Origin of the sequence: Ensifer meliloti, assembly GCF_030064585.1 — a bacterium.
GTDB classification, from domain to species: domain Bacteria; phylum Pseudomonadota; class Alphaproteobacteria; order Rhizobiales; family Rhizobiaceae; genus Sinorhizobium; species Sinorhizobium meliloti.
The window spans coordinates 2,897,834-3,124,060 of the sequence record NZ_CP120365.1 but is presented as its reverse complement, the minus strand read 5'-3'; the positions used below and the strand labels follow the sequence as shown (position 1 = coordinate 3,124,060).

General features: G+C 62.9%; 219 protein-coding genes, 4 tRNA genes and 3 pseudogenes (2 of these 226 only partly in view). 68 read left to right on the top strand and 158 right to left on the bottom strand.

Features of this window, described 5'->3' with window-relative positions; translation table 11 throughout:
* On the bottom strand, positions 1-1,144 hold the 5' portion of the coding sequence (locus tag PZL22_RS21910) for a DUF3422 family protein (protein WP_003527233.1). The gene continues 125 nt to the left of window position 1, outside the view; only the first 1,144 of its 1,269 coding nucleotides appear in the window; it begins with the start codon at positions 1,142-1,144; its stop codon lies off the left edge, out of view.
* Between the two features lie 214 nt (positions 1,145-1,358).
* Between PZL22_RS21910 and PZL22_RS21905 the strand changes: the two genes are divergently transcribed.
* The 6 genes from PZL22_RS21905 to PZL22_RS21880 all read left to right on the top strand — a co-directional run bounded on the left by PZL22_RS21905 (position 1,359) and on the right by PZL22_RS21880 (position 7,854).
* Positions 1,359-2,150 (top strand): FadR/GntR family transcriptional regulator, encoded by a 792-nt coding sequence (locus PZL22_RS21905; protein ID WP_187292983.1) that lies wholly within the window; start codon positions 1,359-1,361, stop codon positions 2,148-2,150.
* 276 nt (positions 2,151-2,426) lie between these two features.
* A complete protein-coding gene (locus PZL22_RS21900; protein ID WP_003527229.1) occupies positions 2,427-2,933 on the top strand; it encodes an NUDIX hydrolase in 507 nt (168 codons plus the stop codon).
* Positions 2,934-3,113: 180 nt separating this feature from the next.
* Complete coding sequence (locus PZL22_RS21895; protein ID WP_003527228.1) at positions 3,114-4,619, top strand: inorganic phosphate transporter; 1,506 nt, start codon at positions 3,114-3,116, stop codon at positions 4,617-4,619.
* Positions 4,620-4,635: 16 nt separating this feature from the next.
* Entirely contained in the window at positions 4,636-5,373 is a 738-nt protein-coding gene (locus tag PZL22_RS21890) for a 16S rRNA (uracil(1498)-N(3))-methyltransferase (protein ID WP_003527226.1), read from the top strand.
* Positions 5,374-5,510: 137 nt separating this feature from the next.
* Positions 5,511-6,884, top strand: coding sequence for a glutamate--cysteine ligase (locus tag PZL22_RS21885; RefSeq protein WP_003527223.1), 1,374 nt, complete (start codon positions 5,511-5,513; stop codon positions 6,882-6,884).
* Positions 6,885-7,020: 136 nt separating this feature from the next.
* The gene (locus tag PZL22_RS21880) at positions 7,021-7,854 is read left to right on the top strand and encodes a DUF937 domain-containing protein (protein ID WP_003527221.1); all 834 of its coding nucleotides are present in this window, start codon (positions 7,021-7,023) and stop codon (positions 7,852-7,854) included.
* A 60-nt stretch (positions 7,855-7,914) separates the two neighbouring features.
* Here PZL22_RS21880 and PZL22_RS21875 read toward each other — a convergent pair whose 3' ends face one another.
* The 3 genes from PZL22_RS21875 to PZL22_RS21865 form a co-directional block, all read right to left on the bottom strand.
* The gene (locus PZL22_RS21875) at positions 7,915-8,310 is read right to left on the bottom strand and encodes a helix-turn-helix domain-containing protein (protein WP_003527219.1); all 396 of its coding nucleotides are present in this window, start codon (positions 8,308-8,310) and stop codon (positions 7,915-7,917) included.
* The gene (locus PZL22_RS21870; RefSeq protein ID WP_003527217.1) at positions 8,310-8,606 is read right to left on the bottom strand and encodes a type II toxin-antitoxin system HigB family toxin; all 297 of its coding nucleotides are present in this window, start codon (positions 8,604-8,606) and stop codon (positions 8,310-8,312) included. Before PZL22_RS21870 ends, PZL22_RS21875 begins: the two co-directional genes overlap by 1 nt.
* Positions 8,607-8,884: 278 nt before the next feature.
* The gene (locus PZL22_RS21865) at positions 8,885-9,181 is read right to left on the bottom strand and encodes a DUF1127 domain-containing protein (RefSeq protein WP_003527213.1); all 297 of its coding nucleotides are present in this window, start codon (positions 9,179-9,181) and stop codon (positions 8,885-8,887) included.
* Between the two features lie 210 nt (positions 9,182-9,391).
* Between PZL22_RS21865 and PZL22_RS21860 the strand changes: the two genes are divergently transcribed.
* Complete coding sequence (locus PZL22_RS21860; protein ID WP_003527211.1) at positions 9,392-10,342, top strand: LysR substrate-binding domain-containing protein; 951 nt, start codon at positions 9,392-9,394, stop codon at positions 10,340-10,342.
* An 83-nt stretch (positions 10,343-10,425) separates the two neighbouring features.
* Here the strand turns inward: PZL22_RS21860 and katA are convergent, their stop codons facing one another.
* On the bottom strand, positions 10,426-11,910 hold the full coding sequence (gene katA, locus PZL22_RS21855) for a catalase KatA (protein ID WP_003527208.1): 1,485 nt from the start codon (positions 11,908-11,910) through the stop codon (positions 10,426-10,428).
* A gap of 175 nt (positions 11,911-12,085) precedes the next feature.
* Here katA and oxyR point away from each other — a divergent pair, with 175 nt between their 5' ends.
* Positions 12,086-13,039, top strand: a complete 954-nt coding sequence (gene oxyR / locus PZL22_RS21850) for a hydrogen peroxide-inducible genes activator OxyR (protein ID WP_003527206.1) — start codon at positions 12,086-12,088, stop codon at positions 13,037-13,039.
* Here the strand turns inward: oxyR and PZL22_RS21845 are convergent, their stop codons facing one another.
* The 4 genes from PZL22_RS21845 to PZL22_RS21830 all read right to left on the bottom strand — a co-directional run bounded on the left by PZL22_RS21845 (position 13,040) and on the right by PZL22_RS21830 (position 17,180).
* On the bottom strand, positions 13,040-13,915 hold the full coding sequence (locus PZL22_RS21845) for a dienelactone hydrolase family protein (RefSeq protein ID WP_003527204.1): 876 nt from the start codon (positions 13,913-13,915) through the stop codon (positions 13,040-13,042).
* A gap of 114 nt (positions 13,916-14,029) precedes the next feature.
* Positions 14,030-14,446 carry an MAPEG family protein gene (locus PZL22_RS21840; RefSeq protein ID WP_003527202.1) on the bottom strand — a complete coding sequence of 139 codons (417 nt, stop codon included), beginning with the start codon at positions 14,444-14,446 and terminating at the stop codon, positions 14,030-14,032.
* Between the two features lie 60 nt (positions 14,447-14,506).
* Positions 14,507-16,009, bottom strand: coding sequence for an IMP dehydrogenase (guaB, locus tag PZL22_RS21835; RefSeq protein ID WP_003527200.1), 1,503 nt, complete (start codon positions 16,007-16,009; stop codon positions 14,507-14,509).
* A gap of 190 nt (positions 16,010-16,199) precedes the next feature.
* Positions 16,200-17,180, bottom strand: a complete 981-nt coding sequence (locus tag PZL22_RS21830; RefSeq protein WP_080573304.1) for an MBL fold metallo-hydrolase — start codon at positions 17,178-17,180, stop codon at positions 16,200-16,202.
* Between the two features lie 253 nt (positions 17,181-17,433).
* Here PZL22_RS21830 and PZL22_RS21825 point away from each other — a divergent pair, with 253 nt between their 5' ends.
* Complete coding sequence (locus PZL22_RS21825; protein WP_003527196.1) at positions 17,434-18,846, top strand: DHA2 family efflux MFS transporter permease subunit; 1,413 nt, start codon at positions 17,434-17,436, stop codon at positions 18,844-18,846.
* A 78-nt stretch (positions 18,847-18,924) separates the two neighbouring features.
* Here PZL22_RS21825 and PZL22_RS21820 read toward each other — a convergent pair whose 3' ends face one another.
* From PZL22_RS21820 to PZL22_RS21810, 3 genes are read right to left on the bottom strand one after another with little or no spacing between them, the layout of a single operon-like run.
* A complete protein-coding gene (locus tag PZL22_RS21820) occupies positions 18,925-19,308 on the bottom strand; it encodes a VOC family protein (protein WP_003527193.1) in 384 nt (127 codons plus the stop codon).
* Positions 19,309-19,312: 4 nt separating this feature from the next.
* Positions 19,313-20,050: an RlmE family RNA methyltransferase gene (locus PZL22_RS21815; RefSeq protein WP_003527192.1), complete on the bottom strand. Its 738-nt coding sequence runs from the start codon at positions 20,048-20,050 to the stop codon at positions 19,313-19,315.
* Positions 20,047-21,639: a Ppx/GppA phosphatase family protein gene (locus tag PZL22_RS21810; protein ID WP_033048483.1), complete on the bottom strand. Its 1,593-nt coding sequence runs from the start codon at positions 21,637-21,639 to the stop codon at positions 20,047-20,049. The genes PZL22_RS21815 and PZL22_RS21810 overlap by 4 nt, the downstream gene beginning before the upstream one ends.
* Positions 21,640-21,952: 313 nt before the next feature.
* Between PZL22_RS21810 and PZL22_RS21805 the strand changes: the two genes are divergently transcribed.
* From PZL22_RS21805 to PZL22_RS21775, 7 genes are all read left to right on the top strand, one after another.
* Positions 21,953-22,026: transfer RNA gene (locus tag PZL22_RS21805), tRNA-Gln, on the top strand.
* A 350-nt stretch (positions 22,027-22,376) separates the two neighbouring features.
* Entirely contained in the window at positions 22,377-22,832 is a 456-nt protein-coding gene (locus PZL22_RS21800; RefSeq protein ID WP_080573301.1) for a translation initiation factor 2, read from the top strand.
* A 189-nt stretch (positions 22,833-23,021) separates the two neighbouring features.
* Positions 23,022-23,288, top strand: a complete 267-nt coding sequence (locus tag PZL22_RS21795) for a hypothetical protein (protein ID WP_003527190.1) — start codon at positions 23,022-23,024, stop codon at positions 23,286-23,288.
* A 254-nt stretch (positions 23,289-23,542) separates the two neighbouring features.
* Positions 23,543-23,692, top strand: coding sequence for a rhodanese-like domain-containing protein (locus tag PZL22_RS21790; protein ID WP_015007185.1), 150 nt, complete (start codon positions 23,543-23,545; stop codon positions 23,690-23,692).
* A complete protein-coding gene (chrA, locus tag PZL22_RS21785) occupies positions 23,659-25,101 on the top strand; it encodes a chromate efflux transporter (RefSeq protein WP_003527188.1) in 1,443 nt (480 codons plus the stop codon). Before PZL22_RS21790 ends, chrA begins: the two co-directional genes overlap by 34 nt.
* A 79-nt stretch (positions 25,102-25,180) precedes the next feature.
* Positions 25,181-26,383: an MFS transporter gene (locus tag PZL22_RS21780; RefSeq protein ID WP_003527187.1), complete on the top strand. Its 1,203-nt coding sequence runs from the start codon at positions 25,181-25,183 to the stop codon at positions 26,381-26,383.
* A gap of 117 nt (positions 26,384-26,500) precedes the next feature.
* A complete protein-coding gene (locus PZL22_RS21775) occupies positions 26,501-26,683 on the top strand; it encodes a hypothetical protein (RefSeq protein WP_015007184.1) in 183 nt (60 codons plus the stop codon).
* A gap of 12 nt (positions 26,684-26,695) precedes the next feature.
* Here PZL22_RS21775 and PZL22_RS21770 read toward each other — a convergent pair whose 3' ends face one another.
* The 3 genes from PZL22_RS21770 to PZL22_RS21760 form a co-directional block, all read right to left on the bottom strand.
* Positions 26,696-27,064 carry a DUF1236 domain-containing protein gene (locus PZL22_RS21770; RefSeq protein ID WP_003527186.1) on the bottom strand — a complete coding sequence of 123 codons (369 nt, stop codon included), beginning with the start codon at positions 27,062-27,064 and terminating at the stop codon, positions 26,696-26,698.
* A gap of 273 nt (positions 27,065-27,337) precedes the next feature.
* On the bottom strand, positions 27,338-27,982 hold the full coding sequence (locus tag PZL22_RS21765) for a Vgb family protein (protein WP_003527185.1): 645 nt from the start codon (positions 27,980-27,982) through the stop codon (positions 27,338-27,340).
* A gap of 33 nt (positions 27,983-28,015) precedes the next feature.
* Positions 28,016-29,239: a hypothetical protein gene (locus PZL22_RS21760; protein WP_003527184.1), complete on the bottom strand. Its 1,224-nt coding sequence runs from the start codon at positions 29,237-29,239 to the stop codon at positions 28,016-28,018.
* 120 nt (positions 29,240-29,359) lie between these two features.
* Here PZL22_RS21760 and PZL22_RS21755 point away from each other — a divergent pair, with 120 nt between their 5' ends.
* Entirely contained in the window at positions 29,360-30,172 is an 813-nt protein-coding gene (locus tag PZL22_RS21755; protein ID WP_284718561.1) for a DUF899 domain-containing protein, read from the top strand.
* Between the two features lie 7 nt (positions 30,173-30,179).
* On the top strand, positions 30,180-30,449 hold the full coding sequence (locus PZL22_RS21750; RefSeq protein WP_015007181.1) for a hypothetical protein: 270 nt from the start codon (positions 30,180-30,182) through the stop codon (positions 30,447-30,449).
* On the opposite strand, the gene PZL22_RS21745 is transcribed toward PZL22_RS21750, so the two are convergent.
* Both PZL22_RS21745 and PZL22_RS21740 read right to left on the bottom strand, forming a co-directional pair.
* A complete protein-coding gene (locus PZL22_RS21745; RefSeq protein ID WP_015007180.1) occupies positions 30,433-30,798 on the bottom strand; it encodes a UCP034077 family protein in 366 nt (121 codons plus the stop codon). The genes PZL22_RS21750 and PZL22_RS21745 overlap by 17 nt on opposite strands.
* A gap of 200 nt (positions 30,799-30,998) precedes the next feature.
* A complete protein-coding gene (locus tag PZL22_RS21740) occupies positions 30,999-31,655 on the bottom strand; it encodes a DUF8692 domain-containing protein (protein WP_003527174.1) in 657 nt (218 codons plus the stop codon).
* A 309-nt stretch (positions 31,656-31,964) separates the two neighbouring features.
* Between PZL22_RS21740 and PZL22_RS21735 the strand changes: the two genes are divergently transcribed.
* Together PZL22_RS21735 and PZL22_RS21730 are read left to right on the top strand one after the other, a co-directional pair.
* Positions 31,965-32,417, top strand: a complete 453-nt coding sequence (locus PZL22_RS21735) for a hypothetical protein (protein WP_014526621.1) — start codon at positions 31,965-31,967, stop codon at positions 32,415-32,417.
* A 110-nt stretch (positions 32,418-32,527) separates the two neighbouring features.
* The gene (locus PZL22_RS21730; protein WP_003527168.1) at positions 32,528-33,100 is read left to right on the top strand and encodes an MgtC/SapB family protein; all 573 of its coding nucleotides are present in this window, start codon (positions 32,528-32,530) and stop codon (positions 33,098-33,100) included.
* Positions 33,101-33,124: 24 nt separating this feature from the next.
* Here the strand turns inward: PZL22_RS21730 and PZL22_RS21725 are convergent, their stop codons facing one another.
* Positions 33,125-33,373 (bottom strand): hypothetical protein, encoded by a 249-nt coding sequence (locus PZL22_RS21725; protein WP_003527166.1) that lies wholly within the window; start codon positions 33,371-33,373, stop codon positions 33,125-33,127.
* A 438-nt stretch (positions 33,374-33,811) separates the two neighbouring features.
* Here PZL22_RS21725 and PZL22_RS21720 point away from each other — a divergent pair, with 438 nt between their 5' ends.
* The 4 genes from PZL22_RS21720 to PZL22_RS21705 all read left to right on the top strand — a co-directional run bounded on the left by PZL22_RS21720 (position 33,812) and on the right by PZL22_RS21705 (position 38,080).
* A complete protein-coding gene (locus PZL22_RS21720; RefSeq protein WP_033048484.1) occupies positions 33,812-35,155 on the top strand; it encodes a M20/M25/M40 family metallo-hydrolase in 1,344 nt (447 codons plus the stop codon).
* A 129-nt stretch (positions 35,156-35,284) separates the two neighbouring features.
* Positions 35,285-36,052 (top strand): ATP-binding cassette domain-containing protein, encoded by a 768-nt coding sequence (locus PZL22_RS21715; protein WP_003527161.1) that lies wholly within the window; start codon positions 35,285-35,287, stop codon positions 36,050-36,052.
* Positions 36,049-37,092: an ABC transporter permease gene (locus PZL22_RS21710; RefSeq protein WP_003527156.1), complete on the top strand. Its 1,044-nt coding sequence runs from the start codon at positions 36,049-36,051 to the stop codon at positions 37,090-37,092. Before PZL22_RS21715 ends, PZL22_RS21710 begins: the two co-directional genes overlap by 4 nt.
* Positions 37,093-37,120: 28 nt before the next feature.
* Positions 37,121-38,080 (top strand): substrate-binding domain-containing protein, encoded by a 960-nt coding sequence (locus tag PZL22_RS21705; protein WP_284718560.1) that lies wholly within the window; start codon positions 37,121-37,123, stop codon positions 38,078-38,080.
* 160 nt (positions 38,081-38,240) lie between these two features.
* Here the strand turns inward: PZL22_RS21705 and PZL22_RS21700 are convergent, their stop codons facing one another.
* Positions 38,241-39,494: an NAD(P)/FAD-dependent oxidoreductase gene (locus PZL22_RS21700; protein ID WP_003527152.1), complete on the bottom strand. Its 1,254-nt coding sequence runs from the start codon at positions 39,492-39,494 to the stop codon at positions 38,241-38,243.
* Positions 39,495-39,734: 240 nt separating this feature from the next.
* Complete coding sequence (locus PZL22_RS21695; protein WP_003527150.1) at positions 39,735-39,899, bottom strand: DUF1328 domain-containing protein; 165 nt, start codon at positions 39,897-39,899, stop codon at positions 39,735-39,737.
* Positions 39,900-40,609: 710 nt separating this feature from the next.
* On the opposite strand from PZL22_RS21695, the gene PZL22_RS21690 reads away from it, so the two are divergent.
* Positions 40,610-40,858, top strand: coding sequence for a YMGG-like glycine zipper-containing protein (locus tag PZL22_RS21690; RefSeq protein ID WP_003527142.1), 249 nt, complete (start codon positions 40,610-40,612; stop codon positions 40,856-40,858).
* Between the two features lie 78 nt (positions 40,859-40,936).
* On the opposite strand, the gene PZL22_RS21685 is transcribed toward PZL22_RS21690, so the two are convergent.
* Entirely contained in the window at positions 40,937-41,125 is a 189-nt protein-coding gene (locus PZL22_RS21685) for a NepR family anti-sigma factor (protein ID WP_003527140.1), read from the bottom strand.
* 256 nt (positions 41,126-41,381) lie between these two features.
* On the opposite strand from PZL22_RS21685, the gene rsiB2 reads away from it, so the two are divergent.
* Positions 41,382-42,179 carry a PhyR-type response regulator RsiB2 gene (rsiB2, locus tag PZL22_RS21680; protein ID WP_003527138.1) on the top strand — a complete coding sequence of 266 codons (798 nt, stop codon included), beginning with the start codon at positions 41,382-41,384 and terminating at the stop codon, positions 42,177-42,179.
* A gap of 26 nt (positions 42,180-42,205) precedes the next feature.
* Here the strand turns inward: rsiB2 and PZL22_RS21675 are convergent, their stop codons facing one another.
* From PZL22_RS21675 to rirA, 9 genes are all read right to left on the bottom strand, one after another.
* The gene (locus PZL22_RS21675; protein WP_003527136.1) at positions 42,206-43,336 is read right to left on the bottom strand and encodes an AI-2E family transporter; all 1,131 of its coding nucleotides are present in this window, start codon (positions 43,334-43,336) and stop codon (positions 42,206-42,208) included.
* Between the two features lie 101 nt (positions 43,337-43,437).
* The gene (locus PZL22_RS21670; RefSeq protein WP_003527134.1) at positions 43,438-43,608 is read right to left on the bottom strand and encodes a hypothetical protein; all 171 of its coding nucleotides are present in this window, start codon (positions 43,606-43,608) and stop codon (positions 43,438-43,440) included.
* Between the two features lie 152 nt (positions 43,609-43,760).
* Positions 43,761-44,105 (bottom strand): RidA family protein, encoded by a 345-nt coding sequence (locus PZL22_RS21665; protein WP_003527133.1) that lies wholly within the window; start codon positions 44,103-44,105, stop codon positions 43,761-43,763.
* A 64-nt stretch (positions 44,106-44,169) separates the two neighbouring features.
* Positions 44,170-44,997: a dipeptide ABC transporter ATP-binding protein gene (locus PZL22_RS21660; RefSeq protein ID WP_003527132.1), complete on the bottom strand. Its 828-nt coding sequence runs from the start codon at positions 44,995-44,997 to the stop codon at positions 44,170-44,172.
* A complete protein-coding gene (locus PZL22_RS21655) occupies positions 44,994-45,848 on the bottom strand; it encodes an ABC transporter ATP-binding protein (RefSeq protein ID WP_003527131.1) in 855 nt (284 codons plus the stop codon). The genes PZL22_RS21660 and PZL22_RS21655 overlap by 4 nt, the downstream gene beginning before the upstream one ends.
* 1 nt (position 45,849) lies before the next feature.
* A complete protein-coding gene (locus tag PZL22_RS21650) occupies positions 45,850-46,758 on the bottom strand; it encodes an ABC transporter permease subunit (protein WP_003527129.1) in 909 nt (302 codons plus the stop codon).
* Positions 46,759-46,768: 10 nt separating this feature from the next.
* Entirely contained in the window at positions 46,769-47,773 is a 1,005-nt protein-coding gene (locus PZL22_RS21645; protein WP_003527127.1) for an ABC transporter permease subunit, read from the bottom strand.
* A gap of 103 nt (positions 47,774-47,876) precedes the next feature.
* Entirely contained in the window at positions 47,877-49,472 is a 1,596-nt protein-coding gene (locus tag PZL22_RS21640; protein WP_003527124.1) for an ABC transporter substrate-binding protein, read from the bottom strand.
* A 476-nt stretch (positions 49,473-49,948) separates the two neighbouring features.
* Positions 49,949-50,413 carry an iron-responsive transcriptional regulator RirA gene (gene rirA / locus PZL22_RS21635; RefSeq protein ID WP_003527122.1) on the bottom strand — a complete coding sequence of 155 codons (465 nt, stop codon included), beginning with the start codon at positions 50,411-50,413 and terminating at the stop codon, positions 49,949-49,951.
* Positions 50,414-50,612: 199 nt separating this feature from the next.
* Between rirA and PZL22_RS21630 the strand changes: the two genes are divergently transcribed.
* The gene (locus PZL22_RS21630; protein ID WP_003527120.1) at positions 50,613-51,656 is read left to right on the top strand and encodes a Fe(3+) ABC transporter substrate-binding protein; all 1,044 of its coding nucleotides are present in this window, start codon (positions 50,613-50,615) and stop codon (positions 51,654-51,656) included.
* 75 nt (positions 51,657-51,731) lie between these two features.
* On the opposite strand, the gene PZL22_RS21625 is transcribed toward PZL22_RS21630, so the two are convergent.
* From PZL22_RS21625 to PZL22_RS21615, 3 genes are all read right to left on the bottom strand, one after another.
* Positions 51,732-52,784, bottom strand: coding sequence for a M48 family metallopeptidase (locus PZL22_RS21625; RefSeq protein ID WP_003527118.1), 1,053 nt, complete (start codon positions 52,782-52,784; stop codon positions 51,732-51,734).
* Positions 52,774-53,883, bottom strand: a complete 1,110-nt coding sequence (locus tag PZL22_RS21620) for a YjgN family protein (protein ID WP_284718559.1) — start codon at positions 53,881-53,883, stop codon at positions 52,774-52,776. The genes PZL22_RS21625 and PZL22_RS21620 overlap by 11 nt, the downstream gene beginning before the upstream one ends.
* A 252-nt stretch (positions 53,884-54,135) precedes the next feature.
* Positions 54,136-55,632, bottom strand: coding sequence for a CoA-acylating methylmalonate-semialdehyde dehydrogenase (locus PZL22_RS21615; protein ID WP_003527117.1), 1,497 nt, complete (start codon positions 55,630-55,632; stop codon positions 54,136-54,138).
* A gap of 115 nt (positions 55,633-55,747) precedes the next feature.
* On the opposite strand from PZL22_RS21615, the gene PZL22_RS21610 reads away from it, so the two are divergent.
* The gene (locus tag PZL22_RS21610) at positions 55,748-56,629 is read left to right on the top strand and encodes a LysR family transcriptional regulator (RefSeq protein ID WP_284718558.1); all 882 of its coding nucleotides are present in this window, start codon (positions 55,748-55,750) and stop codon (positions 56,627-56,629) included.
* A gap of 71 nt (positions 56,630-56,700) precedes the next feature.
* Here the strand turns inward: PZL22_RS21610 and PZL22_RS21605 are convergent, their stop codons facing one another.
* From PZL22_RS21605 to phaP1, 4 genes are all read right to left on the bottom strand, one after another.
* Complete coding sequence (locus PZL22_RS21605) at positions 56,701-57,939, bottom strand: D-arabinono-1,4-lactone oxidase (RefSeq protein WP_003527114.1); 1,239 nt, start codon at positions 57,937-57,939, stop codon at positions 56,701-56,703.
* An 11-nt stretch (positions 57,940-57,950) separates the two neighbouring features.
* Complete coding sequence (locus PZL22_RS21600) at positions 57,951-58,718, bottom strand: SDR family NAD(P)-dependent oxidoreductase (RefSeq protein ID WP_015007174.1); 768 nt, start codon at positions 58,716-58,718, stop codon at positions 57,951-57,953.
* Positions 58,719-58,935: 217 nt separating this feature from the next.
* Positions 58,936-59,012 (bottom strand) — tRNA-His (locus tag PZL22_RS21595).
* 162 nt (positions 59,013-59,174) lie between these two features.
* Entirely contained in the window at positions 59,175-59,621 is a 447-nt protein-coding gene (gene phaP1 / locus PZL22_RS21590; protein ID WP_003527110.1) for a phasin PhaP1, read from the bottom strand.
* Between the two features lie 232 nt (positions 59,622-59,853).
* On the opposite strand from phaP1, the gene PZL22_RS21585 reads away from it, so the two are divergent.
* Together PZL22_RS21585 and PZL22_RS21580 are read left to right on the top strand one after the other, a co-directional pair.
* The gene (locus tag PZL22_RS21585; RefSeq protein ID WP_003527109.1) at positions 59,854-63,255 is read left to right on the top strand and encodes a PAS domain S-box protein; all 3,402 of its coding nucleotides are present in this window, start codon (positions 59,854-59,856) and stop codon (positions 63,253-63,255) included.
* 122 nt (positions 63,256-63,377) lie between these two features.
* Positions 63,378-65,060 carry an ABC transporter permease gene (locus PZL22_RS21580; protein ID WP_003527107.1) on the top strand — a complete coding sequence of 561 codons (1,683 nt, stop codon included), beginning with the start codon at positions 63,378-63,380 and terminating at the stop codon, positions 65,058-65,060.
* 290 nt (positions 65,061-65,350) lie between these two features.
* Here the strand turns inward: PZL22_RS21580 and PZL22_RS21575 are convergent, their stop codons facing one another.
* The gene (locus PZL22_RS21575; RefSeq protein WP_014529049.1) at positions 65,351-67,303 is read right to left on the bottom strand and encodes an acetoacetate--CoA ligase; all 1,953 of its coding nucleotides are present in this window, start codon (positions 67,301-67,303) and stop codon (positions 65,351-65,353) included.
* 172 nt (positions 67,304-67,475) lie between these two features.
* Here PZL22_RS21575 and PZL22_RS21570 point away from each other — a divergent pair, with 172 nt between their 5' ends.
* Positions 67,476-69,302, top strand: a complete 1,827-nt coding sequence (locus PZL22_RS21570) for an AsmA family protein (RefSeq protein ID WP_033048482.1) — start codon at positions 67,476-67,478, stop codon at positions 69,300-69,302.
* A 292-nt stretch (positions 69,303-69,594) separates the two neighbouring features.
* On the opposite strand, the gene PZL22_RS21565 is transcribed toward PZL22_RS21570, so the two are convergent.
* The 5 genes from PZL22_RS21565 to PZL22_RS21545 form a co-directional block, all read right to left on the bottom strand.
* Positions 69,595-70,416, bottom strand: a complete 822-nt coding sequence (locus tag PZL22_RS21565) for an ABC transporter permease (RefSeq protein WP_003527099.1) — start codon at positions 70,414-70,416, stop codon at positions 69,595-69,597.
* 3 nt (positions 70,417-70,419) lie between these two features.
* A complete protein-coding gene (locus PZL22_RS21560) occupies positions 70,420-71,331 on the bottom strand; it encodes an ABC transporter permease subunit (protein WP_003527097.1) in 912 nt (303 codons plus the stop codon).
* 4 nt (positions 71,332-71,335) lie between these two features.
* Positions 71,336-72,478: an ABC transporter ATP-binding protein gene (locus tag PZL22_RS21555; protein ID WP_003527095.1), complete on the bottom strand. Its 1,143-nt coding sequence runs from the start codon at positions 72,476-72,478 to the stop codon at positions 71,336-71,338.
* Positions 72,479-72,598: 120 nt separating this feature from the next.
* Complete coding sequence (locus PZL22_RS21550) at positions 72,599-73,693, bottom strand: polyamine ABC transporter substrate-binding protein (RefSeq protein WP_003527093.1); 1,095 nt, start codon at positions 73,691-73,693, stop codon at positions 72,599-72,601.
* A 344-nt stretch (positions 73,694-74,037) separates the two neighbouring features.
* Positions 74,038-75,450, bottom strand: coding sequence for a helix-turn-helix domain-containing protein (locus tag PZL22_RS21545; protein ID WP_003527091.1), 1,413 nt, complete (start codon positions 75,448-75,450; stop codon positions 74,038-74,040).
* Positions 75,451-75,677: 227 nt separating this feature from the next.
* Between PZL22_RS21545 and aceA the strand changes: the two genes are divergently transcribed.
* Together aceA and PZL22_RS21535 are read left to right on the top strand one after the other, a co-directional pair.
* Positions 75,678-76,967 carry an isocitrate lyase gene (gene aceA / locus PZL22_RS21540; RefSeq protein WP_003527089.1) on the top strand — a complete coding sequence of 430 codons (1,290 nt, stop codon included), beginning with the start codon at positions 75,678-75,680 and terminating at the stop codon, positions 76,965-76,967.
* A 111-nt stretch (positions 76,968-77,078) separates the two neighbouring features.
* Positions 77,079-77,318, top strand: coding sequence for an SMc00767 family acetate metabolism repressor (locus tag PZL22_RS21535; protein WP_003527087.1), 240 nt, complete (start codon positions 77,079-77,081; stop codon positions 77,316-77,318).
* Positions 77,319-77,482: 164 nt separating this feature from the next.
* Here the strand turns inward: PZL22_RS21535 and PZL22_RS21530 are convergent, their stop codons facing one another.
* From PZL22_RS21530 to PZL22_RS21470, 13 genes are all read right to left on the bottom strand, one after another.
* On the bottom strand, positions 77,483-78,100 hold the full coding sequence (locus tag PZL22_RS21530) for a recombinase family protein (protein ID WP_013844050.1): 618 nt from the start codon (positions 78,098-78,100) through the stop codon (positions 77,483-77,485).
* Complete coding sequence (locus PZL22_RS21525) at positions 78,091-78,486, bottom strand: type II toxin-antitoxin system VapC family toxin (RefSeq protein ID WP_003527080.1); 396 nt, start codon at positions 78,484-78,486, stop codon at positions 78,091-78,093. The genes PZL22_RS21530 and PZL22_RS21525 overlap by 10 nt, the downstream gene beginning before the upstream one ends.
* The gene (locus tag PZL22_RS21520; RefSeq protein WP_003527079.1) at positions 78,483-78,734 is read right to left on the bottom strand and encodes a type II toxin-antitoxin system VapB family antitoxin; all 252 of its coding nucleotides are present in this window, start codon (positions 78,732-78,734) and stop codon (positions 78,483-78,485) included. Before PZL22_RS21520 ends, PZL22_RS21525 begins: the two co-directional genes overlap by 4 nt.
* Positions 78,709-79,041: a hypothetical protein gene (locus tag PZL22_RS21515; RefSeq protein ID WP_234706376.1), complete on the bottom strand. Its 333-nt coding sequence runs from the start codon at positions 79,039-79,041 to the stop codon at positions 78,709-78,711. Before PZL22_RS21515 ends, PZL22_RS21520 begins: the two co-directional genes overlap by 26 nt.
* Before the next feature lie 405 nt (positions 79,042-79,446).
* Entirely contained in the window at positions 79,447-79,599 is a 153-nt protein-coding gene (locus PZL22_RS21510; protein ID WP_003527077.1) for a DUF6990 domain-containing protein, read from the bottom strand.
* Between the two features lie 99 nt (positions 79,600-79,698).
* Entirely contained in the window at positions 79,699-80,262 is a 564-nt protein-coding gene (locus PZL22_RS21505) for a DUF6990 domain-containing protein (RefSeq protein WP_013844049.1), read from the bottom strand.
* The gene (locus PZL22_RS21500; RefSeq protein ID WP_003527075.1) at positions 80,259-80,777 is read right to left on the bottom strand and encodes a hypothetical protein; all 519 of its coding nucleotides are present in this window, start codon (positions 80,775-80,777) and stop codon (positions 80,259-80,261) included. The genes PZL22_RS21505 and PZL22_RS21500 overlap by 4 nt, the downstream gene beginning before the upstream one ends.
* A 135-nt stretch (positions 80,778-80,912) precedes the next feature.
* Entirely contained in the window at positions 80,913-85,205 is a 4,293-nt protein-coding gene (locus PZL22_RS21495; protein ID WP_003527074.1) for a hemagglutinin repeat-containing protein, read from the bottom strand.
* 357 nt (positions 85,206-85,562) lie between these two features.
* The gene (locus PZL22_RS21490; protein WP_244422767.1) at positions 85,563-86,051 is read right to left on the bottom strand and encodes a hypothetical protein; all 489 of its coding nucleotides are present in this window, start codon (positions 86,049-86,051) and stop codon (positions 85,563-85,565) included.
* A gap of 52 nt (positions 86,052-86,103) precedes the next feature.
* Positions 86,104-87,327, bottom strand: a complete 1,224-nt coding sequence (locus PZL22_RS21485; protein WP_003527073.1) for a ShlB/FhaC/HecB family hemolysin secretion/activation protein — start codon at positions 87,325-87,327, stop codon at positions 86,104-86,106.
* Positions 87,324-87,818 carry an invasion associated locus B family protein gene (locus PZL22_RS21480; RefSeq protein ID WP_003527070.1) on the bottom strand — a complete coding sequence of 165 codons (495 nt, stop codon included), beginning with the start codon at positions 87,816-87,818 and terminating at the stop codon, positions 87,324-87,326. The genes PZL22_RS21485 and PZL22_RS21480 overlap by 4 nt, the downstream gene beginning before the upstream one ends.
* A 6-nt stretch (positions 87,819-87,824) precedes the next feature.
* The gene (locus PZL22_RS21475) at positions 87,825-88,637 is read right to left on the bottom strand and encodes a tetratricopeptide repeat protein (protein WP_003527069.1); all 813 of its coding nucleotides are present in this window, start codon (positions 88,635-88,637) and stop codon (positions 87,825-87,827) included.
* Between the two features lie 272 nt (positions 88,638-88,909).
* A complete protein-coding gene (locus tag PZL22_RS21470; protein ID WP_003527067.1) occupies positions 88,910-89,785 on the bottom strand; it encodes a LysR family transcriptional regulator in 876 nt (291 codons plus the stop codon).
* A gap of 89 nt (positions 89,786-89,874) precedes the next feature.
* Here PZL22_RS21470 and PZL22_RS31430 point away from each other — a divergent pair, with 89 nt between their 5' ends.
* Positions 89,875-90,081, top strand: a complete 207-nt coding sequence (locus PZL22_RS31430; RefSeq protein ID WP_003527065.1) for a hypothetical protein — start codon at positions 89,875-89,877, stop codon at positions 90,079-90,081.
* Positions 90,082-90,133: 52 nt separating this feature from the next.
* Here the strand turns inward: PZL22_RS31430 and PZL22_RS21465 are convergent, their stop codons facing one another.
* The 3 genes from PZL22_RS21465 to PZL22_RS21455 form a co-directional block, all read right to left on the bottom strand.
* The gene (locus PZL22_RS21465; protein WP_003527063.1) at positions 90,134-92,659 is read right to left on the bottom strand and encodes a methyl-accepting chemotaxis protein; all 2,526 of its coding nucleotides are present in this window, start codon (positions 92,657-92,659) and stop codon (positions 90,134-90,136) included.
* A 329-nt stretch (positions 92,660-92,988) separates the two neighbouring features.
* Positions 92,989-93,129 (bottom strand): hypothetical protein, encoded by a 141-nt coding sequence (locus tag PZL22_RS21460; RefSeq protein ID WP_010968761.1) that lies wholly within the window; start codon positions 93,127-93,129, stop codon positions 92,989-92,991.
* Between the two features lie 281 nt (positions 93,130-93,410).
* Entirely contained in the window at positions 93,411-94,595 is a 1,185-nt protein-coding gene (locus PZL22_RS21455; protein ID WP_003527058.1) for a BaiN/RdsA family NAD(P)/FAD-dependent oxidoreductase, read from the bottom strand.
* Positions 94,596-94,719: 124 nt separating this feature from the next.
* On the opposite strand from PZL22_RS21455, the gene PZL22_RS21450 reads away from it, so the two are divergent.
* The 5 genes from PZL22_RS21450 to edd all read left to right on the top strand — a co-directional run bounded on the left by PZL22_RS21450 (position 94,720) and on the right by edd (position 101,750).
* Positions 94,720-96,156, top strand: a complete 1,437-nt coding sequence (locus PZL22_RS21450) for a glutamine synthetase family protein (protein WP_003527057.1) — start codon at positions 94,720-94,722, stop codon at positions 96,154-96,156.
* Between the two features lie 16 nt (positions 96,157-96,172).
* On the top strand, positions 96,173-97,459 hold the full coding sequence (locus PZL22_RS21445) for an NAD(P)/FAD-dependent oxidoreductase (RefSeq protein WP_284718557.1): 1,287 nt from the start codon (positions 96,173-96,175) through the stop codon (positions 97,457-97,459).
* Between the two features lie 196 nt (positions 97,460-97,655).
* Positions 97,656-99,131: a glucose-6-phosphate dehydrogenase gene (gene zwf / locus PZL22_RS21440; protein WP_003527054.1), complete on the top strand. Its 1,476-nt coding sequence runs from the start codon at positions 97,656-97,658 to the stop codon at positions 99,129-99,131.
* A gap of 8 nt (positions 99,132-99,139) precedes the next feature.
* The gene (pgl, locus tag PZL22_RS21435; protein WP_003527053.1) at positions 99,140-99,838 is read left to right on the top strand and encodes a 6-phosphogluconolactonase; all 699 of its coding nucleotides are present in this window, start codon (positions 99,140-99,142) and stop codon (positions 99,836-99,838) included.
* Positions 99,839-99,929: 91 nt separating this feature from the next.
* Positions 99,930-101,750, top strand: a complete 1,821-nt coding sequence (gene edd / locus PZL22_RS21430; protein WP_003527052.1) for a phosphogluconate dehydratase — start codon at positions 99,930-99,932, stop codon at positions 101,748-101,750.
* A gap of 571 nt (positions 101,751-102,321) precedes the next feature.
* On the opposite strand, the gene PZL22_RS21425 is transcribed toward edd, so the two are convergent.
* From PZL22_RS21425 to PZL22_RS21400, 6 genes are all read right to left on the bottom strand, one after another.
* On the bottom strand, positions 102,322-102,732 hold the full coding sequence (locus PZL22_RS21425) for a hypothetical protein (protein WP_010968758.1): 411 nt from the start codon (positions 102,730-102,732) through the stop codon (positions 102,322-102,324).
* A 101-nt stretch (positions 102,733-102,833) separates the two neighbouring features.
* Positions 102,834-103,922, bottom strand: a complete 1,089-nt coding sequence (locus PZL22_RS21420; RefSeq protein ID WP_003529832.1) for an ABC transporter ATP-binding protein — start codon at positions 103,920-103,922, stop codon at positions 102,834-102,836.
* Positions 103,923-103,941: 19 nt separating this feature from the next.
* Positions 103,942-105,597, bottom strand: coding sequence for a beta-galactosidase BglA (gene bglA / locus PZL22_RS21415; protein ID WP_080573395.1), 1,656 nt, complete (start codon positions 105,595-105,597; stop codon positions 103,942-103,944).
* 29 nt (positions 105,598-105,626) lie between these two features.
* Positions 105,627-106,769 (bottom strand): carbohydrate ABC transporter permease, encoded by a 1,143-nt coding sequence (locus PZL22_RS21410; RefSeq protein ID WP_003529834.1) that lies wholly within the window; start codon positions 106,767-106,769, stop codon positions 105,627-105,629.
* Between the two features lies 1 nt (position 106,770).
* Positions 106,771-107,781 carry a carbohydrate ABC transporter permease gene (locus PZL22_RS21405; protein ID WP_003529835.1) on the bottom strand — a complete coding sequence of 337 codons (1,011 nt, stop codon included), beginning with the start codon at positions 107,779-107,781 and terminating at the stop codon, positions 106,771-106,773.
* Between the two features lie 142 nt (positions 107,782-107,923).
* Entirely contained in the window at positions 107,924-109,300 is a 1,377-nt protein-coding gene (locus PZL22_RS21400) for an ABC transporter substrate-binding protein (RefSeq protein ID WP_010968756.1), read from the bottom strand.
* Positions 109,301-109,612: 312 nt separating this feature from the next.
* Here PZL22_RS21400 and PZL22_RS21395 point away from each other — a divergent pair, with 312 nt between their 5' ends.
* Entirely contained in the window at positions 109,613-110,683 is a 1,071-nt protein-coding gene (locus tag PZL22_RS21395) for a substrate-binding domain-containing protein (RefSeq protein ID WP_003529845.1), read from the top strand.
* Positions 110,684-110,820: 137 nt separating this feature from the next.
* Here the strand turns inward: PZL22_RS21395 and folD are convergent, their stop codons facing one another.
* Entirely contained in the window at positions 110,821-111,720 is a 900-nt protein-coding gene (gene folD, locus PZL22_RS21390; protein ID WP_003529847.1) for a bifunctional methylenetetrahydrofolate dehydrogenase/methenyltetrahydrofolate cyclohydrolase FolD, read from the bottom strand.
* A 319-nt stretch (positions 111,721-112,039) separates the two neighbouring features.
* Between folD and PZL22_RS21385 the strand changes: the two genes are divergently transcribed.
* Entirely contained in the window at positions 112,040-113,029 is a 990-nt protein-coding gene (locus PZL22_RS21385) for a glycosyltransferase family 2 protein (protein WP_003529848.1), read from the top strand.
* A 35-nt stretch (positions 113,030-113,064) separates the two neighbouring features.
* On the opposite strand, the gene PZL22_RS21380 is transcribed toward PZL22_RS21385, so the two are convergent.
* The 37 genes from PZL22_RS21380 to PZL22_RS21200 form a co-directional block, all read right to left on the bottom strand.
* Entirely contained in the window at positions 113,065-113,631 is a 567-nt protein-coding gene (locus tag PZL22_RS21380; protein ID WP_003529849.1) for a hypothetical protein, read from the bottom strand.
* Complete coding sequence (locus tag PZL22_RS21375) at positions 113,631-113,999, bottom strand: hypothetical protein (protein WP_003529850.1); 369 nt, start codon at positions 113,997-113,999, stop codon at positions 113,631-113,633. Before PZL22_RS21375 ends, PZL22_RS21380 begins: the two co-directional genes overlap by 1 nt.
* Before the next feature lie 125 nt (positions 114,000-114,124).
* Entirely contained in the window at positions 114,125-114,679 is a 555-nt protein-coding gene (locus PZL22_RS21370) for a rod-binding protein (protein ID WP_003529851.1), read from the bottom strand.
* Between the two features lie 98 nt (positions 114,680-114,777).
* Positions 114,778-115,191 (bottom strand): hypothetical protein, encoded by a 414-nt coding sequence (locus PZL22_RS21365; RefSeq protein ID WP_003529852.1) that lies wholly within the window; start codon positions 115,189-115,191, stop codon positions 114,778-114,780.
* Between the two features lie 4 nt (positions 115,192-115,195).
* Entirely contained in the window at positions 115,196-115,948 is a 753-nt protein-coding gene (gene fliR, locus PZL22_RS21360; protein WP_003529853.1) for a flagellar biosynthetic protein FliR, read from the bottom strand.
* Positions 115,945-118,032, bottom strand: a complete 2,088-nt coding sequence (flhA, locus tag PZL22_RS21355) for a flagellar biosynthesis protein FlhA (RefSeq protein WP_003529855.1) — start codon at positions 118,030-118,032, stop codon at positions 115,945-115,947. Before flhA ends, fliR begins: the two co-directional genes overlap by 4 nt.
* Before the next feature lie 129 nt (positions 118,033-118,161).
* Complete coding sequence (locus PZL22_RS21350; RefSeq protein ID WP_003529857.1) at positions 118,162-118,428, bottom strand: flagellar biosynthetic protein FliQ; 267 nt, start codon at positions 118,426-118,428, stop codon at positions 118,162-118,164.
* A gap of 6 nt (positions 118,429-118,434) precedes the next feature.
* Entirely contained in the window at positions 118,435-118,851 is a 417-nt protein-coding gene (flgD, locus tag PZL22_RS21345; RefSeq protein WP_003529859.1) for a flagellar hook assembly protein FlgD, read from the bottom strand.
* Entirely contained in the window at positions 118,842-119,291 is a 450-nt protein-coding gene (gene flbT, locus PZL22_RS21340; protein WP_003529861.1) for a flagellar biosynthesis repressor FlbT, read from the bottom strand. Before flbT ends, flgD begins: the two co-directional genes overlap by 10 nt.
* Positions 119,288-119,635, bottom strand: coding sequence for a flagellar biosynthesis regulator FlaF (gene flaF / locus PZL22_RS21335; RefSeq protein WP_003529863.1), 348 nt, complete (start codon positions 119,633-119,635; stop codon positions 119,288-119,290). Before flaF ends, flbT begins: the two co-directional genes overlap by 4 nt.
* A 37-nt stretch (positions 119,636-119,672) precedes the next feature.
* Positions 119,673-120,716, bottom strand: coding sequence for a flagellar hook-associated family protein (locus PZL22_RS21330; RefSeq protein WP_003529865.1), 1,044 nt, complete (start codon positions 120,714-120,716; stop codon positions 119,673-119,675).
* A gap of 2 nt (positions 120,717-120,718) precedes the next feature.
* Positions 120,719-122,137: a flagellar hook-associated protein FlgK gene (gene flgK, locus PZL22_RS21325; protein WP_003529868.1), complete on the bottom strand. Its 1,419-nt coding sequence runs from the start codon at positions 122,135-122,137 to the stop codon at positions 120,719-120,721.
* An 84-nt stretch (positions 122,138-122,221) separates the two neighbouring features.
* On the bottom strand, positions 122,222-123,430 hold the full coding sequence (locus PZL22_RS21320; protein ID WP_003529870.1) for a flagellar hook protein FlgE: 1,209 nt from the start codon (positions 123,428-123,430) through the stop codon (positions 122,222-122,224).
* Between the two features lie 90 nt (positions 123,431-123,520).
* On the bottom strand, positions 123,521-124,192 hold the full coding sequence (gene rem, locus PZL22_RS21315; protein WP_003529872.1) for a transcriptional activator Rem: 672 nt from the start codon (positions 124,190-124,192) through the stop codon (positions 123,521-123,523).
* 271 nt (positions 124,193-124,463) lie between these two features.
* Entirely contained in the window at positions 124,464-125,015 is a 552-nt protein-coding gene (locus PZL22_RS21310) for a transglycosylase SLT domain-containing protein (RefSeq protein WP_033048676.1), read from the bottom strand.
* Positions 124,966-126,390 (bottom strand): flagellar hook-length control protein FliK, encoded by a 1,425-nt coding sequence (gene fliK / locus PZL22_RS21305; protein ID WP_284718556.1) that lies wholly within the window; start codon positions 126,388-126,390, stop codon positions 124,966-124,968. Before fliK ends, PZL22_RS21310 begins: the two co-directional genes overlap by 50 nt.
* On the bottom strand, positions 126,387-127,691 hold the full coding sequence (motC, locus tag PZL22_RS21300) for a chemotaxis protein MotC (RefSeq protein ID WP_003529877.1): 1,305 nt from the start codon (positions 127,689-127,691) through the stop codon (positions 126,387-126,389). Before motC ends, fliK begins: the two co-directional genes overlap by 4 nt.
* 3 nt (positions 127,692-127,694) lie before the next feature.
* Positions 127,695-128,879 carry a flagellar motor protein MotB gene (locus PZL22_RS21295; protein WP_003529879.1) on the bottom strand — a complete coding sequence of 395 codons (1,185 nt, stop codon included), beginning with the start codon at positions 128,877-128,879 and terminating at the stop codon, positions 127,695-127,697.
* Complete coding sequence (locus PZL22_RS21290; RefSeq protein WP_003529881.1) at positions 128,876-129,523, bottom strand: hypothetical protein; 648 nt, start codon at positions 129,521-129,523, stop codon at positions 128,876-128,878. Before PZL22_RS21290 ends, PZL22_RS21295 begins: the two co-directional genes overlap by 4 nt.
* Positions 129,524-130,147: 624 nt before the next feature.
* On the bottom strand, positions 130,148-131,113 hold the full coding sequence (locus tag PZL22_RS21285) for a flagellin N-terminal helical domain-containing protein (RefSeq protein ID WP_003529882.1): 966 nt from the start codon (positions 131,111-131,113) through the stop codon (positions 130,148-130,150).
* Between the two features lie 314 nt (positions 131,114-131,427).
* On the bottom strand, positions 131,428-132,615 hold the full coding sequence (locus PZL22_RS21280; RefSeq protein WP_003529883.1) for a flagellin N-terminal helical domain-containing protein: 1,188 nt from the start codon (positions 132,613-132,615) through the stop codon (positions 131,428-131,430).
* 265 nt (positions 132,616-132,880) lie between these two features.
* Positions 132,881-134,068 carry a flagellin N-terminal helical domain-containing protein gene (locus PZL22_RS21275; RefSeq protein ID WP_003529884.1) on the bottom strand — a complete coding sequence of 396 codons (1,188 nt, stop codon included), beginning with the start codon at positions 134,066-134,068 and terminating at the stop codon, positions 132,881-132,883.
* Positions 134,069-134,411: 343 nt separating this feature from the next.
* On the bottom strand, positions 134,412-135,599 hold the full coding sequence (locus tag PZL22_RS21270; protein ID WP_003529885.1) for a flagellin N-terminal helical domain-containing protein: 1,188 nt from the start codon (positions 135,597-135,599) through the stop codon (positions 134,412-134,414).
* Between the two features lie 270 nt (positions 135,600-135,869).
* A complete protein-coding gene (fliP, locus tag PZL22_RS21265; protein WP_003529886.1) occupies positions 135,870-136,607 on the bottom strand; it encodes a flagellar type III secretion system pore protein FliP in 738 nt (245 codons plus the stop codon).
* A 7-nt stretch (positions 136,608-136,614) separates the two neighbouring features.
* A complete protein-coding gene (locus tag PZL22_RS21260; protein ID WP_003529887.1) occupies positions 136,615-137,106 on the bottom strand; it encodes a flagellar basal body-associated FliL family protein in 492 nt (163 codons plus the stop codon).
* A gap of 15 nt (positions 137,107-137,121) precedes the next feature.
* Complete coding sequence (gene flgH / locus PZL22_RS21255) at positions 137,122-137,832, bottom strand: flagellar basal body L-ring protein FlgH (RefSeq protein WP_003529888.1); 711 nt, start codon at positions 137,830-137,832, stop codon at positions 137,122-137,124.
* Positions 137,829-138,368, bottom strand: a complete 540-nt coding sequence (locus PZL22_RS21250; RefSeq protein WP_003529890.1) for a MotE family protein — start codon at positions 138,366-138,368, stop codon at positions 137,829-137,831. Before PZL22_RS21250 ends, flgH begins: the two co-directional genes overlap by 4 nt.
* Positions 138,365-139,480, bottom strand: a complete 1,116-nt coding sequence (locus tag PZL22_RS21245) for a flagellar basal body P-ring protein FlgI (protein ID WP_003529892.1) — start codon at positions 139,478-139,480, stop codon at positions 138,365-138,367. The genes PZL22_RS21250 and PZL22_RS21245 overlap by 4 nt, the downstream gene beginning before the upstream one ends.
* Positions 139,477-139,986: a flagellar basal body P-ring formation chaperone FlgA gene (gene flgA, locus PZL22_RS21240; RefSeq protein WP_003529894.1), complete on the bottom strand. Its 510-nt coding sequence runs from the start codon at positions 139,984-139,986 to the stop codon at positions 139,477-139,479. Before flgA ends, PZL22_RS21245 begins: the two co-directional genes overlap by 4 nt.
* Positions 139,987-140,004: 18 nt before the next feature.
* Positions 140,005-140,793 carry a flagellar basal-body rod protein FlgG gene (flgG, locus tag PZL22_RS21235; RefSeq protein WP_003529896.1) on the bottom strand — a complete coding sequence of 263 codons (789 nt, stop codon included), beginning with the start codon at positions 140,791-140,793 and terminating at the stop codon, positions 140,005-140,007.
* Positions 140,794-140,804: 11 nt separating this feature from the next.
* Positions 140,805-141,140: a flagellar hook-basal body complex protein FliE gene (gene fliE, locus PZL22_RS21230; protein WP_003529899.1), complete on the bottom strand. Its 336-nt coding sequence runs from the start codon at positions 141,138-141,140 to the stop codon at positions 140,805-140,807.
* A complete protein-coding gene (flgC, locus tag PZL22_RS21225) occupies positions 141,140-141,559 on the bottom strand; it encodes a flagellar basal body rod protein FlgC (RefSeq protein WP_003529902.1) in 420 nt (139 codons plus the stop codon). Before flgC ends, fliE begins: the two co-directional genes overlap by 1 nt.
* A gap of 6 nt (positions 141,560-141,565) precedes the next feature.
* A complete protein-coding gene (gene flgB / locus PZL22_RS21220) occupies positions 141,566-141,946 on the bottom strand; it encodes a flagellar basal body rod protein FlgB (protein WP_003529904.1) in 381 nt (126 codons plus the stop codon).
* 287 nt (positions 141,947-142,233) lie between these two features.
* Positions 142,234-142,785, bottom strand: coding sequence for a flagellar protein (locus PZL22_RS21215; protein ID WP_284718555.1), 552 nt, complete (start codon positions 142,783-142,785; stop codon positions 142,234-142,236).
* Entirely contained in the window at positions 142,782-144,185 is a 1,404-nt protein-coding gene (gene fliI, locus PZL22_RS21210; RefSeq protein ID WP_003529908.1) for a flagellar protein export ATPase FliI, read from the bottom strand. The genes PZL22_RS21215 and fliI overlap by 4 nt, the downstream gene beginning before the upstream one ends.
* Before the next feature lie 45 nt (positions 144,186-144,230).
* Positions 144,231-144,956, bottom strand: a complete 726-nt coding sequence (gene flgF / locus PZL22_RS21205; protein WP_003529909.1) for a flagellar basal-body rod protein FlgF — start codon at positions 144,954-144,956, stop codon at positions 144,231-144,233.
* A gap of 1 nt (position 144,957) precedes the next feature.
* Positions 144,958-145,737 carry a DUF1217 domain-containing protein gene (locus tag PZL22_RS21200; RefSeq protein ID WP_015007160.1) on the bottom strand — a complete coding sequence of 260 codons (780 nt, stop codon included), beginning with the start codon at positions 145,735-145,737 and terminating at the stop codon, positions 144,958-144,960.
* A 198-nt stretch (positions 145,738-145,935) separates the two neighbouring features.
* Between PZL22_RS21200 and motA the strand changes: the two genes are divergently transcribed.
* The 6 genes from motA (at position 145,936) to PZL22_RS21170 (ending at position 151,276) form a co-directional block, all read left to right on the top strand.
* Positions 145,936-146,814, top strand: coding sequence for a flagellar motor stator protein MotA (gene motA / locus PZL22_RS21195; RefSeq protein WP_003529914.1), 879 nt, complete (start codon positions 145,936-145,938; stop codon positions 146,812-146,814).
* Between the two features lies 1 nt (position 146,815).
* Positions 146,816-147,763: a FliM/FliN family flagellar motor switch protein gene (locus PZL22_RS21190; RefSeq protein WP_003529915.1), complete on the top strand. Its 948-nt coding sequence runs from the start codon at positions 146,816-146,818 to the stop codon at positions 147,761-147,763.
* A 55-nt stretch (positions 147,764-147,818) separates the two neighbouring features.
* Positions 147,819-148,415, top strand: a complete 597-nt coding sequence (fliN, locus tag PZL22_RS21185; protein ID WP_003529918.1) for a flagellar motor switch protein FliN — start codon at positions 147,819-147,821, stop codon at positions 148,413-148,415.
* Between the two features lie 87 nt (positions 148,416-148,502).
* A complete protein-coding gene (gene fliG, locus PZL22_RS21180) occupies positions 148,503-149,540 on the top strand; it encodes a flagellar motor switch protein FliG (RefSeq protein WP_003529920.1) in 1,038 nt (345 codons plus the stop codon).
* A 210-nt stretch (positions 149,541-149,750) separates the two neighbouring features.
* Positions 149,751-150,833: a flagellar biosynthesis protein FlhB gene (gene flhB / locus PZL22_RS21175; RefSeq protein ID WP_003529922.1), complete on the top strand. Its 1,083-nt coding sequence runs from the start codon at positions 149,751-149,753 to the stop codon at positions 150,831-150,833.
* Positions 150,830-151,276 carry a BspJ family T4SS effector nucleomodulin gene (locus tag PZL22_RS21170; RefSeq protein WP_010968724.1) on the top strand — a complete coding sequence of 149 codons (447 nt, stop codon included), beginning with the start codon at positions 150,830-150,832 and terminating at the stop codon, positions 151,274-151,276. Before flhB ends, PZL22_RS21170 begins: the two co-directional genes overlap by 4 nt.
* Positions 151,277-151,284: 8 nt before the next feature.
* On the opposite strand, the gene visR is transcribed toward PZL22_RS21170, so the two are convergent.
* From visR to PZL22_RS21065, 21 genes are all read right to left on the bottom strand, one after another.
* The gene (visR, locus tag PZL22_RS21165) at positions 151,285-152,025 is read right to left on the bottom strand and encodes a transcriptional regulator VisR (RefSeq protein ID WP_003529926.1); all 741 of its coding nucleotides are present in this window, start codon (positions 152,023-152,025) and stop codon (positions 151,285-151,287) included.
* Between the two features lie 11 nt (positions 152,026-152,036).
* Positions 152,037-152,774, bottom strand: a complete 738-nt coding sequence (gene visN, locus PZL22_RS21160; protein ID WP_033048679.1) for a transcriptional regulator VisN — start codon at positions 152,772-152,774, stop codon at positions 152,037-152,039.
* 196 nt (positions 152,775-152,970) lie between these two features.
* A complete protein-coding gene (locus tag PZL22_RS21155; RefSeq protein WP_284718554.1) occupies positions 152,971-153,234 on the bottom strand; it encodes a hypothetical protein in 264 nt (87 codons plus the stop codon).
* A gap of 344 nt (positions 153,235-153,578) precedes the next feature.
* On the bottom strand, positions 153,579-155,252 hold the full coding sequence (fliF, locus tag PZL22_RS21150; protein WP_003529930.1) for a flagellar basal-body MS-ring/collar protein FliF: 1,674 nt from the start codon (positions 155,250-155,252) through the stop codon (positions 153,579-153,581).
* A 355-nt stretch (positions 155,253-155,607) separates the two neighbouring features.
* Positions 155,608-155,982: a chemotaxis protein CheT gene (gene cheT / locus PZL22_RS21145; RefSeq protein WP_003529932.1), complete on the bottom strand. Its 375-nt coding sequence runs from the start codon at positions 155,980-155,982 to the stop codon at positions 155,608-155,610.
* A 29-nt stretch (positions 155,983-156,011) separates the two neighbouring features.
* Positions 156,012-156,563, bottom strand: coding sequence for a chemoreceptor glutamine deamidase CheD (cheD, locus tag PZL22_RS21140; protein WP_003529934.1), 552 nt, complete (start codon positions 156,561-156,563; stop codon positions 156,012-156,014).
* A complete protein-coding gene (locus PZL22_RS21135) occupies positions 156,560-156,949 on the bottom strand; it encodes a response regulator (protein WP_003529938.1) in 390 nt (129 codons plus the stop codon). Before PZL22_RS21135 ends, cheD begins: the two co-directional genes overlap by 4 nt.
* A complete protein-coding gene (cheB, locus tag PZL22_RS21130; RefSeq protein ID WP_003529941.1) occupies positions 156,949-157,998 on the bottom strand; it encodes a protein-glutamate O-methylesterase CheB in 1,050 nt (349 codons plus the stop codon). The genes PZL22_RS21135 and cheB overlap by 1 nt, the downstream gene beginning before the upstream one ends.
* A complete protein-coding gene (gene cheR, locus PZL22_RS21125; RefSeq protein ID WP_003529944.1) occupies positions 157,995-158,903 on the bottom strand; it encodes a protein-glutamate O-methyltransferase CheR in 909 nt (302 codons plus the stop codon). Before cheR ends, cheB begins: the two co-directional genes overlap by 4 nt.
* Complete coding sequence (locus PZL22_RS21120) at positions 158,900-159,367, bottom strand: chemotaxis protein CheW (RefSeq protein WP_003529946.1); 468 nt, start codon at positions 159,365-159,367, stop codon at positions 158,900-158,902. The genes cheR and PZL22_RS21120 overlap by 4 nt, the downstream gene beginning before the upstream one ends.
* 5 nt (positions 159,368-159,372) lie before the next feature.
* Positions 159,373-161,649: a chemotaxis protein CheA gene (locus tag PZL22_RS21115; RefSeq protein ID WP_003529948.1), complete on the bottom strand. Its 2,277-nt coding sequence runs from the start codon at positions 161,647-161,649 to the stop codon at positions 159,373-159,375.
* Between the two features lie 20 nt (positions 161,650-161,669).
* Positions 161,670-162,035, bottom strand: a complete 366-nt coding sequence (locus PZL22_RS21110; RefSeq protein ID WP_003529950.1) for a response regulator — start codon at positions 162,033-162,035, stop codon at positions 161,670-161,672.
* Positions 162,036-162,038: 3 nt separating this feature from the next.
* Positions 162,039-162,332: an STAS domain-containing protein gene (locus PZL22_RS21105; protein ID WP_010968719.1), complete on the bottom strand. Its 294-nt coding sequence runs from the start codon at positions 162,330-162,332 to the stop codon at positions 162,039-162,041.
* 25 nt (positions 162,333-162,357) lie between these two features.
* Entirely contained in the window at positions 162,358-163,959 is a 1,602-nt protein-coding gene (locus tag PZL22_RS21100; protein ID WP_003529954.1) for a globin-coupled sensor protein, read from the bottom strand.
* 706 nt (positions 163,960-164,665) lie between these two features.
* A complete protein-coding gene (locus PZL22_RS21095) occupies positions 164,666-166,054 on the bottom strand; it encodes an FGGY-family carbohydrate kinase (protein ID WP_010968718.1) in 1,389 nt (462 codons plus the stop codon).
* A complete protein-coding gene (rhaM, locus tag PZL22_RS21090) occupies positions 166,051-166,365 on the bottom strand; it encodes an L-rhamnose mutarotase (RefSeq protein WP_003529957.1) in 315 nt (104 codons plus the stop codon). Before rhaM ends, PZL22_RS21095 begins: the two co-directional genes overlap by 4 nt.
* 10 nt (positions 166,366-166,375) lie before the next feature.
* Positions 166,376-167,380: an ABC transporter permease gene (locus PZL22_RS21085; RefSeq protein ID WP_003529958.1), complete on the bottom strand. Its 1,005-nt coding sequence runs from the start codon at positions 167,378-167,380 to the stop codon at positions 166,376-166,378.
* Entirely contained in the window at positions 167,380-168,360 is a 981-nt protein-coding gene (locus PZL22_RS21080) for an ABC transporter permease (RefSeq protein ID WP_014528983.1), read from the bottom strand. The genes PZL22_RS21085 and PZL22_RS21080 overlap by 1 nt, the downstream gene beginning before the upstream one ends.
* Positions 168,357-169,868: a sugar ABC transporter ATP-binding protein gene (locus PZL22_RS21075; protein ID WP_003529960.1), complete on the bottom strand. Its 1,512-nt coding sequence runs from the start codon at positions 169,866-169,868 to the stop codon at positions 168,357-168,359. Before PZL22_RS21075 ends, PZL22_RS21080 begins: the two co-directional genes overlap by 4 nt.
* 189 nt (positions 169,869-170,057) lie before the next feature.
* Positions 170,058-171,047: a rhamnose ABC transporter substrate-binding protein gene (gene rhaS, locus PZL22_RS21070; RefSeq protein ID WP_004436001.1), complete on the bottom strand. Its 990-nt coding sequence runs from the start codon at positions 171,045-171,047 to the stop codon at positions 170,058-170,060.
* A 114-nt stretch (positions 171,048-171,161) separates the two neighbouring features.
* Positions 171,162-171,974, bottom strand: coding sequence for a DeoR/GlpR family DNA-binding transcription regulator (locus PZL22_RS21065; protein WP_004435998.1), 813 nt, complete (start codon positions 171,972-171,974; stop codon positions 171,162-171,164).
* A 200-nt stretch (positions 171,975-172,174) separates the two neighbouring features.
* Between PZL22_RS21065 and PZL22_RS21060 the strand changes: the two genes are divergently transcribed.
* The 6 genes from PZL22_RS21060 (at position 172,175) to PZL22_RS21035 (ending at position 177,349) form a co-directional block, all read left to right on the top strand.
* Positions 172,175-174,274: a bifunctional rhamnulose-1-phosphate aldolase/short-chain dehydrogenase gene (locus PZL22_RS21060; RefSeq protein WP_004435995.1), complete on the top strand. Its 2,100-nt coding sequence runs from the start codon at positions 172,175-172,177 to the stop codon at positions 174,272-174,274.
* Between the two features lie 13 nt (positions 174,275-174,287).
* Positions 174,288-175,580: an L-rhamnose catabolism isomerase gene (rhaI, locus tag PZL22_RS21055; protein WP_004435992.1), complete on the top strand. Its 1,293-nt coding sequence runs from the start codon at positions 174,288-174,290 to the stop codon at positions 175,578-175,580.
* 177 nt (positions 175,581-175,757) lie between these two features.
* On the top strand, positions 175,758-176,012 hold the full coding sequence (locus PZL22_RS21050) for a GlsB/YeaQ/YmgE family stress response membrane protein (RefSeq protein ID WP_004435988.1): 255 nt from the start codon (positions 175,758-175,760) through the stop codon (positions 176,010-176,012).
* A 71-nt stretch (positions 176,013-176,083) separates the two neighbouring features.
* Positions 176,084-176,272 (top strand): hypothetical protein, encoded by a 189-nt coding sequence (locus PZL22_RS21045; protein WP_004435975.1) that lies wholly within the window; start codon positions 176,084-176,086, stop codon positions 176,270-176,272.
* 79 nt (positions 176,273-176,351) lie between these two features.
* Entirely contained in the window at positions 176,352-176,813 is a 462-nt protein-coding gene (locus tag PZL22_RS21040; protein ID WP_004435973.1) for a YbaK/EbsC family protein, read from the top strand.
* Between the two features lie 146 nt (positions 176,814-176,959).
* Entirely contained in the window at positions 176,960-177,349 is a 390-nt protein-coding gene (locus tag PZL22_RS21035; RefSeq protein WP_004435969.1) for a DUF930 domain-containing protein, read from the top strand.
* 279 nt (positions 177,350-177,628) lie between these two features.
* Here the strand turns inward: PZL22_RS21035 and PZL22_RS21030 are convergent, their stop codons facing one another.
* From PZL22_RS21030 to PZL22_RS21020, 3 genes are all read right to left on the bottom strand, one after another.
* Entirely contained in the window at positions 177,629-177,940 is a 312-nt protein-coding gene (locus PZL22_RS21030; RefSeq protein WP_004435964.1) for a hypothetical protein, read from the bottom strand.
* A gap of 202 nt (positions 177,941-178,142) precedes the next feature.
* Positions 178,143-179,225 carry a nucleotidyltransferase family protein gene (locus tag PZL22_RS21025; protein ID WP_004435962.1) on the bottom strand — a complete coding sequence of 361 codons (1,083 nt, stop codon included), beginning with the start codon at positions 179,223-179,225 and terminating at the stop codon, positions 178,143-178,145.
* A complete protein-coding gene (locus PZL22_RS21020; RefSeq protein ID WP_004435959.1) occupies positions 179,212-180,312 on the bottom strand; it encodes a hypothetical protein in 1,101 nt (366 codons plus the stop codon). Before PZL22_RS21020 ends, PZL22_RS21025 begins: the two co-directional genes overlap by 14 nt.
* Positions 180,313-180,631: 319 nt before the next feature.
* On the opposite strand from PZL22_RS21020, the gene PZL22_RS21015 reads away from it, so the two are divergent.
* On the top strand, positions 180,632-180,796 hold the full coding sequence (locus PZL22_RS21015; RefSeq protein ID WP_234706368.1) for a hypothetical protein: 165 nt from the start codon (positions 180,632-180,634) through the stop codon (positions 180,794-180,796).
* Positions 180,797-180,811: 15 nt separating this feature from the next.
* Entirely contained in the window at positions 180,812-181,276 is a 465-nt protein-coding gene (locus PZL22_RS21010) for a type II toxin-antitoxin system HicB family antitoxin (protein WP_004435955.1), read from the top strand.
* A 213-nt stretch (positions 181,277-181,489) separates the two neighbouring features.
* Here PZL22_RS21010 and PZL22_RS21005 read toward each other — a convergent pair.
* From PZL22_RS21005 to PZL22_RS20955, 12 genes and pseudogenes are all read right to left on the bottom strand, one after another.
* Positions 181,490-181,588 (bottom strand): annotated as a pseudogene (locus PZL22_RS21005) (BrnA antitoxin family protein); the annotation flags it as partial.
* Between the two features lie 42 nt (positions 181,589-181,630).
* Positions 181,631-181,729: pseudogene (locus tag PZL22_RS31630) on the bottom strand (IS481 family transposase); the annotation flags it as partial.
* A gap of 106 nt (positions 181,730-181,835) precedes the next feature.
* Positions 181,836-181,911, bottom strand: a tRNA-Phe gene (locus PZL22_RS21000).
* Positions 181,912-182,150: 239 nt separating this feature from the next.
* Positions 182,151-182,363 carry a DNA gyrase inhibitor YacG gene (gene yacG, locus PZL22_RS20995; RefSeq protein ID WP_004435953.1) on the bottom strand — a complete coding sequence of 71 codons (213 nt, stop codon included), beginning with the start codon at positions 182,361-182,363 and terminating at the stop codon, positions 182,151-182,153.
* 4 nt (positions 182,364-182,367) lie between these two features.
* Complete coding sequence (locus PZL22_RS20990; protein ID WP_004435951.1) at positions 182,368-182,988, bottom strand: Maf-like protein; 621 nt, start codon at positions 182,986-182,988, stop codon at positions 182,368-182,370.
* 98 nt (positions 182,989-183,086) lie between these two features.
* Positions 183,087-183,305 (bottom strand): translation initiation factor IF-1, encoded by a 219-nt coding sequence (infA, locus tag PZL22_RS20985; protein WP_004435948.1) that lies wholly within the window; start codon positions 183,303-183,305, stop codon positions 183,087-183,089.
* Between the two features lie 157 nt (positions 183,306-183,462).
* The gene (locus PZL22_RS20980) at positions 183,463-183,942 is read right to left on the bottom strand and encodes an arsenate-mycothiol transferase ArsC (protein WP_004435917.1); all 480 of its coding nucleotides are present in this window, start codon (positions 183,940-183,942) and stop codon (positions 183,463-183,465) included.
* Positions 183,943-183,955: 13 nt separating this feature from the next.
* On the bottom strand, positions 183,956-184,432 hold the full coding sequence (locus PZL22_RS20975) for a UPF0262 family protein (protein WP_004435915.1): 477 nt from the start codon (positions 184,430-184,432) through the stop codon (positions 183,956-183,958).
* On the bottom strand, positions 184,429-185,733 hold the full coding sequence (hisD, locus tag PZL22_RS20970) for a histidinol dehydrogenase (protein ID WP_004435913.1): 1,305 nt from the start codon (positions 185,731-185,733) through the stop codon (positions 184,429-184,431). Before hisD ends, PZL22_RS20975 begins: the two co-directional genes overlap by 4 nt.
* Positions 185,734-185,796: 63 nt before the next feature.
* The gene (locus PZL22_RS20965) at positions 185,797-186,237 is read right to left on the bottom strand and encodes a DUF2948 family protein (RefSeq protein ID WP_015007156.1); all 441 of its coding nucleotides are present in this window, start codon (positions 186,235-186,237) and stop codon (positions 185,797-185,799) included.
* A gap of 154 nt (positions 186,238-186,391) precedes the next feature.
* Entirely contained in the window at positions 186,392-187,684 is a 1,293-nt protein-coding gene (murA, locus tag PZL22_RS20960) for a UDP-N-acetylglucosamine 1-carboxyvinyltransferase (RefSeq protein WP_004435909.1), read from the bottom strand.
* Positions 187,685-187,854: 170 nt separating this feature from the next.
* Entirely contained in the window at positions 187,855-188,070 is a 216-nt protein-coding gene (locus PZL22_RS20955) for a hypothetical protein (RefSeq protein ID WP_004435907.1), read from the bottom strand.
* Between the two features lie 261 nt (positions 188,071-188,331).
* Between PZL22_RS20955 and PZL22_RS20950 the strand changes: the two genes are divergently transcribed.
* A tRNA-Thr gene (locus PZL22_RS20950) sits at positions 188,332-188,406 on the top strand.
* A 47-nt stretch (positions 188,407-188,453) separates the two neighbouring features.
* Here the strand turns inward: PZL22_RS20950 and PZL22_RS20945 are convergent.
* From PZL22_RS20945 to PZL22_RS20915, 7 genes and pseudogenes are all read right to left on the bottom strand, one after another.
* A pseudogene (locus PZL22_RS20945) lies at positions 188,454-189,700 on the bottom strand (adenylate/guanylate cyclase domain-containing protein).
* Positions 189,701-189,789: 89 nt separating this feature from the next.
* A complete protein-coding gene (locus PZL22_RS20940) occupies positions 189,790-190,074 on the bottom strand; it encodes a copper-binding protein (RefSeq protein WP_004435905.1) in 285 nt (94 codons plus the stop codon).
* A 21-nt stretch (positions 190,075-190,095) separates the two neighbouring features.
* Positions 190,096-190,575, bottom strand: a complete 480-nt coding sequence (locus tag PZL22_RS20935; protein WP_010968682.1) for a cupredoxin domain-containing protein — start codon at positions 190,573-190,575, stop codon at positions 190,096-190,098.
* Positions 190,576-190,614: 39 nt separating this feature from the next.
* Positions 190,615-191,964, bottom strand: a complete 1,350-nt coding sequence (locus tag PZL22_RS20930) for a multicopper oxidase family protein (protein WP_004435899.1) — start codon at positions 191,962-191,964, stop codon at positions 190,615-190,617.
* Between the two features lie 14 nt (positions 191,965-191,978).
* Positions 191,979-193,424, bottom strand: a complete 1,446-nt coding sequence (locus PZL22_RS20925) for a TolC family protein (protein ID WP_004435896.1) — start codon at positions 193,422-193,424, stop codon at positions 191,979-191,981.
* Positions 193,421-193,648 carry a hypothetical protein gene (locus PZL22_RS20920; protein ID WP_013843958.1) on the bottom strand — a complete coding sequence of 76 codons (228 nt, stop codon included), beginning with the start codon at positions 193,646-193,648 and terminating at the stop codon, positions 193,421-193,423. Before PZL22_RS20920 ends, PZL22_RS20925 begins: the two co-directional genes overlap by 4 nt.
* A 94-nt stretch (positions 193,649-193,742) precedes the next feature.
* Complete coding sequence (locus PZL22_RS20915; protein ID WP_010968679.1) at positions 193,743-194,120, bottom strand: hypothetical protein; 378 nt, start codon at positions 194,118-194,120, stop codon at positions 193,743-193,745.
* A 336-nt stretch (positions 194,121-194,456) separates the two neighbouring features.
* Here PZL22_RS20915 and PZL22_RS20910 point away from each other — a divergent pair, with 336 nt between their 5' ends.
* Positions 194,457-194,603, top strand: a complete 147-nt coding sequence (locus tag PZL22_RS20910; RefSeq protein WP_015007151.1) for a hypothetical protein — start codon at positions 194,457-194,459, stop codon at positions 194,601-194,603.
* Positions 194,604-194,649: 46 nt separating this feature from the next.
* On the opposite strand, the gene PZL22_RS20905 is transcribed toward PZL22_RS20910, so the two are convergent.
* The 4 genes from PZL22_RS20905 to PZL22_RS20890 form a co-directional block, all read right to left on the bottom strand.
* The gene (locus PZL22_RS20905) at positions 194,650-194,862 is read right to left on the bottom strand and encodes a hypothetical protein (RefSeq protein ID WP_004435886.1); all 213 of its coding nucleotides are present in this window, start codon (positions 194,860-194,862) and stop codon (positions 194,650-194,652) included.
* A 135-nt stretch (positions 194,863-194,997) separates the two neighbouring features.
* Positions 194,998-196,302 carry a nicotinate phosphoribosyltransferase gene (pncB, locus tag PZL22_RS20900; RefSeq protein ID WP_004435883.1) on the bottom strand — a complete coding sequence of 435 codons (1,305 nt, stop codon included), beginning with the start codon at positions 196,300-196,302 and terminating at the stop codon, positions 194,998-195,000.
* A gap of 115 nt (positions 196,303-196,417) precedes the next feature.
* The gene (pncA, locus tag PZL22_RS20895; protein WP_004435882.1) at positions 196,418-197,017 is read right to left on the bottom strand and encodes a bifunctional nicotinamidase/pyrazinamidase; all 600 of its coding nucleotides are present in this window, start codon (positions 197,015-197,017) and stop codon (positions 196,418-196,420) included.
* A gap of 345 nt (positions 197,018-197,362) precedes the next feature.
* Positions 197,363-198,550, bottom strand: a complete 1,188-nt coding sequence (locus PZL22_RS20890; RefSeq protein WP_013843956.1) for a polysaccharide biosynthesis/export family protein — start codon at positions 198,548-198,550, stop codon at positions 197,363-197,365.
* Between the two features lie 403 nt (positions 198,551-198,953).
* Between PZL22_RS20890 and PZL22_RS20885 the strand changes: the two genes are divergently transcribed.
* From PZL22_RS20885 to PZL22_RS20865, 5 genes are all read left to right on the top strand, one after another.
* Complete coding sequence (locus PZL22_RS20885) at positions 198,954-206,462, top strand: type I polyketide synthase (RefSeq protein ID WP_046066287.1); 7,509 nt, start codon at positions 198,954-198,956, stop codon at positions 206,460-206,462.
* Positions 206,459-207,874, top strand: a complete 1,416-nt coding sequence (locus PZL22_RS20880) for an aminotransferase class I/II-fold pyridoxal phosphate-dependent enzyme (protein WP_004435872.1) — start codon at positions 206,459-206,461, stop codon at positions 207,872-207,874. The genes PZL22_RS20885 and PZL22_RS20880 overlap by 4 nt, the downstream gene beginning before the upstream one ends.
* Positions 207,875-207,913: 39 nt before the next feature.
* A complete protein-coding gene (locus tag PZL22_RS20875; RefSeq protein WP_004435869.1) occupies positions 207,914-208,717 on the top strand; it encodes an SDR family oxidoreductase in 804 nt (267 codons plus the stop codon).
* 81 nt (positions 208,718-208,798) lie between these two features.
* On the top strand, positions 208,799-210,415 hold the full coding sequence (locus PZL22_RS20870) for an LTA synthase family protein (protein ID WP_004435866.1): 1,617 nt from the start codon (positions 208,799-208,801) through the stop codon (positions 210,413-210,415).
* A gap of 24 nt (positions 210,416-210,439) precedes the next feature.
* A complete protein-coding gene (locus PZL22_RS20865) occupies positions 210,440-211,765 on the top strand; it encodes a capsule polysaccharide biogenesis protein (RefSeq protein ID WP_004435864.1) in 1,326 nt (441 codons plus the stop codon).
* Here PZL22_RS20865 and PZL22_RS20860 read toward each other — a convergent pair.
* From PZL22_RS20860 to PZL22_RS20825, 8 genes are all read right to left on the bottom strand, one after another.
* Positions 211,735-212,748 (bottom strand): KpsF/GutQ family sugar-phosphate isomerase, encoded by a 1,014-nt coding sequence (locus PZL22_RS20860; RefSeq protein ID WP_004435861.1) that lies wholly within the window; start codon positions 212,746-212,748, stop codon positions 211,735-211,737. The two genes, PZL22_RS20865 and PZL22_RS20860, sit on opposite strands and share 31 nt — an antisense overlap.
* 183 nt (positions 212,749-212,931) lie before the next feature.
* Positions 212,932-213,387, bottom strand: coding sequence for an RrF2 family transcriptional regulator (locus PZL22_RS20855; RefSeq protein WP_004435858.1), 456 nt, complete (start codon positions 213,385-213,387; stop codon positions 212,932-212,934).
* A gap of 236 nt (positions 213,388-213,623) precedes the next feature.
* Positions 213,624-213,842, bottom strand: a complete 219-nt coding sequence (locus PZL22_RS20850) for a hypothetical protein (RefSeq protein WP_004435856.1) — start codon at positions 213,840-213,842, stop codon at positions 213,624-213,626.
* A gap of 548 nt (positions 213,843-214,390) precedes the next feature.
* A complete protein-coding gene (secD, locus tag PZL22_RS20845) occupies positions 214,391-216,925 on the bottom strand; it encodes a protein translocase subunit SecD (RefSeq protein WP_004435853.1) in 2,535 nt (844 codons plus the stop codon).
* A gap of 93 nt (positions 216,926-217,018) precedes the next feature.
* A complete protein-coding gene (locus PZL22_RS20840) occupies positions 217,019-217,441 on the bottom strand; it encodes a hypothetical protein (RefSeq protein ID WP_013843949.1) in 423 nt (140 codons plus the stop codon).
* 159 nt (positions 217,442-217,600) lie between these two features.
* Positions 217,601-219,214 (bottom strand): 5-guanidino-2-oxopentanoate decarboxylase, encoded by a 1,614-nt coding sequence (locus tag PZL22_RS20835; RefSeq protein WP_004435847.1) that lies wholly within the window; start codon positions 219,212-219,214, stop codon positions 217,601-217,603.
* Complete coding sequence (locus PZL22_RS20830; RefSeq protein ID WP_004435844.1) at positions 219,211-220,401, bottom strand: pyridoxal phosphate-dependent aminotransferase; 1,191 nt, start codon at positions 220,399-220,401, stop codon at positions 219,211-219,213. Before PZL22_RS20830 ends, PZL22_RS20835 begins: the two co-directional genes overlap by 4 nt.
* 23 nt (positions 220,402-220,424) lie before the next feature.
* A complete protein-coding gene (locus tag PZL22_RS20825; protein ID WP_004435838.1) occupies positions 220,425-221,039 on the bottom strand; it encodes a TetR family transcriptional regulator C-terminal domain-containing protein in 615 nt (204 codons plus the stop codon).
* Between the two features lie 271 nt (positions 221,040-221,310).
* On the opposite strand from PZL22_RS20825, the gene PZL22_RS20820 reads away from it, so the two are divergent.
* From PZL22_RS20820 to PZL22_RS20795, 6 genes are all read left to right on the top strand, one after another.
* A complete protein-coding gene (locus tag PZL22_RS20820; protein WP_013843945.1) occupies positions 221,311-222,084 on the top strand; it encodes an ABC transporter ATP-binding protein in 774 nt (257 codons plus the stop codon).
* Positions 222,085-222,120: 36 nt separating this feature from the next.
* Entirely contained in the window at positions 222,121-222,903 is a 783-nt protein-coding gene (locus PZL22_RS20815; protein ID WP_003530910.1) for a transporter substrate-binding domain-containing protein, read from the top strand.
* A gap of 107 nt (positions 222,904-223,010) precedes the next feature.
* Positions 223,011-223,736 carry an ABC transporter permease gene (locus PZL22_RS20810; protein ID WP_003530909.1) on the top strand — a complete coding sequence of 242 codons (726 nt, stop codon included), beginning with the start codon at positions 223,011-223,013 and terminating at the stop codon, positions 223,734-223,736.
* Entirely contained in the window at positions 223,733-224,557 is an 825-nt protein-coding gene (locus tag PZL22_RS20805; protein ID WP_003530908.1) for an ABC transporter permease, read from the top strand. The genes PZL22_RS20810 and PZL22_RS20805 overlap by 4 nt, the downstream gene beginning before the upstream one ends.
* A 1-nt stretch (position 224,558) precedes the next feature.
* Positions 224,559-225,728 (top strand): M20 aminoacylase family protein, encoded by a 1,170-nt coding sequence (locus PZL22_RS20800; protein ID WP_013843942.1) that lies wholly within the window; start codon positions 224,559-224,561, stop codon positions 225,726-225,728.
* Between the two features lie 138 nt (positions 225,729-225,866).
* Positions 225,867-226,227, top strand: the start of a protein-coding gene (locus PZL22_RS20795; protein ID WP_003530906.1) for a cytochrome ubiquinol oxidase subunit I. Its footprint extends 1,121 nt past the window's final position; the window shows 361 of its 1,482 coding nt (coding positions 1-361); the start codon lies at positions 225,867-225,869; its stop codon lies off the right edge, out of view.

The following is a 226,227-nucleotide window of genomic DNA, read 5'->3' as shown; positions in this document are numbered from 1 at the left end:
TGGCGAGATAGCCGAAGAGCCCGACGACATAATAGGAGATCGCCGCCACCGACAGTCCTTCGACGGTCTGCTGCAGGCGCAATTGCAGCTTGGCGCGGCGATCCATCGAATTCAACAGGGCGCTGTTCTGCCGTTCCAGCTCGACGTCGATCCAGCTTCTCAGGAGAGCCGTAGCGCGGGCGAGCTTGCGCGAAAGGTTCGCCTGCCGCTCCTCGACCGACTGACAGGTGCGCATTGCCGGCGCCAGCCTGCGCTCGAGGAAGGTGCCGATCGTCTCGTAACCGGGCACCGGCGTCTCGGAAAGCGTGCGGATGCGTTCCTGGACAATGCCGTAATAGGCGCGGCTGGCGCCGAAGCGATAAAGGCTGAGGGCGGCACCCGCTTCGAGATCGGCGGCAAGGCGGGTGATCTCCGCCAGCATCTCGTCAGCCTCCTCGCGGACGTTCTCCTTCATGCGCTGCGTCACCGCCGTCAGGCCGTCCTCGGTGCGGCGGATCTCCGGCGACAGCGATTGGGCAAGCGGCAGGCCGAGGATGGCGAGCGTGCGGTAGGTCTCGATGTCGAGCAGGCGCTGCACCAGGGCGCCTGTTCCCGCCTCCGTCATGCCGCGATCGATAACGAGCACCTGGGTCAGTCCGTCGCCGTTCTGGCGAAAGTCGGTCACGAGCACCGCCTGGCCATTCTTGGTCTCGCTGTAACAGAGGCTCGTGGGATCGAAGGCGCTGATGGCCTCGCGGGTGTCCGGCGTATCGGGACGGATTTCCAGACGAATTCCGGAAATCAGCGAGCCCGGGGGCGAAAAACCGTCGCCGAACGGATGGATCGGCACCTCACCGCCGAAGCTTTCCGGCGCGGGCGCGTCCCAGAAATAGGTGGAGAATTCCGTGTGCCGCTCCCAGCGCAGCGTTCCCTGCCCCCAGGGGATCGCGTGGTGATTGGCGTCGCGACCGGGCGGGGCGATGCCGCGCGAGCGCGACAACTCGGACATCACGGCGTGATCGACGATCGACCCGCCCTCCGTCATGAAGGCGAGTTGAAAGATGACGCGCGGAGTCGTCACCAGCGCATAGGGCCGTGAATGGACCTCGCCGAGCGCCTGGGCGCGCAAGGGCGCCACCGGAAATGCAAAACTGCCCTTTGGCATGAAGCGCTTCTTCCCCCTCACGCGTTCATCATCACCTTCTTATCAACGGATAAGGTAAAAAGAACAGGGCGCTTTGACGCAGTTCGATCTTTGTCAACACCCGCAGAGTGGACAATCAATTTGACCACTTGATAGGCCCTGTTAGATTGCCGAATGGAAGCGGAGGCCGGCGAAACCTGTGCACAATGCCCTTGGCGCTCCCGGAGACGTGGCCGTGACCGAAAACCAGGACGACCTCTATGCCCGCATCAGCCATAGCCGGACGGCCGACGAGGTCGTGCAGCAGATCGAGCTTCTGATCCTCGAGGGCGTGTTGCGCGACGGCGATCGCTTGCCGGGCGAGCGAGAACTCTCCAGGCGCTTCGACGTGTCGCGGCCGATCCTGCGTGAGGCGCTCAAGGAGTTGGAGGCGCGCGGTCTCGTCGAGAGCCGGCATGGCGGCGGCACGTTCGTCGCCGACGTGGTCGGCCAGATCTTTTCCAAACCCCTGATCGAGCTCATCGGACGCCACCACAAGGCGACGCAGGACTATCTCGAATACCGGCGCGAACTCGAAGGCTTGACGGCGGAACTGGCGGCGACCCGCGCAACCGACTTCGACCGCGACATTCTTACCCGCGTCATCGAGCGCATGCGCTCCGCGCACAAGAGCGGCAATTTCGCCGAAGAGCTCGAAGCCGATATCGAACTGCACAATGCTATCGGCGAAAGCGCTCATAATATCATCCTGCTTCACACCCTCAGGGCCTGTTACAGGCTGCTGACCCAAGGCATCTTCTTCCACCGCAATTCCGTCTTCGGCGCGCCCGGCGCGCGCGACCAGCTTCTTGCGCAGCATGAGGCGATCTATGCGGCGATCATGGTCGGCGATCCACAAACCGCTAAGACAGCCGCGCAGAGCCACATCGATTTCGTCGCCACGGCAGCGCGCGAGGCCGAGCGCAGCGGAGAGTGGGTGCGCATTGCCCGTCTGCGCCTGCAGCAGCGCGATCGCTCCGGTTCCTGACCCGTCGCGCGCGACAAGCGCTAAAGTACGGATGGCGAGTGCCCCTTGGTAAAATTCCCGCCGATTTCCTACATATGGTCGTATGGGGCAGTGGTTCTGTCGGAACCGCGACTCCGCGCTTTGCGTTAGTTGGCTAATATATGGGTCCCGAAAAGGAAGAGCATGAATCCGAATGAATGCGGCGTGTTTTGACGAACGCATTTACAGCGGCATGCGACGGTTCATACTCGGGTCGCGCAGCGGCAACCACTGATTCGTTGAGGAGTATCGGGAATCTTGAACTTTCTGCACCGGCTCGCTTCTGATGTGCAACTCATGCTGCGTCGCCCGGCGCGAATGCAGTATGCGGCGCTGTGCTATCGGCTTGCCAGGAAGACGAATGCGCTGGAAATCCTGGTGATCACCAGCCGCGACACCGGCCGGTGGGTCATCCCCAAGGGGTGGCCGATGCAGGGCAAGCAGGCGCACGAGGTCGCCGAGCGCGAGGCCTATGAGGAGGCCGGGGTGAAGGGCAAGGTGCAAAGGGCCGCCATCGGCGCCTACGTTTATCAGAAGCGGAAGGATCACGGCCTCGAGATCTCCTGCAAGGTGCAGGTGCATGCGCTCGAAGTTGAGGATTTTTGCAAGAACTTCCCGGAGAAAGGCAGCAGGCGGCTGGAGTGGGTCGACTATCGTGAGGCGGCAAAGCGCGTTGCAGAGCCTTCGCTGAAAGAGCTTATCCTCGATTTCGGCAAACGCGTCGACCCCGACCCGGAGCAGCGGCCGAAGGCCTCCAGCAACTGACGGCGAGGCGGAAGCCCACGGCATCTTCACCGGCGACTGGTCGAACACGCAAGGTCGCCGCAGGCTTCGACATGCCGGATCGGGTAATGCCCCGGCCCACCCTTCGCCCCCCTCTTCAATTCCTCTTGAATACGCCCGTTTGTGCCGCTACTGGCGAATATTAAAGTTGGAGAACAGCCATTGGCCAAGCCGCGACCGCGCCTCGAAAAGCTGACGCTCGACAAGGATCTCGACAAGTTCAGCCTTGCCGAGGAAGCGTCGCATCACGTCATGCGCAGGTTGGCTGCTCCCGGGCTTGCCGCTCTCTTCCTGATCCTCAGCATGGGCTTCGCGGCGAGCTATTTCACGGGCGCCTCCGGTGCGGCCGTGGTGGTGGCGGCTGCGGCGGTCGCGGGCTACATGGCGATGAACATCGGCGCCAACGACGTCACCAACAACGTCGGAGCGGCGGTCGGTGCAAAAGCGATATCGATGCCCGTGGCGCTGGGGATTGCGGCGGTGTTCGAGATCGCCGGAGCGCTGATCGCCGGCCGTAAGGTCACGCTGACCATCGAGGCCGGGATCATCGACGGCACGCAGCTGGTCGGCGCCGAGGGGCTGGTCTGGGTGATGCTGTCGGCGCTTATCTCATCGGCGATCTGGATCAATATCGCGACCTATTCGCGTGCGCCCGTTTCGACGACGCATTCGCTCATCGGCGGCATTATCGGCGCAGGTGTCGCCGCCGCCGGGCTTTCCAGCGTCAAGTGGTGGGCGATCGCCGGCATCACGGCGAGCTGGACGATTTCGCCCGTGCTCGGCGGGGTCATTGCCGCACTCTTCCTCGCCTTCCTCAAGGAGTTCGTCATCTACCGCGATGACAAGATCTCGGCCGCCCGGCGCTGGATGCCTGTCGTCCTCGGCGTCACCGCCGGTTCGTTCACGGCCTATGTCGCGGTCTTTGCCATCGATCATCTGGCTTTTGTCCCGCTTCCGACCGGCCTGTCGATCGGCGGGCTGGCCGGGATCGCTTGCTACATAGTGTCGAAGCCGTGGATCCACCGCCAGTCGGAAGGTCTCGAAAACCGCAACCAGTCGCTTCGCAAGCTGTTCCGCCTGCCGCTCATCTTCTCGGCCGCCCTGCTGTCCTTCGCCCATGGCGCAAACGACGTATCGAACGCGATCGGCCCGCTGTCGGCGATCGTCTCGGCCGTCGACGGCGTGATCTCGAGCGCGGATTCGGAGGCCCCCTTCTGGGTACTCCTCATCGGCGCACTCGGCATCTCGGTGGGTCTTCTGCTCTACGGTCCGCTGCTGATCCGTGTCGTCGGCGAGGAGATCACGCGCCTCAATCCGATGCGCGCCTTCTGCGTGGCGCTTGCGACCGCCGTGACGGTTCTGCTTGCCTCGGCTCTCGGCCTGCCGATCAGTTCCACCCACACGGCGGTGGGCGCCGTCTTCGGCGTCGGCTTCTTTCGCGAGTGGTACACGCGCCACTCGCAACGGCGGCTCGAATATGTCCGGCGCAAGACGGGCCAGACCGAATTCATGGAAAAGGGCGAGACGAATTTTGCGGAAGTGCGTCGCCGGCGCCTGGTGCGGCGCTCCCACTTCCTGACGATCGTCGCCGCCTGGGTCATCACGGTTCCCGTGTCGGCGCTGCTCTCGGCCTTCCTCTATCTCGTCCTCTCCGGCCTGTTTCTCTAGAAGGTACCCGATTCCGATGCGCGCCAATTTCCGCATGCAGCGACTGTTCATCGAGAACCCGCTCCACGCCGGAGCGAAACACGAAGCCACAAGGGAGCAGTTCAACTATCTCATCAACGTCCTGCGCCTCGGTGAAGGCTCATCGCTTCTGGTCTTCAACGGCCGGGACGGCGAATGGCGGGCGGAGATAGCCATGCCGTCGCGCAAGCAGGCGGTTCTCGTCGCGGTCGAGCAGACGCGCCCTCAGCCCGCCCCTTGCGATCTCGTCTACCTGTTTGCGCCTCTCAAGGTAGGGCGGCTCGACTATCTCGTGCAGAAGGCGGTGGAGATGGGTGCCGGCGTTCTGCAGCCGGTCATGACGCAGCATGTCCAGGGCAAGATCGGCAGCCTCGAACGCGTCCGCGCCAATGTCATCGAAGCGGCCGAGCAATGCGGCGTGCTCGGCATTCCGGCAGTCGAGGAACCGCGCAAGCTCGAGGACCTCCTCATGGACTGGCCGCGCGACCGGCGCATCGTCTTCTGCGACGAGGGAAACGACAGCCAGAATCCACTGCCCATCCTCGAGGGAATTGCCGAACGCCGGCTGGCGCTCCTGATCGGGCCGGAGGGCGGCTTTTCGGAGGCGGAGCGGGACCTGTTGCGGAGCCGTGACTTCGTGACGGCGATCCCTCTCGGGCCGCGCATCCTGCGCGCCGATACCGCGGCAGTGGCTGCGATGGCCGTCATTCAGGCGACACTCGGCGACTGGCGATGAGCCGTCCATCCGCTTGCCCCTAGTTTTTTTGAGGGCATCTTGAAAGAAATTGACTTGCGCCGCACTTGATTACGGTTCAAGCACTCCATCCGATCCTGCTGACCCCGCAGGAGCCGCCCCAGGCAAAGAAGACGAACATGGCCCGAGACACTACCGACCAGACGCCGGTTACCTCTGTCGCTGAACTGACCGCCTATCTGGCATCGGGATCGAAGCCGAAGGAAAAGTTCCGGATCGGCACCGAACATGAGAAGTTCGCCTTCTTCAAGGCGGACAACAGCCCGGTGCCCTATTTCGGCGATGCCAGCATCCAGGCGCTCCTGAACGGTATGGCCGAAAGGAACGGCTGGGAGCCGATCATGGACGAGGGGAACGTCATCGGCCTTGCCGAGCCCTCAGGCAATGGAGCGATCTCGCTCGAGCCGGGAGGGCAATTCGAGCTTTCCGGCGCGCCGCTCGAGAACCTCCATCAGACCTGCAAGGAATCCAATCAGCACCTGGCAGTGCTTCGAGAAATCGCCGAACCGCTCGGCATCCGTTTCCTCGGCATCGGCGGCAGTCCGAAATGGAGCTTCGCCGAGACGCCGCGCATGCCGAAGTCGCGCTACGCCATCATGACGCGCTACATGCCCAAGGTGGGCAGCAAGGGCCTCGACATGATGTATCGCACCTGCACGATCCAGGTTAACCTCGACTTCTCCTCGGAAGAGGACATGCGGCGGAAGATGCAGGTCTCCCTGAAGCTGCAGCCGCTCGCCACCGCCCTCTTTGCAAGCTCCCCCTTCACCGAAGGTAAGCCGAACGGGCTGCTTTCCTGGCGGGGAGACATCTGGCGCGATACCGACAACCAGCGCTCGGGCCTGTTGCCGACCGCCTTCAAGCCGGATTTCGGCTTCAGCGACTACGTGGAATGGGCGCTCGACGTTCCCATGTATTTCGTCGTCCGCGGCGGGCATTATCATGACTGCACCCATGTCACCTTCCGCCAGTTCATGAACGGGGCGCTGAAGGGCGAAATCGCCGAGTGGCAGCCGACGATGGGCGACTGGACCAATCATCTGTCGACCCTCTTTCCCGACGTCCGTCTGAAGCGTTTCCTGGAAATGCGCGGAGCGGACGGTGGTCCGTGGCGGCGGATCTGCGCCCTGCCGGCGTTCTGGGTGGGCCTGCTCTACGATGACGAGGCCCTGTCGGCGGCCGAGGAATTGACCCGCGACTGGGGTTACGAAGAGGTCCTGGCACTCAGAGATGCCGTGCCCGCAAAAGCGCTCGCGGCCGAATTCCGGTCGAGGTCGCTCTTCGATGTCGCACGCGAGGTTCTCACCATTTCGCGCAACGGTCTCAAGCGCCGCAACCGGCTGAACGGCGACGGCATCGACGAAAGCCAGTTCCTGGCACCGCTTGACGAAGTGCTGGCGAAGAGGGCGACGCTCGCGGAAGACATGCTCTCGCTCTATCGCGGTCGCTGGAACGAATCGGTCGAACCGGTTTTCGCCGACTACCAATACTGAGCGGACCCTTTATCCGGACGGAGCGCCGCGGACAGGCTCGTTCCGCCCCCGTCCGGCGCTTTCGAAAAAGCGGTTTCCAGCCCTCCAATTCCCGTTATAGTGCAAGGACATGCGTCTCGTCCGGGAAGGAACGCCAATGGCACCGCTTTTTGACATGTTCGCTCAGGCGCAGAACGGCCACGCCATCGAACTGATGGCGAAGCAATTCGGGCTCGCGCAGGAGCAGATGGCGAAAGCCACGGCCGCGCTGATGCCCGCATTCTCCACCGGCTTCAAGCACAATACCACGAACCCCTACGACTTCGGCGCGCTGCTGACGGCGCTCTCGACCGGCAATTACGCCCGGTATTTCGAAGACATCAGCCAGGCGTTCACACCCCAGGGCGTCGCCGATGGCAACGGCATTCTCGGCCAGCTTTTCGGCTCGAAGGAAATGTCGCGCGCGATCGCGGCGCAGGCGGCACAGATGACGGGGATCGGCCAGGAGATCTACAAACAGATGCTCCCGGTGATGGCGAGCACGCTGATGGGGGGTCTCTTCAAGCAGACCACGGGGCAGATGAGCGGTGGGCTCGCCGACAATCCGATGATGACGCTGATGCAGCAATGGATGGAGGCGACGGGCTTCGCCAAGAAGCCCGAACCGCAGTCCAACCCCTTCGACAATCCTTTCGCCCAGGCGATGCAGGGCTTTTTCGGCGTGGGCAAGGCGGGAGAAATGGGCAGGGCCGGGGATAAGCCGAAAGCAGCCGACCTTTTCGCCGACAATCCCTTCTTCAAGGCCTATCGGGAGATGATGGGAGGCGCCGGCACGACCGAGAAAGCACCGGCCGATAACCCAGCCTTTGCCCAGTTTTCGCAGGCGATGAACAGCCTCTTCGACAGCGGCCTGGAGATGCAGAAGGAATATCAGAAAAGCATCGATGCGCTGTTCGAGAGCCACAAGGGCGGCTCGGGCGGCAAGGCGTAGCCGTCGGAATTTGCAGGCGGATGAGGGCGGTTGTTTGCTTTCTACGGCTCGTGCCAAGCGCTATGCGTAGGCACGCTCTGGCTCAACAAGATGATACGGTTCGACCAGGCAGTCGGTTGGGATGCCCCATTCTTTGTGAAGTCTGCGGATCATATCGACGGTAAGAGCGCGCCTTTTGCTCAAGATTTCGGAGGCCCTGGAACGGGAGCCGAAAAGTGCCGCCAAATCTGCCTGCGTACGGCCGAACATCTCCATGTGCGCCTTGATCAACTCAACGGGCTCAGGAGCTTCGATCGGGTGATGCTCGTTTTCGTAAGCCTCGATCAGGGTCGAGAGAATATCGAAACGGTCCGCTTCCTCGGTTCCGGTTTCAGGCGGCTGATCGAAGTATTTCGAGACCTCGTGGATGGCCCATGCAAGGTCATCATCGTTCCTTATGGCGCGAATATTGTCCATTACACTTTCTCCGGGTTGATCTTGTCGTACTCATCACGGGTGCCCATAAACTTGATCAGTACTCTTTTGAACGGGTACGCGACGTGAACGACAAGGCGATATTTATTGCCTGATATGTCGAAAATGATGCGATTGTCGCTCACAAAATCCACGTTGGCACCGAACATCGACTTCACATCGGACGGGCCCGCCCAGTTGGCGTTCCTAACCACCGCGTGCCACGTTTTGAGAGGCGTTTCTGCTTGAGGGTGCTTTTCCCAAAACGCTCTCAATGTGGACTTCGCTATGATTTGCATGGACCCTTGGATATTCCCAAATTGGGAACATGTCAATAATAGCTGTGAGGGAAAGCGGCGTCAGAGCCTACAGCGCCCCGCTCTCGCGCAAAAAAAGCCCGGTACATGTCTTGGCATGTACCGGGCAAGCAGCAGGGTCTATTGGCTCATACCCTGCGGGGAACTTTCAGGTGCCGTCGGCACCATCCGAATCTCGCGGCATGATCCGCGCGAGGGCGAAGATTTCGCAGATCATGCCGCACTGGCGCATCCGAGGCGGCGGGACGCGCCATGAGGGGTCAATCGTGGCGCACTCCCCTGTAGAAGAGGTTCGCCCGATTGCGTGAGGCGCGCGTCAGATAGCTGCCCGGGTTTTCGAAGAAGGCCGAGGTCAGCGCCTCGTGCAGGTCTTCGCGTTTCAAACCCATGTCCAGCAGCTGGCGGTCGTCGAGATCCTGCAGGCGGGCGATCTGGCAGCGGTTTCGATAGAGGCGCCAGACGGCCGTCAGCACGCCGACGATGCCTGTCGTGCGGACTGCAGGCGACTGCCTGCTCGCAACGAGGCCGAAACCGGAGGCGTGGTGGGTCGTGCGCATGACGGAACTCCTTTTCGCGGGCACGAAGAAACCCGTCCCTTGCGGGGAGGTCTTTCGCAGGGGCAGGCCGAAATACTTTTGGCGAACCGGCGACTATTTTGGCCGGAAAGATTGACGTGGTTTGCGGATTATCATTCGCAAATCCTTATTGATCAGTCCAACGAATGTTTTTAATGATATTCATCAAACAATCTTATGGGTATTCCGGCCATGTCCGCACCGCTCGATATTGACCAGCTGCAAACCTTCGTAGCAATCGCAGACACGGGCAGCTTCACCAAGGCGGCCGACCGTGTCTTCAAGACTCAATCCGCCGTATCGATGCAGATGCGACGCCTGGAAGAACGGATCGGCAAGCCGCTTTTCATGAAGGATGGCCGGGGCAACCGGCTGACCGTGGAAGGCGACAGGCTCCTCAATTTTGCCCGCCGGATGATCCGCCTCAACAATGAGGCGATCGCCTCCTTCGACGACAACCGTCTCGAGGGAACGCTGCGGATCGGCACACCGGACGACTACGCGGACCGCTACATGCCCGAAATCATCGTCCGCTTCGCCAAGACGCATCCGAACGTCGAGCTCTACATCATCTGCGAGCCTTCGGTGGACCTCGCGGAAAAAATGGCGAAGGGCGATCTCGACATCGCGCTCGTCACTCACAATCCGCGTGCGCGGGCTTCCGACGTCGTACGGACCGAACCGCTCTGCTGGGTAAGCTCCATCAATCATCCGCTGCCCGAGAATGCCCCGATCCCGCTTGCGGTCGGCCGGCGCGACTGTCAGTGGCGGCAGGCTGCCTGCGCGGCGCTCGACGCCACCGGCAAGGAATATCAGATCCTGTTCACGAGCTGGTCCTCGACCGTCGTTGCCGCCGCGGTGCTCGCCGGCATGGCGGTCTCCGTGCTTCCGGAGTCGGCACTGCGACCGGGCATGAAGGTGCTGACGCTGGCGGACGGCTTCCCGTCGCTGGCGCCGGTGCAGATCGGCATCATGAAGCGCCCCGGCCTTTCGCCGTCGCTGTCGAACGCGATCACCAATCATATTACCGCCTGCCTCGACAACATCACGCCCATCACCGTCAACGACGATCTCGAAGGCGATCTCAAGGGCTATCCGCGTTATCCGCGCCTCAGGCAGAGCCATATGCTGCCGGGCTGGTGAGCCGCCTTACACGGCTCCTCCAATGCCGAAGGCCACGCCTTGCTGAGGCGTGGCCTTCGCGCTTGTCGGGAACGGGCGCCTGATTACTCGGCCGCCGTGCTGATCGTGTCCGCCTCGTAGCCGTGGGCGGTCTTCAGCGCCTGGCGGACGCCCGCCTCGTATTCCGGGTGGACACGGGCGAAATGAATGAGCTGCCGCTCGATGATCTCGCCCGGGACGCCGCCCATGGCGGCCGCGATGTTGGAGAAGAGGCGCGACTTCTGCCCTTCGTCGAAGAGGCCGAACAGCGCCCGCACCTGGACGTAGTCGTCATTGCCGACGCGGTGGTCGTAGCGGGACATGTCGCCGTCTATTCTGAGCGGCGGTTCCTTGGCCAGCGGCTGTTCGGCCGGGCCATTGAAGGAGTTGGGCTCGTAATAGGCGTCCGGATTGCCGGTGCGAATGCCGCCATAGGTGTTCATCTGACCATCGCGATGATAGTGGTGAACCGGGCAGCGCGGCTGGTTGACCGGGATGTGCTCGTAATGCGTGCCGAGGCGGTAGCGGTGGGCGTCCGCATAGGAGAAGATGCGGGCCTGCAGCACCTTGTCCGGCGAGAAGCCGATGCCGGGAACGATATTGGAGGGCGAGAAGGCTGCATTCTCGATCTCGGCAAAATAGTTTTCCGGGTTGCGGTTGAGCTCCAGCACGCCGATCTCGACCGGCGGGTAGTCGGCATGCGGCCAGACCTTGGTCAGGTCGAACGGGTTGTAGGGCGTCTTCTCGACGTCGAGCTCCGGCATGATCTGCACCTGCACCGTCCAGCGCGGGAACTCGCCGTTCTCGATGGCGTAGAACAGTGACTCCTGATAGCCCTCGCGGGTCTTGCCGATGACCGTCTCGCCTTCCTCGTTGGTGAAGAACTTATGGCCCTGCTGGGTCTTGAAGTGGAACTTGACCCAATAGCGTTCGCCCGCGTCGTTCCAGAAGGAATAGGTGTGCGAGCCGTAGCCGTTCATATGCATCGGCGTCTGCGGCAGGCCGCGGTCGGACATCAGGATCGTCACCTGATGCAGGCTTTCCGGCGACAGGGACCAGTAGTCCCACATGGCAGTGGCGGAACGGAGATTGGTCTTCGGATGACGCTTCTGCGTGTGGATGAAGTCGGGGAACTTGTAGGGATCGCGAATGAAGAAGACCGGCGTATTGTTGCCGACGAGGTCCCAGTTGCCTTCATCGGTGTAGAATTTCAGCGCGAAACCGCGGACGTCGCGCTCGTGGTCGGCGGCGCCCTGTTCGCCGGCAACGGTCGAGAAGCGGGCCAGCATCGGCGTTTCCGCTCCGGGCTGGAGACACTTCGCCCTGGTGTATTGCGAGATGTCGCCGGTGATCTTCAGCGAGCCGAAAGCACCCCAGCCCTTGGCATGGACGACGCGTTCCGGAATGCGCTCGCGGTTCTGGTGCGCCAGCTTCTCGATGAGCTGATAATCCTGCAGCATGATGCCGCCACGCGGGCCTGCCGTCAGCGAATTCTGGTTGTCCGGCACCGGCGCCCCGGCGGTGGTGGTGATCGTCGGACGATCTGTCATCACATCCCTCCTGTTTCGATGTTTCGGCTTCCGATGCTCGCTGAAGAGCGTGACGGCTGAACGACAGCGGCCACGATCGCCACAGTGCATGGAAGGCCTTGGCAATGGTTTCTCCCATCCCGCGACGATAATCTCCAATTGTATTTCCTGCCATTTACGATAAGATTTTCCTATCATGTTGACACTCAGGCAGATGCGTTACTTCGATGCCCTCGCGGCCGCTCGCCACTTCGGCAAGGCGGCCGAACTCACCCATGTCAGCCAGCCGGCACTCTCTGCGCAGATCATGGAGATGGAAGAACATCTGGGCGTGAAGCTGGTGGAACGGAGCCGCGCCGGCGTTTTCCTGACCGTCAAGGGCGAGGAAGTGCTGGCACAGGTGCGTTCCATCCTCGCGGATGTCGGCAGATTGGAGGAGAGCGCCCGGACAAATACGGGCACTCTCGAAGGGCGGGTCCGCCTCGGGGTCATCCCGACGCTCGCGCCCTATCTCGTACCGAGGCTCATTCCCTACCTGCGCGAACGGTACCCGGCGATCGACATAGAGCTCAAGGAGTCGCTCACCGACCGGCTCATCGCCGATCTCGGCGACGGCCGGCTCGATGCGGTCGTGGCGGCGCTGCCGGTCGATGGGGACGGCATCGTTACCCGGGCGCTGTTTTCCGATCGCTTCTATATGGCCGTGGCGGAGAACGACCGGCAGGTGCTCATGTCGCCGATGACGGAAGAGCAGGTGGATATTTCGCAGTTGCTGTTGCTCGAAGAAGGCCATTGCCTGCGCGATCAGGCGCTGGCCGTCTGCAATACGGCCGGCAAACGGCAGCTCCTGAGTTTCGGCGCCACGTCGATGGCAACGCTTTTGCAGATGGTGGCAAACGGCATGGGAATGACGCTCATTCCCGAGATCGCGATACCGAGCGAAGCCGCACGCAACGCGATCCGGATCGTGCCCTTCGCCGCCCCGGAGCCCTCTCGCGAGATCGGGCTCATCTGGCGGCGCAGCAACCCGCGGCCGCGCGACATGGACGCACTTGCAAACGCCATATCCGCCTGCGCCCGGAAGGTCTCACGGGACGCCGCCGCGGCCGGAAGAGGCGCGGCGAAAGCTGCGCCTCTTCCGGCCGCATGATCAAACCAGCTTCGTCTTCAGGAATTCGACGGTCCGCTGCCAGGCGAGGTCGGCCGCCTCCTTGTTGTACCGCGCCGCCGAGGTATCGTTGTTGAAGGCGTGGTTCGCACCTTCATAGACGTGGATCGTCACGTCCTTGCCGTTTTCCGTCAGCGCCTTGCGGTAGGCCTCTATGCCGGCATTGATGCGCTCGTCGAGCCCGGCATAATGCAGCAGCAGCGCCGCCTTGATCTTCGGCACGTCCTCGGCCTTCGCCTGGGCACCGTAATAGGCCACGCCGGCCTTGAGATCGGGTGCGTTCACGGCAAGCCTGTTGACGAGACCGCCGCCCCAGCAAAATCCGATCGCGCCGACATTGCCTGTGCTTTCCGCATGGCCTTTCAGAAAGCTCACGGTGGCGACGGCATTCGCATTGGTCTCGGTTGCGTCGAGTGCGCTGATCATCTCCCGCGCCTTGTCCTCGTCATCGGGTGTCCCACCGTCAGGCGACAGGAAATCGGGCGCAAGCGCGACGAAACCTTCGAGCGCCATGCGGCGCGCAACGTCTCTTATGTGCGGGTTCAGGCCACGATTCTCGTGAATGACGATGACGGCGGGAAGCTTGCCCGAGGCATCGGCGGGTCTGACGAGATATCCCTTCATTTCGCCGTCGGCGCCGGGATAGGTGATGTCCTCTCCCTTGATACGCTCGTCCGTCTCGGCGATCATTTCGGCTTTGGCACTGTTGGCAGCCAGCATCGGCGCGATTGCGGCAGCGGCCGCAGCCGTACCCGCGAGCGCCGTCAATCTCTCCATGAAACGGCGGCGATCCAAAGTGAGATGGGTATATTCGTCATAGGCATCGATCATCGCCTGGGTGATGACAGGCTTGTTCATGACGCTCTCCCTGGGGCTGTGGCAGATCAAATGTCGCTGTAGCAGGCGGCAGCAGACCACCCGGCGACAGGATAGGTCAGCGGCGCGGTCACGGACTTACAAAACTGCGTTACCTCAGCTCATCGCCATCCAGACGGAAAGCCATGTCCACATCGCGACGAGCACAAGGAAACCCGCCATGAACAGCGGCTGGCGATAGCGAAGCCGATTGCTGGTGACGTGGATGAAGGCATGAGCATAACGGAGCGCCACGAAAAGCCAGGCGAGGCCAAGCGAAAGGAGATTGTCCGCCTCGGTGAGGTAGAGCAGCACGCAGCAGAGATGAAAGAGAACAGGCAGCTCGAACTGGTTCGCGATGCTGTTCCGCACGATAAGGCTCTCGCCCGGCTCGTCGCGGTTTTCCCGGAAGAGGGAAGCGTCGATCTTGCCCGTCCTGATGAGCGATGCCCGGCGCGTGGAAAGGAGCGCATAGAGCGCAAAAACAAGCGCGACATGGGCCACCATCGGCCAGAATATTCCGAAGCCTGTCATCGGTGCTCTTCAGCGTCAGCAATGGACATGGCGGACGCCGGACGGCGTCCGCCGATGATATCAGGCGCCGCCCGGATAGTTCGGGCTCTCGCGGGTGATCGTCACGTCATGGGCGTGGCTCTCGCGGAGGCCGGCGCCGGAGATGCGAACGAAGGTGGCGCGCTCCTGGTAATCCTTGATCGTGGCCCCGCCGACATAGCCCATGGAGGCGCGCAGGCCGCCGGCGAGCTGGTGCAGGACGCCGGAGACCGGCCCCTTGTAGGGCACCTGCCCCTCGATGCCTTCCGGCACGAGCTTCAGCGTGTCGCGGACCTCTGCCTGGAAATAGCGGTCGGCCGATCCGCGCGCCATGGCGCCGACGGACCCCATGCCGCGATAGGCCTTGAAGGACCGGCCCTGGTAGAGGAAGACCTCGCCGGGGCTCTCCTCGGTTCCGGCGAGCAGCGAGCCGATCATCACGGCCGAAGCGCCGGCAGCGATCGCCTTGGCAACGTCGCCCGAATATTTGATGCCGCCGTCGGCGATGATCGGGATGCCCACGGCCTGCGCGGCATCGACGGCCGCCATGATCGCGGCGAGCTGGGGCACGCCGACCCCGGCGACGATGCGCGTCGTGCAGATCGAGCCGGGGCCGATGCCGACCTTGACCGCATCCGCCCCGGCGTCGATCAGCGCCTTGGTACCGTCCCCCGTCGCGACGTTGCCCGCCATGATGCGCACCGAGTTGGAAAGCTTCTTCACGCGTGCCACCGCATCGAGCACGCGCTGCGAATGGCCGTGGGCGGTATCGACGACGATCATGTCGACACCGGCATCGATCAGCCGCTCGGCACGCTCGAAACCGTCGTCGCCGACGCTGACGGCGGCGGCGGCGCGAAGCCGGCCCTGCGCATCCTTGGCGGCATTCGGGTTGAGCTGGGACTTTTCGATGTCCTTGACCGTGATCAGGCCGACGCAGCGTCCTTCGGGATCGACCACGAGGAGCTTCTCGATGCGGTGCTTGTGCAGAAGGCGCTTTGCTTCCTGCTGATCGACGCTTTCCTTCACGGTGATGAGGTTTTCCCGCGTCATCAATTCGTAGATCTTCTGGGAAGGATCGGAAGCGAAGCGGACGTCGCGGTTGGTGAGGATGCCGACGAGGCGCCCCTGCGTCTGCCCGCCCAGGCCGCCGTTTTCCACGACCGGAATGCCGGAGATGCCGTGCGCCTTCATCAGGCCCAGAGCATCCGCAAGCGTCGCATCCGGGCCGATCGTGACCGGATTGACGACCATGCCGCTTTCGAACTTCTTGACCTGCCGGACTTCTTCCGCCTGTTCGGCGGGCGTCAGGTTGCGGTGGATGACGCCGATACCGCCGGCTTGTGCCATGGCGATCGCGAGCCGCGCCTCGGTGACGGTATCCATGGCCGCCGAGAGGATCGGAAGATTGAGTTCGATGTCCTGTGCGATACGGGTGGCGATATTCGTCTGGCCCGGCATCACCTCGGAATGCCCTGGCTGGAGCAGGACGTCGTCGAAGGTCAAAGCCTCCAGACCGGTTGCCGTTTCGATGATGCGCGCCATGGCCAGTTCCTCTTCAAATAAACGAAAAATCCCCGGGGACGCTCAGCGACTTGTCCACCGGGTGACTTCAAGGCTTGTCTTGGAAGTTGGCGAGGGCTGGTAACACGGATACGCCGGAATGAAAATAGCCAAGGGGCCCAAATCTTATGGGCCCCGCCGAATTGTTGTCGCAGTGCAACAAGCCGTCTCTTCAAATATCGAACTGATAGCTCGCCGGTACGAAGCGATAGCCCTGATCCTGGCTCTCGACGAAGCCGACGGACGGAAACGGCATGTGATACCCGATGAAGGGCAGCCGGTCGGTTGCGATCATGTCGAAGACCTTTTTTCTGCTCGCACTCGCGGCCGGCTTGTCCATGTCGAAGCGGACCTCCCAGTCGGGCCGCTGCAGCGACAGGACATAGTGGTTCGCGGTGTCTGCGGTCAGGATCATGGCCTTGCCGTCGGACTCGAGCCGATAGATCATATGCCCCGGAGAATGACCGAACGCGGCCATGGCAGAGATGCCGGGCACGACGTCGCCGCCATCCGCGACGAAGGTGATCTTTTCCGCCAGCGGCACGACCTTCGCCAGCACCGCCTTGTGCCCGTTCTCGGCAGGAGTGCCGACGCGGGCGCCGTCCTTCCAGAAGTCGTACTCGACCTGTCCGGTCACATAGCGCGCATTGGCAAAAGCGGGCTTTCCACCCTCCGTCAGGCCCCCGATATGGTCACCGTGCATGTGAGTGATGACGACGACCGTCACCTGTTCCGGGGCATAACCGGCAGCCTTCAGGCCTTCCGCAAGCTTGCCCGTGCCCGCCTCGCGACCTCCCTCGCCAAGCCCGGTGTCGAAGAGAACGACCTCGGATCCGGTATCGACCAGGACCGGGGAAAAGCCGTTAACGAAGCCGCTGGTCGGCAGGAAATTCTGTTCCAGAAGCTTGGAGACCGACTCCGCAGGCTGATCGGTACCGAAGATCTCGTGCGGCTTGTCCGCGGCGCGCGTCCCGTCGCTGATCACCGTCACCTTGAAACTTCCGAGTTTCAATGTCCTGAAGTCCGCGCTCTTGCCCATGCCGTCCTTTTCCGCCGTTTCCTGAGCACCGGCAATACCTGCAAGCAGGCTTGGTGCCGCCAACGCGCCCGCGCCTGCCGCGAACAGCGTCCGCCGCTTCAATTTAAATGCCATCGTCATTCCCTCCTGTTGACCGGAGCTGCCCGCGCGCCGGTGATCACAGGCGAGAAGTAGTGCCTTGACAGAAATGGACAGGAGGGATCACACGCATTTGATCTTCAATCTCCGGTTTCGCCCCGACAAAGCCATCGGAACCCCTTACCCGCGACCCGCGCGCACGAGTTTCTGATGATTTTGTCCTCAAATCGATTTCGAATTAAGAACCAATGCGGCTAACGCCCGCAGTGACAGCCCCAAGGCGCCTTTCATGAACCGCATCGTCCCGTTGATCCTCGCCGTCGCTCTCTTCATGGAGCAGATGGATTCAACCGTTATTTCGACATCGCTGCCGGCAATCGCGCGCGACATGGGCGTCGGGCCGATCACGCTGAAGCTCGCGCTGACCTCCTATATGGTGGCGCTGGCGATCTTCATTCCCCTGAGCGGCTGGATGGCGGACCGGTTCGGCGCCAAGCGCATCTTCCGCGCGGCGATCCTCGTCTTCATCGCGGGCTCCGTCTTTTGCGCGGTGGCGGATAGCCTCTTCGCCTTTGTCGTTGCGCGCTTCCTGCAGGGCATGGGCGGTGCCATGATGACGCCGGTCGCGCGGCTCGTCCTTGTCCGCAGTGCGCCACGAAGCGAGCTTGTCTCGGCAATGGCTTTGCTGACGATCCCCGCACTGGTCGGACCGCTCGCAGGCCCGCCGCTCGGCGGCTTCATAACGACCTATTTCTCCTGGCACTGGATCTTCCTGATCAACGTGCCGGTCGGCATTGTCGGCTATTTTCTTTCCGGCATCTACCTGCCCGAGATGGAGCGGCGAAATCCGCCGCCGGTTGATATCATCGGTTTCCTGCTCGGGGGCATTGCCGCCGCCGGCGTGGTCTTCGGGCTCTCGGTCATCAGCCTGCCGGCCCTGCCGCCGGCGATCGGTATCGCTTCCGTGTCGGCCGGCGTCGCCGCCTCGCTCCTCTATATCTTCCATGCGCGCCGGCATCCGGCGCCCGTGCTCGATCTCAAGCTCTTCCGCGACGGCGCCTTCCGCGCCGCGTCGATCGGCGGCACGATCTTCCGCATATCCGTCGGCGCAGTGCCTTTCCTGATGCCGCTGATGCTGCAGGTGGGCTTCGGTCTGAGCCCGTTCCAGTCGGGCCTCATCACCTTCGTCGGCGCCGTCGGCGCCATCACTACGAAGTTCCTCGCGCGCCGCGTGTTCGCTTTCGCCGGCTTCCGCACGACGCTGCTCATCGCCGCCGTGATCGCAGCCGTCACGACTTTCGCCAACGGCTTCTTCACGCCGGCGACACCCTATCTCCTGTTGATCTCCGTCCTGCTGATCGCCGGCTTCGCCCGGTCCTTCTTCTTCACCGGCGTCAACGCACTCTCTTTCGCCGATATCGACGATGCCGACGCCAGCAAGGCGACGTCGATGAGCGCCGTACTGCAGCAGATCAGTCTCGCATTGGGGGTCGCAGTCGCAGGCGCCATTCTCGAATTCGAGACGGCGCTCAGCGGCAAGCCGCTTGAGCTTGCAGACTTTCACGTCGCGTTCATGATCATTGCCATCGCCAATCTTCTGGCGGCGATCCCCTTCATCGCCATGGCGAAGAATGCCGGCGCCTCGGTTTCGGGGCATCGGCTGGCAGTACGGGAAGTGGAAACGACGGCTGCCGGCAAATAATCTGCCGCAGGGTCTGATTGGGCAGCACTGTCAGGGGGGCGCTCCGCCCCCTGCCCTTTCAAGCAAGCCGCACAACTCCTATTCCGGCCGCTCGCAGACCGCCGAAAGCTTGTTGCCGTCCGGGTCACGGACGTAGGCCGCATAAAAATTGGCATGGAACGGGCGCAGCCCCGGCGCGCCCTCATCGGTGCCGCCGCCGGCGAGCGCCGCGGCATGGAAGGTGTCCACCGCCGCGCGGCTTTCCGCTTCGAGCGCCACCATCGAGCCGTTGCCGATCGTCGCGGCCTCGCGATTGAACGGCGTCACCACCCAAAGCCGGCAGCGGACGTCACCCTCCGCCCCGTAACCGATCTCCACCTCATCCTCCTTGCGGCGCTTGAGGCCGAGGGGCGCAAGCGCCCGGTCGTAGAAAGCGCCCGCCCTTTCGAGATCGTTGGAGCCGAGGGTCACATATAGCAGCATGGCTCTATTCTTCCGCAGCACCCTCTGCCGGCTCGTCGCTCTCAAGCACATGGCGACCCTTAAAACCCTTGGCGAGCAGAAACATCTCGACCGATTCGGCACGCGACGATGCCGGCTTCACATGGACGACCTGGCGGAAATTCTGCTTCAGCATGTTCAGGAGGTCGCGCTCGGTGCCGCCCTGGAAGGTCTTCGCCAGAAAATGTCCGCCCTCCGCGAGTACCTCGACGGCGAAATGCGCCGCCACCTCGCAGAGATGCATGGTTCTGATATGGTCGGTCTGGCGATGGCCCGTGGTCGGCGCCGCCATATCGGACAGGACGATATCAGGAGCTCCGCCGATCGCCTGTTTCAGCTTTTCCGGCGCCTCGGGATCGAGGAAATCCATCTGCAGGAAGCGGACGCCCGGGATCGGATCCATTTCGAGGAAGTCGATCGCCGCGACCCGCGGATCGGCATCGGTGGAGTTCGTCACCTTGGCGGCGATCTGCGACCAGCTACCGGGTGCCGCGCCCAGATCGATGATGCGCTTGGCGCCGGCAAGAATCTTGTGCTTCTCGTCGATCTCGAGGAGCTTGAACGCCGCTCTTGCGCGGTAGCCTTCGAGCTGCGCCCGCTGAACATAGGGGTCGTTGATGTGGCGCTCGATCCAGCGGCGCGAAGACGCCTTGAGCTTGCCCTTCTTGACCTTCTGTCCGAGCTTGCGGCCGCTGCGATTGCCGCCGATCGGGGATTTCGTCATGCCTCGGTTCCTTCGTGGCGCTTCACCCGTTCCTCGCCCGCCTGCGCAGAACCGAAGCTGCGCTGATGACGGCGCGGACGCCCCCGGCGCCAGGCCCCGTCATCCGCCATCATATCGGTCAGCAGCCCTTCGCGAAGCCCGCGATCGGCGACACGCATGCGGCTCGACGGCCAGCGGCGGCGGATCGCCTCGAGAATCGCGCAGCCGGCAAGCACCAGATCGGCCCGGTCCGGGCCGATGCAGGGATTGGCGGCACGTGCGGCGAAATCCCAGGAGAGCAGGCGCGCCTGCATGGCCGAGACCTCGTCGTCGGAAAGCCAGAGGCCGTCCACGCGGCGGCGGTCGTAACGCGGCAGGTCGAGATGCACGCCGGCGAGCGTCGTCACGGTTCCCGACGTTCCTATCAGATGGAAGCCGTCGCCGTAGGAGCCGCTTGCCAGCGCGTCGACGGAGGGGCTCTCGAAGCCGGCGAGCATGGCCTCGACCTCGCGCACCATCACCTCGAAACTCTGGGGCGTCACATGCTCGCCGCCGTGGCGCTCGGAAAGGGTGACGACGCCCACGGGCAGAGAAGTCCAGTGGGTAATGTGATTGGCAAGCCGGCTCGAGCGATTTTCGCCTATCCGGATGACGGCGATTTCCGACGAGCCGCCGCCGATATCGAAGAGCACGACGGACCTGGTTTCGCGGTCGACGAGCGACGAGCAGCCGGACACGGCAAGCCGTGCCTCCGTCTCGCGATCGATGATCTCGAGTTCTAGACCGGTTTCCTCGGCGACGCGCTTCATGAAGGCTTCGCCGTTGGCAGCCGCACGCGCAGCCTCGGTCGCAATCAGCCGGCGACGGCGGATCGACCGGGCACCGAGCTTGGCGGCACAGACCTTGAGCGCTTCGACCGAGCGCTCCATCGCGTCGTCCGAAAGCCGCCCGCTGGCGCCGAGCCCCTCGCCCAAGCGGACGATTCGCGAAAACGCATCGACCACACGGAACTGGCCCGGCCGGGTCGGCTGCGCGACGAGCAGCCGGCAATTGTTGGTGCCGAGGTCGAGTGCCGCATAAAGCGGTGCCGGCGGCTCGCCCGGCGCGACGAACGGCGCACCGAGCCTCTCCGGACGCGCCTGCTGTTGCGCGGCGGCTTCGCCGTTCCGCTGCCGCGCAGTATCGCCGGGCCGCTCGCCCGGCCGCAGGCTTGTCGTCGGGTTGCCCGCGGAAGCCAGTGGCCGCCCCTGAAGGCCGCGCCGATGGCGCGTCTTCCTGTTGCGCTTTTGGCCGCCCTTCTTGTCGCTGAGCGCCGCATCCAACGCCGGCGCGCTTGCACCGGAGGCAGCGGACTGATCTTGCGGTCTTGCTGATTTCGAACGCCGGCGCCGTTTGCGCTTGCGCGACGGCTCCGCCTCGTTCAGTGCTGCGGGACGCCCTGCTTCTCCGGACGGGCCGGATCCGCTGGCAATTGCAGACGGGGAACCGGACAGCTTACGCCGCCTCCGTTTGCCCTTGCCGCCCCGCGGCGCGCCTGTGCGCGCCTCGCTGCGGCCTGCTGCCGACGCCCCGGATTCAGACGGCTTCTCGCCGTGATCGGGGTCTTTCACTTGTCTCAACCATGGCGCCGCGCGAAGCCTGACGGCCGCTCAAGGCGCTCTCTCGATTTTGCGTTGGCGCGACTGTACCAGCGCCGCTTCTTTTCGCCAAACTTTTTTTGAAACCATAACGGAGCGGGCGACCCCGACCGCCCTCCCCCTTCGGTTGCCGGACATCGATCAAGGATCGATGGACTTTCGAGCTCAACCCAAAACTAAAAGGACACAGCCCGGCCGCATTTTTTTGGCAAAAGGTATTTGCATCGGGCGTTCTTTTGTTTATAAGCCCGCCACACCGACGCGGCGGTACACCGCCTGCGGGCCTTGGGGAATAGGTTAACGGTAGACCAGCGGACTCTGACTCCGTTAGTCCTGGTTCGAATCCAGGTTCCCCAGCCAACCACTTTCCCTGATAAAACAGCTACTTAGCATGCATTTTGCTTAAATAAGCGATTATCGTCGCCTATCGGCGCTGTACGCTGTTGCCGCTCAATGAAATGTCTTACGCAGCCGACGATCCCGCACCAGACCCCAACCGTTGCCCGCATGTTTCCGCAGCGATCTGGCATCCAACGGCACCTCGCCGCCCTTCACGCCCCAGTGCCCGGCTCCTCCGGCAGCGGGCCGCAAGCATCGTCGCGAAGCATGTTGTTAATATCTCCTTCCGGTTGCATTTCCTTGTAGACAGATCGGGGGGAAGAGCGATTGATTGCTCTTGTAAGAACCTATGGGCAATCGGGGCTATCAACATGAATCTAAGAATATTTTCGGCGCTGACCGTGATGGTTGCGGTGTCAGGTTGCGGATCCATCACCCGCGGAACCACGGAAAACGTAACCATTACATCGTCACCCAGCGATGCAAGTATAAGTACTTCTATAGGAAAGTACTGCCCTCGCTCTCCATGCACGATCGAAGTCAACCGCCGCACGGAGTTCACCGCTTATGCTGAGAAAGATGGTTACAAAAAGGGGTCCATCGAGATCAAGACAAAAGTAGTCGGCGCGGGTGCTGCCGGCTTTGCTGGCAATGTTTTGATTGGCGGCGTCATCGGAATGGGTGTGGACGCAGCGACTGGAGCGGCGTTGGACCATTACCCCAACCCTGCGCATATCGAACTGGTCCCGCTGGGAAAGCGTGCTCCCGATAAGGCGGCCAACCCAAAAAGGCGGAAGCACACGAGCACGGCTAAACCATCCGTATAGCGCCACGCTCTTCAGCGAACACAAGCCCGCCGCTCTTGACCGGCGGGCTTGTCGAGCGCCCCGCCATACCTCTCCTCGCAGCATCGTCGTTGCCTGCCATTCATCCGGCGTTCAGGGCCGATCTTCGAAACTAAGCGCTCAGAGATGCGTTGATCCGGCATCACGAGAATATGCGAAGGGAGCCCGACCATGAAGCTTTTGACCATCGCAGCGGCGGCTGGCGTGGCTCTCACCCTGTGCGCCGGCAACGCGCTGGCCGACCCCTGGAAAGACGAAAGCGGTCACGGGCGCTGGCGTGGGTATCATGACGAGCCACGCTATGAACGAAGAGCATACAAGGAAGAGTATCGCCGCGGCCGCTGCAAGATCGAGCGGAAATGGGACGAGGACGAATACAAGGAAGAGATCAAGTGCAAGCGCGGGGCGCGGCCACTCTACGGATATTACCGGTACTGAACGCAGCTCGCGTGGCTATCTTCCGGTCAGGCGCCGGCGGCGCTCGCCGGCGGCCGGTCGGTGCCGCTTATCAGTCGACGCATCTGGTCCATGGCAGAGATCATCGCGCGCGGAGCCCGAAACATCCGGACCATTGACCATCGCTTGACAACGACAGGCAAAGGCCAGAAAACAGTTTCCATGGGGTTGCGATCACCCCACGAGGCGACAGCCGAAGCATCGCGTCCGATAAACCGCCAGGCGGAGGACGCGCCATGTCTTCACTTCTCGAAATTTCCCCCGAAAAGCTTGCCCGCTTCATAGGCACCCCGAACTGCCCGGTCCTCATCGACGTGCGCTGGTGCCGTGACGCGACTGATGAGATACACACATGGCCGTCGCCGAAGAAGGGAGCGTGGAATTGACCGAGACTGCACAGAACACGACCGCATCGGCTCAAGGTCAGGCTTTGAGCCACGGTATTTCCTTTGGCGAGGCGCTCCGGGTCTGGGCACGCGTGGCGGCTTTGAGCTTCGGTGGCCCGGCCGGACAGATCGCGATGATGCACCGCATCATTGTCGAGGAGAAACGCTGGATTGGCGAGACCCGGTTTCTACATGCGCTGAACTATTGCACCTTGCTGCCAGGGCCGGAAGCGCAGCAGCTTGCAATCTATATCGGCTGGCTCATGCACAAGACCAAGGGCGGTCTGGTCGCCGGAGCCCTATTCGTGCTCCCCGGCGCCGTTGCCATCATGGTGCTGAGCTGGATCTACGCCATCTTCGGAAATGTCGGCGCCGTTCAGGCGCTGTTCTTTGGATTGAAGGCCGCGGTTCTGGCGATCGTGCTCGAAGCGGTTCTTCGTATCGGCCGCCGGGCGCTCAGGAACAGTGCCATGATAGCCCTTGCCGCCGGGGCATTCATCGCGCTCTTCCTGTTCCGCGCTCCCTTCCCACTGGTCGTCCTCACTGCGGGTCTCATCGGCTTTGTCGGCGGTCGAGCCGGCTGGGCTGCCTTTCAGGCGGGGAACGGACACGGAAAAGTTGGCAGCAGGCAAGTCGCTGACATCGAGACCGCGCTTGGCGAAGAGGTTCCGGCCCATGCACGGCCCCCAATCAGCTGGTCGCTCAAGGTTGCCGGTGTCGCTCTCTTTTTGTGGTTCGCTCCGGTGCTTGCACTTGTCGCGTTGCTTGGCCCAGGGAATGTCTTCACCGACATCTCGATCTTCTTTTCGAAAATGGCGATGGTCACCTTTGGCGGCGCCTATGCGGTTCTCTCCTATGTCGCTCAACAAGCCGTCGAGCACTATCATTGGCTGAAACCCGGCGAGATGCTGGACGGTCTCGGCATGGCTGAGACGACGCCTGGCCCGCTGATCATGGTCACTCAGTTCGTGGGCTTCATGGGCGCCTACCGCGACCCCGGTCTGCTTCATCCATTGCTCGCCGGCACGCTCGGCGCGCTGCTCACGACCTGGGTGACTTTCGTGCCCTGCTTTCTCTGGATTTTCCTCGGCGCGCCGTTCATGGAAACGATGCGCAACAACAGAGCTCTGTCCGCCGCGCTGGCGGCGATCACCGCGGCGGTCGTCGGGGTCATCCTGAATCTGGCAGTCTGGTTCGCGTTGCACGTGCTCTTTCGCGAACTCTATGAAGCGCGCGGATTCGGCATGACGGTCGATGTGCCGGTCCTGAGTTCTGTGAACCTTGCCTCTCTCATCCTGACCGTCGGCGCGATTGTCGCGGTGTTCCGGTTCAAAATCGGCATGCTGACAGTCTTGGCCGGCTGCTCCCTCATCGGCCTCGTCTATGGATTGTTCATGGGGTGGATCTAGCTCCCGAAAACGCGATCCGGCAGCGCTTCGATTGAGAAGCGCGCAGGGGCTCGAGGGAGGGGGCGCTCCGAGCGAAGGTATGAAGGCGGTGCAAAGCATTCATCCGGCCACCTATCTTTTTGCGGCGCGCGCCTTACGCGATTTTGGCGACGGGTTCGTCGCCATTCTGTTGCCGGTCTATCTGCTTGCTTTGGGATTTTCGCCGCTGCAAGTCGGCGTCATCGCGACCGCATCGCTCTCCGGCTCCGCACTCTTGACGATCGCGATCGGATTCCTCGGTGCGCGCCGTGATCTCCGCGGCTTGCTCCTGGCCGCCGCCGGCCTGATGGTCGCCTCCGGTGTCGCCATGTCTATCGTCAATGATTACGCGCTCCTGCTGGTGGTCGCCTTTGCAGGTACGATCAATCCATCGGCAGGCAGCGTGAGCGTCTTCGTCCCACTGGAGCATGCGGTGCTTACCCGCGAAGTGGCGAGTGCCGATCGGACGCGCATGTTCGCTCGCTACAGCCTCGCCGGAGCGCTCGCAAGCGCCGTCGGGGCGCTCGCGGCAGCTCTACCGGATTTCATGACGACCTTCGGCTTCGGGCAACTGACCGCCATCAAGCTGATGTTCGTTGTCTACGCGTTTTTAGGTCTGGCTGGCGCAGTACTTTATGCCCGCATGCCTCCGCGCATCACCCGCGGTGAGCCCGCGAAAGCAGCACTTGGCCCCTCGCGCGCTATCGTGTTCAAGCTCGCAGCCCTTTTCAGCCTCGATGCATTCGCTGGCGGGTTCGTGGTGCAGTCGTTGCTCGCCCTGTGGCTGTTCGAGCAATTCAATCTGTCGCTCGCGGAAGCCGGGGTGTTTTTCTTCTGGTCGGGCGTGCTGTCGGCCTTCTCTTTTCCTGTCGCCGCATGGTTATCGAAGCGGGTTGGCCTCATCAACACGATGGTGTTCACTCACATCCCATCGAGCATCGCCCTGATGCTGGCAGCATTCGCGCCTACATTGCCGCTGGCGCTTGCCTTGCTATTGGTTCGTGCGGCACTCTCGCAGATGGATGTTCCGACGCGTTCATCCTATGTGATGGCGGTCGTGACCGAGGCGGAACGCACCGCGGCCGCAAGCTTCACCTCGGTGCCGCGCAGTCTCGCCGCAGCGGTCAGCCCTGCACTGGCAGGCGCTCTCTTCGCTGCCTCGTTTCGTGCTTGGCCGTTCCTAATCTGCGCCGCGCTGAAGATCACCTACGACGTGCTGCTCTTGCTGCAGTTCCGACACCACAAGCCACCTGAGGAATACTGAGCCGACCGCCTCCTTGGGAGAACAGAGCCGCTCGCGTGGCTATCTTCCGGTGAGGCGCTCCGCACCAGGAACCACGCCGCGGCTGGCCCGTTCTCCTTCTGCCGAAAGGAGAAGACGATGAGTACCAAGGATACCAATGCGACCCCTGAACAGTCTGAACCAGCCGATGTTCGTCAGCCGGCAACCCGGAAGAAGCACCGGGACGAGGAGTCGATCGCACCACCAGCGGTCCAGCCTCCAGGGGCAAAGGACACAAGCGAGAAACCCGAAGTGAACCCGGTCACCGGCGGGGCGTTGTAGCGCTCGCCGCGCCTATTTGACCACCTGCACGACGGTGCGGCTCTTCACATCCGCGATGACGCGCTTCTCGTTGACCACCGCAAAACCATAGCGCCTGTCGGCTGGAACCGTATTGAGAAAGACTGTTTCAGGCACCGGTTTGCCGACGGATATCTGTTCCTGCAGCACAAGCGGCCGTTGCGGAAACGGCTGCAGTTCGACGTATTCCGTCACGCCTGGCGGCGGCGGGTCGATCGCCACCCCCTCAACGGGCCCTGCGACAGCCGCCACGGTCGTATCGGCGGCGCTGATTTCGTTTGTGCTTTGCGCTTCGGCAGGAGCCGCGGTCAAGAAAACCGCAACACCCAATGCAACGGAGCTCTTGACGAGAACGATTGTCATGAGAGCTACTCCAGCTACGAATCCCTTCTCATGAAGAATCGCCTGCCGAGAGCTTTGTTCCGGCGTGCCTGCGGCATCAGACCTTGGTCCTACACGGGGAGGTTAAAGGTCCTAGGACCGTTGCACGCTGCTCCTCGTGACGCATATCGCTCTGAGACGACCACGGCGGCATCCTCGTCAGCCGTCCACGTCGTCCGAAGGTCCCGGAGTCAACGCGATTGTCCCTTCTAAACGCTCCGGGACCTTCATTTCCGTCCATTTACGGGGGACCGTCTAAGCGGAGACCCGGCTTGGCCTGCGCACGGCCCTCACCTTCCCGCTGCTTCCTCCGCCACAGTAAAACCGGTCTCTGCCATCGGATTCGAGGCCGGACACGCCTACACCCGGGGGCATCTCGAGCGTTTCGAGGACTTCTCCCGTTTCCGGGTCAAGGCGCCTCAGGTCGCTCTCGTCGCCTTCCCATGTGGCATGCCAGAGCTCGCCGTCGACCCAGGTGACGCCGGTGACGACTCGGTTGGATTCGATCGTGCGGAGAATCTTCCCGGTGTCGGGATCGACCTGGTGGATCTTCCGCCCTCGATAGTGGCCCACCCAGAGCGTTCCTTCAGCCCAGGCGAGGCCTGAATCGCCGCCCTCGGCAGGCGCCGGAATGGTGGCAAGCACGCGGCCGGTCGCCGGATCGATCTTCTGGATACGATCCTCTGCAATCTGGAACAGATGCTGACCGTCGAAGGCCGTTCCCGCATGTGCGGCGACATCGATCGAGCGCACCGTCTTGCCGCTCTCCGGATCGAGGGCGTTCAGCCTGTCGCCGGAGGCGAACCAGACGTGCCGGCCATCGAAGGTGACGCCGGCCACCTGCCCGGTATTCGGGAAAGGTCCGTATTCCTGGAGAATTTCTGCTTTCGATCGTTTCATTTTTCCATCCTCGTCGCTGTAATGTCTCGCATCCTAGTCGCTCGGTAGCGGGCCCGGGAGTAACAAGACTGTCGGGAAGCCCAGGACGGGCGGGGTCATCCAGCGAAGCGCCCGTCCGCGGCCGAAGGACTGCACCTTGCCGGCCGACGCAAGCTGCTCGAGTGCCCGCTGCACGGTGCGCGGGCTCGCCCCGAGCGCAATCGCCAGCGCCGAGCTCGACCACGATTCGCCGTCGGCAAGGAAGGCAAGCACCGCCGCATGCTGGTCTTCGACGGGCGGCGCCAGCACCACGATCTCACCGGCGGCGCGGGGTGAGAGCGCGAAACCCTGCTTCGTCGCCCGCACTTCCGCCAGAGACCGAAGCTCTGCCCGAAGGCGTCCGATCTCCACGCGCAACCGGGCGCGGTGGGATTCGTCTGCATGTCTCGCACGGAAGGCGCGCGCTAGGAGCGTTGCTCTCGGCACGTCTTCCGGCCAGGCTTCGCCGAGCGCACGCGCAAGCGCGAAGAGCACCGGGCGCGTGGCGAGCGAGACCACGCGCTTTTCGTTCCGCACCACATTGCGGCAGGCATCCACCACGAGTGCCCCGGAAGAGAGCAGCGTTTCGACTTCCTCGATGAGGAGAGACCGCTCACCGCCGCTGCCGATCAGGCGCGCGACCGGCGCATCCAGCACGAGCGATGCGCTTTCGACCTCGGCCGTCAGTGCCGGGATGTCGGCTTCGCGCGCGGCGCGTTCGGCTCGGGCGAGCGATATCCGCGCGGCTTTCGCCTGCAGACGCCGTATGGCGATGCCGGCGATGACCAGTTCGCGGGCCGCCCGCGTCGCCGGGGGGAGCGGCATGCCGGAGTCGAGCTCCGCAAGCGCGCGTTCGGCCTCGTCCAGGCGGCCGATGAGAAGCAGGCGCCGGGCCTCGATATTGCGCGCATGCGCGGCATTGACGTGATCGCCATGCGCTTCGAGGGTCGATCTCGCCGCTTCGAGCGTTTTCGTGGGCCAGCCGAGATCCCGCGAGACGAGAGCGATCTCGGCCTCGGCGACGATGCAGCGCGCGCGCGCCACCGCCTGTCTCTGGCCGAAGGCATGCGCAGCACTTCTGAGAAGGGTCTTCGCCCGGCCGAAATCGCCGAGCTGCGCCATCGCGATGCCCCGAAGCGCGAGCGCATGGGCGTCGTCGCGCAAAGCCACGCGGTTCAGTACGCCGAGAAGATCGCCGGCCGCGAGCGCCCGTGCCGCAGCGGTGATCAGCGAGTCCATCGAAATCCCGTCACACTTGTCACTCTCACCGTTCGATCTCCGGCTCTAGTCTGGGTTCCTGTCGGTCGAGCAACCTGCCCCGGGCAATGTACGACGACAAATGGCCAAAGGAGAAGAATGATGACGGCACATGCAATCGGAACACGGGAAGAATGGCTGGCTGCGCGGCTCGACCTGCTCGAGGCCGAAAAGAACCTGACGCGGCGAAGCGACGAGCTGGCGAAGTGGCGCCGGGAATTGCCTTGGGTACGGATCGACAAGGCGTACCGGTTCGAGACTGACGAAGGCGAGGCCTCGCTGCGCGACCTCTTCAAGGGGCGTTCGCAACTCCTCGTCTACCATTTCATGTTCGGGCCCGATTATACCGCCGGCTGCCCGTCCTGTTCGGCGATCGCCGATGGTTTCAACGGGATCGCCGCTCATCTCGAAAACCACGACGTCGCCTTCTCCGCGGTCTCGCGCGCGCCGCTTGCGAAGCTCACGGCCTATAAGCGACGGCTGGGATGGAGCTTCCCCTGGGCTTCTTCGGACGACGGCGCCTTCAACCGCGATTTCTGCGTCTGGTTCACCGAACAACAACAGCGCGAGGGCGGCATCGAGTATAATTTCCGCCGCGAGCCGCCAATCCCCGAGCAACCGGCGTCCGAGCCGCTCGCGGGCAGGACGGTCCGGGAATGGGACGCAAGCGGCAGCGAGGGGCCGGTCGCACAGATCGCAGCCATGACGGGGACCGACGTCGCCACCTATACACGCGACAGGCCCGGTGTCAGCGCCTTCGCGCTCGAAGACGGCATCGTCTACCACACCTACTCCAGTTATGCGCGTGGACTGGATGGGCTATGGGGCATGTATCAGTGGCTCGACCGGACCCCCAAGGGACGCAACGAGAACGGCATCTGGTGGCGCCGCCACGACGAATATGCCCAAGGGTGACCGTCCGATGCGGCTCGCAACGGGTACCGCCGCGCGTGGCCTGGCCGACTGGCTGGGCCTCGCCGCCGCACCGGCTTTCGCGGTCATGGCGCTTCTGGCCGCCGGCGGTGATGCGGATATCTGCTCATCGATACAAGGTGCTTCGCTGCTGAGCGGAATGAGCAGCATGTATTTGCTGATGTCCGTTTTTCACCTGGCACCATGGCTGAAGCTGATTTCCGCAAGACGGGAAGCGCCAACCGATCCGGCGCTTCCGCGGATCACTCCGCCGACTTGAACTGCAGCGTGAACACGTTGCCCGCGATCTCGTCGGAGAGTGATTTCGAGAACTCCAGCGGCACGCAATTCTGCAGCGCCTCGGTGGCGGCGGTCACGAAAGCCTGCCGCTGCTTTTCGTCGCCGTTTACTTCGATCGCGGTCGGCCGGGGCGGGCCCATCAACGTACCGTCGCCGCGGAACCCGAACCTGAGGGTGACGAAGGAATCCTTGAAGCCTTGCGGCGGAGTCCAGCATCTGCCAAGCGCGGCTCCAAGGTCGGCCACCGTATAAAGCGGCTCGGCGTCGAGCCTCTCAGCCCCCGAAACGGCAAGGATTAGACCAGTGCAGGCCAGTCTCGCCATCTGCATCGTCTTCAGCCCCTATCCCAGAGGATGGTGAAGCTAGAGCGGGATGAGGAAAAGTGTGTGCAGTTTCCGCCCGCATCCCGCGTCTCAACCTACTAGAATCGATCACGTTCATGCCTTTAGGCCGACGGCCTGAAACCATCATGATCTAGCAGATTCGGAAACGCCTGCAACAGGCCCGTATTCACATACGGACTTGCGCCTCAGCGGCGCTTCGTTTTCAGCGCCGCATGGCTCGTGAGGCTGAGAAAGACGGCCAGGAACATGATGCCGAGGATCTTGAAGCCCTCCTCGACGAAAACCAGTCCGGCGAAGTTTTCCGAAACCGCGTCCACCAGGAAGGAACAGCCGAGCGACGCGACGGCGGCGGCAAGCAGGACCCACTGAATATTCCGGCGGATAAACCAGGCGTGATAACAGAGCGTCGCCAGCAACAGCATATGGGGAACAAGGACAAACGGCTCCGGGACCCCGGCCGTGGCAATCGCCTCATGAAGCATCAGAAGATCGTCGATGCCCATCAACCCGGAAAAGAGCCCGCCGGCGAGAAGCGTGCGTCGCAGATGCGGCGCGTCGTAGCCGGCTCCGGACCAATAGGCCTGGAGAGCCGCGATCCCTCCCGTAAACCAGAGAATGACGCCGAGATTGGAGACCAGCCCGAAATACTTCGGCTGCCCGGCAATCGCGTTGGGGTCGCGTACGAGGTCGTAGTAGTCGATGCCAAAAAGCCGGTCGGCGATGACGATCGACGTCAACAGCACGATGCAGGAGCAGATGACCAGGAGGGCGTAGTGGAAATCACCCTGTATTCGCCTCTCCCTTGTCAGGGCTTTGGCCGTGGTGATGCCTTCGACATCCATCTCGATCCTCCGCAACAGATGCCCCAGCCATGCCACCGCGGACGGTCAGCTGCCTTTGTGACAGTTTTATGACAAGGCGCGACCGGCGGTTGCGGACCTCCCGGCATGGTGGTCCGGGACGCGCGGCACGGTCCCGCACACAACGGAACCTTGCAGGTTTTCGGACGTTAATCGTTGCGTCGTGTGCCCACCGGCCCGCGACAAGGTCGCAATTTACTTGCGGTGGTACGGAATCCCTCCCCCTTGGGTCATGCTGATTTGGGGATCTATGCAAAGGCGAATTTGCAGGCGGGGTGACGGAGAGAAAGGATGTATGCCATGAACCAGCACGAAGAATTGCGGGAGAAGCCGCCGCTCGATCCTGCCACCGGCCAACCGACGCCGCGGGACCCGGAAGTGCCCGTGACCAGATCGCGCCGTAGCAGCTGGCCTTTGCTGGTCATCATTCTTGCCGGTCTGATACTCGCGTTGATCGCCTGGCTTCCGGCAGAGCTGACCAGGGATGCCGAGAACGAGCCGGTCGCGCCGGGCCAAACCGAGACGACCCCGTCCGACGCCACCCCGCCGGCCGCTCAACCCGCGCCTACGGACCAGGCCGCGCCTACGAACGAGGCCGCACCTACGGACCAGGCGACGCCGCCCGCCGGGGGAACCACGGCGCCGGCAGCACCTGAGACCCAGACCCCGGCAGCGCCCGAGACGCCAGCAGCACCGGCAGCACCTGCCACGCCGGCACAGCCGCAGAGCGCTCCTGCGCAGTAGAACGACGAACGCCCTTTGTCGAGCGGGATGAAGCGGCTTGCCGCGCCATCCCGCTCCTCTGCAGTTAGATCCTCCCCGAGGGGTCGAGTGACGGAGCGGGTTCGTCTTTCATGAACGAAATCTTTGCCGACATCCTTGCCGATACCCAAACACCTTATCCGGTGATATTCGCGCGGCTCTTCGGCGCGGTCCTGCTCGGCGCAATGATCGGCGTCGAGCGTGAGAAGCGGCAGCGGCCGGCAGGGCTCAGGACCCATATTCTCGTCAGCCTCGCCTCCGCGATCTTCGCGGTGGTCGCCATCGAAAGCGTGCACATGAAAAGCCTTTCCGGCCCCGAGGTGCGCATCGATCCCATTCGCGTCGTGGAAGCCGTAACCGCGGGAGTGGCCTTTCTCGCTGCCGGCATGATCGTCTTTTCGAAGGGGGAGGTGAAGGGACTGACGACCGGCGCCGGCATGTGGCTTGCCGGCGCCGTCGGTCTCTCGGTCGGCTTCGGCTTCTGGCTGATCGCGGCCTTCGCCGCCGTTGCGAGCCTCGTCGTGCTCTTTGTCCTCGGCCGGCTGGAGGTGGCGCTGCAGTGGAAGGCACCGGACGAGTTCTACAACACGGATTCTACGTCGCAGAAGAATGAAGATGCAGGAGAAGACCGGCCCCGAGACCGGGACGATGGACGCGAACGATGATCCGAGCCGCCAATGGCGGCCCGATCAGCGCAGTTCGGAAATTGGGGTTGTTTGATACCCGCCCAAGGGGAGCGGACGGTTATCGAAGACGGACCTACCCTCCTTCAGGCCATGAATGACAGCAACGGCCTTGCGGGCTTCGTCCGGCGTCGCGAACAGCTGGCCTTCCAGGGACCAGACGCTGAATTTTACGGCCATGAACCGCAACCGGCCGTTCTCCGGGATCAGCGCGCCGACAGCCTCGCCGGCAAACTCCACCGTCTGCTTGCTCATCGTGTTTGAAACTCCTCCCTCGGCCGGGCAAAGCCCAAGCGGGCCGACTCTTGCGGTCAGCCGCAGGAGAAACACGCGAAGCGCAGGTTGGTTCCGGCGCCAGAATTAAAAAACAACTACGATGACCGCCTCCCTCGTGAAGGCGCTGCCTTAGGTCACTCCGTTGTAAGACAACTGACATGCATGTTAGCTTTCGTGTCGATGAATAAATCACTTCCCGTTGCAGTCGAGTGTCCCGCGGGCCCGCTAACCATAGCGCAGGCCGCTTCGCCGTTCGTACGTTTCCCGGAAGCGGTCACCATATTCTTGTTGACAGATGTCTGACAATTGCGCAGTTTTTCATTCGACAGGACCGCGCCCAGTGCGAGCGGCCGGGAAGCCACCTCGGCGCCGGCCGAGAACAAGAACGGCCTGCAGGACGAAAACTTGGGACCGGATATGCACTCACCCACAATAGACGTGCAGGCTTCTGCACTTTCTGGACGCATCGACGACGCTATTGCCCGCCTCGCCCCCGGCGCGGAGCAGCTTCTTGAGCAGCTCGTGTCCGTCAACAGCATCAATCCGGGCTTTCCCGGCATCGCTCGCGAAACCGTGATCGGCGGAGAGACGGCCTGTACGCGCCTCATCGGCGCCTATCTCAGCAACCTCGGCTTCGAACTCCATGACATCGCAGTCGATCCGCAGCGGATCAATCTGGCGGCAGTATTGAAGGGCGCCGGCGGCGGGCGCTCCCTGCTCTTCAACGGGCATGTCGACACGGTCGCACCGTTCAAGCCCGAAGCCTGGACTTCCGGAGATCCGTGGAAGCCTGTAAGGCGCGGAGAGGAGCTCTTTGCTCTCGGGTCTACCGACATGAAGGGCGGCCTTGCCGCTGCCTGTCTCGCCATCGCGGCTCTCAAGGAAGCCGGCGTCCTGCTGAAGGGCGACCTGCAGGTCCATGCCGTCGTCGGCGAAGAGACGATGGACCACGAAAACGGCACGACAGCCGTAATCAAGGCCGGCTTCCGGGCCGATGCGGCCATCGTTGCCGAACCCTCCTCCCAACCCGAGCGGCTGACGATCGCTCCCGTCTCGGCCGGCAACTTCAACCTTGAAATTTCGGTCAAGGGTCATGGCACCCATGCCGGCAACCGGGGGGCGGCTATCCGTGCCGGCGGCGAAGGCCCGAGCGCCGGCGTCAACGCCGTCGAGAAACTGATCAAGATCGTGCAAGCGCTACAGGATCTCGAACAGGAGTGGGGTATCACCAAACGCCATCCGGCCTTTCCGCCAGGGCTGTTTTCGCTCGTGCCGGGCGTATTCCACGGCGATGTCGGCGTTCCGAGCGTCGGCTACATGGCCGACCACGCCTATGTCGGCTACCTCGTCTGGTACGCGCCGCAAGAAGACCCCGAGGCGGTGAAGGCAGAAATCGAGCGCCATGTGCACCACGCGGCTCAGCTCGACCCCTGGCTTCGCGATAACCCGCCGAGATTCACCTGGCGCAGCCACTGGCCTGCTGCAGATGTACCGACGGATCACCCACTTGTAGACGTGCTCGCCGATGCCCGTTCGGCGGTGCTTGGTCCCCTCCCCCCAGGGCGGGCCACGACCGCTTCCTTCAATGCCGTAAGCGATGCGTCCTTCCTTCAGGCTCAGGGCATTCCAGCGATCGTGCTCGGCCCGGGGAACATCCGCTACGCTCATGCTGTCGATGAACGCATCAACATGCGCGAATGGCGAGAATGCGCCCGCATCTATGCCCGCGCCATCATCGAGTGGTGCGGCCTCGCCAACTGACTGCTGCTGCTTTCGACCGCCATGGAGGCGGGCGGAAAGCCCCGTCGGGCGGCGTCGGCCGCGCAATGCGCAACTGAAACGTGCCGGAGCCCGACGAACCGTGATCGATTTTCCAGTCTGGAGATTGCCATGACAACCCCGATCCTCTGTGCTCGCAATATCGAAAAAAGCTTTGGGCAGATGCGTGCCATGCAAGGCGCAAGTTTCGATGTCTATGAAGGCGAAATCGTCGCCCTCATCGGCGACAATGGTGCCGGCAAATCGACCCTGACCAAGATTCTTTCCGGCGTACTGCAGCCGGACAGCGGCGAGATCCTTGTCGATGGAAGGCCGATCCATTTCGACAGCCCGCTCGACGCACGCACACACGGCATCGAAACCGTTTACCAGGATCTATCGCTGGCGGTCGATCTCAATGCGGTGCAGAATCTCTATCTCGGCCGCGAGATCGCCGCCCCCGGGCTGATGGGTCGCCTCGGTTTTCTCGACAAGGCGCTGATGCGGCGCAGGGCCCAGGAGTCCTTTGCCCGTCTGGGCGTGCGCGTTCCCGACTTGCGCGCGGCCGTCGCCAATTTCTCCGGTGGACAGCGCCAGGGCATTGCGGTTGCACGCGCGCTGATGTGGGCGAAACGGGTGGTGTTCATGGACGAACCGACGGCAGCGCTCGGCGTTGCGCAGACGCGCAACGTGCTCGACCTCATCCGCCGCGTTCGCGACACCGGCGTCTCCGTCGTGCTCATCAGCCACAGCATGCCGGATGTCCTTGCGGTGTCGGACCGCGTCACGGTGCTTCGCCACGGTCGTCGCGTTGCGACCTATGCCACCGGTGCGGTTACCTCCGACGAGCTCGTCGCAGCGATGACCGGCGCCCTCGAACGCGACGGAGCCGCGGCATGACCGTCGATACTGCATCCGACAACACGACGACCAAGGACCAGCCTTCCATGCTGCATGACGCCCCGCCGCGAAAGCCCCTGATCCGCCGGCTGTTGGACGGTCCGGAACTGATGATCTTCGGTTCGCTTATCATCATCATAGCGATCTTCACGGTCATGGCGCCCGCCGCGTTTCTGAGCGGTATCAACCTGCGGAACATGGCGATCGAGGCTTCGATGATGATGATCCTCGCCGTGGGCATGACCTATGTCATCATCGCCTCCGGTATCGATCTGTCGGTTGGCGCCGTGCTTGTCTTCTCAAGCGTCGCGTCGCTGATCGCCATGCGTGCAACTGGCTCGGATGCGCCCTGGGTGCCGGTGCTCGGGCTTGTCGTGTCGCTTGCCTCCGGAGCGCTCTGGGGGCTCGTCAACGGCCTGCTCATTGCCAGAGCCCGGCTTACCCCGCTGATCGTCACACTTGCCAGCATGGGCATCGCGCTCGGACTGGCCCGGCTGATGACAGGCGGCGTCGACCTTACCGGGGTGCCTCGATCAATTGTTACCTCGATCGGCATCGGCCGTCTCGGGGGCATTCCGGTCATCGTGCTGATCGCCTGCGTTTTCACGGCCATCGCCGGCATCGCTCTGCATATGACCCGCTTCGGCCTCTATACCTATGCAGTCGGATCCAACGAGCAAGGCGCGCGCCGCGCCGGCATCAAGGTCGATCGGCATATCGTATCGATCTATGTGATTTCCGGCGTTTGCGCTGGCTTGGCCGGCTATCTCACCCTCGCCCGCTTCTCGTCCACGACGATTTCGGGCCATGCCATGGACAATCTGAAGGCGATCACAGCCGTCGTGCTCGGTGGCGCAAGCCTCTTCGGCGGCGTCGGCTCCATGTACGGTACGGCAGCCGGGGTGTTCATCCCTGTCGTCCTGGCTTCGGGCCTGATCATCGTCGGCCTGCCAAGCTTCTGGCAGGAAGTCGCCGTGGGCATCGTCCTTCTCGCGGCCGTGCTGCTCGACCAGTACCGACGCCGCTCCCGCTCCTCCTGACCTCCAACCAAAACCACAAGAGGGAACAATGACGAAGATGACCAAGAGACTTGCTTTCCTGCTTGCCGCCACCGTTCTGTCGGCAACAGCTGCCGCGGCTTCGGACGACATCAGCGTGTCGCTGGTTCTCGGCCAGCGTAACAGCGGCTTCCATGAGGCCATCGCCTGCGGCGCCCGCGCCGCCGCCCAGGAGCTAGGCGTCAAGGTCAATATCCAGGCCGCCCCGACTTACTCAGCTTCGGAACAGATCCCCGTATTGAACTCCGTCATGGCGACGAGTCCTTCCGCCATCGTGCTCGATCCGACGAGCTCGACCGCACTGATCGCGCCGCTTATGGAGGCGGCGGCCAACGGTGCCAAGATCGTTGCCGTCGATACCACCCTCGACGACCCGTCTGTACTGGCCGCCGTGGTCGGCACCGACAATGAAAGTGTCGGCCGGGAAACCGCCAAGGCGCTTGCAAAAGCACTGGAAGGAAAGTCCGGCAAGGTGGCGCAGATCAACAGCATTCCCGGCATCTCCACCGTCGATGCCCGGATCAGGGGCTTCGAGGAAGAGATCAAGAATTATCCGAACCTTACCTACATCGGAAATCAGTTTGCCAGTGAAGACATACCGAAGGCACAGCAGGCCTTCGTGTCGCTTATGAGCGCCCATCCCGACCTCATCGGCGTCGTATCGCAGTCGAACAACCCGGCGATCGGCGTCGCCGGGGGCATTCGTTCCACCGAGACCGCCGACAGCGTCGTCGCCGTCGCAGTGGATGCCGACGATGCCGAGATCGAGGCGCTGAACGAAGGGCTGCTCGATGCTCTCGTCATCCAGCAGCCCTTCGAGATGGGTTATCTTGGCTTCAAGCAGGCCGTCGCTGCCGTCAAAGGCGAGCCCGTCAAGACGCCGATAGGCACCGGCACCGTAACCGCTACCAAGGCGAACATCGCCGAGCCGGACGTCGCCAAATACCTCTACAAGGGAAATTGCATCTGATCGAAAGTTCAGGCGACAGGCGGGGGCCGACCATCTCGCCCCCGTTTTTTATACCTCTGGAGAGACCGTGGTCCAGTTGGACGCACAAAGAACGCTCTGAATCACAATGATTTTAGGTCGGTTCGACCTAAAATCATTGAACACACTCCTCTCATCCGCGCTATGCGAGGAAGCGCTCCGGCCGATACGGCGTGATGTCGATCACAGGCTTCTCACCCGTCATCGCCTGTGCCAGCGCCCGGCCGGTGACCGGCCCGAGCGTCATGCCGTGATGCGCGTGGCCGAAGGCGAACCAGAGGCCTTCGTGCCGCGGAGCCTTACCGATAACAGGCATCATGTCGGGCGTGCAGGGGCGCGCGCCCATCCACGGTTCCTCGTCGCGCCGCTCGGCGAGCGGGAAGAACTCGCGAGCGACCCGCTCCGCTCGTGTCAGCTGCACCGGCGTTTTCGGCGCATCGCGCAACGCGAACTCGGCGCCGGTCGTCAGCCGGATACCGCGCAGCATCGGCGCCAGGAAATATCCCTTCTCGGCGTCGAGCACCCAGTTGTTGAGCTGAGCGCCCTCCCTGATGCCATAATGCATGTGGTAGCCGCGCTTCACGGCGAGCGGGAAATGGTAGCCGAGCTTTCGCGTCACCGTGTCGGCCCACGGCCCGAGCGCGACGACGACCTCCCGGGCCTCCAAAGGGCCGTCCGGTGTGGCGACACGCCAGCCCGCCCCTTCCAGAATATGCTCCAGCGTCGCCGCATCGCCGGAAACGAGCCGGCCGCCGAGCGACTGGAAGTAGGCGAGATATGCCTTGTTCAGGCTGTGCGGATCGCGGATCGACCACGGATCGGTCCAGCGCAGGCCGCCGGCGAGTTCGGCCTGGATGGATGGTTCGATCGTCTTCAGCTCGCTGGTCGAAAGCTTCTGGTGATTGACTCCGAAGCCGGCGGAAAGCCGCTCTGCGTCCTTATAGGCCGCGTCCCGCTCCTTTTCGGTGCGGAAAACCTTCATCCAGCCATCCTTGCGAATGAGGTCGCCGGCGCCGGATGCGTCGATCAAGTCCTGATGTTCCGCGATCGAATGTTCGATAAGCGGTGCATAAAGATGGGCTATCTTCTGGTGCTGGGTGAAGCCCGAGTGCCACCAGTAGCGCGCGAGGAACGGCACGAGACTGGGCAGCGCACGGAAGTGATAGCTGGCGTCGATCGTGTTGTTCAGGGCGTAACGGAAAAGCGCTCCGAAATTGTGCGGGAAGCCGTAGGGGAAGACGCCCTCGCGCTGTATCAGGCCTGCATTGCCGTAGGACGTCTCCTCCCCCGCACCGCGCCGGTCCAGAAGCACCACCGACTTTCCAAGCCGAGCCAGATGGATCGCGCTGGAAATGCCGACAATGCCGGCACCGAGAACCACTACGTCCGTCTTCATGTGCAGATGCTCTCCTATCCGTCAAACCGCCGTGCCGCGTCACTTCACGACGACAACTTCCAGGGATTTCGTGGGAGGTGGTGTCCTGACATGCGCGGCGGGTATTCGCATGAATAGCCAAGCGAGCCCGGCAGGGCAAGGGAACAGAGCGTCACACCGCAACTGGAAAGGGGTGGAGACGAGAGCTCCACCCCTTATCGTTCGGCACCAATTTGCGGGCGGCAAGCCCCGCCTGGAGGCTCACGTTCGCCGGATGAGACCCGCTACGAGCGAGATCACGAGGAATATGAGGAACAGGAAGAACAGGACCTGCGCAATTCCCGCCGAAGCGCCGGCAATTCCGCCGAAGCCGAGCACACCGGCGATGATCGCGACGATCAGAAACACGAGAGCGTAATAGAGCATCTGCTATCTCCTTGTCTGCGCTACCGAAATCGAAACGCGTGTCGGCTCGCCTTTGTTCCCGGATCGGCCCCGGCTGCGCGGCGCGAGGGTGTTTGCGTGGTTCAGAAAGCATTGATTAACCAAGAGAACCGCAAATAGAACGGAACTTATATTTCCCGTGCAAGCGAGAGGAACCTTCGAAAGGCGCTTGGCGTTGTTCGCATTGAAAGAATTTCCGGGAAGACAATGAAGATACCATCGCGACATATTTGGAAGACCGTAAACGAGGCCGGCCGTTATCAGGCGGATCTGCGCGATCGGAATCTTCATATAGGCAGGACGATGCGCGACCTTCAGCGCCACTCCGAGGAAAAGTACAACAAGCGGATCCAGGCACTGCTTGAAACTCTGGAACGTGCCGAACGCCAGTCGCATAAATGACGATCGCTCCGTGTCCCTCCGGCAACAGGCATGCGCCCTGGCGTCGTGCCGCGCGGAACAAAAGGCGCCAATCGGCGTTTTGGCGACAATAACAAGCGCCGCGGCGGCGGCATCCATGGGAGATGGGAATGCAAGCCTCGGCGGCGCCTGTTGTGATCACCCCTCCAGTGGGGATCGACGCTCAGATGAGCGTCGCAGCGGCTCCAGCCATGGCCTCGGCGCGCATTTCCGCCGAAGACTGTGCTCGGCAACTCCAGCAGTTCTGTATCAACCCTGAATAGGAACGCGTCATGAAGAAGCTACTCGTCGTCGCAAGCCTGATCCTTCCCCTGGCTGCCTGCACGCAAACCGAACGAGGTGCGGCGATCGGCGCTGCCTCCGGCGGTATCATCGGTGGTGCCATATCGAATGATGTCAGGGGAGCTGCGGTAGGCGCCGCTGTCGGCGGTGTCGCCGGAGCCCTTATCGGTCGTGCGAACGAGCCCGGCTATTGCGTCTATCGCGACCGCTACGGCCGCCGCTATACCGCGCGCTGCTGATACGAACGGCCAGCCGAGCCGCGCTCCGGCCGGCTCGGCTCGTTTCGTCGGTGGCCGACTGGCGTGAACGCTGCGACGTTACTCGCGCGGTCGTTCTTCGGCCTCATCCAGACGGTGCAGAAGGTCCAGAAAGTGCTGCGGCACCGGCTCGTTCTCCACCGCCTGGTAGAGCGCCTTCAGCTTCGAAGCGATTTGACCGTGAGGTTGCGTCGTCTCGGCTGGGGCGACCCCCGCTGGCACGGCGCCTTTCTTTGAGGACTTCTTCATCTTCCCGTTCCGTGCGGGCTGCAGTTCCGCGCCATTTCAGATCCGCGGTAACCTGATGTGGCGCTTTTCGTGCCTGTCGGGTTCAGCTTCGGCCAATCCCATCCAAGGCCGCACCAGCCGGTCGCCCAATTCATTTGCCGCGACTGTTTCTCAAGGCTTTCCATAAACCGGAATACGTGCTCAAAACATTTGAGGTATCCTGCTGCGCGCCGTCGGCAAGACAGGAACATATGCATAATAGTTTAGGAAGGTCTAAATGCCACTTTCCACAAGGATTGCGCCCCACCTCCCCTATCTTCGGCGTTACGCCCGTGCCGTCACCGGCTCGCAAGCAGCCGGCGATGCCTATGTCGCTGCCGTGCTCGAAGCGCTGATCGACGATCTCGGGCTTTTTCCAGTCGCGTCGAACGATCGCATCGGTCTTTACAAGCTGTTCTGTTCCCTGTTCGGAAAACTCAAGATCGACCGAACCCAGCTCGCCTCGCCTTTCGCATGGGAGCAGAGGGCGGCTTCCAATCTCTCCCTCATCGCGCCGCCCCAGAGACAGGCATTCCTGCTCGTCGCCCTCGAGGGTTTCTCGACCGGCGAAGCGGCGGAAATCATGGGGCTTGACCAAGGCGCCTTCGGCAAGCTGCTGACCAGCGCCTCGGAGGAGATTTCGCGCCAGATCGCAACCGACGTGATGATCATCGAGGATGAACCTCTCATCGCGTTGGATATCGAGGACATGGTGACGAGCCTCGGTCACCGGGTCACCGGGATCGCCCGCACGCGCCGCGAGGCGCTTGATCTCTATCACCAGACATCGCCGAAAATGGTGCTTGCGGATATCCAGCTGGCCGACGGCAGTTCGGGTATCGACGCGGTCAACGACATCCTGACGCAGGCGGCCGTACCGGTCATCTTCATCACCGCCTTTCCCGAACGGCTGCTGACCGGCAAGAAACCCGAGCCGGCCTTTCTGGTAACCAAACCCTTCAACCCGGAAACCGTGAAGGCGCTGATCAGCCAGGCTCTTTTCTTCGACGAACATGCGCAAGCCGGAGCGAGCTAGATAACCCTTGAAGTCAGCATGAAGGGTCAGCCCGGCAACTGGCGTTCCGGCTGGGGCAGCAGGATCTGCTCGAATATGATCATCGCGATCAGCGACAGCGGAAAGGCGAGGAGCGCCCCGACAGCACCCCACATCCACGTCCAGAAAATGATCGCGACGAAGACCAGAAACGGATTGATATCGAAGCGTTGGCCGAGGATGGCGGGCACCAGCAGATTTTCCATGGCGAGGTGAACGGTGAAGAAGGCGACCGCTGGGGCGATGGCCACGATGAGCGCATCATGCGTCATCAGCCCGCCGACGACCAAAGAGAGGGTCATGAAGGTGACGCCGAGATAGGGAATGAAACTCGAGACGAAGGCGAACAGCCCCCAAAGCGGGGGCATCGCCAGTCCGCCGACCAGCGCAATGACCATGGTTATGAAGCCCAGCGCCAGATAGATCAGGCTGGCGGTCGAGAAATATTGCGTAAGCGCATCCTCGAGGGCGTTCATGACTCGGATCGCGCTCAGGCGACCTTCGCGGCTGGGAAAAGCGAGAATGATCGTGCTGCGCAGCTGAACGCGCCCGAGCAGGAAGAGTACAAGGGCGGCCAGGAAGATCAGGGTCTGCACCAAAGCGGGCGTCAGGCTCGCCGCCGCGCCGCCGATCAGCGGTCCCGCATTCTTGACGATGACGTCGGCAAAAGCCTCTTCTCCGCTGCCGCGGGCAAGCGCTACGTTTACCCATTCGAAGCGCTGCAGATAGGGCAGTATCCGCTCCATGAGGCCTTCGACGAGCCGCGGCGCCTCGCGCGCGACCTCGGTGATCGGCCAGAGGATGGCATTGACCAGGTATGACAGGCCAAGCAGAAAGCATAGCGCCAGCAAAAGGCCGCCGAACATGGGCGGCAGCCCGAACCGCGCCAGTTCATCGGCAGCGCGGCCGAGAACGATGCCGATGACGACGGCGAGCGTGATCGGCAGGAGGATCGCTTCCATCGTATAGACGACTGCCGCGCAGGCGATCACGAACAGGCCGATGACGCTCCAGGCGCCGGCGAGATCGATGTTGTCGCGTTTTCTGGCGACGATCGCCGATGCCTCTGCCAGAGCGATTTCCCTCTCCGCTTCGCGCTTTCGTCGACGCTCGGCCGTCGTCCGCCCGGCTGTGTCCATCGGCACCTACCTCTCAAATGCTCGTGCGGCGAACAGCCCGTTCGCGGATGCAGGACGGAGGTGGCGCACTCCACCGCAGGATGCCCCCCGCGAAGCGTTGCTCAATGTTGCTCAGGCGGGAACAGGTGGAGCGTGGCGGAAAGCAGGCCAAGCCCACCGATGATGATCAGCAATGTGTAGGCCACGTCCTCCGGCGTCCGCGGGAAGAGACCCATGCCAAGTACCAGCACGGCAAGCGCTGACACGACGAGCCGTGGCACCCAGTAGAGCATGTCTCAACCTCCATTGCGGAACGCACCGATAAACGCCGCAACTGCGGAAATCGTTCCTGCGCGACACGCGTGTAAGGACGGCAGCAAAACGCCGCCGGCCCAGGGGCCGACGGCGGGGAAAGTGGAGCGTATATCTGCTTGCGTGAAACGGCTTAGAGAGCTGCCGTCACGATGACTTCGACGAGATATTCCGGGGTTGCGAGTTTCGCTTCGCCGGTCGCGCGGGCCGGCGCGTGGCCCTGAGGCACCCAGGCGTCCCAGACCGAGTTCATCTTGGCGAAGTCCGCCATGTCGGCAAGCCAGACGGTCGCGGAAAGAATGCGCGTCTTGTCCGTGCCTGCGAGCGCCAGCAGACGGTCGACCTCCGCCAGCGCCTGCTTCGTCTGGGTGACGACGTCGTCGCCGGCATTGCCGACCTGGCCGGCGAGATAGACCGTGTTGTTGTAGACCACGGCCTGGCTCATCCGCGGGCCGGTTTCGAAACGCTTGATTTCCATAATCCTCATCCTGGTATTGAGCCGAACAACGGTCTGCCGGCATTTGGGTGATACGTATTTCCGCTCAGGCGGCATTCTTCCGGGCGAGCCGGGCCTTGATGCTGGCAACATCCGCCCGCGGCGTCGCCGCGAACAACGTCTTCGTATAATCGTGCTGCGGGTCGGAGAATACCGCGTCCCGGCTGCCATACTCGACCGCTTCGCCGTAATACATCACCATTACGTCATCGGCGATGTAGCGCACCACCGACAGATCGTGACTGATGAAGACATAGGTGAGCTTGAATTCGTCCTGCAGATCGGCGAGCAGGTTCAGAACCTGCGCCTGTACGGAGAGGTCGAGGGCCGAAACCGGCTCATCCAGAACCAGAAGCTTGGGATTGAGCATCAGCGCACGGGCGATCGCGATGCGCTGCCGCTGGCCGCCGGAGAACATGTGCGGATAGCGATTGTAGTGCTTCTCCTCGAGGCCGACCTTCTTCAACATCGCCATTGCCCGCTCGCGGCGTTCGCCTGCCGGGACCTTGGTGTTGATGATGAGCGGTTCCGCGAGAATATCGCCGATCTTCTGGCGAGGATTGAGGGAGCCGTAAGGGTTCTGAAAGACGATCTGGACCTTGCGGCGCATCTCCGCCGTCAGCCCTTCGCGGGCGATGTCGACCGTCTTGCCGTCGATCAACAGCTCTCCCGCGGTCGCCGGGTCGATGAGCGTGATGATGCGTCCGAGCGTAGACTTGCCGCAGCCGCTTTCGCCCACGATCGCGAGCGTCTTGCCCTCGTCGACCGTGAAGCTTACGCCCTTCAGCGCATGAACGGTGCGCGCCTTGCGGAACAGGTTGCCGGGAATGTGATAGTCACGCACCAGGTTGCGGGCTTCGAGAACATGGGTCATCGAGCAGCTCCCTCGAGCATTTGTTGCTCATTGAAAAGTTCGGAAATCGTCGGCAAGCGGTCTCCCGTCGCATTCTCCGGCAAGGCCGAGAGAAGCGCGCGGGTGTAATTGCTCTTCGGCGACTCGAACAGCGACAGGACATCCGCCTCTTCGATCTTCCGGCCCTTGTACTGCACGATGACGCGATCCGCCGTCTCCGCCACGACGCCCATGTTATGGGTGATCATGATGAGGCCCATGCGGAATTCCTGCTGCAGCTTCATCAGGAGATCGAGAATCTGCTTCTGGATCGTCACGTCCAGTGCGGTTGTCGGCTCGTCTGCGATGAGCAGTTTCGGGTTGCAGGCAAGCGCGATGGCGATCATCACGCGTTGGCACTGCCCGCCCGACATCTGGTGCGGAAAGTGCCCGAGGCGCTCGGCCGGGTCGGGAATGCCTACCGCCTCGAAAAGCTCGATCGCGCGCTTGCGCCGCGCGGCCCGGTCGAGGCCCATATGTATCCGCAGCACTTCCTCGATCTGGAAACCGACGGTGAAGCATGGATTGAGGCTGGCGATGGGCTCCTGAAAGATCATCGCAATGTCCTTGCCGACGATCTTGCGACGGTCGGAGGCCGGCATCTTCAATAGATCCCGTCCGTTGAAGGCGAGCTTGTCCGCGGTCACCTTGGCGGTCCAGGGCAGAAGCCCCATGGCGGCAAGCATGGACACGGATTTGCCGGAGCCCGATTCCCCGACGATCGCCAGGACCTCGCCCTCATGCACTTTGAGCGAGACGCCGTCGACGGCTCGGAACGGCCCGGACGCCGTCTGGAATTCGACGACGAGGTTTTCGATTTCGAGAAGCGCCATGTCAGGACCTCTTCAGCTTGGGGTCTAGAGCGTCGCGCAGGCCGTCGCCCATCAGATTGATTGCCAGAACGGTCACGAGGATAGCGAGGCCTGGAAGCGTCACGACCCACCAGGCACGGAGGATGAATTCGCGTGCTTCCGCCAGCATCGTTCCCCATTCCGGCGTCGGCGGCTGCGCACCCATGCCCAGGAAGCCGAGTGCCGCCGCATCGAGGATCGCGCTCGAAAACGAGAGCGTCGCCTGAACGATGAGCGGCGCCATGCAGTTCGGCAGGATGGTCTTGAACATCAGCCTCGCATGTCCGGCTCCGGCGACCTTCGCCGCCACCACGTAGTCGCGCGTCTTCTCCGTCATCACCGCCGCCCGCGTCAGGCGAACGAAATGCGGCTGGAAAACCAGCGCGATCGCGATCATCGCATTGGTGAGGCCCGGCCCCAGCACCGCCACCAGGACGAGCGCCAGCAGGAGCGACGGGAAGGCCAGGATGATGTCCATGACCCGCATGATGACCGTGTCGATCCACCCGCGGAAATAGCCGGCGATGACGCCGACGAGGATTCCGCCGGTCAGCGACAAAACCGTCACGATGACGCCGACGAAGAGCGAGAAGCGGGTGCCGTAGATGAGACGGGAGAGCATGTCGCGGCCGACGGCGTCGGTGCCGAGCAGGAAAGTCGCGCGGCCGCCTTCCTGCCAGACGGGCGGGAGCAGCACCGCCTCACGGAACTGGATGGTCGGGTTATGGGGTGCCACCAGCGGAGCGAAGATGGCGAGCAGCACCAGGAACAGGAAGAAGAACAGGCCGATGACGGCGCCGCGGTTCTCCGAGAAATAATACCAGAACTCGGCGAGACGCGCCCGGCGCGTCGGATCGGTCGATATGGCGGTTGTTGCGGTAGCTTCGGTCATATCGCTCTCCTCAGTGCCGGATGCGGGGGTTGATCAGGCCGTAGAGCAGATCCACGGCGAGGTTCACCAGCATGATGACCGCGGCTATGATCAGGAGCCCGCCCTGTATGACGGCATAGTCGCGCCGGAAGACCGAATCGACCATCCATTTGCCGATCCCCGGCCAGGAGAAGATCGTCTCCGTCAGGATCGCGCCCGCCAGCATCACACCGATCTGCAGGCCGATGGTGGTGACGACAGGGATCATCGCATTGCGCAGCGCATGAATGCCGACCACACGGAAGGTGGAGAGCCCCTTGGCACGCGCGGTGCGCACATAGTCCTCGGAAAGCACTTCGAGCATTGCCGAGCGGGTCTGGCGCGCGATGACGGCGAGCGGAATGGTGCCGAGAACGATCGTCGGCAGGATGAGGTGATTGAAGGCCGACTGGAAAGCCCCTTCCTGGCCGGACAATAGCGAGTCGACCAGCATGAAGCCGGTGACAGACGGGAAGAAGAACATCAACGAGATACGCCCGGACACCGGCGTCCACTGCAGAATGCCGGAGACGACGATGATCAACAGCAGGCCCCACCAGAAAATCGGCATCGAGAAGCCGATGAGCGCGGTGCCCATGATGATCTGGTCGAAGATGGACCCGCGCTTGACTGCCGCGACGACACCGGCGGGGATGCCGACGACCACCGCGAAGATGATGGCGCAGAGCGACAGCTCGACGGTCGCCGGGAAAAGCTCCATGAACTGATCGATCACCGGCTTCTTGGTGACGATCGACGTGCCGAAATCGCCCTGCAGAACGCCCCAGAGGTAATCCAGGTACTGCATGACGATGGGGCGGTCGAAGCCCAATTGGTGGGAGATCTCGGCGTGCCGCTCCGGCGACATCACCCGTTCGCCGGAAAGCAGCGCCACGGGATCGCCGGGAAGCAGGCGGATGAAGGAAAAGGCGATGATGGAAACCCCGATGAAAGTCGGGATCAGAACTGCCAAACGCCCCAGAAGGAATCGGAACATAGTCAAACCTCATGCCAACCGTGGCCGCATGAGCGGCGCACTGGCAAAAAGGAAGAGGGGCGCTCGCCAGCGGCAAACGCCCCCTTCGGATCATTCGATAAGATTACTCTACAATATCAACGCCGTCGAAAGCAAAGTCGCCGAGCGGGCTCTGCACGAAGCCTTCGACATTCTTGCGCATCGGGACGATGGAGAGCGAGTGGTCGAGCGTCGCCCAGGGGGCTTCGCGCTTGAAGACGACCTGCGCCTCCTCGTAGAGCTTGGTGCGCTCTGCCACGTCGGATGCTTCCTTCGCCTTCGTGACGAGTTCGTCGAACTCCTTGTCGCACCACTGCGCGCGGTTGTTGCCGCCGACAGCGTCGCAACCGAGCAGCGTGTCGAGGAAGTTGTCCGGGTCGCCATTGTCGCCCGTCCAGCCGAGGATGACCGCACCGTCGCGGTCCTTCGCCTTGGACTTCTCGAGATATTCCGCCCATTCGTAGGAGACGATTTCGACCTTGACGCCGACCTTGGCGAAATCGGCCTGCATCAGCTCGGCGGCACGGCGGGCGTTCAGCATGTAGGGACGCGCGACCGGCATCGCCCAGACCTTCATCGAAAGGTCCTTGACGCCGGCATCCTCGAGCATCTTCTTCGCCGCTTCCGGATCGTAGGTGTCGTCTTCGATGTGTTCGTTATAGGACCACATCGTCGGCGGGATCGGGTTGGTCGCCGGCGTGGCCTGGCCCTGGAAGACGGCGTCGACGATCGCCTGCTTGTTGATCGCCTTGTTCAGCGCCTTGCGCACTTCGACCTTGTCGAAGGGCGGCTGCGTCGTGTTGTAGGCGAGATAGGCGACGTTGAGGCCGGCCTGCTCCATCACCTTGAGGTTGGGATCGGCCTTCATGGCTTCCACATCGGCCGCATTCGGATAGGGCATCAGGTGGCATTCGCCGGCCTGCAGCTTCTGGAAGCGAACGGCCGCATCCGTGGTGATCGCGAAGACCAGATCGTCGATCTTCTGTTTTCCGCCCCAGAAGTCCGGATGAGCCTTGTAGCGGATGACCGCGTCCTGCTGGTAGCCGACGAAGGCGAAAGGACCGGTGCCGAGCGGCATCTGGTTGAGCTGGTTCATCTTGCCTTCGGCCTGCAGCTTGTCGGCATATTCCTTCGACATGATCGATGCGAAGGGCATGGCAAGATTGGCGAGGAACGGCGCTTCCTTGCGCTTCAGCTTGATCTTGACCGTCATGTCGTCGACTTTCTCGACCGACTCGAGCAGTTCCGGCAGGCCCATGCCCGCGAAATATTCCCAGGAACCGCCGGTTACGTAGCCGTGCCACGGATGGTCGGACTTCCACTGGCGCTCGATCGAGAAGATCACATCATCGGCGTTCAGTTCGCGGGTGGGCGTGAAGAACTCGGTCGTCTGGAACTTGACGCCGGGACGCAGCTTGAAAGTATATTCGAGACCGTCGTCGGAAATCGTCCAGCTTTCGGCGAGCCCGGGCTCGGTCTCCGTCGTGCCCTTCTTGAACTCGAGAAGACGGCTGTAAACGGTATGCGCGGCAGCGTCGAACGTGGTGCCGGCCGTATAGAGGCCCGGGTCAAAGCCTTCCGGCGACCCTTCCGAGCAGAAGACGAAAGTTTTCGACCAGGCAGTGCCGGCCATCAGCGTGGCAATCGCCGTCGCTGCCAAGAGAGTAGTGAGCTTTTTCATGAGCTTGCTTCCCAGATTTGTTTTTGTTCTCGCAATTTATCTGACGCGGCATGACGTTTACACCCGGTCAAGGCCGGATGGAACGACATTTGGCGTCGCAATGCAATAAGTCGCTTTGGAATTTTGTCTATGCGAAAAATTCTTCCGCAAATAGAACGTGCGGAACTATCCCCGACTTTCGCCGACAACCGCGGTTCCGGGGCAAGCAGCCCGACTCGCGAACCCTGAAGGGGAATGCAGATAAACTCTAAGCTGTGCTGTCGAAGGGAAGCATTCGACCTCGAAAGTGCTCACCACCGTTCGAGGTTCTGAGTTCGCCCGCCGGAAGCACGAGCCGCCGAGGCAACTGGAAGCAGCAGGTCGCGGGTGAGCTCCGCCACCAGCATGCGTGCCGCGGCATGCGTGGCTTTCCGCCCGCTCTCACGCTGCTTCAAGGCGGAGCTTCTAGGCCCGCAAGCTCGCAGACGCGAGTGAATTCAGGCGGCCGAGGTCTGCGGGCGCACCGGCTCTTCCAGGCCCAGGAGGAAGTTGATCTGCGGCCGGGCCTTGACCAGGTCGTCGATCGTGTATCCCTGAAGTACTTCGAAAAAGGCGTTCAGCGCCTTGCGCAGCGCGGCATTGAGGCCACAGCTGTCCACCAGCGGGCAGTCGATCTCGCCCGCCTCGAAGCATTCCGCCATGGCGAAACTGTCTTCCGTCACCTTCACGACGTCGAAAAGAGTGATCTCCGACGCCGGTCTCGGCAGGCGGACTCCGCCGTTGCGGCCGCGTACCGTCTCGACCAGGCCGGCTCTCGTGAGCGGCTGCAGGATCTTGAAAAGGAACAGTTCGGAAACGCCGTAAGCCCTGGCAATCTCGGGAATGCGGCTGAGCTTCTCGCCGTTCGCAGCGCAGTACATCAACATGCGTACCGCGTAGTTGGTTTGCTTCGTCAGACGCATTTTTTGCTCCGGATCCGATAAATTCGTGCCTCATCATATAGGACGGATCGTAGTTTGGAACAATTCCAAAAAGTGGAAAAGTTCACGAAGGTTATCTCTTCACCGTTTCGCTTGTTGACTGGCGCGCCTGCTGGCGGCAGAAATACGAGAAATATGATTGACTAAGTTAAGTTTAAAACACGAAAAAGGAGAGAACACCATGAATATTTCAAAAGCGCTGATCGGTGCGCTGTCCGCGGCGGCGACATTTCTTGCCTCGACGGCGCCTGTCCGCGCCGATGGGGAGGTCAACATCTACTCCTACCGGCAGCCGGACCTCATTCAGCCGCTATTGGACGCCTTCACCAAGAAGACGGGCATCACGACCAACGTGCTCTTCCTCGACAAGGGTCTCGTCGAGCGCATTCAGGCCGAAGGCGCGAACTCTCCCGCCGACGTAATCCTGACCGTGGATATCAGCCGCCTGACCGAGGCCAAGGATGCGGGCGTGACGCAACCGGTCGCCAACGAGACCATCAACAAGGACATCCCCGACCATTTCCGCGATCCGGACGGCAACTGGTTCGGCCTGACGACGCGCGGCCGCGTCGTCTATGCCTCGAAGGAGCGCGTCGCACAGGACGACATCACCTATGAGGAGCTCGCCGACCCGAAGTGGAAGGGCAAGATCTGCACCCGCGACGGCCAGCACTCCTACAATGTCGGCCTGTTCGCCTCCATGATCGCCCACCACGGCGAAGCCGAAGCGGAAAAGTGGCTCACGGGCCTCAGGAACAATCTTGCCAAGAAGCCGGACGGCGGCGACCGCGACCAGGCCAAGGCAATCTTCGCCGGGGAGTGCGACCTGGCGCTCGGCAACAGCTACTATGTCGGCCTGATGATCACCAACGAGAAGGAGCCCGAACAGAAGGAATGGGCCTCGGCGATCAAGGTTCTGTTCCCGAACACGAAGGACCGGGGCACCCATGTGAACATCTCCGGCATGGCGCTCGCCAAGAACGCGCCGAACAAGGAGAATGCCCTGAAGCTCATGGAATTCCTGTCCGAAGGCGAAGCGCAGAAGATCTATGCCGAGCAGGTCTTCGAATATCCGGTGCTGCCGGGCGCAGAACCATCGGAAGTCGTCAAGTCCTTCGGTGAGATCAAGCCCGACACGCTGCCGCTCGCCGAAATCGCGGCAAACCGCAAGAAGGCCTCGGAACTCGTCGACAAGGTCGGCTACAACGACGGCCCGCAGGATTGACGGGAACCCGCCGGATAGGTGCGACGACGGCGGGCGAATGCCCGCCGTTTTCGTCCGTGCCGGCGGAAGTGCTCCCTATTTCCGTTCGTGGCCGATCCAGTCCAGGATCGCCTTGCGCCGCTCCGGCCTCGAGGGATGCGTCGAAAAGATGCTCGTTCCACCTTTATCGTCGAGCTTCGTTTCCAGGAGTTCGAAGAAACGGGCGATCGCTGCCGGATCGAAACCCGCCTTCATCATCAGTTCGACCGAGTGCCTGTCCGCTTCGGCCTCTGCCGAGCGTGAGTAGGAAAGCGCGAGGAGGCCGCCGCCCTGCACCAGCACGTCCTCGGCTCCCGATCCGATATCGCCGGCGACCAGCATGAGGAGGGCAGTGATGCCGGCGGCACGATAGATCTGTCGAAGGCTGTGCTTGTGCGCGACATGGCCGATCTCATGGGCCAGCACGCCGAGGATCATCTCGGTATCTTCGCCCGCGAGTTCCACGAGTTCGTCGGTAAGGATCAGTGTTCCGTCAGGCAAGGCGAAGGCGTTCGGACCGAGCGCGCCGCCTCCGCGGAAGTGGAGCGTATAGCCCGCCTCTCCCCGTGCGGATTGCGACGCGACGCGGCGGAACCCTTCCACGATCCTGTTGCGCCTCGCCTCGTCGAGCTTCGACTTGTCCAGCAGGGTCCGGTCCATCGTCTCCAGGGCGCTCGCCGACATGATCTGCGGCACGACCGGCGGCGTGACGGCGATGGCAACCTCCACCAGCAAGGGCAGTGCCGAGCGATAAATCAGCGCGCCAAGCAGGATCGCGGCAGCGACGAAGGCGATCAGCCGCGGATGGAAGCGCTCCAGCCGGTGGATCGCTCCCTCGCGTGCGCGACCTTTCCCGGTTAGGAACCGGTCGACCGCGTCATTGTCGGCAGTCTCGAACAGCGATCCGTCCGGAAAGGTGACCCGGCGCGGAATGCGGCCTACCCGGGACGATATCTCGATCGAGTGCAGGCTGCCGCCCGCAAGCTCGCCGCCGCTTTCTCCGTCGACGACAAGGCGCCCTGCTCTCTCGACGAGGCTTGCGGGAACCGAGCGGCTCGATCCCGGAGGATGCCACTCGCCTGAAGCGATCGTCGTGCCGTCAGAAGCCAAAGTCGAATCCTTCTATATCCATGAATTCGGCACCGACCGCCGAGCCCTCCTGCGCAATCTGCGACAAGAGTTCGCCGACATCTCCTTCGAATCGCACGCCCGTATGCTCGTTCACGTAGCGCGCCATCCTCACTGCCGCCCAGGGCCGCATCAGGCCGAGCGTAACAAGGGTAACGATCAGGTTTGAGACGGCGATCCAGGTATAGCGCAGGCGCGACAGGTCGCTCAACAGCCGATGCCTGCCGTCGAAAGAGGTGGCGGACCAGGCGACGTTGCGCATGCCGGCGCGGTATATCAGCGCCGCCAGGCCGAAGATCGAAAGGACAAGGACGGAACCGAGCACGGTCAGCAGGGTGGCCAACGCCTCGAGCCCGACCGTCGGGGCTTCGGCCCCCTCCTCCAGGGCGCCGACCAGTTCCACGCCGAGAAAAACGAAGAAGCCGCCGATCAGCATACCCAGCACCAGGACCGCGGCCGGGGCCACCCAGGTTCTGTAGAGCCGACCAAGAGGGGGATCGGTCGAAAACGGCTTCTGACCATAGCGCAGATTGTTGCCGACATAGCGGTAGGACCAGCGGCTGGCGAGCGGCGCCAAAATGCCGAGGGTCAAGGCCGCCAAGACCGGACCGATGATAAAAGCAAGGAACGCCCCGCCGGCGCCGCCGACGAAGTCGAAGCGCACGTTGCGGTAGCTCGTCACCCTTGCGCTGAAGCGCAGCCCCCGCGCGACGAGCCAGGGTACGAAGAAAAGCATCAGGACGCCGAGACCGATGCCGACGAGCGGCACGAATGTGAGCATGATGTTGTAGAGGACCAGATAGGCGAACACGATCAGGCGGCCGATGAGGATCTGCTCGCCACTCGCGTGATACTCGAACCCGCGCCCGAGCAGGATGGTGTTGCCGTAGAAATAACGATTGCGGCGGACCTTCGCCCAGGCCGAATAGATGCCGAGCGTTATGATCGACAAAAGGATATTGACGATCCAATATTCCCTGCCGCTTCCCGTGAAGGATAGGCGCTGGATATCCCCTTCAGCCGCGCGTCCGAAGCTGCGCTCGCCGGCATTTTGTGCCGGCAACGACTCTGCCATTGTCATGGTGCCCCTACAAACCAATGCCTGCCGCCTCACCGGCAGGTGCCGCTTGAATATTCGACGGCCATCCCCCATCGACCATCTGCTAGAGCACTTAGGTAACGGTTTTCCGTCCCGAAGTGCGTATCTGACGAAGGATGCGAATCTGCGATTCGCATCGAGCACAACTGACGATAGTTTCCCTGCCGGATCTCGCGCAACAAAAAAGAGCCTCCCGAAGGAGGCCCGATTGGAGGGAGGAGAGCTTTGTTCGCGTTACCGCATCGTCGGTATCGAGAACTCGGCGCCGTCCTTGATGCCTGACGGCCAGCGCGAGGTGATGGTCTTGGTCCGGGTCCAGAACTTGATCGAATCCGTGCCATGCTGATTGAGGTCGCCGAAGGACGAGGATTTCCAGCCGCCGAAAGAATGATAGGCGAGCGGAACCGGGATCGGAACATTGACGCCGACCATGCCGATATTGATGCGGGAGGCGAAGTCGCGCGCCGCATCGCCGTCGCGCGTATAGATGGCGACACCATTGCCGTATTCATGCTTCATCGGCAGCGACAGCGCCTCTTCGTAGTTCCTGGCGCGGACGACCGAAAGGACGGGTCCGAAGATTTCGGTCTTGTAGATGTCCATGTCGGGCGTGACGTCGTCGAAGAGGCAGCCGCCGATGAAGTGGCCGTTCTCATAGCCCTGTAGCTTGAAGTCGCGGCCGTCGACCACGAGCTTCGCACCCTGCTCGATACCGCTGTCGATCAGGCTGCGGATGCGCTGCTCCGCCTCCTTGGTGACGACGGGGCCCATATCGGCCTTTTCGTCGGTATAGGGACCGATGCGCAGGCTTTCGACCATCGGCACGAGCTTGTCGATCAGCCGGTTTGCGGTTTCCTCGCCGACCGGAACAGCGACCGAGATCGCCATGCAGCGCTCGCCCGCGGAACCGTAGCCGGCGCCGATGAGGGCGTTGGCCGCCTGGTCGAGGTCGGCGTCCGGCATGATGATCATGTGGTTCTTTGCGCCGCCGAAGCATTGCGCACGCTTGCCGTTCATCGCAGCCGTGCCGTAGACGTAGCGGGCGATCGGGGTCGAGCCGACGAAGGAGACGGCGGCGATATCGGGATGCGTCAGGATCGCATCCACCGCGCCCTTGTCACCGTTGACGACGTTGAGGATGCCCGCAGGCAGACCGGCTTCGATCATCAGTTCGGCAAGGCGGATCGGCACGGAGGGATCGCGTTCGGAAGGCTTGAGGATGAATGCATTGCCGCAGGCGATCGCCGGGGCGAACATCCACATCGGGATCATGCCCGGGAAATTGAACGGGGTGATGCCGGCGCCGACGCCGACCGGCTGGCGGATCGAGTACATGTCGATGCCGGGACCGGCGCCTTCGGTGAATTCGCTCTTCTGCAGGTGCGGAATGCCGATGACGAATTCGCAGACTTCGAGGCCGCGCACGATGTCGCCCTTGGCGTCGTCGATGGTCTTGCCGTGCTCGCGGGAGAGCATCTCGGCCAGCTCGTTCATGTTGTCGTTCAGGAGCTGGACGAACTTCATGAAGACGCGGGCGCGCCGCTGCGGATTGGTTGCGGCCCACTTGGGCTGGGCAGCCTTGGCGCTCTCGACGGCGGCGGCGAGGTCCGCGTCGCTCGCAAGCGCCACAGTGCCTTGAACTTCGCCCGTTGCCGGGTTGAAGATGTTGCTGACGCGACCGCTCGTGCCGGCAACGCGCTTGCCGTCGATGAAATGACCGAGTTCATACATGAGTGTTCCTCCTGACCCTTGATTGTGCCCTCATGATCGCACTACGATTTCAACAATTCAATTTCCGAATTTCAGGAACCGTTGTGCGCAAATTAAAGTCCATGAAAGCGTTCGCATGAACTGGGACGACGTCCGGGTATTTCTGGCTGTCGCGCGGACGGGCCAGATCCTCGCCGCCTCGAAAAGGCTCGGCATCAATCACGCGACGCTCAGCCGGCGGGTTACCGCGCTCGAGGAAAGACTGAAAGCGAAGCTCCTCATCCGGCGTCCCAACGGCTGCGAACTGACGGCCGAAGGCGAGGTCTTGTTTGCCGCGGCCGAGCGCATGGAAACCGAGATGCTCGCCGCCCAATCGCAGGTCGGGCGGATCGACACGGCGATCGCCGGCACCGTGCGCATCGGCGCGCCTGATGGTTTCGGCGTCTCCTTCCTGGCGCCGCGTCTCGGGCGGCTCACGGCACGTTACCCGGAACTGAAGCTCCAGCTCGTTCCTGTTCCGCGCTCCTTCTCGCTGTCGCAGCGCGAGGCCGACATCGCGATCACCATCGAGCGGCCGGAACAGGGGCGGCTCGTCTCGTCCAAGCTCACCGACTATACACTGGGTCTCTACGCATCGGCAGAATATCTTGGCCGCTACGGCACACCCGGGACTGTCGACGATCTCAAGAACCATCGCCGGATCGGCTATGTGGAAGACCTCATCTTCACGCCGTCACTCAATTTCTCCACCGAGGTCATGCGCAGCTGGGACGCCTCCTTCGAGATCTCCAGCGCCATGGGCCAGACCGAGGCGGTCCGCTCCAGCGCCGGGATCGGCATCCTGCACAATTATATCGCCCGGCAATATCCGGAGCTTGTACGCCTGCTCCCCGATAGGACGATCCGCCGCGCCTATTGGACGACCTATCACGAGAGCGCCCGCGACCTGGTGCGCGTGCGCACGGTCGCAGCGTTCCTGCAGGAAATGGTGACGGCGGAGCATCAGATATTCGTTTAGCGCGGGATGAGGAAAAATGTGCGGTTTTCCGCCTGCATCGCGCGTCTCAACTCGACCTGAAATCATCGCTGTCAGCCGAGCAGCATCTTCAGATGGTCGTTGAGGAAACGACCCTTCGGGTCCAATTCCCTTCGCAGCGCACGGAAGTCTCCGGCGCGCGGATAGAGATGCGTCACGTCGTCGGTGTCGAGGAAATGCATCTTCCCCCAATGCGGCCGCGAGTCGTATCCGCGCAGGATCTGGTCGACGTCCTTCAAAAACGCCCAGTAATCGATCCCCGGGCCGCCCGAGACGGAGAGCGTGATGCTGTCCTGGTGATGGAACGGGCTCATCCACGCCGGATCGCCGGCGGTGAAGCGATACTCGATCGGATAGATGCAGTTCGTATGCTTGTTGAGCATGAGGTCGCGCACGGCTCTGACGGCCGCCTTGCCATGTTCCACGGGCACTGCATATTCGAGTTCGACGAAGTTCGGGACGTATTCGATGGGATAGACTTCCGAACTGTAGGCGATCTTTTCGAACTCGCTCTCCATCGGCGCCGCATCGGTGATGTCCATCACCTTCATTTCGCAGACGTCGGCCGATTTGTTCGTAGATGAGACGGCCGAGGTATCCGGCAGGCAGTAGAGATGGCGGCTTTCCGGCGTCGGGCACCAGAAGAATCCGAAATGCCGGTGGTTTTCCGCCAGTTCGTCATGGCGCTCCATGCAGGTCTCGAAGTCGTCACGCCACAGCCGCTCGTGCAGGTTATAGGCATCCATGACGTTGAGGGTCATGGACGAGATGATACCGAGCGTGCCGACCGAGACCTGCGCCGCGTGGAGGAGTTCTTCGTCACTCCCATCGATGTCGAGGATCTCCCCGTTCGCCTTTACGATTCGCATTCCGGCGATCGAAGAGGCCATGTTTCCGAGCTTGATCCCGGTCCCGTGGGTTCCGGTGGTAAAGGCGCCGGCGACCGCCTGGCTATCGATATCCCCCTGATTGATCAGCGAGAGTCCGTGCTGCTTCAGCGTCTTGCCCACCTCGTTGATGCGCGTTCCGCCTGCTACGGTAATCTGCTTGAGTGTCTTGTCGACCTTCTGAACGCCCCTGAGATCTGCGAGCGACAAAAGGAGACCACTGGTTCCGACGACCGGCGTGAAGGAGTGGCCCGAACCCGAGACGCGAACTCCGAGATCCCGCTTGTCCGCTTCTGCGACCAGCTCCGCCAGTTCGGCCTCGGTGCCGGGCGAGGCCTTGTACTGCGATACGCAGTACTGATTGCCGACCCAGTTCCGCCAGACTCCACCTTTCTCGAAAGCCATGTTTCTTCCCCTCACATCGCTGTAAAACAATTGTCGACGAACAGATGGGCGCCGCTGACAAAGCTTGCGTCGTCGCTCGAAAGATAAAGCGCGGCCTTGGCGACCTCGTCCGGCCGGCACATCCGGCCCTGTTGGGCGGCGATCGCTGCGTCGGAAACATCGACCCCGTAGCGGGTCAGTTCCTCGACTTCCCTCTGGCCGTGAGCCGTCTGGATAAAACCGGGGCAAACCGCATTGCACCGGATGTTCCGGTCCCTGAACTCCACGGCGACGGACCGGGCGAACATATGGCACGCCCCCTTGGTCGTATTGTAAAGGACCTCCATGGGGGTTGCCGCAACCGCCGAGATGGAAGAGGTGCAGACGATCGATCCGCCGCCGGCGTCGATCATCTGGGGAAGGACGGCGCGGGTCATGAGGAACATGCTGCGCACGTTGACGGCCATCAGCCGGTCCCACTCCTCGGCCGTCGTCTCCAGGAACGGCCGAATGACGATGGTGCCGGCATGATTGAACAGGACCGTAATCGGTCCGAGTTCTCCCGAAACCCTCTCCACCGCCTGCGTTACCTGACGTTCGTCCGACACATCAGCCGAGGCGAAAGCCGCTCTGAAGCCCTCGCTGCGGAGGCGGGCGGCGACGGCTTCGCCCTGGCTCTGCGGGAGATCGACGATCCCGACCGCTGCGCCCTCCCGAGCGAAAAGCTCGGAGGCTGCGAGACCGCATCCCCCTGCCCCGCCGCTGATAAGCGCAATTTTTCCATCCAATCGACCAGCCACCTGCTCCTCCAGCTGTCGTAGTGCTGCCTATGGCGCGGCTTGGAGGACGGCTCTCTTGGCGTTTTGGTGTCTGATGTCCGGCCGGCTTGCGGGCAGCTATGATGCTTGTTCCACGCTGTCACATTGCCGGAGGATGACGAGCAGGTCCATATTCCTGCGACGGATCGTGCGCTTATTCTCAGGAGAAACAGCAATCACGGATGATTTTGAAGAAAAATGGTACGGTTGGGGGGGATCGAACCTCCGACCTCAGGTGCCACAAACCTGCGCTCTAACCAACTGAGCTACAACCGCACTCGGCAAGCGACTCCAACTTCGTTTGGGGTCGTCGCTTGGCGGCTCACATACGGTCACTCACACCGATTTGCAAGCCTTAAGTTCAGATTATCCAGCAAAAAGACCGGATGGCAAGCCACCCGGTCTTTGCTTTGAATCCGATCGATACGGCGCGGCCGATCAGCCCTTCTTGAGGCTGGACATCGCCTTTTCCGCGGCATCCTTGCCGGGCTTGGCAACGTTCTCGGCGACCTTGCGCGTCGCTTCCTGCATCGTCTTCGCCTGCTCGACGGCAAGCTCGGCCTGCTTGCGGATGAAGGCGGTCTGCAGTTCGACGAGTTCGGAGAGCGACCTCACGCCGAGCAGAGCTTCCATGTGCGAGAGCGAGCTTTCGGCATTGGTGCGCAGCGCGTCGATGGCCTTGAGGCCGAGTTCGACGGTGCCCGACTGAGCGCTCTCGACCGTCGCTTCGACGGTCTTCGCTGCTTCTTCGGTCGCGGTCTTCATCTTGGCGTAGGCTTCCTTCGACTGCGCGGCGCCCTTTTCGGCGAACTCGCGGAAGCTGTCGGCAAACTTGGTCGGGTCGAAAGAGAGGGAAAATGCGTCTTCGGTCTTCCTGGTAGCCATTTCATGCGCTCCTTGGTGTGGCCCTCTTCAGAGGCGCCGTTTTGATTGATGGCCGTTCTATAGCCGATTTGGTTGTGCGTTGCAATAAATTTGTGCAGTGCACAATAAGCCATGCCCATTAACCTTCCGCGCCGAAAGACGTGGCCGAGGTCGTCCCGTTGCTGGACCCTCGCCGATGGGCTGGGTATTAATAGAGCGTTAACGCGCAAGCGATCCGTCAGTAGGTCTGCCGATGCCCGAAAGACAGTACCCCTTCATCGACATTGCCGTGCATGCACGGGTGCGGGAGCATTTTGCCCGGGGGGATGCGTCCGTCCTTTTTTCGAAGGATGTCGCGCGGGTGCTATGGGCCAACGACCAGGGCGCAAAGCTGTTCGGGACGGCCTCGGTCTACGATTTCATCGATACCGACCTCGACCCGAGCGATCTTTCGCTTCGCCAGCTGCGCGCCGCCGCGGCGCAGCTCGCGGCCGTCGGGGACCGCCGGCAGCTTCTGATCCGTATGGCATCGGGCTTTCGCCGGCTTCCGCTCAACGCCGCCGTGGAGATGATCCTCATCGGGCCCGGCGAAGAGGCAATTCTGTTCACCGTGCCCAACAACGGCAAGGCGCTTTCGACCGAAGCGCGCGCAGAGGCGATGATTGCCGGCCTCGACGGGCCGGACACGCATATGGCCGTGCTCGACGCCGATGGGACCGTCATTGCCGGCTCGCCCGGCTTCGAGAGTCTTGGCCTTTCGGCGGATATTCGCCGGACGCTCGTTGCAGCCGCTGCGAGCGACAAGGATCGGCTGATCAAGCGTCCGGTCGCGACGGAAAAAGGGCGCCTGCCGGCGGCAGTCGGCAAGATTTCGGACCATCCGGCGCTCCACCTGCTCTTCGCGGTCGAGGCAATTCTCGAGAAATCCGAGACCGGAGAGGCGGTCGGCGCGGCGGCGGCGGAGCAGGCTATCCCCGCCGCACCTGCGGCGCCCGCTGAAACACGAGAGGCGGTCCCCTCCTCCGCGGCACCGGCGGAGACGGAACAGCCGGCGGGCCGCCTCGAGGAAGCCGAGCCCGCTCCCTCGCCGGAGGCGGCAGCACCGGCAGAACACGAAGCGTCCGTCGGGGACGGCACCGACGACGAAGCGCAAGGGGAGCTCGCTCCGCAGGACGAGGCCGAGGCCGCCGATCTCGCCGAGCCTGAAACGCCGCTTGAAGCAGAACCGGCTTCCGGTGAACCGGCTGCCGATGCGGACCGTGGCGGAGAAACCGCCGACTTCGCTTTCGCAGCCGGCGGACGGGCGGTACGGTTCGTCTGGAAGATCGACGCGGAGGGACGTTTCAGCGAAATTTCCGAAGAGTTCGCGTCAGCCGTCGGCCCGAAGGCCGCCGACGTGATCGGCGTTAGCTTCACCGATCTCGCCGATCGCTACGATCTCGACCCCGACGACAAGATCAACGAGCTCCTGCATCGCCGCGATACCTGGTCCGGCAAGACGATCTTCTGGCCGGTCCAGGGAACCAATCTCAAGGTGCCGGTCGATCTCGCCGCTCTTCCCACCTATTCCCGTTCGCGCGAGTTCGACGGCTTCCGCGGCTTCGGCATCGTCAGGATCGCCGACGCTGTGCCGGACGCCAAGGCGGCCGGGCTTGCGCTCGACCGGCCGGCGCCGGCGCAGACCGCGCAGGCTTCAAGCGACATGTCGTCCGAGGGCGCCGGTGCGCCGCAGGCTGAGGCTGGCTCCAAGACCGGCCCTGCCGGCAGTGGGAAAGATGCGGCCGAGGCTGCACCGGACGTATCCGAAGACCCGTTCCGCGGCGAACAGCCGGCGCTGCGGGTCGTCGAAACGGCCGGCAGGCAGGCCTCCGACAAGGTCATCGATCTCGACGAGCGCCGACCGGCGGGAGCCGGCGCGCTGACCCGCGGCGAGCAGGCGGCCTTCCGCGAGATTGCAAGGCAGCTCGGCGAGCATTTCGCCCCTGACCAGCTGCCGCAGGAAGGCAAAGCCGAAGGCCGGCACGAAGCTGACACCTCCCCCAGCACGCCGGCTGACACGGAAGAAAGCCGACAGACGGAGAAAGCGGAGGCACCAGGCGGATGGCACGATGCGACGCCGGCGGGCGAGACCCCTGCTGCGGCAATGGAGCCCGGCCTCACCGCACGCAATGGTGCAGCCATGAGCAGCGAGATCCTCGACAGGCTGCCGGTCGCATTGCTGGTTCACCACGGCGACGCTTTGCTGCATGCCAATGCGGAATTCCTGCGGCTGACCGGATATGAGAATCTCGAAGCCTTCGAACAGGAGGGTGGCCTGGAGGCCCTGTTCGCTCTCGGAAACGAGGCCGGCGCGGCAAAGCCGAACGGAACCATGACGCTGGTCCGCAAGGATGGCAGGCTCATTCCCGTCGGCGCCCACCTGCATTCGATCCGATGGGAAGGAAAGAGCGCGCTGATGCTTGCGCTGACCCCGGCCGGCGCAAGCGAAGCGGAGAAGCAGGCGCGCGAAGACGAAGGAGCGGCAGAGGCAAGCCGGCTTCGGATGGAGATCGACGAGCTCCGATCGATTCTGGAAACCGCGACCGATGGGGTCGTGGTCCTCGGACGGGACGGCGACATCCGGACGATGAACCGTTCCGCAAGCGCGCTCTTCGACTATGACGAGTCCGATATGCGCGGAAAGCCGTTCGCCGCGCTCTTCGCCCATGAGAGCCAGAAGGCGGTGATCGACTATCTCCAGGGCCTTTCCGGCCACGGCGTCGCAAGCGTGCTCAACGACGGCCGGGAAGTGATCGGCCGCGAAGCCGCCGGCGGCTTCATTCCGTTGTTCATGACCATCGGCCGGCTCTCCTCCTCCAACGGTTACTGCGCGGTCATCCGCGACATCACCCAGTGGAAGCGGACCGAAGAGGAGCTTCGCAACGCCAAGCGCGCCGCAGAGACGGCAAACGCCCACAAGACGGAATTCCTGGCCCGGGTCAGCCACGAGATCCGCACGCCGCTCAACGCCATCATCGGGTTTTCCGACATGATGGCGAGCGAGCATTTCGGCCCCATCGGCCATCCGCGCTATATCGAATATGCCGGCGACATCGGCCGGTCGGGGCGTCACGTCCTCGACATCGTCAACGATCTGCTCGATATCTCGAAGATCGAGGCCGGCGAGATGGATCTCGACTTCGGCGCCGTGGATCTCAACGAGGCCGTCTCCGAGGCCGTGTCGCTGGTGCAGCCGCAGGCCAATAGCCAACGCGTGATCATCCGCACTTCGCTGTCGGGCTCCGTGCCCGAGGTCGTCGCCGACGACCGTTCGATCAAGCAGATCGCCCTGAACATCCTGGCGAATGCCATCCGCTTTACGCCGTCGGGCGGCCAGATCGTCGTGTCGACGTCCTACGAGGCCAATGGCAGCGTCATCCTGAGAATCCGCGACACGGGCATCGGCATGACCCGCAACGAGCTCGACCAGGCGATGAAGCCCTTCCGCCAGGTCACGACCGGCGGCCGCAAGCGTGGCGACGGCACCGGGCTTGGCCTGCCGCTGACGAAGGCGATGGCGGAAGCGAACCGCGCGCAGTTCGCCATCACTTCGGCCCCGAACGAGGGCACGCTGGTGGAAATATCCTTTCCCTCACAACGCGTCTTGGCCAATTGAGACCGAATGCTGTAAGGAAATGTTGACCTGCGGGAGCCAGTTTGTCGGTTCTTGAAGGTTGAGGAAACTGCGGGCCGTTCCCTCACTCGTCATTTCGATCGGCATTGCTTCGGACGGATCGTTTGCACTTCACCGCCAAAAGCCTCAAGCGGCGCTACGCCAGCTCCGGCACCGGCCTTCACCATCCGCTGCTCACCGGCTGGGCCGGACTCGCCTCCGCCGTCGTGCTCATGCCGATTCTTGCCATTGCGTGGCTAGCCGTTTCCGGCGGCACCGCAGACTGGCCGCATCTCATCCAAAACGTGATCCCGCGTGCAACCGGCCGCACGCTTCTCCTGGTCCTGTTCACAGGCACCGCCACCGCCATGATCGGCATCGTCACCGCCTGGCTGGTGGCGACCTATGAATTTCCATTACGCCGCTTCCTTTCGGCGGCCCTGGTGCTGCCGCTTGCCATACCGGCCTATCTTTCGGCCTATGCCTTCGGGGAGTTGCTCACCTTCACCGGCCCTGTGCAGGGCTTGGTGCGGGCCCTCTTCGGATTTCAGACGAGCCGCGATTACTGGTTTCCCGACGTGCGTTCCCTCGGCGGCGCGGTGCTCGTTCTGAGCTCGGTGCTCTATCCCTATATCTATCTCGCCTGCCGTTCCATGTTCCTCATGCAGGGCCGCGCCGCCGCGGACGTGGCGCGGACGCTCGGGGCCGGACCGCTGAAGGTCTTCTTCCGCGTCCAGCTTCCGATGGCGCGGCCGGCGATCATGATCGGCCTCACGCTCGTTGCCATGGAAACGCTGAACGATATCGGGGCGGTAGAATTTCTCGGCGTGCAGACCCTGACCTTCTCCATCTTCGATACCTGGCTCAACCGTGGCAGCCTCGCCGGCGCGGCGCAGATCGCCTGCATCATGCTGGTTTTCGTCATCGGCCTGATGATGGTCGAGCGGGCGGCACGCCGCAGACAGCGCTTTGCGAGCCAGAAGACCACGGCCGCAGTTCACGACGCCGCGAGGTTGAAACTTTCCGGCTGGAAGAAATGGGCCGCGACGGCCGCCTGCCTTCTGCCGATACTGTCGGGCTTTGCCGTTCCCTTCCTTGTTCTGGGCGACTATGCCCTGAAACGCCTCGACCAGTTCCTGGCGCCGCGCCTCCTGAGCGCGCTGCTGCACAGCATCCTGGTGTCCGGTCTGACGGCGTTTGCGACCGTGCTCCTGGGTTTCGTGCTCGCCTATGCCGCGCGCACCGGGCGTTCGCGCATCACCGATATCGCCGGGCGGCTCGCCTCCTTCGGCTATGGTGTGCCCGGTACCGTACTGGCGATCGGGGTGCTCTTTCCGCTCGCGGCCCTCGACAACACCATCGACGCCGAGATGCGGGGGCTTTTCGGGATTTCCACCGGCCTGCTCATGAGCGGCACCGGCTTTGCCATCATCTATGCCTGCACGGTCCGCTTCCTGACCATGGCGGAAGGGACGCTCGAGGCCGGCTTCCAGAAACTGTCGCCGCATCTCGATATGGCCGCACGCGCGCTCGGGCGCACGAGCGGCCAGACGCTGCGCGCGGTGCTCCTGCCGATGATGCGGCCCGCAGTGCTGACGGCCGCGCTCCTCGTCTTCATAGAAACGATGAAGGAGCTTTCCGCGACCATCATGCTGCGCCCGTTCAATTTCAATACGCTGGCGACGCTCGTCTACGAGGATGCCTCGCGGGCGAAGGTGGAAGACGCCTCCGTTGCGGCGATGATCATCGTCCTCGCCGGGATGGTCCCCGTCATCCTGGTGTCCCGGTCGCTCGAACGCCGGTCATAGATCACGTATTCCTGTGCCCGTCGCAGGGATGAGATGGTTGGGCAGAGGGGGGTGTCACCCGACCTAAAATCTCGTGATCTATGCAAGGGATCGCACCCTCTCCGCCCTCATCCCTGTGCTCGTCACAGGGATGAGGAAGTCGGGGATGAGCCGGCACTACGACAACGTCCGCTTGCGGTATGCGAGTGAGTCTCACGGACTGCACCCACTCTTCCTTCCATTCTCCTGCCCCGCGTCAGCGGCGCGGGCAGAGGAACAGCGGCGCAATGGAGACGGATGTCAGCCCCAATTCAGCTCTTGAGTTCCTCGAGCGCCGCAAAGAGGTCGAGAGCTTCCGGGTTCGCCAGCGCTTCCTTGTTCTTGACCGGACGGCCGTGCACCACGTCGCGCACCGCCAGTTCGACGATCTTGCCGGACTTGGTGCGCGGGATGTCGGCGACGGCGATGATCTTCGCCGGCACGTGCCGCGGCGAGGCGCCGGACCTGATCCGGTTCTTGATCTCCCTGGTCAGTGCTTCGGTCAGCTCGACCCCGCGGGCCAGCCGCACGAACAGAACGACGCGGACATCGTCCTCCCAGTCCTGGCCGATGCACAGTGCTTCGGCGACTTCATCCATCTGTTCGACCTGATTGTAGATCTCCGCCGTGCCGATGCGCACGCCGCCGGGGTTCAATGTCGCGTCGGAACGGCCGTGGATGACGATGCCGCCATGCGGTGTCCATTCGGCAAAATCGCCGTGGCACCAGACATTGTCGAAGCGGTCGAAATAGGCGGCTCGATACTTCGCGCCGTCCGGATCGTTCCAGAACATGACAGGCATCGACGGAAACGCCCTGGTGCAGACGAGTTCGCCCTTTTCCCCCCGCACCGGCTTGCCTTCGTCGTTCCAGACATCGACGGCGAGCCCGAGGCCGGGGCCCTGGATCTCTCCGCGCCACACGGGTTTCAGGGGATTGCCGAGCACGAAGCAGGAGACGATGTCGGTGCCGCCGGAAATCGAGGCGAGCTGGAGATCGGGCTTGATACCCTCATAGACGAAGGAGAAGCCCTCCGGCGAAAGCGGCGAGCCGGTGGACGTCATGAGCCGCAAGGACGACAGATCGTGCGTCCTTGCCGGGGTGAACCCGCCCTTGCGCACGGCGTCGATATATTTCGCCGAGGTGCCGAACACGGCGAAGCGTTCGGCGGCGGCATAATCGAAGAGCACGTTGCCGTCGGGGCAAAAAGGTGAGCCGTCATAGAGGCACAGAGTTGCGCCCACGGCGAGGCCCGAGGCCAGCCAGTTCCACATCATCCAGCCGCAGGTGGTGAAATAAAACAGCCGCTCGCCGTCCCTCAGCCCGCAATGGAAGCGATGTTCCTTGAGGTGCTGCAGCAGCGTTCCGCCGGCCGAATGGACGATGCATTTGGGTACGCCGGTCGTGCCCGAGGAGAACAGTATGTAGAGCGGATGGCCGAACGGCAGGCGCTCGAAGACAAGCGGTCCGGCCTGGAATCCGGCGATGAAATCGGCAAGCGTCACCCCGCCCTCGACGGTCGGCGCAAGCGCGGCGCTGTCTCCGGCATAGGGAACGATGACGGTGGGCGCGCCGAGCGACTTGGCCACCGCACGCACCTTCGAGTCCACGTCCTGCCGCTTGCCGTTGTACCAGTAGCCGTCGCAAACGATGAAGAGCTTGGGGGCGATCTGGCCGAAGCGGTCGAGGACGCCCTGCTCGCCGAAATCGGGCGAACAGGACGACCAGATGGCGCCGACGGAAGCGGTCGCAAGCATGAGTGCGATCGTCTCGGGCATGTTCGGCATCATCGCGGCGACGCGGTCGCCGGCGCCGATCCCCTGCGCCCTCAGTGCCTGTTGCAGACGCGACACCAGGGCGCGCAGTTCGTCCCAGGTCAGCCGGTAGCTCACCTTGTCCTCGCCGCGGAAGATCAAGGCATCGCCGCTCCCCGTCTTGCGCAGCAGGTTTTCGGCGAAGTTGAGCCTCGCTTCCGGAAAGAAACGGGCATCGAGCATCCGGTCGCCGTCGACGAGCGCCTTCTCCCCGCTTTCGCCGATGACCTTGCAATGTTCCCATACGGCGGTCCAGAACGCGCCGCGCTCGCTCACCGACCAGTCATGAAAGGCATCATAGTCGGCGAAGCTGCGCCCGAAGCGCTCCCCGCACCAGTCAATGAACTCAGCCATCGGGCTGCGTTCGACTATCTCCCTGTCCGGAACCCACAAAGGTCGTTCTGCTTGCATGCTCTCCTCCACTCTTCGGACTTTTCTATATCATGCTGCAGCGCGGTACAAACAGCGCGGATGCGGCTCCGCATGGTCGCGACGGCGACATTTTCATGTCAGTGGCATTTGCTTTATGCAAGCCGAAGTCCTATCCAAGCGGCTTACCCTAGGCGATGGCAAGTCCGACCGAATGACGAGGAAGATGTTCCAGATATTGCGCGATTCGCGCCTGTGGGCGCGGCTTCGCCGACGCCACCTCGTTTGGTCGGCCGCCATAGGCATCGCCCTCGCCGCCGCGTACAATGCCGCGCTGCCGCTCGTGGTTTCGACGACCGAGGCCCGCGCGACGATGGAGCGGATGCTCGACGACTGGTCGGGCGGGAAGAGCACGATCAGCGGCGAGCCGGAAGTCCGGTTCTGGCCGGAACCCCTGGTGACGCTCCCCGCAACGACGATCGTCTCCACCGGACCCGAACCGCGCCGGCTCGCAGAGATCGGCCGCATCACCGCTTCGTTCAGCCTGCTTTCCGCACTTCGGGGCGAACAGGCTCTTGAGGAGATCACGCTCGTCGATCCGGTCATCACGCTCGAGCGCGGAGCGGACGGCGCCGTCAACTGGCAAAAGCCGGACTGGCTGGTGCCGCCGGGTAATGCCATGCCGCGGGATGAGGCTCCCTTCGGAGATATCACGATCGAGAATGGCCGCTTCCGCGTTGTCGACCGCCTGGCGGCGACCGGGGAGGGCGTAGACGTCGCGGGGATTTCCGGGACCCTCAAATGGCCTTCCTTCGGTGGGCGGCTGAGCGCACAATTTGCCGCGGTCATCGGCGGCGAAGCGGTAGGCTGGGCCTTCGTATGCGAAGAACCGCTCGCCCTCTTTGCCAGGCGCAACGCCGCTCTCAAGACATCGCTGACGTCGGCTCCGTTGACCTTTTCCTTCGAGGGCACCGGCAATTTCTCGTCGCAGCCTTTCGCCTCCGGCCATCTGCAGATGTCCGCACCTTCGCTGGCAGCGCTTGCCGCGTGGTACCGCGGGTCTCCGGATGCGGAATTGCCCCCGGGCGGGTTCAGTATCGATACGAGGGTGACCACCGGTGAGACGGCGCTGAAGCTCGAGGAGCTCCAGCTGGCGATCGGCGAGGCCACGGCGACGGGCGTTCTGGACGTGCAATTGCCGTCCGGCAAAGGGCCGCGCGTGGAAGGCACGCTCGCCTTCGACCGGATCGATCTCAACGGTTTGCCATTGGCAACGCTGAAGCCGGCGCAGGGGGACGACCGCGGATGGCGGATGGCCCAGGCTCTTGTCGGGGGCTGGCGCCTGGATGTCCGGCTGTCGTCGCAGGAAGTCCTGGCCGGTCCGTTGCACCTGACCGATGTCGCGGCCGGGGTGATGATCGATGGAAGCCGGGTTTCGCTCGACATCGGAGACAGCACCTATGCGAATGGCAGGCTGAGCGGCCGCGCCGTGCTTTCAGAGAAAGGGGTGGGGCAAGGCGGCAAGCTGCAGGTGAACCTGAAAGACGCCGACTTCGCTGCGGTCCTCGACAGCTTCGGCCTCAAGGGTCCCGTTCCGACAGGCCGGGGCGTTCTCAGCGTCGATCTTGCCACCGGTCGCCCCCTCTGGGAGGCCGGCGTCGCCGATGTCTTCGGCCGTCTCGATTATTCGCTCACCAATGGCAGGCTCGCCGATTTCGACGTTCACGCCTTCACCGATCTCGTGCGCAAGGGGGAATTCTTCTCCCTGTCGCAGGCAAGCGACGGCACGCTCGAGTTCCAGACGGCAGATATCGAGGCGAGCTTCGGCGGCGGCACCGCGCGGCTGGACCGGGCCGCTTTCGTCGGCCCCGCCGGCAATATTTCGGTGACCGGCGTCGTCCCCTATCGAAGCGGCAGTCTGGCCCTGGCGGGGACGCTCGCGGCCCCCGAGGCCGGCAAGGAGCCGCTGCAATTCTTCATCGGCGGCTCCTGGCCGAATGCGGTGATCTCGCCGCTTTCGGTTCTCCTCAGCCCGAAGTGACATCTATGCAATAACGCACTTCCGGACGGAAAACCGTTACACACTTTTCCTGGAAATGCTTTGAGGCCTGTTGAGATTGGGAATCTCGCCGCGGCTTGTTTGATCTTCTCATCCCTGTGCTCGTCACAGGGATCCAGCCAGACCAAGTCCTTGGGCTGAAAGAACTCTTCCGCGCGCCGCAGACGCGGCGCTGCTCTCATCTCTGTGACGGGCACAGAGATGACGAGGAAGAGAGATGGCACTCCTCCGAGCAGCCGTCACAAACTCGAGATGAACCTCAACGCGCCCTCGCTCACCCAATCGCCGCGAAGGCTGCTCGCTCGTCCTTTTCGCGCTGGACTTCACGACGCTTCGTGACGATCGATGCGACGATCACGCCCAGCGCGACGATGCCGATCAGGATCGTGCAGATGGCATTGATTTCCGGCGTCACGCCGAGACGGACCTGGCTGTAGATCTTCATCGGCAGCGTCGTGGCGCCCGGCCCGGTCGTGAAGCTTGAAATCACGAGATCGTCGAGCGAGAGCGTGAAAGCGAGAATCCAGCCGGAAAAGACGGCCGGCGCGATCACCGGCAGCGTGATCGCGAAGAAGGTCCTGACCGGGGTCGCGCCGAGATCGAGCGCCGCCTCCTCTATCGACTGGTCGAAGCTCAGAAGACGCGACTGGACCACGACCGCGACGAAACACATGGTGAAGGTGATATGGGCGAGCGTGATCGTCCAGAAACCGCGGTCGAACCCGATCGCCACGAAGAGCAGCAGCAGCGACAGGCCGGTGATCACCTCCGGCATCACCAGGGGCGCATAGACCATGCCGGAAAACAGAACGCGGCCGCGAAAGCGGGTGTAGCGCACCAGCGCGAGCGCCGCCAGAGTTCCGAGGACGGTCGCGCAGGTCGCCGAAAGGAGCGCCACCCGGATCGTTACCCAGGCCGCGTCCAGAAGTCCCTGGTTATGCCAGAGCTGGGTGTACCATTTGGTCGAGAACCCGGCCCAGACGGTGACCAGTTTCGACTCGTTGAAGGAGAAGATCACCAGGAGCACGATCGGCAGATAGAGAAAGCCGAAGCCCAGAACGACCGAGGCGATGTTGAAACGGGACCACTTCTCCATAGGTCACCTCTCCTCGCCGTCGGCTTTGGCCTGGATGTTCTGGAAATAGACGATCGGTATCACCAGGATCATGAGCAGGATGATCGCCACCGCCGACGAAACCGGCCAGTCGCGATTGGAATTGAATTCGCTCCACAAGGTCTTGCCGATCATCAGTGTTTCCGAGCCGCCGAGGAGGTCGGGGATCACGAATTCGCCGACAGCCGGAATGAAAACGAGCAGGCAGCCCGCCACCACGCCGGGGAGCGACAGAGGAAAGGTCACGCGCCAGAAGGCGGCGGCAGGCGTGCAGCCGAGGTCCTGGGCGGCTTCCGTCAGCGAATGGTCCATCTTCTCAAGCGCCGAGTAGATCGGCAGCACCATGAAGGGCAGATAGGAATAGACGATGCCGATATAGATCGCCAAGTTGGTGTTGAGGATGATGAGCGGCTGATCGATCAGGCCGACCGTCGACAGAAACTGGTTGAGCAGGCCCTCCGGCTTCAGGATGGCGATCCATGCATAGACGCGGATCAGAAAGCTCGTCCAGAAGGGAAGGATCACCATCATCAGCAGCGTGGGCCGCAGCGAACGCGGCGCCTTTGCCATGCCATAGGCGATCGGATAGCCGATCAGGAGCGTCAGGAAGGTCGAGATGGCGGCGATGACGACGCTCGACACATAGGCGTTGAAATAGAGGACGTCCTCCGTCAGCCAGACGTAGTTGTCGAGCGAGAATTCGCCGAGCTTCTCGATGATGCCGGAAAGGCCGCCGGCCAGGTCGAAGACGGGCATATAGGGCGGCATCGCAACGGCCGTCTGCGACAGCGAGATGCGGAAAACGATGAAGAACGGGATGAGGAAGAAGAACAGGAGCCAGGCATAGGGAATGATTATGACCAGGCGGCTGACGAGGGCTGAGGCAAGTTTCGCCATGGCTTCAATCCTTCAATACGACGCCCGCGTCGTCGCCGAAGGAGATCCAGACCTGCTGGTCGTAGCCGAGCGGGTCCTCGACCGCCCGCACCGCATTCAGCGATGACGCCTTGACGACCTTGCCGTCCTTCAGCCGGATGTGAAAAACCGTCATGTCGCCGAGGTAGCCGATGTCCCATATCTCGCCTTCGGCGGCGTTCACCGGCGCATGCGCCGGCGGCTGTCGGCCGATTCTGATCTTCTCGGGCCGGATGGCGACAGCCGCCTTTGCGCCGTTCCCCGGTTTTTCCGGCGACGCCATCCGGACCGGGATGCCGCCCGTCGTCTCGACACGGATATAGCCGTCTTCAGCCGAGGTCACCTTACCGTCGAATATGTTCACGTCGCCGATGAAGTCAGCGACGAAGCGCGAATTCGGCGCTTCGTAGATCTCCGCCGGCGTCGCCACCTGGACGACCTTGCCGTGGCTCATGACGGCGATGCGGTCCGCCATGGTCATCGCCTCTTCCTGGTCGTGGGTGACGACGACGAAGGTGAGGCCGAGTTCCTGCTGCAGGTCCATGAGCTCGAATTGCGTTTCCTCGCGCAGCTTCTTGTCGAGCGCGCCGAGCGGCTCGTCGAGCAGCAGCACCTTCGGCCGCTTTGCCAGCGAACGGGCAAGGGCGACGCGCTGGCGCTGGCCGCCGGAAAGCTGATGCGGCTTGCGCTTGGCGAACTTCTCCAGCTTGACGAGCTTCAGCATCTGCGCGACGCGTTCGGCGATGTCCGCTTTCGGCATTCCGTCCTGCTTCAGGCCGAAGGCGACGTTGTTTTCGACCGTCATGTGCGGAAACAGCGCATAGGACTGGAACATCATATTGACCGGGCGGCGGTAGGGCGGGATGCCCGCCAGGCTCTGGCCGTCGAGGATGATTTCGCCTGATGTCGGCTGCTCGAAACCGGCCAGCATCCGCAGGAGGGTGGATTTGCCGCAGCCCGAAGCGCCGAGGAGCGCGAAGAATTCGCGCGTGTAGATGTTCAGCGAAAGATCGTCCACGGCGGTGAAGTCACCGAACTTTTTGGTGACGTTCTTGACGGAAATGAAAGGCTTGGAGGCGGGGTCCGCCCATGGCGCGAAAGAACGCCGGATACTTCCGAGAGACTTCATCATCTATCCTCGAATGGCACAGTCCATACGCAATGGCCGGCGCCGACACGTCGAGAGTTGAGCGCAGAAACTTACAAGAAAATTGCCCGGATCTGAGGTCCGGGCAATTCGTTTTCGCTCCTACTGACCAGTGACGATCCTGGTCCAGAGCCGGGTTAATACCCTCTGCTCCTTAGCCTCGAAGGGCGTCGTGGTGAAGAGTTTCTGCATCACGGCATCGGACGGATAGATGGCGGTGTCTTCGAGCACTTCCTTGTCGAGGAACTGCTGCGAGGCCTTGTTGCCATTGGCGTAGAACACGTAGTTCGAGGCCTTGGCGATGACTTCCGGCTTCATCATGTAGTTGATGAACTCGTGCGCCTCGGCGACATGCGGTGCGTCGGCAGGGATAGCCAGCATGTCGAACCACATCTGCGCGCCCTGCTCCGGGATCGAATAGTCGACCGTCACGCCGGCCTTTGCCTCGGCAGCACGGTCGCGCGCCTGGAAGACGTCGCCCGAGAAGCCGACGGCCAGGCAGATGTCGCCGTTTGCGAGCGCGTTGATATATTCAGACGAATGGAACTTGCGGATATTGGGACGGACCTTCATCAGCAGGTCGGCTGCCTTTTCGAGATCCGCCTGGTCGTGGCTGTCGGGATTGAGCCCCAGATAGGCGAGCGCCGAGGGCATGATGTCGGTGGGCGAATCGAGGAGATGGATGCCGCAGTCCTTGAACTTCGCCGCAATCTCCGGGTCGAAAATCACATCCCAGTTCGGCTTCTCGTCCGTGCCGAGAATCTCCTTCATCTTCTCGACATTGTAGCCGATGCCGGTCGTGCCCCACATGTAGTCGACGGCGTATTCGTTGCCGGGATCGTACTGCGCGGTACGCTCCATGACCATGTCCCACATGTTGGAAATGTTCGGCAGCTTCGACTTGTCGAGCTTCTGGAACACCCCGGCAGCGATCTGGCGCTGCAGGAAATAGGCGGTCGGAACGACGACGTCGTAACCGGAACCGCCGGCGAGCAGCTTCGTTTCCAGAATCTCGTTCGAGTCGAAGACGTCATAGACGACCTTGATGCCGGTCTCCTTGGTGAACTCCTCCAGAATACTGTCGTCGATATAGTCCGACCAGTTATAGACGTTGACGACCCGCTCCTGGGCGAAAGCCAGCATGGTGGATCCCGCAAGCACCGCGGTGGTCAAGGTTGCGACGATGAGTTTGGACATACAACTCCCCTCTTGATTATCGGCTCGGGACAGTAATCTTCTTCTCCAGTGCCGTTACGCCCCGTCTGTTGATTGTGCCGATGCGGAGGTTAGGCATCTTTCTCGATAAGCTCAAGGAGTTAGAGCGGTTCCAGGAAAAAAGTGGCTCGCGGTTTTCCAGCCCGAAATTCCCTCCTCTCACCTCATCCCTGTACTTCTCACAGGGGCCCAGCAGCGCCGCGTCTGCGGACGCGTAAGAGTTCAATCGGCCCAAGGACTTGGGCCGGCTGGATTCCTGTGACGTTTCGGGACTCGCGGTCGTATAACGACGTCCGCCTGCGGATTGCGCGCCATTTCGCGCCGGCTCACTGAAAGTCGAAGACGCTCAGCCCGGTGGCCATTTCGTCGAGACCGAGCGGTCGGGTGATCGGCGGTTCGGCGCGCGCCAGGCACCCCTGCCGCTCGCAAAGCCGGCAGGCCGGACCGGTTGCGATCGCCGGCATGACTGCGGCGGCGCCGTAGACCGTCTCATTCGCTAAGGTTGCCTCGCAGCCGATGAGGATCGCCGTGCGCCGAACCCGTTCGTGGAAGGCGGCCTGCGGACCGTCGACGGTGCGGGCGACAGTGAGGAATTCGGTACCATCAGGCATCTCGACGCGGTCGACGAGAAGCTGGCCGGGCACGGCAAAGGCAGCCTGGACGTTGAGCTTGGGACAGCCGCCGCCGAAGCGGGCATGGGGAAATCCTTGCGCTCCGGCGCGACGCAGCCTGTTGCCGGCGCTGTCGATCTCCATGAGAAAAAACGGAACCCCCGCCGCGCCGGCCCGCTGCAGCATCGTGAGACGATTGGCGACCTGCTCGTAGGAGACCTGGAAACGCGCCGCAAGAACCGCGACATCGTATTTCATTCGCTGCGCGGCGGCGAGAAATGCCGCATAGGGCATCATCAGCGCATGGGCGGCATAGCGCGCCAGTTCGAAGCGGCCGATGCGCCGCGCTTCGGCGGTGGTAAAGCGGAACTGCTCGAGCTCGGCGGCAATCGCCTCGTGGCAGGCGATCGAAGCCACCTCGATCGCGATCTCGCGCAGCTGATCGAAAGGCGACAGACGTTCGGAGATGAAGAGGCGCATCGAGTGGCGGTCGAAGCGGCGGCGCAGGGTGGGCATAACGTGCACCGGCAGGGTCCGGACCGCAAGTCCGTGCTCCCTTCTCAGCCAAGCCTTCATTGCGCCTGAAAGATCGTCGCCGGGCGAGAGGCTTGCATGCAGGGCCTCCGCCGCCTCCTCTATGCGGGCGAAGTGATTGGGCCGAGCCTCGAACGCCTCGCGGACTTCGTCCATCGGCAGCCGGGTATCGGCAAGTGCCGCCATATGTCCCTCGCCCGCCAGCAGAGCGGCGAGATCCCTCAGACGCGAGGCCTGTTCGCGGTAGGCGCGATAAAGCTTGACGATGCCGCCGGAGACGTTCGGCGCCGCTTCGGCGACCTCCACCAGCTCCTGGTCCCCCGGCAGTTCGCCGGCAAGCAGCGGATCGGCAAAGACCTCGCGCAGCTGCGCAAGACCGCTGCCCGCCTCACCCTGAAGCTCTTCGAGATCGACCTTGTAGACGGAGGCCAGTTTCAAGAGCAGCTGCACCGTCAGCGGCCGCTGGTTGCGCTCGATGAGATTCAAATAGGAAGGAGAGATGCCAAGCGCCTCGGCCATGGCCGTCTGCGTCAGCTGAAGGCCGTTGCGGATCCGCCTGACCCGCGGCCCCGCAAAAATCTTGTTCTCGGCCATTGTAATTCCCTTTACAAACCAGGCAGATGATCCGCTTTGACATCTTTTACAACTTTACTTGCGGATACTGTCAAAGGCAAGACAAGCTAACCCGTTTCCGCCGGCTTGAAACAGGAATTCGATAGCGGGTTTCTGCAGCGCAATGTAAAAACTGTCACATGATCTTCCGGCCTAGAGACGCCGTAAGACGAAAGCCGAAGACGAACCGATTTCACGAGGAGGCAGGTATGACTGATTTTTACAAGCTCGTTCCAAATGCGCCGGAGGGGCGCTTCGACGGAATCGAGCGGCCCTATTCCGCCGAGGACGTGAAGCGGCTCAGGGGCTCGGTGGAAATCCGTTATTCGCTTGCCGAAATGGGGGCGAACCGCCTCTGGAAGCTCATTCACGAGGAGGACTTCGTCAACGCACTCGGCGCGCTTTCCGGCAATCAGGCGATGCAGATGGTGCGCGCAGGCTTGAAGGCGATCTATCTCTCCGGCTGGCAGGTTGCAGCCGACGCCAACACCGCTTCGGCCATGTATCCGGACCAGTCGCTCTATCCGGCCAACGCGGCTCCGGAACTCGCCAAGCGCATCAACCGCACGCTTCAGCGCGCCGACCAGATCGAGACGGCGGAAGGCAAGGGTCTCTCCGTCGAGACCTGGTTCGCGCCGATCGTCGCCGATGCGGAAGCCGGCTTCGGCGGGCCGCTCAACGCCTTCGAGATCATGAAGGCCTTCATCGAAGCGGGTGCGGCGGGCGTCCATTACGAGGACCAGCTCGCGTCGGAAAAGAAGTGCGGCCATCTCGGCGGCAAGGTGCTGATCCCGACCGCGGCTCATATTCGCAATCTGAACGCGGCACGGCTTGCCGCCGACGTGATGGGCACGCCGACGCTGGTCATCGCCCGCACGGACGCGGAAGCGGCGAAACTGCTCACCTCTGATATCGACGAGCGCGACCGCCCATTCGTCGACTATGATGCCGGCCGCACCGTCGAGGGCTTCTACCAGGTGAAGAACGGCATCGAGCCCTGCATCGCCCGCGCGATCGCCTATGCGCCGCATTGCGACCTCATCTGGTGCGAGACCTCCAAGCCCGACCTGGAGCAGGCGCGCAAATTCGCCGAAGGCGTGCACAAGGCACATCCGGGCAAGCTGCTCGCCTATAATTGCTCGCCGTCCTTCAACTGGAAGAAGAACCTCGACGACGCGACGATCGCCAAGTTCCAGCGCGAATTGGGCGCCATGGGCTACAAGTTCCAGTTCATCACGCTCGCCGGCTTCCATCAGCTGAACTACGGCATGTTTGAACTGGCGCGCGGCTACAGGGATCGTCAGATGGCGGCCTATTCGGAGCTGCAGGAAGCGGAATTCGCTGCCGAAGCCAACGGCTATACGGCGACCAAGCACCAGCGCGAAGTGGGCACCGGCTATTTCGATGCCGTGTCGGTCGCGATCACCGGCGGCCAGTCGTCGACCACTGCCATGAAGGAATCCACCGAGCACGATCAGTTCCGCCCGGCAGCAGAATGAACGAGCGGGACGCGCGGCACCCCTGCCCCGCCGCGCGTCCCCAACCAGACCTCGAAACTGAAGCGGGGATCAACGAAGTCCCCCGCGACCATCGCCCAAAGGAGCACTCCGATGACTGTACAGACACGCGTCAAGGAACGGGCCGAGGAACAATCGTCGGCCATGACACCGGAACAGCAGGCGGCGATCCGCATGGTCGCCAACGACCTGCACCGCCTCAACCAGGCGGTCATGAAGGCCGTCGATGCGGGGGTTTCCGTAGAACTGGTCCGTTCGGCGCGCCATCACGGCGGCGACGGCAACTGGGGCGACCTGCTGATCCCCGTCATCGTCACGCAAGGCAGGCACTGATTGTTGTCGTGCAGCGCGACGTCGCCGAGGCCGGCGATCGAAAGATCGCCGCCGAGAATCCCCGTTTGACGCCGTTGCGTCGAGAGAAGATGGCCCGCGCCGTCGTAGCAGGCGGTCTTTTCAAAGCAGCATTGAAGACGGAGTGAGTTCGCTTCACTACGGCGCTATGTAGGAGCCCGTTCCGAGGTCTTTTCCGATCCGGCCCAGCCGACCAGACCGACGCTGGACCTGGCAGCGGGGATATACCGGTAAAGCGTCGCTGGCGAGACACCAAGGCGGCGGGCCACGTCCTCTACGTTGATCTCCCGATCAGCGAGGAGTGCCTTCGCGGCCTCCAGATCGGATGCCTTCAACTTCGGCGGCCGGCCACCCTTGCGGCCGCGTGAGCGGGCCGCATTGAGGCCGGCGCGGGTACGCTCGCGGATCACGCCACGCTCGAACTCCGCAAGCGCCCCGAATATCTGGACCACGAGCCCGCCGCCGGCCTTCGTCGTGTCGATCGCTTCGGTCAGCGACCGGAATCCGATTCCGCGATCCTCCAAGGCTTCGACTGTCTCAATGAGCTGCTTGAGGGACCGGGCAAGCCGATCGAGCTTCCACACCACGAGCGTATCGCCCTCGCGCATGTAGTCGAGTGCGGCGGCGAGCTGCGGCCGATCGCGGTTCGCCTCCGAGGCGGTCTCCTCGAAGATTCGGGCGCACTCAACCTTCTGCAGCTCATCGAGCTGCGCGGCGACTGTGTGATCTCGCGTCGAGACACGGGCATAACCTATCAACGCCATTTTTCGATATCCGTGTGTATGAAATCGTCACCCTTGAAGAGCAGGGGAGCCGAGAGGCTCTTGGCGAGGGCATAGGCGGCACAGTCAGCGAGGTTGAGTCGAGCTTTCGAGTGAATGCCCTTGCCGAATCGGCCGAAGGCTTCCGAGGCCTCGCGCGCCTGTTCCTCATTAAAGGGGGCAACCTCGATGCCGTTTACGCTTAGGAAGCGCCAGAAATCCTCCGCGCTCTCAGGGCCCCCGCGTGCTCGCAGGATCATCGCGGTTTCATGTGCGTTGACCGCCGACATGACAAGCTGGTCGGCTGACGCCATAGCATCAGCGAGCGGTAGGGCGTCGTCTTCTGCTTGGAAGATCGCGACGACGGCTGACGAATCTACGACCATCATAGGGCAGTCAAATCGTCAGCTATTTCCTGCGGGCTACGTGGGTCGAGGACCGGCCGAGCGGCGACCTTCTTACCGAAGGCGAGCATTTCGGCGGCCGTCATCCGGCGCTTCGCCGACAACTCGTCGGAGACGCCGAGCGCCTTGGCCTCGCGTTCGAGCGCGGCCCGGATCAGGTCTTCAGGTTTGCGGCCAACCCGGGCTGCAACCCTGCGCGCGAGCTGTTCAGTATCGTGGGTGAGCCGCAACATTGGCTTCTCTCTCAAAAGTCGCGAATATGTAGCATGTTTTGAGAGATCGAAACAAGCAAGCGTTTTGAGAGACAAAGGCTTGTGCTTCGATGCCCGTCGGGATGTCCGCGAAGTCGTTCAATGCTTCATGGAGGAAGCTCATCGCGGCGGTGTAGTCCTGCGGCCACGCCGACTGCGCCGTCACGTAGTCGTAGAGCGCGAGGTTCGACAAGGCCGTTTCGGCGTTCAGAAGCGTGTTGCGATGTTCACTGGAGCCGCTGTCGAGTTGCCTAAACATGGTTTGGCCGTCGATATAGATCGGCCCCACGTAACTCTGCTGCGTCTTCGAATCGTAGGAATAGATGTCCTGCACGGCGGCGAGGCACGACCTCGTCCTTCGCGGCGAGGCGGATGGAGCCGCCGCTGCCGAGCGCCGTGCCTACGAGGACCGCGTTGTCGCCAGCTTGACGATCAGCAGTTCACCCCTAACGGCTCAACATTAGCCATTGGCACGCGCAAGAGGTGCCCAGGTGGTCTCAGCTATTCGAGCCGGCACACTGAGTTAACCGGCGCCCGCACGCTGCTACGTTCATCGCGTAGCTGCTCGCGCCGTCTTCCGGAAAAGGCCGTTCTGGACAGAAACTTTAAGGTCACCTCAGCCCGCCCGCACTGATCCGTTTCGAGCCCAGAAACAGGGACACCGCCCAGCAGGAACGCACGGACGAGGTGGACCTCAGGCTTTCTCCAATGCAATATCAATGGCACGGTCGATCATCTCAGGCTTGATCATCGGCACAAAATTTAAACGTTTTCCCCTCCTGAATATCTCGATGCAATCGGCCTCATCCAGAACGATGTCGACGCCTATTGGTGCAAACGCGCTCAAGCCAGTATCGTCCAGGACACCGGCGGAAACCCATTCTGCGCAATCAACATGCCAAAATATCAGCCAACGGAGGAAGAAGGGGCAGATGAGTAGCCAGCATCAAGCCCCGGTGACAAATTCTTCGGCGAGAGACACAGCCCGGTCAATGTAATCCTTAGTGACATAGGGCACGAAGCCGAGCCGGTCTCCGGCGGCCCAACTCGCCTGATAGGATTTGAGCTTCGTCACATCCCTCAGCACAGCCAGCGCCGCCAAATGCAGAACAGGCCCGGTTCCCGGCGCAGTCGTTGGCAGTGCGGCATGTTTTTGCAACCCCGCCGCCAAATCCTGCTCCTTCGCCCATGCAATCGCCTCCTCCGACGCCTGGCGGACATGATCTTCGAGGATTTCAGAAGCGCGGATATCCAGCCCTTTCCAAGCGACGATGAGAGGAGCGTAAGTCCCCGTTTCGTTATCAATGCGCTTGTAAGCGATTGAAAAAGCGTCCGTTGACACGGAAAGCATCGCTCGAAAATCCTGATGGTCAAGACCTCTGCGGACACTGTAGATGATCTCCACAACTCGATCTGACAATTCGTAATGTGTGTATTTGTCTCCAACTTCATCCGTGTAGGCCTTCCAGCCCAGTGCTTTCAATACGGGTGTGACATCTCTTGTTCTCATTGCTCTGCCCCCGGAAACGTCTTGATCTCAATCGGAATGCCGTTCGGATAGCCCTGATTTTTCAATGGAATACCCGGCTTAAGGCCAAAAGTATTGGCAACCTTTCCTCTCGGAATGGCATCGCCGCTGTCGATCTGCGGATAGATTTCTTCCTGCCTGAACGTCAGGCTCGCATCACCCGTCTTGACCTCGATGATGCCCCATTTGCCGTCAGGTGCTTGGTAGACGATATCCGGACGGCAGCGCCCCGTACCGCAGGAACTTCCAAACGAAAGCTCCTCCTTCGAAACCCGATAGCCTTGGCTTTCAAGTTGCGCCTTAAGGTCATCCGTCATCGCCTTGTGATGCTTGTAGTGCCCCCGGATCGTCAGGCGCGGTCCCGTATCTGGGGCCTCAACCGCCTGCCTTGCCTCAGCGACCGTATCGTACTGCTTGCCGTCCGGATCTTGTAGCACACGACGACCCGAGGACAAGGCGACGACGGTCATCCCTCTTGTCAAAAGATCGCCGAACAACGCCTCTTCCAGGGCAACATCGGCGACCGGCCCCCACGTTCCGTTGAGGACGGCGTTCTCTACCTCCTCGGGCGTAAGGCCCGTGCGTCCCGTCGTTCCCTCGGCAAAGCCGATGGCCGCCGCTGACCGTGACTCCTAGGGCAACGCGGCAAGCAGCTTCTTTATCCCGTAAGCTGCTGCTATCGTCGGCTCTGCCGCACGGATGTTCGAGGCGCCATACGCCGCGAAGATCGACCGCGTCCGATCCGGCGAAGACGACAGAGCGGCGACAAAGGCTTGTGCTTCGATGCTCGTCGGGACGTCCGCGAAGTCGTTCAATGCTTCATGGAGGAAGCTCATCGCGGCGGTGTAGTCCTGCGGCCACGCCGACTGCGCTGTCGCGTAGTCGTAGAGCGCGAGGTTCGACAAGGCCGTTTCGGCATTCAGAAGCGTGTTGCGATATTCACTGGAGCCGCTGTCGAGTTGACCGAACATGGTTTGGCCGTCGACATAGATCGGCCCCACGTAACTCTGCGCAATGAATGCTCGGGCTTCGTCTTTATAGTTGGCGCGTCGGCCGGGACCTCCATACACGCCGAAGGCGTCCGAGACGCCGTCGAGGGTTTCTGCTGCCAGGATGCCCAGCGCCTGCTCCCGTGTCAGGTCGCAGACGTTCTTCATCCGGCACATCCAGGAAATGAATGCGCCCGCGTTTTCGTTGATCCATTCGACTTCCGTGCGGTGAAGCTGGCGGTTGTTGGTGAGCGCGGATACGGCAATCGCAGCGGCGAGGTTGACGTTATCAGCGTCACCGCCGGAAAGCAGGTAGCCGGCGACGGCGCCGATCAGCTCGGCGCGATCACGCTGCTCCTGATCGGACAGAGTCGTACCCTTGAGAGAGCCAGCAAAAAAGCTCTGCGCGACGGCGCCTGCCGCACCCGCTGCGCAATTGCCGCCCTGTGCCTCGGCTGCGGCGCAGCCGGCAAGCCCGTGCAGCAGCGCGCTCGGCAGGGTGCCTTCGCCGAGCCCGAGATCGCCGATGCCGCCCTGGACATCGGCGAGCGCCAGGTTGACGACGGTGCTGAGCAGCGCATGGGAGAAGCCGGAACCGAAATCGGTGCCGTAGACGAGCGACGTCAGGCCGGAACCGATGGCGCCGTCGAGCGCTCCGTCGAGAATGCCGCCGAGCGTCAGCTGGCCGTTGCCGAAGCCGCCGAGCAGGCTTTCGTTGAGGAGGCCCTCCGTATCGATGCCGAGGGCCGAGAGATTGACGGCGTCCTTCAGCCCCGCGGTGGCACCGGAGAAGGCGGCGCCCTTGAGGATCTCGCCGATGTCGTAGTTGCCCGAGACGATGCCGTCGAGGCTCTCGACGATGAAGGAGGAAGTGAAGGCTTCGGCGGCGGCCACGGCCCAGCCGCTGAGACCCGGCAGGACCGTTCCGACGATGGCCGGCGCCACGAAGTTGGCAACCGCGACGGCGACGAGGGCCTTGAAGGCGGGCGAGAGGGCGACCTGCTTGTCGTAGAAATATTCGTTGGCAAGGCCGGCCTCGATAAAGGCGAGCCCGGCGATGGCGAGGAGTTCCTCCGGATAGAGATCGCCCGGATTGGCCGGATCGACGCCGGCCTGGTGATAGAGGCTGAGGCTCGCCTGGCCGCCGATCGAGAAGTCGACCGCGCCGCCTGCCTCGAAGGAGGAGAGCTTGGCGGTCTCGCGGAAGCTTCTCTCGGTGATCGTCGTCATGGTGACGAGGCCGAGATTGTTGGAGAAGAAGGCCTTGCGCTCGCTGTCGATCGCCGCCTCGACCTTGAAGTCGCCGCCGGTATCGACCGAAAGATTGCCGCCGGCGGCAAGATGCGCCCCGACGAGCGTGGTATCGGCGCCGGAGACGAGGGTCAGATCGAGCGCTGCGAGCGCATCGGTGCCGGTGCTGAAGCGGCTCTCGGTGCTGGAGTTCGTGGTCGAGCCGAAGAGGCCGAAGAAATAGCTCTTCTTCGTCGTGCGGCTTTCCTGGAAAATGTCGGTATAGGCACCGGCGTAGATGTCGCCTTCCGTCGCCGAGAGGCCGATGTCGCCGCCGGCCGAGACGAAGCGGGAGCCGGCGGTGACGAAATCGCCGGTCTCGGCGACGACGTCGACGTCGCCGGCCGCTGCGACCGAGACGCCCTCATTGGTGACGCGGGCCTTGGAGACGGAGGTCGACTTCTTCTTGAAGAGGCTCTTCTTCTGCGTCTTCGCATCGTAGGAATAGATGTCCTGCGCCGCGGCGAGCACGACCTCGTCCTTCGCCGCGAGGCGGATGGAGCCGCCGCTGTCGAGCGCCGTGCCGACGAGGACCGCGCTGCCGCCGGCAAGCGCCGACAGGTCGCCGCCGGCGTTAAGCTTCGTCGCCGAGCTGGCGACGGTGGAGATGTCGAGGCTGGATCTGCGGCCGCTCCTTTGAAACGCGGTGGTGGACTCCACCGCCGACAGCACCAGGTCGCCGGCCGCCGCCAGGCTGAGGGCGCCCGCCGCATCGCCGGTGACGCCGGCAAGCGTCAGCGCGCCGCCACTGACGATCGCAAGGTCGCCGCCGGATTGGAGGGTGGAGAGCTGTTGGTCGACGGTCTCGAAGGTGCCGTTGGCCCAGGTGCCGGCGAAGCTGCGTTCGAGCCCGGTCAAGGTCACGCCGGCGTTTCCGTAGATCGAAAGGTCGCCCGCGGAAACGATCGAGGTGCCGGCCGCGAGGAGTTCGCCGCCGGTCACCAGCGCAACGCTGCCGCCGCTGATCGTGGCGTTCTCGAAGGACGCGGCGTCGAGGGCGGAGAGTGTCAAGGCGCCGCTTTCGGGGATGAGTCTGCCACTATCGACCGAGACCGTGCCTGCGCTGACCGTCAGGCTGCGGCTTCCCGCGATTGTCCCGCTGCTGGTGAGCGAGCCGGAGGCGATCGCCACGTCCCTGCCCTGGATCAGGGCGCCGGTCGCGTCGAGCGAGAGCGGAACGGCCTTCGGATAGACGGTGCGCGAGCCCGAGCCGTCTGGCGCCGGCACCTGGACCGGCTTGTCGAGATAATCGAAAGCGGGGACGGGCACGCGCTCACCCGCGCGCTTCAGGGCAGCCAGGATAGTCTCCCGACCGTTGTTGACGAGGTCGTCGCGGTAGGCGAGCCGCCCCTCGGACATCAGGTAATCAGAGGTGACGAAATTGGCGTATTGCGTGAACTCCGGATCGGTCTCGGCAAGCGTGGTGAGGCCGGCGACGAGGAGCGCATCGACGGAAGCGGTGGGCGAGAGCGAGGGCCGAAGCGGCACGACCGGCAGCAACTTTTCGGAGAGCACCGCGGTATCGACGGGAATGACGGTCGGCGTGCCGGGAAGCGCAACGGAGGCCGGTGCGGGCCTGTCCACCGCGACCGGCGCCAAAGGATCGACGACGACCGGCCCGTACCGGTTGACGGCAATCGGAGAAAGCGGATCGAACTTCGCAGGAGGGCCGGTATCGACCTTCGTTTCTGATCCCAGATCAGTGCCTTCGACCTTGCGGACCTCGCTGCCGTTGCCGGCCACGGGCGCCGTATAGTCGTCTGTCCGGGTTTCCGTAAGCTCGAAGTTCTTGTCGCTGGCGGGCGGGACGCCGGCCATGTCCGGATCGCCTGCAGCCTGCCGCTCGGCGATATAGGCGTTGAGTTTGTCGAGCACGTCCTTCGTGGAGAGCTCGGAGGAAGGCAGCGTGATGTTCTCGAGATTGCCGGAGATCGCAACCGTGCCGTTCGCCTCGATGCGGCCGCCGAAGGTGTCGTAGAACTCGACCTTGCCTTCGTGGCAGGTGAAGCAATCCGGGCGCTTATGCACCTCGACGAGGAACTGGCTGGCGCCGAGCGCCTGGTTCTTCACGTCGTCGGCGGTGATGACGATGTTTTCGGCCGCCGAAATATTGCCGTAGATGTTCTCGACCTTGCCGGCTTTGATGTCGATGCTGCCGCCGGCGACCAACTCGGCAAGCACGCCGTCATCCTGGAAGCGATCCTGGTAGAGGATCTTGACGATGTCGTAGGCGGCGCCGGACCCGGCGGTCATCGCGCTCCACGGCGAGGTTGCAGCGGCCACCAGCCGGTTCGAATAGACCGTTGCGGTTTCACCCGTCGCGGGATCGGTACCGGTGCCTTCGATCTCGAGCGAGGTCGGTTTGAGGATTGCCTTGACGTCGTCCGTGACGCTGGTGCCCCCGGAGGCGAGCGTGTCCCAGAGCGCCGCATAGGCTGCGGCGTTTTGCGGCAGGATGTCGCCGTTTGAGGCGAAGGCGGTGTCGCTGACGAGCTCTTTGATCGCGGCGGCCGGATCGGGCGTTCCGGCGGCATTCGCCCTGGCGAGCATGTCCGACCAGATGCCGGCGAAGGCGGCGGCGAGCGCCGTACCGCTCGGTGTCGTCACGCTCGGTTTGACGATCGAGCGGCTTGTGGCGGAGAGCAAGGAACCGCCACTCACCAGGTCGGCCCAGAGCGCGGCATAGGCACCGGCATGGGACGGCTTGATGTTGCCGTCGGCATCGAGATAGGCGGGATCGATCAGCTTGAGGATTTCTTCCGCCGGCTCGGTCGTCCCGGCACTGCCTTTCTCGAGCCATTTGATGATCTGGCTCGAGCCTATCGTGGGCGCGGTGCCGACATTGTAGACCTCGTTCGCGCGGATCGTCAGGTCGCCCTGGAGAGCCTCGATGTGGCCATCGGTGTTCTGGACGACATCTGCGGGATCGAGCGCGGCGTTCGCGGCAAGTGTGATCGAACCGTTCGCCCAGATGACGCCGCCATTGTTCAGGATCTGATCGTTCTAGATCGCGAGGTCGCGGCCGGAGACGAGCGCGGCGGCGTTGATGAAGGGGGCGGCGGCTGCAATCGTCAGGGTATCGCCGCCCGAGACGAGACCGGTATTGGCGAAGGTGCCGGCGGAGACGAGATCGATAGAGCCGCCGCTGAGCGTGCCGCTGCTCTTCAGACCGCCGGAGCCGGCATTCACGGCAAGCAGGCCGGTTGCGGCAAGCTTTCCGGCGACATCGACGGCATCCGCAGAAATTGCCGCATCGCCGGCGCGAATGCTCGAATCTTCCGTGGCTGCGAAAACGGTGGCCGCGGCGATCGTCAGCGCCGACGTGCCCTCTATATTGCCTTGGTTGTCGATCGCCGCCCCGGAAGCAAGCGTCGTGCTGCTGCTGACGAGGCTGCCGGAATTGAACAGACCGCCGGTGCCGGCGGAGACGATCAGGCCGGTATCGGCGAGGGTCGTACCGGCGGAGAGAATCCTCTCGGCGGCGAGGTCCACGGCGCCGCCATCGATGCGGGCGTCGGCCGTGGTGGTCAGCGTTTTGCCGGCGTCAAGCCGGATCGCCCCGTCGCCTGCGAGGACGCCGCTGTTGGTGATATTCTCGGCGGCGGCAAACAGGTCCTGGGCGCCGACGATGCGGCCGTCGTTGCGGAACGCCGCCGTGGTCTCGAAGCGCGCCGATCCGCCGATGAGCGTCCCGCTGTTGCCGATACCGCCACTGTCCGCGACGATCTCCAGCGTCCGGTCGGCCACGATCGTGCCGGCGGTAGCGACGCTTGAGCGACAGATGCCGGGAGCGGCCGGAGACGGGATAGGTCTGGTTGACGCCGTCGAGAGCGAAGGCATAGCGGCTGGTGCCCGCATCGAGCCCAAGGGACCAATTGCCGTAGGGAATGAGAGTGTTCACCGACAGCGCGTCGGAATAGCGGCTGCCGCGCGGGTCGAACGGCGTGGAACTCAGGCTGAAGCTCAGCTGGTCGTTGATGCCGATCAGGTTGTCGATGCCGACCGTGGCATTGCCCTTGTAGACACCGGTCGACTTGAAGCCGGTATTGTCGGTCGAGAGATTGGCGTGGAACCGCCGCTCATCCTCGGACAGCACCTGGACGAAGGAACCGCCGACGGCTTGGCCCGGAATCAGCTGGAACTTCGCCGAGGCCGACCGTGGCGCGTTGTAGTTGTCGAGGCCCTGCTCGATGTCGCGGAGATTGAGGAGATCGCCCCGCGCGGCGGGGAATGCGGCGGCGAGGCGCCGGTCCGCCTGCCGGCCGTCGCCATAGACATAGCCCTCGATGCGGCCGGGAATGACGGAGATTTCCAACGATCCGTCCGAGACGTCCTGTTCGGGCAGGTAGGCGCGCGTGGTGATGTAGCCTTCCTCCTGGTAGAAGGCGTTGATGCGGCCGAGCGCACGGGCGATATCGGCCGCGGTAGCGCAGGTGCCGACGAGCTGCTCGTGGCCCGCCGGAGGCTTGCCGAATGGTTCGTGGCCGGTAATCCGGATCTCATGGATGGTGAAACAGGGCCCGCCCTCCGCAGGTGCCGAGCCGCTCTCTGCGGCGGGGACTTCGGAACCGCTCTCCGCGCGGGCGCGCGCCGCATCGCGCCTGGCGCGCTCGGCTTCGGCGCTGGTGCTTGCCTCGTTCTGCAGGGTGTCGCGCAGCGTGTCGATCGATTGCGCAAAGGCTGGTGCGCCGCAAAGGAGCCACAACAGGCTGGCCAAGAGGCGATGGCTTACGGGCCGAATCAACGAGAAGGTCTGTCTCACGGTCACGGCTTGCCTCCGCGCTTCAGCCCCTCGAGCGCTTTCGAAAAGCCGTTAAGGGAGACGGCGAACTCGACCGCCTTGTCTTTCGCAGTCCATATGCGGACCTTGGCTGCTGCGCCGCGGCGAAAAGCGTCGAGGACCGGACCGGCGAGCTTGAAGCCGGCATGGCAGCCGGCATCATCGCAGAGTTCGAACAGCGCCTTGAACGGCCGGCGCTTGTCGACGCGGATCTCGATGCCGGGCACGAGGTACACCCTTTGCGGGGCAGTAATGATCGCGAATTCCCCCGACCCGTCCGAAGCGGGCGTGACCGTCAGCAGGAAAGCCGGCGGAGCTCCGTTGCGGGTCTCAGGTGCGGCGTACATCTGGCATGAGGCCGGGGCATCCTCCCGGCACTCGACCTTCCAGGCGGGCGAGCCCGATGCTGCCGCGGCCGACGAGCAGGGAAGCGTTGCGGCAAGGAGCACCAGGGCGATCAGGAACGTTGTAACCGACATGCCCGGCTACTCGCCGGTTTGGTCGATCGGAAGCGCTTTCCAGTCGCGCGCGGTGGCGTGCGCCTTCTTGAGTTCCTCCGGTCTCAACCGCGCGCCAAGCTCGTCGCGCAGGGATGCTGCCTCGACGTGGCCGCGGGCGGCCGCGAGATTCGCATAGGCGTGTGCCATTATCGGATCAGCGTCGACGCCCACACCCTCGGAATAGGCCCTTGCGAGTTCGTAGAGCCCCATCGGATTGCCGGCGGCGGCGGTTCGGCGGAAATACGAGACTGCCCTGTTGCGATCGGCATCGACGCCGTTCCCCTCCCGGTGAGCGAGTCCGAGATAGTTGAGGGCGGCGACACTGTGCTGCGCGGCAGCCTTTTGCCAGTAATCGATTGCCTTCGCCCAATCCTGACCGACAGCCTTGCCTTCCGAATAGATCAGGCCGCAATTGAACTGACCGTTCGGATCGCCCGCCGCGGCCGCGGCGCAGATCAGTTCGGTGGCGCGGGCGTAATCCTGGATGACCAGTTCGCCCTTGAGATACACCAGACCGAGCCGGTTCTCGGCCTTGGCGCTCTTCTTGCTGACTGCAGCGGCATAAAGTTCCGCGGCGCGCCTCATGTCCTTGTCCGTCCCGAGCCCCATTTCGAAGAGTCGCCCGATATAGAAGGCTCCATCGGCGTCACCGGCCTCGTAGGCCTCCTGGAATTCCTTGACCGCTCCGGCGATGTCGCCGCCTTCGAGCGTTTTGATCCCCTCGGCGACGCCCGCGCGGGCGGTCGTTGCCGACACCAGTAAGAGCAGGCTCAACGAAGCGTAAAAGAATGCGGTCATGAGGGCCTCGAGTCGGGTGCAGGAACTGCCTGGGACAATCGTGCGATCCGTCGGTGCCAGCCGAAATGGAACGTCAGTGGCGCGAACGCCGAATCCCTCCGCGCAGCGCAGTCCGTCTCACGCCATCTCGTCGTACAAGACCGAGCGAATCCAAGGAATCAAAGCGCGAATAGCTGATTATATGCAAATAAGGGTTGTGTTTCGGAAGACGAATTCAGCCAGGCAAAACGGGGACCGGCCGGCCCCAGCGCCGGCCGGTCAAGGCTGGAGGCTCATGCCGAATTGCGCGGCGGGCGCTTGCCGGCAAAAAGATCCGTATGGCTGCGCAGGAAACGTGTCATCCGGTCTACGACCGTGCGGATGTCGCGCCTGTGGCGGTCCTCGTTGTTCATGACGATCCACTGCCGGTGTCTGAGCGGCTCGATCTCGTCGCCCACCCGCTCGAGGAGGGGATCGAGATCGCCGACGAAACAGGGCAGCACAGCCCGTCCCGCGCCGGCTCGCGCGAGATCCAGCAAGGACCGAGGCCGTGTGACGGTTGCAACGATCCGGCCCGGCGCATGCTCGTGCGGCCATCTCAGATAGGCCGATATAGCATCCTCTTCGGCGACTGCGACCCAGCGCTCCACTCCGCCCGGCGCGTTCTTCTGCCGGTAGGCGGCATAGGCGACTTCGCCCACCGGCCGCGCCGCAAGATAGGTTTCCTCCGGCTCGAAGGCACGGATGCCGATATCGCTTTCGCGGTAGGCGAGATTCGCCCGCGCCTCGCCGATCGTCAGCGAAATGTTGAAAGCGTCCCGTTCCGTGCAGATGGCGGGAAAATTCTCGGCGATCAGCCAGGAGACCCATGTGCCGGCCGCGATGCGGACGACGGTCGCCCCCTCGCCCTCCTTCTGCCAGCTTTCGACCTTGCGGGCCGCGGCCTCCATTTCCTGCAACTGTTCGAAGAGAAAGCGGCCGTCTCCCGTCAGCGTGTAGCCGGTCTGGCTGCGGATGAAGAGCGAGCGGCCGATGCGCTCCTCGAGTTCCAGCATCCGGCGGCCGACCGTCGCAGGGCTGAGGCCCGTCGCCTGCGCCGCCCCGGTTAACCCGCCGGTACGCGCCACCGTGACGAAGCAGCGGTAGATGTCCCAATCCGTGTTTTTCATAGCTGAAAAACATATGGGGAAATCGGCTGTATGTAAAACAATTCCGGATGCATAAAAAAGGGGATGCCCAAGAATGAAGGAGCATCACCATGGATATGATGGCAATGGCACTGCTGTTCGATATGGCTTCGAGGAACCGTCCCTGGGACGAGAGATTCGAGCCCCGGACGCCGAGCCGCCGGCGGCATTTCGCGAAACGCCTGCTTGCGACAGTGTTCCGCAGGCGGCAACCGGCGGAGACAAGTGATGGTTGCGCCGGCAGCTTTGCTGTTTCCTGCGCAGGCGGCGTCAAATGAAAGCGCCGTGCATCCGGGATGCACGGCGCCCCTAGCAGCGTTTTGAATCCGATTAGGCCGCCCGGTAGCTGTGGTCGGCTGCGGCCACCGGCTCGAGCCGGAACTGCTCGACCAGCATCATCAGCGTATCCGCCTGATTGGCGAGCGCCCGGCTGGTGCCGGTCGCCTCCTCCACCATCGAGGCGTTCTGCTGCGTCATCTGGTCCATCTGGTTGACGGAACCGTTGACCTCGTTCAGGGCTGCGGCCTGATCGCGGCTGGCCGTGGCGATCATCTCGACATGCTGGCTGACCGTGACGATCTCGGCGCTGATCGAGGCGAGCACCGCGCCCGTTTCCTTGACGAGACGCGAGCCGGAACTCACCTCTTGGGTCGATTTGTCGATCAGCCCCTTGATCTCTCGCGCCGCCTCGGCCGAGCGCTGCGCCAGTTCGCGCACTTCCTGAGCCACGACGGCAAAGCCCTTGCCCGCCTCGCCGGCACGCGCCGCTTCGATACCGGCATTGAGCGCCAGGAGGTTGGTCTGGAAGGCGATATCGTCGATCACTTCGATGATCTGCTCGATCTGGCGGGAGGCCGCCTCGATGCGTCCCATGGCGGCGACGGCGTTGGTGACGACCGTCGCCGAACTGTCGGCGCTCCGCTTGGTATGAGACACGGCCTGGTTCGCCTCGTGCGCCCGCTCCGCCGAGGAGCGCACCGTCACGGTGATCTGGTCGACGGCCGCCGCCGTCTCCTCGAGCGAAGCGGCCTGAGCCTCTGTCCGCTTCGACAGCGCGTCGGCGGACCGATGCATGTCGGCGCCACCCTGCTGGATCGCCTGGGCATTGGCGCGAATCTGCGCCAGCGTATCCTGAAGGCGGAAGAGCGATCCGTTGAAATCCAGCCGCAACTGTTCGAGACGGCCGGCGAAGGGCACTTCGATCTGCCGCGACAGGTCGCCCTGTGCCAGGCGTCCGAGACCGGCTGCGAGTTCGCTCACGGCAAGATCGATCTGTCTGTCGAGCTCGCGCTTCTCGGCATCGTTGCGGCTGCGCTCGGCTTCCGCGCGGGCACGCTCTTCGGCGCTTTCCGCCTCGATGCGCACCTTGGAGAGCGCATTTTCCTTGAAGACGCCGAGGGCACGCGCCATGTCGCCGATCTCGTCTCGGCGCGTGCCGCCGTCGATCGAGGTATCGAGCGCGCCGTCCGCCAGCCGCCGCATGGCAGCCGTGATCTGGCCGATCGGCTTTTTCAGCGTGAGCGTGAGCGCGATGCCGGCCAGGAGCGCGATCACGACGCCGGTGATCGTCGCCGCAACGGAGATCTGATTGGCTTCCGCACGCTCGCTGCCGGCGGCGACCTTCTGCTGCTCGGCAAACCCGGTGAGGTCGCTCCAGATCTCGTTGATCGCGGCGCCCGCGGCCTCGAATTCGACAGTGCGCTTATCCGTGATCTCGACCAGCGCAAGGCCATCCTTCTTCATCCCGTCGATGATCGGCAGAAGTGCGCCGGCGGCCTGGTCGAAGAAGCTCATGCCGCTCGCGATGCCGCGCAGAGTTGTGAGGTTGGACTGGACTGCAAGGAACCTGTCGAGGAGCTTCTTGCGGCTTTCCTCGCTCGTCGTTCCGAGAAATGCCGCGGCGGCGATCTGAATGTCGGTAAGCGATGTGGAGAGCCTGCGTGTCGCGGTCAGTACCGACTCCGTCCCCGCGATCTTGCCGTCGAGCTCGCTGAATATCTGCGTCGCCTCGCGCATCTTGCCGACCGAAGCTGCCTCCAGCCGGAAGCTGGCGGTGCGGAAACGGTCGACATATTTGGAAAGGCCGGCGAGCGTTTCGGGGCCGGGCGGCGTCTTGATAAGGGCGCCGATCGCCCCGGAAGCAGAATTGACGGTTTCGGCAAGGGATTTCTCGCCCTTCGGCAAAAGCACGAAGATATCCCGTTGCGTGCGGCCTATGGCCGGGAAGTGACCCTCTGCGACCTTCAGCTTCTCCTCGACCGTTATCGCACCGCTCACCTCGGTCGCGAATTCGGCGTAGAAGCGGCTGGCACGCATGAGTTTTTCGGCGTTGCGCAGCATCGTCTTCGCTGCATTCTCGTCCTTGCGCACCGCGTATTGCAGCCGGTTCGCCTCTTCGTTGATCTTCGCCTGTTCGGCCGCCAGACGCTCCAGATCGGCCCTCGTCTCGGCCCGGAGCTTCTGCTCGCCCTCATGCAATGTCCAGAGCCCGTCGATGCGCGTCTCGATGTCGCTGGTCGCGGCAATGGCGGCAGCCAGCTCGTCCTCGCCGTTTCCGCCCGCAACCTGCGCCGCGGTTTCGGCCAGAACTTCCTTCTGCGTGACGATTGCGTCCTTGAGCATCCGCCGACTTTCGTCGGTCGTCTGCTGCAGGAAGTTGTTCATCTGGGCATAGACGTCCTTGAAGCCGCTCAGCGTCTTGAGGACGCTGTTCGAAATCTCCATGCGGCCCTGCAGCAGTCCAGAGGCATAAAGTCCGGTTATGCCGACGGCCGAGATGCTGACGACGAAGGGCAGGATGAAGAACAGAACCTTCGTCTGAATCTTGAAGCGGGCAAGTATCCTGTCGATGAACATGGAAAACACCTTGGCTACAGCGCGCGTTCGCCTCCCCGATGGCTCGAAGCGCTCCGGGGCGCGTCAGGTGAACGCACCAAAGGCGCTCGGGCGCCACCCGATGCGCAAACAGGCTGATGTTTTTCGGAAAAGTCATGCGGCGCACGCCGCCAGCCCGCCAGCAGTCATTGCGGGACCGCGCAGCCGGCTTGGCGGCGAGGACCTGGCGGTGCTCATTTGCTCGCCATAATCATTTCAAACGATTAAGAATTCCATAAGCGGAATTTGCCCCGTTGGGGGCGAAATACCGGTGCTCCGGCGCATCGACGTGGCGCGTCGGAAGCGACGCCTCAAAGCCAGGAAAAGAGAGCAACGGCCGTGACGGCAAACAGAGCGAGCGTCGCGAGGTAAGCCGTCAATTCGTTCTGCCCGCGGCTTTTCTCTGCGCGGGCGATGGCTATTGCACGGGGACGGCGGCGTTGCTGGTTCATGGCCTCTTGTCCTTGTCGCTGCAGCACCGAGCGTCTTGGGCGCGCAAGGTCGATGCAGCACTTCGAGTTGCCGGCAAAGACCGGTTTGCCTTTGCCGTTACGATCATGGTGCATCCATCCTGCGGCTGAAGAAAGTCCCCGAAATGGAAACAATGTGGTTTCCGTTTGTTGACTTCCGCTGCCCTTCGAGGCTGTCGCGCCATGATAAACAGGTTCAGTAATTTCCCTTATATTTCCCTTAAGAATGGCTGAAGAAGCAAATCACCAATTTTGCCGCACGGTTACACGTCTTGACCGGCGACGAAGCCCGAGGCCCAGGCCCATTGGAAATTGTAGCCTCCGAGCCAGCCGGTCACGTCGACACACTCGCCGACGAAGTAGAGGCCGGGGACTTCTTTTGCCTGCATGGTCCGGGAGTCGAGCGCACGCGTATCGACGCCGCCGAGCGTGACCTCGGCCGTCCGGTAGCCTTCCGATCCCGCCGGCTTCACCGCCCAAACCTGGATGGAGCTGGCAAGCGCGTCGATCGCCTTGTCGGAAAGGTCGGCAAGCATGCGCCCCGTCAGCTTCGCTTCGTCGGCGAAGAACTGCGCGAGCCGGCGCGGCAGGATGTCGGCAAGTGCCGTCTGGACTGCCTGGCGGCCGTTCGCCCGGCGCATTCCCTTGAGGATCGAGGCGATATCGATGTCCGGCATCAGCCGGAGGACGATCTCCTCACCCTCACGCCAATAGGATGAAATCTGCAGGATAGCCGGTCCGCTCAAGCCTCGATGGGTGATGAGGACAGCCTCGCGGAAGGCGGCCTTCCCGAACCGCGCCTCGGCATCGGCCGCGACGCCGGCAAGCGCGCCGAGCTTTGCGAGTTGCGCCTGGTCGAGTGTCAGGGGAACCAGTGCCGGCCGGGTTTCGACAACAGGCAGGCCGAACTGCTCCGCGATGCGATAGGCAAGACCCGTCGCTCCCATTTTCGGGATGGACTTGCCGCCGCTCGCCACGATCAGCGAGGCGGCGTCGACCGTGCCGGCGCTCGTCGTCACACGGAAGCCGGAGGCGGTCCTCTCAACCTCGCCGATGCTGGTTTCGAGCCTCAGTTGCGCTCCCGCCTCCTTCATCTCCGCCATCAGCATGCGGATGATGTCCTTGGCCGAATGATCGCAGAAGAGCTGGCCGAGCGTTTTCTCGTGCCAGCCGATGCCATGGCGCTCGACGAGGGCGACGAAGTCCTGCGGCCGATATCGGGCAAGCGCCGACTTGCAGAAATGCGGGTTGCCGGAGAGAAAGTTCCTGGGGCCTGCATGGATATTCGTAAAATTGCAGCGGCCGCCGCCCGAGATGCGGATCTTCTCGCCGGGCGTCCTGGCGTGGTCGATGACGAGCACGCGGCGCCCGCGCTTACCCGCCTCGATGGCGCACATCATGCCGGCGGCGCCCGCCCCGATGATCACCACGTCCTGCTTTTCCGCCACGGAAGCTTCCTTCTGTTTCCGTATCCTCCTTTCCGGCGAGCAGGGCGAAAGTCAATCGCGTGCATCTAGCTAATTGCCAAACTGCGGCTATGATTGCGCTATCCGAAGCCAAACCCGGTGATTTATGTCTTCCAAGAGAAGTGTTGCCCAAGAGACAGCAAAGGTCAGCAAGAGTTCGAAGATACCCCTCGCCCTGCATGCCGCCCGTGGCGTGAAGACCTGGACCGAAGCGGTCGACTGGCTCAAGATCCGCGGCATCGAAGATATCGAGTGCATCACGCCGGACCTTGCCGGCGTTGCGCGCGGCAAGATGATGCCGACGTCCAAGTTCACGTCCAATACCTCGCTTGCCTTGCCCTCGGCGATCTACCGGCACACGATTTCCGGCGAATATCCGGAGGAGACGGGGCAATTCCGCTATGATTCCCGCGACAGCGACATCAAGCTCGTTCCGGACCTGTCCACCCTTTCCATCGTTCCATGGGAAAGCGACCCGACGGCGCAGGTCATCTGCGACATCGTCGGCTCGCAGGGCGAGCAGATCAGCTACACCCCGCGCAATGTGCTGAAGCGCGTCATCGAGCTCTACCGGCAGAAGGGCTGGAAACCGGTGGTCGCACCGGAGATCGAATTCTATCTCGTCGCCCAGAACGACGACCCGGACTATCCGCTGCGGCCGCCGAAGGGCCGGTCCGGCCGCTCGATCCTCGGTGGCCAGGGCTATTCGATCGCCGGCATCAACGAGTTCGACGAGCTCATCGACGACATCTACCATTTTTCCGAAAAACAAGGCCTCGAGATCGATACGCTGATTCACGAAGAGGGGCCGGCCCAGCTCGAGATCAACCTCAGGCACGGCGATCCGATCGAGCTTGCCGACCAGGTCTTCCTGTTCAAGCGGACCATCCGCGAAGCGGCGCTGAAGCACGGAATCTATGCGACGTTCATGGCCAAGCCCATGCAGGGCCAGCCCGGCTCCGCCATGCATATCCACCAATCGGTGATCGACATCGAGACCGGCCGCAACATCTTCTCCAATCCCGACGGCTCGCCATCTCAGGCGTTCTTTTCCTTCATAGGCGGCATGCAGCTTTACGTGCCGCGGACGTTGTCGATGATGGCGCCCTATGTGAACTCCTATCGGCGCCTCACGCCGGACATGTCGGCCCCGGTCAACACCGCCTGGGGCTATGACAACCGGACCACGGCGTTCCGTATCCCCGTCTCCGATCCGGTCGCCCGGCGCATCGAGAACCGCCTGCCGAGCTCCGATGCGAACCCCTACCTGGCGCTCGCGGCTTCGCTCGGCTGCGGCTATCTCGGCATCATCGAGGGCCTGCAGGCGACACCGCCCACGGAACACACCGCCAATGAGGGCGAAATCGAACTGCCGCGAGGGCTGCTCGAGGCGGTTTCGCTGCTCGAATCGGCTCCCGCGCTGGCGGAGGTCTTCAGCGCCGAGTTCATCGCCATCTATGCCGGCGTGAAGCGCGGCGAGTTCGAAACCTTCATGCAGGTCATCAGCCCGTGGGAACGCGAGTTCCTGCTCCTGAATGTCTGATCCGGAATAGGGTTCCATGACCTGGCAAAGCCCGATCTCGCCCGGATATTCCTGGTACGAGGCGACGATTCCCGAGCGGCCCGTCTTCCCGGTCATGCCGGGCTCCCGCAAGGCCGACGTCGCCATTATCGGCGGCGGCTACACCGGCCTGCAGGCCGCCTGCAATCTCGCCCGGAGCGGGACGGACGTCACGCTGATCGACGCCTGCCGCTTCGGCGACGGCGCCTCGGGCCGAAATGGCGGGCAGTTCGGCACCGGGCAACGTGTCTGGGCCGACGAAACGGAGGAGGTGCTCGGCCGCGAATGGGCGCAACGGCTCTTCGATATGGCCGAGAACGCCAAGCGCTATGTCCTGGGATTTGCCGAAGAGCACGCGATCGACATCGAATTCATGCCGGGCCAGCTCTCGGTCGGCCACAAGGCAAGCCTCGAAAGGGACTATCGCAACCACGTCGAGGCGATGACCGGGCGGTACGGCTATCCGCACCTTTCCTTCATGGATCGCGAGGAGACCGTGAGCCGGCTCGGCTCCAGCCATTACCACTTCGGTATCCGCGACACCGGGACCGGCCACATCCACCCGATGAAGCTGGTTGTGGGGCTCGCCAGACAGGCGGCGCTCGCCGGCGCCAATCTCTACGAAGGGACGAAGGCGCTCAAGATCGAGAAGAAGGGCGGCGCGGTCGTCATCGAGACGACAAGCGGCACGATCACGGCCGACCGGGCGCTGATCGCCTGCAATGGCTATATCGGCAATCTCGAGCCGGTGACCGCGAGCCACGTCATGCCGATCCGCTCCTTCATCGGCGCGACGACGGTGCTGCACGGCCATCCCGAGATTCTGCCCGGCGGCGAATCGGTCGACGATTCGCGCTTCGTCGTTCGCTATTTCCGAAAATCGAAAGACGGGCGGCTGCTCTTCGGCGGGCGCGAAGCCTACACTGCCGACAATCCGCGCGACATTTCGGTGCACATACGCCGGCAGATCTGCGAAATCTACCCGGATCTCGCCGATGTCGAGATCACCCATGCCTGGGGCGGCTCGGTCGGCATCACCATGCCGCGCCAACCCTTCTGCCGCGAGGTCATGCCGGGCGTCACCACGATCGGCGGTTATTCCGGCCATGGCGTCATGCTCGCCAATTATTGCGGCAAGCTCTATGCCGAGCTCGCGCTCGGCAAGTCAACCGAGCTCGATCTGCTGAAGCAGCTCAAGATACCCGCCTTCCCCGGCGGGACGCGGTTCCGCTCGGCACTCCTGTTCCTGGCGCTCAGCTGGTACGCACTGCGCGATCGTTTCTAAAGGGAAGGCCGTCCCTGATTTCCGACGGTGGCGCAAAGTCCTTGAAATCCCGCATATTTCTGTTCCCCGGACGGCGGTGATATAAGGATCGGTGCGTCGGCAGCCGTGCGGCCGCCCATTTTGTTGCGGTGCACCCTAGCCATTTTAAATCGATTAGATTATACCAGCCCAGACCTCAACGAGATCGAGACATCCCATGAGCAGCCAGATCATTCCCGTCGAACCGTTTGACTATGTGGTGTTCGGGGGCACCGGCGATCTTGCGGAGCGCAAGCTGCTGCCGGCACTTTATCACCGTCAGATGGAAGGTCAGTTCACGGAACCGACGCGGATCATCGGCGCATCGCGCGCGAGCCTTTCCCATGACGAATACCGCAGGTTCGCGAGCGACGCCCTGAAAGAACACCTGAAGTCCGGGGAGTTCAACGAGGCGGAAGTCGAGAAATTCACCTCGCGTCTCTATTACGTCTCCGTCGACGCCAAGTCCGAGCAGGGCTGGGACGATCTGAAGAAGCTCCTGGAAGAGGGCAAGGATCGTACCCGTGCCTTCTATCTCGCCGTCGGGCCGGCGATTTTCAGCGACATTTCCGAAAAGATCCGCGATCACAAGCTTATCACGAGGAACACCCGCATCGTCGTCGAGAAGCCGATCGGCCGCGACCTCGCTTCCGCGACGGAGCTCAACGACACGATCGGCAAGGTCTTCCGCGAAGAGCAGATTTTCCGCATCGACCACTATCTCGGCAAGGAAACGGTGCAGAATCTGATGGCACTGCGCTTCGCCAACGCACTTTACGAGCCATTGTGGAATTCCGCCCACATCGACCACGTGCAGATCACCGTTTCCGAAGCCGTCGGGCTCGAGAATCGCGCAGGCTACTACGACAAGGCGGGCGCGCTGCGCGACATGGTGCAGAACCATATCCTCCAGCTTCTCTGTTTCGTCGCAATGGAGGCGCCGACGTCGATGGACGCGGAGGCCGTGCGCGACGAGAAGCTCAAGGTGCTTCGCGCGCTGAAGCCGATCACCGCCTCCAATGTCGAGCAGGTGACGGTCCGGGGCCAATACCGCGCGGGCGCATCGTCCGGAGGCCCGGTCAAGGGCTATCTCGAAGAGCTCGAAGGAGGCGTTTCCAACACGGAAACCTTCGTCGCGATCAAGGCCGAGATCAGCAATTGGCGCTGGGCAGGCGTGCCCTTCTATCTGCGTACCGGAAAGCGCATGGCGGGCCGCATGTCGGAGATCGTCATCACCTTCAAGCAGATCCCGCACTCGATCTTCGATCAGAGTGCCGGCCGGATTTCGGCCAACCAGCTGATGATCCGCCTGCAGCCGAATGAAGGCGTCAAGCAGTCGCTGATGATCAAGGATCCCGGACCGGGCGGCATGCGGCTGAGGAACGTGCCCCTCGACATGAGCTTCGCCGAGGCCTTCGCGGTCCGCAATGCCGATGCCTATGAACGCCTGTTGCTGGACGTCATCCGCAACAACCAGACCCTGTTCGTGCGCCGCGACGAAGTGGAAGCGGCCTGGCAATGGATCGACCCGATCCTCAAGGCCTGGGAAGCAACCGGACAGCAGGTGCAAGGATATACCGCCGGAACCTGGGGCCCGAGCCAGTCGATCGCGCTGATCGAGCGCGACGGCCGCACTTGGAACGATGCGATCTAGGGCCGATCATGAGCGCGAACATGCACATATTCGAAAATCCGTCCGCACTGGCCGAGGCCCTCGCGGATGACGTCGGTGCAAGGCTCGCCGCCGCGATCGCTGCGAGAGGCACGGCAAGCCTCGCGGTATCGGGCGGCTCGACCCCGAAGGCCTTTTTCCGGTCGCTGTCGCGTCGCGAGCTCGATTGGTCGAAAGTGACGGTCACCCTCGTCGACGAGCGCTTCGTGCCGCCGGAAAACGACCGCTCCAACCATCGTCTGGTTGCCGACAACCTGCTCAAGGACGGAGCTGCTGAGGCGCGTTTCGTTCCGCTCTATCAGGCGGCCGAGACTGCGGAAGCGGCCGCGGCGATCGCGAGCGGGAGGACGGCAAGCCTCGGCGCCCCCCTCGATGTCGTGGTGCTCGGCATGGGAACGGACGGCCATACGGCCTCGTTCTTCCCCGGGGGGACGCGCCTTGAAGAGGCGCTCGACCCCACGACGCCACGCGGCGTGATTACCATGGAAGCGGAAGGCGCCGGCGAACCCCGCCTCACCTTCACCTTCTCCAGCCTGCAGGATGCCGGCTATCTGGTGCTGCATATCGAAGGCAGCGGCAAGAAAGAGGTGCTTGCTCAGGCCGAAGCGTCCGGCGACGAGGCGGAGATGCCCATCCGAGCCATGCTTCGGCGGGCCGCATCGCCGCTGCAGATATACTGGGCGCCCTGAGGCGACCCGGAAAGCGCCGCAACGCTGTGGCGCTCGAAGCCGATGATCGATGAAAAAGAGGAGTCGTAAGACTCCGGAAGAGGATGTGTCCATGTCCGCCGATTCCCGCATAGCCGCCATTACCGCCCGCATCGTCGAACGCTCGAAGCCTTACCGGGAGCCCTACCTCGATCGCGTCCGCAGCGCTGCGACGAACGGACCGCACCGGACCGTTCTCGGCTGCGGCAATCTCGCGCATGGATTTGCGGTCTGTTCCCCCGCCGAGAAGGTGGCCCTTGCGGGCGACCGCGTCCCCAATCTCGGCATCATCACCTCCTACAACGACATGCTCTCGGCGCATCAGCCGTTCGAAACCTATCCGGCGCTGATCCGGGAGGCCGCGCACGAGGCGGGCGGCGTCGCTCAGGTCGCCGGCGGCGTTCCGGCAATGTGCGACGGCGTCACCCAAGGCCAGCCCGGCATGGAGCTGTCGCTCTTCTCGCGCGATGTCATCGCCATGGCGGCCGGCATCGGCCTGTCGCACAACATGTTCGACGCGGCCGTCTATCTCGGCGTCTGCGACAAGATCGTGCCCGGACTCGCGATCGCCGCGCTCACCTTCGGCCATCTGCCCGCGGTCTTCATCCCCGCCGGACCGATGACCACGGGCCTGCCGAACGATGAGAAGGCCAAGGTTCGGCAACTCTTCGCCGAAGGCAAGGTCGGCCGCGACGAGCTCCTGGAGGCTGAGTCCAAGTCCTATCACGGCCCTGGCACCTGTACCTTCTACGGCACCGCCAATTCCAACCAGATGCTGATGGAGATCATGGGCTTCCACCTGCCCGGCGCCTCCTTCATCAATCCCGGCACGCCGCTTCGCGACGCGCTGACCAGGGAAGCGACGAAGCGGGCGCTTGCGATCACCGCGCTCGGCAACGAATTCACGCCCGCCGGCGAGATGATCGACGAACGGTCGATCGTCAACGGCGTCGTCGGCCTGCATGCGACCGGCGGCTCGACGAACCACACGATGCATCTCGTCGCGATGGCCCGCGCCGCGGGCATCGTGCTTACCTGGCAGGACATTTCGGAGCTTTCCGATCTCGTGCCGCTGCTCGCGCGCGTCTATCCGAACGGGCTGGCCGACGTGAACCATTTCCACGCGGCAGGCGGCATGGGCTTCCTGATCGCCCAACTCCTCAGGAAAGGCTTGCTGCACGACGATGTCCGCACCGTCTACGGGCAGGGGCTGAGCGCCTATGCGATCGACGTGAAGCTCGGCGAGAACGGCAGCGTCAAGCGCGAGCCCGCGCCGGAGGCAAGCGCCGACCCGAAGGTGCTCGCGACCGTCGACCGCCCGTTCCAGCACACCGGCGGCCTCAAGATGCTGAGCGGCAATATCGGCAAGGCGGTCATCAAGATCTCCGCCGTGAAGCCTGAGAGCCACGTCATCGAAGCGCCGGCCAAGATCTTTAACGATCAGGCGGAACTGAACGCCGCCTTCAAGGCGGGAAAGCTCGAAGGCGATTTCGTGGCCGTCGTGCGCTTTCAGGGGCCAAAGGCCAACGGCATGCCGGAACTGCACAAGCTGACGACGGTGCTCGGCATCCTGCAGGATCGCGGCCAGAAAGTCGCGATTCTCACCGACGGGCGCATGTCCGGTGCCTCCGGCAAAGTTCCGGCAGCGATCCACGTGACCCCGGAAGCGAAGGAAGGCGGCCCGATCGCACGTATCCAGGAAGGCGACATCGTCCGCATAGACGCGATCAACGGCAAGGTCGAGGTGCTCGTCGAGGACATCGCGCTGAAGACGCGCGTTCCGGCGCATATCGACCTCTCCGACAACGAGTTCGGCATGGGCCGCGAGCTCTTCGCTCCGTTCAGACAGATCGCCGGTGCGGCCGACCGCGGCGGAAGCGTGCTGTTCCATTAGGCAAGGCCCAGTCCGATCGGGTTATCGCGGGAACCGCCCCCTCTGGCCTGCCGGCCATCTCCCCCACAGGGGGCTACGGCATGCACATATCTCTACAGCGCCGCGCGTCTTATGAGACGCGCAAAGGTCGCTGTAGCACTTTGATCTGCTGCATGTTTTTGTCCTTTAATCGGATAGGATTAAAGGAAACATGCAGTAGTGGCGGCATTTGTATTTCGCGCTGTGGCGAGGCTTGCGGATGGGTCCTCGGGATCAAACCCGTATGCGCTAACATTGGCATTAGCGGTCACCCGCCCCTCATCCGCCTGCCGGCACCTTCTCCCCGCAGGCGGGGAGAAGGGACAAGCGGCGCCGACTGCACCCTGCATTCACCGCCCGCTCGAGGGAGCGAGCGGGCGCGGCATATCCCTTCTCCCCGCCTGCGGGGAGAAGGTGGCGGCAGCCGGTTGAGGGGCAATCCCACGCTCGGCCTTCCCTCGAACCGCCAGGTTGTGGGGAGATGGCCGGCAGCCCAGAGGGAGTATAGCCCGCAAACCACACCGAGCATCGCCAGCGGACGGCCGCGTCATTCTCAGCGATAGATGTCGAGCGTGCGGTTCCGATGGTTCGGATGGGTGCTGTAGACGAAGATCCGGTTGAGGTCCCGCTCGCTCAGGAGCCGCAGGAAGCGCGCCTCGATGATGTTGTTGGCGTGGACCCGCCTCAGGAGGCAGCCGATCAGGGGAATGCGGGCGCTCGGTATGTCGAGATAGAAATTCTGCGGCAGCTGGAACTGGGTCAGGATGCCGATCAGGGCGCTGCTCCGGGAGAGCTTGATGATCTCGCAGCGGCGCGACGAGAGATGCTGCATACCCTTTTCGGTGAATTCGATCCGCGCCTCGTTCCGCGTGTCCTCCATCGGGAAATTCGCCTCCCGATCGTACATGAATGACTCTTCCTTGTTGAGAAAGTGCCGGTTGATCACGGGGGCTGCACTGCTCATCGAACTCGCCTTTCGCATTCCACTGCGACGACGCTAACCCATGAAATTTAACAGAGAGTTCAGGGCTGCATGCCGAAAATGCCCCCGTCCCCGCAGCCGATCTACGCCCGATAGCTCTGTCCATTGGTGTCGAAGAGATGCAGCTTGGCCTTGTCGGCCGTGAACCGCACCTTGTCGCCGCGGCCGACCCGGGCGATACCGGGCATCTTGGCGATGATCGGCTCGTTTTCGACCAGCCCTTCGATGTAGAGCAAGGTCACCTCGCCCAGCGCCTCGACGATCGAGACCGTGCCCTCGAACAGGAAGTCGTCGGCCTCGGTCACCCGCAGGTCTTCCGGGCGGACGCCGAAGCTCGCCGTCTTGCCGTTTTCGGAGGCATTCGTCGGAACATCGAGCGTCACCGACTTTCCGCCCGCGAGCGAGACGGCGGTCTGTTGGCCGGTCGCAGTGATCGTCGCCGGGATGACGTTCATGGCCGGGGAGCCGATGAAACGCGCGACGAAGAGGTTTGCCGGCCGCTCGTAGAGTTCGAGGGGCGCCCCGACCTGTTCGATGTGACCGGCGGAGAGGACCACGATCCGGTCGGCGAGCGTCATCGCCTCCACCTGGTCATGGGTGACGTAGATCATGGTGGTGTCCGACATCCGCTCGCTGAGCTTGGCGATCTCGATGCGGGTCGCTACCCGGAGCGCGGCGTCGAGGTTGGAGAGCGGCTCGTCGAAAAGGAAGACCTTGGGATTGCGGCAGATCGCCCGGCCGATGGCCACGCGCTGCCGCTGGCCGCCGGAAAGCGCCTTCGGAAGCCGGTCGAGATATGGGGTGAGCTGAAGCATATCCGCGGCTCCACGCACACGCCGGTCGATCTCCTCCTTCGATTCCCTGGCGATGCGCATGCCGAAGGCCATGTTGTCGTAAACGGTCATATGCGGATAGAGCGCATAGGACTGGAACACCATGGCGATGCCGCGCTTCGAAGGCGGCACGTCGTTGACCCGCTCGCCGTCGATGAACATGTCGCCGCCGGTTATTTCCTCGAGCCCGGCGATCATGCGCAGAAGTGTCGACTTCCCGCATCCGGACGGTCCTACGAAGACGACGAACTCGCCTTCCTTGATGTCGAGATCGATGCCGTGAATTACGTCGACGGCCCCGTAGGACTTGCGGATATCTTTCAGCAGCAGGCCTGTCATGGCACCCTCCCCTCGGTTCTCAGGCCAGGCGCGCGAAAAACGCGCCCCAGGCCGGCAGCTTGACCTCGTGATCCAGTATCTCAGAGACGAAGCCGTGACCCTCGAGCGGCTCCAGCCGCTTCATCGGCAGTTCCTTAGTCGCAGCTTCGTCGCTCATGTTGAACAGGCAAAAGACTTTCTCGTTGCCATGGCTGCGCAGGAAGCCGAGCAAGGAGCCCCTGGTCTCGACGAATTCGATCTCGCCCTTGGCCAATGCCGGATTTGCCTTTCTGAAGGCGAGAAAGCGTCGGTAGTGGTGCAGCACCGAGGCCGGGTCGCCCTCCTGCACGGCAACCGCCCGCGGAATGTGGCTCTGGGAAATCGGCAGCCACGGCGTCGCGCTGCTGAAGCCGCCATCGGGCAGGCTCTCCCACACCATCGGCGTGCGGCAGCCGTCCCGGCCCTTGAAGTCGGGCCAGAACTGGATGCCATAGGGATCCTGGAGATCCTCATAGTCGAGCTCCGCCTCGGCGAGCGCGAGTTCCTCGCCCTGATAGATGCAGACGGTACCGCGCAGCGACATCAAAAGGCTGGCGAGCAACTTCGCATGCGCGTCGTGATCGGTGACGCCGTCGGCCCAGCGGCTGACGTGGCGGACCACGTCATGGTTCGAGAAGGCCCAACAGGCCCAGCCTTCGGGGGCCGCCCTGTGGAAGTCGCGCAGAACCTCGGCCACGCGCTGCGGCGTCAGCCGGTCGGGCGCCAGAAACTCGAAAGCGTAACACATGTGCACCTTGTCGCCGCCCGACGTGTATTCACCTGCGATCTCGAGGCCGCGCTGGCTGTCGCCGACCTCGCCGACGGCGGCGATCGCCGGGAACTCGTCCATAACCGCGCGGAAGCGCTTCAGGAACTCCAGGTTCTCCGGCCGGTTCTTGTCGTAGATATGCTCCTGATAGTTATAGGGATTGACCGCCGGCGCAGTCGAGGCGTTTCGGCGTTCGGGCACGAGCGCGGGGTTGTCGCGCAACTCGCGGTCATGGAAATAGAAGTTGATGGTGTCGAGCCGGAAACCGTCGACGCCCCGCTCCAGCCAGAAGCGCTCGACGGCAAGCAGCGCTTCCTGAACCTGCGGGTTATGCAGATTGAGGTCGGGCTGCGAAGTGAGGAAGTTGTGCAGATAATATTGCAGGCGGGTCGGATCCCACTGCCAGGCGGACCCGCCGAAAATCGACAGCCAGTTGTTGGGCGGTGTGCCGTCCGGCTTCGAATCCGCCCAGACGTACCAGTCCGCTTTCGCATTGCTGCGGCTGGAGCGGCTTTCGACGAACCAGGGGTGCCGGTCGGAGGTATGTGACAGCACGAGGTCGATCATCACCCGGAGACCGAGCCGGTGGGCCTCTGCGATCAGCGCATCGAAGTCTTCGAGCGTCCCGAAGATCGGGTCGACATCGACATAGTTTGAGACGTCGTAGCCGAAGTCCCGCATCGGCGACGTGAAGAAGGGCGATATCCAGATCGCATCCGCGCCGAGCCCTGCAATGTGGGGCAGACGGGTCGTTATCCCCTGCAGATCGCCGATGCCATCGCCATTGGTGTCCTGAAAGGAGCGCGGATAGATCTGATAGATCACCGCGCCGCGCCACCAATCCCTATCGGGCTCGAGGAGTGAGCTCGTCGTTTCGTTCATTGTCATGCTGTTCAGGGTTCCTTGTCTGAAATCGATCAGCCGCCCTTGACCGACCCAGCCAGCAGACCGCGCACCAGGTAGCGTTGCAGGGCGAAGAAGACGATCAGCGGAACGACGATGGTGATGAAGGCGGAAGCGGTGAGAATTTCCCAATTGCCGCCGCGGGAGCCGAGGAGATTGACCAGTCGCCCGGTCAGCACCAGCTTGTCGTCCCCCGCGCCGAGGAAGACGATGGCGACGAGAAGGTCGTTCCAGGTCCAGAGAAACTGGAAGATGGCAAAGGAGGCGAGCGCCGGAAACGACAGGGGCAGAATGATCTTGACGAAGATATCGAAATCGCTGGCGCCGTCGACGCGCGCGGATTCCATGATCTCGCGCGGCAGGCCGGCCATGTAGTTGCGCAGGAGATAGATGGCGAGCGGCAGGCCGAAGCCGGTATGGGCGAGCCAGATGCCCATATAGGTCTTGGCGGAGACGCCGAAGAAGGCGCCGACGCCATTATAAAGCTGCAGCAGCGGAATGAGCGACATCTGCAGCGGCACGACCAGAAGGCCGACGACCACGGCGAGCAGCACCGCGCGGCCGGGAAAGGGCATCCAGGCGAGCGCGTAGGCAGCGAAGGCCGCAATCAGGATGGGAATGACGGTTGAGGGTACGGCGACGGTCAGCGAATTCAGGAAGGACCTGCCGATGCCCGCAGCACTCAGGACCTCGGCATAATTGTCGAGCGTGAAGCGCGGTGGCGTGGTGGCCGTAAAGAATATCCGCTGGCCGCGCGAACCCTCCATCCGCTGATCCGAAACGATTTCGAAGCTGCCGTCGGATTGTACCGTCAGCCTTTCGCCGTCGTTGAGCTCAGCCGTTTCGCCGGGCTTGAATTTAGTGGGTTCGCGGCTGGAAAATCCGAAGGCGGAAACCTCGCCCCGGCCCTCCAGCAGGTTTCCGGAAATCACGAACTTGCCGTCGCGCTCGACCTGGTCCTCGGCCGAGGGCGCGCGGACGACGGCATTGCGCGACGAGCTGGAAAGAGCCGTCCACCAGCCGGAAACGGCGAGCTGGTCCTTGTCGCGCAAGGAGGAAATCAAGAGGCCGGCCGTCGGCAGGGTCCAGAGCAGGACCAGAAGCAGGACGGAAAGATGCACGGCCCAGGTGAGCGGAGAACGCCTTGACGGATTCATCTCAGTGGCCTCCCGATTCCCTGGTCGCGTTGCGGATGTTCCAGATCATGATCGGGACGACCAGGATCATGATGACCACCGCGATTGCCGCGCCCCGGCCGAAGTCGCCGCCGCCGCGGAACATCCAGTCGAACATGAGATTGGCAAGCACCTGGCTCTGCCATTGCCCGTTCGTCATCGCCAGCACGATATCGAAAACCTTGAGGACCAGGATGGTGATGGTCGTCCACACGACGGCGATCGTGCCCCAGATCTGCGGCACCATGATCTTGAAGAAAATCTGCCAGCCATTGGCGCCGTCGATGACCGCCGCCTCGATCGTCTCCTCCGGAATGCCGCGCAGCGCCGCCGAAAGGATGACCATGGCAAAGCCGGTCTGGATCCAGATGAGGATGACCATCAGGAAGAAGTTGTTCCAGAAGGGCAGCGTGATCCAGGCCTGCGGCTCGCCGCCAAGCGCGACGACGATGGCGTTCAGGAGACCGATCTGTTCGGAGCCTGCGGCGCGGTAATCATAGATGAATTTCCAGATGACGGCTGCGCCGACGAAGGAAATCGCCATCGGCATGAAGATCAGCGTCTTGGCGATATTGCCCCACCAGATGCGGTCGGTCAGTGCCGCAATGATCAGGCCGAAGAAGGTCGAAAGCGCCGGCACGACGAGGAGCCAGAGGAAATTGTTGAAGATCGACTGGCGGAATTCGCCGTCATTGATCATCCAGGAATAGTTGCTCAGGCCGACGAAGTTCTGGCCTCCGCGCCCGTGAAGGCTCAGCCAGACCGATTGGACGACGGGGTAGACGAGGTAGAGCGTCAGCGCCAGCAGGGCCGGGGCGAGAAACAGCCAGGGACGAATGCTGTTGGCGATACGCAGGTTGCGCGAGGCGACGGCCCCGAACTTCCCCTTGGAGGGGAAGATCCAGTCGAGAACGAGATTCGTGCTCCAGAAATAGGCCGCGCAGACCAGAACGCCGGCCACCATCGTCAGAATGGCAGCAATCAACTGTTCCATGACACATTCCTCCCCTCTCACGCCTTCGCAGGCGCCTGCTTCAGGCGCCTTGTATAACGGCGGCTGCTTTTATTGGCGGCCCCCTAGGCCCGCCCAATCAGGAACAGGCGGACGATGCCCCCACCGTCCGACCGACCGGATCTTACTTGATGGAGTCCCATGCCTTCTGTACGCCGGCCGCGACGTCGGCCGAGGACTTGCCCCCGACGAAATCGACCATGCCGGTCCAGAAGGCGCCGGCGCCGATCTTGCCGGGCATCAGGTCGGAGCCGTCGAAGCGGAACGTCGTGGCGTTCAGCAGGATTTCACCCTGTTTCTTCAGCGGCGGATTTCCGTAGACGTCGACATTGACGCTCTTGTAAGGCGTGAGGAAGCTCGTCTGCGCCATCCAGACCTCGTGCGCGATCGGGGTCTTCAGGAACTCGATGAAGGCGCGTGCCGCCGGCGTGTCCTTGGTGATCATCGCAAGCGTGCCTGCGCCGAGCACCGGATTACCGAGCTCCTTTTTGCTTTCATAAGGCGGCATGTAGAAGAAGTCGGCATCCTCTCCGACGACCTTGCCTTCCGGGAAGAAGGACGGAATGAACGAGGCCTGGTGGTGCAGGTAGCACTTCGGCGGAGAACTGAAGAGGCCTTTCGGGCTGTCCCGGAAGTCGGTCGACGCCACCGCCGCTGCGCCGCCGTCGACGAAGGCGTCATTGCGCGCGAACCAGCCGAACTCCTCCAGTGCACCCGTGACCGCCGCATCCGTGAAGGGTATCTCGTTCTTCACCCATTTGTCGTAGGTCTCGGCGGGCTGGGTCCGCAGCATCAGGTCCTCGACCCAGTCGGTCGCCGGCCAACCGGTCGCGCCGCCCGAACCGAGACCGATGCACCACGGCTTTTCGCCGTCTTCGGCGATCTTCTCCGTCAGCGCTTTCAATTCTTCCATGGTCTTGGGCACTTCGTAGCCGGCATCCTCGAAGTTCTCCGGCACGTACCAGACGAGAGACTTGACGTCGATCTTGTACGGGAAGGCGTAAAGCGCGGACGTTCCGTCCTTGCCGTTATAGGTGGAGAGGTCGACCCAGGACTGGCCTGCAGCATAGTTGTCGAGGAGCCATTGCTTGGTTTCGTCGCCGAGCGGCGTCAGAAGGCCCTTGGCGGCCAGATCGGCGATGAGACCCGGCTGCGGCAGGATTGCGACATCAGGCGGGCTTCCCGCCTGCGTATCGATGACGATCTGCTGCTCGTAGTTTTCCGAGGAGGAATATTTGAGCTCCACGCCGGTCGCCTCGACGAAATAGGCGTAGACGCTCTTGAACAGAGCCTCGTCCTCGCCGCGCCAGGGACCGAAGATGGTGAGCGTCTGACCCTTGAGGTCGTGACCCTTCTTGAACTCCTCCAGGCTCGCCCAGTTGAACCTGGAATCCTCTCCCGGCTTGAATTTCAGGTCGGCGGCGCCGGCAGTCCCTGCAAGCCCAGCAGTCCCTGCAAGCAATGCGAATGCGGCCACGCCGATCAGCAATGATCTCTTCACCTCTTGTCCTCCCCCAAAAAGAAGCCCGGGCGGACGCCTCGGGCGAATGTCAAAAATTCATGGCTCCGTTTATGCCGAGCATTCAAAGCGCTTTGAGTTCGCTAACACTCCATCGCTGCAGAGAAAGAGTCAAGAGCTTTCCTTCCCCTGCAGAATTGTGCGGCATTTTTGCTTTGCGGCAACGTTTTGCGGCGCAAGATGCGGGTTTTTCGCTTTTTTGAAGCCGATCCCGATGATACAGGTCATCAGAGGTGCTTGCCGAAGCAAGAAAAATGAAAAAGATATTCAAAGCGCTTTGGAAGGATTCTCGCCATGCCGGTCAATCTCAAGCAATTGGCGGAACTGCTCGGCCTGTCGCAGACCACGGTCAGCCGGGCGCTGAACGGCTATCCGGAGGTCAATGCGGAAACGCGGGCACGGGTGCTGGAGGCGGTGCGCGAGACGGGATACAGGCCCAACCGTGCCGCACAGCGCCTCGCGACCGGGAAAGCCTATTCGATCGGGCTCGTCATGCCGATCGCAGCCGGAATCGATTCGGACATCCATTTCGGTGAATTCCTGGCGGGGCTGGCGGAAGAAGCGGTCGAGCACGATTTCCACTTCGTGTTGAACCCCAGTGCGCCCGAAGACGAGGAGGCGACATTCCGCCGGCTTGCAGCGAGCGGCAATGTCGACGCTGTCTTCATCGCCTATATGCGCGCCAACGATCCCCGCATCGAGATGCTGAAGGCACTTTCCATTCCCTTCGTGGTGCATGGCCGCTCCATCGGCGGTCCCCGGGACTATCCGTTCCTCGACGTGGACAATACCGGCGCCTTCTACGACGCCGCCAGGCTTCTCATCCAGCTCGGCCACAACCGCATCGCCCTGATCAACGGGCCGGAACACCTCACCTTCTCCATGCGCAGGAGGAAAGGGCTGGTGCGCGCGCTCGCGGAGAAGGGTCTCAACCTCGACGATGCGCTCGTCCATCACTCGGCGATGACCGACGAGCATGGCTATCGGAGCATGCAGCGTTTCCTCAAACGGCCGGCCCCGCCGACCGCCGTCCTTTGTTCCAGTACAGTGCTGGCGCTCGGCGCCGTGCGGGCGATCAACCAGGCCGGACTCGCCATCGGCACCGACATCTCGCTCATCGCCCATGACGACGTGCTGCCGATGCTGAAGCCCGAGAACTTCAGCGTACCGCTGACGACGACGCGCTCCTCGCTTCGCGCGGCAGGTGCACGCATCGCCAAGCGGCTGATCGGCGGCATACTCAATCAGGGAGACTATCCCGAGCAGGAGCTTTGGCGCGCCGAACTGATCGTGCGTGCCTCGACGGGGGCTGCACCGGACAGATCACCCCTCCCCAACCCCTCCCCACAGGTGGGAGGGGCTTAACCCGCCGCATCGATCTCGCCTTTCCGGACCGTTCCAGCAGAGTGGACGGCCGAAAAGCATGTAGCGGGCGCAGCAACGAAGCCCCTCCCCCTTGTGGGGAGGGGTTGGGGGAGGGCTGTCTTAGACCCAGGCGGCAGTCAGAACTTCGGAGGCTTGCGGCCGGCCATGCGGCAGGCGGCGATGATCGTGTTCGCCATCAGCATGGCGATCGTCATCGGCCCGACGCCCCCCGGAACAGGCGTGATCACGCCTGCAACCTTCGCACACTCGTCGAAGGCGACATCGCCGACGAGCTTCGTCCTGCCCTCGCCGCGTTCGGGCGCCGGGACGCGGTTGATGCCGACGTCGACCACCATGGCACCTGGCTTGACCCAGTCCGCCTTGACCATCTCGGGGCGCCCGACCGCGGCTACCAGGATGTCCGCGTTGCGGCAAACGGCCGCCAGATCCTTGGTGCGCGAATGCGCCGTCGTGACCGTCGCATTGGCCGCGAGAAGCAGGGCGGACATCGGCTTGCCGAAGAGGTTGGAGCGGCCGATGACGACGGCGTTGAGCCCGGAAAGATCATCGCCGTAAGTCCGGCGCACGAAGACCATCGCGCCGGCCGGCGTGCAGGAGACGAGCCCGCCTTCGAGGTCGCCGGTCGCGAGCTTGCCGGCATTGACGACATGCAGTCCGTCGACGTCCTTTTCCGGAAGGATCGACTGGATGATCGGTTCCGAGCGGAGGTGTTTCGGCAAAGGCAGCTGCACGAGAATGCCGTGGATTGACGGATCCGCATTGAGCTCGGCGACCAGCGCCGCGAGCTCCTCCTGCGAGGTCTCCTCGGGCAGCGTGTGCTGGACCGACAGGAAGCCGCATTCCTTCGCCATCCTGCTCTTCGCCGACACGTAAGTGTGGCTTGCGGGATCGTCCCCGACGATGACGACCGCGAGACCCGCGCGCACGCCCGTCTCGCTTTCCAGCGCGCCGGTGGCGGATTTCACGGTTTCGATGACCGAAGCAGCAACGTCCTTGCCATCAATCACAGTCGTCACGGCGTATCTCCCGATTAGTCCCGAACGCGGCACACTCTAGATCAAGCCGCATCCGGCGATTGCCTGCATGCGCCCTATGCTGTTCCAAACGCATAATTGCAAGTGCCCGGCGCGCATGGAAGCGCCATCCGCAGTGCGACGCGGCAATTTCGTTGTACCGATGAGAGATCGCCTTGCTCCCTGGGACGCATCGACGATTCCGGCTTTTGCATTGCCGAGACCGGGCGTAAAATCCTCATTCGAAAGGCTGTTTTGGATTCAACCTCTGTTTAGGAAGATTTGCTGTACTCATTGCATCGAATTGGCGCGGGCTTTGACGATGACGTCGGACGGCCAGGACAGTTTCATCCATTTTCAGACGAAGCTGGAAGATGCGTCGGATATCGAGCTCGTCGTCGTCGTGCCGACGTTCCGGCGTCCGGATCATCTCGTCAAGACGCTGAGGACCATCGTCTCGCAACGGCCCGATGTCCCCCTCGCGACCATTGTCGTCGAAAACGACGCGGACGGGCTGGCCGGCGCGCAGGCGGCCAAAGACTTCTTCAGCGGCCATTCCTTCGATTCCTCCGTCGTCGTCGCACGCCGCCACGGATATGCCCATGCCTGCAATGCCGGATTGACAGCCGCTCTCGAACTCTTTCCGAGAATCGGCCTCGTCGCCGTCATCTATGATGACGAGATAGCCGCTCCCGAATGGCTCGATTGTCTGATGGCGGTGCAGGAAGCCCATGACGCGGACATCGTCGGCGGTCCGCAGCTTCCGGTCTTGGGGCATCCTCAGGAACAGAAGTGGAAGCGCCACCCCGTCTTCGCACCTCCCTACCATGGGAGCGGGCCCGTGCCCGTCCTTTACTCCGCAGGCAACATCCTGATCACGCGACGGGTGCTCGACGGCATGCCGCGGCCGTTCATGGATCCGGCGCTCAATATCGTCGGCATCGGCGACGCGGATTTCTTCGACCGGTGCAAGGCGAAAGGCTTCTCCTTCGCCTGGGCTGCGGATGCCTGGGTCGCGGAATCGGTTCCGGCTCATCACACGACGGCTTCGTGGACACGTGCCCGCAGCCTCGAGAAAGGTGCGATTTCGACGCTGATGGAGCACCAGCGCGACGCGACCTTCTCCGGACGACTGAAAACCCTCTGCAAGTCCCTATGGCTGCTGGCCTCGTCGCTGCCGGTAGGGCTCAGGCTCTGGAGAGAGACCGGCCTTGCCGCGGCCAGCCTCCATCCTCTCCACGTCGCGATCGGCCGGCTGACCGCCAGGATAGACGCGGACGATACGCGGGACGGCAATCGCGACAGGGACTGACGCAGTCGCCGGCAAAACGCGCGGCACGGCAGGCGTCAGTGCGCGCTCGTCGCCTGCACCGCGCTCTCCGGTAGCCGGTCAGAGGCCCCCTGGCCGTTCCTGTCGAGAATCGGCACAGGCTTCTGATAAGGGCGGTTCTGGCTGTTGGCGACGCGTTCCACGTCCTCTTTGGTCAGATACTCGAGCTGCTCGACCAGAACTTCGGAAATGACCTCGCTTCCGAGCTTTCTGTTGAGGCCATCCTTGACCGCAACCTTGAAGGCAGCCAGATCGAACGTAGCGGTATCGGCGACATCGATGAATCTCGAGCCCACGAGCATGTCGTAGAGCTCGTCGGTGACGAGCTGGCGCAGAGGCGCATGCAGCTTGGCGATACCTTCCCGCGATGCCGAGAAGGAGAGCTTCGCAAGGAAATAGCCCTGCACCGCGCCGTCCTTTATGGACGGAATCGTTATCATCTCACCGGGGACATATTCCTGCGACGCGCGCCGGTCCGCCTCCGCATCCGAAACCACCGGCGCCGACGCGTGCTGCATCGAAAAATAAACCGACCCGAGCGTGACGGCGCAGACCCAGACTCCGGTGAGGACGAGCTTCAACATCAGAAATCGCTGTAGCGGAATTGCGCTTCGGTATAGATGCCGTCCGCATCCGCATCCTGGGCGGCGGTCTTGAGGAGATCGACGACGGAGCGGACCGCTTCCAGGTGCGCCGCCACCTTCTGCGCATTGACCTGCAGCTTGCTCCTGAGATGGCGCGTCTGCGCCGCGAAGGCCGGCGAGATCTCACCCGGCCCGGCGTCGCGATGAAGCATGGTCAACTCGTAGAGGCACCGGCTCTTGTGGGCGTTCGACGTCTTGAGGTCGAATTCGGGGTCCGCACCGATGCGGCTGTTCTCGTTGTCGATGATCATCTCCAGTCGACCGAGAACGTTTTGGATCCGCAGGTCGTTGGATGCCACAGCTTCCATAATCAACTCCCATATGCACTATCGCAGGGCGCGGGCGGAACGATGCCCAGGCATTCTTTCGCCCGCTTGTTTCGATTGGTATGAATGTACTTCGCCAAGCCGCTTCGCGGTCCGGGCGACAAGCATCAGGCCTGCTTCTTCTCTTCATCGTTGGGCAGGAAGGACGAGAGCGCCTTGCGCTCATATTCCTGGACCATGCCGGCGGCGAGGTTCCGGCTGTCGCCGTCGAGCGAGGCGTTCACCCGGTCGGTCGCATCGTCGCCTACCATCTGATCGGCGATGCCGATCCCGCCGCCCTTGGCGAGCACGTCGCCGATCTGCTCGGCCATCATGCTTTTCCAGATGTCGCCGGAGGTGCCCTTGCCGAAGACGTTTTCGCTTTCGCTCGGAAGCATGGATTTCACGAAATTCTGCAGGACCATCGCCTCGAATTTCCGATAGGTCTCCGGGATCTTCTTCGCTTCGGCCCGGTTGCTGATGTCTCCAAGACCGCTCGATCCCTCGGCAGAATTGAGTACCGAAGAAACGTGCGCCGCGAAGCCATCGCCGTTTTCCGCGAGGCTGGTCGCCTGGAAAGCGGCGCGATTGGCCTTGAGCCGCGCCTGGGCCTCCTGGACCTCAGCCGGATCGGCCGCGCGGACGACGTCCATCACCAGATCGCTGGGCGGAGAAATAGCCATGTCAGATCCTCTCAAAGCCGAAGCCGGCATCTCGTTTGCCGGGCAAGGCGATGTTCGTGAAGCGGAAAGCCACCCTTGCCGGCTCCCCGGTTGAGGTACTATCGCCCGTCAACCTTACCGGAAGCTGGCGCGCCGCCCGAGACGTGCTGGTCGATCAGGTCGAGGATCGAATTGTCGGCGGCTTCGCGGTCCTCCGACAGCCGGGCGTCCTTCATGTGTTCCTCGAGCCGGTCGCCCTTGGCGCGTTCCTTCATCATGCGGGCTTCATGCACCTGCTGGATTCCGAGCAGCATCTGGTCCTTCTGCACGAGTCGCCCGAGTTGGGAGGCATAGTGACCTGAAAACACGCGATGCATCGGATGGGCCGACCCCATGGCGTCGACCACGACGTCGATCGTTCCGGCAAGTTCGGTCCGCTGCCGGGCGGTCTCGGCCACTTCGCTTTCGGCCATCCGCTCCAGGTGCCGCTGGACGGCGACCAGGCGTTTCAGCTTTTCCGACCGCGCCTTCATCGAGCTAGCCGCCCTGCATGACGGGCGCGAAGCCGTCGGCGAAGAGACGCAGCATCGCGGCGATGCCGAGATAGAGAAGGAACAGGCCCCCCATGATGAGGTAGGGCTGGGAAATGAAGTAGACCGGTATCTGCGGCGCCAGCTTGTTGACCATGCCGATCGCGACGTTGAACAGCAGGCCGTAGATCACGAAGGGGCTGGCGAGCCGGAGCATGATCATGAAGGTCTGACCGAGCGAATTGGTGAGCGTGATCAGCGTGCCCTGCGGATCGAAGCCGGCGCCGATCGGCATCACCCGGTAGGACTGCGCGATCGCCTCGAAAATCACGTGGTGGAAATCCAGCATGAAGAGAATCATCAGCCCGGCAAAACCGATCATGCTGGTGAGCTGGTTTTCCGCCGTATCCTCCAGCACGTCCGCCGCCGGCGGCGAGCCGAACCCCATCAGCATGGTGATCGCGGTGCCGGCGAACTGCAGCCCGAGCACGTAGTAGCGCGCGACGAGCCCGATCACCGCGCCGACGGCGGTCTCGGTCGCGACGAGGTAGAGATAGTCGTGACCCTTGCCCGTCACCTGCGGATAGATGTCCGTCCACATGATCGGCAGGATGGCCATGGAGAGCGCCACCGCGATGAACAGCCGTATCTGCATGGGGACGCGCGCGGTCGAGAATCCCGGCATGATCATGACGCAGCCCCCGATCCGGCAGAAGGCCGCAAACAGCGCCAGAACCGTGCCCTCGGGGTCGGTGATCATGAAATCGAGCCGATGATCTTGATCTCGAGTCCCTTGGCGAGCTCGACATGCGAGAGCACGGGCAACGTGGCGAAGAGGCGTTCGATGATCATGCGCACATAAGACCGGGATTCGGGCGAACTTACCAGTACGAAGGGCATGCCGCGGTCGAGATGTTCACGGATTACCTTCGTCGCCTGCTCGCTGAACTCCTCGAGATGACGCGGGTCGATATCGAACTCGACGATCTCACCCTTGGCGTCGCGCTTGAGCGCCTGGTGGAAGACCATGTCCCATTTGTTCCCAAGCCTCAGCACGCGCAGCACGCCATTGTCGGCGAGATCGCCGCAGAGCTGCTGCGACATGCGCACCCGCACATGTTCGACGATCTGCTCGGTCTTGCGCACATGCGGGGCGAGCTCCGCCACGGCTTCGAGGATCAGATGAAGATTGCGGATCGAGACGCGTTCGGCGAGCAGCAGTTTCAGCACCGCCTGCAGGCCGGAATAGGACATGTGCGAGGTACAGATCTCGTCCGCGAGCTTGCGGTATTCCGGGTCGAGCCGTTCGATCAGCACCTTCACGTCCTTGTAGGAGAGAAGCTGCGGAAGATTGTTGCGGATCACTTCGCTCAAATGCGTCAGCACCACCGATACGTTGTCGATCGGGTGGAAGCCTTCGCGCTTCAGGTCTTCCGTGAACGTCTCGAGGATCGACACCGCCGGCATGCCGAATGCCGGTTCCCGGATGTCGTCGCCAGGCACGCTCGGCCGCCGCCCGCCGCCGGTAACCACCAGCACTTCGCCCACGCGGACCGTGTTGGAGGCGATCGTGGTGCCGTGGATGCGGACATGATAGGCCTTGTCGGGGATGGTGATGTCGTCGGAGACCTTGATCTCCGGAACGACGAGGCCGTATTGCAGGGCGAACTTCCGGCGCATCTTGCCGACGCGGAAGGCAAGCTCCTGATGGGCGCCCAGCAGCCTGGTGGAGACCTGCTTGCCGAGCAGCAGCTCGATCTCCGCGGTCTTCAGCACCGATTTGACCGAATCCTTGTCGCTTTCCTTGCTCTGCTGCGCCTTCGCCGCCTCCTCGTCCCGCTTTGCCGCCTTCTCGGCCTCGATCTGCTTCGGAATGAACCAGCTGAGGAAGGCCATGCCGCCGCCAAGCGCCGCAAAGGGGAGGAAAGGCAGGCCGGGCGTGACGGAGAGCAGGACGATCAGCCCGGAGGCAACCATCAGCGCCCGGGGATAACCGCTGAGCTGGCCGACGACCGCCTGGTCGGTGGAACCGGCGGTGCCGCCGCGCGAGACGAGCAGGCCGGCGGCGAGCGAGACGATCAGTGCCGGGATCTGGGAGACGAGACCGTCGCCGACGGAAAGCTTGACGAAGACATCGGCCGCCTCGCCAATCTCCATGTCGTGCCGCAGATAGCCGATGATGATGCCGCCGAAGACGTTGATCGCGGTGATGATCAGGCCGGCGATCGCATCGCCGCGCACGAATTTGGACGCACCGTCCATCGCGCCGAAGAAGGAGCTCTCCTCCTCCAGCTCGCGGCGGCGGCGCTGCGCTTCCTTCTCGTCGATCAGGCCGGCCGAGAGGTCGGCATCGATCGACATCTGCTTGCCGGGGATCGCATCGAGGGTGAAGCGGGCGCCGACCTCGGCGATACGCGTGGCACCCTTGGTGATGACGATGAAGTTCACCGTGATCAGGATCAGGAAGACGATGAGGCCGATCACGAAGTCCCCGGACATTACGAGGCTGGCGAAACCGGAGATGACCCCGCCTGCGGCGCCATGGCCCTCATGCCCATGGGAAAGGATGACGCGCGTGGTGGCGATGTTCAGCGCCAGACGGATCATGGTCGAGATCAGCAGAATCGTCGGGAAGGACGAGAAGTCGAGCGGCCGCTGGATCCAGAGCGCGACCATCAGGATCAGCACCGAGAACGAAATGGAGAAGGCGAGCCCGAGATCGATCAGGAAGGGGGGAATAGGCAGGAACAGGATCGAAAGGATCATCACGATCCCGAGCGCAAAGCCGACGTCCCGGCTCTTGGGTGCAAGTTTCGGGATGGTCAGCGTCGCCTGTTGTGCCATGTCTCTTCCGTCTCTTCATGAGAGGCGGGCAGCGATCATAAGATCTGCCCAAGGGTATGGCAGAGTCCTAGAGGGCCAAGCTTGCGCGAAGGTGGTATGGGGTAGGCGGCGTTATCGCCGATCTCTAAGCTAAAACCCGCTTTGTATCCGCGAGAACACGATATCGGTGAAGATCGAGATCTGCGCGCCGACGAAGGGCGCGGAAATTGCGGCGGTGATCATCACCGCGAGAATCTTCGGCACGAATGTCAGCGTCATCTCCTGGACCTGGGTCAGGGCCTGAATGAAGGCGATGCCGACGCCGACCACCATTGCGGCGAGAACGGCAGGGCCCGAGGCCACGATCACTGTCCAGATCGCCGCCTGTACGATGTCGAGGGCATCTGCCTCATTCATGGGAACTCACTTCATTATGACGCCCGGACCGATGACGAGCTCCTTGCCCGTATCGAGCACCGCGATGATTCCATCGGAGTATAGTTTCACCTCCTTGACGACGCCAGTGGTCTTGCCGTCGGCGCTGGTGACCGTCCTGCCGATCACCGCGTCCGCCTCGCTGAGCGCGGTGCGCTGCAGCAGGCTCTCGAGGTTCTTGTTGGTCTTGATCGTCTGCTCCACCTGCGAGAAGGTCGCAAGCTGCGCGATCTGCTGCGTCGCGTCCATCGGCTGCGTCGGATCCTGGTTCTTCATCTGCGCCACGAGCAGCTTGAGGAAGCTCTCGTAGTTGAGCGTCGCCGCGCTGGCGTCGCCCGCCGAATCCGTGGCGGAAACCGTGGGCGTGTAGCTGTTGGACGTGTTGTTGACGCCGCTTACCGCCATGGCGCGATCTCCTTGCGTATCTGTTCCACCGTCGCAGGCGTCAGTTCCTGCGCGTTGAGTATCTGGTCCTCGATCGGATAAAGCCCCCGGATCGCCTTCAGTGCCTCGAAGGCCCGGCCCTGCGTGACCAGCCCGTCGATGCGCTTGAGTTCGGCCAGCACCTCGTCGTGCTTGAAGCAGTTGAGCAGCATCACGATCGACTTGCGGAACATCGCGGTCGACTGGTCCGCGCCTTCCGGATTGATCAGGATCATCTGGGCGATGAAATAGAGCTGCCGCAGCGGTGTCGTCGCATCTTCGGGCTGCAGGACGTGGTTTTCCAGGAGGAAGGTCACGTCGTTCAGGAATTCGATCGCGACCTTGCGGTCGACGCGCAGCACTGCGCCGTTTACAAAGATCCTTTCGCCCGATTTCAGCGAAATACGCAGTGTGCTCTTCATTTCAGTCCATCCCTGATGATGGTGGTTATGTCGATTATGCCCTGGAAGTTGGAAGACTCGCGTTTGCGGATCTTCTCCGTCTCGTTCAGAATCCAGATTCCGATCGAGATGAGGTTGGCGCGCAGCTCTTCGTTGAGCTGGTTGTCCGGCGCGCGCAGATCTTCGATGAACCGGATCCAGAGACGCCGGGTGAAGTAGACCGCTTCGATCGCTTCCCGGGTGTATCCGTCCTTTTCTTTCGCCGCCTGCAAGAGCGCGATGGAACGATCGAGAACCTGCTTCTCCCGATCCTTGGAAACGGCTACGCCTTCCTCCATGATCTCGGCGTATGCAAACTGATACATTCAGACATCCCTCATGCTTGTCCGCATCCTCTAGTCATTAGAGGAAGTCTATCAAACTCAACCGCTGGATCCGCGCCGTCAGCGTGTAGGAGGTCTCTACCTGCGTCAGCAGCGTGTTCATCCGTGTCGAAGCCTCGTAGGTGTCGACGCCTTCGAGATCGGTAATATGTGTGTTGATCAGCTTGATCTGGGCTTGAAGGGAGGTATTCGCCTTTTTCACGCGCGCTTCGGAAATACCGAGAGTGCTGCGCTCCGCCGTGATCTGCGTATTGGCCTGCTCGACATAGCTGAGCGCGGCCTCGCCGATATAGGCACGGACTTCGGAACTGACATTTTCGTCCATCAGTTCCAGCGCGATCACGCTGGCGAGAGCGAATTTCCGGAAGCCTTCCGTCGTCGCATTGGTGGAGCTCTGCACCACTTCCGTCGTGCTGATGCGGCTCGTCATGTTCTGGCTCGAGGCCTTGGACCAATCGGCAGCCCATTGCGCATCGCTTGCATAAAGCGGCTCGAGCGTGTTGGTGATGAAGTCCTCCATCTCCGCCTTCGTGAAATCGCTCATGGAGGCAATGCCGTTCGCCGACATGTAGGTGGCGAGCGCGGTGTCGAAGGTCGACTTCGCCGCGGCGTTATAGTCGTCGAAGGGCCTCACGTCGGTGTTGATGCCGGCGAAGAGAAATTCGCCGTTGAAGGACAGGTTCGCCGCCGACGAAAAGGCCGACATGGCGCTCTGTATTTCGGTCTTCTGGATTGCGAGCTGATCGGCGGCATCATTGCCCTTGAAGGTGACGAGGGTGTTGCGCACCTGCTGCGCCGCCTCGGCCATCGCGGAGAGAGCGGATTGCGACGCGGCAAGCCGCTGGGTGACGACGGAATTGGTATCGACGAGCGTACCGAGCCGCGCGAGCTCGCGCTGCAGGCTCACGGACCGCGCCGCCGAGGAACCGAGCGCCAGCCCGACATCGGCGTGGCGGCCGGTCGTCACCTCCGTCTGCAGCTTCAGAAGTTCAGCCTGCCCCTGCTGGATGGTCAGCCGCATGGCGTTCTGAACGGCCAGGTTCGAAACGAAGGACGTCTTCATGATTACCTCACGGCTTCGAGAAGCGACGCCATCATGGCGTCGACGGTGCTGATCAACTTGGCCGAGGCCTTGTAGGACTGCTCCAGGTCGAGAAGCAGCGACAGTTCCTCGTCGATGCTCACCCCGGTCACGCTGCCGAGCGCCTCCTGCGTGCGGGCCAGCAGCGCCGCCTTGTTGTCATCGGCCGTGGAGGCGCCGCTGCGTATCTGCTCGAACCAGCCGATGGAAGACGCGGCGAATTCCATGATCGAGCTCGTGGCGTCGAGCCCGGTCGCGCCGTCGAACGCCATGTCGCCGTCCATCGCAGTGACGAAACCGTCGAGCAGGACCGTATAACCGGCATTGCCGTCCGGGTTCGAAACGACGCCGTTGAAGCCGCCGTCGCGCAGGAGGAAGGGATTGGCCTTCGCCGCGGGATTGACCGAAAGGCTCGCGGCGAGCCCCGGCTGGACGGCGCCGGCGGCCGGTACGGTTCCGCCCGACCAGGTGAAGAGTCCCGGCAAGCCGCCTTCCTTGAACAGGGTGACGAGGCCGCGCGCCATCTCGTCGAGCTGCGACTGGAACGTCGGAGCGATGTCGTCGCGCAGCTGAAGCAGGCCCGCGAGCTTGCCCTGAGCATTGGTATCGGCACCGCTGCCGGGAGCGAGCGGCACGCCGTCGATGAATATGCCGTTGCCGGTGACGGTAGCATCGTAAGCGCTCTTCGGCGCAAAGGTGACCTCTCTCGGAAGCGTCTCGAAGAGAACGGTGCCGCCCGAGGTGTAGATGACGGTATCGTTGTTCGCCCGCGTGACGGTGGAGATACCGACAAGCTCCGATACCTGCTTCAGGATCTTGTCGCGATCGTCGAGCGCAGCGGTCGCGTCCGTTCCGGCAGCCGTCGCCTGTCTGACGGCATTGTTCGCCGTCTCGAACTGCGCGAGAAGGCGGTTCAGATTGGCGACCTCCTCGGCGATTTTCTTGTCCGAGTCGAGACGAAGGTCCTGAACGGCGGCCGACGTCTTGCTGATCGAGTTGGCAAGATCCGATGCATCCGACACCACGGTGGCGGCGATCGTCGCATTGCCGGGCGTCGACGCGAAGGTCTGCAGGCTGTTGCGGAAGGCCGAGAGATAGGTGGAGGGCGACGACTCGTAGTCATTGCCGCCGAGCGCCGATTTCATGATCTCAAGCCCGGACAGGAGGCTGCTCTGCGCGGAGGACTGCGAGATGCCGATCAGGTTCTGCTTGAGGAGCGCCTCGTTCTGCGCCCGATAGATCGATACGACCTGGGCGCCGCCCGGGGTGGTCCCGAGCATCGCCATGCGGCGCGAGTAGTCCGCATTGCCGGAATTGGCAATGTTCTTCGAGACCGTGGCGGTTTGTTGCGCCGTGGTGCTAAACGCGGATTGCGCGATGGCGATTGCAGAAGACAGCGACATGCCGGGGACCGTTTTCTCAGTGCACTCCCGGGAAGAGCCCGTAATGGGCCTTACGTCCGGAAGTGCATAATTTCGAAGTTGGAATTACCGCTTCAGATTGACGAGAACTTCGAGCAGCTCCGAACCGGTCTGGAAGACCTTGGAGTTTGCCGTGTAGTTGCGCTGCGACTCGATCATCGCCGTCAGTTCCTCGGCGATATCGACATTCGAGCTTTCGAGCGCGCCGGAGAGGATTTCGCCGAAATCGCCCGAGCCGGCGAAACCGGTGATGATGACGCCGGAGTCGACGCCCTGCGAATAGACGTTGCCCGATTCCGGCCTCAGCTTGTCCGGGCTCTGGACATTGGCGAGCGCGATGCGATAGCGCGGATCGAGCTTGCCGTTCTCGTATTTGACGTAGACGATGCCGTCGGAGTCGATCTGGTAACCGGCAACCTTGCTCGGCGCATTGCCGTCGATATTGCCGCCGTCGGCATTGAAGGCGTAGCCGAGCTGCGTCGTCTTCGTCAGATCGATAGTCAGGGCCGAGAGGTTCGCGCCAGTGCCGGGAAGGGCCGTCATCGCCGATGTCGTCAATGTGGCAGGGGTCGCGGTAAGGGATCCGTCCGCGTTGAAATTCAGCGTCTGTGTACCGAGGACCGTTGACGACGTCCGGTCGACCACCTCGACGGACCACGCATTCGCGCCAGTTTTCTCGTAGTTGAAATCCAGAATGCGGGTATTGCCCTGGCTGTCATAGACGACGAGCGAAGTGGTGGAAACATCGCCCACGGCAGCGCCCGAGGGCAGGTTCGCGCCCATGGAGCCCTTGGTCGAACCGGTCGCGATAAGCCCATCCGAAGCGAGGTTGACCCTGGTCAGGCCATCGAAGCCGTTGACGACGACCGTCGGGTCGACGCCGGCCTCGTACTCGTAGCCCATCAGCGTGAAGCCGGCGGCATTGACCAGATTGCCTTCGCTGTCCGGAACGAAGGAGCCGGCGCGGGTCAGATATTCCTGGCCGTTGGCGCCTTCGACGATGAAGAAGCCGCCGCCGTCGATCGCCAGATCGCTGGCCGAGGTGGTGAAGGTGGTCGCGCCCTGCTGCGAGATGCTGTAGCGCACCTCCGTCTGTACGCCGCCGGAATTATAGGATCCGTTACCCGACGGCAGGATCATCGATGAGAATTCCGTCGACGCGCGCTTGTAGCCCGTGGTGTTGGCGTTCGCGATGTTCTCGGCGACTGTGCTGAGCCGGTTGGACTGGGCGTTCATGCCGGACACGCCCGTTCTCATGGTACCGTAGAGACTCATATCGGATCCTCATTTCCTTGTTGCGGCGACACTAGAGACCGGGCCTTGCGTGAACCTGTCTTGAGCTGTCCTCGCCCTGTCGCTCGACGCTCAATTCCAGTCGATGCAGTAGCCAAGGAAACGCTTGGAATCGATCGGGTCGAAGCCGAGCTTCTTGCGCAGTTTCTTGCGCAGCTTGCTGATGTGGCTTTCGACGACATTCTCTTCGACGTCTTCGTCGAAGATGCCGTAGATCGCGTTGAATATCTGCGACTTGGACACCCGGCGCCCGCGGTTGGCGACGAGATATTCGAGGATACGACGTTCGCGACGGGGAAGCGCGAAGACTTCGCCGTTGATCTCCGGATCGCGCCCGTCGGCAAAAACGCGGATGGGACCGATATCCGTGAAGTTGGCGATGGCCGTCAAACGCCGGCGGATCGCTGCGACGCGTGCGAGGATTTCCCTCGGATGCACCGGCTTGCGGACCACGTCGTCGACACCGCAGTCGAAGAGCGCAAGCGTGTTTTCCAGCGACGGCGTGTCGCTCATGGCGATGACCGGCGCACGGGAGCGATCCCGAATCGCGCGCGGCAGGGTCAAAGTGCTCTCCCCCTGCCCGATCAGGAAGGCTTCGACAGCGTCGATATCGGAATCGGCGGCGGAGCTTACCCACTCGCCGAACTCCCTCGGATCGAAGCCCGTCGAGGGAATGCCCTCGCGGCCGAACAGGGACGCGTAGCCGTCCTTCACAAGAGCTCTATCATCAACCACCACGATCATTCGCCCGCCTCCGAATCAGTATGGATGCCACATTGATACAGAGGTACGAATCCCGGGAATCGGGAACAACTAGAGGAAGTTAATGGGGGATTTTAATAGTTGATTAAGAATTACGTGCCGATTTGGCCTATATCTAGTAGGTGATCGTTAACCTTACCACTAACATGATGTTGAAAAGTTAACGCGAGATGCTGAAATCGCTTGCGATCACAATCTGTCCGCATTGTTGCCACAATGAGGCAGCCGCTGCGGTAATGCAACCGCAAGTTGGTCATCGGCAAAACTGCTGCGCGTTCGGCGTCCACTTGCCATAGCCGGTCGCGACCAGGTTTGCGATGACGCGGCAGACGTATTTCTTCTGCGCCGGGTCGTTGTTGGGGCCGGCGTGATAGCGAGCGACCGCCATCGTCCAACTCTCGTGCCGGGCGCGCAGATTGGACAGGAAGCGGGCCGCATATTCGACATTCCTGCGCGGGTCGAGCATCTCCTCGGGAGAGCTGAAATGTTCGCCGTGAAAGTGGTAGTTGATCTGCATGCAGCCGAGATCGATGAGCTTGGCGCCCTCGGCACGCGCCGCGCCGAAACGCGTGAGGACATCCTGCACGCTTTGCCCGAAATAGGCCTTGCCTTCGATGTTCATCGCATAGGGCTGCAGGGACCCCTTTCGGCCCGTCTCGGTCAATCCGACGGAATAGAGAATCCCGGTCGGGACGCCGTATTTGGAGGCGGCGGAAGCGATCTCGCGTTCGCAGACGCCTGCGCTCGCAAGGGCGCTACATGTAGACATGGCCAGCGCGAGAACGCTCAGCACCGTCAGACACATCGTCCGTAGCATCATTGCCCGCCCACCTTTCCGTCGCCGCCCGGCCGCCATCCCGCGGCTGACGCCCCTGGCCGTCATCGCCTGCCCGCTCGCGGCCCTCGTAACCGAGCTGTGCCTGAGCCTGGGCCTGAGACTGTCCGCCGCCGCCATTTGCGGAATCTCCGCCGCCGTTGAAGACGATGTTCACCTGGTCGACCGCAAATCCTTGCGCCCGCAGGGCCTTCACCATTTCGCTCTGATCGTCGCGCAACTGGCGGAAGGCCTCACCGGTTTCGACCTTCAGTTCGACCTGAAGCTCATCGTCCTTCAGCCTCAGCGTCGCCGTCACCATGCCGAGGTCGACCGGGTGCATCTGGATCTTCAGAGTATTGAGCGTCTTGCCGGTCTGGCTCCAGGCTTCCGGCTTCGTCGTCGCGGCGCTCGACTGCAATGCCTCGGCCCATCCGCTATCGCCGGCGATCGCGGTCGCCACCGACGTGGTGTTCTCGTTGACCGCAAGGCCGAGATAGCGGCGCGCCTCCAGGACGGTTACGGTCTCCACTCCGGGTTTGACCGACGATCGGCTGTTCTCCACGACGGCCCGCTCGCCATCCCGGGAAATGCTCATGGAAACGGCCTGCCCCTTACCGTCGGCACGGGCGAAGCGGAAAAGCCGATCCGGCTCGCTGCCGCCGGTCCCCTCCCCGGTCTGCGGATGCGCGCCGTCCGCCACGTCCGGAGATATGCCGCCTACAGCCTTTGCCGGACCGTCGGAGCCGTCTCGAACCGCCGAGGCGGGCTTTGCCCTGCCTTCCGGCTGCAAAACCGCAGCCACCGCCGGTGCGGCGCCTGTAAGCATCGACAGGAGATCGGAGACGGTCCCGCCGACAGGCTCGGCATTCTCGTCACCTTCCGTCGCCGTCATACCCGACGCTTCGTCTATGGCGTCGCGCAAGGCATGCACTGCTTCGCGCGAGTGGGCTGCCGCCGGTTCCACCGGCTCGGCCGTTTCCTCGCCTGCATCATCGCGGCCGAGCGACAGAGGCGTCGTGCCGGCAGGGTGGCCGTGCTGCAATCGTTTCGCCGCCTGGTCCCGCGTAATGATCGCGCGCTCGGAGGCGGGTCGAGCGTCGGGCGATGCAGCATCCGCCATGGATGCCGGAACGTCCGCGCCAAAGCCGTCGACCTTCGGCACCGCCGAGGCGTTGGCGACGGGCTCACTTCGCGCTTCGCCCGCAGATGTCTGGCCGCCTTGCCCCTGCGTCCTGCGGCGGCCTGCATCGGCGATCGCCTCGCCAAACGCTCCGGGCTCGGCCTCCGGCTGACCCCGAACGCTCAGCGCCTGTGCCGGCCTGCTGGCGGCGGGCGCGCGCAAACTCTCGTCAAGAGGCCTCATTGTCCTTCCCCCTTCAGCAGCGCATCGATCTCGTCGATCTTCGAACGACCGCTGGCAAGAAAGCCGTCGAAAGCCGGATCGCCTGGAGCGGCGGCATCGGCTTCGGCCGTCATCTCGGATGTCCTGCGGGGCGACTCCTCGACCGGCTGGCCGAATGGGCTCATGCCGCTTCCGCTTTCCTCCGCAGCCAACTCGCTTTGCTCCCCGGCCGGTCTTTCCGCTATAGGCGCGGGTGCTTGCGCCGGGCTTTCTCCCAATGGTGGCCGGACCACCGCATCGGCAACGGCCTTGGCCGCCTCGCGCAGAGCGCGGTCGCGCGGCGACAGCTTTTCGTCGGGGATCGCTTCGAGGGCTTCGGCGGCCGAAAAGACATCCGCGGACGGCACGGCCGCCAGCCCCTCGTAGAAGCTCGCAAGCACCTGCGATCGGGAACTGTCATCCCCTGCCAGTTCCTCGGCGCGCCTGGACGCCAGCCGCGCCAGGGCCTGGTTGCCGGCAATCGCGGCGCGGCGCGCCACCCTGAGATAGACCTCGCGCTGGCGCGCGCTGTCCATGAAGGAGAGTATCTCCGAGACGCGCCCATCGGCCGCCTCGTCGAAATGGGCGACCGCCAGCTCGACGAAGACATCGGCAAACTGGCTCGCATAGGGTGACGTCAGGTAGCGCCGCGCGTAGTTCAGCGCATAGCGAAAGCCCTTCTCCGGAAGGCCGGCCCGCGCCGCCAGCGAAACCGACCGGCGAAGGGCAGCCTCCTCGATTATGGTGCCCGGTGCCGTCAGGCGCGCCCAATCGTAATGTTTCATCGCCTCGATCGGATCCTGCTGCGACATGGCGTTGCCGAGGATCAGGAACAGATACGGGCCGATGCGTGAGTTCTTGTATTCCGGAGCAGCCTTGGTGAGATTCTCGACGATCAGAGGGCCCTTGCCGTTCAGATATTGCCTGAGCGCATCGGTTACCCGGGAATCGAAATTGCCCTCGATGTCGCGATCGGCCAGAAGGTCGAGCGTCGCCGGATTGCCGCCGCTCATGACATAGACGAGAGCCGCGTCGACATTGCGCGGATCGCGAAACGCCGAAGGATCGGCGGCTCTCAGCCGCTCGTCGATCGCGCCGAGCATGAAGCGCTGCATCTCGATCGCCGAATGGTCGCCGAGCACCACCGAATCCTGCACATATTGCAGCGACCTTATCATCTTGTAGGACGTGAGCTCTTCCGTCCCGTTCGCGCGGGCGATGCCGAGCGCGAGGGGAGCGGCAAGGGCCGATGCCGCAAGAATCGTGCAGAGCCGCTTCAGCATTTCTCAGCCCTGGCCCGACTGCAGCAGGATTTCGATGCGCCGGTTCGCGGGCGCATAGGCATCGTTCGGCACCTGGAGCCGGCGGTCGGCAAAACCGCTGATCTGCTTCACGCGCTCTTCCTCCAGGCCGCCGCGCACGAGCATGTAATAGGCGCTCTGGGCGCGTGCCGCCGAAAGGCGCCAATTGTCGTAGGTGCCATCCTTGAACGGCCGTCCATCGGTATGACCGCGAACCGCCACTGCGCCCGGGCGCTCGGCAAGCAGCCTGCCGATCTTCTCCATCGCGAGCACCAGCTCCTTTTGCGGCACGGCGGATCCGACCGCGAACATCGGCGCATCCGTCTGCTCGCTGATCGTCACCAGCAGTCCGCCCTCGGCCGGGGTTACCGCCAGGCCTTCAAGGAGCCGCCCGGCCTCGCCGCCGAGCTCCTTTTCGATTTCGGCCTTAAGGGCTTCGGCTTCTTTCTGCGGATTTTCAGCCGGAGCTTGGTTCTCGGGTGCATCCGCGGCCTTTGCGCCCTCTGCCTTATCCGGCACGTTAGGCGCGGAAGCCGCTTCGCGGGCGCTGTTTGCCGCTGACGCCACATCGCTTTCGGCCGTGTTGCCTGCGTCCTTCACCTCCACCTGCTTGGTCCAGAAGTCCGGGTCGAAGGGATCGCGATACGCTTCGCCGCCGGCGGCGCCGGTTGAAGGCCCGGACTGGGCCGCGCCGCCGTCGCCCTTGACGCTGATATTCGCCTCGTGACCCACTTCGCGGGCGATTTCGGACAGGACCGAGTAGGGATTTTCGAAGAAGTCGGCGTCGGAATATTTGGTCTCTTCGCCCGAGGTCGCCGTCAGCTGATCGCCGGTCTTGGCCGAACCGCCCGACTTCGTCTGTTCGCCGTCGACCTTGGAGCGCTGCTGCGTCTGTTCGCCCTGCGCATCCTTGGCAGGATCCTTGAGGCCCTTCTCGGCCGGCTTCTGATCGGTCAACTGCACCGGATTGAAATAGGCGGCGATCGCCGCCTTGGTCTCCTCGTTCGCGGCGTTGATCAGCCACATGACGAGGAAGAAGGCCATCATCGCCGTCATGAAGTCGGCATAGGCGATCTTCCACCCGCCGCCGTGATGGCCGTCGTGGTTGTCTGCCGAACGCCGGACGATGATGATTTCGTTCTTGCCGTTGTGATTGCTCTCGTCGTTCATGCCAGAACCTTGCGAACAGTATCGGACCACGCGGCCATTCGCGTCACCAGTATCGCCTCGCCCATTTCGACGGTCAGGTCGACGTCACCGCTTTCGACGTGACGGAACGCGGCCGTTTCGGGCAAGAGGGCTTTCAATGCTTCGAAAAGCGCAAGCGGCCCCCGCACCGTAATCGCGATCCCTTCGCCGGCAGCGAGGCCGTGCCGGACCATGCCGGCCAGGTTCTCGACCGCGCGCTTGGCGAGCGCCTCGTCCATGACCGGAGCAAGGACGCGCGCCGCCTGGTCGCCGAGCGCGAGCGCCAGCCGATCCGCCATTTCGCCGAAACCGGCGGCGACCCTGGCGGCTGCCTGTTCCTCGAGGCGCTGCTTCAGGGCGTCGGTCTCTTCTGCATGGCGCGCCTTGAGATCGGCGATCTCTTTCTGATGCTCGAGAGCGAGTTCGGCGCTGGCCTCGGCACGTCCCTGCGCAAAGGCTTCGCGGCGCTCGGCGTCGATATCGATCTCGGGCGTGGCCGGCCTCGCACCGGCACGGTTCTCCGAAAGGCCGGTGTCGAGGTCCGGAAAATATCTCGGCGGCATCCGCGCGAGCTCGATCCTGGGCGGGCTGAAGTCCTTGAGATAGCGGGACAGCGACGCGCTCATCGGCACGCCTCCTGCCCGCACGTCACCAGCGTCGATGCTCCACGCCTTACCGGCAGAGGTTGCCCCAGCACCCGAAAATCCATAGAGCCTGACACGTCTTAAATGTCTCCTTCGGCCCCTCGCCCGAGACAGCGACAGGACCGGCATTCTCGATGTGCAACGGTTCGCCAAAAGCGGAGCCCACCGATGCAAGCGGCAGCCAAAACCCTCTTGGCCGGCAGTCGGACTACAGCACCGCGCGTCCCATCAGACGCGCAAAGGTCGCTGCTTGAATGACTGCGGAAGGGAGGCTATCCGGTCAAACTTGTGCGAAAATGAAGGTGTTGGACCGCGCCAGGGCAACAGCGCGGTCCAACCGGCTTCCGCCATGCCGATGACCGGCGGCGCGGCGGAAGGAAGGTTTGAAATCAGGTTTGGGGTGGGGCGTATTCAAGACCCCTCCCCGACCCCTCCCCACAGGGGGGAGGGGCAGGAGTGTGCCGCGCCGCGTCCGGTTCATTCACCCTCTCTTCCAGCAGTAGCGCGGCGAGAAGAGACGAGGGAGCGGCAGGTTAAGTCCCTCCCCCTTGTGGGGAGGGGTTGGGGAGGGGTGTTGTCCTCTCCCTCACGCGCCCAAACCTTCCCTTATTCCTGGAACAGGCGGAGGATGTTCTCGGAGGTGGTGTTGGCGATCGACAGTGACTGGATGCCGAGCTGCTGCTGCGTCTGCAGCGCCTTCAGCCGTGTCGATTCCTCGTTCATGTCGGCATCGACGAGACGCCCGACGCCCTTGTCGATCACATCCATCAGATTGGCGACGAAGCTTTCCTGCATCTCGATGCGGCTGGTGATCGCGCCGAGCGTAGCGGCAGAATCGGTCAGCTGACTGATGAGCTCGTCGACGACGCTGATCATGTCGCCCAGCTGCGCACCGGTCGTTGCGTTGTCGATCTCGATCTCGGTCGCGCCTGCCGGGGCGGCGCCTGCATCGATGAGATAGTAATTGCGGGCCGTGCCGGTCGGCGTGGACTGAAGCGCATCCGCATTCACCGCCTTGGTGAGCATGCCGCGGCTTGGATCGGTAACATCGATCAGAACGGACTTGGCGGTGTCGTAATTGAGCGTCGACACCGTAACGCTGCCGTCGGCGCTGCGGTTGAAGGAGGCGACGATCGATTTGGTGCCCAGTGCTGCAGCAGCACCGTTATAGAGCCAGTTCTCGCCGGAGAAGGAGGCGGACTGCGCGGCCGAGTTCAACTGGCTCTTGAGCTCGGCCACTTCCTTATTGATCTTATCCTTGTCGACGCCCGGCTCGCTTGCCGCGACGAGCTTGGCCTTGATCTCGGTCATCACGTCGATGACCGTATCCATCGCCGAATAGAACGTATCGACCTTGGCGGCGCCGAGGCCCAAGGCGTCGTGGACCGTCGACAACGCGGCATTGTCCGACCGCATCGTGGTTGCGATGGACCAATAGGCGGCATTGTCGGCCGCGGTTTCCACACGAAAGCCGGAGGAGATGCGGCCCTGAGTCGTCTCGAGATTATGGTTGATCGCGCGCAATGTCTGCAACGCTGCCATGGCGGCGGGGTTGGTCATGATGCTGGTCATTGGTGGTCACCCTGGGGCGCTATGCTGCCCTGGTTGGGGAAATCGGACCATTCCGGAAAGCCGGCTACGACGGTGAGGCGTCATGCGCGCTGACACCTTTTTGCCCTGGGTGACAGACCGCCGTTCTTAACGAACCATTAACGGAAATGGTTAAGAAGAAGTTAACGGCGTCAATGAGTCGGTAATCAAGGTGAAGAATTCGTTAAAGCGGCCAGCCTGGCGCAAGCTCTATACGAAAACCCGCAGCCCCTTCCAGGACCGCGGGTTGTTCTCCTTCAGAGCGGGACGAAGCCGCCCCCTAGCCGGGGCGCCGCTTACTGACGGAAGAGCTGGAGGATGTTTTCCGAATTGGTGTTGGCGATCGACAGCGACTGGATGGCAAGCTGCTGCTGTGTCTGCAGTGCCTTGAGCCTGGTCGATTCTTCGTTCATGTCGGCGTCGACAAGGCGGCCGATGCCCGAGTCGATCGAGTCGGTGAGCTTCGATACGAACTCTTCCTGCATGCCGATGCGCATGGAAATCGAGCCCAGCGCCGATGTGGCGCTGATCAGATCCTCGAGCGCTTCGTCGACGCCCCTGATCAGCGCGTCGAGGTTTGCTGCCTGCGCGGCGTTGGTGATGTCGATATTCTCGATCGAGGCAGGTGCAGGTACGCTGGCAGCCGGGCCGGCGGTCGTGTCTACGGCCCAGGAATCGGCGGTGATGGGAGCTGCAGCGGTCGTCACAGCAGCGACTTCCTGACCCGGTGCACCGGATGATGCAACCGCTTCGACCCAAACGCCCTCAACCTTTACATAGTTCACACCTCCGGCAAGGGCGTAGTTGCCCTGGAATACCGCGCCGCCGGCGATGAGGTCGTCAACGGTGTAGGCCGCCACCGTATGCTCGGATACGACGCCGCCGGTGTTGATCGAAAGCGTGACGCTGGACTCGGAGACATCATAAACCTTGTCCAGAATCCCGTTGTTGCCAACGGTATCGAAGAGGACGGAGTTGCCGTCGAGAACATAGTCGATCGTCTTTACGGACACGACGCCCGAGGAATCGCGGACGAAAGAACCGACAACGCTCTTCGTGACGGGCGCAGTTAGATCCGCCTGGAGCCAGTTCTCGCCACTGAAGGAAGCGGCCGTTGCGATGCTCGTCAGCTGTTGCTTGAGCTGTTCGATCTCTTCCTGAATCTTGGCCTTATCGACACCGTCTTCGGTGGCAGCGACGAGCTTGGCGCGAATTTCCTTCACCACCTCGACGGCATTCTCCATCCCGGCGTAGGCCGTGTCGACCTTGGCCGCACCGAGACCCAGGGCATCCTGAACGGCGGAAAGCGCCATGTTGTCCGATCGCATCGTGGTGGCGATCGACCAATAGGCGGCGTTATCCGAGGCCGTGCCGACGCGGAGGCCCGAGGAAACGCGAGCCTGCGTTTCCTCCATGTTGGAGTCGATGCCGCGGAGCGTCTGGAGTGCAGCCATCGCTGCAACATTGGTGAGAATGCTGGTCATTACGGGCCCCTTTGAATGGCTAGTTGGAAAGGGACATCCCGGCCACCCCGGGGAAACGAACGCGAGGCATCATGCCGTTAACCGCTTCTTCGTCTTGGTTAACCGTTCGTTGCGTTGAGCCCACTTAGCGCGGTTATGGTTAACAAAGGTTAAACGGCTATTCGCCGATGGAACGAGGAAGGGGCCACGCTTGATGAGCGCGGCCCCTTTGAAGGTTCGAACAGGGTGGCAGTCGCTCAATTCGCGACCACCTTTCCGAGTCTGATTAGCGGAAGAGCGTGAGGACGTTTTCCGAAGCCGAGTTGGCGATCGACAGCGACTGGATGGCGAGCTGCTGCTGGGTCTGCAGGGCCTTCAGGCGGGTCGATTCTTCGTTCATGTCCGCGTCGACGAGACGGCCGACGCCCGAATCGATCGAGTCCGAAAGCTTGTTGACGAAATCGCTCTGCAGGTCGATACGCATGGCGATCGAGCCCAGGTCGGCGGCCGCGCTCGTCATGTCCGTCAACGCGGCGTCGACACCGCTGATCAGGGCATCGAGCGCAGCTGCACCCATTCCGACGATGTTGATTCCGGCAACGGACTGCCCGGCCGAAACGTTGGCGGCAGGGGCGTTGCCGACATCGACGACCCAGCTGTCTGCGGTGATGGTACCAGCTGCCGTCGTGGTGGCGGCAAGCTCCTGACCGGTGGCACCGGTTGCGGCCGTTTCAGCCCGAACCCAGACGTTGTCGACCTTGACGTAGCTGTTACCGCCCTGAAGAGCGTAGTTGCCCTGGAATTCCGCGCCGGCCTGGGTAAGGGATTCCAGCGAATAGGCAGCAACCGTGTGCTGGGATGCGACACCGTTCGTGTTGATCGTCAGCGTGACGCTTGCCTGCGAGACGTTGTAGACCTTGTCCAGGATGCCGGTGTTACCCACCGTATCAAACAGAACCGAGTTGGTGTTGAGGCTGTAGTCGACCTTCTTCACGGACACGGCGCCGCTTGCGTCACGGACGAACGAGCCGACGACGCTCTTGGTGACGGCGCCTCCGCTGAGGTCCGCCTGCAGCCAGTTTTCGCCCGAGAACGAAGCGGCCTCGGAAATGCTCGTCAGCTGATCCTTGAGCTGATCGATTTCTTCCTGGATCTTGGCCTTGTCGACGCCGTCTTCGGTAGCGGCAACGAGTTTTTTCTTGATTTCCTTCACGACTTCGATGGCCGATTCCATACCGGAATAGGCGGTATCAACCTTGGCAGCGCCGAGGCCGAGGGCGTCCTGTACGGCCGAAAGGGCCATGTTATCGGAGCGCATGGTGGTCGCGATCGACCAGTAGGCGGCGTTGTCAGCGGCCTGGCCGACGCGCAGACCGGAGGAGACATGCGCCTGCGTCTCTTCCATGTTGGAGCCGATGGTGCGCAGGGTCTGGAGAGCGGCCATTGCCGCAATGTTAGTGAGAATGCTCGTCATGGTTTAGTGCCCCTTGATGGCTGATGAGAAGGGACATTCCGGTTCCACCGGCGAAAGACGGTCAACGTCATGCTTGCTAACCAGCTGTTATTGCTGAAGTTAGCCCGTCCTTTCGATGGGTCTAGATAATCTCAGGTTGGTTAATGAAGCACTAAGCGCGAGAGAGATTTTGCGTAAATTTTTCAACCCATGCGCGTGCGCGCGTGCCATAGCATGTTTAAGAAATGGTGAAGCACGACTTCGCGACGAGACAATGCAAAAAACCGCGCTCGATCTCCGGGCGCGGTTCGAAGGAAGCGGACGCAGGCAAAAGCTTGCCTGCATCCGGCTATTGCATATCTTCTTAGCGGAAGAGCGACAGGACGTTCTGCGAGTCCGAGTTGGCGATCGACAGGGCCTGGATGGCGAGCTGCTGCTGGGTCTGCAGGGCCTTGAGGCGGGTCGACTCCTCGTTCATGTCCGCGTCGACGAGACGGCCGACGCCCGACTCGATCGAGTCCGAGAGCTTGTTGACGAATTCGCTCTGCAGGTCGATGCGCGAGGAGATGGAGCCGAGCGAGGCGGCAGCGCTGGTCATGTCTGTCAAAGCGGCGTCGACACCGCTGATCAGGGCATCGAGCGCAGCTGCACCCATTCCGACGATGTTGATGTTCGCGACCGACTGGCCGGCCGAAACGTTGGCGGCAGGAGCGTTGCCGACATCGACGACCCAGCTGTCTGCAGTGATGGTACCAGCTGCCGTCGTGGTGGCGGCGATTTCTTGACCGGTGGCGCCGGTTGCAGCGGTCTCAGCCCGAACCCAGACGTTTTCGACCTTGACGTAGCTGTTACCGCCCTGAAGAGCATAGTTGCCCTGGAACTCCGCACCGGCTTCGGTGAGGGACTCCAGCGAATAGGCAGCAACCGTATGCTGCGATTCGACGCCGTTGGTGTTGACCGTCAGCGTGACGCTTGCCTGCGAGACGTTGTAGACCTTGTCCAGAATGCCGGTATCGCCGACCGTGTCGAAGAGAACCGAGTTGGCATTGAGGCTGTAATCGACCTTCTTGACGGCTACGGAACCGCTTGCGTCACGGACGAACGAGCCGACGACGCTCTTGGTGACGGCGCCGCCGCTGAGGTCCGCCTGCAGCCAGTTCTCACCGGAGAAGGAAGCCGCGTCGGCGATGCTCGTCAGCTGGTCCTTGAGCTGAGTGATTTCTTCTTGGATCTTGGCCTTGTCGACGCCGTCTTCGGTGGCAGCTACGAGCTTGGCCTTGATTTCCTTAACGACTTCGATCGCCGATTCCATACCGGAATAGGCGGTATCAACCTTGGCGGCGCCGAGGCCGAGGGCGTCCTGGACGGCCGAAAGGGCCTGGTTGTCAGAGCGCATGGTGGTCGCAATCGACCAGTAGGCGGCGTTGTCGGAGGCCGAACCGACGCGAAGGCCGGAGGAGATGCGGCTCTGCGTGTCTTCCATGCTGGAAGAGATCGAGCGCAGCGTCGAAAGCGCGGCCATTGCGGAGTTGTTGGTGAGAATGCTCGTCATATTCGTTGTCCCTACGAAATACTGATTGGGGGGACATACCGGACTGAAAAATCGCTACCGGTCACGACGGTCCGGCATCATGCCACTCGGCTCCGCTCAACTCGTGATGGATACCAAACCCGTCGTGTGAAGACGAAATTCGCAGCCATTCATTGCCAAGTGTTTAACCGGAGAAGATGTGTTCGGGGAGCGGCGCGAAGGTGGTTAATCGCCTGTGAAATCCTATGCTTAACGGATTCTTGCCGGGCCGTCGTGCCTGGCGGCGGGGCCTCAGATAAACGAGCGCACGAGGCTGCCGACGAGCAGGTTCCAGCCGTCGATCAGCACGAAGAACAGGATCTTGAAGGGCAGCGAAATCGCCGTCGGGGGAAGCATCATCATGCCCATCGCCATGGTGATGGTCGCGACGATCAGGTCGATCACGAGGAAGGGCAGCATGATCAGGAAGCCGATCTCGAAGCCTCGGCGGATCTCCGAGATCATGAAGGCCGGAACGACGGCGCGCAGGTCCACCTTCTCGTCGACAACGACGGTCTGGCCCTTCTCCCGGGCGATGTCGATGAAGAGCTGCAGGTCCTTGTCGCGGGTATTGGCCAGCATGAATTCGCGGAAAGGCTCCGACATCCGCTGCATCGCATCCGTCTCGGAGATCTCGTTCTTCAGGAGCGGATCGATGCCGTCGCGCCAGGCGCGGTCGAAGGTCGGCGCCATGACGTAGAAGGTCATGAAGAGCGCGAGCGACACCATGATCATGTTGGAGGGCGTCGTCGCGAGCCCCATGCCTGAGCGCAGGATCGCGAAGGCGATGACGAAGCGCGGGAAGCTCGTCACCATGATCAGGATACCCGGGGCCACCGAAAGAACGGTCAGGAGGCCGAAGGTGCGGATGATCCACGAGGCGACGGAGCCGTCGACCGGCGTATTCAGGATATCGGCGGGGAAGCTCTGAGCCCCGGCAATTCCCGACATCGCCATCATGGCGATTATGAAGGTGGCAAACCGGAGCATCAGCGAATCATTGGATGACGAAGGTGCGGAACATCACATTCGTTACGCGGCCCTCGGAGCGCAGGTCAACCCGCTCCTGGATGTCATCCCGGAGATATTGGAAGCCGCGCGGACCTTGAATCTGCTGCAGCGACACGGTCTTCAGATAGGCTGCAATGTCCTGGTGTATCGTCTCCGCCAGTGCAACGTCGGGAGCTCCATCGAACTGGAGCGCGACCTCGAGGCGAACCCAGTTTTCGGCCGGATAGGCCAGGTTCGTCGTAATGGGATCGAGCTGCACGATGCCGTGTGCCACCTCTGACATTTTCGGTATGTCCTCCTCGCCGGTGGCGTTCGCAGGCAGTTCGGCCGCGGCTTCCGCCTTCTCCGCCGGCGGCGGTGCCAGGAGCATGCCGGCGAGCCAGCCGCCGCCGCCGGCAACGAGGGTCAGCACCGCCACGGCGGCGATGGTCATCAGCCGCGAGGGGGCCTTCGTTTCTTTGCTCTCGATTTCTTCCATCGTGCTTCCGGCCGGTCAGAGGGGCGAGACGAGATCGACGAGTTGCTGACCCCACGGCGGCTGCTGGACCTCCGTCAGGCGGCCGCGGCCGCCATAGGAGATGCGCGCCTCGGCGATGCGGTCGTAGGAGATGACGTTGTCGGCATCCACGTCGCGCGGCCGGACGATGCCTGCGACATTGAGGATGCGTAGCTCGTGGTTGACGCGCACTTCCTGCGAGCCGCTGATCAGCAGGTTGCCGTTTTCGAGGACGCCGGTCACGACCGCGGCGACCAGCAGCCTGAGCTTCTCCGAACGCTCGGTCTTGCCGTCGCCTTCCGTCTTGGTGTTTGAGCCGTATTCGAGATCGCCCGACCAGGCGAAGTCGCTCGTCTGGGATTGTCCGCTGGCGCCGAGATTGAAGCCGCTCGAATTCTTGCGGCTGCGGTCCGTCTCGTTTTCAAAGGAGGCCTTGTCGTCGATACGGATGTCGACCGTCAGTATGTCGCCGATATTGATCGCGCGGGCATCCTTGAAGAGGGCCGCCTGCTGGTCGTTCCAAAGCGAGTACCCGTTCGTGACGTGGCGCGGCTGCTTCGGATACATGGCAAGCTGCGGCGTCTGCGTGTATTGCAGGCCGCTGCCGATCGGGCTCATGGCCGGCGCCCGCCCGATCTCGTTGAAGGCCTGATTCTGGCAACCCGCCAGGAGCCCTGCGGCCAGTACGGCCGTGATGCGCGTTCTCATGATGGCTCCTTGGAGGTATTGGGATCGCTCGCGCTCGAAATGATGTTGGTCAGCACCGCTGCCCTTTCGTCGCTCATTTCGCTCAGGATCAGCGACGACTGGCGCGGCGGCAGGCGCATGACGATCGCGGCCGCGATCTCCGGACGCACCATCTCGAGTTTGCCGGCTGCGGCATCCGGCTTCATCGTCTTGTAGATGTCGACAAGGCCGAGCTCCGCCTGTTTGAGGAAATCGTTGCGGCGCTTAAGCCAGTCCTCGTATTCCGCCCGGCGCGTCTCCAGCGTCGCGATCCGCTCGTCGACATTCGCTCTCAGCTTCTCCAGGTCCTGGCGCTGCAAAACGTAGCGCTGGTCGCGCGCGGCGTCGGCGATATTGGTGCAGAACTTTTCGATTTCGCTCGCCGTCGCGCTGTCGGCCGGCGGCGCCGTGACGTCCTGCGCGAAAGCACCGGGCATCGAAAGCATGAGCGCGGCGGCGGCCGAACCGAGGAGAACGCGGCGCGCCTTGCCGAAAAGACGATCGAAGTTTCCGGTCATTGCAGAACAAGCTCCGCCTGTAGGGCTCCCGCCGATTTGATGCTCTGGAGGATCGCGATGATCCCGTCCGGCTTGACGCCGATGCTGTTCAGGCCCGCCACGAGCGAACGCAGGCTCGAGCCGTTGAGGATGGCGACGGTGCCGCCGTCGGCCTGCGCTTCGATCGTGGTGTTCGGCTCGTAGGCCGTCTCGCCGCGCGAGAAGGGCTCCGGCTGGACGATCGTCGGCGTCTCGCTGACCTGCACCGTCAGCGTGCCGTAGCTGACGGCCACTTCGGCGACGCGGACGTCCTGGCCGATGACGATCGTGCCGGTGCGTTCGTTGATGACGACCCGGGCCGGCGCGTCGGTCTCGATCACCAGGTTTTCCACGTCCGCCATCAAGCGCGCGAGATCAGCCATCTTCGGCTTCTGGACCAGGACGGACTGCGAGTCCAAGGCTTCGGCGATGCGGCCGCCAAATTGCGCCGCGGCATATCTGTTGATCGCCGCGGCCATGCCGACGGCGGTCGAAAAGTCCGGATTGCGCAGCTGCAGCACCAGGTTGAAGCCGTCCTTGAATTTCGACGGCAGTTCCCGCTCGATGATGGCGCCGTTCGGGACACGTCCCGCCGTGGTCACGCCCTGGCTCAATTGGGCGGCTTCACCTTGCGCGTTGAAACCGCTGACGACCACCGAGCCCTGCGCCACGGCATAGATCTGGCCGTCGGCGCCCGACAGCGAGGTCATGACCAGCGTACCGCCGCGCAGCGACGTCGCATCGCCCAACGAACCGACGGTCACGTCGAGCCGGCTGCCTGGGCTCGCGAAAGGCGGCAGCGTGGCGGTGACGAGCACCGCCGCGACATTGCGCGTGCGCGAATCCCCGCCCTGCGTGGAAATGCCGAGGTTCTGCAGCATGGCGCGGATCGACTGATCCGTGAACGGAGAGGAGCGCAGGCTGTCACCGGTGCCCTGCAGGCCGACGACCAGGCCGTAACCGATGAGCTGGTTGTCCCTGCCCGACTGCAGGGACGCGACGTCCTTGATCCGCGAGGCCGCATAGGCGGACGTCAAGGTCGCGGCGAAGACCACCGCGAGCGTCAGCAGCCAGTTGCATGCATTGATCTTCATTTCGCCACCACATGGATCGTGCTGTCCGCCATCACCGTCCCGGAGACGATCACGCCGGTATCGACGTTGCGCACGCGGATCAGATCGCCGACCGCGGCGTCCTGCAGCGGCGAGCCGGCGGCCGTTATCGTCAGACCGCCATTGTTGAAGACGAGGCGAACGGTGGAGCCGCGTTCGACCGCATATTGCTCGCGCAGCGCCGAGGCCAGGATGACACGCCCGGGAAGAAGGGTCCGCTTGGTCACCATGCCGTCGACCTCGTCGATCGAGCGCACATAACCGTCGCGCAGGTCCGGGTTGGTCACGTCGACCACCTCCAGCATGCTCGCATCGAGCTTTTCGCCGGGATAGATCGTCTGCTTCGGAATGACGGCCGTCGGCGGCTCCGCGAGAGCTGCTGCCGGCGAAAGCAGGCAACTCGCCATGGCCGCAAACAGAACGGCACGTGCCGGCTGCGCGCGGCCGCCTGCAACTGCTTTTCCTCCGGGGGATCGGCGAAACATCATGTTTGCCTCCTCTTCCTGTTACCTCAGGTTCTTGCTCACCGTGGCGGCCATTTCGTCCGCGGCCTGGATGATCTTCGAATTCATCTCATAGGCACGCTGGGCCGAGATGAGGTCGGTAATCTCCTTGACCGGATCGACGTTCGAGGATTCCAGGTAATTCTGCTTGACCTGCGCAAAGCCCGGATCGGCCGGCGTGCCGACGATCGGATCCCCGGAGGCCGGCGTCTGACGGAACAGGTTCTCGCCCATCGGCTCGAGACCGGCTTCGTTGACGAAGTTCGCGATCGTCAGCTGGCCGATTTCCTGCAGTTCCGTATCGTTGCCGATCCGCACCATCACCTGGCCCGACGAGGTGAAGACGATCTCGGTCGCGTCCTGCGGCACGGTGACGCCCGGAACCACGGTATAGCCGTCGATGGTCACGAGCTGGCCCGTGGCATTGGTGTTGAAAGCCCCCGAGCGGGTGTAGACCGTCTCGCCATCCGGCGTCTCGATCTGAAACCAGCCGCGGCCGACAAGCGCCAGGTCGTAATCGTTGCCGGTATTGACGAGGCTGCCCTGGATATGAAGGTTGCGCACGGCGGAGGTCTGGACGCCCAGGCCGATGATCGCGCCTTCAGGCACGATCGCCTGGTTGGAGCGGTTCGGGACGCCCTGCGCTCGCTCGGTCTGGTAGAGCAGGTCCGAAAATTCTGCGCGCGCCCGCTTGTAGCCGGTCGTGTTGATGTTCGCGATGTTGTTCGCGATGACTTCGAGATTCAATTGCTGGGCGTTCATGCCCGTGGCGGCGATGGAAAGGGCTTTCATGTCTCTTTTCCTCAGATCTGCATGCGCGCGATTTCGAGATAGGCGGTGACCACCTTGTCGCGGATGGCGATTGCGGTCTGGAGAGACTGCTCGGCGCTCATGACGGCATCTACGACTTCGCGGGTGTTCGCCTCTCCGCGGATCGCCTGCAGCGAAGTGCCCTCCGCCGACTTCATCGAGCGGATGGCGTCCGTGGTCATGTTGCCGAGGACTTCGGCGAAGCTCCCCGCCTGAGGCGCGGCCGTGCCGGCGCCCGGCATGACGAGCGAGGCGGAAGAGGCCGGGCCGGCGCCTTCGGTCTCCCTGATGGTGGAAAACGCGCCGACGGACTGAATTGCATCGATCATTATTGCGAAGCCCTCAACAGGTCGATTGTCTGGGAGATGAGATCGCGAGACTGCTTGATGGTCTGCAGATTGGCCTCGTAGGCACGGTTGGCCTCGCGCATGTCCGCCATCTCGATGAGGATGTTGACGTTCGGCAATTTCACCATGCCTTTCTCGTCGGCGGCCGGATTGCCCGGGTCGAACTCGATGTTGAAATCCGAATCGTCGGTGCCGAGGCGTTCGACCTCGACGAGGGACGCACCGCTTGCCCGGTCGACCTCCGCGGCGAAGCTGATCGTCTTGCGGCGGAAAGGATCGGCGCCGGGGGCGTCGCCGGTCGAGCGGGCATTGGCGATGTTTTCCGAGACGATGCGCAAACGCGTCGATTCCGCCTGCAGACCGGAGGCGGAAACTTTCAGTGCCGAGGTCAATGGATCCATGGTCGCTTACTTCCGTACCGTCATGAGAATCATCCGATGAAAGGACTTCACGAGCCCGGCATTGAGCTCGTAGTCGCGCTTGATCGCGCCGGTCTTCATCAATTCCTCTTCGAGCGCGACCGTATTGCCGGACTGCTGCACGGCGACATCGTCGAGAGCGCTGACTTCGGTCACATGCGCGGCTTCCGGGCTTTCGGTGAAATGGGCGCGGTGGGTCGCGGCCATCTGGATGCCGGTGTTCTGGAGCACGCTTTCGAAGGGCTGAACGTCTTTCGCCCTGTAGTGCGGCGTGTTGGCATTGGCGATGTTGCCCGCCACCACGTTCTGGCGAACGGTCAGCCACTGGGCCTGCCGCGACGCGAGTTCGAAAAGCTGAATCGGTTCCATCAAGAGCTCCTGCTGATGATGGCGAACCTAGGCCGGTAATCTTGCGTGGGACTTGTCGGGGATGCGGAAGAAACTATTTCGGGCGTCTCATAAGGCCCCTCCCCAACCCCTCCCCACAAGGGGGAGGGGCTACTTCTGCCGCACCCTCGCGGCCAGAAAATCAGCCTTTGCGTAATCCGCGAACTTGCGAAATGCTAGGCGCTCGCCGCAGGCGCCTAGCCCCTCCCCCTTGTGGGGAGGGGTTGGGGAGGGGTCTGGACGTACTTCGCCACACCTCGGCAAAGGCGCTACTTCGCCTCGAAGATCTCGCCCTTGGACGTGATCATCACCCAGCGGCCGTCGCGCTCCTCGAAGGTCGCAAGCCGGCTGTTGTCCGGCAACACCGAACCGATACGGACGATATACATGCCGCTCGCGTCCTCGATGAGCGCGCGGCCATTGGCGACGTGCATGAGTTTGAAGCTCTCTTTTCCGGGGAACGGCTGATCGGGAGCCCCCATGTCCGTGCCTTTGGCGGGATCCTGATCGAGCCCCGGCACCGTCGCCGTCGTCAGGCGATCGACCGCGGCGGCGGTCTCCTCGTCCATGTCCGTCATTGCCAGCGGCGACACCGACAGGATCTGCCGGTCCGGGCGCTCCGGCAGATCGCGCGTCGTTCCCTGCCAGAGCGAAGGCATCGAGAATTTCTCCGGATGCAGGTAGACGTACCACGGCAGGAACGTCGCACAGGCAGCCATGGCCAGGCCGATCGCACCGAGTATCTTGTCGATCAGCGGCATCCGGGTTTCGCGGCGGCGTTGGCGCACGATCTCGTCTGCATCGAAGTCCGTCAATTTCATCCCCTTCCGCGCAGGCCGGCGGCGCCCGGCTGATTGCCCATCGCGGCTGCCTTCAGCGCGTTGGCGAGATCCGTGAAAGCGTCGAAGGCAGGCCGTTCGCCGGGCATCTGCTTCAAGACGTCGTAGATGACCGGCACCTGCTTGATCGCCATGTCGAGATCGGCGTCGCCGCCCGGCCTATAGCCGCCGATAAGCCTGAGGTCCCGGGTTTCCTCGAAGCGGTGGATCAAGGACTTCAGCCGGGCAACCAGCTTCTCCTGGTCCGGCGTCCAGGCTTTTCTGGCCAAGCGCGAGATGGAGGCGAGCGGATTGACCGGTGGGTAGCGCCCCTCTTCGGCAAGGCTTCGGTCGAGGACGATGTGCCCGTCGAGAATGCCGCGCGCCGAGTCGGCGACCGGGTCGTTGTGATTGTCGCCATCGACCAGGATCGAAATGATCGCCGTGATCGTGCCCGTTCCCTCGGCGCCGGGCCCGGCCCGCTCGAGCAGCCGCGGCAATTCGGTGAAGACCGAGGCCGGATAGCCGCGGGCGATCGGCGGCTCCCCCGCTGCCGTCGCCACCTCACGGATCGCATGGGCGAAACGGGTGACGCTGTCGACGATGAGCAGCACGTTGTCGCCCTTGTCGCGATAATGTTCGGCAATCGTGACCGCCGTCAGCGGCGCCATTTTTCTCAGCATCGGGCTCTCGTCGCTGGTGGCGACGACGGCGACCGATTTCGAAAGATTGTCGCCCAGCGTGTCCTCGATGAATTCGCGCACTTCGCGGCCGCGCTCGCCGACCAGGGCGATCACCACCTTGTCGAAGGCGTCGGCGCGGGCCAGCATGGAAAGCAGCGTCGATTTGCCGACGCCGGAGCCCGCGAAGATTCCGAGGCGCTGCCCGAGGCAGAGCGGGGAGAAGATGTCTATCGCCCGCACGCCCGTCCTGAAGCCCTGCTCCACCCGCTTGCGCGTCATGGATGGCGGCGCGGTGTTCGCGATCGAGCGGCGGATGTCGCCCTGCAGCAGCGCGCCCAGGCCGTCGATCGGCTCGGCCAGCGCATTGATGGTGCGGCCGCACCAGTTGTCGGTCGGCGCTATGCGGAAGGCGCCCTTGCGGATGACGACGTCATGGATGCCGATCGGGTCCCCCGGTTCGATCGGGCAGACGACCACCCGCTCGGGCTCGACGCGGACGACTTCGCCGAGATGGGTGCCGGTCGTGCTCTTGTGCGCCACGAAGTCCCCGAGCCGGACGTGCCGCGACAGGCCGCTGACCGTGTAATGCCCCGGCGAAATCGTCTGGACATGACCGCCCGGTGCGATGGCAAAGTCGGGATTTGCATAGCGCTCGACCAGCCCGGCGAGCGCCGCGAGCGACGTCGATGTTGCAGTTTTTTCAGCGGCTTCACGTGCCATCCGGCTTTCCGTCCCGTCCCGCCCCAAATTCCGTCGATAGAACCGTCAACGGCTGCCGCCGAGCGTCTCGATAGCCTTATCGAGCGATCCCTCACTGTCGCGCATAAGCGCGGTGACGTTGTCGAAGGCGCGGGTGATCATGATCAGCTGCGACATTTCCTGTATGGCGTTCACGTTCGACTCCTCCAGGAAGCCCTGCATCACGCCGACATCGAACCGGTCAACGACCGGTTCCGGCTGGGCGGCCGGCATAACGGAACTGTTGTCGTAACGCATGAAGCCCTTGCTGAAATCCGCCTCGTAAAGCCCGAGCAGGGCGATCTGGACGCCGTTCTGGTGAATGGCACCATCGGCACCGACGACAATTTCACCGGCACCGCCGTTCAGCTGGATCGGCGCGCCACCGGCGTCGAGCACCGGATAGCCCTTGATGGTCACGAGCTCGCCGGTCTCCGTCAGGGTGAACCGGCCGTCGCGCGTCAGCGCCGGGCCGCCGGGCGTGTCGATCGAGAACCAGGCGTCACCCTTGATGGCGAAATCGAGTGCGGAGCCGGTGCGCGCGAGCGCGCCGGTTTTGGTGCTCAGGAATTCCTCGCCCTCCGAAACATAGGAGACCTTTGTCGGCTTGGTGTCGCCCAGCACCTGGTTGAACTTCACTTCCGTCGCGCGGAAGCCGACCGTGTTGGAGTTGGCAATATTGCCGGCAAGCGTGTTCAGGCGCTTTTCAAGCGCCATCTGCGACGAAAGCGCGACATAGAGACCGGTCTGCAAATCAGCGTCCCCCGAGTTTCAGATTGTTGATGGTCAGGAGCAGGTCGGGAGAAATTCCGTAGCCGCTCGACGCACCGAAAACCGCAAGCGGATCGTAGCCGTCGGAGGAATTGTCGATTTCCCAAAGAGCGGTGAAGCGGTCCAGGAACTCGGCTATTTTCTGAGGGTCCTGGAAATCCTTGAAATCGATCGCCGCCTCGTAGGCCTCAGCCTGGCGATCCACGTCGGCGGCCGCGAATTCGGCCGGCAGCTGCAGGACGGTTCGGACCACACTCGAGAGGGCCTCGTCGGCGATGATTTCGTAGCCATTGGCGATCGTCGGCGCCATGCGCTGGAAATAGAGCGCCAGCCGCACGCCGGTGTTTTCCTCGCCGGCCTTCTGCTCCAGCGTCTGGCGCGTATATTTTTCGGCCACACCCTTCTGCGCCCGCTCGAAGGCAGTGGCGGCTTCGCCGTGCCGGGCGAAATTCAACGACTCGACCAGCGCCTTGTAGCGCCCGTCGGCCAGCTTGTTGGCAAAGGCGTCGTCACTGTCGATGCCTTCGGCGAGCACCTTGCGCATGAAGGCCTTGGCATAGGCCATGTCCTCGAGGCCGTGCGCCTTCATCGCGTAGTTGTAGAGCCGGCTGTCGGCGAAGAAATCGTCGAGCGTTTTGATGCTGCCGATCTTCGACAGGTAGTACTCCGTCTCGCGGGCGACGTCCGGCTGCGCCGAAACGCGTTCCAGCGATTTCGTCAGGTCCGCAGTGATCAGCCTGTAGCTCGTATAGGTCGTCGTCACGATCGGCTCGCCCTGTCGCAATGAAGCGGGATGAGGAAATGTGTCCGGACCGGACGCGATTGCGGTCCGACCCTGGCCAACCCTGCCGGCGTTGGCTTGCGCGAACCTGTCCCGGACGCGGGGTCCCCGCGGCCAGCCTCACGCAAGGATCGAACCCTATTTCATCGGAGGAAATTCACGATCGCGACAGGTATCGGCATGAACATCATCATCGGGCTTCTTGTGACTTTCGGCTGTATCCTCGGCGGCTACATGGCGATGGGCGGCCACCTGGAAGTCCTCAACCAGCCCTTCGAGCTGATGATCATCGGCGGGGCCGGCATCGGCGGCTTCATCATGGCCAACTCGATGAAAGTGGTCAAAGACACCGGCAAGGCACTCGGCGAGGCCTTCAGGCACAAGGTGCCGAAGGAACGCGAATACCTCGACACGCTCGGCGTGCTCTACAGCCTGATGCGCGACCTGAGGACAAAATCCCGCAACGAGATCGAGAGCCACATCGACAATCCGGAAGAGTCTTCGATCTTCCAGTCCGCACCCACCGTCCTGCAGAACAAGGAGCTGACCGCCTTCATCTGCGACTATGTGCGCCTGATCATCATCGGCAACGCCCGCTCGCATGAGATCGAGGCGCTCATGGACGAGGAAATCCAGACGATCACCCACGACAAGATGAAGTGCTACCACGCGATGACGACCATGGGCGATGCTCTGCCTGCGATCGGCATCGTCGCCGCCGTTCTCGGCGTCATCAAGGCAATGGGCGCGATCAGCGAGGCACCGGAGGTGCTGGGCGCCAAGATTGCCGCCGCGCTCGTCGGAACGCTGCTCGGCGTGTTTCTTTCCTATTCGATCGTCGGACCCCTCGTCGCGAACATCAAGTCCGTGCGGGAAAAGCAGAACCGTCTCTATGTCATCGTCAAGCAGACGCTGCTTGCCTATATGAACGGCTCGGTTCCGCAGGTCGCACTCGAATACGGCCGCAAGACCATTTCCGCCTATGAGCGGCCGTCCATCGATGCGGTCGAACAGGAAATGATGAATCCCGGCGGCGGCAGCGAAAGCAAGGCGGCCTGACATGAACACAAGCACCGCATCGAACGTCCATGCATTCGACAGGAGGCTGATCGCGCGCATGACCGGCGCGCTCGGCGATGACAAGGTCATCGGCCGAACCGCTCTCGAGCTGGCGCAGGTCTTCGATGAACTCCTGCCCGGTGTCCTGCAATCGGAGACCGGATGCGACGTCACGATCGCCTATGCGGGCTTCCGGACAGGCCTCCGCAACGATCTCATCGCGGCTCTCGGAGACGGAGTCCTGCTCGGCGATTTTTCACTGCGCAACTGGTGCGCGGACTTCCAGGTCGGCTGCGACAGCCCGGTTCTGATCGCACTCGTCGAGGCTCTGCTCGGGGCCGAACCCACGAGCATAGAGGAGCCTGCGCCGCGCTCTCTGTCGAAGATCGAGATCGATGTCGCCTTGCCGGTATTTCACGGCATCGCCGAGGTCCTGCGCACCGCGGTGAACGCGCCCGGCGGGTTCGAGCCCGTCGTCGGCCGCCCGTACAACAGCGCGGAACGGGCAAAGCCCGATCCGGTGCTCGAAGATGTCTTCGCAGCCTCGATCGACATGACCATAGGCCTCGGGCCGGTGCTCTCCACCTTCTCGGTCATCGTCCCGCAAAGCACGCTCCTCAAGACCCGGATCGTCTCTCGGAAGGGTGCGGGCGAGGACCGGAATGCGAAGACCGAATGGACGGAACAGCTGGAGGAGCAGGTCCGCCGATCGGCCGTCGCGCTCGAGGCCCGCATCCGGCTGGAAAGCCTGACGCTCGACACGCTCAGCCGCCTGCAGGCCGGGGACGTCATCCCTTTCCACGACGGGCAGGATGTCCGCGTGGAGGTGAGCGCCAACGGGCGCGACCTCTATGTCTGCGAGTTCGGCCGTTCCGGATCGCGATACACGGTCCGGGTCAAGGATACCCACGGCTCCGAGCAGGACATCCTTCGCCACATCATGAGTTAATCCGCCCTCGCCCGGCAGAATGCCTGAGGCAAGCTTCAACTGGAATATTCGGCACATGGCACCCAAGAAAGCAGCACCCATCGCAGAACCGGCCGTATTCGCGGCAGATGCCGAGCTCGACCAGGCGATCGACGACCTGCGCGGCGTTCTCAAGAAGGACGGCGAGGCTGACTTCGGGGCAGATTTCGCCGCGGCCGGGCCGCTCGAACAGCCCATGGATTTCGGCAGCGGCTTCGGTTCCACTGACGGTGCTGGATTCGGCGGCGATTTCGCTGCCGGCTTCGGCGGCGGCCTCGCGGAAACCGGGGCAGCCAGCGGCTTCGACGCGGACTCCGGTTTTGCCGGAGGGGATTTCGACGCGGCACCGACTGCCGGTGAAACAGCGCCCGGCAGCGGAATGACCGCCAACATGGACCTGATCATGGACATCCCGATCGATGTCCAGATCGTGCTCGGGACCAGCCGCATGCAGGTCTCCGGTCTCATGGCGCTTACCGAGGGCGCAACGATCGCGCTCGACCGAAAGATCGGCGAACCGGTCGAGATCATGGTCAACGGCCGGGTGATCGGCCGCGGAGAAATCACCGTTCTCGAGGGCGATGTGACCCGCTTCGGCGTCAAGCTCCTGGAGATCAAGGGCACTAAGAAATAGAGCGGGATGAGGAAAGGTGTAAGCGGTTTTCCGCCCGCATCCCGTTTCAACTCACTAGAAGCCCGATGACCGGGCGGGGATGAATCCATGACGGATTTCGGAAGTTTCGAGGCACAGGCTCAGGCGCTTGCACAACCGTTGAGCCAGACGGAAAAGGCGGCCGCGGTGCTGCTCGCCATGGGCAAGTCGATTGCCGGGAAGCTGTTGAAATTCTTCACCCAGAGCGAGCTGCAGGCCATCATCGCCGCGGCACAGTCGCTCAGAGCCGTCCCGCCGCACGAGCTCGAAGCCCTCGTCAACGAGTTCGAGGATCTCTTCACCGAAGGTGCAGGCCTCATGGACAATGCCAAGGCCATGGAGAGCATTCTCGAAGAGGGCCTGACGCCGGACGAGGTGGACGGCCTCCTCGGCCGCCGGGCCACCTTCCAGTCCTACGAGGCGAGCATCTGGGACCGGCTGATGGATTGCGATCCGGTGATCATCGCGCAATTGCTCGCCCGGGAACATCCGCAGACGATCGCCTATGTTCTGTCGATGATGCCGTCGAGCTTCGGCGCCAAGGTGCTGCTGCAGCTTTCCGACAAGCAGCGGCCCGAGATTCTCAACCGTGCCGTCAACATCAAGAACGTCAACCCGAAGGCGGCGGCAATCATCGAGGCGCGGGTGATCGAAATCATCGAAGAGATGGAGGCCGATCGCAACTCGCCCGGCCCGGCGAAGATCGCCGAAGTGATGAACGAACTCGAGAAGCCGCAGGTCGACACGCTGCTCGCCTCGCTCGAAACGATCAGCACCGATTCGGTCAAGAAGGTCCGGCCGAAGATCTTCCTCTTCGACGACATCCTTTTCATGCCGCAGAGGAGCCGCGTGCAGCTCTTCAACGACGTCTCCACCGACGTCATCACCATGGCGCTCAGAGGTTCTGCGGCGGAGTTGCGCGAGTCTATCCTCGCCTCCATCGGCGCCCGCCAGCGGCGCATGATCGAATCGGACCTCGCCGCCGGGGACGCCGGCATCAATCCCCGCGATATCGCGATCGCGAGGCGCTCGATCACGCAGGAGGCGATTCGCCTCTCCGCAAGCGGGCAGCTCGAGCTCAAGGAAAAGGAGCCGGAGGCCGCCTGACGCCTCCAGCCTGCCGGTATATCGCGTTTGGTTTCCGATTTCTGTTGACCCGCGCGGGCTGCCGCACACCCACCCTTGCGCAGGGACCTGTCCGGGTTCACCACAACAGCGTGCGCTTGCGTCTGCTGCCACGATTCCCTCGCGAATTCGGGTCGAGCGGTAACCGGAAGCGTCGTTCAGATTGTCGCCTGCTGAGGAGCTTGCTGGTTCATGGCGGAAGAGCAGGACAAGGACAGTAAAACAGAAGCGCCGTCGGAAAAGAAGATTTCCGACGCGACCGAAAAAGGCAACGTCCCTTTCTCGCGTGAGGTGACCGCTTTCGCCTCGACGCTGGCAATCTACATTTTCGTCGTCTTTTTCCTTTCGGACGGCGCGGCAAACATGGCCGAGGCGCTGAAGGACATTTTCGAGCAGCCGGAAGCCTGGAGGCTCGATACGGCAACGGACGCCGTCGCCCTGATTTCGCATGTCGTTCTGAAATGCGCCGCGCTGGTTCTGCCGGTTTTCATCCTGCTCATCCTCTTCGGCGTCGGATCGTCGATCTTCCAGAACCTGCCGCGGCCGGTCCTCGACCGCATCCAGCCGAAATGGAACCGGGTATCGCCCGCGGCCGGTTTCAAGCGGATCTACGGCGTTCAGGGGCTGGTGGAATTCGGCAAGTCGCTGTTCAAGATAATTGTCGTTTCGATCGTCGTCGTCCTCGTGCTCTGGAACGATTATTTCGCCACGCTCGACATGATGTTCTCCGATCCGGTGACGATCTTCACGACGATGATCTCCGACCTCAAGCAGATCATCATCGTCGTTCTCTTCACCACCGCGACGCTCGCCATCGTCGACCTCTTCTGGACGCGCCATCACTGGTACACAGAGCTCAGGATGACGAGGCAGGAGGTCAAGGACGAGCTGAAGCAATCGCAGGGCGACCCGATCGTCAAATCGCGGCTCAGATCGATGCAGCGCGACCGCGCCCGCAAGCGGATGATCTCCTCGGTTCCGCGCGCAACCCTGATCATTGCCAACCCGACCCACTATGCCGTAGCGCTGCGTTATGTGCGCGAGGAGAGTGACGCGCCGGTCGTCGTGGCTATGGGCAAGGACCTGGTGGCCCTGAAGATCCGCGAAATTGCGGAGAAGAACGGCATCCCCGTCTTCGAGGATCCGCCGCTTGCACGCTCCATGTTTGCACAAGTCTCGGTGGATAGTGTCATTCCACCGGTGTTTTACAAGGCAGTCGCCGAACTGATTCACCGGGTTTATGCAGCTCAGCCGCAACAAAGACGGGTGACATGATCTTGAAAAAGTGCCAATTCTCCGAAGAACGAGAACAGATAGTTGCGGAGGCGATCCGTCCGGTTGCGACCGAATTGCGCCTCATCGATGCTGCGGATTTCATCGCGCTCCTGCGCTTCGAGTCCTATGCGAGCATCGCCGATTTGGTGGAATCGGCGGCAGAGCTCTACTTCCTGCCCGGCACCGTGAACTTCGGCCTCGGCGGCAACTATAATCTCGACTGGGACAGTCGCCCGGAGGTCATCCTCGACCTCGAACTGAAGCCCCGCGGCGTCACGGTCTATGCGCGCCTCGTGCTCGCGGGCGATACGGCCGGCATCGAGATCAGCCACATCAACTTTCAACAGCCCTCGGGCGATCCGGACGAGAATACCGCCTTTCTCGCCAAGAGCCTGGCAGAATCGAAGTTCGTCAAAACCTATCCGCTGCCCCTGGCGAGCTGAGGAGCTGGCTAGCTGATATAGCCGAGGCGGATCGCCTTGGCGATCGCCTGGATCCGGTTGACGGAGTCGAGCTTCGTCGTCGCTGCCCCCAGATAGGCATTCACCGTGTGCACCGAGAGACCCATCTTCTCGGCGATCTCCTCGCTGATATGTCCGTCGCCGGCCATTTGCAGGCAGGCGATTTCGCGATCGCTCAAGGCCTCCGCCTTGAACAGACGCTTCTCGTCGGCGGCCAGGAGGTCTGCCATGATCTGCGCGCTGCGGCCGTGAAGCTCCACGATCTGTTCGCCCGAAGCATCGATGTAGCTTCCGGCGAACATCACATAGCCATTGCCCTGCGCGCCAAGCCGTATCGGAAAGGCGATGCCCGAATAGGGAAGCTTGCGCTCCCTCAGCCGCCGTGTGAACGGGCCGAAATCCGAGACTTCGGCGGTCTGATGCTCGCCCTGACCGTTCCAGAGGACCGGCAGCAACGAAAGATCGAGATGCTGGAGCAGTTCGTCGCCATAGAGCATTATCAGATCACGCGCGTTTTCCTCGCAAGAGGCTCCCCAGTTGTGGAGGACGCAGGTGAGCTTGCGCGTTGCAGGAAGGCCCCTGCCATTCGTTCGCAGAACGGCGAAATTCTTCGCGTTGATCTGCCGTTGCATGGCCTGCAAGCGCGTCACCAGAGTCGCTGCCCGCGCCGCGCGGGCGTTGCGGCCCGACCGGCCGGCGTCGTCGCGATCTTCGGTCGCGAGATAAGCCATCGTCACCGCTCCTAAACCAGATTGTTGCGCACGGCGTGGGCGATCGCTTCCGACCGCGTTCGCGTCGCCGTCTTGCGCATTACGCTGGTGATGTAATTGTTGATCGTGTTGCGGGAGATCCCGAGTATGACGGCGATCTCATCGCTCGTCTTGCCTTCGGCAATCCAGAACAGACATTCGAGCTCGCGCTCGGTCAGTTCGCATTCCCTATCGTGACGCACATCGGCTTTGATCTTGTGACTGGCGACATAGCCGGCAAGCACCGCGATGTCGCGCAGCGACTCCTGGGAGAGGATCACGTCCTCGGGGAAGAGCAGCATCAAGGAGAACCGCGTGCGCCCCACGCTGAAGGTCACGGCGCAATAGCTCCGGCTGACCCCCCGCGGCAAGCCGATATCGTCGGGCATCGTATGGAAGGCCGGCTGCAGTTGGGCGAGGCACTTTTCCAGTTCGGTGATCTTCGCATGGAGCCCGGCGATGATGCCCGAAAGGCGCCGAACGATGTCGAACGGCCAGTCGGAACAGACGACAAAATCAAGTCCGCCGTCCTGCGAGACATCGTGCCGGGCGAGAAGGTAATGGGTTGCGCCGACATACTCCGTCAGCGCTGCCAATCCGTTGCCGAGACCCGCGCCCGAGGCCACTTCCCCAAGCCTTCGGATCAGTTGCTCCCTTGATATTTTGCGTCCATACACCCGCGGCGCAGCGGTCTCCGAAGACCAGACTGCGTCCGACCGCGACATTTCCATGACTTTCAGCCCCCGTGCCGGATTCGACGCCCTGAAATGTCACGCTTGCCCTGTCGTCCCCGACAGCCGGCTTCGCCGGTATTCTTGCCACCAAGCGAGTATCAGGACGCGAATCAATTGCTAAACTGTACATCGCCGCCCCCAAAAAGACAGGGCGTCCAGTTGCGCGGTTACTTGGCAACCTTGCCCTGCGCATTCACGTATGCGTGAGCTGGCGGGCAGCCGGGCGCGCTTCTTTTCCGACCAATTCGCTAATCAAGGCATTGATTATTAACGGCATCCGGCGATCGCTGTGCGTGGCCGTGCAGTTGAAAATCCGTGACATCGGACGGGAGTTCGCCTTTTCGTTGCAGATCAGTTGCTCGCCGGACGCCTCAAAAGCCGGGGAATGTTGCCGGAATGCATCAAATCCTGCCGGGGTCATTGATAGCAACGCCGGAAATGCGGAAAGTCTGTTCACCAAATTATATTCAGCTCTTTGGAAGATATATTTTAATGCAACTCCGGAACCAGCAAACAACGCGGAGTAACGGGCTGCGCAAGCCGCAGCACGGAGAGCGCCGCGTGAATCTAAATTAATTAAAATTTGGTTTAAATTTGCCGACGGCCATCGGACGTGATTCCGGACGCGGGGCGGATTCTTTAGCCAGACTCCTCCGCGTCATCGCCAGCCGGAGCTAGACTCGCCAATACTCCCGGAAGGCCCGCTGCGCCGGCGCGGGCCGGATCGAGGCGCGCCCGCAACGGGCAAGTCCCGCCTGTTGGGCGGGACTTCGTTCCAATTCAGGTTTCCGCCGGCATCTTTCACGCCGCTCGGTCGTCTGCCCATTTTCGCAGTATCTTCGCTGCCCGCTCTTCGCTGATCTCGACCATCCGGGCGAGGCGCCGCTCCGGCCCTTCCTTGACGCGGCGGTTGAAGCCGGCCTCGTCGCCGAGATTGAGCAGGTCGTCGCCGCCGTCGAAGCCGAAGTCGGAGCCGAAGCCCTCCATGAGGGCGCCCCCTGCGCCGGCGCCGGCTGGCGAGAAGTCCGGCAGTTCGAGCCCGGCGGCTTCGCCTTCGAGCTTGCCCGCCTGTCCGCCGAAGCCCAGCTGGCGGGCAAGCGGCCGCATCCCGAACCATACCACCAGGAAGGCGACCGCGACGAAGGCGAGCGCGTTGATGATGCCGCCGAGGTTGCGCGTCAGCATTTCCATGATCCCCGGGCCCGGCACCGCCTGGTCGAGGAGCTGTGTCTCCACGAAATCCATGGCGTTCAGCGTCACGACGTCGCCGCGGCCCGGATCTATCCCGGCGGCGGAGGAAACGATCTTCTGCATCTCCTGGAGATAGGCATCGATTTTCGCCTGATCTGCCGGTTCGCCGGCCATGGCCGCGAGGCGCCCGCGATTGACGACGACCGCGATCGACAGCCGCTCGATCGAATAGCTGTTCTTGACGGTGGCGATCGTCTTGCTGTTGATCTCGTAATTCGTCTGCTCTTCCTTCTTCTCCGCCTCGTCGCTCGACTGCTGACCGGCTCCGCCGCGCGGCGCCGCCTGGGGGACGTTCTGCTGTACCGTGGCGGCATTGTCCGGCTGCTGCTGGCTGGACTTTTGCTCTTCCTTGATCACGCGCGTCGAGCGCTCGACGCGCGATTCCGGATCGAAGACCGTCTCCTGAATCTGCTGCGCATCGGTGTTGAGCCTAGCGGTGACGCTGGTGCGGAAATTGTCCATCCCGAGGAATGGCGCGAGAGCATTGTCGATCTTCTTTTCGAGATCGGACTGGACGTTCTGGACGACGCCGAGTGACTGATTGAGCGCGCTGTTCGACGGGTCGTCGCCGGATGCGAGCAGCTGGCCGGTCGAATCGAGGACGGTGACGTCGTCGACATCGAGGCCCGGCACGGAAGACGCGACCAGATGCCGGATCGAGGACGCGGCGCTACGGCCGACCGTGGCGCTTGCCCGTATCATGACCGAGGCCGTCGGCGTCTGCTCTGCTTTGCGGAAGCTGCCGCGCTCCGGCATGACGATGTGGACGCGTGCGGCGGCAATGCCGGAAATCTGCTGGATCGTGCGGGCGATTTCGCCCTCGAGCGCCCGAACGCGGGTCACTTCCTGCATGAAGGACGTCAGTCCGAGCGAACCGACATTGTCGAAGAGCTCGTAACCGGCATTGGCGCTGCTCGGCAGGCCGCGCTCGGCAAGCAGCAGACGGGCCTTGCCGGTCATGCCGACGGGCACCTGGATGCTGCCGCCGTCGGTGCCGACTTCGAAGTCGACATTGGCCTCCGCAAGCGCAATGCTGATCTGGGTGACGTCGCTGCGTTCGAGACCGACATAGAGCGTCTCGAAGGACGGCCGGTTGACATAGATACCGGCAGCGAGGACGAAGCCGATCGCCACGACGCCAGCCACGGCAAGCGCAATGAGCTTTCCTTGTCCGAGATTGCTCAGATTTTTCGTGAACGTCGAGAATTGATCGAACAGATTCATTCTGTTTCCGCACCCAGTATCGCAAGGCACCCGCTCCGATTATCCGGCCGGTACCCTGCGCAGATCCAACATTCGGGTTTGCTGGAAAAACGGCCTGCGCTCAGCCGTTCTGCATTAGCCGCGAATCTACCAGCCCCGGAAGCGAAGCTAGGCCACGAAACTTGCGCGAACTTGGCGAAGGGCAGGCATAGGCGAACTGTCGCGCAGCGCACCGCTCCGGCCGCGCGGCCGCCCCTCATCCGCCTGCCGGCACCTTCTCCCTCCCCGCAAGCGGGGCGAAGGGACAAGAGGCATGCTCCACATGTCCGCTCTCCCTGCCTGCGGGGAGTGTTACGGTGAGGTGCGGCCGAGCGCCTCAGAAGGCCTCGAAGTCGCCAGCCGCCTTGGTCAGCGGTTGCGAATGCCCATGCCGGAGAATGCCGATGCCGAGCGCCTTCTTCATGTCGGCAAGCTTGACGAGGTTCACCGCGGTGGTGACGTCCACCAGACAGGTGTCGGGAATGGAGGCGGTGATGGTATCGATGAACTCCGCGAGCCCGCGCGTCTTCTGCACCGCGAGGTCGATGCCCTGCAGCACCATGATCCTGTCCGCGCCGGCGCCGTCATCGCTCATGAGTTGAGGCTCTATGCGCTCGATCAGATAGGCGACGTCGTGGAGCTCCGTGACGACGCGCATCAGCACGTCCGGCAGCGATTCTTCCGCGTGAGGCTGGTTGTGGTCTTTCTGCATTGTTCCTCACATGGCCTCGGCCGGTATGATCAGAAGAATTCGATGGGGCTTTCGGCCGGCTTCGGCACGGCGGGCCTCTGGTCCATCTGAAGCGCCCGCTGTGCCTCGACGCCTGTCAGGGCATATTGGCGCGCGCGCCCGGACGACGGCCAGTATTCGAGCTTGCGCCCGTGGTCGCCGCCGGTGCTTTCGCCGACGATTCGGATACCCTCGTCCATCAGGAACTGGCGTGCGAAGGCGGCATTCTGCTCGCCGACGTTCGAGAAACGCGCAATCGTCCTGGCGCCGCCGAAGATTTTCGCCTCCAGCCGGTCGCGGCGCGCCCCCTGCTTCAGAAGGCCGTTGATGAGAAGCTCCATCAGGTGCACGCCGTAGCGCGTGGCGTCCGCGCCGGAACTCGGCGACGTCGCCGAACCCGGCAGCAGGAAGTGATTCATGCCGCCGACGCCGGCCGCCGGATCGCGCATGCAGGCGGCCACGCAGGAACCGAGAATGGTCGAAAGCACGATATCCGGATCGTTGACGACCTTGAACTCGCCCTGAATGACATGGACGCGCCTCCCGGCAGCCTCGGTGTTCATTTCAGCGCCCCGAACACGGCCTCGATCGCGGCTTTCATCTTTTCGATCGTGAACGGCTTTGCCAGCACGTTGTTGGCGCCGAGCGCAGCCGCCTTCTGCACCAGCGCGCGGTCGCCCTGTGCCGTCAGAATGATGAAGGCCGCCTTCTTGGTGGCGGGGTTTGCACGCACCGCCTGGAGCAGGCCCAACCCATCCATTTTCGGCATGTTGAAATCGGAGATCACTAGATGATGGGGATTCTGAGCCATGATCTTCATGCCCTGCTCCCCGTCACCGGCCGCGGTGATCTGCTTGAAGCCGAGCTGCTGCAGTGCGTCGCCCAGGAGCAGACGGCTCGTGACCTGATCGTCGACGATCAGAACTTTTATCTTTTCGGCGAGAGACATTATTCGATTCCTTCTTTTCGGGCAGCCGCCGTCTTCAAAATCTCCTCCCCGATCGATCCGAGGGGGAGCTGCGTTTCGACCGCGCCCAATTCATAGGCGACGCGCGGCATGCCGTAGACGACACAGGTCTTTTCGTTCTGACCGAAGGTGCGTGCTCCGGCATGCCGCAATTTCAGGAGACCGGCGGCGCCATCGCGGCCCATTCCGGTGAGAATCACCCCGATGGCGTTCCGGCCCGCCAGTTCGGCGACGGAATCGAACAGCACGTCGACCGAAGGACGATGTCCGTTGACCGGCGGATGATCCACCAGTCGGCAGCAGGGTGCTGCGGCATTATGGACCTCAAGATGGCGTTCGCCGCCGGGCGCCAGATAGACCCTGCCGACCTCGAGCCGCGCGCCATCCGTCGCCTCCTGGACCGTCGGGGCGCAAAGCCGGTTCAGCCGTTCGGCGAAGCTCTTGGTGAAGGTGTGCGGCATGTGCTGCGTGATCACCGTCGGCGGGCAATTCGCCGGGAACTTCTGCAAGACCGTGATCAGCGCCTCGACCCCGCCGGTCGAGGCTCCGATCGCGACGATCTTGCGCCCTGCCCGGTAGTCGGAAACGGCTGTCACCGCCGGCGCGGCCGCCCTGTTGCTGGTGATCATGGACTTGCGCTGCGAACGCGCGGCCGCCTTGACCTTTTCGGCGAGATCGCGGAACGGATGCGTATCCCCCGGCTGGGGCTTGCCGACGCAGTCGAAGGCGCCGATCTCGAGCGCGGCGATCGTCGCTTCGGCGCCCCTATGGGTCAGCGTCGAGACCATGATCACCGGCATGGGCCTCAGCCGCATGATCTTGTCGAGGAATTCGAGGCCGTTCATGTTCGGCATCTCGATGTCGAGGGTCACGACATCGGGGTCGAGCTGCTTGATCGCCTGACGCGCCTCGAGCGCGTCGGCAGCCTGTCCGACGACGGAGATATCAGGGTCGGCATTGAGCACGGCGGAGATGAGGCCGCGCATGGTGGCCGAGTCGTCGACGACGAGAACACGTGCGGGAGCGCTCATGCCCGGCCCCCGTGGAACTTGCCGGTATGGCGATAGGTCGTGATGCCGATATTGTCGAACAGCGCCTTGGCATCCCCCGACACACGTTCCGAGTGGCCGATATAGAGGTGCCCGCCATTGTCCAGCACGCCGGCGAAGCGCGACCAGATCTTCATCTGCGTCGGCTCGTCGAAATAGATCACGACATTGCGGCAGAAGATCACGTCGAACGGCCCCTTGATCGGCCACTGCGCCATGAGGTTGAGTTCGTTGAAGGTGATCAGCCGCTTGACGCGATCGTCGACCTGCCACTTGCGGCGGCCGCCCGCTTCGACCTCGCTGAACCATTGCTTGCGCATGGCAGGGTTCACCGTCTCGAGCGCCGTCGCATCGTAGGCGCCGGCCCGCGCCAGCGCCAGGATCTTCGGGTCGATATCGGTCGCGAGGATGCGGAAGTCGTAGTCCGCAGCATTGGGCAGCAAAGACAACACCGTCAGCGCGATCGAATAGGGCTCCTGGCCATCCGAACACGCCGCAGACCAGATGCGGACGCGACCGCCGTTCTTCGCGCGGGCGATAAGACCAGGCAGAACGTCTGTTTTCAGGTGCTCGAAATGATGGTTCTCGCGGAAAAAGCGGGTGAAATTCGTCGTGAGATGCGAAAGCATGTCGCGGCGCGCCGCCGCACCGGCAGGCGAAGCGACGAGCTGGCAGTAGTCGCGGAACCCCTTCAGTCCGAGATTGCGGATATGCTTCGAAAGCCGCGAATAGACGAGCGATGCCTTGGATTCGTTGAGATAGATGCCGGCATCCGCGTAGATCATCGCGGCGATCTCGGTGAGATCGCGGCGGGTCAGCGGATATTCTCCGCTCGCGAGACATTCGTCCGGATACGGCCTCTGATCGATGTTGGCCTGGACCCTCATGCCGCCTCCCTTTCCTCGCTCGGGAAGACCGAGTCGAGCTCTACGAGGCAGATCATGCGCCCCTCTATCGCCAACACGCCGCGTGCGAAACTCCGCTCGAAATCGGACGCGATGTCCGGCGTCGGCTGAATATCGCGATCGGAGACGGTGAGAATGTCGGAAACGGCGTCGACCAGCAGGCCGACCACCCTGCTCTTGACCTGCGCGACGATGATCACGTGCCGAACCGTCGGCTCGGCCGCCTTCATGCCCAGCCGGGCGGAGAAATCGACGATCGGCAGCACGGCGCCGCGCAGATTGATGACGCCGAGCACGTAGGCGGGCGCATGCGGCATCGGGGTCGCCGGCGTCCATCCGCGAATTTCGCGCACCGCCATGATGTTGACGCAGAATTCCTGGTCGCCGACGCGGAAGGCGATCAGCTCCCGTCCGCCATTGGTCAGATGTTTTGCGGCATTGGTCATGGGAATTATCCGGCTGCAGCAAGAGACATTTCAGGTTTCAGGGATTGCCCGCGCGACGCAGCGACGATGGCGTCTACATCGAGGATGAGTGCCACGCGCCCGTCGCCGAGAATTGTGGCCGCCGCAATGCCGGGCACATGCGTGTAGTTGGCTTCGAGGCTCTTGATTACCACCTGCCGCTGGCCCTGGATGGCATCGACCATCAACGCGCGCTGGCCGCCGCCTTCGGATTCGACGAGAAGCGCCACGCCTTCGACCGGGTTGGCCTGTGCCCCGCGGAAGTTCAGGATGCGGCCCACGTCTACGAGCGGGCAGAAGGAGTCGCGGATCGAGATCAGCCGCTGGCTGGAACCGAAGCTGTGGATCGCAGAGGCCTCCGGCTGCAGCGTCTCGACGATTGCCGTCAGCGGCACGACGAGCGTCTGGTTGGCGACGGTCACCACCATGCCGTCGAGGACGGCGAGCGTCAGCGGCAGGCTCATGGTGAAGATCGAGCCCTGGCCCGGCTTCGAAGAGATGTTGATGCGGCCGCCGAGTGCCTGGATGGAGCGCTTGACGACATCCATGCCGACACCACGGCCGGAAATGTCGGAGATCTTGTCGGCTGTGGAGAAACCAGCGTGGAAGATCAGGTTGTCGACCTCCTCGTCCGAAAGGTTTGCGTCCGCCGCAATGAGATCGTTGTCGATCGCCTTCTGGCGCACCTTCTCGCGATTGATGCCGGCGCCGTCGTCGGCAAGCTCGATGACGATGCGGCCGGAGCGGTGCTTGGCCGTGAGCCGCACGGTTCCTTCCGGGTTCTTGCCCGCGGCAACCCGCTTTTCGGGCGTTTCGAGGCCGTGATCGACCGCGTTGCGGATCATGTGCGTGAGCGGCTCGGCAAGCTTGTCGATGACCGTCTTGTCGACTTCCGTATTTTCACCCTCGGTGATGAGACGGACGGACTTGCCGGTCATGTCGGCGATTTCGCGGACGATGCGGGACATGCGCTGGAAGACCGGCTTGACGGGCTGCGCGCGGATCGCCATGACACTGTCCTGGATTTCGCGCGTAAGCTGCTGCAGTTCCTCCAGGCCCATATTGATCGACGACGTGCCGTTGGTGTCGTTTTCGATCACGCTCTGCGACAGCATCGCCTGGTTGATGACGAGTTCGCCGACGAGGTTGATCAGGCGGTCGACACGATCGAGATCGACACGAATGGTCGGGGTCGCGGCGGAAGCGGCCTGCTGGGCGGCAGCCTGTGCCGCCGATGCCGATTGGGAATTGCGGGCATTCTCCGGGGAGACGCGAGCCGTGGACTGCGCCATTTGCAGGACGTTGCTCGCCGTCTGCGCCGCCGCGACGGCCGCATTCCGGGAGTCGCCCTCGCTGGCGGCGGCCCGGTCCTCTTCCCCGGCAGGCGCCTGGGCTTCGTCCTCGAGGATCGAAAGATCGAAGGGGACGGGCTGCATCGGCAGGTCTTCGTCCATCCCGACCGTACCGCCGGCGAGCGCGACGTCGAGCTCGCAATCCCACTCGGCGAATTCGAACACGGAGCGGATCGCCTCTTCGCCCTTGTCGGTTTTGAGCGAAATCTTCCAGGAGAAATACGCCTCCTCCGGATTCATCCGGTCCAGCGGCGGCAGAGTGTCCATATTGCAATGGATGCTCATTTCGCCGAGACGCGAGAGATCGCGCAGGAGCAGCGTGGCGTCATTGCCCTTGGAATAAAGATCCGACTTGGGCTTGAAGACGATCTCATAGGTGGACGGTTCGATCGTCGGCTCGTCGCCTGTCTCGAAATCGTCGAAGGAGAAGGCAACGGGCTGGAAGCCTTCCTCGTTGACGACCGGAGCAGCCGGGGCAACGCCGGCCGGCGTCGTTTTCGGCGCGGACTCGGCGGCGGCTTGCGGCAGTTCGCCGTTGGCGAGCGCTTCGAGTTCCTTGATCAGTTGCCGGCTGCGCGCCTCGTCGACGCCGCCGCCGTCACGGGCGGCGTTGGTGAGATCGGCAAGCACGTCCGCCGATCTCAGCATGACTTTCAGGACGTCCTGATTGGGTTCCAGCCTGTTGGATCGAACGCAGTCGAGCGTCGTCTCGAACACATGCGCGAAGGAGACGAGATCGTCGAGCCCGAAGGCGCCGGCGCCGCCCTTGATGGAATGGACCGCACGGAAAACGGCATTCACCGTTTCCGGATCGCGATCGCCGTCATTGAGCTTGAGGAGACCCGATTCCAGTTCCGCGAGTTGCTCCTCGCATTCCTGGAAGAAAATCTCTTTGATTTCGTTCATATCCATTGGATGGCTGTCCCCGGATTTCAGGCCGTTACGCGCTCGATGGCATCGATCAGCTTGGTCGGGTCGAACGGTTTGACGATCCAGCCGGTGGCGCCCGCCTGCCGCGCGCGGTTCTTCTTCTCCGCATCGCTCTCGGTGGTCAGCACGAGGATCGGCACCGCACGGTAGCGATCGTTCTTGCGCACACCCTCGATGAAGCCGAAGCCGTCGAGGCGCGGCATGTTGATGTCCGTTACGATCACGTCGGGATTGGCCGTATCGAGCTTCTCGAGGCCCTCGACGCCATCCTCCGCCTGGATCGTTTCGAATCCGGCATTGTTGAGGGTGACGAGAAGCATGTTCCGGATCGTCCGGGAGTCGTCGACAGTCAGAACTCTCTTCTTCATTGCTCAAATCTCCTTTGCCATCAGGGGACCGATGTCCGCCCCGATGAGCTGTGTCGTCTTGATGAAAGCGTCGGACACCTCGGCAAAGGTGAAAGACAGGCGATCCGCTTCCCAGCTTCTCGCGGCGGCCATGAGCACCTGGACACAAAGCGTCCCAACGCGCTCGACCGCGGACGCGTCGATCGCCACGGCGCCGCCTTTCAGTGCCAGGAGCCTTTCATGCAGCACCGTTGCCTCGTTCAGGTCCAAAACCGGAGCGAGCATCAGCGTGTTTCGTGCGGAGTTTCTGCTGGCCATTTTTCCCTCGCTTGAAATGCTCTACCTAGCGCCGCCATCCGGCCAGATGACGTTCGGACGTGACTTCGCCGAACGGGCTCGTGGTCTCGTCTTCCGGCGCCTCTATCCTCATCCGCGGGGCGAAGCTCGCGGCCGATCTCGCCTGACGGTCGAGATGAAAGCGACGGATGGTCTCGCCCAGTTCCACGATGACGCCGTGAAGATCGTCGGTCGACGCGAGGGCCGCGCCCGCGAGTGCGGCGCTTCGGTTCATCGCCTGCGCGACCCCGCCGATCTCCGAGGTTGCGGAGGCGAGATCGTTCACCTGACATTCCGCCTCGCGGGCAATGCCGGTGACGGCCTCGTTTATGGAGACTACCTGTTCGGCGATGCTGCTGATCGCGTGCTGGGTCCGGCCGACGATCTCGACGCCGGCCACGACCTGTCCCTTGGTTCCGGTCACGAGTTGCTTGATCTCGCGCGCCGCTTCGCCGGAGCGTTGCGCGAGCGCACGCACCTCCTGTGCGACGACCGCGAAACCGCGGCCGCTTTCGCCGGCCCGTGCGGCTTCGATGCCCGCATTGAGCGCCAGGAGATTGGTCTGGAAGGCGATCTCGTCGATCACGCCGATGATCTGACCGATTTTCTCGGCAGAAGCCTCGATGTCGGCCATGGCCGAGATCGCCTGGCCGGCGATCTCGCCGCTGCGCTCCACCGCGATGCGGGTTCGGCTTGCCTGGGCCTCGGTCTCGCCGATCCGGATCGAACCGGTGCGGATCCGCTCGGTTACGGTGCCGAGGCTCACGAGATGCTGGTCGATGGCTTTCGCTTCTGCGCCGGCATTGCCTGAGAATTCGGCCGCACTGCCGCGCAGGTCCGAGACGATGGCCTCGGCCGCCGTGGCGCGTTTGTCGGCCGCGAGCAGCGCATCCCTGATCTGGCCCAATGCCGTGTTGAGGCCCGCCACGATCGGCTGGTAGGTATCCGGCGCATCTTCCGGAAGACGCGCGGTCAGGTCGCCCTCCCCCAGAGCCCGAAGAAAATCCGCGAAGAGTGTCTTCAACTCGCTTTCGTCGTCCCGGCGCTGCTCCGAAAGCTGGCGCTGGTGCTGCTGGCGCAGCGCGTTGAAACGCAGCGAAACCGCAATTTCCGTGTCGACGAAAGCGGCGCGCACGAGAGCGGCGACGAGGTCGCGGAGTTCCCTCCTGCGTGCCTTGCCGAGAGAGAGGATCGATTTCGGCCAGGCATCCTCGATCGCACCGAGGATAAGGTGCTCGAGCACGATCGCGTGGCTGGCGATCTGCCAGCGCGGGTCGAGACCCATGCGACTTTCGGTATCGGCAAGCACCTTCACGCGCTCGGCATAGAGCCCGTCGAAACGGGCGTCCGTGAGCACGTTCCAGTGCGACGACTGAAGATCGTGCAGGCGGTCGATCTGGCGGTCGCTGTCGAAGTGGCGCGCCGCATCGGGGCTCGCCTGCAGGCGGTGCGAGAGGGCTCGCAGCGCCAGTTCGATGCGTGGCGAAAGAGCCTGGCGGTGATCGCGCAGCAGCGCGCAGGCATCCTCGTCGAGACCGGCAAAGCGCAGGCGTTCCAGCAGGCTGCCCGCCTGGCCCTTTCTCGCCTGTTCTGACGCTTCCTGTTTCACGCTGGTCCCCGGCTGCTGATGCGTCCCGCATTCGAAATCCGCTGGGGAAGGGTCGCCGCCGGCGGCCGGTCACGCCCACCCGATGAGAGCAGCGCGCCCGGAAGCGCCCGCCATCGTCCGTCCCACAGTGATTTCAGTGAAAGTGGATACCGGACCGAAACCGGTACGGCGGTGCGGCATCATGCCTTGAGGAGAAGTCGAGACTTCCTATTCCGACGTGTTGGACCATGTTTATGGTTAATTCCTTGCTTGAAAGTTAATGCCTCCTGCCTCTTAACCGGAATCGCTAAAATTCAACCGGAGCTTTGCCGTCCACTATCGATGCAACGTTTTCTTTGAACGCAGCCACAGGTTTTCAATGATGAGAGTTTAGAATTGCGGATCTACTTGCCGTTCAGTATCGAAGCATACAGCGCCATGCGTCTCTCATCGGACGGGCAGAGGTCGCTAGAGCATTTGAAGTGCTGCATGTTTCTTGTGTCGTCTGCGATTCAAAACATGCAGGTGTAATGGCGCGAAATACGCGTTGAGTAGCATCTTCAGGCACAGGGCGGCATCATGACGGTGCACCACGGGACGTGAACAATGATTGTTCTTGGAATAGGCGCCATCATCACCGCAACGCTCGCAATGGCGGCGATATCGATCGTCGTCAATCTTGAGCACGGCCGCGCAACGAGCAGAACTTCCGTCTTCTGAGATTCCTTTACGGATCGCTCCGGACATGCGCGGCAGTGCGCCGGCGCCATGCCTCGGCATAAGCCGCATAGGCGTCCGGCTTGGCGGCCGGTATCGCCTCGGCCCCCGTCCTGACGCGGGCGCCCGCGACGAGGCAGGCGGCGCCGAGGCTCGTTCCCGTGCTGTTCAGCCTGTTGGCGAGCACCGGCCGGCCGGTGGCGGCCGCAAGCATCCTCAGATAGGCGTCGTTCAAGGCAAACGGCCCCTCGACCAGGATCTCGCCCCTTGCGCCGATCAGATCGAGGCAGGTCGCCGTCATCAGTGCAAGATGAAAGGAGACGACCGCGAGCCGTTCGGCGGGAGCGAGCTTGTCTTCGTCCGCCGTCCAATGGGGCCTCGCAGCCGGAAACGGCCCTGAACCACCCGGCAGCGACGGCAGCAGCATATGCCCTTGCTCCAGGACACTCGCTTCCGCCTCCGGCGAGGCCGTCGGCGGATCGTCGCCGATCAGCAGGGAATAGGCGCGCCCGCCCATGAAGCGGGCCGAAGGCACCGGATCGCCGAGTGCGTTGACGTTGATGAGCGTGTCGCGCCGCTCGTCGAGTTTCACGGGCTCGGCGCCGACCGCGAGCATCACGACCCAGGTCCCGGTCGAGGCTACGGAGAATGGCGCCTGGCGCGTAATGAGATGCGGCAGCAACGAAGCGTTGGAATCGTGAATGCCGCAGTGGACCGGCGTTTCCGGTGGCAGACCGGTCTCATCCGCAACCTGCCGAAGCAAGGGACCAAGCACGTCGCCCGCCCTTCGCACCGGCGCAAAGAGATGGCGCCAGCCCTGCTCGTCGACCATCGACGAGAAGGTTGCCGCCTTCGGGTTCCAGAGATCGGTGTGGCAGCCGAGCGAGGTCAACTCGTTCGTCCTGACCCCCGTCAAGCGGTAGGACCAATATTGCGCATAGGTGAGGATCGTCGCGACGCGGGCGAAATGCTCCGGAAACATGCGCTGCTGCCAGAAGAGCTGAGCGCCGACATTGAGCCCCATCGGCAGGCGAGCCGAACCGGTCTCCGTGAAGGGAGGGCGCGCCTTCTCATATTCCTCCGCGAGCGCATCCGGCCCGGTGAATTCATAGTCCAGAACCGGCAAGGCGAGTTCGCCCGCTTCGTCGAGCAGCACGGCGGTCGCGCCGTGCGTGGTCACCGAAATCGCATCCACCGGGTGCTCGCGGTGAAGCGCCGCTAGACTGTCAAGAACGAAACGCCAAAGGCGCTCGGTGTCGAAATGCGGGTAGGGCCCGTCGTCGCTCACGCCATTGCCGGACTTGCGCACGGCGATTTCCTCGAAGCGCTCGAGATCGACCAGTGCGACCTTGGCGTTTGTCTTGCCGATATCGATGACGGCGACGGTTTTCATCATCATTTGAGGTGGAAGACGGTTTTGAGCGGCACGGCGACCGGCTCGTTGTCGGCGCGGGTCTCCATGATATCGGCCATATGGGCCCACCATTTCCGCATCACCGGATGCGACGGCAGGTCGCCCATCCTGTGATCGTCCGACCGCCAGAGCACGCCGAAAAGCAGGCAGTTCTCCTCATCGAGGTGGATCGAATAATCGGAGACACCGGCGTCCTTCAGGAGCGTGACCAGCTCCGGCCAGATCGCGTCGTGACGCGCCTGGTATTCGGCGGCCTTGCCGGGATGGAGCCGCATGCGGAAGGCATATTTTTCCATGACTTGCATCTCAATGAACGGGACGGCGGCGGGCGCGCTGCCAGAGGATCGGCAGCGCGATCACCGAAATCAGGAGCAGGCCGATGAAGATCGACATGACGATGCCGGGCACGTTCAGGAGGCCGAAGCCGAAGGTGACCATGCCCATGATCAGCGCCGCCAGAACGACGCCGGGTATCGTGCCGGAGCCGCCGAGGATATTGACGCCGCCGAGCACCACCATGGTCACGACCTCGAGCTCCCAGCCGAGCGCGATCGAGGGCCGTGTGGAGCCGAGCCGCGAAGTGAGGCAGACGGAGGCGAGCCCGGCCATGAGGCCGGTCAGCAGGAAGAGCGTGAACTTGACCCGCCCGACCCGAACGCCGGAAAAGAGTGCAGCCGTCTGGTTGTTGCCGATGGCATAGACGGCACGGCCGAAATTCGTCCTGTGCAGCAGGACTCCGTAAATGACGGCGAGCACGACGAAGAGCGTGAACTCGAAGGAGAAAACCCACCAGACATAGCCCTGGCCGAACCAGGCGAAGCTCTCGGGATAGCCGGTAAAGGCCTGGTCGCCGAGCACGATGAAGGACAGGCCGCGAAACAGGCTCATGGTGCCGATCGTCACCACGATCGACGGCAGGCCGAGGCCCGTGATCAGGAGCCCGTTGACGAGACCGCAGAGGAGACCGACGCCAAGGCCGATCGCGACGAGCGCCGGCGTGTCGAAACCGAGTTGCACGGCATAGCCCATGGCGGTCGAGGCAAGGGCGATGATGGAAGCGACCGAGAGGTCGATCTCGCCGGAGATGATCACCAGCGCCATGGCGAAGGCGATCATCGCCTTCTCGGTGAAGTTGAACGTAGCGTCGGAGAGGTTCCACGGATCGAGGAAATAGGGCGACGCCAGCGAATTGCCGAGGAAGATCACGATGGCGACCACGAAGAGCAGCGCTTCCCAGCTCTTTAGAAGGCGAGCGCCGCCTCCTTGCAGGCGATCGGGAATGTTGCGGGGAGAAATTTGCGCGTCCGCCATCAGACCGCCTCCGCTTTCTTGAGAATGACCCTGCCCTTGCGCCGCTCGGCGCGGGCGTTGACGGCGACCGCGATGATGATGACCGTTCCGGATATCGCCAGTTGCGCGAAGGGCGAGATATTGATGACCGGCAGAGCGTTCTTGATCACGCCGAGGAAGAGCGCTCCGAGGACCGCGCCCGCCACCGAGCCGATGCCGCCGGCAATCGAAATGCCGCCGATGACGCAGGCCGCGATGATGTCGAGCTCGAAGCCGGCCGCGATGTCCACATAGGCGACCGCATAGCGCGATACCCAGAGGTAGCCCGACAGACCCGCAAGCGCGCCCGAGAGACAATAGGCGAAGAAGCGCGTACGTCCGACATCGATGCCGGTGTAGACGGCTGCGTGCGGATTGCCGCCGACGGCATAGAAGGCGCGCCCGAGCGGCGTGCGACCCATGACCAGGAACATCAGCGCGACCATGACGAGCGAGAGCCAGGAAAGCACCGGCATGCCGGCCACATCCAGCCGCGGCAGCGCCTTGAAGGCGTCGCTCATCTCATGGGCATTGATCCACTTGCCGTTCGTCAGCACGAAGATGAGGCCGCGATAGATCGTCAGCGTCCCGAGCGTGACGACGATCGGGGGAATATTGAGCTTCCAGACCAACGTGCCGTTGATCGCCCCGAGGAAGCCGCCCAGCGCCATGACGGCGACAATGATGAGCGGTATCGGCAAGCCGGGAAAGGCGTTGTTCAACATGGCCGCGACCATGCCGCAGAGCGCGAGGTTCGCCGCCATCGACAAATCGATGCAGCGGGTGAGAATGACGGCCATCTGCCCGAGCGCCAGGATGACGAGGATAGAGGTGTCGCTATAGACGCGCGCGAGATTGGACGGAGCCACGAAAGCCGGAAAGCGCAAGGCGATCAGGGCAAGCAGCACGGCAATCGCGACGACGAGCAGGATTTCTCGGTTCTTGAGGAGCCTGGCCATCATGCGGCCCTCCCATCGGCTTGCGTTTCGATGCCTGCGGCGGCCCGCACCAGCTTCTCAGCGGTCAGTTCAGACCGCTCGTATCTTCCGGCGACGCGCCCCTCGCGCATGACGATGACGCGGTCAGACATCCCCATGATCTCGGGAATTTCCGAGGACACCATGATGACGCTCAAGCCTTGCGCCGCAAGCTCGCTCATGAAGGCATGAACGGCGGCCTTGGAGCCGATGTCGATGCCCTTGGTCGGCTCGTCGAGGATGATGACCTTCGGCCGGGTCGCGAGCCACTTGGCGATGACCACCTTCTGCTGGTTGCCGCCGGAAAGCGTGCCGACGTCCTGATCGAGCGCGGCGGCCCGCAGATCGAGGCGGGAGGTGTATTCGCGCGCCAGCGCGAATTCCTCGGCAAGCCGCAGGAAGCCCGAGCGCGAGGTGTGTGAAAGCGAGGGCAGCGTCACATTCTGGAAGATCGGCATGCCGATGATCGCCCCCTGCCGTCCGCGCTCTTCCGGCACATAGACGATGCCTGCGCGGATCGCCTCCGCCGGGCTGCGGATGACCAGCACCTCGCCATCGAGCTTCACGGCACCGGCGGACGGCCGGGTGATGCCGATCAGCGACTGCATGAATTCCGAACGCCCGGCGCCGACCAGGCCATAGAAACCCAGGATCTCGCCGCGCCTGAGTTCGAAGTTGATGTCCTCGAATTCGGTCGGGTGGCGATAACCGGAAACGGTAAGCACCGGCTGACCGATGGTCACCTCCTTCTTCGGATAGACGGAGCCGACGGCGCGGCCGACCATCATGCGGACGAGATCGTCCTGGCTGACGTCGGCGATCAGCCCTTCGCCGATCATCGCCCCGTCGCGAAAGACGGTATAGCGGTCTGCGATGCGGAAGATCTCATCGAATTTGTGGCTGATGAACAGGACAGCCTTGCCGTCGGCCTTGAGCCGTTCGATCAGATCGTAGAGCTCGTGAATTTCCTTGTGCGACAGCGCGGCCGTCGGCTCGTCCATGATGACGACGCGCGCATCGACCGAGAGCGCCCGGGCGATCGCGACCAGATGCTTCTTGGCGATGCCGAGATCGCGCAGGCGGATCGTCGGGTCGAAATCGGCGCCCGCGCGGCGTAACAGGGCCTGAGCGTCGGCGTTGAGCTGCTTCCAGTCGATGAGGCCGAAGCGGTTGCGCGGTGCGTGGCCGAGAAAGATGTTTTCCGCGACGGAGAGCTCGTCGAAGAGCACCGTCTCCTGATGAATCGCCGTGACCCCGGCGCGGGACGCCGCAAGGGCGGTCGGAAAGGTGGTCTCCGTGTCGCCGAGCCGGATGGTGCCCGCATCAGGCTGATAGATGCCGGTCAGTATCTTGACGAGCGTCGACTTGCCGGCGCCGTTTTCGCCGACGAGCGCCGTCACCGAGCCGGGATAGAGAGCGAGCGAGACATCGGAAAGAGCGCGCACGCCCGGAAAGGACTTCGATATGCCTTCAAGCGCAATGGCGGGCTTCATCCGCGATGTGGTTGTGTCCTGCAACAAGAGTGGATCCACCAGTTCAGTCGTTTCAATTGGGTGGCGGCCAAGCCCTCGATCACATGAGGCTGCCCCTCTCCTCGGGTTTGACCTGAGGACTAGCCCTCTCCCCGCAGGCGGGGAGAGGGTGGCCGGCAGGCCGGATGAGGGGCAAACACCCCAGCACGATCAGAAGATCTTCGCGAATTCCTCGACGTTCGAGGCATCATAGACGAACGGGTCGGCCATGGCGCCTTCGTTGTTCTCGTCGAGCTTGACCGTGCCCATGCGGCCCATCTTGAGTTCCGCGCCGGGCTTGGCTTCGGCACCGTTGATGAGGTCATAGGCGATCATCGTTGCCGAATAGCCGAGGTCGATCGGGTTCCAGATGGCGAAGGACTTCGAGGCGCCGGACTTCACGTGTCCGGCCATTTCAGAGGGAAGGCCCAGACCGGTGACGTTGATCTGGCCGATCTTGCCGGCGTCGGTCACGGCCTGCGCCGCGGCGACGATGCCGACGGAGGTCGGCGCTATGATGGCCTTCAGGTTCGGATGGGACTGGATGAGCCCTTGCGTCTCGCGATAGGACTTGTCGGCCAAGTCGTCGCCATAGACGGTGGCGACCACATTGATGCCCTTGTAGTTGCCCTGGACCTTCTTCATTTCGGCGATCCACGTATTCTGGTTGGTCGCCGTTGCGGAGGCCGAGAGCACTGCGACGTCGCCGCCTTCGGGCAGATTGTCGGCGGCGAGCTTGATGATCATGTTGCCGATCAGCGGGCTCGAGGACGGGTTGAGATGCATCAACCGGCCTTCCTTGGCCACACCCGAATCCCAGGAGATGACCTTGATGCCGCGATCCATCGCCTTCTTCAGTGCCGGGACGAGCGCGTCCGTGTCGTTGGCCGAAACCGCGATCGCATCGACTTTCTGCGCGATCAGCGAGTTGATCACTTCGATCTGGCCTTCGGCCGTCGTCGAGGTCGGGCCGGTATAGATGATCTCGACGTCGCCGAGTTCCTTGGCCGCTTCCTGAGCGCCCTTGTTGGCGGCTTCGAAGAAGCCGATGCCCAGTGCCTTGACGACAAGCGCGATCTTCTTGTTTTCCGCATGAGCGGCATTGGCCATCAGCGCCACGGCGACGGCGGCCGTCACCATCAATGATTTCAGGACTTTCATCGTTTTTTTCTCCTCCCATGGGCCCGCATCCGGAGTGGCTGCGTCTTCCTGCCCGAACAATCATTTCCCGATCTTCATCCGGAAGCTCGGGACATCAGCTCCTCTCCCCATGCTTCATGCGGATGTCGAAGCCTTTTCGGCGTCGGCCTTTGCGCTCTGAGCGGCGACGATCAGGCTGACGCCGGCATTCTCAAGCATCGAGGCATGTCTGTCCTCGATACCTGAATCGGTAATGACGGTGGCGATGCGCTTGAGGCCGCACAGAATGAGGCTCGAGCGCCTGTGAAATTTCGAGGAGTCGACGAGCACGACGAGGTCGTCGGCCTGGTCGATCAGCTTCTGCTCGGCCTGGATCAGCAGCGGATCGGCCTCCATCAGCCCGAGAGGCCCCAGCCCCTGCGCCCCCATGAACATGCGCCGCGCATAGAAGTTGCGCGTCACGTCGTTCTCGAAGGGGCTCAATATGATGTTCTGCTCGCGATAGATCGTCCCGCCCGACAGCATCACGGTGTTCTTCGAATGCTTGAGCAGGTGTTCGGCGATCGGGAAGGAATTGGTGAAGACCTGCATCCGGCGATTGGCCAGGAAATGCACCATCTGAAAGGTCGTGGTGCCGCCATTGATGATGATCGGCTCGCCGTCCTGACAGAGCGCCACCGCTTCCCGGGCGATCGCCTGCTTCTCCCGCGCATGCAGACCTTCGTTCACCCGGAAGGGGCGGCCGGCAAGGCCTACGAACTGCGGAGGGTTGATCGCTTCGGCACCGCCCCTGACGCGGCGCAGCCGCTTCTGCACATGCAGCGCCGCGATGTCGCGGCGGATCGTCGCCTCCGAGCTGCCGGTGAGATCGACCAATTCGGGCACGGTTGCGACCGGCTTTTCCTGCACCGCCGACAGGATGATCCTGTGTCTTTCTTTCTCGTGCATGCGCTCCTCCGATGCTCCGCATGCTTCCATCCCTTCCGAGCATTGTCAATCACAATCAATCATGTTTTTTCATTGTGCGGCGCATCATGAAAGTTTTTGATCGTTTTTGATTGACATCCGCGTAATCGCCGTGTGATCTGATGCCAATCATATCGCTGCGGCCCATGTGGCGGCAGCCAGACCAGCGGGAGGAGTTCGACATGCTCGACAAGCACCAGGGCGCGCGCCTTGCCAATCTTTGGGACGACGGCAAGGCGGCAGGAATGACCGAGCCGGAAAAGCTCCTCTACCGCTCTAACCTCCTCGGATCGGACAAGCGGATCACCAATTACGGCGGCGGCAATACCTCCGCCAAGGTCATGGAAAAGGATCCGCTGACCGGCGAAATGGTCGAGGTCCTCTGGGTCAAGGGCTCCGGCGGCGACGTCGGCACGATCAAGATGGATGGCTTCTCCACCCTCTACATGGACAAGCTCCGCGCGCTGAAGGGCATCTATCGCGGCGTCGAATTCGAAGACGAGATGGTCGGCTACCTGCCGCATTGCACTTTCAACCTCAATCCGCGCGCCGCCTCGATCGATACGCCGCTGCACGCCTATGTTCCGAAGCCGCATGTCGACCACATGCATCCGGATGCGATCATCGCCATCGCCGCCTCGAAGAACAGCAGGGAACTGACGAGCAAGATCTTCGGCGACGAGATCGGCTGGCTGCCATGGAAGCGGCCTGGCTACGAACTCGGCCTCTGGCTTGAAAAATTCTGCCAGGAGAACCCGGATGCGCGCGGCGTCGTGCTCGAAAGCCACGGCCTCTTCACCTGGGGCGACACGGCGAAGGAGGCTTACGAGACGACGATCGAGATCATCAACCGCGCCATCGCCTGGTTCGAGACCGAGAACACGGGTCCCGCCTTCGGCGGCCGGTCCAAACCGGTGCTCGCCGCCGCCGATCGCGCCGCCATCGCCAAGAAGCTGATGCCGGTGATCCGCGGTCTCGTCAGCGCTGGGGAAAGCAAGGTCGGTCATTTCGACGACAGTCAGGCGGTGCTCGATTTCGTGACTTCGACCAGCCTCGAGCCGCTGGCGGCGCTCGGCACGAGCTGCCCCGACCACTTTCTGCGCACCAAGATCCGGCCGTTGGTCGTCGATTTCGACCCGGCGCAGCCGGATGTCGGCAATACCCTTGCGGGCCTGCCCGAGGCGATCGCCACCTATCGCGCCGACTATGCCGCTTATTACGAGCGCTGCAAGCGCGCCGACAGCCCGGCCATGCGTGATCCGAACGCGGTGGTCTATCTGGTGCCCGGCGTCGGCATGATCACCTTCGCCAAGGACAAGGCGACGGCGCGCATCTCGGCAGAGTTCTACGTCAATGCGATCAACGTGATGCGCGGCGCGTCCGGCGTGTCGACCTATGTCGGGCTGCCGGAGCAGGAAGCTTTCGATATCGAATACTGGCTGCTCGAAGAAGCCAAGCTGCAGCGTATGCCGAAGCCGAAGAGCCTTGCCGGGCGCATCGCGCTCGTCACCGGCGGCGCCGGCGGCATCGGCAAGGCGACGGCCAACCGGCTGATGCAGGAGGGCGCCTGCGTGGTGCTTGCCGATATCGACGAGACGGCGCTCGAAGCTGCTCAGACGGAGCTTTCCACCCGATACGGCAAGGACTTCGTCCGTTCCGTCAACATGAACGTCACGAGCGAGGCAGCCGTCGAATCGGGCTTCGGCGACGCGCTTCTTGCCTTCGGCGGCCTCGATATTCTCGTTTCCAATGCCGGCCTCGCCACTTCGGCGGCCGTGGAGGACACGACGCTGGCGCTCTGGAACAAGAACATGGACATTCTCGCGACCGGCTACTTCCTGGTCTCGCGCGAGGCTTTCCGCATCTTCCGCAACCAGAAGGCCGGCGGCAATGTCGTTTTCGTCGCCTCCAAGAACGGACTTGCCGCCTCGCCCGGGGCTTCGGCCTACTGCACGGCCAAGGCGGCCGAAATCCATCTCGCCCGCTGCCTGGCGCTCGAAGGAGCGTCGGCGCAGATCCGCGTCAACGTGGTCAATCCCGACGCGGTTCTGCGCGGCTCCAAGATCTGGACCGGCGAATGGAAGGAACAGCGCGCAGCTGCCTACAAGATGGACGTCGACGAGCTGGAGGCGCATTACCGCGAACGCTCGATGCTGAAGCTCAGCGTCTTCCCGGAAGATATCGCCGAGGCGATCTACTTCCTCGCTTCCGACATGTCGGCGAAGTCCACCGGCAATATCGTCAATGTCGACGCGGGCAATGCCCAGTCCTTCACCCGCTGATAGGGAGGCTCCGATGACCCTGATGATCAGCACATCCGTCCTGGAGGCCGAGAATGCAAGCCGCCGGGGCGCTCTGACACGTGACTATGAAAGCCTCGGCGAGCGCCTCGCCCGCCGCGGCATCGATATCGATGCGGTGAAGGCCAAGGTCGCGGCCTACGGCGTTGCGGTCCCGTCATGGGGCGTCGGCACCGGCGGCACGCGCTTCGCCCGTTTCCCCGGCCCCGGCGAGCCGCGCAACATATTCGACAAGCTTGAAGACTGCGCCGTCATCCAGCAATTGACGCGGGCGACGCCGGCCGTGTCGCTCCACATCCCCTGGGACAAGGTGTCCGATCTGGGGGCGCTGAAGGAGAAGGGCTCGGCGCTCGGCTTGAGCTTCGACGCGATGAACTCGAACACCTTCTCGGACGCGCCCGGCCAGGCGCATTCCTACAAGTTCGGCTCCCTTTCGCACACCGATTCCGCGACCCGGCGCCAGGCGATCGAGCATAATCTCGAATGCGTCGAGATCGGCAAGGCGCTCGGTTCCAAGGCATTGACGGTCTGGGTCGGCGACGGCTCCAACTTCCCCGGCCAGAGCAATTTCACCCGGGCCTTCGAACGCTATCTCGACTCGATGAAGGCAGTTTACGCGGCGCTTCCGGATGATTGGCGCATCTTCACCGAGCACAAGATGTTCGAACCGGCTTTCTACTCTACGGTCGTGCAGGATTGGGGCACGAACTACCTGATCGCGCAGGAGCTCGGGCCCAAGGCCTTCTGCCTCGTCGATCTCGGGCACCACGCGCCGAACGTCAACATCGAGATGATCGTCGCCCGGCTGATCCAGTTCAAGAAGCTCGGGGGCTTCCATTTCAACGATTCGAAATACGGCGACGACGATCTCGATACCGGATCGATCGACCCCTACCGCCTGTTCCTTGTCTTCAACGAGCTCGTCGATGCGGAGACACGCGCCGCGAACGGTTTCGATCCGGCCCATATGCTCGACCAGAGCCACAACGTGACGGACCCGATCGAAAGCCTGATGACCAGCGCCATGGAGGTCGGCCGTGCCTATGCTCAGGCGCTTATCGTCGATCGCAAGGCACTTGCAGGCTATCAGGAGGAGAACGATGCGCTGATGGCATCAGAAACACTGAAGACTGCCTTCCGGACCGACGTCGAGCCCATCCTCGCCATGGCCCGCCTGGAAAATGACGGCGCAATCGCGCCGGTTGCCGCCTACCGGGCAAGCGGCTACCGCGCCAGGGTGGCGGCCGAGCGTCCTGCAATCGCCGGCGGCGGCGGCGGCATCGTCTGAACGGCACCGTCTGAGCGGCACCGGCAGCGACTTTCTCCGAACCAGAACGGTAGAAAGTCGCGGCAGCGGCGCAGAAGGCATTCCGCGGTCAAAAATTCAGCGCGCGACCAAATTGCCTTCTATCTCATTCCGAAACATGGTTTATCCTCTTCTTCAGATACAACGAGAGGGTGATTCATGGGCATTGAAAGCATTCTGGTATTCCTGATCGTCGGCGCGGTTGCAGGCTGGCTTGCCGGTTTGATCGTCAGCGGAGGCGGCTTCGGTCTGCTCGGGAATATCGTGATCGGCATCGTCGGCGCCTTCATCGCCGGCCTTCTCTTCCCGGCCATCGGGATCAGCATCGGCACCGGCATCTTTTCTGCCATTATTCACTCGACGATCGGCGCCGTGATCCTTCTGGTGCTGATTCGCGTCGTCAAACAGGCCTGATCCGCGTTTACCATCATACGGTCCGCGCCAGGCGTGGACCGGCCATCGCAAGCCAATGAGCGGAGGCGAAAATGACCGAACTCTACGCGGAAAAGATCGAAGACGCGCTCAAGTCGTACATCGCGGACCACCCCGGTACCCTGACGCGCGAACAGGCGATCTCAACGATTCTCGAAACCTGGTTCGCAAGCCACGGCTACCTGCCGTCGCAGCAGGAAGGGATGCGTCCCGAAGATCTCGATGCCTCGAATGACGACTGAAATGTGCCGCGCCCGAACGGCGGTTTTTAGCCATGCGCGGCCTGCACGCTGATTTCATCCAAAGTACAGATTGCCAGAAATGAGTCTTGCTTCCGTCAAACAGTTCTTTTCCCGGCACGCGCCGGACATCGACGTCATCGAGCTGGAGCAAAGCACCGCAACCGTGGCGCTCGCGGCAGAGGGTCATGGCGTCGAACCGGCGCAGATAGCCAAGACCCTCGCGCTCCGGGTCGGCGACGAAATCATCCTCATCGTCACGCGCGGCGATGCGCGCCTCGACAACAAGAAATACAAGGCGCGGTTCGGAACCAAGGCGCGCATGCTCGGCTTCGACGAGGTCGAGGCGGAAACGGGCCATCCGGTGGGCGGGGTCTGTCCCTTCGGCCTCGCCAAGCCCCACAGCGTCTATTGCGACGAGTCGCTCAAGTCGTTCGACATCGTCGTTCCCGCCGCCGGTGCGACCAACGCCGCCGTCCATATCAGCCCGGAGCGGATGGCCGAGCTGACCGGTGCAAAATGGATCGATGTCTCGGCGGTGTAGCGTCTACGTGCCGCAGCACGCAGTGGTCCCGGAACAGCGGCCTTGGAATGGCCACATAGTTTAACTGAATGCTGGCACTCCCACCCCGCGAAGCAGGCCGATGAGTCGGAATGCCATCGCGCTGTAGATCTGGAGCGGTACGGAGAATGAGAGCACTCGCATGCGCCTTCACCATCGCCATTATGGCGGCATGCCCGACGCAAGCGATGGACCGGTCCCTCGTCCGGCAATTCGAGAAGCTCGATCCCCAGACGCGGCTGGAGCAGCGTTGCGACACGGAAGCGATGGAGCGTATCGGCGCAGACAAGAACCGGTTCAAACCGGACAAGGTCATCGCCTATACCTTTGCCGATCCCGTCATGAAAGGCGACAAGATGAAGGCGACGGGCGCGGTATTCCGAAGCAATGGCGACTGGTACAAGCTGGCATTCAGGTGCAAGACGGATTCCGAGCACCTCGAAGTGCTGTCTTTCGAATACAAGATCGGCGAACGCGTGCCGCGGGAGAACTGGGACCAGCTCTATCTTTACCCCTGAGGGAGCCGCACAATCTCGTCTAAAGGACCGCCATCAGGAACACGAAGGACCCGAGCGACAGTACGGCGATGATGCTCATCAGCACCTTCATCATGTGTTCCGTCATTTCGTACATCCTACCCAACTCCCCAGGAAGACGAATGCCGCACCTGCGCCGGACCGACGGGCCAGCCGGCCCGTCATCATCGACGTCAAGAATTTTGTAAGAAATTGGTTAACAAATCACTTCCATGGGCGTGATCCGGCTTGCTTCGCCCCGCGACCCGCATTGGCGCGCGATTAACGCAGGACCCCGCCTGTCTTCGAACCGCCCTGCGACTGCCCGCCTCCCGGGCCGCCCTGCGACACGCCGCCGCCATGCGCGCTACCGGGATTTGGTCCGTCCGGCCCGTTGCCGTAACCGTTGTTGCCCTTCGAACCACCACCGCCACCGCCGCCCGACTTGGCGATCGCATTCGAGGTGAGGCTCGTGGAAAGCAGCATGGTGACGGCGGGTGGCGTCACCACCGCGAAGCGCCCACAGTTCTTCAGAAACTCGCGCCGGTCTTCGTCGCTGCGCGACGGCAGCCCGTTTGGCATTTCGGAACTCATGGACGCCTCCCCTGTGCGTTGACTGTTTCGCCGAATTTACAGTAATATTTTTCCAGACAATAGTGTTACATTTGGGTGCGTCCCGGAATATAGAATACTATATAATCAATTATAATTAATCACAGATAGCTACAAATATATATTTCCGCTTACATTAAAGAACGTTACGGGAAATCGGCACCTTCAGTTATCAATATCTGTCCTAGATCTTTCCTGACGGCCTCGACCGAAAGATGCGTCGTAGCTCGCGGATTTTCCGCTTGGCCTCCTGGCGCCGCGATGGGTATGGCGCACCGCCGTACCGGTCCCAGGACGGGTAGTGGGCGATCTCGGTCAAGAGCGTGAAAACGGTGAGGGGGACGACGAGATAATCCCTTCCAAGCTGGCACCTTCTCCGTTGCAATTGAAGCCGCGGCAGCTTCCCGGCAGACAAACCGGACGCCCCGCCTATCCCGAACAGCGTGTCGGCCGTCAGAATTTGCGTCTCGACCGCATGTCTTTCGTAGCCCCTGGCGAAAAGCGACATCAAATGCTCCCAGTCGACGCTGTCCGAGGCTGCGAGCTTCGACAGATCGAGAAGGTGTCGCAGATCGATCAGGCCGCGCCAGTAGTCGCCATCCTGGAACTGATCATGCAGGATCAGGAAGACGATCTGGGCAAAGGGCGACGGAACGCAGACGTCTCCTCCATCGAGGGCTATCCTGCGGCTGTGCCCATACAGCCATTCGATGTCGCTGAAGGAGGCCGGCCCTTTCGGCCGGCATTGAAGATCGATGCTCCCAGCATCCGTCGGCCGCTCCAGGACTGCAGGCAGATGGAATTTGGGGTTTCCCGGCCATGAACCGCTGCCGGCGGCAAGGCGGATCTCGTAACCGATGTCCTGCAGTGCTCCAATCGATGAGGCCATGTCGGCGGGGCGGACGAGAATATCGATGTCGGTCAGCATCCGCGCTCCGATCTCGTCCGGCTTCTGTCCGACCAGGATTGCCGCACCCTTCATGAGGACCGGCTCCACGCCGATGCGGTTGAGGCAGTGTACCGCCTCGGTCAGTTGCGCCAGCAGTCTCCTGTTGCGCTCCGCGTTCCTGTCGTAAATCAGAGAGAGGTATCGGCGGACATCCTCGGGCACGTCCCCCGCATATTTCCTCGCCGCGAGAGCGAGCGAGGAAACCGTCAGGCTTTCATTCGCAAGCGCGATGACGTGCTCCCAGTCCACGTCAGCCGGAGGATTGCCTTTGAGGCAGGATGTGAGCGCAAGAAGGCTTCGGTAGCTACGACCCGTCATGGTGCCAGCTCAGCATCTCTACGGCCTCGTCCAGTCGCATATAGGAAAGCTCGATGGCACTGGCGCCGCGGATAGCGCCCAGCAGGGCGTCGAACTGCGACAGATCGAGGCGCCGTGTCGGCGTAAAGGCGCCGAGAAAGAGTTCCGACAGAACCCGCGCCGGTTCGACCGCGGCAAGTGCGGTCCGACCTTTGCGGCGGCGCAGAAGCGCGATGGTGCCGAGCGGTACCGCATCGTCAGACGCAAAGGGGACCGACGCAAGGTAGCGGACATATTGGTTGTCGAGGCGGCGATGAACCGGCGCCGCTTCGATCGTGCCGCGCATGCCTTCGAGGAGACCCCATGAGCCGCGCTTCAGAGCAGGGGCGAAGGGAACGCCCCGCAGCAGGCCGTCCGACCTCATCAGCGCGATATCGTCGCCGCCGCAGGCAAAGCCTGCTTCGAGAAGCGCGAGGGCGAGGGTCGACTTGCCTGCGCCCGGCGCGCCGCAAATCAGAAGCCCCTTCCCGTTCTTCACCAGGAGGGCGGCATGTAGCGCGACCTTCGTGCCGAGGCTTGCCAGCACATCCTCCGTCAGCAGCGCTTTCAGCGCCGGCACCGCTTCGTTGACCGCGACGATCATACCGGGGGAACGGCTGCGGCTGACGCACACGCGGTTGCCGAACTTGGCCACCGCGTAGGAGGCCGACGGCTTCAGGCCCTCCGACGCCTGATGATCGAATACGGGCAGGATCAGATCGAGGAGACCTCTATCGTGATAGGCTATCGAGACGGCGGCTCCCTGCAGATCCAGCACATGCGTGTGCAGCGGCTCCCCCTCCTCGGCGTCGAAAGCAATCTCCAGCAGACCCTCGCCGGACATGTAAAGGAGGTAGTCCCGCACCGATCTGCGCGCTTCGGCCCGGCCGGCGCCACGCGCCACGAGATCGGCCTCCAGCCGGCGCTGCGACATGGATTCGGCGAGAAGGCAGGTGAGATACGCCGTAAGATCGTCGACCTCAAAGATCTGCTGCGACGCTTCGACGAAAATCGTCTTGCGCTGTCCAAGCAGAAAAAATCGTGCCCCGTCGGAGACGCGGAACTTCATTCCAACTCCCCTCGCGCTGCCGCGTGCCTCGGCATGTTTTCGTATTTGTGGTCGAAAATTCGCGATCCCGCCAGCCCCGATGAGGCGCCAACGGCAGAGGATTCAATGGGATACTGCTAAAGATACATGTTTCGGCGGTGAAATAAGCAGCTTGGACTAGGGGCGCCGATGAGTGCCGTGGCCTCGCACTGCCCGCGCGGGGTTGGTGTGACGGCTGCGCACGGCCAACTCGCACAAACGATCGCTTTTGCGCATTTATTGTGTGCACGTTCTTGCTACGCAATATTTTACGCATATATTTGCGCATAATGGAGGGCTGATGCCGAAATTTGAAGATGATCGCCGTAAGATAGTTTCCCGCCTTGAAAGTGAGGGCTGGCACAATATCGGCGGCGGCGAACATGATAATTTCGGCCGGCCACAGGAAAATTCAGGTGCCTCGCCAACGTGTGGTTACGCAAGGCGTGGCGCGCTCGATAGCTAAGGCGGCGGGTTGGAAATGACCGGCCAACGGACGGAGACGGAAATGGCTAGGTTTTTTGCTCTACTGGACGGACATGATGGGGCTTACGGTGTCGCCTTTCCTGATGCACCGGGCGCGACTGCGATGGGCAGGACTGTAGATGAGGCATTGCGCAATGCTGCGGCCGCGATCGCCGATTGGATCGACGACGGCGAGGTCCCGGAGCCGCGAAGCATTGACGAACTGCGTCAGGACCCCGAGGTCGCCGAACAACTCGCGGATGGAGCGGCCTTCGTTGTCGTTCCCGCCATTGTCGAGGATAGCCGCCCGGTAAAGGCCAATATTTCGATGGAAGCCGGACTCTTGGCGGCTATCGACGAGGCCGCAAGTTCCGCCGGTTTGACACGTTCCGCATTTCTGGTGACAGCCGCGAGAGAGAAAATATTCGGCGGGTCGTTGCGCGACAGTGTCCGGGAAATAGCTAAGCGGGATGCACACTGACTGCGCCACGCGAATGAGGCTGTCCGCGACGACCTGACGCCGCGCTAAAATGCCGTGCCATCACAACTGCTCCCCCCAAAAAAGAAAATGGTGCCCATAAGCGGATTTGAACCACCGATACGCGGATTTTCAATTGACCGATGCACCCGCTAAGCTATTGGTTTGTATAGTACCGGTCGCGGATGCGCTCCAGATGCGCTACTTGCAAGCCGGCTATATACCTGCAGCTTTTCGCAGCGCCTCATTCATCCGGCTCTGCCAGCCTTTGCCACCAGCCCGAAACTTAGCGATCACGTCTTCGTCCAACCGGATGATGGATATCAACCCGCATGTAGCGTAGAAACATGGTAGCTGGCGCTGCAGGCAACGGTGCAGCGACGATCGTGTCAGATGTGGAATTGCCGGCTGCAGCGCATAGAGGCAGTCATCGAGTGGAAGCTGCCTCTGTCGTCGTGGCGCTCCCATGAAGAACCTGGCCTATAGCGCATCCTTTGATTCGGAAGACAAGGAGCCCCATCAAAGTCTGGTATCAAACATCCAGCGTATTTTGAGAGTTTAATGGTGCCCGGAGGCGGATTTGAACCACCGACACGCGGATTTTCAATCCGCTGCTCTACCAACTGAGCTATCCGGGCATCTGCCTTCACGGCGGCAGTTTCCTTTGGGAAACCGCTGGGGCGTGTCGTTCGCCCCGGAAGCGAGCGGGGTTATAACATCTTGTTCGGCCGTGTCCAGCACCAAATGACTCTTTTTCGAAGGAATTTAGCTGCCCGCGGAAAAGTGGTGAAAGTCGAAGAAATTCAGAGAGATCGCCGGCGCCCGCGAATTCCCCGGGGCCGCTCGACAATAACGAACGTTTCGGTGGAGAGAAGAATTACCGTTCGTCGCTGTCGTCGGCCTTCGACTCGTCGTCGGCGACCGGGATCGCATAGGAACCGGACAGCCAGCGATTGAGATCGACGTTACGGCATCGCTTGGAGCAGAAGGGATAATGCTCGCGCACGGACGGGCGTCCGCACTCCGCACAGGGACGCGTTGCGCGCAGGGGTTCTACGTTCGATCCGTTTTTCTTGCCTCCGCCGCGCATCTTCTCAGCCTTCCAGCCAACGATCGTGCACGTCGTACCCTTCGCCGACGAGGAGATTGACGGTCTCATAGAGCGGCAAGCCTACCACATTGGTGTAGGAGCCGACCAGCTTCACGACGAACCCTCCGGCAATTCCCTGGATACCATAGCCCCCGGCCTTGCCGCGCCACTGGCCGGAAGCGAGATAGCTCTCGATATCGAGCGTGGAAAGGCGCTTGAAGCGCACCTTGGTGTCGATCACCTTCTGGCGAAGCGTGCGGTCGGGCGTGACGAGGCAGATGCCCGTATAGACGCGGTGACTGCGGCCCGACAGAAGATGCAATGCGCTCGACGCCTCGCTCACCAGCTCCGGCTTCGGCAGGATACGGCGGCCGACGCAAACGACGGTATCGGCTGCGAGAATGTAGCTGCCGTCCCAGGCGGGGTCGCCGGTAATCGCAGAAAGCGCGGCCTTCGCCTTTTCGGCCGAGAGCCGCCGCGCAAGCGAGCGAGGGTGCTCCGAACGCTTCGGCGTTTCGTCCAGGTCCATCGGCATGAGGCGCGCGGGCTCGATTCCCGCCTGCGCCAGGAGCTCGACGCGACGCGGCGATCCGGACGCCAGTATAAGTTTCTTGGTCACTGCCATCGCTGCGAGCCGTTATTCCCGGAAGTTTGTGCCAAGGTCATGCATGTCGCTGCCCAAAACTGCTCAGCACTTTTGGGCGACGTGCATTTGGCCGGGGCCTACTTGAAGCGGTAGGTGATACGGCCCTTCGTCAGATCATAGGGCGTCATCTCGACGAGCACCTTGTCGCCGGCCAGAACGCGGATACGGTTCTTGCGCATGCGGCCCGCCGTGTGGGCGATGATCTCGTGCTCGTTTTCAAGCTTCACGCGAAAGGTCGCGTTGGGAAGCAATTCGGTGACCACGCCTGGAAATTCTAGGACTTCTTCTTTCGCCATGCAGGACTGTTCTTTCTCGTGTTCAATAGCGGATGCAACAGGCATCCTCGAAAAGTTGCCGGAAACTACACAATCGCCGCGGCTTTGTGAACCGCTTTGATCAGGCTTTTTCGGGTACCCGATCATCGCGCATCGAATCACGGCGCGAGGATCGGAATCATGCCGCCGGAGGACTGCCTTTCTGCTGGCTTTCCACGGCGAGACGGCTTGCGATCAGCGTCGCCAGATGATCGCGCACCGCCCGGTAGGCGGCCACGATCTGCTCCCGTGTGCCGGTCGCAACGGTCGGGTCGGGTGTCGGCCAGTATACCACATCCACGGCCATGGACCGGGTCAATTCAAGCGCCATGTGGTGGGCTTCGGGCGCCAGCGTCACGATGAGGTCGAAGTAATCGTCCTCGAGCTCTTCGAGCGTGCGCGGCTGATGCCGGCCGATCGTCAGCCCGACCTCTTCGAGAACCACGTCCACGAAGGGATCCCGCTCGCCCTGCCGGACGCCGGCGGAGGCGACATAGGTCCCTTTCGGAAGCGCCACGCGGGCGAGCGCCTCGGCCATCGGCGAACGGATGGCGTTCATGCCGCACATGAAGAGAACCGAGCGGGGCGCTTTCGATTGCGGCGTCGCGGTCGCGATCATCTCCGCCTCCCCGTCAGCCGCGCCAGTAGAGCACGCAGACAAGCGTGAAGAGCCGGCGTGCCGTATCGAAATCCAGCCTGATCTTGCCCGACAGCCGGTCCATCAGGGTCTGCGAACCCTCGTTGTGGATGCCGCGCCGCCCCATGTCGATCGCCTCGATCTGGCTCGGCGTAGCCGACCGGATCGCCTGGTAATAGCTTTCGCAGATCATGAAGTAGTCCTTCACGATACGGCGAAAGGGCGTGAGCGAGAGGATGTGGGTGGCGACCTCGGTACCGCCGTCGGTCGAAATCCGGAAGACCAGCTTCGTGTCGACCAGCGACAGATTGAGCCGATAGGGGCCCCCGGGATGCCCGACGGGCTCGAACAGGTTTTCTTCGAGCAGGTCGAAGATCGCAACCGCGCGCTCGTGCTCCACGTCCGGCGTCGAGCGGCCGATCGTCTCGTCCAGCACGACATCGCAGAGCCGCAGGTTGCGATCGGCCTTCATCCCTCTTCCCCGAGATTGAGGCGGATGGCGACCGACCGGGCATGGGCCTCGAGGCCTTCCGATCTCGCCAGCGCGATCGCGGCGGGCCCGAGAATGCGCAACTGATCCGGGCCGAGCCGCAGGATCGAAGTTCGCTTCACATAGTCGAGCACGCCGAGGCCGGAGGAGAACCGCGCCGAACGCGCCGTCGGCAGCACGTGGTTGGAACCGCCCACATAATCGCCGATGACTTCGGGTGTGTGCCTGCCGATGAAGATCGCACCGGCATTGCGGATCGCGGGGACCATCGCGTCCGGATCGGCGGTCGCCAGTTCGAGATGTTCCGGGGCGATGCGGTTGGCGAGCGGCACGGCCTTGTCGAAATCCGGAACCAGGATCACGGCGCCGAAATCGCGCCAGCTCGCTGCCGCCGTCTCGGCGCGCGGCAGCGTCTTCAGCTGACGCTCCACCGCCTTTTCGACCGCGTCGCCGAAGGCGGCATCGTCGGTGATCAGGATTGCCTGCGCGCCGGCGTCGTGCTCGGCCTGGGCGAGCAGGTCCGCGGCGATCCAATCCGGATCGTTGTCGCGGTCCGCGATCACCAGCACTTCCGACGGCCCCGCGATCATGTCGATGCCGACGGTGCCGAAAACCTGCCGCTTGGCGGCCGCGACATAGGCATTTCCGGGGCCGACGATCTTCGCCACCGGCTCGATCGTCTCGGTGCCGTAAGCGAGCGCCGCCACGGCCTGCGCGCCGCCGATGCGGTAGATCTCCTCGACGCCGGCAAGGCGGGCAGCCGCGAGCACCGCCGGATTGATAGCCCCGCCGCTGGCCGGCACGACCATGACGATGCGCGGCACGCCTGCGACCTTGGCCGGCAGGGCGTTCATCAGAACCGAGCTCGGATAGCTCGCCGTGCCGCCCGGCACATAGAGACCGACTGCGTCGATCGGCGTCCAGCGCGAGCCCAGGCCGACGCCCATCTGGTCTTCGTAAATGTCGTCCTTCGGCAATTGCCGCCGGTGATGCGCCTCGATGCGGGTCGCCGCGACCTTCAATGCGCCGAGTACTTCCGGAGCGACCGCGTGGATCGCCGCGTCTATTTCCGCCGACGTCACCGCCATGCCGGTTACAGTAAAGTCGATCCCGTCGAAACGCGCGGAATAGTCGGCGAGCGCCGCATCTCCGCGGGCGCGGACATCGTCGATGATGGCGCGCACGACGGCGTTGACGTCTTCGGAAACTTCCCGTTTGGTCGTCAGGAACGCGGCGAAATCGCGCTCAAAGCTCGTATCGAGATAGTTCAGCCTGATTGCCAATGCGATGATCCTTTTGGTGGTGGCCGGCGGGGACGCTCAAGCGGGAGGTCTCAATCCGAGTGCTCAGGCGCCCTCGGGGTGGCGCGGCTTGAATGCCGTCTCCCAGGCGCCGCCGGTATCGGCAAGCTGCACCTCGATGCACTCCACATCGAGCGCGATCGATGCCTCGCCCGCGAGCACGAGCTCGATCGTGCCGTCCGGCCCCTCCCCCTTGACGTCGAAACGCAGGGCGAGAAGATCGAGCACCGCTTCCATGTCGGTGCGATCGAAGCCGAGCGACCGCACGGCACTGACGCATTTGAACAGAAGGACGGCACGGCGCCGCTCGAAGCTGCGGCGCTTGCCCTCCGCCTTCTCCCAGACGAAGCGGTTGACCACCAGGGTGAACTGCCGGCGCCGGGCGTCGTAGGCGGTGCCCGCCACCTTGAAGACTGCGTCCTGCACATGGGCGGAGACGACACCAAGGTCTTCCTCGTCGAGTGCCAGCAGTTTCAAAGCATCCATGCGATTCATCCCGTCCGTTTTCATGCCCCGCATTTTAGCGGGCGATCGTCAAGGACATAGGACGTTGCGCCCGAAACCGCAACGGCTCGGGCGCGGGAAGTGACCGAAAGGGCTACAGCGGCTCCGCGCACCTGATTGGACGCGCCAGGCCGGGTCAGTCGCTGACGCGCTCGACATGGGCGCCGCAGCGCGTGAGCTTCTCTTCGAGGCGTTCGAAGCCGCGGTCGAGATGGTAGACGCGCGAGACCATTGTCTCGCCCTCCGCCGCCAGGCCGGCGATGACGAGCGAGACGGAGGCCCTGAGATCCGTCGCCATCACCGGTGCGCCCTTCAGCCGCGACACGCCCTCGACTTTCGCCGTCTGGCCGGAAAGCGAGATCTTGGCGCCGAGCCGCGCCAGTTCCTGCACATGCATGAAGCGGTTTTCGAAGATCGTCTCGGTAATGTGAGAAACCCCGCTCGACCGGGTCATCAGCCCCATGAACTGCGCCTGGAGGTCGGTGGGGAAGCCGGGGAACGGATCGGTGACGATATCGACCGGCTTGATGCCGGCGCCGTTGCGAACGATGCGGACGCCGCTGTTCGTCTCGCTGATCTCCGCGCCGGCACGGCGGATCGCCTCCAGCGCCGTGTCCAGGAGGCTCGCCTCGGTGTCTTCGAGAATGACGTCGCCGCCTGCCATGGCGACCGCCATCGCATAGGTTCCCGTCTCGATACGGTCGGGCAGCACGCGGTGACGGGCGCCCGAGAGCGAGCGCACGCCCTCGATCGTAACAGTGCTCGTCCCCTGGCCGCTGATCTTCGCGCCCATGGCGTTCAGGCATTTGGCGAGGTCGACGACTTCGGGCTCGCGTGCGGCATTGCCGAGCACGGTCGTGCCGTTGGCAAGCGTTGCCGCCATCATCAGCACATGCGTCGCGCCGACGGAAACTTTCGGGAACACGTAGCGCGCACCGATGAGCCCGCCTGCCGGCGCCGTGGCGTTGACGTAGCCGCCATCGATCTCGATGTTGGCGCCGAGTGCTGCCAGTCCCTCTATGAAGAGGTCGACCGGACGCGTTCCGATGGCGCAGCCGCCCGGCAGAGACACCCGCGCCTTGCCTTCGCGGGCGAGCAGCGGCCCGATAACCCAGAAGCTCGCGCGCATCTTCGAGACGAGTTCATAAGGCGCCGTCGTCGAAACGATGTTGCGGCTGGTGAAATGGACCGTGCGGGCATAGCTCTCGCCCTGGCGCTCGCGCCGGCCATTGACGGAAATGTCGGCACCATGATTGCCGAGGATGCGGATCAATTGCTCGACATCGGCCAGATGCGGGACGTTTTCGAGCGTAAGCGTGTCGTCGGTCAAGAGCGACGCGATCATCAGCGGCAAGGCGGCGTTCTTCGCGCCGGAGATGGGGATCACCCCGTGGAGTTCATTTCCGCCTACAATCCTGATGCGATCCATGAGACCTCTCGCACGGGCGCTGCCCGCCTTTCTGGAAAATCGATGCCGATCCGGCATTGTTGAAGGGCGTCTCTTTAGTGGAGATGCGGTGAAATTAGAAGTGCCTTGAAATGCGGGGGTGCAGGGAAAGCGAGGACCCGGAAGGCCCCGCCTGCCGCCGGTTGCAGAACCTAATCTTCCGATTCGTCCGATTTTGCGGCAGGCAATCCGGATGTCTCGTCCGCAGCGCCCGCCCGGCGCGCGCGCATCTGCTGCTTGCGCCGCTGGAGATTGTCGCGCAGGTTCTTCGCCAGACGCAGCCGCCTCGCCTCGGCCTCGCTCGAATGCCCTGCGCCTTTTCCCCGCCCCGGCGCATGCTTATTGTGGTCGTCGCTCTGCATGGCCATCCATTACCGCAAAACCAGGGCCTTCGGAAGCGGCAAGCCGGCCAGGTGAGAGCGAAATCGGGGAAAACCGCGAAGCGGCTTCCGGGCCGGTCCGTGGCGCAAAAGGCTGCAATGGAAGAGCTTGAGCGCCCTGGACCGTGTAAGCCCGCCATCTTCCCGGCGCGGCCCGCCCAAAAACTTCGAAATGCGGCTTGCGCTCTCCCTCAAGCTATGGCAATAGGCCCCTCGCCTGATGCGGCTTGCCACGAAGCGCCGCCGGATGCTGCTATAGCTCAGGGGTAGAGCACTCCCTTGGTAAGGGAGAGGCCGAGAGTTCAAATCTCTCTAGCAGCACCATTTTTCCTCTAGAGAACAGTTATTTGCCAGCCATGAAGGCCGATGCCTTACGCCTGCGTTTGCCGCGGCAGGTACCAGACGTCGACGGGGAGCCGCCGGCCCGCCAGGGCGGCTGATTTCAGGGACATCCACTCGGCTGTCGGGATCGGGCCTTGCAGCCGCTCGATCAGCGCAAGCGAGATCACAAGCGGAGCGTCGAGCGACTTGGCCAGGGTTTCGAGTCTCTGCGCCACGTTCACCGCATCGCCTATCACGGTGAACTCGCTGTGGACGCCGCTGTCCAGAACGCCTCCGACGACCGTGCCGTAGTGCAGGCCGATGACGGCATCGAGGGCGGGATAGCCGTTCGAGAGGTTGTGGTTCCTCCAGTCGTCGAGCGCATCGACCAGATCCAGCGCACAGGCGAGTGCCCGGTCGGCATCGTTTTCCATGGGCCGCGGCTGTCCGAACACGGCCATGACACCGTCTCCGATGAACTTGTCGACGGTCCCCCCATGATCGAAGATCGTCTGGGAGACGAACCGGCGGTATTCCGCCAGAACGGAGGCCAGATCGCCGGCGGTGGCAGTCTCGGCGAATCTCGTGAAGTCGCGCAGGTCGACGAACATGATCGCCGCGTTGCGCCGGCCGAGGCCGAAAGCATCGCCGCCTTTCTGCAGTTCCGCCACGATCAGCGGCGAGAAGAACCGCGAGAGATTGCGACGCCGCTGGTCCGCTTCGAGCGCCTCGTTGCGCGTCCGGTCGTGATCCCTCGCAAGCAGGTAGGTGGCAAAGGCTGTGAAGCCGAAGCTCACCGTCAGCCCGAAGTCCTGACTGAAGAAGGAAGAAAGCAGCGCCATGACGTCTCTGGCCCCGTGTCTCACCGCCGAGATGGCCAGCATGACCACCCAGGAAACGAGGACGATCGCGGAAAAAGTGAGAACGAGGCGCCGATCGAGCTGGGGCCGGCGTGGATGAGCAGGACGAAACCGACCACGAGGCTGGTCGTGGTCAGGTTATGGTCCTCGGAGGCCGGAGCGAGGATATAGGCGTAAAGGATCGCCGCGACGAGCAGCCCGTCCAGAACGACGAACAGCGTCTTGAGCCAGAAACGGCCGGGGAGAAACAGTGCGGTCGCGACCGAAACGATGCTGATGATGAAATAGGCGATGACGACGACGTAGTGCGTGTCTCTGGTTCCCTCGCTTCCACCGAGCAGGAGGTTTGCAATCAAGATCGCGAAGGCGACGAACCTCAGTGCGCTCGAGCGGATTTCCTTTGCGAAGTCCCAGCGTGCGTGAAGCGTAGACGTCATGTCCTACCCGATCAGGGGTGATGCTTACCGGTTAGCCGGCAAAGCCGGATGGGGAGGCGGCGGCAATCCCGCCGCCTCCCCCCGGTGGACTACTTCACCTCGGTGACGGTCAGCTTGCCGTCGACGCGTTCGGCGACGAATTCGATCTGATCGCCTTCCTTCAGCTTCGACAGCAGGGCTTCGTCCTTGACCCGGAAGACCATCGTCATTCCAGGCATTTCGAGCTCCTTCAGGTCCTCGTGCATCAGTGTGACTTTCTTCGCCTTGGCATCGACCTTCTTGACGGTGCCTTTGGTGAAGTCGGCGGCGAAAGCGCCATAGGCCGTGCCGAGAGCGAGGGCGAAGGCCAGCGTGGACTGTACGATCGTTTTCATGTGAGACCCTTTCCTGAGGATTTATTTCTGTGCGACGGTCACGTCGCCGTGCATGCCCGCGTCGTAGTGACCCGGCACCAGGCACGCGATCTTGAACGTGCCGGCATTGGTGAATTTCCAGACGATTTCGCCGGACTTTCCGGGGGTGAGACGGATCGCATTCGGATCCTCGTGCTCCATGTCGGGGAATTTCTCCATCGCCGCCTTGTGCTCCATGACCTTGTCCTGCTGGTCGAGGACGAATTCATGCTCGAGCTCGCCGGCGTTCTTGATCGCGAAACGGACGGTCTGGCCCTCGCGGACCTGGAAGTCCGACGGCGCGAAGATCATCTGGCCGTCATCCGTCTCCTTCATGGTCACCCGGATCGTCTGGGTGACGTCGGCCTTCTTGCCGGGTTCCCCGACGGCCATGACCTCGTCATGACCGCCCTCGTGACTGCCGGAAGCGAGCGCCGGTGACGCGAGCGCCGCGGCAAGAAGTCCGAAGATTGCAGCTTTCATCGTATTGTCCTTTGGTTGGTTGAAGATGGTCATGCGGTATCACCCGTGTTTGGAGTGCTTCGGCGTGATCTGGGTCTTTGCGTTGTCGGCCCTGGTCCAGTCGGGAAGCTCGCCCGTCCACTCCCAGGCCTGCGTTCCGGGCGGGTTTTCGTACCAGCCGGGATCGGAGTAATCGTCCGCCGAGATGCCCTCGCGCACCTTGACGACGGAGAACATGCCGCCCATCTCGATCGGCCCGTGCGGTCCCCAGCCGGTCATCATGGGTATGGTGTTTTCGGGAAGTTCCATTTCCATCTTGCCCATGTCGGACATGCCGGCCGTGCCCATCGGCATGTATTCCGGGCGGACTTTCCGGATCTTTTGCGCGACTTCCTTCTTGTCGACCCCGATGAAGGTCGGGATGTCGTGTCCCATGGCGTTCATCGTGTGGTGCGACTTATGGCAATGGATCGCCCAATCACCCGCGTATTTGGCGTCGAATTCGTAGGCCCGCATGGCGCCGACCGGAATGTCGATGCTGACCTCCGGCCACCGCGCCTCCGGCCGGACCCAGCCGCCGTCGGTGCATGTGACCTCGAAGTCGTAGCCGTGCATGTGGATCGGGTGGTTGGTCATGGTGAGGTTGCCGACCCGTACGCGCACGCGGTCGTTCTTGGAAACGACGAGCGGGCTGATGTCCGGGAATATGCGGCTGTTCCAGCACCACATATTGAAGTTGGTCATTTCCATGACGCGCGGCACGTAGGAGCCCGGCTCGATGTCGTAGGCGTTGAGCAGGAACACGAAATCCCGGTCGACCGGCATGAACTTCGGGTCCTTGGGATGGATCACGAAGAAGCCCATCATCCCCATCGCCATCTGCACCATTTCGTCGGAATGCGGGTGGTACATGAAGGTGCCGGATTTCACGAGATCGAACTCGTAGACGAAGGTCTTTCCGGGCGGGATGTGCGGCTGCGACAGCCCGCCGACCCCATCCATGCCGGACGGCAGGATCATGCCGTGCCAGTGGATCGTCGTCGGCTCCGGCAGCTTGTTGGTGACGAAGATGCGGACCCGATCGCCCTCGACCGCTTCGATCGTCGGACCCGGCGACTGGCCGTTATAGCCCCAGAGATAGGCGGTCATGCCCTCGGCCATCTCGCGCTCGACCGGCTCGGCGACGAGATGGAACTCCTTGACACCGCTGTTCATCCGGTGAGGCGCGGTCCAGCCGTTGACGGTCACCACCGGGTTGTAGTCGGGGCCGGAGGCCGGACGGACGGGAGCTTGCGTTTCCGCCGTCTCCATGATTGCCGCTTCCGGCAGGCCCATATTCGACGTTTTCGCCCAGGCGGCGGTGGATACCAGTGCGGCGCTCGCGCCGAGTAACTGTCGTCTGTTGAACATGTTCGGTTCCTTTCTCAGTTGCCGCTTTCGGCGGCCGCCGCGACCTCGGTTTCGCCGGAGGCTCCCCCGCCGTAAATCGCCGGAGCCAGATCCGCCTCGGCCAGCCAGAAGTCGCGCTTGGCGTTGATCGCGAGCAGGATCGAATTGACCTTTTCGCGGCTGTCGGCGAGCAGTTCGAAGGTGCTGGTGATCATCCCGTTATAGGTGAGGAGGGACTGCTCCTCGATCTTGGTGCGCAGCGGCACGACGCTGTTGCGGTAGTGCCGGGCGATGTCGTAGTTGGCGCGGTAGGCCTGATAGGCCGAGCGTGCTTCCGAGCGGACATTGACGGCCTTCTCGGCGAGAAGGTTCGCCGCCCGCATATAGGCGAGCTCGGCCTTGCGCATGCGCGCCTTGCCGCTGTCGAAGATGGGAATGGCGAATTCGAGATCGACCCGGCCGGTCGTCTCCGACGAAATGTCGCCGTCCTCCTTTGCCCGCTCGGTCTCGAAGCCGGCGAGGAGGTTGAGGTCGGTGACGTAACGGGTGGCCTCGGTCAGATTGTAGGATCTGGCCGTCGCCTCCAGGTCGAGCTTCGCCATCTGGAGATCGACACGGCGCCGCAGGGCTTCCGCCTCGATCTGGTCGCGCTTCATCAGGCCCTTCGGCAGGGACGCCAGCCGGTTCGGCACCTGGAATTTGACGTCCGAACCCCAGAGGCCCATCAGCCGCGTCAGCTCCTCCTTGGCCAGACGCGCCTCGAGCCGCGCCTTGGCCCCTTCTCCCGCCAGTTCGGCGTAGAAGACATGCTCGCGGGCCTGCGACCCCTTCGTCATGGCCCCGCTCTCGCCGAGCTTTTCGGCAAGCTCGGACGCCGCGTCGGCCGCCGCCTGCGCCTGGTTGAGCTGGCCCACCGTTTCCCAAGCCGCTACGGCATTGATCCAGGCACGCCGCGTCTCGGAAGCAAGCTGCAACGTGCGCGAAGCGGCATCCAGCTGCGCCTTCCGGAACTCGGTGTCGGCGAGCGCGATATTCCTGTCGCGGGTGACGAGCGCGAGAATGTTGGAGACGATCGCGCCCTCGACCGTCCGGAACGCCGTAAGTCCAGGCGTGCCGATTCCCGTAAGCCCGACACCGACGGTCGGGTTGACGAGCATTGTCGCCTGCCAGGCGTCGGCCGCCGACTCGCCGAGATCGGCATAGGCCGCCTGCAGCCCCTTGTTGTTGAGCAGCGCGACCTGGACCGCCGTCTCGACGTCGATGGCTTTCTTCGCCATCAGCGCCTTCACCCGCTCGGAGACGGAGCGGGCCTGTTCCTGGTTCTGCACCCATACGGTCTGCTTGCCGGCGGCTTCGGCCGTTGTCGCCGCGACCAGGGAAAACCCGGCATTCTTAACCGCGTACTCGCCAGCGGTAACGCAGCCGCCGAGTACCAGCGGCAGTGCGAGCGTCGCCGCCAGCTTCATCCTGGCTTTCATCATGATGCGCCTCCTTTCGGAGCCTGCGCATCATTCTGGTCGCGCCATGGTTTGGGATCGACGGCCCTGCGGTCCGTATAGCCCGCGACAGGACTCGTATAGGCAACGGGGCGCACGTCGGCATCGTTGGCCGGGAGCTCCCCCGAAGCGATCACATCGGGAGGCAGAGTGGCGGCGCAACCGCTCGCAAGAAGCGGCAGGACGGCCACGAAAAACAGATGTTTCATGGATTTATCCGAATAGGAGATTGCGGCAGCGCTCGAGAGCAAGGCTTGCTCGCGAACACGCGTTCGACCCGTCAATCGGACGGGTGCATCCTATTCAGGCGCTTGGGGGCCGGTGCAGCAGCGGCATTTCGCCCGTCGTCCGGGCGTCGTCGACGAATTCCCGGACGGGGGATACGCGGGGTCCGCCAATAGCGTCGGTCGCCGCGAGAATCGCCATGCCGGCACAGAAGTCTTTGCAGCATTGCTGCTTCGCGGGCTTTTGGTCGCCTTCGGCAGAGGAGTCTTGATCGCCGTGCGAATGCACGCCGCTCGCCATATCGTGATGGTCGCTCGACTGCGCGATTTCAGATTTGGACCAGCCGCTGTGCATGGCTGCGGAGGAACTCGGCAATGCGTATACCGCCAGTGACACGAAAATCACCAAGCGGAACAGAATCAACAGCTTTTGCGTCGTGATTCGCAGCATGCCCATGCTCAATGCCTATCATCGGGCTCAAAATTGTCAATCTTCAGCTCACATCGACACGCAAGGCGCATCGACGTGTGGCGCGACTACAACGGGCGAACTTCGCCGCTGCAGCCCGATTTCGAGTTCTAGGGCTTACAACGATGGCAAGGTCAATCGGAAAAAATCGGGGACGAGAAAAAAGTCGAAAGTCTCAGGTGCCGTGGCATGCCCGCCACGGTCAGGAAATTGTTAACCATATTCTCCGTTCCTCGGGGAACAGCCCGGCCGGCGCCACAGGAATAACTCTATTCCGCGCTCTTTCGAACGCGGAAGCAAAACAACAGGTCGGAGAAGATGGACATGATCAAATCGGGTCTCGGCGTCACCGTCGCGGTTCTCGCCCTGTCCATCACAGTCAGCGGCATCCTGCATTTTGCGCTGTCCAGCTACCGCCCGGCGGCGAATGCCGCCGTGTCGCACGAAATCACCTCATCGATACCACGATGAAAGAGGCCGCCTTGTCAGGCGCACAAAGATCGCGCGAGGATATGCGTCAGGAAACGCGGCGACGCTGTTCCGGGCCGAAATCTCCCAGCTGAGCCAGAAGTTCGTCGCAGGAGCACTTCTTCGTGTCCATCAAGTCGAGAATGCGCTTGGCGGCCCTGTTGGCCTCCACACCATCCCTGCCGACATTGTGCAGAGCGCACCAGATATCGAGCGCTCCGCGCATGACGTCCACGTCATCCGGAGAATAGGCCTGACGCACGAACCCCTCCCAAGGTGTACCTCAACGACCTCATCATGGGGCAATCGGGGGGAAATTCAAGGAAATAGTGAGGTACCGCAATAAGTCATATGATTGAGGGATTCGAAGCCGCAGCCGCCGGTTTCTTTTCTCTCGTCACACCCGTACGGATTGCTCCACGAAATCCTCGCTGCCGAAAAATTTCAGATAGCGCTCGACCTCGGCTGGATCCCCCGTCGCCTTGCGCGGGTTGTCCGAGAGCTTGACGGCCGGACGGCCATTTGCCTCGCTGACCTTGCATACGATGGAGATCGGGTTGAGGCCGTTGATTTCGGTCGGGGCGCAGCCGGCGAAATCATTCGTCAGGTTCGTTCCCCAGCCGAAGCTCATGCGCACGCGCCCTTCGAAATGGCAGTAGGTCCTGATGATCGTGTCGACGTCGAGGCCGTCGGAGAAGATCAGAAGCTTCTCCCGCGGGTCTCGGCCCATCTTCTTCCACCAGGCGATGATCTTCTCGCCTCCCTCGATGGGCGGGGCACTGTCCGGCCGGAAGCCGGTCCAGTCCGCCACCCAGTCGGGTGCATCCCTGAGGAACGCGGCCGTCCCGAACGCGTCCGGGAGCACGATCAGGAGGTTGCCGCCATAGAGCTGGTTCCAGTCCTGCAGAACCTTGTAGGGCGCGGCCGCAAGCTCGCGGTCGTTGCGGGCAAGCGCCGCAGCCACCATCGGCAGCTCGTGCGCATTGGTGCCGACCGCCTCCAGATCATTGTCCATTGCCAGCAGCACGTTGCTCGAGCCTGTGAAGGACGAGCCGATGCCTTCCTTCAGCGCCTCGACGCACCAGCGCTGCCATAGGAAGCTGTGCCGCCGGCGCGTACCGAAGTCGGAAATGCGCAGGTTCGGATGCTCCCGCAACTGCTCGACCTTCGACCACATCTTGGCCTTGGCGCGGGCATAGAGGACGTCCAGCGTGAATGGGCCGAGCCCTTTCATCGCCGCGCGCGAGCGCAACTCGTTGATGATCGCGAGTGCAGGGATTTCCCACATCGTCGTCTCGGCCCAGCGGCCACGAAAGGTCAGTTCGAATTGGCCGTCACGACGCGACAGCTCGTATTCCGGAAGGCGGAATCTTGCGAGCCAGGCGAGAAATTCCGGCGAAAAGATCTGCGTGCGGCCATAGAAGCTGTTACCCGCAAGCCATATCATTTCTTTCTTGGTGAAGCGCAGGCCTCGCGCGTGGTCGAGCTGGTCGCGCAGTTCCTGTTCGTCGATCTCGTCGGCAAGGCGCACCGTCTTCGTGCGGTTGATCAGCGAAAAGGTCGCGTCCACGTCCGGATAGAGCTGCCAGATCATCTGCAGCATCAAAAGCTTGTAGAAATCCGTATCGAGCAGACTGCGGACGATCGGATCGAGCTTCCAGGTATGGTTATAGACCCGTCGCGCGATATCGGTCTTTGGCATGCAATACGCTCCTCTTGGACCGTCATGACCCGCTCTGACGCGAGGCGATCGTGGTCGATATCCTAAGTCCGAGCGGCGATGCGGCCGACGCCGCGCTTCCCCGTCCCGGGGGCGACTAGATCAGCCGGACGCCGGCATCGCGCATGCGCAGGGTCATGGCCGCAAGCGAGCCGTTCAGATCGATGCCACGGCAGGCGCCGAGCACCACCGACGTCGAAAAACCCTTGGCGACCGCATCGAGTGCCGAGAAGGCAACGCAGAAATCGGTAGCCAGGCCGCAAAGCGTCACGCTTCTTATGCCGCGCTCGCGCAGGTAACCGGCAAGCCCGGTCGGGGTCCGGTGGTCGTTTTCGAAAAAGGCGGAATAACTGTCGATCTCGCGACGGAAGCCCTTGCGTATGACGAGCTCCGCCGAGGTCCATCGCAGGGACGGATGAAAATCGGCACCGGCGCTCCCCTGGACGCAATGCTCGGGCCAGAGCGTCTGCTCTCCGTAAGGCATCGCCACGGTCTGAAACGGAGCCTTGCCCGGATGCGTCGAGGCGAAACTGGAATGGCCGGCCGGGTGCCAGTCCTGCGTCAGGACGACATGCGGCGACGCGTCGATGAGGCGATTGACGGCGGGTACGATTTCATCGCCGCCCTCGACCGCGAGAGCGCCGCCGGGGCAGAAGTCGTTCTGCATATCGATAACGATCAGGGCTTCGTCAGCCATTGCCTCTCGCAAATCCGGCCGAGCCGCATCGGCCATCAACAAATCGATCCCGATCACGATGATTCAGGTCGGATCGACCTAAGTCATGAACGTGATCGATTCTAATAAGTTAGAGCGGGATGCGGGCGGAAAACCGCATACACTTTTCCTCATCCCGCTCTAAACCAGATCAACCATAGAACGCGCGCGGCGGCAAGCATGTTCGACGCTCGCGACGCGAATCCCGGCGAACCTGCGAACCTTATAAAGGTGATTGACTATAGGACGTTAATGCATGCCGGCCGAAAGCATTCCGCCGGCAACCGCGTCGACACCGCCCACGCCTGGTGTCGGCCCACTCCAACGTCAGTTGTTGAAATCGTTGAGATTGTCGGCGACGTTCACGCCGGAATTCACGATACCGATCGGCCGTGCGACGAAATCGAGGAATTTCGTGATGTCGACAGAGGGATGGCGCGAGGCGTAGATGACGTCGCGATTCTTGACCGGGAAGGTCTGACCGACGATGAGGCTGTCCGGTTTCGTCATGTCGAACCGGTAGACGACCGGGTAGCGCCCGACGCGGTCGGCCTTCATGCCCTTGCTCAGCAGCTTGTGAAAACGCTCCTGCCCGAGCAGGCTCATGACGATATCCGGCTCCTCGTAGCGGAACACGAAGTAACCTTTGGCATCCACCGTCCGATCCGAGCCGCCGCCGGCGAGCGCCACGGCCTCGAGCAGGTTGAGATCGTTGGCGCCGAACTCGACGCGCTGATTTGCCCGCACCTGGCCGAGCACCGTGAAGGTGCGCGGATCGCGCGTCACGAATATCTGGTCGCCCGGCTTTACGTGAATGTTTTCCGAGGGGCTCTCGATGATCGACTTCAGCAGGACCGTGCCGGTCTTCTTGCCGCGCACCAGCGTCACATAGGTCTCGTAGGGCTGCGCCGATGGGCCGCCCGCCTTCGCGATGACCTCGTTGATCGTCTCGCTGACGAGATTGAGAGGCACGACAGAAGGACGGCCGACGGCACCGGACACCGTGACGATGCGCGACGCCGTCGACGTCGACGTCACGATCACGTCCGGCTCGACGGCCTTCTGTTTCAACGCATCGAGGATCGCCTGGCGCGCCTGCTCGAGCGTCAGGCCGGCAAAACGGACCGATCCGACATAAGGAATTGCCGCCTTGCCATCGGGCTGGACGACGAGATCGATGCTCGTCTGCTTCGATTCAGTTGTGGAAAACAGCCCGTCGCTGCCCGCCTCGAAGATCGTGACCTTCAGCTGGTCGCCAATGCCGATGACCACCTGACCGACGCCGCCGCCGATGCCGAAGCGGCGGCTGAGGGTTGTGGAAACATATTCGGAAACGAGCCGCGCCGACTGGCCATCGACATCTACAATATCAAATACCGTCGCGTTCCTTCTGCCGATCTCCGAGCCGGACTGGCCGGCATCCGAAACGATATCGGTTGTCAGAGGGCCCTCGCCCGGCACGGCCTGGCATCCCGCAAGCGCGGTACAAAGCAGAAGGGCAGTCACTCGTTTCACTACGACACTCCGTGTTCGGCACAGCAATGATTCCATACAGATATCTGCGCCGCATTTTCCCGGCAGGGAATCCGCCGGTCTCTGAAAAGCACAAAGGCCGTCCCACAACAAGCCACCTCGCCGCGACAGCCGGCAAAATAATCGAGACTGCGCTCTTCCGGCCATACCGCCTCGATATTGGTTACGAACCGTCGCCGTAATTGTATTGGATGGATCGCAGGAGACGTATATCTAGCCCTTCGGGGTTGAAAGCTAGGCACTATGAGTTAAAAGCTCACTAATACAGCGCAGGGGATAAAACCGGGGATACCCGCAGAGCAGGAATGTCGCCGATTGCAATTTACGTTAGACCTTGCAATGGGCTAAGACAATTTTAACGGCAGTTCAGAGCGTTCGATCTTACATGACGGTTGAAATCATAGGGCGTGCATGCCTTGCCCCGGGAGCGAAATCTCCGCAGGCGCTGTTCAAAATCCTTCGTCAGGGCAAGTGCACCGTGACCCGCGTCCCTTCGGACCGCTGGGACCTTGCGCGTTTCTGGCACCCGGTCATGGGCACGCCCGGCAAGACCTATTCGTTTGCCGCCGGCGTCCTCGACCATATCTACGATTTCGATCCCGCCGTTTTCGGGATGTCGCAGCGCGAGGCCATGTATATGGACCCGCAGCAGCGGGTTCTGTTGCAGCTCGCCTGGCGAGCGCTCGAGGACGCCAATATTTCCGTGGCGTCGCTGCACGGTGAAAATGTCGGCGTCTATGTCGGCGCCTCCAGCCTCGACCACGCCAATCTGACGGTCGACGATCCGGCTGCCGCCGGGCCCTACTTCATGACGGGCAATACGCTGTCGATCGTCTCCAACCGTATTTCCCACGTCTTCGGCCTGAGCGGCCCGAGCATGACCGTCGACACGGCCTGTTCCTCTTCGCTCGTGGCCCTCGATCAGGCGATGCGGGCGCTGAACGCCGGAGAGATCGACACGGCCATCGTCGGCGGCGTCAATATCCTCGCCCACCCGCTTCCCTTCGTCGGCTTCGCCCAGGCGCGCATGCTCTCGCCCGAAGGGCTCTGCCGCGCCTATGACAATGACGGCGCCGGCTATGTTCGCGCCGAGGGCGGCGTCGTCTTCGTCCTGCGCCGCACGGACCGGGCGCAACGCGAGCGCGACCGGAGCTATGCCCGGATCGTCGCCTCCGGCGTCAATTCGGCCGGGCGCACCAACGGCATCTCGCTGCCCTCGCGCGAGGCGCAGGCCAATCTGCTGAGGATGATCTACGAAGGCAACGGCATCGACGCCAACCAGGTTGCCTTCGTAGAAGGCCATGGTACCGGCACGAAGGTCGGCGACCCGGCGGAGGTCTGGTCCATCGGCACGGTGATCGGCGCGAAGCGCCGGGCTCCGGTGCCGATCGGCTCGATAAAGTCCAATATCGGCCATACCGAGCCGGCCTCCGGCCTGTTCGGGATGATGAAGGCGGTTCTGGCTCTGGAGAACAATTATCTGCCGGCCTCGCTGCATTTCGAGACGCCGAACGAGCAGATCGACTTCGACGGCCTCAATGTCCGTGTGACTGCCAATCCGATCGAGCTTCTGAAGGGCAAGCGGGCGCGGCTCGCCGGCATTAATTCCTTCGGCTTCGGCGGCGCCAACGCCCATGTCGTCATCAGCGATCCGGATCCGGCACAGGCGGAAAAGGCTGCGACCTCGCCGGCGGGCCACGTGTTTCTGGCAAGCGCCCATACCGCGTCGAGCCTCGAAAACCTGCTCAGAGACTATAAGGCCGCCTTTGCGGGCGCGACGAAGGAAGAGACGCGCGCGATCGTCGCCGCCTCCGGCGCCAATCGGACGCATATGCGCCATCGGTTCGCGGCGCGCAGCGATCATCCCGAAGATATCGTCCGGGCGATTGCCAACCACCTGGAAAAGCCCGGCTCCGATATCGGGGAGACGGGCGAAGCGGCCGCGAAAGAAGCAAAGGTCGCCTTCGTCTTCTCCGGCAACGGCTCGCAATGGGCCGGCATGGGTGTCGAGGCCTTCCGCGAGAATCTGCACTTCCGTCAGTCGTTCACTTCGGTCAGCGCCCTTTTCAGGTTCCATTCGGATATCGTCCTCACCGATCTCCTGACCGACCCCGGACTCGACAGGAAGCTCGCGGATACGAAGGTGGCCCAGCCGCTGCTTTTCGCGATACAGGCCGCGCTCTCCGACTCGCTCGTGGCCATGGGCATCAAGCCGACCGCCGTCTTCGGTCATTCGGTCGGCGAAATCGCTGCGGCTTATGCAGCGGGGGCGCTGTCGCTCGTCGACGCCGTGTCGATCGTCGCCAAACGATCGCTGCACCAGGACCTTCTGGCCGGCCAGGGCACGATGGCGGCCGTTATGCTGGGCGAGGAGGCAGCCAAGGCCTTCGCGGCGGAGCGCGGTCTCGACGATGTCTGCGTCGCAGCAATCAACGCTCACAATTCGGTGACGATCTCCGGCCCGGCGAACGAGATTTCGGCGTTCCGCGACGCTGCGCGCAAGGCGAAAATCCCGGTTCAGATCCTCGACATCAATTATCCGTTCCACCATCCGATCATCGACCGGGCGAAAGAGGCGTTCCTCTCCGATATCCCTGATATCGCCCCCCGCCGGACGGAGCTGGCCTATCTGTCGACCGTCACGGGTGCCGCGCTCGACGGGACTGCTCTCGATCCCGACTACTGGTGGAAGAACGTTCGCGAGCCCGTGCGTTTCCAGGCCGCTGCCGAGGCCGCGCTCGATCTCGGCTGCATGCTGTTCATCGAGATCTCGCCGCGTCCGATCCTTGGCTCCTACGTCAAGGAGACGATCAAGCAGGCGGCAGTGCCGGCTTCGGTGGTGGCGACATTGCTGCGCGACGCCGGCGCGAACGGCCACGATCCGATCTCCGCGTCGATGGCGCGCGCAGTCGCCCACGGTGCCGCCGTCGACCGGTCGCGTGTCTATGGCAAGCGGGACGCATTCATCGAACTCCCCGCGCTGCCCTTCGAGCCGGTGGAACTGCGGCCGGCGGCCACGACCGATGCGACGGATCTCTTCGGACGTTCCGCAAAGCCCTATCGGCTCAACGGCTGGCGCGGCGACCCCAATGCGGGAAGCTGGAAAAACCATGTCGACGCGCATCTCTTCCCGGATCTCGCCGAACACGTGGTCGACGGCAAGGCGATCCTCCCGGGCAGCGGTTTCATCGAAATCGCCGTTTCCGCCGCCCAGCAATATCACGGCAGCGACGAGGTCGAGATCACCAATCTGGAGATCGTCCGCCCGCTCGAACTGAGCGACAGCCGCATCATGGAACTCTCGACCATCCTGTCGCCGGAGACCGGCGACATCGAGATCCGGTCGCGCGAACGTCTCTCGGAAGACGATTGGACGGTGCATGCCGTCGCGCGAAGCCGCAAGCCCTTGCCGACGACGAGCAACGACTGTCCGTCCACCAAAGGCTTGGCGAAGACGGCGACCGTGACGGCGGCCAAGGCCTATGAAACGGCGAAGCAGTTCGGGCTGGACTACGGCCCGCAATTCCAGCTTCTCTCCAAAGCCGTGGCCTATGGCGACCGGCTTATCGACGTCGAGTTGAAGCACCCCCAGGCATCGGGGCACCCCCACGTCACCTACGCCCTTCATCCGATCTCGGTCGACGCGACCTTCCACGGCCTGGTCGCACTCTTCGACCGCTTCACCGGCGACAGGGGCGGCGCCCCCTATATTCCTGTCCGTTTCGGCTCCGTGCGCGTCGTCAATGCCGGCCGGCCGATCGCCCGCGCGACGATCGAGATCGAGCGGGTCAGCGCCAACTCGATCAAGGCACGGTTCCATTTCTTCGACGAGACCGGCGTCGCGATCGCACACTTCGAGGATTGCCGCTTCCGCCGTACCTATCTGCGCAAGCACAAGACGCTTGAAGGCCTTTCCTTCCACTATGAGGCAGTTCTGTCCGACGTGGTCATGCCCGGCACGAAAGTTGCGACGGCCATGCCTGCGACCCTGGCCGAGCCGATCGATGACAATGGCGTCGACAACGCGACCCTGCTCTTCAACGCCGCCATCTACCGCGCCTGCCAGGAAATTGCCCTGAAGCTCGGCAGGGGGACCGCCACAGTGCGAGGCGACGCGCTGCCCGGGGACTTCGCGTTCCAGTGCTTCCTGACGAGCTGCCTGCTGACGCTCGAGGATGCCGGCCTTTGCGAGCACCAGAACGGCAACTGGAAGGTCGCACGGGAGTTCTCGCTTCCGACCGTTCCGGAGATCCTTGGCGAGCTCTATGGCGACCGCCCCGATCGTGCGGTGGAAGCGGTGCTCGTCAACAACGCCTATGCGGAAGCACTCAGCCGTCTCGACGCGCTGCTTGGGCCGGTGCGTGCAGGCGACGACGCGGCTTCGTTCAATGCCGGTTTCATCAGCGAAGCGACGCTCGACCATCAGGCCGTGCATTCCGTGGCGAGCCGGTCGCGCATGGACCAGGTGCTTCATACGGTCGAACACGTTCTCGCTGCGCAGCCGGCAGGCGCCCGCCTGCGGCTCATCGAACTCGGCAGCGTCTCCGCCGGCTTCAGCCGCCGGCTGGCCGATCTGGCAGCGCGCAATGGTGCAGCACTTTCCATTTTCGAGCCGCGCGACAATGCACAACGGAATCTGGAAATCGCCTTCGAGGAGGATGCGCATGTGCGCGTTCTGAAGAAGAGCGAATTCGCCGATATCGGGCCGTTCGACCTCGCCGTCAGTGCTTCGGACAATCTCTACCAGCTGATCGAAGAGGAGAGCGGCGTCCGCACGGCCCTTCGCTCCATGCCCCCCGGAAGCGGGCTCGTCGCGGCCGTCAGCGCGCCGTCGATCTTCGCCGATTTCGCCCTGGGTCTCTCGGGCGGATGGTTCGAGCGCAGCCAGACGGCAGAATTCCCGATCGGCAGGATCGCGGCCGTACCCCATTGGCAGAAGTGTCTCGCAGATCTCGACCTCGGCGACGTGGTCGTGACGGATCGCGAATGCCCGCATGGGAACACCATCCTGATCGAGGCCCGGGGCACAGCGGCGGCAGGCGCGGGCGCCGAGCCGGGCGAAACCGGAACACCATATCTGCTGATCGAGACTGCCACTGCCCAGAAACCGGTCGCGGCCGGTGGAAGGAGTGCCGCTCCCGTCCGTGTGACAGGCGACCTTGCCGCAGATATGGCGACGCTCCGCGCAGCCCTCGAAGCCATGGGCGACAGACCGTTGCGCGCGGTTTTCATGTCCGAGGCGGAGCGCGCCGTCGGCGACGGTTCGGCCCTGCTGCAGACGCGTGTATTGGCGCTCAGCGCCTTTGCCGAGGCATTGAAACAGCATCTCGCCGGCGTCGAGCCGGAGGGCGACGACCGGCCGCGCCTTGTGCTCGTGGCCCCGGGCGGCGCTCCCTTATCAGCCTCGGCAGGCTCCGGGCTGAATTCCGGATTGTGGGCCTTCGCCCGCGTCCTTCAGAACGAGTATGAGTTTATCGACGTTCACACGCTCGATCTTGCCGGTGATGCCGACATCGGCCGCAAGGATATGCTTGCCGCAGCGCTTCCCCTGCTGACGGTTTCGGGACAGAACCGGGAATGGCTGCTCGACCGTAAGACGGGCCTGCTGTCGGAGCTTCGGGCCGTACCCGGCGCAACGAACAAGGCTGACGGGAAAACCAACGCCTTCGCGGCCGCGACCATTCGCCAGCGCGTCAGCTCGCAGGTTGCAAGCATCGCCTGGGAAGAGGCGAGCGTACCGGAGCCGGGCCCCAACGAGGTCGTCGTTGCCGTCGCGGCAACCGGCTTGAATTTCCGCGACGTGATGTGGGCCATGGGCCTGTTGCCGGAAGAGGCGTTGGAAGACGGCTTCGCCGGGGCAACCATCGGCATGGAACTGTCCGGCCACGTGGTCGCGGTCGGCGAAGAGATCGACGATCTCGCGGTCGGCGATGCGGTGATGGCCATCGCCTCCGCCGCCTTCTCGACCCATGCGGTCGTCGCGCGCGCCGGCATCGCCAAGCTGCCGCGAGCGTTGAGCCCGGTGGCCGCGGCCACATTGCCGGTCGCCTTCCTTACCGCCTACTACGCCATTGTCGAGCTCGGCCGCATTCAGGCTGGAGAGACGATTTTGATCCACGGTGCTGCCGGCGGCGTCGGCCTTGCCGCGCTCCAGGTCGCAAAGCTCAAGGGCGCCAAGGTCATCGCCACGGCGGGAACGCGCGAAAAGCGGCGCTTCCTGACGATGCTCGGCGCCGACCATGTCTTCGATTCGCGTTCGCTCGGCTTCGTCGAGGATGTCCGTTCGGTCACCGGCGGGGAAGGCGTCGACCTCGTGCTCAATTCGCTTTTCGCCGAAGCGATGGAGCAGAGCCTCTCGCTGGTGAAACCCTTTGGCCGGTTCCTGGAACTCGGCAAGCGCGACTATTACGCCGACAGCAAGATCGGGCTCAGGCCGTTCCGCCGCAATGTCAGCTATTTCGGCATCGACGCCGATCAGTTGCTGGTGAATGCGCCGGATCTGACCAGGCGCATCTTCATGCAGATCGGAGCGCTCTTCGAGGAAGGCAAGCTCACGCCGCTTCCCTATCGCGCCTTCGATTACGATGAAATCGGCAATGCCTTCCGGCTGATGCAGAATGCCGGGCATATCGGCAAGATCGTGGTGCTGCCGCCCGTTGCCGGCAGGCACGAGGTGACGGCGAAGGCTGTGAGGGGCATGAAGGTCGACCCGGACGGCGTCCATCTCGTCGTCGGCGGCATCGGCGGCTTCGGCCTCGTCGCCGCCAACTGGCTCGTCGAGAAAGGCGCACGCCGTATTGCGCTTTGCTCCCGCCGAGGCCAGCCGGATGCGGAAACGCGCGCGATGATCGAGCGCTGGCAGAATGGCGGCGTTGCGGCTTCGGTCCATGCTTGCGACATCACGGATGCCGCGGCCGTGGAGACGCTTCTGGCGACGCTTCGTTCGGAAGCACCGCTTCGCTCCGTCGTTCACGCGGCGATGGTGCTCGACGATGCGCTGATCAGCAATCTGAGCCGCGAACGCAACCGGCCGGTCATCGAAACGAAAGCCAAGGGCGCGGCAATTCTCGATCGCCTTACCCGTGGTGACAGGCTCGACAACTTCATCCTGTTCTCCTCGGCGACGACGCTGGTCGGCAATCCCGGCCAGGCGAACTATGTCGCCGCAAACGGCTATCTCGAAGGCCTTGCCCGTGCACGGCGCCAGGAGGGCCTGGCAGGGCTCGCCATCGGCTTCGGCGCGATTGCCGATGCCGGCTACCTGACGCAGAACGCCGATGTCAACGACCTGCTCGCCAAGCGCATCGGCAAAACGGCGCTGAAGGCCCAGGTGGCGCTCGACATGGTGGAAAACCACGTCGCCGCGGATCCGGGCACGGTCGACGCGGCCGTCGTGATGATTTCGGAGATCGACTGGACGGCTGCGCGGAACCTGCCGGTCGCCCGCAACGCGCTCTTCGAGGTGATCCTGCGCAGCGCCGATCAGCATGCCGCAGGCGCCGAGGGCACGACGATGGATCTCGTCGCCATGATCGAAGGCAAATCGCCGCAGGAGGCCGAGGACATCCTCTTCGATCTGGTGGCCGGCGAGATCGCTGCCATCCTTCGTGTCTCGAAGGATACGGTCACTCGCGGAAAGATATTGAAGGAGATCGGCCTCGACAGCCTCATGGCCGTTGAACTCGGCATGAGTTTCCAGCAGAACACCGGCTTCGACATGCCTTTGAGCGGCGTCGCGGACAATACCACGGTCGGCGACATCGCGCGCAAGCTCCATGAAAAAGTAAGCAAGCGTGACCAGGGCAACGAGAACGAGGCCGGTGACGACAAGCTTGTAACAGAACTCACGCAGCGTCATGTCGGAGCGGACAAGGAAAAAGCACTGAGTCAATGAGCAACGATGGAAACGGCCAGACCTTCCCGAAAATGAACAGCAGTCTCAAGGAGAGCCTGTTGGACAGGATGCGGAACACGCATCAATCGTCCGAGCGCAACCGGATGGCGCGCTCGGAGCGGGAGTTGCCGCCGGCTCCGCGTCGCCAGCAGGCGCGTTTCGAGGATCTGCCCGAGTATAAGCAGGTCCTTACGCAGAAGATCGCCAGCGAGCAGCTCGGCATCGCCAACCCGTTCTACCGGCCGCATCAGACGGCAGCCGGTGCGACGACGATGATCGATGGCCGCAAGCTGATCAACTTCGCCTCCTATGACTATCTCGGGCTCAACCGGCATGCTCACGTCCTCGAGCGGGCGCGCGAGACGATCGCCGGCTTCGGGATTTCCGCGTCGGCGAGCCGCCTCGTTGCCGGCGAACGGCCGCAGCATGTGGAGCTCGAAGAAAAGATCGCGCAATTCTACGGCGTTGATGCCGCCGTCTGTTTCGTAAGCGGCTACCTGACGAATGTCGCCGCGATCAGCTGCCTGATGGGGCCGAAGGACCTCGTCATCCACGACGAGTTCATCCACAACAGCGCGCTCGCCGGGATCAAGCTTTCAGGTGCGACACGCCGCTTCTTCAAGCACAACGACACCGCGGATCTCGAGCATGTCCTGCGCACCGTCGCCGGTGACTACCGGCGCATCCTGGTGATCGTCGAGGGCATCTACTCGATGGACGGCGACGTCGCCAATCTGCCGGCGCTTCTGAAGCTCAGGGCCGAATACGGCTTCTGGCTGATGGTCGACGAGGCGCATTCGCTCGGGGTCCTCGGCCGGCACGGCAGGGGCCTCGCCGAACATTTCGGGGCCGATCCGCACGAAGTCGACATCTGGATGGGAACATTGTCGAAGACGACGTCGAGCTGCGGCGGCTACATAGCAGGAAGCGCCGCCCTGGCGGCCGTGCTAAAGGCATCTGCCGGCGGCTTCGTCTATAGCGTCGGCCTCGCGCCCGTGCTTGCCGCATCCGCGGTCGCCAGCCTCGACATCCTGGCAAGCGAACCGGAACGCACGGCGGCGGTGAGACGCAACGGCAGCCTGTTCCTGAAGCTTGCCAAGGAGGCCGGCCTCGATACCGGGCTGAGCGGCGGCTTTTCGGTCGTGCCTGTCATCGTCGGGGATTCGCTGCGCGCCGTCCAGCTTTCGAACGACCTGCTCGCCGCCGGCGTCAACGTCCTGCCGATCATCCACCCGGCGGTGCCGGAAGGACAGGCGCGCTTGCGCTTCTTCATCACCTGCGACCACACCGAGGAACAGATCCGCCGCACCGTCACATTGACGGCTGAACGCCTGAAGGATCTCACCGACCGCAATTTCGGCCTCGGCGGCGTCGATATCGAGAAGATGCTGAGTGCGCTCTCGGCGCGCTGACCACCAGCCGCCGCAGGCGGGCCGCCAACGGGTTCGTCCATGACACATGTGATCATCACCGGCGGCTCGAGCGGAATTGGCCTCGCGGTCGCCTCAATCTACGCGGCCCGCGGAGCGCGGCTCTCTCTTGTCGCACGCTCGCGCGATCTTCTGGAGAAGGCAGCACAGAAGCTGGTAGCCGAACACGGTCTCGAGGCCGGAGCGGTCCGCATAGAGGCCGCCGATGTCTCCAAAGGAGAGGAGATCGAGGCCGCGGTCTTCCGCTGTGTGGATGCGTTCGGACCCTGCGACGTTCTCGTGACCTCGGCAGGCGTCGTCGAACCGGCGCCATTCGAGGCGATGCAGGGAGCGGCCTTCCACCGGCAGATGGAAACGAACTTTTCGGGCACGGTGCATGCCGTGCGCGCAGTTTATCCGGACATGAAGAACAGGCGCCGCGGCCATATTCTGATGGTTTCTTCGGGTGCCGGCCTGATCGGCATCTACGGATATACCGCCTACTGCGCCTCGAAGTTCGCGCTTAACGGCTTCGCCCAGGCGCTGCGCAGCGAAGCGCACGCCCACAATGTCGGCATTTCGATCTGCTTTCCACCCGATACGGAGACGCCGCAATTCAAGAGGGAGCTTGCCGCCCGGCCAGTGGAGGCAAGCGTAATCATGGGAACCGTCCGCCCATGGACGGCCGAGGCGGTCGCGCGAAAGATCGTCAAGGGCATCGACCGGCGGCGCTTCGAGATTTATTTTGGCGCGGCCTTGTATCTTCTCGGCCGCTTCGGGCCGGCGGTCAGGCCTTTCCTCAATTGGTGGTTCGACCGGGCGATCGCGCGCAACAGTGGACTGTGACGGCGGCGCCCGCGGCCATGCTTGTGCCAGCCAATATTAGGCTTTAAGTGTCGGGAGAAGCCTTCTGCCGAGGCGGCGACGGTGAAATGGCTCAAAGGTATCGGCTTGGCGCTCATTCCCTTCAACCTGCATGACTACCCGATAGCCTTGACCCTCGGGTGCTACCTGCTGTCCTGCGCGGTGATCTTCTATACGGACCGGTTCGCCCTTCCGGCGCGCGAACGCAGGAAGAACGCACCGAAATACGGGCGCAATCGGGACAGGATCGACCATCTCGCCCGGCTGCCGGTCATCGCGCTCGTCTTTGCCGGCTTCTTCGCGATCTCGTGGCGGCCCCTCTATGCCGCCGCCGGCACGATGAGTTTCTTCATCATTTTCACCGGCATTTCCCGCGCGAAGTTCAAGTTCATCCGTGAGCCGCTGGTCTTTTCCGATATCGCCCTGGTCGCGGATGTCTTCAAGTACAAGACGATCTTCTATGCGAGTTCGCTGAACATCGTCTTCTGGATCGTCGCCTTCCTTTACGTGTTCGGCGTATCGGCACTTTACATGTATTTCGAGCCGACGATCCTGCCCGAAAGAAGCAGGCTCTTCTGGGTTCTGGTGATGGTGGGGATCGCCGCCGGACCCTGGGGACTGTTGTTTTACGGGCCCGTGAACCGCCCGACGGCCGCTCTCGTGCAGAGGCTGGTGAAGGCGATCAACGTCAAGATGAACACGGTGCGTTTCGGTACCTTCGCTTCCGTCGTCTTCCATTTCATCATCTGGCTCGGCGTCAAGCGCGACAAGATCGTCGCCGAATTGTCGGAAATACTGCGCGCCGCGGTGCACGACCTCATCGGCCACGAGGAGGCCCCGCTGATCATCGTATGGCAGTCGGAGTCCTTCATCGACATGCGGCATTTCGGTGTCGATTCGATCAAGCTTCCGACGGTCGACCGGTTGCGCAAGCAGGCGGTGCAATGGGGGCGCTTGAGCAATGTCTTCGAGGGCGGCTACACGCTGCGCACCGAATTTGCCGTCCTGAGCGGCCTTGTGCCCGACGACATCCACGTCGATGCCAGCTATCCTTATCTCCGTGCCGCGCACTATGCCGATATCGTCTGGCCCGGAAAGCTCAAGCGCGCCGGCTGGCGCACGCATTTCATTCATCCCTATGACCGGACGTTCTTCCTGCGGCACAAGGCGATGCCCCTGCTCGGCTTCGAGAAGCTTACCATGCTCGATGCCTTCGACCATAAACCGGAGCGGGACGGGCTTTATGTCTCCGACGCCACGCTGGCAGCCCGCGTGCTCGCCGAAGTCGAGAAGCTGCCGGAAGAGGAGAGCGGCTTTTTCTTCGTCGCCTCGATGGCAAATCACGGCCCCTGGGAACCGGGGCGCGTCGGTACGCTCACCAATCCCGTCGATATCTACCTGGCCATCCTCGAGCAGTCTGACGCTGCGTTGAAGCAGCTGATCGACGGCCTCAACAAGCTCGACCGGCCGGTCTGGTTCGTCTTTTACGGCGACCACGCGCCCCTTCTGAAATCTTTCGCGGATCCCTTCCCGGATCCCCGCACGGATTATTTCATCGTGCCGCTCGCCAAGGCGCGCGCCGCGGCCCACAGCCCGAAGCGGGCGAAGGACGAGGATCCTTGGAACCTGCTCGGCTCCATGCTGAAGCACGCCAATCTGCACAAGGACGCGCTGCAATAGCAGCGTCTTCCGGAAATCCGCCCGATGACAGCAGATACGACCATAGATCCCGCGCCGCCAAGAACCTTCCTGTTCTTGCAGGGACCGGCGTCGCCGGTCTTCGCCAAGGTCGCCGGGCATCTCGAAGTGCTGGGCCATTGCTGTCTGCGCATCAACCTCAATCCCGGCGACCAGATATTCTGGCGGCGCCCGGGCGGCCATAACTACCGTGGCTCGTTGGCGCGGTGGCCGGCCTATGTGGAGGCCTTTATCCGCCGCCACGCCGTCACCGACCTCGTCCTGCTCGGCGAAGAGCGCCCCTATCACCGGATCGCCACAGCGGCCGCGCGAAAAGCCGGCGTCCGCGTCTTTGTGGTCGAAATGGGCTATCTCAGGCCGGACTGGTTGACGCTCGAGCGCGGCGGCATGTCGTCCAACTCGCACTTTCCGGTCGATCCCGCGCAAATCCTGCGAGCGGCAACGGGACTGCCCGAGCCCGACTGGCAACGGCTCTACCGGCAGAGCTTTCTTGCGGAGGCGGCATACGACCTCCTCTACAACCTGCCGAACGTGTTTTTCTGCTTCCTCTTTCCCGGCTACCGCCGGCACGGCATCTTTCATCCGCTCGCCGAATATGCCGGGTGGATCCGGCGGCTGGCGGCCGGCAAACGCGAGCAGCGGCGCGCGGATGCGTTGATCCGCTCGCTTTCGGCGAAAAATGCGCCGTACTTCGTCTATCCGCTTCAACTTGAAACGGACTATCAATTGCGTGCGCATTCACCCTTCGGCAGCCAGCGGGAAGCGATCGACGGCATCCTTGCCTCTTTCGCGCACCGTGCGCCGGCAGGAACCAGGCTCGCCGTCAAGGTGCACCCGCTCGACAACAGCCTGATCTCCTGGCGCAGGATCGTCGCGGACAAGGCCGCCTCACTCGGTGTCGGCGACAGGGTCCTCTATCTCGACGGCGGCAATCTCGATTCGCTCACGGAGCACAGTTGCGGAATGGTAACGGTCAACTCGACCGCCGGACTGCATGCTCTGAAGCAGGGCAAGCCCGTGAAGGTCCTGGGAAAGGCCGTCTTCGACATTGCCGGTCTCACCGACCAGCAGCCGCTCGACGCGTTCTGGACGGCGCCCGAGGCCCCGGATCCGGTGCTGAGCGGGGCAATGTTCAGGCTGATGGCCGCTTCGATCCAGGTGCGCGGGAACTTCTATTCCCGTGCGGGTACGGATGCCGGCGCCAAGGCCATCGCCGAGCGGCTGCACCGCAACGACGTCAATGAACCGGGCGCCTTCGTCGACCCGCCGCCCCGGCAAAAGCCGGTGAAACTCAGCGAAGATCAGGCGACGCCGGCGCGCAGCAGATCGTGAATGTGCAGGATGCCGACCGGGGCGCCGGCCTCGTCGACGAGGAACAGCACGGTGACCTTGTGGTCCTGCATGAATTCCATGGCGGCGCTGGCAAGGACGTCACCCTTGATCACCCGCGGGTTGCGCGACATCACCTCCTGGACCGGTTGTGCCAACAGGTCGCCCGCCATGTGACGGCGCAGGTCGCCGTCGGTGATGACGCCGATCAGCTTGCCGCTTTCATCTGTTATGCCGACGACGCCGAAGCCCTTGGCCGACATTTCGATGACCGCCTCGCTCATCGGACGGCCGACGGAGAGTAACGGCATCTGTCCGGTGCCATGCGCCAGCTCCTGAACCAGCCGCAGCTGCGCGCCCAGCTTGCCGCCCGGATGGAAGGTCTTGAAATCCTCGGCCGAGAAGCCGCGCCGCTCCAGGAGCGCGATCGCCAGAGCATCGCCGACGGCAAGCTGCAGCATGGCCGAGGTCGTCGGCGCCAGGCCGTGCGGACAGGCCTCCGGCACCTTCGGCAGCACGAGCGCGATCTCGGAATTCCGTGCGAGCGTGCTCTCGCGGTTCGAGCAGATCGAGACGATCGGCACCTTGAAACGCTTGGCGTAGGTCAGCATGTTGGCGAGTTCCGCCGTTTCGCCCGACCAGGAGAGCAGCACCAGCGCATCCTGAGCGGTGATCATGCCGAGGTCGCCGTGGCTTGCCTCGGTCGGATGGACGAAATAGGCCGAGGTGCCGGTCGATGCGAGGGTGGCTGCAATCTTGCGGCCGATATGCCCGCTCTTGCCGACCCCGGAAACGACGACGCGGCCGTCGCCGTCGCCCATCAGTTCGACCGCATCGACGAGGGCGCCCGCGAAGTCCTGGTCACTGGTCAGATGGTCTGCAAGGGCCTTGATGCCGTTCGTCGCCGTCGTCAGCGTCCTGCCGATCGACTCCAGCACGGTGCCACCGGCATGCGCATCCGCCGTCGCGTGTCTCACACCCATCATCGACCCCCTTTAGGGCACCTCCGGGAAAACTGCGTCACGGTTTTCCGCCGGAAGTGCGTAGCCAAAAAACGGCCTCGTCAGCGGGCCGCAGCAAGATAGACGCCAGATAGGCTCTTTTCATGGACAAACCAAGCCTTTCGGCGGCCATTTATACCAAACCGGCGACGTTTCGAACCGTCATGCTCAGCCGACGCGCTTTTCGACCGAGGTCTCCGGAGGAAGGATCCCGCCGGCGGCGAATTCGGCGAGCGTCATCGAATCGAGGATGGAGGACATCGCGTCACGCACCGATGTCATCGAGATGCGCACCCGGCAGGTCTCCGGATCGGTGCAGTCGTCGCACATTTCATAAGCCGTGCGGCTGGCGCAGCGTATCGGCGCCAGCGGGCCGTCGAGCGTCCTTATGACATGGCCGATGCGAATCTCGGAGGCCGGTCGCGACAGGGAATAACCACCGCCCGGTCCTTTCTTCGAGCGCAACACGCCGGCGTTGCGCAGTTCCAGGAGTATAGTGTCTAGAAACTTTTTCGGAATGTTGTTGCGCTGTGCGATTTCGGTGATGAAGGCAGTCTGCCCGGGTGGAAGCCGTGCCAGGTCGACCAATGCTTTCAGTCCGTATTTTCCCTTCTTCGTCAGCATTCGAGTCAATTCTCCCCGATCCCGCAGAAACGCCGGATCCGACCTCGGAAACAGTCTTGTCCCGGCATAGCACAAGAATGCGCTGCCAATACACTGATATAGTCGACAACGGAGAAGGATCGGTAACCGAGGATGGAAGAGTGCAGGAGCGCGTCAGGGTTTCAATGTATCACTGACGCGCCCCAGAGAATTTCTTGTCCTGGAAGAGAATTTCTTGTCCTGGAACGGTTCGCACGTCACGCGGCGGCAATGCCGGGCGTCCGATTGGTGAGGTTCCGCCCGCCCTGGGCGGAAAGGAGCCGGCCAATGGCCGCGCGTGCTTCATCGACCGAACGGAAGCGTTGCGCGTCCAGGTCCCAGACGTGATACTTGACGGCCAGGAACTTCAGACGGTCTTGGTCGGGAACGACGACTCCGACGGCTTCACCACCATATTCGATAACTTGCTTGCTCATGTAAATAACGCTCCTCCGCACCCACGGGCGCGGATAATTCAATTCTCGGCAAAGGATGAACTCGGTAAGTTTGAACGGTCACATTCGGCGAAGTTGACGAATGACACCTTTAACCGTTGCACGACAATGGGAACGTGAGCCGCAGAAAGCGGCGGTCGAGAATTCGAACATGTCACTCTCCTTTGGCTGGCCCGGCATAGGACGCCAGGCGCTCATGAACAAATCGAAGCGGACTCCTTCCGCTTCCCACAGTGGCAAACTAAAATAATCTACCAATTTCGTCAACTTCAGAAACGCAAACGCGAAAAATAATTCTCACTACTCGTTTCCGCAGCTGGCGCGTCGGCAAATCCGTTCGCCTGTCCGGGCTATCTCGCTATCTAGGTAGCGCCGAATCGCCGTGCAAGGGACGGGTCGAATATAGGCAGGAATTTCCGACGAAAAAGGGGCAGCCCTCGTAGAGGCTGCCCCTTTGCCGCGATCGACACGGCGGGATCAGGAAAGGCGCGGACGGTTTTCCGCCCGCATCCGTCAACGGCGCGAGGCCGTCAGGCCGTCGGCGTTTCCGCCTGCTGCCCGGCGGAACGAGCGGCTTCCCGCTCCTTCCACCAGCGGCTCAGGAACAGGAGGATCGGACCGCCGATATAGATGGACGAGGTCGTCGCGACGATGACGCCGAAGATCATCGGCCAGGCGAAGCTCTGCACCGCCTCGCCGCCCCAGATCGCCATCGGCACAAGGGAAAGCGCCGTTGCAGCCGAGGTGAAGATGCATCGCGCGATCACCTGGTTGATGCTCATGTCGATGAGATCGGAGAACGGCATCGACTTGTACTTGCGCAGGTTTTCGCGCATGCGGTCGTAGACCACCACCTTGTCGTTCACCGAATAGCCGATCATCGTCAGCAGCGCTGCGATCGCGGTCAGGTTGAAGTCGATGCCCGTGAGTGCAAAGAACCCGACGGTCTTGGTGATGTCGAGCAAGAGCACGGCGATCGCGCCGACGGCGAAGTGCCATTCGAAGCGGAACCAGATGTAGAGCAGGATCGCCAACATGGCGAGGGCGACGGCGAGGAAGCCGGATCGCGCCAGTTCGCCACTGACCGTCGGACCGACGACCTCGGTCCGCTCCATGCTGGCACCGGGGAGGGCGGTCGTCACCGCATCCTTGACCTTGTTCAGTGCCACCGTCTGCGCCTGCTCGCCGCCCGGCTGCCGCTGCACGCGGATCAGCACCGATTGGCCGCCGCCGAAGTCCTGGAGCGCCACCTCGCCGAGATTGAGCTCCTCGAGGCTTTGACGCAGTGTCGGCAGATTGATCTTCTCCTTCGAAACCGCCTCGACCTGAATGCCACCGATGAAATCGATGCCGTAGTTGAGACCCGGCGTGAAGAACAGGATGACGGAGCTGATCGACAGGAATGCCGAAAAGCCGATCGCGAGGAAGCGGCCCTTCATGAAGGAGAAGGTGGGCAGCTGCGGCACCTTGCCAAAAAGCGACGGGATTTCCAGCTTCTTCATCTTGCGGCGCACGACGACTTCGCGCATCAGCAGGCGCACGACCGTAACCGATGTGAACATCGAAATGCCGATGCCCAGCATCATGGTGACGGCAAAGCCCTTCACCGGCCCGCTGCCGAACCAGAAGAGAAGCACCGTGCCCGCAAGCGTCGTGACGTTGGAGTCGATGATCGTCGCATAAGCCTTGTTGAAGCCGATATCCAGCGCCTTCATCGCGCCGGCGCCCGCCTCGGTCTCTTCGCGAATACGCGCATTGATCAGGATGTTCGCGTCCACGGCCATGCCGATGCCGAGAATGATACCGGCGATACCGGGCAAGGTCAGCGTCGAACCTATGAGGCCGAGTACGCCGATCGTCATGATCGTGTGCAACACCAGGCCGACATTGGCGATCATACCCCAGGCCCCGTAGAGGACGACCATGAGGACCACGACGAGGCCGAAACCGGCGAGACCGGTAAAGAGGCCCATGCGAATCGAGTCGCTGCCGAGATTCGGGCCGACCGAGCGCTCTTCGATGATCGTCAGCGGTGCCGGCAGCGCACCGGAGCGCAGGAGTGCGGAAAGAACCGTCGCCTCCTCGACCGTGAAGCTGCCGCTGATCTGGCCGCGGCCACCGAGAATGGGCTCGTTGATGACCGGCGCCGTCAGCACCTTGCCGTCAAGCACGATCGCAAACGGCCGGCCGACGTTTTCGCGTGTGATGTCGGCGAACTGGCGGGCACCGAGCGAGTCGAAGCTGAAATCGACGACCGGCTGGTTGGTGCGCTGATCGAAGCCGACCTTGGCGTCGTCCAGCCGCTCGCCGGAAATGGCGACGCGGCTTTCGACCGGATAGCGGTTGCCGTCATTGGCGCCCGGCAGAATGTCGACCCCACGCGGCGCCGGCTGTGTGACGTCGACGCTCTGATCGAGCATGTGGAAGCTCATCTGTGCCGTCGAACCCAGAAGCTCGCGCAGGCGTGTCGGATCCTGAAGGCCGGGCAGCTGGACCAGAATGCGGTTGGAACCGATGCGCTGGATCAGCGGTTCGGCGACGCCGACCTGGTCGACGCGGTTGCGGATGATTTCCAGGCTCTGCTCGACCGCCTTGGTCATGCGGTCGGCAAGACCCGCCTCGGTCATCGCCAGGGTGATGACATCGCCCGCCGTCGTTACCTCGACCTCAGGAGCCGGGGCGGCGAAACCCACCGTGCTCACGGGCGTCGCCAGTTCCTGCAGCTTCGGCAGAACCTTGTCCCGGTCCTGAGCATCGGGGATGCTTACGGTCACGCTGTTGCCGCTGATGCGCGCCGAGGAAGCGGAAACGCGCTCGCCGCGCAGGACGCGACGGGTATCGTCGAGAAGCGAGTTGAGGCGAGCCTTCTGCAGCCCCGCCCCGTCCACCTCGAGAACGAGGTGCGAACCGCCCCTCAGATCGAGGCCGAGCGTGACCGGCTCGAACGGGAGAACGGAAGCGACCTGCTCCCTCATGGCCGGCGTCAGAACGCTCGGCAGCGCCGCAAGGCATCCGAAGATGATGATCGCGACATAGGCGAGGACCGCCCATCTGGATGTACGCATGTGGGAATTCCATAAACGCCTGAACGCGCCTTGGGCAGCGTCCGGGCTGGGTTTTCATCAATGGCTGAGGCGGGATCGAAAGCCCTGCCGAACTCAAACGATGGCTGCCGCCGGTGGCGGCGCGCGGATGCACTCGTTCTGGCACGGCGCGCCACGTGCGATTTCGGCTCGCGGCAGAGATGGAGAAGGAGAAGCCACGGGCGCAGCGAGCGCCACGCGTTGAAATTGGATGCATGGCGCCGGATCGCCGCCGGGCATCGACTTGCCGTCAGCGCGCTCGCCGCTGAAACGGAGGTCGGGCAGTGCAACCGCCCTGCAAATCTGGCGGGCGACCGGCCGGTCGGAGGAACCTGTATCGGGTTGAGCGACATTGCCGGCCGGCGCTCCGGCCGCGCGGCCTGCTGCACCCTGGCCGACCGCGATGACCTGCATGGAAAGAGAGGCGCAGAACAGCCACAGCACGGCGAGAAGCCGGCTGGCGTGCATGCTCCTGCTGCCACCACCCATGAGGTCCATCGAGGACGCGGTCCCTTTCTCTTTGCATCCGGTCAATCCGCGATCGAACGCAAGCGAGACGAATTCAGCCCGAGCACCAAACTAAACGAAGAACGTGGCCGGATTCGAGCATGTGCGCTCTTAACATCACTCCGGGCCGGAAAAGTCAAATCCGGGCCGTCATGCAGTGGCGCCGGCGGTTCTTTCCTGATGGATTTCGATGAGCGAAGGCCCCGGGCGCGACGCCGCAGCGGCGAGCGCGCGCGGCAGATCCTTCACGGTCGCCAGCCGCTCAGCGGGCAGGCCGTAGGCTTCGGCGGTCAGCAGGAAATCGGGTGCGGAAGGTTTGACGCCCTCCGGCGTGATCCCGGATTCGACCATGTAGGATTCGATTTCCCGGTATCCGTCATTGTTCCAGACGAGGAAGACGACCCTGGCATTCGCGTCCACCGCCGAGCCGATCTCGGCCAGTGAAAACTGGAACCCGCCATCGCCGACGAGGCATATGACCGGCCGCCCCCGATCGGCGACCGCAGCGCCCACTGCAGCCGGAGGCGCATAGCCGAGCGAGCCGTAGCCCGTCGCCGAATTGAACCAGGCCCTTTGCCGCGGCGCGTCGCAATAGAGGTTGCCGGCATAGACGGCCTGGGTCGAGTCCCCGACGATGGTGCAGTCGGGGAGCGTCCGGTAGATCGCCTCGACGACGCCGATTTCCGCAAGCATTTTCGTTGTCAGCTCCTTAAGCGCCGCCTTGCGCGCGGCCTCCGCCCGCAAGCTCCCATCCTTGGCCGCCGCATGGTCCGGCAGGAAGCCGAGAATGCCCGCAGTCGCAGCCTTCGCGCCGGAGAGGATCGAAAGCGCAGCTTGCGGCCCACGCGCGAGCTGCGCCGCATCGATGTCGGTGCGAATAAGGTTCTTCAGCAGCGGAAAGCCGCCGTCCGCATAGAGATCGTAATCGGTCTGGCCCATCTCGGTGCCGAGCGCCAGCACGAGATCCGCCTCCCGCAGCAGCGCGCGGACCGCCTTGAGGCTCGGGCTTGCCGGCACCCGGAGCGGATGGCCGGCAAGCATGCCGCGGGCGTTGACCGTCGTGACCACCGGCGCGCCGATCCGCTCGGCGAGTTCGCGCACTTCCGCTTCCGCGGTCAGGGCGCCGCCGCCGCACAGGATGACCGGCCGCGCGGCTTCCGCGCAGAGGATCGCCGCCTTCTGCAGCGTTTCGCTGTCGGAGCGCGGACGTGTCGGCGCCGCCGGCTTTGCCGGCCGGCCCTCGATCTTCAGGGCCATCACGTCGGTCGGAATTTCGATATGGACCGGGCCTGGCCGGCCGGAAAGCAGAACGGCAAAGGCGCGGTCGACGACGAGCGGCAGATCGGCGGGGTTGAGAAGCGTGTGCGAATAGAGCGCCAGCGTCTTCATCATTCCATTCTGATCGGGCAGCTCGTGCAGCAGCCCCCGGCCATGCCCGAGGGAATCCCGGCGGTTGACGCCGGAGATCACCAGCATCGGGATCGAGTCCTGCCGGGCCTGCGCCATGGCGGTGATCGTGTTGGTAAGGCCCGGACCGGTGATCACGAGCACCACGCCGGGCTTGCCGCTGACGCGCGCATAACCGTCGGCCATGAAGCCGGCACCCTGTTCGTGGCGCGGAGTGACGTGGCGAATTTTCGATGTGGCAAGGCCGCGGTAAAGTTCGACCGTGTGCACGCCCGGAATGCCGAATACGACCTCCACGCCGTTGGCTTCCAGGAGATCGACGAGGGTCTCGCCGACGGTTTTCGATTCGACGGTCATGCGCGGCGCTCCTTGCGGATGGTGCAGCGTTCGGCGAGCGCGGCGATGCGGCGGCATGCCTCCTCGATGGCGGCATCCGGAACGGTCAGGCTCACGCGCAGGAAGTTGCGTGCCTTGTCGCCGAAGGAGGACCCCGGCATCACCGCAACGCCCTCCTCTTCCAGGAGTGCCCAGGCGAAGGCTTCGCCGGAGAGGCCCGTGCCGGAGACGTCGATCAGCGCAAACATACCGGCCTCCGGCGGCAGCACCGAAACCCCGGACGCCCCCGCAAGACCGTCGATGATCCGCCGGGCGCGCCGGCTGTAGGATTCCCGCATCTGCCTCGCCGTATCGATGTCATGCGTCAGCGCGTAAGCGGTCATATCGGCGATGAACGGCTGCTGGCCGAAAAGCATGGTCTCGGAAATCGGCAGCAGGCGCTCGGTGAACTCGGCCGGGCCGACGGCCCAGCCGCTGCGAAAGCCGGGTGCTGCATGCGACTTCGAGATGGACGAGACGACGACCGTGCGTTCGGCAAGATCGGGATTGTCGAATGGCGAGGCGAAGAGCGCATCGAAGACGAGCTCCTCATATACCTCGTCGCAGACGATCCAGAGATCGTGCCGCCGCGCGACTTCACCGATCGCCGCAATCTCTTCCGCCGTCAAAACAGCGCCGGTGGGGTTGTGCGGCGTATTGAGGAGCAGCACGCGGCATTCGGGCGTGACCGCCTTTTCCAGATCCTCCGCCCGCATGTGGAAGCCGTTTTCCGGGTTCAGCGGTACGAATACCGGATGGGCCCCCGTGGACCGGATGACGCCTTCATAGGTCGCGTAGAGGGGGTCTCCGACGAGCACGCCGTCTCCCGCCTCGGCAAGCGCGAACATGACGGCGAAGAGCGCCGTCTGCGTTCCCGGGAAGCAAAGAATGTTCTCCGCGGTCACGGCGGCACGGCGGCGACGGTACTTTTCGGTAAGCGCCGCGACGACCGCCGGCTCCCCGCGGCCGTTTGAATAGCGGTAGCGTCCCGCATTCATGGCCCGCTGGCACTCTTCCAGAAGCGCGCGGTCCGGCGGCAGATCCGGTTCGCCGATGGTCAGCTCGATGAGCTCGGCGCCACTCGCCTTCAACTGACGTGCGCGGGTGTGCAGCGTCCATTTGCCGGAACCGAGCTCGGCAAGACGTGATGTGATCGACGCGTAGCGCAAGAATTCACTCCCTCATTCGATTTCTATTTTTCGATCCGAAGGCCGAGCAGGGCTTCGACCGAGGCCATGGCGATGCCGACCAGTTCGCCCTCGCGAAAAAGATCGCCGGCGAGGCAGCCTTCGACCCAGAGCCCGTCCACGAGGCCGTTGATCGCGATTGCGTAGCGGCGGCACTCCTCGGGACCGGCAGGCCGGCCCTTGGCCGAAAGAAAATCGCTGAGCAACTCCTGCAACGCGTTGCGGAAGGCGAGGTAGCCGTCGCGATGGATTTCCGCGAGCACCGGATCGACCCGGACCTGACTGATGAAGGCGGCCCAGAGAGAGATGCTGCGGCTGTCGGCGACCGGTTCGGTCAGATTGATGGCGATGAAGTCCTTGAGACGCGTCGCCGGATCGCCCTCGACGTTCTTCGCCTTCTCCGTGAGAGAGGCAATGACGGCGCGGTAAGCCTCCGCAACCATCTGGTCTTTGGATTCGAAATAATGGCGGACGAGCCCTGCGGTAACGCCGGCGCGAACGGCGATCTGGCGGACGGTCGCTCCCTTGAGGCCGAATTCCGAAATGCAGTCCAGCGTCGCCTCGATCAGTTCCTGGCGCCGCTCGCCCTCGGGGGCGCGATAAAAGCTGCGCCGGTTCACCGCATGCCCCGCGCCGTGCCGTTCAGCCAGATCGTCATTGCCTGCGAACCGGTTGGGCTCATGCGTTGCTCCCGGGGAAGACCGTTGTTGCGAGGAGCGTCAGAAAATCGACGCCGGTGGTTATTATACGCTTGAATAATAGCGACACAAGTGCAACGATGCCATCCAGAAACAGCGTGACAAGCCGAAGATGCTGCACGAGAGAAAGACCAGGGGAACTGTTTTTCATGGCTTCAACGAGCGTTCCGCGAACGAGAGGAGCCGCGCGCCGATGACGGATGCGGCCCAGGCAATCGCGGTTACCGACCTCCACAAGCGTTTCGGGCCATTGGAAGTGCTGAAGGGCGTGTCGCTGAGCGCGCGGCAGGGCGACGTTATCGCGATCATCGGCGGCAGCGGTTCCGGTAAATCCACGCTTCTCCGTTGCATCAACATGCTGGAACTGCCCTCGGCCGGCCAGATCAGCGTGCACGGAGAAGAGATCCGCATGAAGCCGGACGGCCACGGCGGATTGATGCCGGCCGACCGCAAGCAGGTCCAGCGGATCCGCACCCAGCTCGGCATGGTTTTCCAAAGCTTCAATCTCTGGCAGCACATGACAATTCTCCAGAACGTCATCGAGGCGCCGGTGCACGTACTCGGCAAAACCAAGGCTGAAGCAGTCGAGACGGCCGAGGCGCTGCTCCGCCGGGTCGGCCTTTACGAGAAGCGGGATGCCTATCCAGCTTTCCTGTCAGGCGGTCAGCAGCAACGCGCCGCCATTGCCCGGGCGCTTGCGATCCAGCCGCTGGTCATGCTCTTCGACGAGCCGACTTCTGCGCTCGATCCTGAACTCGTCGGCGAAGTGCTTTCGGTCATCGGCGATCTGGCGCGGGAAGAGCGGACGATGGTGCTCGTGACCCATGAGATGAAATTCGCGCGTGACGTCGCCAACCACATCGTTTTCCTGCACAACGGCGTGATCGAGGAACAGGGGCCGCCCGAGGCGATCTTCGGCGCCCCTAAATCCGAAAGGCTCAAGAAGTTCATCAGCTCCATTCACTGAATTCCGCAATGCTCGACAATCAAAAAAGGGAACGGCATGAAGAAGACATTGAAACTCGTGGCGCTCGCCGCCGCTCTTGCGATCACAGGCGCGGCCGCCGCCTCGGCCCAACAGGTCAAGGTGGGAATCGCGGCGGAGCCTTATCCGCCCTTCACCTCACCTGACGCCAGCGGCAACTGGGAAGGCTGGGAGATCGAGTTCATGAAGGCCATGTGCGCCGAGGCCAAGCTCGATTGCGTCGTCACCCCGGTCGCCTGGGACGGCATCATTCCGGCGCTGACCTCGAAGAAGATCGACATGATCATCGGCTCCATGTCGATCACCGCGGAGCGGCTGAAGACCATCGACTTCTCCGACAAGTACTACAACACGCCGACCGGCATCATCGGCGCCAAGGGCGACGACATCAAGCCGACGCCGGAGGGTCTCGCCGGCAAGACGATCGGGGTGCAGGTGTCTACCGTGCACCAGGCCTATGCCATGAAACACTTTGCGCCGGCCGGCGTCGAAGTGAAGGAATATCAGACGCAGGACGAGGCAAACCAGGATCTCGCCGCCGGCCGCGTCGATGCCGTCCAGGCTGACGCGATCGCCCTCGATGCCTTCCTGAAAAGCGACCAGGGCAAGCAGTGCTGCGATTACAAGGGCGAAGTCGCCGAAGACGTCGACGTCATCGGGCCCGGCGTCGGCGTAGGGTTGCGCAAGGGAGAGACGGAACTGAAGGAAAAGGTCAACGCGGCGATCAAGGCGATCCGCGAGAACGGTACCTACGACGCCTTCTCGAAGAAATACTTCGACTTCGACATCTACGGCGGATAACCGCGACCTGCCGGCGGTCCGGGCGACCGCCGGCCTTGAATTCGTGTTCGAGCGGGATGCGGATTGCGGGCATCGCCCATGATCCCGCTCTTGTTTAAGAGGCTGCCTTGCTCGGGGATTCCTTTATCAACTGGAGCCTGCTTTCGCTCTCGGCGCCCGGCTGGGGCGGCGTCCTGCTGCAGGGCTTCCTCAGCTCGATCGAGATCGCAGTCGGCGGCTATGCGCTCGGGCTCGCACTCGGTATCGGCGGGGCCTTCGGCAAGCTCTATGGCGGGCCGATGCTTCGCGATCTCCTGGAGTGCTACACGACGGTGGTTCGCGCGGTGCCCGAGCTCGTGCTCATCCTGCTCCTCTACTATGCCGGCACCGATCTCCTGAACCAGCTCCTTGGCGCCATCGGGGTCGGAGCCGTCGATATCAGCGGGCTCGTGGCCGGTATCTTCGTGATCGGGGTCGTGCAGGGCGCCTATTCGACGGAGGTGCTTCGCGGCGCGATCAAGGCGGTTCCCGCCGGCCAGATCGAGGCGGCACGCGCCTACGGCATGTCGCCGCTCCTGGTGCTGCGGCGCATCACGCTTCCGGCGATGCTGCCCTACGCCATCCCCGGCCTTGCCAATCTGTGGCTGATCGCCACCAAGGACACGGCGTTGCTCGCTGTCGTCGGTTTCAGCGAATTGACGCTCGTCACGCGGCAGGCGGCAGGCGCCACCAAGGCCTATCTCCTCTTCTTCTGCGCCGCCGGCGCGCTCTATCTGGCGCTGACGCTCGTTTCCAACGTCTTCATCGGCATGCTCGAGCGCCATGCGCGGCGCGGCTTCGCGGAGCAACGATGACCGACGAAACCACCCACGCGCTCGCATACACGCCGGAAGACCTCCCGAGAAAGGAGAGTTTCCTCAAGCCTCATCGCATCGTGCTGATGCTTCTCCTCGCGGCGCTCGTGGTGGCGGTCGCGGTCTTCATGCGCTGGGACTGGCTGCCGCGCTACCTGCCGAGGCTCGGCTCCGGCATTCTCGTGAGCCTGGCGATGCTCTTCAGCACGGCGATCCTCGGCTTCCTCCTGGCAGTGCCGCTTGGCCTCGCCCAGGTGACCGGGCCATGGTTCTTCAAGGCTCCGGCCCGCATCTTCTGTACCGTCATCCGCGGGACGCCGCTGCTGCTGCAGCTATGGCTCCTCTATTACGGGCTCGGCTCGCTGTTTCCGCAGTTCCCGGCCATCCGGCAATCCTTTCTCTGGCCGTATCTGCGCGAGGCCTGGCCCTATGGGGTGGCGGCGCTCACGGTATCCTTCGCCGCCTATGAGGGCGAGGTCATGCGCGGCGCGTTCGCCGGCGTGCCGTCCGGGGAATTGGAGGCCGCCCGTGCCTACGGCATGGGCCGCTGGACGATGTTCCGGCGCATCTGGCTGCCGCGGGCGATCCACCGCGCGCTGCCCACCCTCAATGGCGAGACCGTGCTGCAGCTGAAATCCACGCCGCTCGTCGCGACGATCACCGTCGTCGACGTCTATGCGGTGATCTCGAAGGTGCGGCAGGAAACCTACCTGACCTATGAGCCGCTCCTGCTGCTCGCGGCCATCTACATGTGCCTGACCGCAATCCTGGTCGTGGCCTTCCGTTACTTCGAAAACCGCATACCCACCCGTGGTGCCTGACATGAAGCTTTCCGCCGCCATCGACAATGCCATGCCGGAACTCGTCGCCATCCGGCGCGATCTGCATGCCCATCCTGAGCTTGGGCTCGAAGAAACGCGGACATCCGCCTTCATCGCCCGCCACCTCGAAGAGCTCGGCTATGAGGTGGCGACGGGCATCGCGAAAACGGGCGTGGTCGGCACGCTAAGGAATGGCACCGGGTCGCGCTCGATCGGCATCCGCGCCGATATCGATGCGCTGCCGATCCAGGAGGAAACCGGGGTCGCCTATGCAAGCACGAAGCCGGGCCTGATGCATGCCTGCGGTCATGACGGCCACACGGCGATGCTGCTCGGCGCCGCCCGCGCGCTTGCCGAGCGAAGGAATTTCGACGGCACGATCCACCTCATCTTTCAGCCGGCGGAGGAGAATGCCGGTGGCGCGAAGATCATGGTCGACGAGGGTCTCTTCGACAGATTTCCCTGCGACGCCGTGTTCGCGCTCCACAACGAACCGAACCTGCCCTTCGGCCAGTTCGCTCTGCGCGAAGGCCCGATCATGGCGGCGGTCGACGAGGCACGGATCACCGTTCACGGCCGCGGCGGCCACGGCGCCGAGCCGCAGGCGACGGCCGATCCGATCGTCTGCGGCGCCAGCATCGTCATGGCGCTGCAGACCATCGTCGCACGCAACATCCACCCGATGGACCCCTCCGTCGTGACCGTCGGCGCATTTCACGCGGGCTCGGCGAGCAACATCATCCCGGAGCGCGCGGAGATCGTCGTCGGCATACGTTCCTTCGATCCCGCGGTCCGCGACGAGCTCGAACGCCGCATCCGGATGATCGCCGAGGCTCAAGCGGCAAGCTTCGGCATGCGGGCAACCGTCGATTACGAGCGGAGCTACGACGCCACGATCAACCACAAGGCGGAGACGGATTTCCTCCGAGAGGCCGCCATCCGCTTCGCCGGCGCCGACAAGGTCGTCGATCTCGCCCGGCCGTTCATGGGAAGCGAGGACTTCGCCTATATGCTCAAGGAAAGGCCCGGCAGCTATTTCTTCCTGGGCTCGCGGGTGACGGGCGAGGAGAAATCGCTCCACCACCCCGGCTATGATTTCAACGACGATCTGCTGCCGATCGGCGCTGCCTTCTGGACCGAACTCGCCGAAGCCTACCTCGCGCGCCGGTGAGATTGGGGACGGGCGCCCGACTGCTTCGACCTGCAATGCGGTTCAAAATGCCGCGCGCGAACGATTGCCGCAGTGTGACAACGTGGCGATCCGCCCGTCATTGACCTTTGGCAATATTGCGTCAGATTCAATCACACGATGCAGATCGCAGATATCAGACGCCGTTCGCGTCTGAGTTTGCGGTTTCCGCCCGAAAGGATCAGCGCCGTGTTCGAAGCTTTTGACGCAACTGTCCTTGCACGCATACAGTTCGCCTTCACCGTCTCCTTCCACATCATCTTCCCGGCCTTCTCCATCGGACTTGCCAGCTATCTGGCCGTCCTCGAAGCGCTCTGGCTCTTGAAGAAGGACGAGGTCTATCTGGAGCTCTTCAACTTCTGGAAGACGATCTTCGCCGTCGCTTTCGGCATGGGCGTCGTCTCCGGCATCGTCATGTCCTACCAGTTCGGCACCAACTGGAGCGTGTTTTCCGACAAGGCCGGGCCGGTGATCGGGCCGC

Bases quoted from the DNA above. Each gene is read 5' to 3' on its own strand.
- PZL22_RS21020 (WP_004435959.1), bottom strand. From the start codon at position 180,312: ATGAAGTTCCGCGTCTCCGACGGGGCACGATTTTTTCTGCTTGGACAG.
- PZL22_RS20975 (WP_004435915.1), bottom strand. From the start codon at position 184,432: ATGAAGGCCGATCGCAACCTGCGGCTCTGCGATGTCGTGCTGGACGAG.
- PZL22_RS20860 (WP_004435861.1), bottom strand. From the start codon at position 212,748: ATGATGGGTGTGAGACACGCGACGGCGGATGCGCATGCCGGTGGCACC.
- PZL22_RS21690 (WP_003527142.1), top strand. From the start codon at position 40,610: ATGAAGAAGCTACTCGTCGTCGCAAGCCTGATCCTTCCCCTGGCTGCC.
- PZL22_RS21800 (WP_080573301.1), top strand. From the start codon at position 22,377: ATGAATCTAAGAATATTTTCGGCGCTGACCGTGATGGTTGCGGTGTCA.
- edd (WP_003527052.1), top strand. From the start codon at position 99,930: ATGTCCGCCGATTCCCGCATAGCCGCCATTACCGCCCGCATCGTCGAA.
- yacG (WP_004435953.1), bottom strand. From the start codon at position 182,363: ATGCGCGGCGGAGGCAAGAAAAACGGATCGAACGTAGAACCCCTGCGC.
- bglA (WP_080573395.1), bottom strand. From the start codon at position 105,597: ATGACAATGAACGAAACGACGAGCTCACTCCTCGAGCCCGATAGGGAT.
- PZL22_RS21050 (WP_004435988.1), top strand. From the start codon at position 175,758: ATGGGCATTGAAAGCATTCTGGTATTCCTGATCGTCGGCGCGGTTGCA.
- PZL22_RS21585 (WP_003527109.1), top strand. From the start codon at position 59,854: ATGCCCGAAAGACAGTACCCCTTCATCGACATTGCCGTGCATGCACGG.
- PZL22_RS21250 (WP_003529890.1), bottom strand. From the start codon at position 138,368: ATGACCGGAAACTTCGATCGTCTTTTCGGCAAGGCGCGCCGCGTTCTC.
- PZL22_RS21450 (WP_003527057.1), top strand. From the start codon at position 94,720: ATGTCTTCCAAGAGAAGTGTTGCCCAAGAGACAGCAAAGGTCAGCAAG.
- PZL22_RS21665 (WP_003527133.1), bottom strand. From the start codon at position 44,105: ATGGAAATCAAGCGTTTCGAAACCGGCCCGCGGATGAGCCAGGCCGTG.
- fliI (WP_003529908.1), bottom strand. From the start codon at position 144,185: ATGGCACGTGAAGCCGCTGAAAAAACTGCAACATCGACGTCGCTCGCG.
- PZL22_RS21735 (WP_014526621.1), top strand. From the start codon at position 31,965: ATGTATGCCATGAACCAGCACGAAGAATTGCGGGAGAAGCCGCCGCTC.
- PZL22_RS20800 (WP_013843942.1), top strand. From the start codon at position 224,559: ATGAAGCTTTCCGCCGCCATCGACAATGCCATGCCGGAACTCGTCGCC.
- motA (WP_003529914.1), top strand. From the start codon at position 145,936: ATGAACATCATCATCGGGCTTCTTGTGACTTTCGGCTGTATCCTCGGC.
- PZL22_RS21065 (WP_004435998.1), bottom strand. From the start codon at position 171,974: ATGCACGAGAAAGAAAGACACAGGATCATCCTGTCGGCGGTGCAGGAA.
- PZL22_RS21385 (WP_003529848.1), top strand. From the start codon at position 112,040: ATGACGTCGGACGGCCAGGACAGTTTCATCCATTTTCAGACGAAGCTG.
- PZL22_RS20885 (WP_046066287.1), top strand. From the start codon at position 198,954: ATGACGGTTGAAATCATAGGGCGTGCATGCCTTGCCCCGGGAGCGAAA.
- flgB (WP_003529904.1), bottom strand. From the start codon at position 141,946: ATGGAACCGATTCAGCTTTTCGAACTCGCGTCGCGGCAGGCCCAGTGG.
- PZL22_RS21035 (WP_004435969.1), top strand. From the start codon at position 176,960: ATGAGAGCACTCGCATGCGCCTTCACCATCGCCATTATGGCGGCATGC.
- PZL22_RS21885 (WP_003527223.1), top strand. From the start codon at position 5,511: ATGGCCCGAGACACTACCGACCAGACGCCGGTTACCTCTGTCGCTGAA.
- PZL22_RS20980 (WP_004435917.1), bottom strand. From the start codon at position 183,942: ATGATCGCGACCGCGACGCCGCAATCGAAAGCGCCCCGCTCGGTTCTC.
- PZL22_RS21395 (WP_003529845.1), top strand. From the start codon at position 109,613: ATGCCGGTCAATCTCAAGCAATTGGCGGAACTGCTCGGCCTGTCGCAG.
- PZL22_RS21275 (WP_003529884.1), bottom strand. From the start codon at position 134,068: ATGACGAGCATTCTCACTAACATTGCGGCAATGGCCGCTCTCCAGACC.
- fliG (WP_003529920.1), top strand. From the start codon at position 148,503: ATGACGGATTTCGGAAGTTTCGAGGCACAGGCTCAGGCGCTTGCACAA.
- PZL22_RS21685 (WP_003527140.1), bottom strand. From the start codon at position 41,125: ATGAAGAAGTCCTCAAAGAAAGGCGCCGTGCCAGCGGGGGTCGCCCCA.
- PZL22_RS21715 (WP_003527161.1), top strand. From the start codon at position 35,285: ATGACAACCCCGATCCTCTGTGCTCGCAATATCGAAAAAAGCTTTGGG.
- fliN (WP_003529918.1), top strand. From the start codon at position 147,819: ATGGCACCCAAGAAAGCAGCACCCATCGCAGAACCGGCCGTATTCGCG.
- guaB (WP_003527200.1), bottom strand. From the start codon at position 16,009: ATGGCGCGCATCATCGAAACGGCAACCGGTCTGGAGGCTTTGACCTTC.
- PZL22_RS21010 (WP_004435955.1), top strand. From the start codon at position 180,812: ATGACCGGCCAACGGACGGAGACGGAAATGGCTAGGTTTTTTGCTCTA.
- PZL22_RS21710 (WP_003527156.1), top strand. From the start codon at position 36,049: ATGACCGTCGATACTGCATCCGACAACACGACGACCAAGGACCAGCCT.
- pncB (WP_004435883.1), bottom strand. From the start codon at position 196,302: ATGCCAAAGACCGATATCGCGCGACGGGTCTATAACCATACCTGGAAG.
- PZL22_RS21815 (WP_003527192.1), bottom strand. From the start codon at position 20,050: ATGACGAAATCCCCGATCGGCGGCAATCGCAGCGGCCGCAAGCTCGGA.
- PZL22_RS21720 (WP_033048484.1), top strand. From the start codon at position 33,812: ATGCACTCACCCACAATAGACGTGCAGGCTTCTGCACTTTCTGGACGC.
- PZL22_RS21460 (WP_010968761.1), bottom strand. From the start codon at position 93,129: ATGAACCAGCAACGCCGCCGTCCCCGTGCAATAGCCATCGCCCGCGCA.
- PZL22_RS21015 (WP_234706368.1), top strand. From the start codon at position 180,632: ATGCCGAAATTTGAAGATGATCGCCGTAAGATAGTTTCCCGCCTTGAA.
- PZL22_RS21120 (WP_003529946.1), bottom strand. From the start codon at position 159,367: ATGACCAATGCCGCAAAACATCTGACCAATGGCGGACGGGAGCTGATC.
- PZL22_RS21570 (WP_033048482.1), top strand. From the start codon at position 67,476: ATGACGAGGAAGATGTTCCAGATATTGCGCGATTCGCGCCTGTGGGCG.
- PZL22_RS21700 (WP_003527152.1), bottom strand. From the start codon at position 39,494: ATGAAGACGGACGTAGTGGTTCTCGGTGCCGGCATTGTCGGCATTTCC.
- PZL22_RS20990 (WP_004435951.1), bottom strand. From the start codon at position 182,988: ATGGCAGTGACCAAGAAACTTATACTGGCGTCCGGATCGCCGCGTCGC.
- PZL22_RS21790 (WP_015007185.1), top strand. From the start codon at position 23,543: ATGTCTTCACTTCTCGAAATTTCCCCCGAAAAGCTTGCCCGCTTCATA.
- flgA (WP_003529894.1), bottom strand. From the start codon at position 139,986: ATGATGTTTCGCCGATCCCCCGGAGGAAAAGCAGTTGCAGGCGGCCGC.
- PZL22_RS21675 (WP_003527136.1), bottom strand. From the start codon at position 43,336: ATGGACACAGCCGGGCGGACGACGGCCGAGCGTCGACGAAAGCGCGAA.
- PZL22_RS20820 (WP_013843945.1), top strand. From the start codon at position 221,311: ATGACGGATGCGGCCCAGGCAATCGCGGTTACCGACCTCCACAAGCGT.
- PZL22_RS21080 (WP_014528983.1), bottom strand. From the start codon at position 168,360: ATGATGGCCAGGCTCCTCAAGAACCGAGAAATCCTGCTCGTCGTCGCG.
- PZL22_RS20880 (WP_004435872.1), top strand. From the start codon at position 206,459: ATGAGCAACGATGGAAACGGCCAGACCTTCCCGAAAATGAACAGCAGT.
- fliP (WP_003529886.1), bottom strand. From the start codon at position 136,607: ATGCTCCGGTTTGCCACCTTCATAATCGCCATGATGGCGATGTCGGGA.
- flbT (WP_003529861.1), bottom strand. From the start codon at position 119,291: ATGAAGAGCACACTGCGTATTTCGCTGAAATCGGGCGAAAGGATCTTT.
- flhB (WP_003529922.1), top strand. From the start codon at position 149,751: ATGGCGGAAGAGCAGGACAAGGACAGTAAAACAGAAGCGCCGTCGGAA.
- oxyR (WP_003527206.1), top strand. From the start codon at position 12,086: ATGTTGACACTCAGGCAGATGCGTTACTTCGATGCCCTCGCGGCCGCT.
- rhaM (WP_003529957.1), bottom strand. From the start codon at position 166,365: ATGGAAAAATATGCCTTCCGCATGCGGCTCCATCCCGGCAAGGCCGCC.
- PZL22_RS31430 (WP_003527065.1), top strand. From the start codon at position 89,875: ATGGATATGATGGCAATGGCACTGCTGTTCGATATGGCTTCGAGGAAC.
- PZL22_RS20930 (WP_004435899.1), bottom strand. From the start codon at position 191,964: ATGTTCAACAGACGACAGTTACTCGGCGCGAGCGCCGCACTGGTATCC.
- PZL22_RS21370 (WP_003529851.1), bottom strand. From the start codon at position 114,679: ATGGCTATTTCTCCGCCCAGCGATCTGGTGATGGACGTCGTCCGCGCG.
- PZL22_RS21290 (WP_003529881.1), bottom strand. From the start codon at position 129,523: ATGAGCGCGTCGCTGTCCCGCTATCTCAAGGACTTCAGCCCGCCCAGG.
- PZL22_RS21825 (WP_003527196.1), top strand. From the start codon at position 17,434: ATGAACCGCATCGTCCCGTTGATCCTCGCCGTCGCTCTCTTCATGGAG.
- PZL22_RS21260 (WP_003529887.1), bottom strand. From the start codon at position 137,106: ATGGAAGAAATCGAGAGCAAAGAAACGAAGGCCCCCTCGCGGCTGATG.
- cheR (WP_003529944.1), bottom strand. From the start codon at position 158,903: ATGAGGGTCCAGGCCAACATCGATCAGAGGCCGTATCCGGACGAATGT.
- flgC (WP_003529902.1), bottom strand. From the start codon at position 141,559: ATGGATCCATTGACCTCGGCACTGAAAGTTTCCGCCTCCGGTCTGCAG.
- infA (WP_004435948.1), bottom strand. From the start codon at position 183,305: ATGGCGAAAGAAGAAGTCCTAGAATTTCCAGGCGTGGTCACCGAATTG.
- PZL22_RS21610 (WP_284718558.1), top strand. From the start codon at position 55,748: ATGAACTGGGACGACGTCCGGGTATTTCTGGCTGTCGCGCGGACGGGC.
- PZL22_RS21060 (WP_004435995.1), top strand. From the start codon at position 172,175: ATGCTCGACAAGCACCAGGGCGCGCGCCTTGCCAATCTTTGGGACGAC.
- PZL22_RS21750 (WP_015007181.1), top strand. From the start codon at position 30,180: ATGCGGCTCGCAACGGGTACCGCCGCGCGTGGCCTGGCCGACTGGCTG.
- PZL22_RS21775 (WP_015007184.1), top strand. From the start codon at position 26,501: ATGAGTACCAAGGATACCAATGCGACCCCTGAACAGTCTGAACCAGCC.
- pgl (WP_003527053.1), top strand. From the start codon at position 99,140: ATGAGCGCGAACATGCACATATTCGAAAATCCGTCCGCACTGGCCGAG.
- aceA (WP_003527089.1), top strand. From the start codon at position 75,678: ATGACTGATTTTTACAAGCTCGTTCCAAATGCGCCGGAGGGGCGCTTC.
- fliR (WP_003529853.1), bottom strand. From the start codon at position 115,948: ATGATCACCGACCCCGAGGGCACGGTTCTGGCGCTGTTTGCGGCCTTC.
- PZL22_RS21575 (WP_014529049.1), bottom strand. From the start codon at position 67,303: ATGCAAGCAGAACGACCTTTGTGGGTTCCGGACAGGGAGATAGTCGAA.
- PZL22_RS21105 (WP_010968719.1), bottom strand. From the start codon at position 162,332: ATGGCCAGCAGAAACTCCGCACGAAACACGCTGATGCTCGCTCCGGTT.
- PZL22_RS21705 (WP_284718560.1), top strand. From the start codon at position 37,121: ATGACGAAGATGACCAAGAGACTTGCTTTCCTGCTTGCCGCCACCGTT.
- PZL22_RS21085 (WP_003529958.1), bottom strand. From the start codon at position 167,380: ATGGCGGACGCGCAAATTTCTCCCCGCAACATTCCCGATCGCCTGCAA.
- PZL22_RS21215 (WP_284718555.1), bottom strand. From the start codon at position 142,785: ATGAAATTGACGGACTTCGATGCAGACGAGATCGTGCGCCAACGCCGC.
- PZL22_RS21880 (WP_003527221.1), top strand. From the start codon at position 7,021: ATGGCACCGCTTTTTGACATGTTCGCTCAGGCGCAGAACGGCCACGCC.
- PZL22_RS21860 (WP_003527211.1), top strand. From the start codon at position 9,392: ATGTCCGCACCGCTCGATATTGACCAGCTGCAAACCTTCGTAGCAATC.
- PZL22_RS21045 (WP_004435975.1), top strand. From the start codon at position 176,084: ATGACCGAACTCTACGCGGAAAAGATCGAAGACGCGCTCAAGTCGTAC.
- flhA (WP_003529855.1), bottom strand. From the start codon at position 118,032: ATGGCACAACAGGCGACGCTGACCATCCCGAAACTTGCACCCAAGAGC.
- PZL22_RS21545 (WP_003527091.1), bottom strand. From the start codon at position 75,450: ATGGCCGAGAACAAGATTTTTGCGGGGCCGCGGGTCAGGCGGATCCGC.
- PZL22_RS21115 (WP_003529948.1), bottom strand. From the start codon at position 161,649: ATGGATATGAACGAAATCAAAGAGATTTTCTTCCAGGAATGCGAGGAG.
- rirA (WP_003527122.1), bottom strand. From the start codon at position 50,413: ATGCGTCTGACGAAGCAAACCAACTACGCGGTACGCATGTTGATGTAC.
- PZL22_RS21830 (WP_080573304.1), bottom strand. From the start codon at position 17,180: ATGGCATTTAAATTGAAGCGGCGGACGCTGTTCGCGGCAGGCGCGGGC.
- PZL22_RS20805 (WP_003530908.1), top strand. From the start codon at position 223,733: ATGACCGACGAAACCACCCACGCGCTCGCATACACGCCGGAAGACCTC.
- PZL22_RS21555 (WP_003527095.1), bottom strand. From the start codon at position 72,478: ATGAAGTCTCTCGGAAGTATCCGGCGTTCTTTCGCGCCATGGGCGGAC.
- PZL22_RS21350 (WP_003529857.1), bottom strand. From the start codon at position 118,428: ATGAATGAGGCAGATGCCCTCGACATCGTACAGGCGGCGATCTGGACA.
- zwf (WP_003527054.1), top strand. From the start codon at position 97,656: ATGAGCAGCCAGATCATTCCCGTCGAACCGTTTGACTATGTGGTGTTC.
- PZL22_RS21480 (WP_003527070.1), bottom strand. From the start codon at position 87,818: ATGTCGGTTACAACGTTCCTGATCGCCCTGGTGCTCCTTGCCGCAACG.
- PZL22_RS21505 (WP_013844049.1), bottom strand. From the start codon at position 80,262: ATGAGAACAAGAGATGTCACACCCGTATTGAAAGCACTGGGCTGGAAG.
- PZL22_RS21245 (WP_003529892.1), bottom strand. From the start codon at position 139,480: ATGAAGATCAATGCATGCAACTGGCTGCTGACGCTCGCGGTGGTCTTC.
- PZL22_RS21615 (WP_003527117.1), bottom strand. From the start codon at position 55,632: ATGTATGAACTCGGTCATTTCATCGACGGCAAGCGCGTTGCCGGCACG.
- PZL22_RS21095 (WP_010968718.1), bottom strand. From the start codon at position 166,054: ATGATGATGAAAACCGTCGCCGTCATCGATATCGGCAAGACAAACGCC.
- murA (WP_004435909.1), bottom strand. From the start codon at position 187,684: ATGGATCGCATCAGGATTGTAGGCGGAAATGAACTCCACGGGGTGATC.
- PZL22_RS21870 (WP_003527217.1), bottom strand. From the start codon at position 8,606: ATGCAAATCATAGCGAAGTCCACATTGAGAGCGTTTTGGGAAAAGCAC.
- PZL22_RS20835 (WP_004435847.1), bottom strand. From the start codon at position 219,214: ATGACCGTCGAATCGAAAACCGTCGGCGAGACCCTCGTCGATCTCCTG.
- secD (WP_004435853.1), bottom strand. From the start codon at position 216,925: ATGCGTACATCCAGATGGGCGGTCCTCGCCTATGTCGCGATCATCATC.
- PZL22_RS21420 (WP_003529832.1), bottom strand. From the start codon at position 103,922: ATGACAGGCCTGCTGCTGAAAGATATCCGCAAGTCCTACGGGGCCGTC.
- PZL22_RS21845 (WP_003527204.1), bottom strand. From the start codon at position 13,915: ATGAACAAGCCTGTCATCACCCAGGCGATGATCGATGCCTATGACGAA.
- PZL22_RS21745 (WP_015007180.1), bottom strand. From the start codon at position 30,798: ATGCAGATGGCGAGACTGGCCTGCACTGGTCTAATCCTTGCCGTTTCG.
- PZL22_RS21770 (WP_003527186.1), bottom strand. From the start codon at position 27,064: ATGACAATCGTTCTCGTCAAGAGCTCCGTTGCATTGGGTGTTGCGGTT.
- PZL22_RS21410 (WP_003529834.1), bottom strand. From the start codon at position 106,769: ATGAATCCGTCAAGGCGTTCTCCGCTCACCTGGGCCGTGCATCTTTCC.
- PZL22_RS21405 (WP_003529835.1), bottom strand. From the start codon at position 107,781: ATGGAACAGTTGATTGCTGCCATTCTGACGATGGTGGCCGGCGTTCTG.
- flgH (WP_003529888.1), bottom strand. From the start codon at position 137,832: ATGAGAACGCGCATCACGGCCGTACTGGCCGCAGGGCTCCTGGCGGGT.
- PZL22_RS20965 (WP_015007156.1), bottom strand. From the start codon at position 186,237: ATGGATGCTTTGAAACTGCTGGCACTCGACGAGGAAGACCTTGGTGTC.
- PZL22_RS20865 (WP_004435864.1), top strand. From the start codon at position 210,440: ATGACAGCAGATACGACCATAGATCCCGCGCCGCCAAGAACCTTCCTG.
- PZL22_RS21820 (WP_003527193.1), bottom strand. From the start codon at position 19,308: ATGCTGCTATATGTGACCCTCGGCTCCAACGATCTCGAAAGGGCGGGC.
- PZL22_RS21075 (WP_003529960.1), bottom strand. From the start codon at position 169,868: ATGAAGCCCGCCATTGCGCTTGAAGGCATATCGAAGTCCTTTCCGGGC.
- fliE (WP_003529899.1), bottom strand. From the start codon at position 141,140: ATGATCGATGCAATTCAGTCCGTCGGCGCGTTTTCCACCATCAGGGAG.
- PZL22_RS21375 (WP_003529850.1), bottom strand. From the start codon at position 113,999: ATGGAAGCTGTGGCATCCAACGACCTGCGGATCCAAAACGTTCTCGGT.
- PZL22_RS21755 (WP_284718561.1), top strand. From the start codon at position 29,360: ATGACGGCACATGCAATCGGAACACGGGAAGAATGGCTGGCTGCGCGG.
- PZL22_RS20855 (WP_004435858.1), bottom strand. From the start codon at position 213,387: ATGCTGACGAAGAAGGGAAAATACGGACTGAAAGCATTGGTCGACCTG.
- PZL22_RS21170 (WP_010968724.1), top strand. From the start codon at position 150,830: ATGATCTTGAAAAAGTGCCAATTCTCCGAAGAACGAGAACAGATAGTT.
- PZL22_RS20815 (WP_003530910.1), top strand. From the start codon at position 222,121: ATGAAGAAGACATTGAAACTCGTGGCGCTCGCCGCCGCTCTTGCGATC.
- PZL22_RS21605 (WP_003527114.1), bottom strand. From the start codon at position 57,939: ATGGCTTTCGAGAAAGGTGGAGTCTGGCGGAACTGGGTCGGCAATCAG.
- fliF (WP_003529930.1), bottom strand. From the start codon at position 155,252: ATGAATCTGTTCGATCAATTCTCGACGTTCACGAAAAATCTGAGCAAT.
- PZL22_RS20925 (WP_004435896.1), bottom strand. From the start codon at position 193,424: ATGATGAAAGCCAGGATGAAGCTGGCGGCGACGCTCGCACTGCCGCTG.
- PZL22_RS21270 (WP_003529885.1), bottom strand. From the start codon at position 135,599: ATGACGAGCATTCTCACCAACAACTCCGCAATGGCCGCGCTTTCGACG.
- motC (WP_003529877.1), bottom strand. From the start codon at position 127,691: ATGCTGAAGCGGCTCTGCACGATTCTTGCGGCATCGGCCCTTGCCGCT.
- PZL22_RS21380 (WP_003529849.1), bottom strand. From the start codon at position 113,631: ATGTTGAAGCTCGTCCTCACCGGAGTCTGGGTCTGCGCCGTCACGCTC.
- flaF (WP_003529863.1), bottom strand. From the start codon at position 119,635: ATGTATCAGTTTGCATACGCCGAGATCATGGAGGAAGGCGTAGCCGTT.
- PZL22_RS21365 (WP_003529852.1), bottom strand. From the start codon at position 115,191: ATGAAGGCGCGGTCGGAAAAGCTGAAACGCCTGGTCGCCGTCCAGCGG.
- PZL22_RS20935 (WP_010968682.1), bottom strand. From the start codon at position 190,575: ATGAAAGCTGCAATCTTCGGACTTCTTGCCGCGGCGCTCGCGTCACCG.
- PZL22_RS21330 (WP_003529865.1), bottom strand. From the start codon at position 120,716: ATGAAGACGTCCTTCGTTTCGAACCTGGCCGTTCAGAACGCCATGCGG.
- PZL22_RS21190 (WP_003529915.1), top strand. From the start codon at position 146,816: ATGAACACAAGCACCGCATCGAACGTCCATGCATTCGACAGGAGGCTG.
- PZL22_RS21560 (WP_003527097.1), bottom strand. From the start codon at position 71,331: ATGGCGAAACTTGCCTCAGCCCTCGTCAGCCGCCTGGTCATAATCATT.
- PZL22_RS20940 (WP_004435905.1), bottom strand. From the start codon at position 190,074: ATGAAAACGATCGTACAGTCCACGCTGGCCTTCGCCCTCGCTCTCGGC.
- PZL22_RS20955 (WP_004435907.1), bottom strand. From the start codon at position 188,070: ATGGCCATGCAGAGCGACGACCACAATAAGCATGCGCCGGGGCGGGGA.
- PZL22_RS21780 (WP_003527187.1), top strand. From the start codon at position 25,181: ATGAAGGCGGTGCAAAGCATTCATCCGGCCACCTATCTTTTTGCGGCG.
- PZL22_RS21840 (WP_003527202.1), bottom strand. From the start codon at position 14,446: ATGACAGGCTTCGGAATATTCTGGCCGATGGTGGCCCATGTCGCGCTT.
- PZL22_RS21660 (WP_003527132.1), bottom strand. From the start codon at position 44,997: ATGACCCATGTTCTCGAAGCCCGCAACCTGGTGCGTGACTATCACATT.
- visR (WP_003529926.1), bottom strand. From the start codon at position 152,025: ATGGCTTATCTCGCGACCGAAGATCGCGACGACGCCGGCCGGTCGGGC.
- PZL22_RS21445 (WP_284718557.1), top strand. From the start codon at position 96,173: ATGACCTGGCAAAGCCCGATCTCGCCCGGATATTCCTGGTACGAGGCG.
- PZL22_RS21025 (WP_004435962.1), bottom strand. From the start codon at position 179,225: ATGACGGGTCGTAGCTACCGAAGCCTTCTTGCGCTCACATCCTGCCTC.
- PZL22_RS21280 (WP_003529883.1), bottom strand. From the start codon at position 132,615: ATGACCAGCATTCTCACCAATGTTGCAGCGATGGCTGCACTCCAGACG.
- flgG (WP_003529896.1), bottom strand. From the start codon at position 140,793: ATGAAAGCCCTTTCCATCGCCGCCACGGGCATGAACGCCCAGCAATTG.
- PZL22_RS21765 (WP_003527185.1), bottom strand. From the start codon at position 27,982: ATGAAACGATCGAAAGCAGAAATTCTCCAGGAATACGGACCTTTCCCG.
- rsiB2 (WP_003527138.1), top strand. From the start codon at position 41,382: ATGCCACTTTCCACAAGGATTGCGCCCCACCTCCCCTATCTTCGGCGT.
- PZL22_RS21030 (WP_004435964.1), bottom strand. From the start codon at position 177,940: ATGAGTTCCGAAATGCCAAACGGGCTGCCGTCGCGCAGCGACGAAGAC.
- PZL22_RS20840 (WP_013843949.1), bottom strand. From the start codon at position 217,441: ATGGACCTCATGGGTGGTGGCAGCAGGAGCATGCACGCCAGCCGGCTT.
- PZL22_RS21425 (WP_010968758.1), bottom strand. From the start codon at position 102,732: ATGAGCAGTGCAGCCCCCGTGATCAACCGGCACTTTCTCAACAAGGAA.
- PZL22_RS21310 (WP_033048676.1), bottom strand. From the start codon at position 125,015: ATGTGTCTGACGGTGCTGAGCGTTCTCGCGCTGGCCATGTCTACATGT.
- cheB (WP_003529941.1), bottom strand. From the start codon at position 157,998: ATGAGCGCTCCCGCACGTGTTCTCGTCGTCGACGACTCGGCCACCATG.
- PZL22_RS21565 (WP_003527099.1), bottom strand. From the start codon at position 70,416: ATGGAGAAGTGGTCCCGTTTCAACATCGCCTCGGTCGTTCTGGGCTTC.
- cheD (WP_003529934.1), bottom strand. From the start codon at position 156,563: ATGAACACCGAGGCTGCCGGGAGGCGCGTCCATGTCATTCAGGGCGAG.
- PZL22_RS20915 (WP_010968679.1), bottom strand. From the start codon at position 194,120: ATGGGCATGCTGCGAATCACGACGCAAAAGCTGTTGATTCTGTTCCGC.
- PZL22_RS20910 (WP_015007151.1), top strand. From the start codon at position 194,457: ATGATCAAATCGGGTCTCGGCGTCACCGTCGCGGTTCTCGCCCTGTCC.
- PZL22_RS21890 (WP_003527226.1), top strand. From the start codon at position 4,636: ATGCGCGCCAATTTCCGCATGCAGCGACTGTTCATCGAGAACCCGCTC.
- rhaS (WP_004436001.1), bottom strand. From the start codon at position 171,047: ATGAAAGTCCTGAAATCATTGATGGTGACGGCCGCCGTCGCCGTGGCG.
- PZL22_RS21650 (WP_003527129.1), bottom strand. From the start codon at position 46,758: ATGACCGAAGCTACCGCAACAACCGCCATATCGACCGATCCGACGCGC.
- cheT (WP_003529932.1), bottom strand. From the start codon at position 155,982: ATGCAGAAAGACCACAACCAGCCTCACGCGGAAGAATCGCTGCCGGAC.
- PZL22_RS21725 (WP_003527166.1), bottom strand. From the start codon at position 33,373: ATGAGCAAGCAGACGGTGGAGTTTGCCGGCGAGGCTGTCGGCGCGCTG.
- PZL22_RS21865 (WP_003527213.1), bottom strand. From the start codon at position 9,181: ATGCGCACGACCCACCACGCCTCCGGTTTCGGCCTCGTTGCGAGCAGG.
- PZL22_RS21630 (WP_003527120.1), top strand. From the start codon at position 50,613: ATGAATATTTCAAAAGCGCTGATCGGTGCGCTGTCCGCGGCGGCGACA.
- rhaI (WP_004435992.1), top strand. From the start codon at position 174,288: ATGACCCTGATGATCAGCACATCCGTCCTGGAGGCCGAGAATGCAAGC.
- PZL22_RS21475 (WP_003527069.1), bottom strand. From the start codon at position 88,637: ATGACCGCATTCTTTTACGCTTCGTTGAGCCTGCTCTTACTGGTGTCG.
- PZL22_RS21135 (WP_003529938.1), bottom strand. From the start codon at position 156,949: ATGTCTCTCGCCGAAAAGATAAAAGTTCTGATCGTCGACGATCAGGTC.
- PZL22_RS21740 (WP_003527174.1), bottom strand. From the start codon at position 31,655: ATGGATGTCGAAGGCATCACCACGGCCAAAGCCCTGACAAGGGAGAGG.
- PZL22_RS21670 (WP_003527134.1), bottom strand. From the start codon at position 43,608: ATGCTCTACTGGGTGCCACGGCTCGTCGTGTCAGCGCTTGCCGTGCTG.
- flgD (WP_003529859.1), bottom strand. From the start codon at position 118,851: ATGGCGGTAAGCGGCGTCAACAACACGTCCAACAGCTACACGCCCACG.
- PZL22_RS20920 (WP_013843958.1), bottom strand. From the start codon at position 193,648: ATGAAACATCTGTTTTTCGTGGCCGTCCTGCCGCTTCTTGCGAGCGGT.
- PZL22_RS21040 (WP_004435973.1), top strand. From the start codon at position 176,352: ATGAGTCTTGCTTCCGTCAAACAGTTCTTTTCCCGGCACGCGCCGGAC.
- chrA (WP_003527188.1), top strand. From the start codon at position 23,659: ATGGCCGTCGCCGAAGAAGGGAGCGTGGAATTGACCGAGACTGCACAG.
- PZL22_RS21640 (WP_003527124.1), bottom strand. From the start codon at position 49,472: ATGAAAAAGCTCACTACTCTCTTGGCAGCGACGGCGATTGCCACGCTG.
- PZL22_RS21535 (WP_003527087.1), top strand. From the start codon at position 77,079: ATGACTGTACAGACACGCGTCAAGGAACGGGCCGAGGAACAATCGTCG.
- visN (WP_033048679.1), bottom strand. From the start codon at position 152,774: ATGGAAATGTCGCGGTCGGACGCAGTCTGGTCTTCGGAGACCGCTGCG.
- PZL22_RS21695 (WP_003527150.1), bottom strand. From the start codon at position 39,899: ATGCTCTATTACGCTCTCGTGTTTCTGATCGTCGCGATCATCGCCGGT.
- PZL22_RS21465 (WP_003527063.1), bottom strand. From the start codon at position 92,659: ATGTTCATCGACAGGATACTTGCCCGCTTCAAGATTCAGACGAAGGTT.
- PZL22_RS21525 (WP_003527080.1), bottom strand. From the start codon at position 78,486: ATGATGGTCGTAGATTCGTCAGCCGTCGTCGCGATCTTCCAAGCAGAA.
- phaP1 (WP_003527110.1), bottom strand. From the start codon at position 59,621: ATGGCTACCAGGAAGACCGAAGACGCATTTTCCCTCTCTTTCGACCCG.
- PZL22_RS21645 (WP_003527127.1), bottom strand. From the start codon at position 47,773: ATGTTCCGATTCCTTCTGGGGCGTTTGGCAGTTCTGATCCCGACTTTC.
- PZL22_RS21520 (WP_003527079.1), bottom strand. From the start codon at position 78,734: ATGTTGCGGCTCACCCACGATACTGAACAGCTCGCGCGCAGGGTTGCA.
- PZL22_RS21760 (WP_003527184.1), bottom strand. From the start codon at position 29,239: ATGGACTCGCTGATCACCGCTGCGGCACGGGCGCTCGCGGCCGGCGAT.
- PZL22_RS21655 (WP_003527131.1), bottom strand. From the start codon at position 45,848: ATGGCGCTTCTCGAAATCGAAAACCTCGTCGTCGAATTCCAGACGGCG.
- flgK (WP_003529868.1), bottom strand. From the start codon at position 122,137: ATGTCGCTGTCTTCTGCAATCGCCATCGCGCAATCCGCGTTTAGCACC.
- fliK (WP_284718556.1), bottom strand. From the start codon at position 126,390: ATGAGGCCTCTTGACGAGAGTTTGCGCGCGCCCGCCGCCAGCAGGCCG.
- PZL22_RS21470 (WP_003527067.1), bottom strand. From the start codon at position 89,785: ATGAAAAACACGGATTGGGACATCTACCGCTGCTTCGTCACGGTGGCG.
- PZL22_RS21285 (WP_003529882.1), bottom strand. From the start codon at position 131,113: ATGACCAGCATCATGACCAACCCCGCCGCCATGGCAGCGTTGCAGACA.
- PZL22_RS21110 (WP_003529950.1), bottom strand. From the start codon at position 162,035: ATGAAGAAGAGAGTTCTGACTGTCGACGACTCCCGGACGATCCGGAAC.
- PZL22_RS21320 (WP_003529870.1), bottom strand. From the start codon at position 123,430: ATGAGTCTCTACGGTACCATGAGAACGGGCGTGTCCGGCATGAACGCC.
- PZL22_RS21795 (WP_003527190.1), top strand. From the start codon at position 23,022: ATGAAGCTTTTGACCATCGCAGCGGCGGCTGGCGTGGCTCTCACCCTG.
- pncA (WP_004435882.1), bottom strand. From the start codon at position 197,017: ATGGCTGACGAAGCCCTGATCGTTATCGATATGCAGAACGACTTCTGC.
- PZL22_RS21620 (WP_284718559.1), bottom strand. From the start codon at position 53,883: ATGACAATGGCAGAGTCGTTGCCGGCACAAAATGCCGGCGAGCGCAGC.
- katA (WP_003527208.1), bottom strand. From the start codon at position 11,910: ATGACAGATCGTCCGACGATCACCACCACCGCCGGGGCGCCGGTGCCG.
- PZL22_RS21730 (WP_003527168.1), top strand. From the start codon at position 32,528: ATGAACGAAATCTTTGCCGACATCCTTGCCGATACCCAAACACCTTAT.
- PZL22_RS21875 (WP_003527219.1), bottom strand. From the start codon at position 8,310: ATGGACAATATTCGCGCCATAAGGAACGATGATGACCTTGCATGGGCC.
- PZL22_RS20875 (WP_004435869.1), top strand. From the start codon at position 207,914: ATGACACATGTGATCATCACCGGCGGCTCGAGCGGAATTGGCCTCGCG.
- PZL22_RS20850 (WP_004435856.1), bottom strand. From the start codon at position 213,842: ATGAGCAAGCAAGTTATCGAATATGGTGGTGAAGCCGTCGGAGTCGTC.
- PZL22_RS21295 (WP_003529879.1), bottom strand. From the start codon at position 128,879: ATGAACGACGAGAGCAATCACAACGGCAAGAACGAAATCATCATCGTC.
- PZL22_RS21530 (WP_013844050.1), bottom strand. From the start codon at position 78,100: ATGGCGTTGATAGGTTATGCCCGTGTCTCGACGCGAGATCACACAGTC.
- PZL22_RS21550 (WP_003527093.1), bottom strand. From the start codon at position 73,693: ATGTCCAAACTCATCGTCGCAACCTTGACCACCGCGGTGCTTGCGGGA.
- rem (WP_003529872.1), bottom strand. From the start codon at position 124,192: ATGATCGTGGTGGTTGATGATAGAGCTCTTGTGAAGGACGGCTACGCG.